The organism is Filomicrobium sp., from assembly GCF_025698805.1.
Lineage (GTDB): Bacteria > Pseudomonadota > Alphaproteobacteria > Rhizobiales > Hyphomicrobiaceae > Filomicrobium > Filomicrobium insigne.
The window spans coordinates 115,198-345,883 of the sequence record NZ_JAILWT010000004.1; the positions used below are offsets into that span (position 1 = coordinate 115,198).

The following is a 230,686-nucleotide window of genomic DNA, read 5'->3' on the forward strand; positions in this document are numbered from 1 at the left end:
CACCAACGGCCAACGTACCGCGCTGAACGAGAACGGTGCCTACCGGACCACGACCGCGTTCGAGCTTAGCCTCGATGACAATACCTTCCGCATTGCGCTCGGGATTGGCCTTGAGATCAAGAATTTCAGCCTGCAGAGCGATAGCCTCGAGTAGTTTGTCGAGGTTCATTTGCTTCAGCGCGGAAACCTCAACTTCGAGTGTCTCACCCGACATGGTTTCGACAACAACCTCGTGCTGCAGCAGTTCCGTGCGGACGCGGTTGGGATCGGCCTGCGGCTTATCAATCTTATTGATAGCCACGATCATCGGCACATCCGCAGCCTTGGCATGGTTGATCGCCTCGATGGTCTGAGGCATCACACCATCGTCGGCAGCAACGACCAGCACGACGATATCCGTGACCTTGGCGCCGCGTGCACGCATGGCCGTGAAGGCTGCGTGGCCTGGCGTATCGATGAACGTGATTTTCTGGCCGGAGCCCGTCTCAACCTGATACGCGCCGATATGCTGCGTGATACCGCCAGCTTCTCCCGAGACGACATTCGCCTTCCGGATAGCGTCGAGAAGCGAGGTTTTACCGTGGTCGACGTGCCCCATAATAGTGACTACGGGAGCACGCTGCACGAGTGTCTCATCGGCATCTGTTTCACCGATAAAGCCCTCTTCAACGTCGGCTTCGGAAACGCGCTTTGACGTATGACCAAACTCGGAGACGAGCAGTTCCGCCGTGTCGGCGTCGATCACGTCGTTGATCTTATGCATCTCGCCCTGCTTCATCAGGTACTTGATGAGATCGACGGCGCGTTCGGCCATGCGGTTGGCGAGTTCCTGAATAGTAATCACTTCAGGAATAATCACCTCACGCGCAATCTTTTCGCGCGGCTGAGCGATACCCATCGCCTTCAGCTTCTCGCGTTCGCGCTTACGCTTCAGAGATGCAAGCGAACGTTCGCGGTTTTCGCGATTAAGAAGCTGATCAACCGTCAGCTTACCGCGCTCACGACGTTCATCACCGGTGCGTGTCGCTGTACGCGATGGCTTGCCGCCACGCTTGTTGCGACCGTCCTCGTCCTCCATCTGCTGTTGTTGCGGAGCGGGAGCTGGCCGTTGCGCACGCTGCGGCTTGGCGACGATCGGCTCATCACCTCCATCGGCCTGACCGCGAGGCGGACCGGGCAATCTAATTTCTTTCGGCTTGCCGCGCTCGCGCGGCTGGAACTGCGTGTCGAGCGAGCGTGGCGCGCGCTGACGTGCAGGCGCATCGCCTTCGGAAGACCTACCCGATGGCCGCCCTTCCCCGCGCTGCGGGCCGTCGCTCTTCCTCGCCGGTGCGGCCGAGCTTTTTGCGCGTGGCTGTTCGCGAGCCGGAGGCGCAGACTTCGCCGGTTCAGGTGCGGGCGCGCTCTTTACTTCTTCGACAGCTGGTGGCGCAGGTTCCGCAGCGACCTCTACAGGCTCGGGTGGAGCTTCTGGCGCTGCCGTCGGCTGTTCGCTTTTTTCGGCGACAGGCTCTTTAGCCGCTTCCGACTCTTTTTCCGCCTTAGCCTGGCTTTCTTCGCGCGCCTTTCGCTCAGCCTCCTCAGCATCTTGTGCCGCCTTAGCCGCCTGCAAAGCGCGCTGACGAGCTTCAACTTCGCTGCTGGATAGCTTGTCACCAGACGCCGTATCAGCACTTGGTGCAGGACGCGGCGGTGCGCTGGCCGGCTTGCGCGCTACAGGCGCGGCTGGCTGCTGCGGGGTCGCCGGTGTTATCTCTTCTGCGCCTTGTTGACCTGGCGTAGCGAGCTTGCGCGATTTGCGCTTCTCCACCACGACGGCCTTCGAGCGGCCATGGCTGAAACTCTGCCGAACATGACCGGACTCGACGGTGCGTTGTAGAGAGAGCTGTTTGCGCCCACCTCGAATGGTCTTGTCGGTGGAGTCTTTCGTGTCCGTCATTCGATATCCGTTCAACTCTCTTCGTGTGATCTCAATCCGCGGCGTGATCTAAGATCGTGTCACGGTACGCCGTTGCGCGTTTGGCAATAGCGTTGCCGTATGATGATCGCGTCATCGGTTCTGGTCGGCACCACAGGGCGGAAATAGTCTCCCCATAGTAGAAGTGCCGGGGTCTTGATCCGCAGCGTTTCGCTGCCGGTATTCGGGCTCGGGCTCGGAATAACCCCTGCGCGAGAGCCAATCAATTCTTTGCAGCCTATCATGGCGAACCAACCTTTGCTTCGCCAGAAGCTGCTTTAGCGGTTACAGGAGGGGCAATGCCTCGACGGTAGCGGGCTAATCTTTCAGCTTCACCCACAAATCGCTTCGCCGCCCCTCCGGGTGTGAGGGCAGCATGTACCACATTTGAGCGCCCCATGGCCAAGCCGATTTCATCAATTGTCAGAATATCAATGATGATTGGCTTAAAGCCACGGTCCGCCGCGATAGCGGTATACTTGCGATCCAACTTGTCACAACCGTCGCGGGCAGCATCAGCTCCGTGTACCAGGGTCGCGATGCGTTCGCGTTCCAACCGCGTATTTATCTTATCGAAGCCACAAACAACGAGGCCTGCCTTGTTGGCGAGCGCGAGGGCTTCGACAACGCGCTGCGTCAATTGACGCTCAACCAAACCGGGAAGATCTTCGGAAACTTCTACCTTACGCTTTAGGCTTCGGGCAAAAGCACGTGCTTTAACGGCAGCGGAGATACTTTCCCTATCGGCCGTAACCCATACGCCGCGACCAGGCAATTTATGTGTCAGATCAGGATATATAGTGTCGCCGGGGCCGGCGACAAATCGGATCAGATCGCCGGTTACCCGCTCAGAACGCGTGAGGGCGCATTGACGGAAGAGGTCTTTCCCTTCCATCCGGCTGGCCTCTCGAATGTCTGGCCGTTCATTTGCGACCACGCGTTGCTGCTCCAATCGTTGAACATCTCCATCGCCCTAGTCGGACGAACCGGCATCGCCGGCATTCGTTTTGCCTGCAGGCTTAGGTGTACCTGAAGAGAAAACGGCTTCAATTTCTTGCGCCTGTGCATCTGCTTCGGAAGGCGCGGCTTCTTCAGCCTCTTCTTCCGGCTCAGCAGATGATGCGAGGTCTTCCGCACTGATCCAGCCTGCCTGAACGCGGGCTGCCATAATCAGTTCTTCAGCCTCTGTGCGTCCGATCTCCATGCCATCAAGGATTCCCTTGTGGCGCACCGGCTCGCTATCTTTTTCGCGCTTACGCTCGACCCAGCCGACGAGGTCATCTGTGGCGCAGTCGGCCAAATCTTCGACGGTCTTGATGCCGTTTTCACCAAACGCGACCAGCATGGCGCTCGTTACGCCAGAAACCTGGCCGAGTTCATCGGCGACACCGAGCTCGCGACGACGCGCATCACGCTCATTCTCGATACGCTCAAGAAAATCGCGCGCACGTGTCTGGATCTCGTTCGCGGTATGCTCATCGAAGCCTTCGATATGTGCGATTTCGGAGAGATCGACGTAAGCGACCTCCTCAATCGAGGCGAAGCCTTCGGTCACCAATAGCTGCGCGATCACCTCGTCAACATCGAGTTGGTCCATGAACATGTTGGACCGCTCGACAAATTCCTTCTGGCGGCGTTCGCTTTCTTCCTGCTCCGTGAGGATATCGATATCCCAGCCCGTCAACTGCGACGCAAGACGCACGTTCTGACCGCGACGGCCGATCGCCAGTGAGAGCTGATTTTCCGGGACCACGACCTCGATCTTGTCGGTATCTTCGTCGAGGACGACCTTGCTCACTTCTGCAGGCGCGAGCGCGTTAACGATGAACTCTGCGGGATCGGGACGCCACTGAATGATGTCGACCTTCTCGCCCTGCAGTTCATTGACAACCGCCTGGACGCGCGAACCGCGCATACCGACGCAAGCGCCGACCGGATCAATGGACGAATCCTTGGAAATAACCGCGATCTTCGCACGTGACCCGGGGTCGCGAGCAACCGATTTGATCTCCACAATGCCGTCGTAGATTTCAGGCACTTCCTGCGCGAACAGCTTCGACATGAATTCAGGGCGCGCACGCGACAGGAAAATCTGCGGGCCGCGTTGTTCCTGACGCACATCGTAGATGTAGGCGCGTGCACGGTCTCCGTAACGGAAATTTTCACGCGGGATCATCTCGTCGCGACGGATGATGGCCTCGGCGCGTCCGAGATCGATGATGACGTTGCCGTACTCGACGCGCTTTACGGTACCGTTGACGATTTCGCCGATGCGATCCTTGTATTCGCCGTATTGGCGCTCACGCTCGGCTTCACGAACCTTCTGGACGATCACCTGCTTGGCGTTCTGCGCAGCGACACGGCCGAAGTCCAACGGCGGCAGCGGCTCAACGATCAGGTCGCCAGCTACGGCGCCCGGCTGACGGCGTTGTGCGCCCTGTACCGAAATTTCAGTCGAGTCATTTTCGACGTTCTCGACGACCGTGATCACACGGGAGAGCTTCGTCTCGCCAGTCTTGGGATCGATCGTGCAGCGGATATCGTTTTCCGCGCCGTAACGGGACTTTGCCGCCTTCTGGATCGCATCTTCCATCGCCTGGATCACGATCGTTCGATCGATCGATTTCTCGCGGGCGACAGCGTCTGCAATCTGCAAGAGTTCGAGACGGTTGGCGCTGATACCTGCCATCGCCATGTTGCCTAGTCCTCCAAATCCACTTCGTCGCCGGGACCTACGTCGTTACCGGCATCGTCTGTTTGCCTTGACTTCTTCGCCCGACGCAAGGCTTCGCGCACAAGTTCATCCGTCAAGACCAGCTTGGCATCGCTCACCAGCGAAACCGGAAAGCCAACAACCGTCGGACCAACCTCAGGAAGATCGACCTCCATACGGATCTCACCATCCTCGAAGCCTTCAAGCCGCCCACGGAAGCGTTTGCGGCCGTCCACTATTTCGCTCAGTTCGACCTTCGCCTCGTGATCAGCCCAGTCCTCAAAATCGGATGGACGCACGAGAGGTCTATCAATCCCGGGCGAAGAAATCTCCAAGCGATAGCTGCCTGAGATAACGTCGTGAACATCCAGCAGCGGTGATAGCTGGCGAGAGATCGTCTCGCAATCATTCACCGTAATTGTACCGTCGGGGCGTTCGGCCATGATCTGAACGATCTTGCCTTCACGTCCTTGTATGTGTACTCGCACGAGCCGGAAACCAAGATCCTCCAGGACTGGTTCAGCAAGTTCGGCCACTGCCGCTGCCAATCCTGTCTCCCGGAAAAAGCGCTCGCGCGACGCGCTCGTATCGCCCGCCACAGAGGCCCTCGTCAAATACTGTCGCTAATTCCCAAATGCCATTCCCAAAACAAAAAGAGCGGACCCAGAGGGCCCACTCCCAGAGTTGAGATGATCATGAGCAATTCAAGACTACGTGAAGACTTAGGCACTTGCAAGCGCCTTGTGAAGTTTTTTGAACATTTTGATGGCACAAAATAAGCAGTCTGCGGCTGTACTTGCTCAAGCATTTCGCAGAAAGCGGAAGAAATAGCATCGCCGACCTTCACGGAGGGCTTTTGCTTGGTAGCGGGTCGATGGCCAGTCGTCGGGGCGTAGGCGCCAGTCTTGAGGGCTCGCCGCTTGCCAAGAAAACGGGCTGTCTTGCAAAGCGATGAGCGCTGTGCGGGCATAGTCGCCAATATCGGTGGCGATCCGTAACTCGCCCCCTGCCGCCATGACCCGTGCCAGCTCCGAGATCAGAGATGCGGACACCAAACGGCGCTTATGATGCCGCCGCTTCGGCCAGGGATCTGGAAATAAGATAAACGTTCGGTTGATGCTGGCCGGTGGAAGCCAACGCAAAACCTCGCGCGCATCATCGACATACAAACGAATATTTTGGAGTTCATTCTCCTCAATGGCCGTCAAAGCCTTGACGACGCCGTCCTCGAACGGTTCGCAACCTATCAAACCAACAGAGGGATGATGGGCCGCCTGCCAGATCAAGTGTTCCGCCCCGCCGAAACCGATCTCTAGCCAAACTTCACCGACATTCGCGGAAAAGAGCTCTGTTAGTGACCGAGGCCTCGGTTGGGTGACTTCGAGAGCCAACCTGGGCAGCAGTTCTCGCATGAGCTGTTGTTGGCGCGGACTTAGCGTCCGCCCACGTCGACGGCCGAAGGAACGGAGATCAGCTGGAATTCCTTCACCCTTTTGTGTGGTTTCGCCCATCGCCCCGACCTACGTTGCGCAATTGCTTGGAGAATTCGGTTTCATCAACACAGCTGAACGCGTGAATTTCTATTTCTCTCTAAAAAATAGAACAAAACGGCCGCAACGCATGCGCTGCGGCCGTCCAGGTTCGTTCGACAGATTAAGCCGGCTGGATTTACAGCGCCGACTTAATGGCTGCGGCAAGATCGTCTTTTTCCCACGTGAAGCCACCCTGATCGTCTGGTGCACGGCCAAAATGGCCATAAGCTGCCGTGCGAGCATAGATCGGGTTGTTCAGGTTCAGGTGCTCGCGGATGCCGCGCGGCGTCAGCTTCATGACTTCGCGGAGAACCTTTTCCAATTGGGCTTCATCCACCTTGCCTGTGCCATGCGTGTCGACGTAGATCGACAGTGGCTCGGCAACGCCGATTGCGTAGGACAGCTGGATGGTGCAGCGCTCTGCGAGTTCCGCCGCCACGACGTTCTTTGCCAGATAACGTGCCGCATACGCAGCCGAGCGGTCCACCTTCGTCGGATCTTTGCCCGAGAACGCGCCGCCGCCATGGGGCGCCGCACCGCCATAGGTATCGACGATGATCTTACGTCCCGTGAGACCACAGTCACCATCCGGGCCGCCGATCACGAACTTACCCGTTGGGTTTACGTGCCAGACGGTATCGTTCGACACCCACTCAGCGGGAAGAGTCTTGAGGATATAGGGCTCGACGATTTCACGTACCTGTTTGGACGTGAGATCAGGATCGATGTGCTGCGTCGACAAAACGATCTGCGTGACAGCAACGGGCTTGCCGTTTTCGTAACGCACGGTCACTTGGCTTTTCGCATCCGGTCCAAGCTTAGCAGCGGCACCCTCTTTCGCTTTGCGCGCCTTTGCCAGAACCTCAAGAATCTTGTGGCTGTAGTAGATCGGTGCCGGCATCAGCTCCGGCGTTTCACGGCAGGCATACCCGAACATGATGCCTTGGTCGCCGGCACCTTCGTCCTTGTTGCCGGCTGCATCGACGCCAACTGCGATGTCAGCGGACTGCGGATGCAATAGAACATCAATGTTCGTGTTGGCCCAGTGGAAGCCTTCCTGCTCGTACCCGATGTCTTTGATCGCTTCGCGAATCTTCGCGCTGATCATTTCGGTGGTGACCGTGGACGGCCCACGCGTCTCGCCGGCAACGATTACCTGGTTGGTCGTCGCCAATGTCTCGCACGCGGCACGAATCGACCAGGGATCGATGCCTGCCTTGGGCCCTTCACGGTAAAAAAGATCGACGATCTCATCAGAGATACGATCGCAGACCTTGTCCGGATGACCTTCAGAGACCGATTCACTGGTAAATAAATAGGATGTGCGTGCCAAGCTCGCTCCCTCCATTTGCATTTCATTTTCGATGGGAAGTTGCGGGCCTTGTCGCAAGGTTTTAGGGGCGGGTCAAGGCTAGCCCCTGAAACGGGGCCTTGTCGCAGGACGTCTCAGTCCTGCGATTCTTCGTTCGCCAGCGAGCGAACTAGCTCGACAACAGCACGTCGAACGCGCGCGTCCGGAATGCGAGCGAACGCCTTGTTGAGCTCAAAGCCTTCGCGGGTCGTAATGAGATCCGGCACATACTCCGCGGACGCGTCCGCCATGCCTGTGGCTTCGGCAGAATCTCCATTTGGCACCTCGTCATAAAAGAACTGAATCGGCACCCCTAGAACGCGCGCCATGTCGAACAACCGACTTGCGCCAATGCGATTTACACCCTTCTCGTATTTTTGAATCTGCTGGAAAGTCAGTCCCAATCGTTCGCCAAGTTTTTCCTGGCTCATCCCCAGCAGCATACGCCGTAATCTGACACGAGCACCGACATGAACGTCTATCGGGTTCGCCCGGCGCGCATTGCGCTCTTCCTCCACAGTATTCTTGTTATTAAAATCGTTGCCCATGCGAAATACCGGCTCCAAAGTTTACCTTACAGCCTACAGCACGATCGCGTCAGTAAGCAGGACGGACCACGCTCAAACAATTTAAGCTTTGTTATTTGCTGGGTGATCTATACTATAGAGTGCATCAATGCCACCCACTTCGGCAAAATCGTGCCAAGATGTGGTCATTCCTTACTATGAAAGTTGCATTTCATAGTAGAAGCGGTGCTGTGAAGCCACACCTTTGACACGTCTTATCGTGCCGCATAGCGATTATACTGGACAATAATCCACGTCGTTAGGCTCAACGCGAGCACGCAAAGTAAAAATAGACCGTCGCCATATTGAGCATAAATGGTTGCAGGGCGTGGCTGGGGAAGCTGCGTATCGAGTGTTCCGACCTCGTTAAGATCGAGCTTTCCAATAATACGACCGAACGGATCGATCACAGCGGATATACCGTTATTGGCGACGCGTAATAGGGCCACGCCTTCTTCAACCGCGCGCAAACGCGCTTGATGTAAATGCTGGTGCGGGCCCGTCGTATTACCAAACCAGCCATCGTTGGTCGCATTCACAAGTAGAGCTGGACGATCCTCGCCTTGAACAACTGCTGCGGGAAAAATCGCTTCGTAACAAATCAATGGAGAGAAAGGCGGAAGCCCCGGGACGGAAACTAAGGGACGTGGCGTAGGGCCAATTGAAAAACCGCCGCGGATCCGCGTCAAACTTTCCAAACCAATGGCTTCGAGGAATTCTTGAGCAGGCAGATACTCTCCAAATGGCACGAGGTGAATCTTGTCATAGATTGCCCGCGTCTCCCCCTCAGGTCCAAAAGCGATGATCGAATTATAAACCTGACGCTTAGGGAGCGTACTTGGCCGCAACTCATCACCAACGCTGGCCTTTTCCAAGCGCAACGCGCCTGCTACGAGAAATGTGTTTGCAGGCAATAACGTGCCAATTGCAGAAAGCGCGTCCGGCGTTGAAAGTGGTAGAAAAGGCATCGCGGCCTCTGGCCAGAAGACATGCGTAACGCCTTCTAAATCATCCTGTTTTCCAGATTCGGAAATGCGCGACAGACGCAGATGTTCTGCGAAAATTCGTGGCTGCTCGCTCGCCAACCATTTTTCGTGCTGAGGAATGCTCGGCTGTACGATGCGCAATTTTACGCCGTCCACAAACGAATTGGGACCTGGAGCGAGGACCAGTGCTCCATAGATGAATAGTGCAGCTAAAGGCGTCACGGTGAGCGCGACAATTTTCGCTCCGGGACGCGGGGTGCGTGGGTCGGCCAGTACGATCACCGGTGTCGCGGCAATCAACACAGTGAGCAATGTCAATCCGTAGATGCCGAACACGGCCGTAGACTGCATCAAATACAACGGCTGTGTTAACGCATAGCCCAGCACGTTCCAGGGGAAGCCTGTGAAGATATGACCTCTCAGCCATTCCCCGACACCGAAGGCGACAGCCAAAACCGCAACGCGGGATAGTCCGGGCACCCAGAAGCTTCGCGCCGCAGCTGCTGTCACCGCGGTGAACAGCGCAAGGCCCGCTGGCATAAGCGTAACGGCAACGGGCAAAAGCCATCCGAAGATGTGCGCTTCCACCAAGAATGCTTCGCCGATCCAAAACAATCCGAAGAAGAAGTAACCGAAGCCAAACCACCAGCCGTCGAACGCTGCCCTCTTCAAGCTCGTGCGCCATGCCCGCGTGTGTGTCGCTTTGTCAGCCTCAGCATGTGCAAGCGCTTGATCAGATGTTCCATCGATCAACCAGATCAAAACTGGAAGAGTAAAGAACAGTACCGGCCAGAGAAAGAATGGTGCCATGGCGAGCACCGATAGGGCTCCTGCGAGAAACGCGATGCCACGGCGGCGCCATCCTACGGCTTCTCTGACAACCTTAGCCACAGAGGCCAATCGCCGAAGGACACGAGGTGGCTTACGCGCGCTCCGCTGCGGACGATCGATTGTTTCGCTCCCCGTCACGGACGGTTAGCTTTCGCCGACGGACGCGGTCGCAGGACTCGGCTCGGAGTCGGCTTCCGCAACAGGAACGTGAATTTTCAGCTTCTTGACGCGGCGCGGATCAGCGTCCAGCACCTCGAACTCCAGGCCGGAGTGATGTTTGACAAGTTCCCCCCTCGCTGGGACACGCCCCACGATCGTGAACACCAAGCCGCCGAGCGTATCGATCTCTTCCTCTTCTTCGCTCGACAAAATCTTACGATCGAGGAGTTTTTCCAGCTCTGCGACCGGCGCGCGTGCAGACGCCACAAGGCCCAGCTTCGGATCTTCGGTGATGTTGGGAACTTCGGCCTCGTCGTGTTCGTCTTCGATATCGCCGACGATCTGCTCAACCAAATCTTCAATCGTCACGAGGCCATCCGTGCCTCCGTACTCATCGACGACAAGCGCCATGTGAATACGCGTCGATTGCATTTTGATGAGCAGGTTCATAGCGGGCATGGACGGAGGCACATACAGAACCGGGCGTTTGATCCGAGCAACCGAGACTGGCCGGGTCAAATCTATGGTGCCTAGATTGAGACTGGCAACCGTGGATGACAGCGCTTCTTCAGACGGATCTCCACTCGCACTGTCTGCGGCCTCTTCAACCGGTGCAGGCGGTGTAACCTCTCGGCCGGCTTCGGTCATGACCCAACGGAAGAAATCCTTGATGTGGACCATTCCGCGCGGATCATCGAGTGTCTCTGCGAACAAGGGAACGCGAGAGACGCCCGCGCGCTCGAACGTCTCGAGCAGATCGGCAATGGAGTCGCTTTCGTCGATCGCGATGATATCGGCACGTGGCACCATGATGTCTTCGACGCGACTGGCACTGAAATGCAGCAAACGCAGCAGCATCTGCCGTTCCTGCGCACTGAAGGAATCGCTCGGTCCTGCCTCGCCCTGCAATGCGTATTCAAGCGTGTCACGCAGTGTTTGGCCGCCCGGCAGTCCAAGCCGTGAGCGCAGAGTGTTAAACCATCCAAAGGCCGTCGAACTTCGAGCATCGTCAGATGTGGACGTCGCGTCGCCGTTGGTGCTTGTCGTGTCGTCGGTACTCATTTCCGTATCACTATTTTCCAATACAATCGCACACTGAGTTCATGATGCTCGGACGTGCTCAGCACGTCAGGTGTGCGTCTTCATTCTTCGGAATCGGCTTCGATGGGCGCATATGGATCAGCAATATCGAGTGTCGCCAGAATGCGCGTTTCAAGTGCTTCCATGCGTGTCGCCTCTTCGTCGGTTTCATGATCGAAACCCACGAGATGGAGAAGACCATGGACGACCAGATGCTGAAGATGGTGGCTTGTCGGAATGCGCATGGCCGCGGCTTCGGCCGCCACCGTTTCTGCAGCGAGCACGATATCGCCAATAAAACGCTGCGCTCCGCTTCCAACAGGGAGGCCTGAAGCGACAGGGAACGACAAAACGTTGGTAGGGCTTGGCTTTCCACGATAGGCAGCATTGAGCGTGGCTACATGCTCATCGGAAGATAGAGCCAATGCGGCACTGGCCCCTGCAAGCTCTGCTTCGGGCTCTGTTGCTGCGGCTTGGGCAGCACGACGTATGATGTTGTCGATATCGGGAACGCTGGACCAATCACCAGCTTCGTGCACGACATCGAGTTCAATAGTCTGCGCAGCTGGACTAGGAGGTTCGCTGCCGTCTTGCTCGCTGCCTTCGCTTGAGCGTCTACTGTCGCAGGGATCGTTCATCGCGGGCGCTGGCCCTCAGAGGCCTTATCGTACGCAGTTACAATGCGCGCCACGAGATCGCGGCGCACGACATCCGTATTGGAAAACCGGATTGACTGAATGCCTTCGACGTCTTGCAGGAGACGAACTGCCTCTTCCAACCCGGACGTTTGCCCTGGCGGTAGATCAATCTGACTTGGGTCGCCTGTGACGACCATTTTTGCGTTCTCTCCCAAACGGGTCAGAAACATCTTCATCTGCATGCTCGTCGTATTCTGCGCTTCATCCAGAATAACGAAAGCGTTGGCGAGCGTTCGGCCGCGCATGAAAGCGAGTGGAGCGACTTCGATGACACCCGTCTCGATGTCGCGCTCAACCTTCTCGGGCGGCAGCAGATCATAAAGCGCATCGTATAGGGGACGCAAATAGGGGTCGACCTTGTCGCGCATGTCGCCGGGCAGAAACCCCAGACGCTCACCTGCCTCTACGGCTGGGCGCGACAGGATCAAGCGTTCAACGAGCCCACGCTCCAGGCAGTGGGCGGCATAGGCGACGGCAAGATAGGTTTTCCCCGTGCCCGCAGGGCCAATCCCGAACACCAGATCGACACGTTCCATCGCGCGCATATAGGTGCTTTGGGCGGGTGTCCGCGCCTTGACGACACGACGGCGGGTCGCGATCTGAGCTTGTCCATCCGTTGCTGGTGTTTCCTGCCTGGCATGGCGGATTAGGCCATCGAAATCGCCCGCGCCGATCGGTTCGCCATTCGCGATCCGCCGATAAAGCTGTTCCAGAACGTCTCGGGCCAACCCGACTGCTGGCTCCGAGCCTGTCAGAATGATGACGTTGCCATGAGCATGCGCCTCTACGCCAAGGCGATCCTCAATAAGAGCTAGGTGACAATCGAACTCTCCCAACAACTGTGTCAGGAAGCGATTGTCTTCAAAGGGCACGACGATGCGTTTGGAAACGCCTTGCGATCTTTGGGCGCGCCCAGGCCCGGTCACGGATTGCCCGCGAAAGCCTGTCAAATTAGAGGTCTCCCATGCCCGGCCCTTACGTTGGCTTCACAACCACCCAGTTCTTCAGTTGCTAGCATAACTGGCCGCGATTCCGAATCAACCTGATAGGTGGACATTCATACTCCGCTTTCAAGCAGCTCGTATGACACCCGACAACGACTTCATGCCGGCGGCTGAGATTTCCACTGGAATGACACGTCCAAGGTATTCTGGAGCCCCTTCAACATGAACGGGTTGCAGATACGGCGAACGACCAACGAGCTGTCCCGCCTGACGGCCTGGACGTTCAAACAGCACCTGCACTATTTTGCCAACACAGCCCTCATTGAAACGCGATGCCTGAGCTTCAAGACGTTCCTGAAGGCGATGGAGGCGCTCGGTCTTGACGCCTTCGGGCACCTGTTCTGCAATTTTTGCAGCCGGTGTACCAGGACGGGCAGAATATTTGAATGAGAAGGCCTGGGCGAAACCAATTTCCTCGACGAGCGCAAGCGTTGCGTCGAAATCTTCCTGCGTTTCACTCGGAAAGCCCACAATGATATCGGTGGACAATGCGATGTCCGGCCGGACTTTGCGCAGGCGCTCGATCACGCGACGGTAGTCATCCGCGGTGTGTTTGCGGTTCATGGCGGCCAGAATGCGGTCGCTGCCTGACTGAAAAGGCAGGTGTAGGTACGGCATCAGTTTTTCCTGATCCCGGTGGGCCGCAAACAAATCTTCGCTCATATCGTTGGGGTGGCTGGTCGTGTAACGCAAGCGCTCAAGGCCATCGATTTCGGCTAGGCGATTTATCAACCCGGCAAGCGAACATGTGGCTCCGTCGGGTCCTTCGCCGTGGTAGGCGTTTACGTTTTGACCCAGCAACGTCAGCTCGCGAACGCCACGCGCGACGAGGCTTTCCGCTTCCGCGACGATCGCGGCGACCGGACGCGAATACTCCATACCTCGCGTGTAGGGTACGACGCAGAACGTGCAGAATTTATCGCAACCCTCCTGAATCGTAAGGAATGCCGACGCGGGTGCGATTTGAGTTCCAGGAACCGTGGCCGCGCGCGCAGGAAGATTCGCGAACTTGTCCTCTTCTGGAAAAGCCACCTCGACAATGCGCCGGGATTCGCTTTGCGCTCGGAAAACGAGTTCAGGCAGACGGTGATAGCTTTGCGGGCCTATCACGAGATCAACGACCGGCGCGCGGGCGATAATCTCAGATCCCTCGGCCTGAGCGACGCAACCGGCTACGGCGACGACGGTGTTCTTACCAGCCTGGCGCCGTTCTTCCTTCACTTCACGGATGCGTCCGAGATCGGAATAGACCTTCTCCGCCGCTTTTTCGCGGATGTGACACGTATTCAAAACAATGAGTTCAGCGGATTCCGGCGTATCGGCCACGGTATAGCCGTACTGCGCCAAAGCCTCGGTCATCCGTTCGGAGTCGTAGACGTTCATCTGGCAACCGAACGTCTTTACGAAGACCTTCTTGGTCCCCGGCATTGTGCACTCTCCGTCAGAGTCAGAATTAAACTCCGTCAGCTTGGACACGTCGCACCCTTATATTTTCCAGTATTGCAGCGCTTTGCGCCGGGGTCTTCCATGACGATCCTGTGATGGGTAAATTCCCGTAAAAACAGGTCTTTGCCCTCATTGTGACGGTCGTCACCAAGGATTTAGTGACACAAAGAATTTGTTGGTGCAATGCACCCGAATTGAGGTGGTGAATAGCGTGTGTTTGTCGCAGGGCACGCTGAAACGCCGACGTTTCTTACCCGTAACTACGTTTCGCTTCCGACTGTGGCGGAGAAGCACCCTCAGCCTCGGACGGCGTTTGGGCTGGTTCGAGCAACTCGTCGGACGTTACACCGCGCATGATGCGTACGTGTTCCTTGCGGATTTCTTCCTCGCTGTATTTGGCGAGCGCTTTGCGGTCCATGAAGGCATCGAGCGGTACCGGCCGCCCAATCTTGATCACGGCATCTATCGGTCCAGCCTGCAACAGCTGCCAAGCGTGCGGCGCCATGTCCATATCGCCATACCAGCCCACCAGCGGCCGGTCTGCGCGTGACAAAGGGATGCCGTGCAACCGTGTGTAAGCAATGGTGAGCGTTTGCACGAGAACCTGACGGTTCTCCGGCGAACTCCCAGCCGCGGGCGCGCTGGTCGCGTCCTCTTTGTCGCGCCGGATAGCGGCACGCAACGCGGAAGGCTTTGCTGCGGCAAACAACGACGTCTTGAATGGTAAGACGCGGTTGCCATCACTTGATGTCCCTTCGGCGAAGAGCACGAGCGAGTCCCCCGCACGTAGTCTTGTCAGGATTTCCTCTGTGGTGTCCCCCACAGATGCGCGCCGCTCGCGATCGATAAATATCGTTCGCTGCAATTTCGCCAATGAGGAAACGAATGGCCAAGCACCAACTTCCTTCTTCGCGATGAAGGAGACCGGCGCGACCGAGGAAATGACGGGGATGTCGAGCCAGGACGTGTGGTTTGATACGATAAGTACAGGGTTGTCGCGCGCAATATTGCCTTCGACCTGAACCCGCAAGCCCAGCAGCCGACAAACTTTTTTATGGTACCAGCTGGGGAAGCGCCTCGCGTAACGCGGGCTGAACCGGACAAATACCGCCTGTAGCGGCATCAACGGCAATGTCAGCCCCATAAACAATACCAGGATATTGCTGGCGCGGAGCCAACTCATGGGACGTTCGCAGGTTGGGCGCCGCAGCAAATGCCGCGCGCAAAGGGCCAAGTTGTGGTTTCGGCCATCGGCATGCCGAACTCCGTGGAATCGGGTTTATCGTAATTGGTTATAGGCCAGTGGGTCTGACCACGTCTATCGCCTGCGCATCACAGACTACAAGACAAAGTCAGAGCATCGCAGGAGGTCCCATCACTACGCTGGTAATAATTCTTGCGCAGACCGATCTGCTCAAAACCTAGTCTCTCATAGAGGGCAATCGCGGCGACATTATCAGCGGCGACCTCCAGATGAAGGCGTTCACCACCGCCGGCGGCTACGGCGCGCATCAAGCCTTCAACGAGACGTTTGGCAATACCTCGCCGCTGGAAAGGCGCACATACTCCAAGGGTCAGAATTTCTGCTTCATCGGCTGCTATGCGACCGATGATAAACCCAGCTGGCGCCGGAGGGTTTTCCGGGTGCAACCGCAGCTTGGCCACAAGCGCCGTGGCGCCAGGTGAGGCCAATAAGTTACGCAGGCTCTCCTCGCTCCAGGCTGGATCGAACAAGCCTGCGTGCATGCTGGAAACTTCAGCTGCCCCCTCGGCCTCGACCCACAGAAGACTTAGGTTCTTAAAATCCAGCTGATACTGATCATCGGACATCATATCGTAACTCGGGCTATTGATTTGCCGACTTGAGGCTTTGCGTCAGCCGGCCGCAAATAAAGTGGGTTCGGCGAACCAGCGGGTAGAATATGAGGTGCCATTGCTGCCAAGTCTTCGGCGCGAGGCAGCTCAATTGAAGCAAACACCCGATACTTTGCAGGCGCGTGACGAGCGACGGCATCCGCCGCGGAGCCTGCCAAGGCATAAATTCCCTCTGTGGCCTGGCTGGCTGCCTCTTCGGGGGTGAGGACTTGAGGTTCGCAGAGCGCTGCAAGTCCACCGCCACGCGAAAAGCGCTGCCAATAGACCTGTCCGCGACGCGCGTCGGCGGCGACTGCGATTGCTGACACGTCCGGCATATTGTTCAGATGCCGGGCAACTTGCTGTGCAACGACAGCAAGGCTCGTGGCGGTCACGACTGGAACATTCATCGCCAGCGCCAATGCGCGTGCTGCTGCTATCGCTATGCGCGTGCCGGTGAACGTCCCAGGCCCAACGGTTACAGCAATCCGATCGACATCCTCGAACGTAAGTCCGGCCGTGTCGACGACCTCAGAGATCATAGGAATCAAACGTTCCGCCTGACCTGTCGCCATCGGTTCGAACGCGCACGCGCGCACGCCTTCGCCGCCGTCGGAGAAGACGGCAGCGGAACAGGCATCAAGGCACGTATCAAAGGCCAGAATATTCATAGGAGGAGAGCCTATACTCTCCGAATTCAGAATTCACCTGTTTCGCACGGCGAATAGAATGATTTCGGCTGTCTATGATCGTGCAGGTTGCCTATCAAATGATCTGTGCCATCTCGGCAAATGCGAGACGCGGTCCTCTTGGGCGAAGCCCCGTGGGGTCGCCATAGCCGATATTGCAAAGGAAGTTCGACTTCGTATTTGTGCCGGCGAAGAATTCCTTATCAACGCCCGCGTTATCGAAACCGGACATGGGGCCACAATCGAGGCCCAGTGCTCGCGCCGCGAGGATCATATAGGCTCCCTGAAGCGAACCGTTGCGAAATGCCGTTTCTTGAATTTTAGACTCTTTGCCGGTGAACCAACTCCGAGCATCCGTGTGCGGAAAGAGTTTTGGTAGCTGTTCATAAAATTCGAGATCGTAGCCAATAATCACACACACGGGAGCCTGCATCGTCTTTTCGGCGTTGCCGGAGGACAGATACGGTTTCAACCGCTGCTTTGCTTGATCCGACTTCACGAACAGGAAGCGCGCCGGTGAACAGTTGGCGCTGGTCGGCCCCATTTTTGCGATGTCAACGAGACGTTCCAGAACCTCGTTGGACACCTCCTTATCCTGCCACTTGTTGTGGCTTCTGGCAGACAGGAAAAGTTGGTCGAGCGCGGCGTCTTCAAGCGGGTTTTTCTGCGTCAAAGCGGATCACCTCAGGCCAGTTGTTTCGATCGTAGGACTGATAAACGAAAAGCCCCGCCAATCTGACGGGGCCTCCCAAACTTCCTTCCAGGACAGGCCGTTGCCTGTGAGAGGCTAGACCGCCTGAACTTCCTGAACCTCTGGGCAGAAATGCCGCAACAAATTCTCAATGCCATGGCGCAGCGTCGCTGTTGATGACGGGCAGCCGGCGCAGGCTCCTCGCATATGTAGATAGACGACGCCGTCGCGGAACCCGGAAAATGTGATGTCACCACCGTCCTGCGCAACGGCAGGGCGAACACGCGTTTCCAAAAGGTCACGAATGGTAGCAACTATTTCCTCGTCCTTCGGATCGTAGCTACCGACAGCTGAATCATTGCCGGCTTCACTTTCTACGACCTGAGCATCCGACATATAGTGCTCCATGATCGCGCCAAGGACCATCGGCTTGAGATGCTGCCAATCGCCTTCGCCCTTGGTCACGGAGATAAAGTCGGCGCCGAAGAAAACGCCGTCCACACCGTCGATTTCAAACAGCCTCTGAGCAAGCGGCGACCCTGTGGTTTCGGCGCGGTCCCGATAATCGGCCGTACCGGATGCCAGGACCTGCCTGCCGGGGATGAACTTTAGCGTTGCGGGGTTCGGCGTTAGCTCGGTCTGGATAAACATGGGTCCATCGTCTCCCGATTTATGGCCGTGCGCCGACGTTATCATAACTTACGTCGATCCGGCCTGCACGGCAGTTATTAGAATTATTCTAGTCTTAGATAGACGAGATGATGGAAAAAGTCGATACCTGCGGAGAGAACCGCAACCCGAAAACTCCCATTCGACCATCAAAATCACACGCTTAGGCGAGTGATTTGATCTCTTCAAGGGTCAGACTTCCTGGAACGATCGTTGCAGGAATAGGGAAGGGTCCCCCGGTGGAGCCAGATGCCAGGGAGGAAACGAGCGGGCCTGGACCGTCCGATCCGGTAGCGGCGCCGAGAACAAGGATGGCGATGTCCTCATCTTCGTCAATGACGCGGACGATCTCTTCAGCCTCATTACCCTCGCCGATGACCTCTTCGGTCGACACGTCTTCGAAGCCGGATTGATTGAGCTTGCGACGAAAGAGGCGGAAGAGCGCCTTTGCTTTGGCAGTTTCTTCTTCAATGTGGACCTGACGCACGCCCATCCAGTGTTGAAATTCCTGCGGCTGAATGACGTACAGCATGACGATCGAACCGCCAGAATGCTGCACACGGCTTGCCGCGTAATACAACGCCGCGTTGACTTCCTCGGAGTTGTCTATGACGAGGAGAAATTTGCGCCGGTGGCCGGCTTCGAATGAAAGGCGTTTTTTCATCATGCTTATGCTGCCATCTCATAGTCGTGGCCACAACGGACCAAGTCTTCAATTTGCAAGCCGCTTTTATACAGCGTGCGCAACGATGCCTAAGAGCGAATAAAGCCCACAATGTCCTTCACGTCGCCCATAATCGGTGCGGCGATAGCCGCGGCGCGTGCAGCGCCGTCAGCCAATATTTTGTCGATCTCTGCCGGATCGCTCGTAAGCCGGTTTATCTCCGCTCCAAGCGGACCGAGCTTTGCAACGCTTAGCTCGGCTAAGTTTGCCTTGAATTCAGAAAACTGACGGCCACCATACTCCGCCAACACCGTATCCTTACTCGAACCAGATAACGCTGCGAAAATACCGATCAGGTTTTCTGCCTCAGGGCGACCCTGCAAACCCGCAGCTTCAGAAGGGAGCGGCTCAGGATCTGTCTTCGCCTTTCTCACCTTCTTGGCGATGGTGTCCGCATCGTCCGTCAGGTTTATGCGTGACAAATCCGATGGGTCGGATTTCGACATCTTCTTGGTGCCATCACGCAGGCTCATCACGCGCGTGGCTGGTCCGGTGATTACGGGCTCAGGCAACGGGAAAAACTCGCCATCATCAAATCCACGAGCGCGGATCTCGGTGTTGTAGTCATTGTTGAATTTACCGGCGATATCACGCGCCAGTTCTAGATGCTGCTTCTGGTCGTCGCCGACCGGAACATGCGTCGCCTTGTACACGAGGATGTCGGCGGCCATCAGGTTGGGATAGGCGAACAGACCCACAGAAGCGTTCTCGCGGTCCTTGCCCGCCTTCTCCTTGAACTGGGTCATGCGGTTGAGCCAACCCAGGCGGGCAATACAATTGAATACCCATGCCAGCTCCGCATGGGCTGCGACCTGGCTCTGGTTGAACAAAATGCTCGTTTTCGGATCGAGCCCGGCAGCCATATATGCGGCCGTCACCTTACGGATGGCCTGGCGCAGCTCCGCCGGATCCTGCCACACTGTGATGGCGTGCATGTCGACGACGCAATAGATGCACTGATGGGTTTTTTGCAGCTCGATCCACTGCAGCATGGCTCCAAGATAGTTGCCGAGGTGCAAACTGCCCGTCGGCTGCATCCCGGAGAAGACGCGCTCTTCAAACGGCATTATCGGGTTCCCTAGATTCGGAGCGCGGTTATCGCGCGGCTGCCAAGGCAGCGCAAGTCTTGAGCCCGGTCGATGCCACAGAATCCTGGATGATCGCCAAAACTCAGGAGGCCCGCCGGAGTTTTCTGACGAACTGCGAGGGGCTTAATACCCCGGTCAACAGGACCGTTCCGAAGAAGACGACAGCTCCTAAGCCTACCAACCCAGCAAGCGCCGAGAGTTGCAGATAGATCGGAGTGGCCGCCGAGAAATAAGGCGCCAACGGCCCCAAGGCGAACCACACGGCAGCACCCATGATGATGCTGGCGAGAATGATCAGTGGCAAGTTCCGCAGGAGACGACGGTCCGCCTGAAAATTGCCAGCGCGGCTTAGTGTTGCCCATAGAAGCAGGGCGTTAATCCAGCCTGCAAGCGACGTTGCCAGTGCAATGCCCACGTGCGGGTGATAACCCATCTGGGCAAAAGCGTAGAACAGCGCCAACGATCCCGCGACGTTTATGATCATGTTGAAGGCCGCGTAGCGCATCGGAGTTTTGGTGTCTTCACGCGCAAAAAAGGCCGGCTGGAAGACCTTGATCAGCACGAAACCTGGCAAACCGCAGGCAAACGCCGCGAGAGCGGGCGCGGTTGCTGCGGTATCGGATGGGGAAAACGCGCCGCGCTCGAAGAGAACACGGATGATGGGCTCTGCAGCCACTGCGAGTGCAACCGCCGCAGGCAGCGTCAACATCAGGCCGAACTCTAGTGACCGGTTCTGGCTATCCATGGCCGCGCGATGATCGCCGGCTTGCAGACGTCGGGACAGATCAGGGAGCAAGACAACACCGATGGCGACGCCAACAATCCCTAGCGGGAGCTGATAGAGGCGATCCGCGTAATAGAGATATGAGACGGCGCCAGCCTGCATCGAGGCGATTACCGTTCCCACGACAATGTTGATCTGCGTTATGCCACCAGAGATCAGTCCAGGGATACCCAGGCCAATCAGGCGTTTGACGCCCGGAGTAAGGTGGGGTCGGCGCAGCGACAAACGCATGCCGGCTCGACGCACAGCAACCCAAAGCAATATTGTCTGGGCGATACCGGCAATGAAGACGCCGATGGCGAGAATGATACCTGCGCCCGGTTTCTGAGAGTAACCCAGCGCGATCGCCAGCGAGATGGCGGCGATCAGAACGATGTTGAGCAGAATCGGTGCAGCCGCCGCAACCCAATACCGATGCATGGAATTGAGAATGCCGGACAGCAACGCGACCAGCGACATACATAGAAGGTACGGGAATGCGATCTGTGTGAGAAGAACGGCAAGATCATACTTGTCGGGATCGGCGACAAACCCCGGCGCAAGAATGAGCATCAGCCACGGCATCGCCAACATGCAGATCGCGGAGAATGCGAGCAGCGTGATAAGCAGGACTGACATTGCTTCTTCCGCGAATGTCTTCGCCGCGTCGGCCCCTTCGCCCTGAAGGCGTTTTGCAAACAACGGGACAAATGCCGCGTTGAATGCTCCTTCGGCGAACAAGCGCCTGAAGAGATTGGGAAATCTGAAAGCGACAAAAAAAGCGTCCGCAATCGCACCGGAACCGAGGGCGGCGGCGATCAGAATATCCCGGGCGAAACCGAGAATACGGCTGACCATCGTCAAGCCGCCAACAGTCACGAAAGAACGATACAGCATGAGGCCAGCGCAATATCCCGGAGGCGTGCCCTGTGCAAGGGACGTTGCACGCCAGGCTGTCACAATCACCTTGATGACGGGAGAAAATGTTGCTTTCGGGACGCGCTTTTTTTGGTGTCGAGGCGGCTAGGTGGTCTAAGTCACCGGCGGTGGGTCATCTTGTGCCAGCAGCTCCGTCAGCCGCTCGGTTATGCTCTGTTGGCGGGTTGGTGCCGTCACCTTTTTGCCGACGAGGTCGGTTACGTAAAACACGTCCACGGCCTTTTCGCCGAATGTCGTGATGTGAGCCGACGAAATATCGAGGTTCAGATCCGACAGAGCGTTGGTGAGATCATAGAGCAGGCCGGGGCGATCAAGTCCCGCGACTTCAATCACCGTGAAGTCGTCCGACAGCGCATTGTTGATCATCACTTCGGGTTCGACGCTAAAGGCATCCAGACGGTGCTCAGCTGGGCGCCGCTTGGACAACATCGGCCGCAGGCGCATCTCGCCGCGCAGCACGCGCCGGATCAACTGTCCGATACGATCCGCGCGCCGCTTTTCATCCTCGTCGCTTTGCAGCTCCCGCTGAAGCAAGAAACTATCGAGCGCATAACCATCGCGCGTTGACGAAATCTGAGCGCCGACGATGTTGGCCCCTGTGGCGGCGCATGCGCCCGCGAACAGTGACAACAGGCGGGCGTGGTTCGGCGCCAGGATGGTTAGCTCCGTCACCGCCGTGAACTCATCCGTCGTGTAGTGGAATGCGAGCTTGTCGTCGGAGCCGTCCGTCCTTGCCATCATCCGAGCGTGTTCGACCTGCCGCGAAACGTCATAGCGGTGCCAGTAGTCGTCATAGAAGCGACCGGTTACGCTTTCGATCTTTTCTGGGGTCCACCCCTCATCCAGGAGCGCCGCGCGCACGCCTTCTTGTGCTTCGGAGATCCGCTCACGATGGCCGTTCTGCCCGTAACCTCCAGAAAGGAGCAGCTCTGTCTCGTAATAGAGTGTCCGCAACAGCTGGCCCTTCCAGCCGTTCCAAGTGCCTGGGCCTACGGCACGGACGTCAGCGACAGTCAGCAGCAAGAGCAGCTTCAATCGCTCCGGACTTTTTACGACATCAGCAAAGTCTCTAATGGTCTTGGGATCGGAGATATCGCGGCTTTGCGCGATGTTGCTCATGGTGAGATGTTCTTCGATCAACCAGGCAACCGTGTCGGTTTCGGCCGCACTCAAGCCCAGCCGCGGACAAAGTTCGCGGGCAATTCGCGCTCCGACTATGGAATGGTCGTCACGACGGCCTTTGCCGATGTCGTGCAGAAATGCTGCGACGAACAGCACACGGCGGTTCAGAATCGTCTCGAACATCGGAGTCGCCAGAGGCAGCTCGTTAGCAGCGCCACCTTGCTCAATGTCCGTCAGCATTTGCACGGTACGGATCAGGTGCTCATCCACCGTGAAGTGATGGTACATATTGAACTGCATCATTCCGACAACGCGCCGGAACGCCGGGATGAAGCGACCCAGCACAGCGGCGTCATTCATCCGCCGTAGCGTGATTCCCGGATACGGGTCGTCGCAAAGCAACTCCAGGAATATTCGATTGGCTTCCGGATCGTTGCGCACCTTATCGTCGATCAGCCGGAGCGATTGGCGTAGCAGCCGAATGGCATCTGGATGAAGGAAGGTGTTGGTCTTTGCCGCCTGCGCGAAGAGCCTGAGGATGTTTACAGGGTCGCGCTCAAAGGCCTGCGGATCGGCAACGTTCATGCGGTCGTTATCGACTCGGAAGTCGGTTCGCTGGCGGATTTGCCTGCGAACCTTCCAGTTCAGCGGGCTCATAATCTCGCTGATGCTGGGCGCGGTCTTATGTTGCTGCATTTCCAGCGCGCCACACAGCAACGTTGTGAGATCACCGACTTCCTTGGCGACCAGAAAGTAGTGCTTCATGAAGCGCTCGGTCGCGCGCAGGCCGCCATGCTTCTTGTACCCGAGCCATTCTGCCATCTGAGGCTGAACGTCGAACGTCAGACGTTCTTCGGGACGGCCAGTCAAGAAATGCAGGAAGCAGCGGATGGTCCAGAGAAAATCTTCACAACGTTTGAAAGTCGCGACTTCCTCATCAGTAAAAATTCCCGCTGCGACTGTCTTCTCACCAACATCCTCACCGTAAATCGTGCGCGAGAGCCAATGCAGTGTGTGCAGGTCGCGCAGACCGCCTTTGCCGTCTTTGATGTTTGGTTCCACGCGATACCGGGCATCGCCGGAGCGCGCATGCCGGGCATCGCGTTCCGCCATCTTGGCGTCTATGAATGTGCGCTGCATTGAGCGGAGCTCATCCTGGAAGCGCTCTTCAAGCTCTGCGAACAGCTGCGCGTCCCCCAGCAGGAACCGCGAATCCAGCAATGACGTGGCGATGGTCATGTCTGTCCGCGCCAGCGCAACGCATTGCGACACTGTTCGCGTCGCATGGCCGACTTTGAAGCCCATGTCCCAAAGGATGTAGAGCATCTGTTCGGGGACGCCACCGCGCGCCTTGCGGGAAGAATGAATCAGAAAGAGCAGATCGATATCTGAGCCGGGGGCCAACAAACCTCGGCCATAGCCACCCGTGGCGACAACGGCCATACGGTCTGCGGCGGTCTGCTTGCGTCCCTTTAGTTCCAGCGACGTCAGCAGCTCAAACAGCATGCAGATAAGGTCGTCTTGAAACTGGCAAAGGTTGGCTGCACAGCGGCGCCCATCGCCATCGCGCTCCAATTGTGCGCGAAGGTGGGCGCGCGCGACCTGCGACATGTCCTTCAGGTGCTGGACGATGTCGTTGTGGGCCGCTTCCAAGCCGCCGTGGCGTTCGATCAAGACCTCAAGCGCAGCACGCACCGCGACTTTGTCAAATCGTTCTGCAACCGAAGTTGGGGCTATGACTGTATCCATAGCGCGAGATTTAGAGGGTTATGACCCGAGAGAGAAGACTTTTACGTGCTCTACTTCCCGTAAAGATCTCGCAGCTGGCGCTCACGCATCATCATCACGGCAAAGAGACTTCAGCTGATAGATCTTTTCGAGTGCCGCGCGTGGGCTCAATTCATCGGGATCTATGCGATCCAAAGCTTCTTCCACGGCGGACCTTCGAGCACCCTCGCCCTTGTCAGCCACTGCGCGACTTGCCGCAAAAAGAGGCAATTCATCCAAGATCGCTTCCGGTGAGTTGCTTCCCCGCCGTTCAGCATCTTCGAGCATCGCCAGCACTTCGGCGGCGCGCTCGGTCACCTGAGGGGGCAGGCCTGCCAGCTTGGCAACCTGGATGCCGTAAGACCCATCCGCTGCGCCGGGCCGCACCTTGTGCAGAAAGACGATTTCATCCCGCCATTCCTTCACCTCGATAGTGACGTTGGCAACCTCTTGCAGCCGCTCCGGCAAAACCGTCAGCTCATGATAGTGCGTGGCGAACAAGGTGCGGGAGCGGCAAACCTCGTGCAGGTATTCAATAGCGGCCCAGGCTATCGACAGACCATCAAACGTTGCCGTACCGCGGCCGATCTCATCGAGAATGACGAGCGAAGACGGCGTGGCGCAGTTGAGTATCGCAGCTGTTTCGACCATTTCGACCATGAAGGTCGAACGACCGCGCGCGAGATCGTCAGCGGCACCGACACGCGAGAAAAGACGGTCGAGCACTCCGATGCGGGCGTAACGCGCGGGAACGAAAGCTCCCATTTGGGCCATCAGACATATGAGCGCGTTTTGGCGCAAGAACGTCGACTTACCCGCCATGTTCGGACCGGTGAGCAGCCAGATCCGCGCGGCCCTGAGCTCTGATCCACCCTCACCATCGGATTGCTGCTGCTCGCCTGCAGCCCCATCCCCCAGGAGACAATCATTCTCAATGAAGGGCCCTTGACGCTCCGACTTGAGCGCCTGCTCCACGACCGGATGCCTGCCGCCTCGGATCTCAAGAGCCGTGCCTTCTTCGATCAGCGGGCGGGTGTAGCCTTCGTCCTCCGCGATATCAGACAAGGCCGTCGCTACGTCCAGTTCAGCGAGTGCCGCGGCGACGGCTGCCAGTGGAACTTCAGCTTCGTCGGCGCGACGGGCGAGGTCGGTAAAGATCGCCTGCTCCAGGCTCGTCGCACGTTCTCCCGCCGTCGCGATCTTGCCTTCGGTCGCGATCAGTTCGTCCGTGGTGAACCGAATGGCGTTGGCCATTGTCTGCCGATGACGAAAGACATCGGAGTGTGGCGGCTGCATCAGCGGCTGAGCGCTGGCTTGGCCGACCTCGATGAAATAGCCAAGAATGTTGTTGTGGCGCACCTTGAGGGTCTTCACGCCAGACTGCTGCTGATAGCGCGCTTCCAGTTCGAGCATCACCTGACGCCCGGTTTCTTTAAGACGGCGCGCTTCATCGAGGTCTGTGCTGTAGCCCTCGCGGATGAAGCCGCCGTCGCGTTTCAGAAGCGGCAATTCTTCATTCAGCGCATTTTCAAGTTCTTCACGCAAGGCAGCCGGTGCAGCCGCGAGGCGTTCCGCTATCGCTTGCAGTTCATTCGGCAATCCGATGGTCCCGGACTTTGCTTCCAACAAGCGCCCACACGCTTGCGCTGCGGATAGTCCATCGCGCACGGCGCCGAGATCACGTGGGCCGCCGCGGCCGAACGACAGCCGTGACAACGCGCGCGCGATATCAGGCGCGCTTCGCAAGCTATTCCGCAAGTCCGTGCGCAACGCGGACGCTTCGACGAGATACCCGACGGCATCAAGACGCGCATTAATGATGCCGACATCACGCAGAGGTGCCGCCAAACGAGCCGCCAGTTCGCGTGCACCGGGTCCCGTCACCGTGCGGTCGATGGCGTGCAGCAGACTGCCGCGCTTGTCTCCGTTTGTCGCCTTTGTCAGCTCCAGGCTTGCCCGGCTGGCTGCATCGATCAGAAGAATATCCTGCGCGCTGGCGCGTTTGGGCGGCCGTATCAGCGGCTTTTTGCCGATCTGGGTAAGATCGACGTATTTCAAGAGCGCGCCGATGGTTGCCAATTCGGCGCGCGAAAACGTACCAAACCCGCCAAGTTCCGCGACACCCAGCTTGGCTTTCAGTTCGCGCTCGCCGGCGCGGTGATCATAGAACGCGCCGGCCACGGGTGTGACGGCGGCCCCAGAAATCGCGACGGCTTGTTTGCAGGTCTCATCGGCGTCGTCTCTGTCGGAGACGAGTATTTCGCGCGGACTTAAGCGCACCAACTCGCCGGCAAGGTCTCCGCTCAGCGTCGATCCAACTTCAAACTCACCCGTTGAGATATCGAGTGAGGCCAACGCGACGCTGGCTCCGTCAGCACCTCGCTGCGCCAGCGGGATCAGCGCAAGCGCGGTCAAGAAATTCCGCGCGCGCGCATCGAGCAGTGTTTCTTCTGTCAGCGTTCCCGGCGTTACAAGCCGAACCACATCGCGACGCACGACGGCCTTGGCGCCGCGCTTGCGGGCTTCCGCTGGATCTTCAAGCTGCTCACAGACCGCGACGCGATAGCCGAACTTGATCAACCGTTGGAGATAATCATCCGCCTTGTGGACAGGAACGCCGCACATCGGGATATCTTCGCCCAAATGCTTTCCGCGTTTGGTGAGAACAATGCCCAAGGCCTCGGATGCAACGACAGCGTCTTCGAAAAACAGCTCATAGAAATCGCCCATCCGATACCAGAGCAGGCTGTCGGGATTTGCCGTCTTGATCTCAAGGTATTGCGCCATCGATGGCGTCGCTTCGGTAACGACGGCTTTGCCGGGACCGGATGCGGAAGGCCCACGGTCTTGCTTCGAGGTTTTGTCGTTACGTGCTGACATTTTGGCGCAAGGATCGTCTCAAAGGGGCCGAACATAGACGCGCAGCCATAGCCCGAGCCAACGTCTATTGAAAAGGGTAGCTAGGGTTTTCCCTCGTCAAAACGGTGGGTTTTCCAGGTTTGCGAACGTTGTCCGACGATAACCGGCTCGACATCCCACAGCGTGCGGTCTCATTCCGATTGCAGCAACATGCTCTCCGAGTTGTCCATACCGTCAACGCGCTGTCGTTTGTGTCGCATTGGTGCGGCGCGCGGCGCGCGATATTGGCGCGTCCGAATTCTCCTGTGTCACCTTTGGAGGAGAGTCTTCAGGGATGGAAGTTTTCCCTTGAGTTATCTCTAAGTGGAGAAAATGCCTACATTTTTTGCAATCCATTCCATCGCAATGACACAATTTTAACGTGTAATTGAATCACACGACATGGAGCAAATGCCGACTTCGTTGGCGCGTCGCATCCATCGGGACATTCAACATCGTTTCGACGCCCGCCCAGCGGGCGGTGACAGACGCAGCTTCAGGCAGACCAGACACCATCATGTCGATCGCTTTCACCTCCCAGCCGGCGGCGCCGCGCGATTTGAGGCTCGATTTCTTCCGGGGCCTCGCGATGTTCGCCATTTACATTGGCCATGTGCCGATGAACGCGTGGAGCGATTTCATGCCGGGACGGTTCGGCTTCGCCGATGCCGCCGAAGTGTTTGTCTTCTGCTCCGGGATAGCATCGGCTCTTGCCTTCGGACGCAGCTACGATCAGCACGGCTTCAGCATTGGGACAGCGCGTGTCGCCTATCGCTGCTGGCAGGTCTACTGGGCGCACATTGGGATTTTCTTCGTCGCTCTGGCGGCGATGATGATGGTCGACAAATGGCTTGGGGCCGGCGCGGATTACGTGATCGGTCTGAATCTGGCTCGGTTTGTCAACGATCTCTCGACCAACTTGCCGGGACTTCTGACACTTACATACGTCCCCAACATGTTCGATATCCTGCCGATGTATCTGGTGCTTCTCGCCATGATACCGGTGGTGATTGCGCTCTCGAAGCTCGGCCCCGTCTATGTATTCTCTGCTATGGTGCTCAGCTGGACCGCCGCAAATCTCAATTGGATCGAACTTAGTGCCGAGCCCTGGTCTGACCGGGAATGGTTCTTTAATCCCTTCGCGTGGCAGCTTGTATTTTTCACTGGCTTTGCTTTTGCGCGCGGATGGCTCCCCGTCCCCCCGGTTAATCGGCGACTTATGACAATCGCTGCCGTCGTCGTCTTGCTCACGATTCCGCTCGCCTATTGGCCGCTTGTTCGTAACGTCGATGTTTTGAAGGCTGCAGCCAAGGCGCTATCACCGCTGACAGACAAAACGCACGCCAGCGCTTTGCGCTATGTGCACTTCCTTTGCGTCGCCTATCTCGCTTATGCGTTGGCTGGTGATCGCGGGGCCAATCTCAGAGGACGTTTCGTGGCGATCTGTCAATTGGTTGGCCAGCAGGCACTCGCGACATTCATGGTCGGCTTGCTGCTGTCCCTTCTGAGTGGCGTCGCGCTCAATCTGATTGGCCGGAACTTCGCGACATATGCGCTTGTCAACCTTTCAGGCTGCGCGATATTGCTGGCGACCGCCTACGTTGTTGCATGGTTCAAGAACGTGCAGGGGCGAAAAGCCGTGCGCGCTGTCAGCATTCCGACCGCCAATGTCGCGCAGCACCTTCCGCAGACTGCACCGCCCCTCTCCAGGCCATTGGTGCAGCCGGTGGAGTAGCGTCGCGCGCACGTCGCTAGAGTGCCGATATAGTTAATAAATATTATACCGAATCGGGCCAAGACTGGCCCCAGAGTGTTGCGGCTCTACTACATCCGTCAAACTGTTGCCCGCTCGAGATCGATTATGGCGCGGTTTCTGTCGCCTGCCGGTTGTCGTGCAGCTTCAGAGGCTGCAATGTCGTAGGCGCAACGTTTCTGCTCGCCCGGACGGTATCGTCTCGGCGAAATTACAGGTCAATTTGACGTTGACGTCGTACAAAGACGGGGATTTGGATCATGAAATGCTTCACCAAAGGGGGCCGTGCGTTGGTCTCAGCTGCGCTGTCTCTGACAATGGTCGCGCTAGCTTCGAGCGCTGCGAACGCCCAGGATCTCTTTTCTTTCCTGTGGAGTGGCGGCTATCGCGATACGGTTTCGTTCTCACCCAAATACTCGCCCGGTCAGATCATCGTTAGCTTTGGTGATCGAAAGCTCTATTGGATCCATCGGCGCGGTGAGGCGATCAGCTATCCAATTGCCGTTCCTCGCGAACAGAGCCGTTGGTCTGGTGTAACCAGCGTCTCGCAAAAGCGCGTCAATCCCGGTTGGACACCAACGCCTCAGATGCGCCGCGAGAACCCCAAGCTACCTGTGCACGTTCCCGGCGGACATCCGCTTAACCCGCTGGGCGTCCGCGCACTCTACCTGGGTTCCAGCCTCTATCGCATTCACGGTACTGACGCGCCTTGGACGATCGGCACGGCTGTCTCAAAGGGCTGCATCCGGATGTACAATGAAGACGTCCTCGATCTTTATCCGCGCGTTCCCGTAGGCACACGCGTGACGGTCACCTGGAAGCGCTTCACGACCTAAAGCAAAGCCAGCTGCTTTCAGCTGTTGGCATCGCTTTCAGTAGCATTTCTCGATAGTTCATAACGGCGCATCGTTAAAACGGTGCGCCGTTTCTTTTTGAGGTCCTGATGGGCCCCCTGGGGGCGGTATCTGCGTCGTGGGCAAACGGAAGGGGCGATCGCTCCCACAAACTAAAAGACGAGCAGCGCTGTGAGGCACCACTCGTCTGGAATTTACCCGCCTTCTGGCGATGGAGGCGGGATCAGCCCCGCAAACGTCCTCTTACGATGCGCGGAAACTCCTCTTCCGTCTCAACTCCGGCGAATTCGCTATAACGGTCCGCGCCGCTTACACCGTAACCGGTGCTCGGCGACCCGGCCATGGACCGCTCAGCAGGGCGCTCGTTCTGCCGATAATCCAGCTGGCGTTCATTTCCCCGGCCCTCGGGCCACCACGCATCGGCCGGCGCCATCTGCCGGTTGCTCGCCTGATATTTATGGTCAGCGTCAGCATACTGCGGGGCGGACGGGGCTGGCGCACCCCGCATCGAACCAGGAGGATTCCCTCCCGACGATGGTGCCGCACCAGAAGGTGGCACTCCCGATCCAGAAGGACGTTGCACCGCTTCGCGCTGCCCGCCTCCAGTGAACCACGCCTCGATGAGGTCAAGTTCGGCGGCGGTCAACTGCAGGCCTTGGCGCTTGCAACGCGCTACGACGAAGTTGCGGAAGCGGCTCGCAAACAGGCTTGCAGAAGCCCCTTGTTCAAACCAGGGGTCAGCTTCGCTCACAACTTCGAGAATGAAGCGTGCATCATCCTTGCGAAGTTCAATGCCGAGTTCGCGTGCACGGTCGCAGATGTTTACCAGCGTGCGTGCGCCCGTCAGGCCGTTCGTCTCGATTTCCTTCGCCATGACATCGAACAGCGCACGGTATTCGGGAGGCGATAGGGGAGGCGCCTGGCAGGCTTCATGAATACGTGCGATCGACTGCTGTAGAGATGAAGCGCTTTCCGCACTCTCCACCTGACCAGACTGCGGGCGCACGGCGTCCTGGCGGGCATCATGCCGCCCCGCATCCTGATGTTGTGGCGATGGTGCAGGTTGCCGTGATGCCGGCGCCTGTGCCCGAGGTGCAGGCGCATGACGGTCCTGCGCCGGGGCGCGGTCGTCATACGTCGGTTGTGCAGCGGGCAAATAACGCTGGCGTGGCTGCTGTGCGGGTGCGGGTTCACGCTCAGGCGCGTGGTGAGCCGCCATTCCCGATTGGCCACGGTCGAGTGGTATCTCGCTGAAGCCTTCAGGCAACTGATCGAACCGTGGCTCCGCACGCAACTGCTGGCGTGGCTGTTCTTGCCGTTCCTCAGCGTGTGATCTGGGGGCCGGTGAGAGCTGACGGCTTGTGTCGTAGACGTAAAACGGTGCAGAATCAGACAGCTTGATGCCGGTTGGTAAAGCGCCAGCCAGAAGATCGCGGAAGCTTCCAGCTCCGCCCCAAGCCGAACCGACAGTGCGCTCGTGCCCCAGCGCGCGCACAGCGCGATCGGCCAGAGATTCCAGCAAAACCGGCTGACTAGCGGAGCGGACCGTTGCGAGCACCTCGCCGATGATTGCCTTACGGGCGTCGGCCAGCATCTCGGGGCTTGGCAGCCCCTTTTGGGGCGCCGCGCGAGCGACGGCTGCCGGGCTCGGTTCCGCCTCGGCGCTTCCCTCCATTAGAAATGCGATAAGATCGCTTTCACGCACTTCACCGTCGCTAATCGCAGTGTAAGGCGCGGCCGTATAGTCGTTCGCGTATACGACGGTGCGGCGCGCGTGCTGACGCAGACGGTGCAGCAACGGAGTGAAGTCGGCGTCTCCCGACAAGATGATGAATTCGTCGAAGTACGTGTCGTGAAGCAGGTAGTCGCGGACATCCATAACCATGCGGATGTCTGCCGAGTTCTTCAGCTGAGCTGTGAGCGGAGGGCAGTCGATGACTTCAAAACCCGCGCGGAGATAGTGGTGGCGAACAAACGGGAAGGAATTCATATCCGTCGCGTTGTCCTGTGCGTTCCGTCGTGGCACCGGATTACCGTAGCAGCGGTTCATCACGATGCGACGTGGCATATCCAGAGAAACGCCATTGGTCGGCGTGATCAGTTTGCCAGAAGCGATCGCCTGAACCCAGCGGCTGGCGTCCTTTGCGAACCGAACAGCCGCTTCCTCACTCTTTCGCTTCAACGACAGATAGATGTTGTCGTAGTCAACGAACACCGTACTGAGCAACGACCCTTTAAACTCCCGATTCATGCGACACCCGCCCCCGCTAGCGATACACTTTTCGCTTCGGGCCACTCGCTCAAATCCGGTGTACTACACATGCACTACGCCGGACCGGAACGGATGTGACGGGGCAATTAGCAGCACTCAGCGCGCTACCTTCCAGCCCCTTCGCCATCTGGCCCTGAAACCCTCACAATCCAGTCTTTATGAGTCGGACATGCGGAACAAGGCGCTGCCAGCCACACACGTACAGCCCCTAAAGACCATATTTAAAATTCATATCTTTCAGAGACTTACATACTAGAATTGAGCTGAACAACCCGTGGAAAACTCTGTGCAGGAACATTCTCGTCATGCCTAAGCTGCGCCACTAGGCGATTCGCCCCCCGGTTCGAAACCTTCGGGTGCCATGACGAAGCTGGAAAACTCAAATCCGGGTGCAACGGTGCAACCAACAAGTGAGAACGTTCCCAGGCTCCGCGCCTGTTGCCAATGACCTGCCGGCACAACGCCTTGGGGGCGCTCACCAGCAGCTAAATTCTTACCCAGGATCGTGCGTGTCGCCGCGCCATCCGGTGGAGCAATGCCCAGCTCTAGCGGTGCGCCGGCATAGTGATGCCAGACCTCAGCAGCATCGACGGTGTGCCATCGGGACACCTCGCCCGCACGCAGGAGAAAGTAGATTGCCGTAGAAGCCGCACGCTCTCCCCCACGAAATGGTGCGACACCCGCAGGGTCACGATAGGTTTCGCGAAAATGCCCCCCCTCGGGATGCGGCTCCAGTCCCAACAGCACAATGATTTCGTCGGCGGTTAATCCGTCCATCGCCTCGCCCTCCCCAATCTTCGTGGCCCGGCTTGCCCCGCCTTCAGGCGTTGTCCTTGCGGGTACGGACTTCGGCAAACACCTGCCAGTCCTCGTCGTCACTCATTCCGATTGCCGCTTTGAGCTCAGGCTCGCAGGCACGCAGGAACGGATTGGTTTCGAGCTCGGCTTCAATCGTGGTTGGCAGCGTCGGTTTCTTGTCCTTACGCAAAGCCTCTACCTCTTTCGCGCGCACTTCGAGCGCCTTATTGTCCGGCTCAATCGTGCGTGCGAACTGGGCATTGGACAACGTGTACTCATGGCCGCAGAAGACAACGGTGTCTTTGGGTAAGCCACGAAGTTTGGCCAGGGACGCCCACATCATCTTGGCATCACCTTCGAAGACACGGCCGCACCCCATCGCGAACATCGTATCGCCGACGAATGCTAGCTTGGCTGCAGGAATATGATAGCTGATGTGGCCCAGTGTGTGCCCGGGTGTCGCGAGAACCGACACGTCAAAATCGCCGAAGCGAAATGTTTCACCGCCACCGACGGGTCTGTCGAGACCCGGGATTTTCTGTGCTTCGTCCCGTGGGCCGATGATTTCACACTCGTGCGTCGCTTTGAGAACGACGTTGCCCCCGGTGTGGTCCGCGTGATGATGCGTTGTAAAAATATGGGTCAGACGCCAGCCCGTGTGATCGAGAGCTTGTTCGACGGCTGCAGCGTCCGGCGCGTCGATAGAAGCGGTCAACCCGGTGGCCGGATCATGTACCAGAACGCCATAGTTATCGCTACGGCAGGGAAATTGATATGTTTCAAGGTTGGTCACGGCGGCTTCCTTCAGTGTTATTCGCCAATCATCGAGCCGACTTCGAACGGCTCGACGACCTTGCTTTTGAGCTGGAAACACTATGGCTGATGCTGTTGTTCCAAGCAAAAGACAGCTCACATGCTCGCCATCGCGTTGAAATCGTGCATCATTCCATGTCTTAGGGTCGAATCGTCAGGGACGAATCATATCAATTCATTTCGACGCCGTTGTAAGCGGATCGTCCGACATCGTTTTTGGTTGATGCCTACATGCACATCGACGTCGCAGTACTGAGAGATTTCTATGCGAGTCCGCTCGGACAAGTGGTCCGGAGGCTGATCGCCGGACGTATTCGTGCACGCTGGCGCAACGGCACCTCGGGGACCATGATCGGACTCGGTTATCCCATTCCATATCTGGGTGCTTTTCGCGGCGAGGCCCGACGTATCGGCGCGCTGATGCCGGGGCCGCAAGGCGCGCTGGTCTGGCCCCGCGAAGGTCTCAAGCAATCGGTCTTGATCGATGAAGAGATGCTTCCGTTACCGGACAATTCCGTCGACCGGCTATTGGTGGTCCATGGGCTCGAGATGGCTGGGCGTGTGCGCCCGGTGCTGCGCGAAATGTGGCGTGTGCTCGCGCCAGAAGGTCGGTTGCTGATGATCGTCCCCAATCGGCGCGGAATGTGGGCCCGCACCGACCGAACCCCTTTCGGCTTTGGGCGCCCCTACAGCCGTGGGCAGGTCGAAACAATGCTTAAGGACGCGCTCTTTACACCCATTGAATGGGGTGAAGCACTCTACGTGCCGCCATTCAGCCGCGATACGCTCTTGCGCACAGCTGTGGCGTGGGAACGCATGGGCGCACGCATCACGCCAGGCTTTGCCGGCGTCATTATCGTTGAAGCTAGCAAGCAGCTTGTGGCGCCTATTGGTAAAGTTCGAAAGGCCCGGATATTGGCTGATCTGGTCCCTGTTCCGGGTCAACTCGCCGGAGCGAAGCGCTCGGACAAGTCGCAAACCGATACCTGAACCACCCGATTTCACCGCGCCGGCTGTGCTTTCTTCAATCGAAAGACGGCCTTTTCTCCCAGCAGGTTCTGGAGACTTAAGGACCTCTTGATCGGTAGTCGGCGGCCCGCGCTGTTGAATGCGACCGCCTCTTCGACGTCCGCGTCGATCGTTTCGCAGAGATCGTAGAAATCGCGGATCGTACACAAGTGTGCGTCGGGGCTCAGATACCAAGGCTCGGGCAGATTCCGCGTGCGCGGCATACGACCGTAGAGCAGCAGATCCGTCCGAATGCGCCAGTGCCCAAAATTCGGAAACGACACAATGGCGTGCCGTCCGATACGCACCAAATTCTCCAGCACAGCTTTCGGATACTGCGTGGCCTGGATCGTCAAACTGAGGACCGCATAATCGAACGCTTGATCGGGATAGTCGTCGAGATCGATATCGGCGTCACCTTGGATCACCGATAGCCCACGCGTCACGCAGGCATTGACCTTATCGCGTGCGAGTTCGACGCCGCGTGCATCAACGTCTTTTGTCTCGGTCAGAAGATGTAAGAGAGCGCCGTCACCGCAGCCGACATCCAGGACTCGGCTTCCCGGTGTCACCATTTCCGCAATCAACAAGTGGTCGACGCGATGGGTCGGCTCGTAATCCGCATGGGCAGATGACATCGATTAAACTGTTTCCCCGTGTTCTCGAGCTTTAGCGCGCGAGCCCGCGCCGCTTGGCGCAGGAATTTATGAAACCTTCAACGGTCGCGGCAAATTCCGGCTCCTCCAGCAGGAAGGCGTCATGCCCTTTGATGGAGTCGATTTCAACGAATGAGACGTTGGCCGCGACGGCGTTCAATGCCTGAACTATGTCGCGACTTTCCCGCGTCGGGTAGAGCCAGTCGGACGTGAAGGACACGACGCAAAACCGCGTCTGCGTTCCACGGAAGGCGTTGGCCAACACGTCTCCATGCTCAGCGGCGAGATCAAAGTAGTCCATCGCCCGTGTGATGTAGAGATAGCTGTTGGCGTCAAACCGATCGACAAAGGTGGAGCCCTGGTGGCGCAGGTAGCTCTCCACCTGGAAATCGGCATCGAACGAAAACGTCCGCTCGGACCTATTCTGGAGGTTGCGGCCAAACTTTTCGTGCAACGCGTCTTCCGAGAGGTAAGTGATATGCGCCGCCATGCGGGCCACGCCCAATCCGTTGCGCGGCACCAGTCCCTTCTCGTAGTAGTTGCCGCTGCACCAATTTGGGTCCGCCATAACAGCTTGGCGACCGACCTCGTGAAACGCAATGTTCTGCGACGAATGCCAAGCGGCCGTCGCGATAGGGATCGCCGAGTACACCCGCTCCATATGACGGGAGCACCAACCGAGCACCTGCATACCGCCCATCGAACCGCCGACGACCGCAAACAGTTGGTCGATGCCGAGATGATCAATAAGACGCACTTGTGCGTTGACCATGTCGCCAATGGTGATGACAGGGAAGTTCAGGCCGTAGGGGTGCCCCGTCTTGGGATCTATTGATGCGGGGCCGGTGGAGCCCATGCAGCCCCCGAGAATATTCGGGCAGATAATGAAGAAGCGGTCGGTGTCGATTGGTTTACCCGGCCCGACCAGTCTTTCCCACCAACCCGGCTTCCCAGTGACCGGATGACGGCTTGCCACGTACTGATCGGCCGTCAGCGCGTGACAGATCAAAATGGCGTTGGATTTGTCGGCATTGAGCTGCCCATAGGTCTTGTAGGCAATAGAGAACGGCGCAAGCAGCTTTTCCCCGTCCAGCTTCAACGGCTCAGAGTCCGGGATGGTCAACACTTCGCACTCCGGCGCAAGCATATGCGCACGGGCCTTGGCAGCCGCGTTTTCTTCCGGGATGTGCTTTAAGGGTGCCGTCATTCCGCTATGTCCTGAGGCCGTTAATTCTGCTCCCAAGGCTCGTTGGCTATGGGGAGGTGTCTGCATGATTTATCCGAAAGTGGTTCCGGTTCGCGACGTTTGCTAGGCCGGACAGCCCAATGTCAACTTTTCTTTGCGTTCGCGAATGTCGAGGCCTATCAACTGTACCCGGCCGATGGCCACCCTTTATCGCTTGGCTGTCAGAGCCGGCGCAAGGGGCAGAAGCCACCAAACCCGAATTGCCAACCTAAGTTAAAAAACGCATGACCGCGCCGCAACCCAAGCCAGGAATCCTGGATATCAGTGCTTATGTGCCTGGTGAAAGCCGCACTATAGGCAATGTGAAGCCAATCAAGCTCTCCTCGAACGAGACGCCGCTCGGGCCAAGTCCGACTGCTGTCGCCGCTTTTCGGGCCGCCGCCGACAGTCTTGAACGCTATCCGGACGGGTCGGCTTCGGCACTTCGGTCCGCGATCGGCGCGCGTTATGGCCTCAACCCTGATCGCATCGTCTGCGGCGCCGGGTCGGATGAGCTTTTGAATCTGGTTACCAGCGCGTATCTGGGCGCCGGCGACGAGGGCATCTATACGGAGCACGGGTTTCTCGTATATCCCATCGCGATCCGGGCAAACGGCGGCACACCCGTCGTCGCGGCCGAACGCGACTTTACGTGCGACGTCGATGCCATTCTGGATTGCGTCACGGATAAGACGCGGATCGTGTTTCTGGCCAATCCTAATAATCCGACCGGCACATACATTCCTATTAAGGACGTGCGACGGCTCCGCGCGGACCTTCCGCAAAATGTCGTCCTGGTGCTCGACGGCGCCTATGCGGAGTATGTTCGGCGCAACGATTACGAAGCCGGTCTCGAACTGGTCGCGACCACCGCGAACACTGTGATGACCCGCACGTTCTCGAAGATTCACGGCCTAGCCGCACTACGGCTCGGCTGGGCCTATTGCCCAGAAGACATCGCGGACGTGCTCAACCGGATTCGCGGGCCGTTCAACGTATCCGCACCCGCTATTGCTGCGGGCGTTGCCGCAATCTCTGACCAAGCCCACATGGAAGCGGCGATCATGCATAACGATCGCTGGCTCGCTTGGCTTACGGAGGAGGTTTCGGCGTTAGGTTTCAAAGTCACGCCAAGCGTTGCGAACTTTCTTTTGATCCATTTCGATGGGATTGCCGGGCTTACGGCCATCGCCGCAGATGATACGCTCAAGGGGAAAGGTATCATCCTGCGCCGGGTTGCGGGGTATGGATTGCCGAATGCTCTTCGTATGACGGTTGGAACAGAAGCTGAAAACCGCGCCGTCGTTGAGGCTCTCAAAGAGATCGTGACGAGGGCCGCAAAGGACGAACTCCACCCGCAAGAGGCTTTGCGCAAATGAGTGCCCCGTTGTTCGACAAGGTGGCGCTGATCGGGCTTGGGCTGATCGGTTCCTCCATCAGCCATGCTACGCGCCGCGCGGGATTGGCGAAGTCCATCGTGGGATCCGCGCGAACGCCGGAGACCCTCGCGAAAGCGCTCAAAATCGGCGTGATCGACAAAGGGTTTGGCTCTGCTGCAGAGGCCGTTCGCGGTGCCGATCTCATTGTTCTCTGCGCACCTGTCGGGGTATGCGGGGCACTAGCTCAGGAGATCGGGGCTCATCTCAAACCCGGTGCGATTTTGACCGATGTCGGCTCCGTGAAAGCTGCGATTGTGCGTGATGTGGCTCCCTCTGTACCCCAAGGGGTACATTTCATACCTGGTCATCCGATCGCCGGTACCGAGGAGTCCGGGCCGGAGTCGGGTTTTGCCGAACTCTTCGATGGGCGGTGGACGATCCTGACGCCGGTGCCTGAAACGGACGCAGGAGCCCTACGCAAGCTCACGACGTTCTGGCAAAAGCTTGGGGCGAACGTAGAGATCATGGACCCGGAGCATCATGATATGGTGCTCGCCATCACCAGCCATGTGCCGCACTTGATCGCCTACAATATCGTGAACACCGCTGCACATCTGGAGCGGGTCGCGGACCGGGAGGTGATCAAATTCTCCGCCAGCGGCTTTCGCGATTTTACCCGTATTGCTGCCTCCGATCCGACGATGTGGCGCGATATTTTCCTCAACAATCGCGAAGCGGTCCTTGAGATGCTCGGGCGTTTCACCGAAGATCTTTCCGAACTGCAAAAGGCGATCCGCTACGGTGACGGCGACACTCTGTTCAAGCTCTTCACCAACGCCCGTGCGATGCGGCGCGGCATCATCGAAGCCGGGCAGGATACCTCCGCACCCGATTTCGGCCGTGCTAGAAAGACAACCGGAATGGGTAGCGACCAACGCTGACAACGTGGACACCGGATCCTCATTCGGATGGTTTACGTGAGCAACAAGAAGGACCGGGGAGAGATTTGAGTCTTTGGGTGTTCGGTTACGGATCGTTGATGTGGCGGCCGGGGTTCCGGTTCCAACGAGCCGAACACGCTCGCCTTGTCGGATTTAGCCGGTCGTTCTGTGTTTTCTCCATGCACCATCGTGGCTGCGAGACACGGCCCGGGCTCGTGCTCGGGCTTGATCGCGGTGGGGCCTGCGAAGGCATGGCCTTCCAAATCGCTGAAGAAGATGTCCCGGCGACACTCGCCTATCTACGTGAGCGCGAACAGGTCAGCGGCGTCTACCGCGAGGTGCGGTTGCCAATTACTCTGCTCAACACACAACGTCAGCACGTGCACGCGCTTACTTACGTCGTCGAACGCGCACATCCCAGCTACGCATCACGGTTGCCGCTCCAGATCCAGGCTCGACTGATCCGAGGCGCGTGTGGGACATCAGGTGACAACATCACTTATGTGCTCAACACCATGTCGCATTTGAGCGACCTAGGCATTCGCGAGCGCCAATTGGAGCGCCTGCTCGCCTTAATCGGGCCGCTCGTCGCATCGCGCCAGACAATCAATGGCGCTCAATGCCCACACGTGACAAGCCTCAGCCGGGCGGTCCGCAATCAGTTCCGCGTACGCCAGCCCCTACGCCTGTCGGAGCGCCGCCGCTTTATCTACCGCCAAAAGATCCGCCAAGATTAGTTTGCTCGCGCAAAGCGATTTTACTGATCATGCCCGCGCGCCAGCGTAAGTTCCGGCGCGCGGGCATCGACCACCCCCTCCAGGCGGTAGGCCCCGTCGTATCTCAAGGTGTAAGCGCGAATGCCACCCGCTGGTCCGACTTTCGCCAGTAGGCGTCTGCCATCGGCGCGAACTCCAACCAATACGCCACTGCGTTTGCGCCTCCCGGCATGTTCGACGACAGTAGCTCCGGCAGATGGCATGATTTCAACAGGCGAACGATCAAGTACGAGCAAACGCTTTGTTCTACTGATGCCTGCGCATGCTGGCCGAGCCTGAGGGGCGACAGATGGCTCAGCTTCCGATGGTGTCGGTGAGGGCGTCTCAGCGACGGCCGGAGCCGGAGCCTCGGCAACGGCGGGTTCTGGCCTCACCTCGGCTGGCTTCTCAGGTACCACCGGCTCAGTCGCCAGCACCGCTGCCGGTGCCATTGGAGCGGATTCCGCAGGCGTAAGTTTGGGCTTAGCTACAGTTTCAGTGGGCTTAGGCTGAGCCTTAGCCGGTTGGCTTTTCTTTTTTCGCAACAGCCAATTGAACATATCGTCCCTCGCCATAACACGCCCTCGTCGGCGATTTCGTGGCAAAACATATGCCAATTGTTAAGGGCTTAATTTTGAATGTTTTTTCATAAAAGCGTGGAGGTTGTGCCTGCTTGATTGGCAGTACTGTGCTGAATATTCGGGCAGCAGGGGGGGGAAGGAACCTCGCGGCTACAATCAATAATGCTCAAGCGGTAGAAACTCTAAAAACATTCAACCTTTATCTCGCTCAACTGAGCGTCTGCATGCCGGCGCCCCCGTGACGAAAAGCTCAAAGAAAAGTCACACGAGTTTGATCGCAAAACGAACCGTGTCACCAGGGAGACCTCACTCGGAAATACATAAGTCAAATTATGTAGTTAGATCTTCTAATTTGGTTCTCGGGAGGACAATCTCCCCCAAGTCAAAACCTGGAACGTCGTATCTAGAAGATTAGTTATCCCTCCATTCTCCGCATTCGCCCCGCTGCAATTTGCGCCCGCGAATGCGGATCAGAACGAAGGAGTAGATTATGTCGTTCAAACCAAAATCGCTGATCGCCAGCGTTTTTGCCTTGGGTATTCTTGGCGCAGGGGTGAGCGCGCAAGCTCTGGCAGCTCCTGCTGGCGGACTAACGAACCTAAGTACCCCTGGCGGGGGCGCCAACAGTTTTAACGTGATCCAAGTCCGCAGTGGCGGTGGAGGTCACGGCGGTGGTGGCGGGGGCCACGGTGGAGGAGGTCACGGAGGCGGCGGCCACATGGGTGGCGGCGGACATGGCGGCCACATTGGCGGCCCGAATGTTCCGCATGGAGGCATGTGGCACGGCGGTGGCGGTCACCACAGGCATGGCGGCCACGGTTGGCGCGGTCCCTATTGGTATGGCGGTCCCATAGTGTATGGAGGCGGCTACGGTTATTATGACGATTACTACGATGACTATGACGACTATGGCTATGCTCCGAATGTCGTGAGTGCATCATCTGCCGTCGCGCGTTGTGAAGAACGGTTCCGCTCTTTCAATCGTCGGACTGGAAAGTACACGACATACAGCGGCGAAAAGCGCGTATGTCCGTATCTGCGCTGATTTATTCAACGGCTTGTAGACTGGCCCGCGTCTCGTCCGGAACCCGGCCCGACGCGGGCCCGAATTCTTTCTTCAAGACACGGCGCTGCGGCAAGTACATCTGCCGTCTCGCAGCATCGGTACGCCGACCTCACAATGATGCGAGCTAGCTCCGTATACCATTCATCATGGAACAGAAGCTTCCCTCTTTCGTTGCCTCCTTGAAGCGGCAGCAGCGTCAAAGTCTGTCGCATGTGTCGAACGCCAGCGTGCGACGACACAAATTACGAAGGAGATGACATGACACTCAAGTATAAGTCACTGATGGCTAGTATAGTTGCTCTCGGGCTCGCAGGTGCAGGCATAAGTTCGCCGGCGACTGCGGTCCCCGTAAGCTCCGGTCTTCAGCAGCTCAACCACGCCGTCGCCAACGATAGCAATTCCGGCGTCGTCCAGGTGCGGCATCGGGGGCGCGGATGGCGGCACCATCGAGGGGGACACCGGCACGGCTGGCGACACCGGCACCGTAATCGCGGGGCAGCTATTATCGGAGGTGTTATTGCTGGAGCGCTGATCGCGGGAGCTATTCGCGAAGGCCGCGCCAGTTCTTCGGCCGTTGAGCGATGCGAAGACCGTTTTCGTTCTTTTGATCGCCGAACGGGCACATATACGACCTATGGTGGTGAAACTCGAGTTTGTCCGTATCTACGCTGATCGTTCACCTTCGATTTACCAATTGTAATCTGAGTCGAAAGGCCGGGCTCTAAGGTCCGGCCTTTCTATGATTATTTTCGAATTTGCACTGCAGCACAATTACTTTGGCACGCTATAACTTGAGGCCGAACTATGGCTCTGGATGCTGCAAAACTCTTGCGCTTCGCTGTATTTCGGGCCATATACGCGCCATCGAATACGCCTTGGTACACTCTACTACACGGCACTACACGGCCTGCACTAGACGTCTCCATCGCGCGATTTGATCCCCGGGAGCAATCCCGCTTCTGGGAAATGCCATACGCTTTTGGAGGCAGTCATGGCGAATGGAACCGTTAAGTGGTTCAACACGCAAAAAGGCTACGGCTTCATTCAGCCGGACGATGGCGGAAACGACGTTTTCGTTCATATTTCGGCGGTGGAACGTGCCGGTATGGCGACTCTGAACGAAGGTCAGAAGGTCGCCTACGAGCTCGAAAAGGGCCGTAACGGCAAATACGCAGCTGTCAATTTGCGCGCCGAATAATTCGTCTAGACCGTCTCAGGTCAGGCCAACTAAGCGGGGAGGGCAGCAACTGCTCTCCCCATTATCGGTTGTACGCAAATATTGAGAATTAGGAGACTTGATGGCCAAAGAAGAGATGCTCGAATTCGAAGGCGTCGTGGACGAAGTTCTTCCCGATGCCCGCTGTCGGGTGATATTAGACAATGGGCACGAAGTTGTCGCCTATACGTCCGGACGCATGAAGAAAAATCGAATTCGCATCCTGGCTGGTGACCGCGTCACGATCGAGATGACACCCTACGATCTCACCAAGGGACGGATCAACTTCCGACATAAGGATGCGAGATCGGCTCCGCCGTCTGCGGGAGCCGGCGGCCCGCCAGGTGGTGGACAACGCCGCCGCTAGTAGTCGCAAGAGCTTTACATCATTGCGAAGCTTTCTTCGTGGCCGCCTTGGCCGCTTCCACAGCGGCCAAGGCGGCCATGTTTACGACACGTCTTACTGTTGCCGTGGACTCCAACACGTGCGCCGGCTTGGCTGTCCCGAGTAGAATAGGTCCCACTGTCACCCCGTTGCCTGCTGTCATCTTGATCAGGTTGTAGGCAATATTGGCGGCATCGACATTCGGCATAACCAATAGATTGGCATCGTGCTTGAGCCGGGAGTCTGGTGACACCTGCCCCAGCAACGCCATAGACAACGCCGCATCAGCGCGCATCTCGCCATCAACTTCGAGTTCCGGCGCTCTGCGATCGAGAATGGCAACGGCTTCGCGCATTACGCGAGCTTCCGGCGTATCCGAACTGCCGAAGCTTGAATGTGAAAGCAACGCCACGCTCGGCGTCAATCCGAAGTCTTTCAGTTCCTCGGCGGCCAACAACGTCATTTCTACGATTTGCTCGGTTGTCGGCTGGCGATTGACGTAGGTATCGCAGACAAAGAGCTGCCGATCCGTCAGCATCAGCATGTTGAGCGCAGCAAGCGTGTTCACACCTTGTCTCGTGCCGATTACTTCGCGAATACACGAGATATGCTCATCGTAGGTTCCGCGCACGCCGCACAACATCGCATCGGCAAAATCGCGGCGCAGGTACATCGCGGCAATCAGGGTCGGGTTCGCACGGATTGTCTGACGCGCAGACGCCTCGCTCTGGCCTTGCCCGTGCATCAACTCGCAATACGCACTTTCAATCTCGGCTTGGCGCGGATCGGAAGAGGGATCGATAATCTCGCAATCCTTGCCGGCGGCGAGCCTAAGGCCCAACGACCTAATGTGTTTGTTGATTTCCTCCTGGGCACCGACGAAAACGGGATACCCCATGTCCTCGTCGACGACCGTCTGAGCTGCCCGCAGAACGCGTTCATCGTCGCCCTCTGCGAAAATCAGGCGCTTCTTTTCACGCTTGGCCGCATCCAGAACCGGCTTCATGCTCGGGCCGGACCGATAGACAAAGCGCGATAAGCTGAAGCGATAGGCTTCGAGGTCTACGAGCGGTCGTGCGGCAACGCCCGAATCCATCGCTGCTTTGGCGACGGCGGGGGCAATACGTTCGATAAGCCGCGGGTCGAATGGCGTCGGAATGAGGTATTCCGGCCCAAACGACTGCGGCTCCGCCCCGTAGGCGCTGGCGACAATGTCTGAGGTTTCCGCTTGTGCCAGTTCCGCGATGGCTTTGACGGCGGCCACCTTCATTTCCTCGGTGATTCCGGTTGCGCCGACATCAAGAGCGCCGCGGAAGATAAACGGAAAGCAAAGAACATTATTGACCTGATTGGGATAGTCTGACCGGCCAGTGCAGATCAGGACATCGGGGCGTACCGCCTTTGCGAGTTCCGGGCGTATTTCCGGTTCGGGGTTGGCCAGGGCCATGATGATTGGCTTGTCCGCCATCTCCGTCAACATTTCCGGCTTCAGGACTCCCCCTGCAGACAGACCTAGGAAGATGTCAGCTCCGGGCAGTATCTCGGCCAGAGTTCGGGCTTCGGTTTCCTGCGCGAACCGCTCCTTGTACTCGTCCATCAGTTCGGTGCGGCCTTTGTAGACAACGCCCTTGATGTCGGAGATCGTGATATTTTCACGCTTGAGACCAAGATTGACGAGCAAGTCCAGACATGCGAGGGCTGCGGCGCCAGCGCCTGAGCCCGCCAGCTTGACGTCCTCAATCTTCTTGCCGACTAGTTTCAATGCGTTCGTGACGGCAGCCGCAACGATGATGGCCGTACCATGCTGGTCGTCGTGGAAGACAGGAATGTTCATACGTTCTCGGAGCTTGCGCTCAACGATGAAACACTCCGGGGCCTTGATGTCTTCGAGGTTGATGCCACCGAAGGTGGGTTCCATCGACGCGATGATCTCGACCAGACGGTCGGCATCGTTCTCGGCGACCTCAATGTCGAACACATCGATACCGGCGAATTTCTTGAACAGGCAGCCTTTGCCTTCCATCACGGGCTTGCCGGCCAGCGGCCCGATGTTCCCGAGGCCGAGCACGGCCGTCCCGTTGGTGATAACGCCAACCAGATTTGACCGCGCTGTCAGGGTCGCGGCTTCGGCGGGCTCATCCTTGATTGCAAGACAGACGTAGGCAACGCCGGGCGAATACGCGAGCGACAGATCCAGCTGGTTCGTCAGATCTTTGGTCGGTTGTATCGAGATCTTTCCCGGCTTCGGACGGCGGTGATAATCAAGCGCCGCGGCGGCAAGCTTCTCGTCCATGTGGCTCCCTTTAGGTGGGCTACCGGTCGGTGATTAGCCGCCGGTTCAGCGCTTTCGCGCCGGAGGTAGATCGGTACAAGTCCCCTCGAAGACCTCCGCAGCCATACCAATGGACTCGGAAAGCGTCGGGTGAGGATGAATCGTTTTTGCGATGTCGACAGCATCAGCGCCCATTTCAACTGCCAAAGCGACCTCGCTAATCAGATCACCGGCATGGGTGCCAACGATGCCTCCACCAATAATCCGGTGGTCATCTACATCGAACATCAGCTTTGTAAAACCTTCATCGCGTCCGTTCGCGATGGCGCGGCCCGAAGCTGCCCAGGGGAATACCGCCTTGGTAAACTTGATCCCCTTCTGCTTTGCTTCGGCCTCCGTGAGCCCCGCCCAGGCGATTTCTGGATCGGTGTAGGCGACGGCGGGTATCTGACGCGCATCGAAATAACTCGGCTTGCCTGCTGCTGACTCGGCGGCCACGTGGCCTTCGTGGACAGCCTTATGGGCCAGCATCGGTCCCCCGGCAATATCGCCAATGGCATATATATGCGCGACATTAGTCTGCATCTGCTTGTTGGCCGCGATAAAGCCGCGCTCATCGACAGAGACGCCAGCCTTGTCGGCATCGATGCGTTTTCCGTTCGGACTGCGGCCCACGGCGACAAGCACCATGTCATAGACCTGCGGATCCTTTGGCGCGTTCTTGCCTTCAAAGGTGACGTGGATTCCGTCCTTCTTGGCGGCGGCAGACACCGTTTTTGTCTCAAGCATAATGGCATCGAACCGATGGGCGTTCTTCTTTTCCCACACCTTGACCAGATCGCGGTCAGCGCCAAGCATCAGCCCGTCGAGCATCTCAACGCATTCCAGGCGCGCGCCCAGCGCGGAATAGACCGTCGCCATCTCAAGGCCAATAATGCCACCGCCGATCACCAGCATCTTTTTGGGGATCTTGCGGAGTTCAAGAGCGCCGGTGGAATCGACGATACGCGGATCCTCGGGGAGGAAGGGCAGCTTTACCGCTTCCGAACCCGCCGCGATGATCGCCTTTTCAAACTTTACGATCTTGGTGCCCGATCCATCACTCAAAGCGACTTCAATGTGATACGGATCAAGGAAGCGACCACTTCCCGTCACAACCGTGACTTTACGTGCCTTAGCCATGCCGCCGAGGCCGGTCGTCAGTTTAGAGACGATCTTATCTTTGTGTTCCCGCAGAACCTGTAGGTCGATCTTGGGCGCGGCGAATTTGATCCCGTGTGCACTGAGGGCTTGGGCCTCCTCCATCACGGCGGTCGTGTGTAGCAGCGCCTTGGAGGGAATGCACCCGACGTTGAGGCAAACGCCCCCCAGAACCGGCCAGCGTTCAATCAGAACCGTTTCCATCCCAAGATCGGCTGCGCGGAAAGCCGCCGAGTACCCCCCTGGTCCAGAACCGAGCACAACCATTTGGCAGGTGACGTCGGCTTTGCCCGCATATTCAGATGTTGCAGCGGCTGGTGCCGGAGTTGTGGCTTCAGGGCTCGCAGCGGTCGATGCTTTTTCGGGAGTACCTGCTTCCTTTGCCGGCTTTGCTTCGGCTGCTTCTCCGGACGCATTCAGCGTCAGGATTACTGAGCCTTTGCTCACCTTGTCGCCGACGGCCACCTTGACCTCGGCAACGGTGCCGGCTTCTGGAGCCGGGATATCCATCGTCGCCTTGTCGCTTTCCAGGACGATGAGCGGATCTTCCGGCTGAACCGTGTCGCCGGGCTTCACCAGGATTTCGATAACGGGAACATCGCTAAAGTCGCCGATATCGGGAATACGAACTTCTTTGACGGTCTCTTTAGCCATTGTGGTCTCCGGGATGTTCGTCAGAGAACGAGCTGACGGACATCGGCAAGTACGTCCGCAAATTTTCTGGTGAAGCGCGCGGCCAAGGCCCCGTCGATAACGCGATGGTCGTAGGACACGCAGAGCGGCAACATCAGGCGCGGCTTAAATTCGGCCCCATCCCAAACGGGCTTCATCGCCGCGCGAACAACACCGAGGATTGCCACTTCCGGTGCGTTGACGATCGGCGTGAAATTCGTGCCGCCGATACCGCCTAAACTCGAAATCGAGAACGTTGCGCCCTGGATGTCCGCAGGCGTTATCTTGCCGTCGCGCATGCGGGCGGAGACTTCGCTCAGCTCCTGCGACAACTCCATGATGCCTTTGCGATCAACGTCCTTGATCACAGGCACAACGAGGCCGTCCGGCGTATCGACCGCGATGCCCAAGTGGTAGTATTTCTTAAGGATCAAGGAGTCTTTGGTCGGGCTCAGAGACGCATTGAACGTCGGATACGCCTTAAGCGCGACGACCGCCGCCTTCATGAGGAAGGCGAGCAAGGTAACGCGGTAGCCTTTCTCCTTGGCAGCCGCGTCAATCGTCTTACGGTAGTTTTCGAGATCAGTGATGTCCGCTTCATCTGTATGCGTGACGTGCGGAATGTTGAGCCAAGCGCGATGCAGTGCGGGTCCGGAAAGCTTCCGCAGGCGTGTCAGGGGGATGGTTTCGATCTCTCCGTATTTGGAGAAATCCTGAGCCGGAATATCGGGAATACCGCGGCCGGACATACCCGCATCCGGTGCACCCGCCAGCGCCCGTTTGACGTCGTCCTTCGTTACCCGGCCTTTTTCGCCTGTGCCCTTCAGTTGGGTCAGGTCGACACCAAGCTCACGAGCCAGCCGACGGACCGACGGGCTTGCATGAACTCCGCCGAAGTCCATCGGTGGTGGCAGTCCGCTCGAAGAGGCGCCGCCGGATGGGGGCGGTGTGGACGGTTCAGTTTTCTGCGAAGCGGGCGGTGTGACCACCTCAGGCGCAGGTGGAGGGGGGGCAGCGCTCTGCTTGGGTGCCTTGCCGCCCGCACTTGCGACATCAGCTGCCGACTCCAGCTTGATAATGGCGCTGCCTTCGCTGACCTTGTCGCCGATGTTTACAAGAACTTCGACGACTTTGCCTGCTGCGGGAGAGGGGACTTCCATCGTCGCCTTGTCGCTTTCCAGCGTTACGAGCGGGTCTTCCGGCGAAACCTCGTCACCTGGTTTCACCAAAACTTCGATCACTGGAATGTCTTGGAAGTCACCAATGTCTGGGACCTTTACATCAATCAGGGACACTGGCTGCTGGCCTTTCATTGACGGGCGATTGTGTGAGGTTCGGCCGAAAGGGCCGATGATGGAAACGGATCGGAACTAAACGGTGGCGGGATCGGGCTTTTCGGGATCAATGCCGTACTTCTTGATCGCCTCGGCGACCTTGGTAGAGGGCACCTTGTTTTCGTCCGCCAGCGCTTTCAACGCCGAGACAGCGACGAAGTGGCGGTCCACCTCGAAGTGACGGCGAAGCTTGCGCCGGAAATCCGAACGCCCGAAACCATCGGTCCCCAGCACGCGATAGGCGCCTGGCACAAAGTCTCCGATCTGGTCCGCGAATGCCTTGGTGTAGTCGGTCGCTGCGATGAAGGGGCCTTCACCGCGTCCGGCGAGTGTTTCAGTGACGAACGGCACGCGCGCAGGCTCCAAGGGATGAAGCATGTTCCAACGTTCGATGGCTCTGGCTTCGCGGCCGAGTTCGGTGAAGCTTGTTACAGACCAGATATCAGCCGAAATACCGAAGTCCTTCTCAAGGAGTTCGGCGCCTGCGATGACTTCACGGAGGATCGCCCCGCAGCCCATCAGCTGCACCTTAAAGCCCTTGGCCTCTGGATCAGCGGCCTTGAGCAAGTAGATGCCCTTAATGATCCCCTCTTCAGCGCCTTCCGGCATCGCGGGGTGTTCGTAGTTCTCGTTGAGAACGGTGATGTAATGGAACACGTCTTCCTGGTCACCGATCATGCGCTTTAGGCCGTTCTGGATGATAACGGCGAGTTCGTAAGCGTACGTTGGGTCGTAGGAGACGCAGTTGGGGATCGTGGACGAGAGAATGTGGCTGTGGCCATCCTGGTGTTGGAGGCCTTCACCGTTGAGCGTCGTCCGCCCCGATGTGCCGCCAATCAAGAAACCACGCGCGCGCATGTCGCCCGCTGCCCAGGCAAGGTCACCGACCCTCTGGAAGCCGAACATGGAGTAGTAAATGTAAAATGGGATCATCGGGCAATTGGACGTCGAATAGCTCGTCGCCGCCGCGATCCAGCTCGACATGGCTCCGGGTTCGTTGATGCCCTCCTGGAGCATCTGACCGGTCTTGTCTTCCTTGTAGTACATAAGCTGGTCGGCATCCTGCGGGCTATAGAGCTGCCCGGCCTGGGAGAAAATGCCGAACTGACGGAACATGCCCTCCATGCCGAAGGTGCGGCTTTCATCGGGCACGATCGGTACGACCCGCTTGCCTAGGGATTTGTCGCGCAACAGCGTATTCAGGATGCGTACGAACGCCATTGTCGTAGAGACCTGCCGGCCTTCGCCCGAGCCCTTGAGTTGTGTTTCAAAGGCCGACAATGGTGGCACCTGAAGCTCAACATCAGATTTTGGGCGGCGCACGGGCAGATAGCCGCCCAGTGCTTCGCGCCGCTCGCGCATGTAGCGCATCTCTTCGGAATCTTCGGCAAACCGTACGAACGGGATCTCATCGATTTCATCATCGCTGACCGGGACCTCAAAGCGGTCACGGAACTGCATCAGGTCCGCGCGGCCCATCTTCTTCTGCTGGTGAGTAATCATCTGCCCTTCGCCAGCAGACCCCATGCCATAACCCTTGACGGTTTTGGCGAGGATCACCGTCGGCATCCCCTTGCTGCTGACAGCGGCCTTGTAAGCGGCGTAGACCTTGCGCGAGTCGTGGCCACCGCGCGTCAGCTTCCAGATCTTGGCATCGGACCAATCCGCAACCATCGCCGCGGTTTCAGGATACCGGCCAAAGAATTTCTCACGGATGTAAGCGCCGTTCTTCGACTTGAAGTCCTGGTACTCGCCGTCGACACATTCTTCCATGAGCTGGCGCAGACGCCCTGTGTGATCGACAGCCAGAAGCTCATCCCACTGAGAGCCCCAAATGCATTTGATCACATTCCAGCCGGAGCCACGGAAATCCGCCTCCAACTCCTGAATGATCTTACCGTTGCCCCGGACCGGCCCATCGAGCCGCTGCAGGTTGCAGTTGACGACAAAAATGAGGTTGTCGAGCTTTTCACGGCCCGCTAGCGTGATGGCTCCAAGACTCTCGGGCTCGTCCATCTCGCCATCGCCGCAGAACACCCAAACCTTACGGTTCTCGGTATCGGCCAAGCCGCGGCAATGCAGGTATTTCAGAAAGCGCGCCTGATAAATTGCCATCAGCGGCCCCAATCCCATCGAGACCGTCGGGAACTGCCAGAAATCAGGCATCAACCAAGGATGTGGATAGGACGACAGGCCCTTGCCATCCGTCTCCTGACGGAAATTCAGGAGCTGCTCTTCCGTGAGACGCCCCTCAATAAAGGCGCGGGCATAGATGCCAGGCGATGAGTGCCCCTGCACCATAATTAGATCGCCCCCGTGCATTTCGCTGGGAGCGTGCCAGAAGTGCATGAATCCGGTGTCGTAGAGCGTCGCCGCGGACTGGAAGCTCGCAATGTGGCCGCCGAGTTCGCTAGATTCCTTGTTGGCTTTTAGGACGATCGCGGCAGCGTTCCAGCGGATTGCGGCACGGAGGCGGTGCTCGAGCGTATAAACACCAGGATACTCGGGCTGCTCACCGACCGGGATCGTGTTGATATATGCCGTGTTGGCGGCGAAGGGCAGCTTGGCACCTGAGCGGCGCGCTGTAGCGACGACGTGCTCAAGAATATCGTCGGCGCGACCGGACCCCTCAAAGGCAATCACTGAATTGATCGCGTCCACCCATTCGCGGGTTTCGGCGGGGTCCGTTTCGTACTCGTTCGACATTCAAATTCTCCAAACGGCAATCGGCACGAACGCGCGCCAGCACATTGCGGCTGCAGGGGCCCTCCGACATCTAACGAACGGCGGCTCGTGATGTGATCATACTATAGGCTTGTGCTGGCCTTATATACAGAGGCGGTGAGCCGGAAACATATCTTCTCGCGCAACCCTGCTGTGCAGGTCGCGTTACGGCACGTGGCGCGGTGTTGTGTAGACATCAGTGATGCCCAACCAAGTTAAGGCGGCGCAATCTCTCAGCCATCACGCGCATGACATGAAACGCGAAATCCGGATCTTCGCGGATGATCGCGAAAAAGGCATCCTTGTCGAGAACCATGACGTCGGTTTTCTCAGACGCCAGCGCCGCGGCGCTGCGCGGTCCACCATCGACAAACGCGATCTCGCCGACGATGCCGTTTGCGCCAACTTTTTCGAGAACTTTGCCAAACGTGATGACTTCGACCCGGCCGGTGCGCACAACGTATAAGACGTTGCCGTGCTCATTCTGTAGGAAGATTTTCTCACCGGCGTCGAACGAGTGGGAACGGGCTCCGAGCCGCTCCATATGATCAAAATCGAAATGCATGGCGGTATTGTCCGACATGGCTGGCGATGAATGCAAGACCAGCCGATCGTGAACTTTAGTGCTGACCCGATAACGCGGCCAGCAAAAAAGGCCGCACGTCTGGAGAGCGGAACGTGCGGCAGTTTACAGGCATGCTAAAAAATCGTTCGCGCCGGCCACTTATCCCAGCCTGCGCAACCGTAGTCGCAGATGCGGCTACCCTCATCGACCCATCTGGCGAGCGTGCTGCGCTGACTGATCAGAATCATCTTCTGACCGCCCCAACAACGCAGCACGCAACGCTCAGTGGGAGCTGCGTGAATTTCCTTCGGACGTGGATGTCTCGCCGAGAAGGCGCATGACATCGTTGATCGCCGAAACATAGCCGTAGTGCCAGTAGGCCTGCTCAGCTGTGCCGGATTCGAGATGTTTCTGATCGAACATCGTGTAGGGCGACTCGTTCTCGAGCCACTCGCTAACCTCGCCCTGGCGCTTGGCCAGGAGACGCATTACTGAACCGTTACTCATTTGACGTGCCCTGTATTTTTTTATGTCTGCTATGCTGCCTTTGTAACAGTGCCAAATTGCGATCACGCTAGCTAAGCCGTGCAAGTTTCGCTCGAATTTTATCTATCTCTCCGAAATGCCCGTAATTCGGGCTTTTTGGTATGAATTGAGGGCCAAAAAAAATTATATTGGCCGACAGAAAACTCTGGAAGTAGGCTCAAAGCCCTTTGAGTTGCCCCTGCAGGCCGGCTAAGTGCTCGCGCAAATCGGCCAACTGCATGTCCAAGCGCTGTTCCTCAGCGAGGGCTTCCCGCCGTTGGGCCTTGGTGTCGTGCAGTTTTCTGTAAACTTTCTCATCGGTCTGAGTAGCATGCGCTACTCCAGATGACGGAGGCGCAACGTCGCGGCCTCGCTCTGTCCTCTTTTTCTCAAACTGGATGACCTCCTCGAGCGCTGCGACGTAGCCTTCGGTAGACTCACGAACCGCTTGCGCCTGCATCATCGCTTTTGTTTGCAGTGCACCTAACTGTTTTTGAAGTGCCAATAGCTCTTGAGTGACTTTGCTAGCTTGAGAACATCCGCCCCTAATCGCAAGCGACGGTGTCTCGCGTTGCAATGAGATGGATTGGCTGGTTTCAATGGCTTCGCTAATATCGCAAACAGCGATCTGACGACCCCGATCCAGAACCACCCCTTTCGTACACAGACCGCGCAGGGTATCGGCATTGTGCGAAACAATAAGAACGGTACGTTCACTCGATATCAGCTGTTCGATCAACTCCTTCGCTCTAGCCCGGAACGCAGTGTCTCCGGCAGAGAGTGTCTCGTCGATCATCAAAACATCCGGCGGAAGATGAAGCGCGAGGCTGAACCCAAGGCGAAGCCGCATCCCAGCCGAATAGGTTGCAACGGGTTGGTCCACCCACGCACCAATGCCAGCGAACTCCACGATTTCCTGAAACTTTGAAACCACCGTCTTGGGGAGATGCCCTTGATAGAGCGACGAATTGTAAACATTTTCCCGGCCGGTCAGGTGGGGTTGGAAACCAGCCCCGGGTGAGAGTATGGCGGCCGACAGATCCGGCGCCACGCCGATCTCTCCTTCGTCCGGAGAAATGATGCCTGCGATGGCGCGGAGAAGACTCGATTTCCCGCTGCCGTTGTTGCCGAGAACGCCGATCGCTTCGCCGCGCTGAACTTCGAAGTTGATGTCACGCAACGCCCAGTGGCGCCGCCCCCACAAACGCGACGCGCCCCGTCCTAACGGTAACTTCACGCCCATACGCGTCACGCGTACGGCTAGGCCTTGAGCGATATCGTTTGCGCTAAGTTCGCGCGGTCTCCCGGACGTCACTTCTTCTTTCTTCGGCTTTCCCCCCCTCACGTTATTGCCCCCTCAAATCACATATTTCGGCAGCACGCGGTCATAACGGATGAGTATCCACTGACCGAACGCTAGCAGAATGAGTGAAACCGCCATCAACAAGCCGAGGAACGCGTAGTTCAATTGTTCCGGCAGCATCAGCGCCACCCGGTATTCCTGGATCAACAGCGCAAAGGGGTTCAGCAGAAATGTGGTTTGCCACTCTGTCGGAACCTGTTCGAGACTAAAGAAAGTACCGGAAACAAAAAACAGCAGCCGAAACGCGTACTGGATGGCGACCTGGACATCACGGACCAGACCGGCGGCAACAGAGACCAACGACGCACATGCGAGGCTAAACAGGAACGCGACTGCGGTTACGATAAGAACCTGCGGGGCCGAAACATCCCCGCTGCCTAAAAGCCAAAGGAGAGCGATGACAAAGGTCGTGCCAATAACAAACTTAAACGCCTCCGCCAAAACATCGCTGATAACGAAAACATACTTGGGCACATAGAGCCGCTCCGAGAGCTTGAATGCCGGACGCAAGGAGCCCGCCCCCTTTGTGATCGCCGACTGCAGGAAGCGAAAAACGAGCAGGCCGATGAGAATATTGAGTGCCATATCCTCATTGCGCATTTGGAGAATTACGGCCGTGATCACATAGAGGATCGCGGTATTGATCAACGGATCAAGAAACCACCAGAGAAACCCGAGACTGTAGTTTCTGATCTCGCTGTGAATGCGCAATGCCGTCAGATGATAGATGTAGCGCAGGCGATCCAAGCCGACGGAACGTCGTACCCTGCCCAATCGGTCATGCTCGTGCATCTTCGTCATGGGTCGCACCCTTTGGCATTATTGGTGCCCATCTCTCATGCCCGCTAAGCGAAGTGCCGGCTTTTCTCTGGAAGCGCTTCAAGAGAAACGTTGCACAGCGAAAGATCAGCATGCAGAAATTCTCGTTAACGGCTAGAGCGAAATCAACCGTTCGCGAAGTTTAGGCAGTTTAGGTCTCCACTTGCGTGGAGGTGCCTAAATGGCGCTAGTGCTGCGGCAAGGTGAAACAGGCCACGCCGCCGCGGGTGGCCTATTTAAAAGCTATCCGGGCAGGCGCTCACATTGCAGTTCTAGGAAAGGCCTTATTCCACTCATGCAAAACGGTACCGCTGCGGAGCGTGCTCCCGTCCCCGTGCTCAATCGTGCGGAAGACCTTCTCGCGCGTTATGACGTCCTCTTCTGCGACGTGTGGGGGGTCGTGCATGACGGCTTCAAGGCTTTGCCGGCGGCCGACGACGCGCTCAACAAGTTTCGCCGCGCCGGCGGCACCGTCATTCTGGTTTCCAACGCGCCCGTCCCCAATCATCAGGTTGCGGCGATGCTCGACTCCCGGAAGCTCTCGCGGACAGCATGGGACGCGATCGTATCTTCCGGTGATATCGCGCTCACACATCTGCGGGATCAGTCTTATCGGCAGGTTTATACGATTGGCCCGCGCGATCGAGACGCAGCACTGTTCGAGGCCGTACCGGCACGATTCTCATCGCTCGAAGATGCAGACGCCATTTTGTGCTCCGGCCTTGACGACGACATTCACGAGACGGCCGAAAGCTATTTGCCCATACTCGAGCAAGCCCGGGCACGGGACCTACCATTTGTGTGTGCGAATCCGGATCTCGTCGTCGATGTCGGGGGGCGGCTGTACCTATGCGCAGGTGCTATTGCTGATCTTTACGCGCACCTTGGCGGAGACGTTTACTGGGCGGGCAAACCTTACATCTCTGCCTACGGCTCAGCGCATGGCCTCGCGGAAAAGCTACGTGACGTGTCGATCGCGAAGGAGCGGATTTTAGGGATCGGCGATGCCGTGCGCACGGATTTAAAAGCCGCAGAGATTTTCGGCGTCGACGCGCTGTTTATTGCTGGCGGCATACACCGCGAAGATACCATGTCGGATGGTGTGATTTGCCGCGACCGGCTGGACGGCTTGCTTCACGGTGCGTCGCCCAGCGCCGTCGCCGCGATGCCGTTTTTGGCTTGGTAAAGCCGTCCCAAAATGCAGCGCGCGCTACTCGACGGGAGGATGCTCTCGGCGAGATATTTCGGAATGGGTGACTGACCGTTCCCAATCCTTTGGCTGCTTCGTACCGTCAGAGAACGCTTCCAACACCATATCTGGCGCAGACGTATTGTGACGCGAAAAGTCATTGCGGCCGAGCCAGACGTCTGTTGCGCTCTTCGCGCCCGAGAAGGACATGACAGGTTCTTCCAGCCAGGATTTTGCCCCCTTCTCCAGAACCGCGACGTCGGCGGCGTCATTATTGAAGCGGGTCACGTACATGGAGCGTAACGCGGCAAAGGGATGATCCGTTATCGGCTTATCGAAAGTCACATCAATGACCTGTGCGTTGTTGTCCAGACGGCTGATCTTCAACCTAGCGCTGCCGCCTCCCGAGAACTTTAGATTGAACGTCAGCGTTTCCGGGTCGAACGTCACTTCATCGAGATCTACGACCGGCCGGCCGTCTTGTTTGACCGGCCCGACGAGGAACGATGAACCATAGGCGCTCCAGCCAAGATGCTTCGGAGGCAAGGGGCGTGCTCGCCAGTATCCGTCCGGCGGATAAAGCACGAGAACCTCCTCTGAGCGCTCATTGCGGCGTACCCACACCTGGATCAGGTGAAAGCCATCATCAACCTTGTCACCAACCCGGACCGGAACCTTACGGTCCCGCCAAAAATTCGGAAACGTGTATCCGGTAATCCAAACATCAATGCCCTCATAGAGTGTCACCTTGCGTGGTGGCGGCGGCTGGCTCAACGCCTCCTCTGCAAAGTCGCACGCAGTCCAATCCGGCTGAAAGCTGTCGCTCTGCAGAGCGTTGATGTAGGCCGGATGCGCTGCTTCGATGCGGAACTGCTTCACGTCGGGCGAAGCAAAGGTCAGCGTGACGTTATCCTTTTCGGCGCAGAGGACCGGCTCGCTCAGGTTCTCGACCTTTACCCCGAGCATGTCTAGCGAAGCGGCTTTAACCGCAACAGCTCCGGAGATCAGCGCGGTCGCCAGGAGGAACATAAACCTCACCGGCGCCTCGATCTTAATTTGCGAGCCTGGCATAGATATCTCCGGAATTAACCTCGTGGGGCAATGCACGCACGTGAGCAGCCATGGTTCGCGCATCCAGCTCACGGCCCTCGCCAAACGTCAGTTGCTGCGTCTCACCTAGGGCTATGTCGTAGCGGTAAGGTCCAAGGGCCGCGAGCCGTTCCAAGCCGCGGCAAGCAACGTCACGATCGATGGTCGTGAATTCAAACGAAAGCGCGGGCACAGGCTCCGACAGTCCCGCCAGAACACGGTCCTCAAAACCTTCGACGTCAATCTTTATGAAGGCTGGGTGTCCATACCGGTCGATCAGGTGATCAAGCGTCACTGCACGGACCTCAATGACCTGATCCCATGTCTGTCCCTCCCAGCCTGCTGCTCCCTCGGCCTGGGCGAGAAAATCACCTGAGGCGGTTGAAACCGTCGGGTTCGCCGTATTGACGTGCATGCGAACGGTTCCGTCGTGGTCGGCGGCTGCGGCGGAGACAATGGTTACGTCCGGATCGCGGGCATAGATCAACCGCAGGGCGCGACCGGGGAGGGGCTGGGGTTCCAGCGCGACGACACGAGCTCCAAGGCTCCGAAAGACGCCTGTGCGGTCCCCAACATGCGCACCCACATCAAAGGCCAAGTCTCCTTCAGAGATGAACGTGGCATAGAGCTCCCGCATCGCTCGCTGGCGCTTCTGGTCCCCGTAATAAACACGCAAGGATCGGGACAAGCCATGCAGAGCGCTGGAAACCATCGACGGTGTTTGCCTTCCTAGACGGTCTCAAGTTCGCGACGAGGAGAAGCGCTTTTTCCCAACGGGAACACACTTTCCTGCTGTACCGTTGCGATCTCGGGTGGTGTGACGAGGTCTTCAGGAATAGCACACAGCCGATTGCGCTGCAGCCAAGCGCCCAATCGCGGCGACGCCGTAAACACAGCAAACGGTATCGCCAAGAGATAACCGGCCGTCAGTGGTAAACTCCACATGAGCGTCTCAGGTGAGATGACCGCCAGAGCGCCGCACACAAGAAGGCCGAATATCGTTTGCGGCCACAAATCAAGGGCGGCTGTTGTCCATGAAAGCCCATATGCATCACGCGACTGCCCGCCCCACACCACTGAACGGCCCAATAGGAGGCCAAACATGAAGACGCTGGTGCGGATCGCGGAAACTGCGCCCTGCAGAAACGAGAAGACGAGTTCCGTGGTCGCGCTGAAGGTGAAGCGAAGCGGCCCGCCGAAACTCGCGACTCCGCCCTTGGTCAGCATGGCATCGACAAGCCCTGCGAGCTTTGGCGTCAAATGCATAAGCATAAATGCCAGATAGAGCGTAATCGCGAGGCCTGCGGGATAATCCGGGATCGTGCGCGCCTCTAACGCTAATGCCGGCAGCAGCGCGATGATGACGGTCAATGCCGGTACACCAAGGAACATCAGGACAGCCCACAGAAGCTGAAAGCGGCTTAGGGGCAAGAGGCCGGGAAGGTTCAGCAGCTTGATGTACTGCAAATTGCCCTGGCACCAGCGCACTTCGCGCTTGGCGAAGTCGAGCATCGTGGGCGGATTTTCTTCCCACGATCCGATCTCGAAAGGCAGCACCCGAACTTCATAACCTGCCCGTCTCATCAAGGTCGCTTCGACCTGATCGTGTGACAGGACATGGCCACCGAGGGGAGGCTTACCTGGAAGCACCGGTAGCTCGCAATCGTTGTAGAAGGGATGAACGCGTACCATCGCGTTGTGCCCCCAGAAGGGACCGCAATCGGCGACCCACCAGGCTTGGCCCATGGTGTAGGAACGCATCCCATGGCGCATACCGAACTGGAAGATGCGCGCAAAGGCGCTCGATGACGGCATGCCGACCACCAGGCTCTGCAGAATGCCTAGTCGCGGATGCGCCTGCATCATACGAGCCATTTTAACGATGGCGTCGCCGGACATCAGGCTATCAGCATCAAGCGGAAGCATCAGCTCGAACTGGTCGCCCCAGCGCGCACAGAAATCTCGAACGTTTCCGGCCTTGAAGCCAACATTATCTGCGCGACGGCGATAGACGATGCGCTCGCCGTCGGGGTCGGAGGCCTGCCATTCGGCTGCAAGTTGCTCCTCAAGCTCAGCCACTTCGGTGACGTTGGTGTCGCTCAAGAGGAAATAGCTGAACGTGGCGCCTTCACCGGTCGCATCGAGACTGCGCTTGATCGTCTGCAGCCGCGCAACGGCGCGTTTGGGGTCTTCGTTGCGCAACGTCATGAACACCGCCGTCTTGACGTAGAGCGGGGTCAGATCATCCGCAGCGCGCGCAAAAGGGGCGACGGCGGCCATGGGAGCCTTGTGACCGTGCAGCAGCCACAAACCGATAACCGCATTCCAGAAGCCGAGTATGGCCCAAGGCGTACCGATCATCAGGCACAGGAATACGACCAGATCGACCGTGGTCCAACCTCCCGCACTCAGCAAGAATGCGGCCGCCGCCATCATTACGGCGTATGTCACTACGTTCAGTGCCGCTACGATTGTTCTGCGGCGCTGAAGTTCAGGCATGGACTGGAGGCCACTGGGTACGCTAAGCGTCGGCTTTCCCGCGCTAAATCGCGGCTCGTTCGCCTGGTCTAACGTCTCGCTCATGATCACATCTCATTTTCGTGGCGCTGGCTCCAGGCCGCGCCAACTTCAAAGGCTCTCGATATGACGGTACGCAAATCGACTGGCAAGCGACACATTGGCCGCGCCGTTTGGTTTACCAATCCTGGCGTCGCAGAGATCCGTGTTGAAACTTTGAAAGCTCCGGCTCCGAATGAAGCGGTGGTGCGCGCGTTGTACAGCGGAATAAGCCGTGGCACGGAACGCCTCGTTCTGAATGGAGCCGTCCCTGAAAGCGAGTGGCCCCGAATGCGGGCTCCTTTTCAGTCGGGCGATTTTCCTTTCCCAGTTAAATACGGCTATTGCGCGACCGGGATCGTCGAGGACGGCCCGGAAGACCTCGTAGGTAAAACGGTTTTTTGCCTTCATCCGCACCAGGACATCTTTGTCGCACCCATCGCCGCATTGGCGGTGGTCCCGGAAGATGTGCCGGCCAAGCGGGCGACGCTGGCGGCCAATATGGAAACGGCACTGAACGCCCATTGGGATGCGGCAACCGGGCCGGGGGATCGTATCGTGGTCGTGGGTGCGGGGGTTGTCGGACTGCTGGTCGCACGGATCGCGGCGCAATTGCCGCATGCTGAGGTTACCGTGATCGACATTGATCCGAGCCGGCGCGCGCTCGTTCAGGACTTTGGTGGCGATTTCGCGTTGCCTGATCAGGCAACGCAGGACGCCGACGTCGTATTTCACACAAGCGCGAGTTCGGAAGGACTGACGACTGCGATCAATTGCGCCGGGTTTGAAGCGCGTGTGATTGAATTGTCATGGTACGGTGCGAGTCAGCAACAGGTCTCGCTGGGCGGGGCGTTTCATAGCCGCCGTTTAACGTTGCAATCGTCGCAAGTCGGCCAAGTCTCCGCCTCTCGGCGCGCGCGCTGGTCTTATAGCCGCCGTCTCGCAACGGCCTTGAAACTTTTACGCGATCCCGTGCTTGATCAACTTGTTTACGATGAGATCTCCTTTCGCGACGCCGCCGACCTGATCCCTGCCATTCTCAATGGACCGGCGAGTAAACTCGCGCCTGTCCTCAATTATGCGTGAGCTTGAAAACCCAATAGGAGCAAATAGCCCATGTTTTCCGTTGAAGTGCGCGACCGCATCATGATCGCTCACAGCCTTCCCGACCCATTCTTCGGTCCAGCGCAAAAAATGCACGGCGCGACATTCGTTGTCGATGTCGCCTTCTTCCGCGCTGAGCTGACGCGGCACAACGTCGTTGTCGACATTGGCGCGGCGCTGCAAGTTTTGAACGACACGCTGAAACCACTTGCCTATCAGAACCTCGACGAATTGACGCAATTTACCGGCAAGCTCACGACGACGGAGTTCCTGGCGAAGCACATTTTCGACGAGATCGCGCGGGCTGCGCGCAGCGGCGGTCTCGGCGAAGGGTCCAGCGGCCTCGCCAAGATCCGGGTAACGTTGAGTGAAACGGACCTTGCGCGGGCATCCTATGAGGGGCCTATCGGTGACTGAAACCTGCTTTGCCATTCCCGGCGATATCGACAGTCCGACGGGCGGCTATGGCTACGATCGGCGGCTCCTGACAATGCTGCCGTCGTTCGGTGTCAATGTGCGTCACCTGGAACTTCCAGGGACATATCCAGCGCCGTCCCAGGGTGATCTCGCGGCGGCTGTCGATACTCTCAACTCGGCACCTCCGAATTCGACGCTTCTCATCGACGGCTTGGCATATGGAGCCATGCCGTCTTCGGTGATCGAAAAGATCAACCGGCGCATCATTGCTCTCGTCCATCACCCTTTGGCGCTCGAAACGGGTCTGTCGGAACGCCGCCGCGCGGAATTGGAAGCGAGCGAGCGCGCGGCTCTCGCCTTGGCCGACAAAGTCGTCGTCACGAGTCCGGCGACACAACGCATTCTGGAAGCCGATTATGGGGTGGCGAAGGACCGCGTGACGGTCGCCTTACCCGGCACGGATCCAGCTCTGCGGGCGACCGGCACCGGAACACCACTGCAATTGCTCTGCGTCGGGACCGTGACGCCGCGAAAGGCGTACGATGTTTTGATCGAGGCCCTGCTGCCGCTGAAGCATCTCGATTGGCGGGTGAACATCGCGGGTGCGTTGGACCGTGACCGCGAGACGGTGGCGGCGCTCAACGCGCAGATTGCCGCCGCCAAGCTGGAAGATCGCGTGAGCCTGCCCGGCGTCGTCGTTCCTGCGACCCTCGACCGCTTTTATGAGAGCACCGACCTTTTCGTTATGCCGTCTCGTTTCGAGGGATATGGCATGGCGCTCGCGGAAGCGATGGCGCGCGGGTTGCCGATCATTTGCTCGACGGGTGGCGCAGCCGCCGAAACGGTTCCCGATGGCGCAGCCCTGAAAGTGCCGCCGGGAGACGTCGCTGCACTGACGAAGGCGCTGGAGTCGGCGCTTACCGACAAACGGCTGAGGGTGCGGCTCGCCGATGCGTCGTGGGAGCATGGGCGTTCGCTGCCGACTTGGAACGAAACTGCGAGACGCGTCGCTGCGGCGATCCTGGATATTCCGACATGAGTGGTTTTTCGGCCGAGTGGCTCGGGCTGCGAGAGCCTGCCGATCACCGTGCGCGCAATCGGGAAATCGCCAGCGCGCTTTCGGCGCGGCTTGCCCAGCGCGAAGCTGTCTCGATCGTCGATATCGGCTGCGGGGCGGCCTCCAATCTCAAGGCCACCGCCCTACTTCTGCCAGACCGGCAGACATGGCGGCTTGTCGATTATGACGCCAATCTCCTGACGGCCGCACGCGAGCGGCTCATGGACTGGGCCGATGCGTCAAAGTCCGAGGACGCGCAGCTCGTCTTGGAAAAGGACGGCAAACACATCGACGTCACGTTCCATCAGTTCGACCTCAATGCCGATCTTGAAGGCGCGCTCGGGGAACATCCCGATCTGGTGACCTCAGCCGCATTTTTCGATCTGACGTCGGTCGCCTTCATGCAGCGCTTTGCTGCGGCGGTCGTCGCGCGCAAGGCAGCGTTTTATACTGTTCTGACTTATAACGGCCGGCAGCGCTGGAGCCCGCACCATCCGAGCGACAACGCGATTGTTGCGGCGTTCCACCGGCATCAGATGCGGGACAAGGGTTTTGGGTCGGCTGCCGGTCCGACCTCCGCGCTTGAACTCGGCGAACAATTCCGGCTGCACGGCTATAGCGTTCTGGAGGGCGATAGCCCCTGGGACCTCGGGCCCTCGGACGCGGCGTTGATTGCTGAACTTCAGGCGGGCCACGCCGCCGCTGTGGCCGAAACCGGGGCCGTGGATGCGAAAACGCTGGAGCGTTGGGTGGGACTGAAACGCACCGGCGCCATCATCGGCCATACCGATACGCTTGCGTTGCCGGGGTAGGTTGGGGTGCGCTCAAGCTCGTTGGGAGTGACGGGCGCGTTCTGCTCCAGGCGCACGAGCTGACCTCGATCTCTTTTGGAGCCTGCGATGCTCTCACCTTGTGCGTAAAGGGAATCCAGGTGGCCGAGCGACATACCGGCACGGGGGGCTTGGCTCGTAGTCTGCTCTGGCCACCTGGTCGACGGAGGCAAGAGGCGGGGGGACCTCTCGCGTCCGACGAATGCTAATCTCTAAGGCTCATTGACGTGGATCGCGGAGCGTTCGACCGCGATCTTCATCTGCCTCAGGACTGTTCCCCTTGAAGTTTGATATCTGCAGGATGCGATATCGGGGCTTTGCCATCGCCTGAGCAAATAGCTGTGACGCAAACCGTCGTCGCGACTAAGAGCCAAGAGTGCTCGATTGAGAGAGCATACAATACAGCGGTGTGTCATACGTCAGGCACCTCGAGCTTCCAATCAGATGGGAACAGCAGACAACTCGTGAGCCGAGTTCTTGAAGGCGACAACGTCGCCAGTTCCAGCCTCATCGATACAACGAAGTTAGCCTGCTGCGGCCGAAAGGGCGGCAGCAGCGGAGATCCTTGGTCAGTTCGGCGACCGTCCGCGCATGGCGGAAACTTCGTCCGTCCTCAATGCGGTAACGAGTGGGATCAACTGCCACAGTGCGGACAATCCAACGAGGGCATAGACGAGACGCGCCAGGGACGAACCTTCACCAAAAATGGCGGCGACGAGGTTGAAGTTGAATAATCCAACGAGGCCCCAGTTCAGGGCGCCGACGATTACGAGTACCAGCGTAATCAGGTTCAACGATTTCATGCGTATCACTCCTTCGAAATGGAGCCAGGCAACCGCAAGCGTCCGCCCGGCAAGTTTTCGTTTCAGCCGGCGGCCTAGATCTTCGGCGGCATGATCACAGTGTCGATCACGTGGATTATGCCGTTCGACGCGGCGATGTCGGTCGTGATGACGTTGGCGCCGTTAATCATCACGGTGTCGCCGCTCGTCTTCACAGCAACCTTCTGGCCGTTCACCGTTTTCGCTTCGTCGAGTTTCACGACGTCTGCCGCCGTAACGACGCCTGGCACCACGTGATAGGTGAGGATCGCCGTCAGTTGTTCTTTGTTCTCAGGCGCCAGCAGAGACTCCAAGGTTCCCGCTTGCAGTTTGGCAAACGCCTCGTCTGTAGGCGCGAAGACTGTGAACGGACCTTTACCTTTCAGCGTATCGACCAGCCCGGCGGCGCCGAGCGCCTCGGTTAGTGTGGCGAATTTACCGGCGCCGACCGCCGTCTCGACGATGTCTTTCTCTATCGCGCGCGCGTCCTCTGTAGCGCGCGCGACTGGTGCGCCGAGGGCGAGGCCCATGCCCGCCACGGCGGCGATCATGACTGTCTTCAGGTGCGACTTCATAACTACCTCCTTCGACTCTTACTTCGACGGGTTGGTTATCCCGCGCACCGCCAATTGCGGCGGCCAACGAGTTTTTCATACAAAGAAAATCAATTTGAATGCGAGTCATATTTTCGTGAAATGAAATACTGTTTTACTTATAATAAAAATATGTTGGAGCGATTTGAGCGAGACGAAAAAATGAGCGCAGAAATGTTGAGTGACACGCTTGCCGAAGGACTTGAGCAGTACGCCATAGGCCCCAAGATTCGAGCATTGAGGCAGAGAAAGAAGCTCGGCCTAGTGCAGCTTGGGACGCACACTGGCCTTTCGCCCGCCATGCTATCGAAGATCGAGCGTGGCCAGGTTTTTCCGACGCTACCCACCCTCTTGCGCATAGCGCTGGTGTTCGGCGTCGGGTTGGAGCATTTCTTTGCAGATAGCTCGGAGAGGCCCGTTGCAGCCATCGTGCGGGCAGGGGATCGCCTGCGTCTACCCAACCAGCCAGGCCAAAAGAACTCGGTGTATTTCTTTGAGAGCCTCGATTTTCCCGTCAAAGATCGCAAGCTGGAAGGCTACCTTGCCGAGTTTCCAGCCGGGGCAGGCCCGTCCGAGCCGCATGACCACCCCGGCGCTGAACTCGTTTACGTGCTCAAAGGCAGGCTCGTAATCACCATCGACGGCGAGGACCACACGCTCGATGCATCCGACTCCATTTATTTTGACCCATCCGCGCCCCACAGCTACCGCTGCGCCGGGCGCACGGACGCCGCAGCCGTCGTGGTGGTAACGGCTTAGGGTCAATGCGAAGTTACTTACGTCTGTACTATGTTAGCTTCCGAACGAGAGCCGGACACCACATGCCCCCTATTCCCCTTCAGGTTGTCGGCTGCGCATGGTGTGATCCTGCTGGCGGATGGCCCAATAGACGGCGCCCAGCGCAATGGTCGACGCTGACAGGGCAAACAGCAGGTCTGCGTCCGCTTCGCCGATCTCGGTCACAATGAATTTTCGAAGAACGGCCAGCAGCGCAATCAGCACCACCGCGCGGACGTGGACCACGCCGAGCCCTCGCTCCAATTGGCCAAGGATGGTGTGATTGAATTCGAGGGCGATGATGACAATCATGATCATCCCGAAAACGGCTTGAAATGCTGCGGGGTGTGACGCGTCGAGAATGCTAAAGCGCAACATGTTGTACAACGTGAGCACCAAGTTGAGCACCGCCACGAGAATGACGATGGCAACGATAATGCTGAGGACGACGACAATGATCTCCTCGAAGCGCTGATACCAATTTTGCTGGGCCCAATGCTTCCGCGTTTCGCTAAATATCCGAACTGCCATCTGCCGCCTCGCTTTGTTCGCCGTATCGGCCATACTGCGCCTCCCGGAAGATTTAATTCCCGTACGGCACGAATTGTTCAAAGCACGGATGGAGCGATCAAAACGCCAAAGTGATGGGCCGCTCCTTGCACAGATCTGGGCACCGTCAGCGGCACCCACGAGTTACTCAGTCCGGCGCACCTCGAAACCACTGTAGGCCTCACCGCTTTCTTCTCTCACGTCCACGCGGGTGACGCGCGAGGCACGCGGCCCCTCCTCGCAGGCGCGCAGCATGTCGGCCACTTGCCGGGGCGGACCGTGCAGCACGGCTTCTACCGCGCCGTCATATCGGTTTCTCACCCATCCGCTGAGGCCCAGCGTCAGGGCTCTTCTCTCGACCCAAGCGCGAAAGCCCACTCCCTGCACGCGGCCCTCAATGCGAACATGCACGGTGCGGGTTTCGCTTATGGTTCACGCTCCTTGCGTTTGTCGCACCGTCACCAGCGATGCCAGCCTGGGCGGAAGGCAGGGCCACTGTAGAACCGCGATCCCTTATAAAAACTGCCGCGGCCGTTCGACCACCAGCCGGCGCCTCTGGGAGGCGCCTCGATCACGCCGTAGCTCGGATATATCGGAACGTCCCGCCGCGAGGCTCGCGCGCGATACCCCGGCCAGGGATCATCCAGGTATCGGCCTCTGTCATACGCCCTGCCAGAGCCGATCAGCGTCAGCGTCCCGGCATTGAGATCGTGTGTTGATGGTTTCCATCCGGCAGGATTGAGGGGCGATGACCACGCTGTGCCTGCTGCGGCCGCAAAATATGCGGCAACACAAACGATGGGGATGAGGAAAGCTCTTGTACCCATTGCGACGTCCTCAGTTCATAAAACATCGGAATGGAACCTTAGCACGATAGGCTCAAAGGGTCCTGCAGGTGCCGGGCGACTGGTTACCAGCTTTGAAACGCCTGCGCGTTGGGGCGGTCCTTTAAAACTCCGGCTTAAATCTATTTGCGAACGGAACGCCGTTGAACGTGTGCGTGCAGCAGGCACAGCTCGGCTGTAAGTCCTCGTTGCGCAGGTCCGGCGCGACTTTTGCGAGCTTGCCGTTCTCATCGACATATAGACCGCTGAAATAGCTGCTTTCACCAATTTTGACGTATGGCTTTTGCTCATCTTCGTTGCGGGCGACGAGCCAGAAAATCGGCTCCTCCCGGTCATTCCGGCTTATGGCTTCGGCATGCACCGCCTGCCAATTCTCTCCGACCTTGGAGAGCAGAAACCTGAAGAGCGGTGTGTAGTCGAGCCCGCGCTGCGTCCGGCCGTGCATTGAGCCTCGCGAGACCTGATCGGCCTCGTTCCGCTTTTCCTGCTTGGCGTTGCGTTCGTGGCGATAATCTCCGCCGGTGTGGTGGCGAACCCCGCGCGTGCGCGTATTCACCTTGCGGAAGAGCGGCTTCTTGCGCGGATCAATATTCATCGTCTCGCTCGACTGGCGAAGAAAGCCATCAGTCTAACGACGTTTGGGCGATCTGGCGACGGCTCGACAGACGGAACTCTGTCACGCCCCCTCCAAACCACTCACCTCCGACAGATGCTCCAAGATCCGGGTTGGGGGGTGGCCAAGGCTTTTGCGGAAGGCTGCCGTAAAGGCGCTGACGCTGGCATAGCCGCAGGCGTGGGCGACTTTGCCGACCGGCGTACCGCGGGCCAGATCTTCCAGCGCATAATGAAACCGGATGTGCTGACGCCACGCCGCAAAGCCCATGCCGAGTTCATCCTGGCTGAGGCGCGCCAGTGTCCGTTCAGATGCTCCGGCCAAATCGGCATAGCTGCCGAGGCTGCCGTGATCTCCAGGGTTCCCGAGCACGTGCTCACAGACGCGCATCAGACGTGGATCCGAAGGCATTGGAATGCTCAGGTCCAACGACCGGCCACGGCAAACCTCCTCAAGGATCAACTGGCTGAGGCATAGGCCCCGGCTACTATCGCTGTAGTCGACCGGCTCATCCAGAAGGGCGTTGATCAACTCCTTCAGGAGGGCACTCGGCGAGATGACGACGCACGCGCTCGGAAGATCCCGGTGCGCCTTCGGCTCGATGTAGAGCGTGCGCATCTCCACGGGATCACGCATCGCGACCGTATGCTCAAAGCCGCCCGGCATGTAGACGGCGCGTTGTGGAGGCACGATCCAGCTATGGGTTTGCGTGCGCACGCGCATGGTTCCCGAAGAGGCGAGAAGAAGCTGGTCTCTGCGATGACTGTGAAAGGGTGTGACCCAATCGGCGGGAAAATGCTTGCGCATGACGGCCACCGCGACGGGCAGCTCCTGGTAGTCGGCGGCATCGGTAGATCGCTGCATCATGGCAGATTGCGCAAACCCATACTGGCAAGAATTCGACAATGATTGTCATAACATCGATCATTCGCCACGGCTATGGTGCCTGCGATCATCTCGGATACGCGCATCACGTGAGAGCCATGCAGGACCGCACGCACTTCCTCTTTCTCAACGTCGGCCACTTTCTCGATCACCTGTTCATGCTCATCTTCGCGACGGTTGCCGCGCTTGTTTTGAGCCAGGAGTGGGGCCTCTCGTATGCAGAGCTGATCCCGTATGCCACGCCGGGCTTTATCGCCTTTGGCCTGTTCGCCCTGCCGGCGGGCTGGCTTGCGGACCGCTGGAGCCGCGAAGGCATGATGGCGGTGTTTTTCATCGGCGTGGGCCTCGCTGCGATCGCGACCTCACTGGCGCAGACCCCGCTTGAGATTGCCGTGGGTCTGTTTGTCGTCGGCGTGTTCGGAGCGATCTACCATCCCGTTGGGCTCGCCATGGTTGCGCGCGGCGGCAAAAGGATGGGCATGGACATCGCTATCAACGGCGTGTGGGGCAACATGGGTGTTGGCAGCGCGGCGTTGATCACCGGCTTCCTGATCGACCAAACCGGCTGGCGCGCCGCATTCTGGTTGCCGGGTGTTTTTTCCATTCTTGTCGGGCTGGCTTATTTGGGCACGTTTCGCGACAGGGTTGGCCTGAGGAATGGGGCGGTCACGTCGATGGCGAAATCGACGTCGTCCGCAGGGCGCGAGGACGCAGACTGGCGCCGGCTGCTCCTTCGCATTTCGGTCATTGTCTTCTTCACGACCGCCGTCTCCAGCATTGTCTTTCAAGGGACGACGTTTGCCCTGCCGAAGGTCTTTGAGGAACGTCTTAGCGGTATTGCAGCGTCAGCTACAGCAGTGGGTTGGCTAGCCTTTCTCGTTTTTGGCATTGCATCGTTCGCGCAGCTTGTCGTTGGCAGCTTGCTTGACCGCTATGGCGCCCGGCTGGTGTTCTCAGGCCTCGCGCTTTTGCAGATCGCCTTCTTCCTGATGATGCCGGGGCTATCGGACTGGCCGGCGCTGATCGTTGCGCTCGGGTTTATGCTGGGGGCCTTCGGGCAGATTCCGATCAACGATTACATGATCGGCAGGCTCGCGAAGTCGGAGCTTCGTGCCTCGATTTACGGTACGCGTTTTATCGTGAGTTTCAGCGTGCTGGCAGCGGTGCTGCCGCTGATCGCGTGGGTACACCACTCATGGGGTTTCGACGCGCTGTTTTATATTTTGGCCGCGTCGGCAGCCGCTATCCTGTGCGCTGTATCGCTCTTGCCGGCCAAGTTGCCCGAAGCGCCGGCCTCGCCCGCCGCACTCCCCACCAACCTGTCGGGGGCAGCGGATCAGAGTGCTATCGTCTCAATTAGACGAGTTACTCGCACGGCACGGTGATGGTTACGCCAGCGGTGGCGGAGAACCGCTTGCAATTGACGCTCGTCTCTCCGGAAGCCGCGGTCTGCGTGCCGTTGTCCTCATTCGGCGCATTCGCGGGAGCCGTAGACGTTTTGGTCTCAGCCGTGTTTGTCTCTGTCTGTGCAGGCTCAGATTTGGCCGTATCGGCCTTCTTGGGGCTGGGCTTTGCCGTGACGGTGCGCTTTTGCGGACGCGCCTTCCGACGCTCGACCGATTTGTTGTAAGCGCGCTTCTGCTTGTAGGCTTTCGGCTGATAGGGCGAGGGTGTGTTCACGACCTCGGGCACGTAACTGCATGAGATACACGCCTGGGCTGCAGAAGCAAAAAGCATCGAAATGCCAAGCAAGCTCGTAGCAATCGCGAGAATTGTTCGGGTCATTGTTTGCTTCCGCCTTGTGAATTTTCCACACTCCATTCCCTGAGCTTTTATCATGGAGGGCATACAGGCAAAAGGATGTCCCCCAAGGAACATGGAGCTTTTCGTTGAACGTGCTTATCGCGCGGCACTGTCATGTCCGGTAGGAAATTCATGAGCAAAGACGCGCCTAGTTATTGACGGATTGCGCCTGGTAACCATTTTCAATGCCTAGTCATATTGGGGGGCCGCCGTGAACGACTATCTTCTACTGCTACTCGGCGTGGTTCTGGCGGGTGGGGGCGGCGAGCTCTTCGTGCGGGGCACGGTCGGGATTGCAGGCGCCTTGCGGATTTCCCCTGGGATCATCGCCGCTACGATCGCCGCGTTTGCAACATCCAGCCCCGAATTAACGGTTGCGATCAGTTCCGGGCTCAACGGCACTCCTACGATTGCACTCGGGGATGCGCTTGGCAGCAATGTGGTGAATGTTGCCTTGATCCTCGCGGCCGCCCTGCTGATCATGCCCATCCGGGTGCCCCGCGACAGCATCCGCCGCGATTTCCCAGCGGCGCTCATCGTTCCGCTCATCATCGCCGCCCTTCTTGCGGACGGAGAGCTTTCCAGAGTCGATGGCTTGCTACTGTTGGCGCTCTTTGCCGGCTGGTTCATAGCCGTACTGAACGAGGCCCGGCGGCAACGCAGCGCCGCCGCTGCAGTGCTCGGCGAACATAAACCTGTTTACGCCGTTCTCGCAGGATTAGCAGGTTTGGGGCTTCTGATCCTCGCAGGCAATCTCATCGTCGTAAGCGCGTCCGCGATCGGCGAGGCTCACGGCATCGACGCCTTCATAATTGGCGCGACAGTTGTGGCCCTCGGCACGTCCGTGCCTGAACTGGCAACAGCAATCATCGCAGGGATAAAAGGACACGAAGAGGTCGGGCTGGGAACCATCCTTGGCAGCAACATCTTCAACGGCTTGCTTGTCGTCGGCGTTGCGGCCGGCCTTTCCCCGATTAGCATTTCTGTGAGTGAAGTCGCGCCGGCCTTGATCCTTGGGTTTGCGTCGGTTGTTCTGACATATCCGCCCGCATCGGGCGTCATTGGCCGCTGGCGCGGGCTCCTTCTGCTTGGCGTCTATGCGGCGTACATCGTCGTGGTTTCTCAATGGCGCTGAGGGGGCGTGGACAGCTGAGCGTCCGCAAGGCGTTCATGTGTAAAGGTTTTCGATCGCCAGTCCTACGCCCGCGATGACCATCAAAATAATCGCGAAACTCGCGGCTTGCTTCCAGTAAGCGATGCCTGTCGCGTGCTTGATCAGCATCACGACGGGAACGAGAAAAATCAGATTGATCAGAAGAATGAAATCTCCCGTCCAAGCCGTTTCGGGGGCGACGCTGCCGAAGCTATTCAGGCACATGAGCGAACTGAAGTCTGGCGCGCAAAGACTCAGCGCCTCCGCGCCCGGCTGATTGAGGATGCCCTGTATAGCGGGATCATTGGCATTCGGATGACCGTAAATGCCAACAACCAGGAAAGCGGGCAGCAAAATGAATGGCTGCTGAAACAGGCCCGGCCCCATACTCATGGCGGCCGCCTGGAAATATTCGGAGAACTTCAGGCGGGTCCACCGCAATATCCGCATGGGCAGATACAAAAGCAGGAACATGCTTCCGGCTAATATGGGCTGGAGATACTGCCAGAAGGTATCGATGCGAGCCGGCATCACGTCCACATCGAGGTACGCGGCGGCGAACGTCTGCAGCGAAATCCACAAAGCGCAGATCGCAAGAAAGAACGTTAAGCGGTACTTGAAATCCTCTCGGTCTCCCAGATTTATCTGATGGGCCACCTTGATCGGGCGGAACGTGGTGTCGACGGCTAACTTCAAATAATCAAAGAATGGGCGCGCCTGTTCGGCAATGAACTCTGCAAACATGAAGTCCCCCAAAAGCGCATTTAAAAATCACTCCATCAATCGCGAGTCCTGGTGCCGCGGCAAGCGCGCTTAGACGTGCATCCACAATGCTGCGAGCGTTGCAGTGGAGAACACGCGATTTCATAACATCCGAGTGTGCGGGCGGGGTGTTGTACCGATCAGACTCGCCGTAACAGGCCGGGCAACATGCGCCCCAATACGTTGTCGCCGCGGATAATGTAGTGAAAGAGCGCGGCGCCGATGTGCATGGCGATCAACGTGAGAAGCGCAAAGGCACCAACCATGTGCCAGAAGAACACCGTTTCGGACATCGCTTTGTCCGGAGCCACGAGTGCCGGGATCTTGAAGCCGAATGCGTCTAGTGCCGGAAAATAAGCAACTCCCAAGTATCCGAGGACCGGCACAACCAAGAGTAGCAGATAAAGCCCCCAATGGTTAAGCTCACTCACTACGCACTGCCACCCCTCAAGGCTGGGCTCGTGGCGCGGCGCGCCGGCCGTCAGCCGGTACAACAGACGTAATATGACGACCGCCAGAATAGCCAGCCCGCCGAGCTTGTGCAGGCTGTAAAGATTGTTCGTCAGCGCGTCCCAAATGTTCAGGTCGTTGCCGCGGTAGGCCATGTAAAAGCCCACGGGTATCTGCACGGCGAGAAGCACGACGACAAGCCAGTGCAAGGTCCTGGCCGTCAGCGAGTAAATCTCGACATCACCCGACGTGGTCGCGATGGTCTCATTGCTCGGCTTATCCATCGATACCCACCTTTCAATCCATGAAGATTGGTCACACCAAGATACGGCCTATACTGCCTTTCGCATGCGCAAGTCACAATCGAAAATAACGTCACCTCCGGGCAACGGATAGACGGTTACCTGGGGGCGAATGGCGTTATCAAGCTCAGTTATAGGGCGCAATTGGAGACCAAGCTTGCCAGAGCCTATAATCATTGGCCCCACGATCAAATGCAGCCGATCGAGCACACCAGCATCAAGAAACGATGACACGGTGGTCGCCCCACCCTCGATCAAAATCCTTCTCAAGCCTAGCGCGAAGAGCGCAGCGACGATTTCTCCGGGCCGGAATGTGCCGTCCTGTCGCTCAAGGCGAATCACTTCCAGGTCATCGACTTCAACAACCTCTGCCGAGGCCGTCACAACGATGCGCCGGGTGCCGTCGTTCGCGAGGCAGCTGAGGCCGGCCGGCATCCGTCCGTTTGGATCGATCACGACACGGGCCGGCTGTGCCTTGCCCGGGGGGAGCGCGACGCGGCGCACGTTAAGCCTGGGGTCGTCCGCCAACACTGTGCCGACGCCTACAACCACGGCATCAACGGCGGCGCGCAGGCGATGCAGATGATCCAGAGCTTCCGCGTTGTTGATCCACCGACTTTCGCCGGTAACCGTTGCGATGCGCCCGTCGAGAGACTGGCCAAGCTGAGCCACAACGAACGGCCGGTCGTCGCTCGCAGCGAGGATCGGGGCGAGGGGATCACTCAACTGGCGCACACGCGGTGGAACAGCGGGGTCGCTCACCTGGCTCGGCTCCTTAATCGTGGTTCTGTTAGGTTTCTCGGTGACTTGTGTTTACCGCGCGTCGAAGTGATGCACAGCACGAGACAGCGTGATGCTATAGGAGGCATAACTGACCAGGATTGCTTGAGAGTAGCGGCCGAACGTGTCTCCTCCAAAGGCTGAAATTGCAGACCTCCGAGAGGGGGTAAAATTGCGGCACGCTGGGCTCCTTTTCCTGCTCTGCTGGTTCGTACTCGCTTGGCCGTGGTTGTCGGGACACGTCACCATTCCCTACGATGCCAAGGCGCATTTTCTACCGCAGGTGCAATTTTTTGCCCATGCCTTATGGCAAGGGGAAAGTCCATTCTGGACGCCTTTTGTGTTTTCCGGCCATCCGCAGGTCGCCGACCCTCAATCCCTGATTTTTTCTCCGCCGTTTGCGCTTCTGGCACTTTTCGATCCCGCGCCGGGTCTTTGGTCCGCCGACGTCACAACGCTCATTACAATTGCTGCGGGAGGTCTGGCGCTCGTCATATGGGCTCGCGATCAGGGGTGGGAGACGGGTGCAGCAATCTTCACTGCTCTGGCGTTTTGCTTCGGCGCGGCTATGAGCTGGCGTATTCAACATATCGGGCAGGTGGTCAGCCTGTCGATGCTGGCGATCACGTTTATGCTCCTGTCACGCGCCCTTTCTCGTGGGTCATGGCTGTGCGGTCTAGCTGCGGGAATTACCGCCAGCTTCATGGTTTTAGAGCGGGATCAGGTGGCGCTGATCAGCGTCTATTTTCTGACCGGTTACGTGGTCTGGCATTGGTTCAGCGCAGGCGTGCACCATAGCGGTCGACGGATTTCGTCGAGCCTGCCGCCGCTCATCGCTGGCAGCATCGCGGGAACTGTCCTTGTAGCAATCCCCATCCTGCTCACATGGCTCCTGGCGCAAATGTCCAATCGTCCGGAGATCGACTTTATTGGAGCAGGACGCGGCTCGCTTCACCCCGCCTTGATGGTGACCTGGCTGGGGCCTGATCTTTTCGGCGCTTCGGGCGATATGGAAGATTACTGGGGTCCGCCGAGTTTCGTTTGGCACGATACTGGGTTGTACATCGCGCAAAACATGGGCGTGCTCTACATCGGCGCGGTATCATTTTGGCTGATGCTTGCGGGACTATTCAGCGGCAGTCTTTGGCACCGCGAAATCCGTTTCTACACTATCGCGATGCTCATCATGCTCATCTATGCGCTCGGTTGGTACACGCCTGTGTTCCGGCTCATGCATATGTGGCTGCCGGGTATCGATCTTTTTCGCCGCCCCGCTGATGCTGTGTTCCTGATCGGGTTTTTAACCGCGATCCTTGCGGGACATGGCGCCAACCGCCTTTTGCGTTCTGCAACGGCGCCGTTTTCACGCGATGCGTGGCTATCGGCAGGGGTGGTCATCACATTGGGGTTTGCCTACGCCGCTTATCTCGCAACGCATTTCCATCAATGGCATGAGGCCTTGGAGCCCTTCGTGATTTCGGTGGCGTTCATCTTGTGCGCTGCTGCAGTCATCGCCCTCGTTCGGTGGCTCCAGCCCATTCGCCCACACCTTGCAGCAGCGCTTCTCGTTGCTTTTGCCGTGCTCGACCTGGGGTTTCAAAACGGGCACGGTGGCGCTGTAGGCTTACCGCCATCTACGTATGAGGTTCTCGCACACGGCAGTGTTAACGAGACCATGGTGGATCTCAAACGCCGTGTGCAAAGTGGCCAAACGGCAACGCAGCGCGATCGCGTCGAACTGATCGGTCTCGGCTTTCACTGGCCAAACGCGAGCTTGACCTATGGGTTGGAGAATACATTGGGTTACAATCCAGTCCGGCTGGCGCTTTACAGCGCAGCGACTGGTGCGGGTGATACTTCCGGAATGCACGAGCGCAAATTTTCCCCTCTTATGCCCTCTTATGCGTCGCCGCTCGCGAACCTGCTAGGGCTGCGGTACATAGCGTCCGGCGTACCGCTCGAAAAAATCGATCCTTCCGTAACGCCAGGTGCGTTTCCTCTCGTTGCACGCACAGTCGACGGATACATTTATGAGAATCCGAAAGCGCTCCCGCGGGTCCTCTTCGCGACGCGTGTTCAACAAGCGGACTTCGATAAACTCCTGAGCTGCGGCGGCATGCCCGACATCAACTATCGCAATACTGTTCTGCTTGAAGGCCCGACCACCCCATCGCTGCCCTCAAACGCGACTGGGTCGGCGGCCATTCGCGAATACCACAACAGTGAGATCGTTATCGACACAACGTCCAGCGACGGAGGCTGGCTCATTCTCAACGATGTTTGGCACCCCTGGTGGTTCGTTGAAATCGATGGAAAGCCTGCTCCGATGCTGCGGTCCAACGTTCTGTTCCGTGCGGTCGCCGTGCCAGCGGGAACGCACTCGGTACGCTTCAATTTCCGGCCGCTTCGTGGCGCTATCGAGCAGTTGACGCATGGGTCTTGGGGCCCAGGCTTCCAACCCGTAGGGTGCGCGCCAAGCCGATGAGTCCATTCAAGATATATTGCCGTGCCCTCAGGCTTCTTGCACCGGAATGGCGCCTCGCAACGGCTCTGGCCGTGGCCAGCGTTGCCATTGCGACTGTGCAGCTTGCGGAACCCGTGTTGTTTGGTGCCGTAGTCGATGCTTTGTCCAAACAGGAGCCCGCGGCCTGGATCATCGGCTTATGGGCCCTACTTGGCCTCGGTGGGATCGCAGCCAGTGTCACCGTCGCGGTGATTGCGGACCGCCTAGCGCACCGGCGCCGATTGATCGCTCTATCCCAGGCGTTTGAGCAGGCGATCACCTTACCGCTCAGCTACCACGCCGCAAGCGGTTCCGGCACCGTTATCGGAACCGTCCAGCGCGGTTCGGACGAGTTGTTCTGGCTGTGGCTGAGTTCCTTGCGCGAACAGCTTTCGGCGCTGATCGGTATCGTGTTTCTCGTTCCGCTTGCGATTTCCATCGATTGGCGGATGGCCACCATCCTCGGTGTTCTGGCGGTGTGCTTCACGGCGCTCAATTTCTTAGTTATCTCGAAGACGTCGGGCGGCCAGATGCGGGTCGACCGCTACCACAGCAACGTCTTAGGACGTGTCGGAGACGTCATCGGCAATGTAACGATTGTGCAAAGCTACGCGCGTCTCGTGGCCGAAGCGGATGCGCTACGCGCCATGATCGGACAACTCCTCAACGAGCAATACCCGCTTCTCACTTGGTGGGGCATTCTCACGGTCTTGCAGCGGGGCGCGGCGACGATCGCCATGATCGCGATCTTCGCGATGGGGGCTTATCTCTCTTCGCGCGGAGAACTCACCGTCGGTGAAATCGTGTCTTTTGTCGCTTTCGCGAACCTTCTGATCGGCAAGCTTGACCAGCTCTCTGCGTTTGCCGTTCGGATGATACAAGCGGCCCCAAAGATCGCGGCGCTCTTTGAACTGTTGGACGAGAAATCGGCGATTGTTGAGCGTCCGGATGCCAAGCCCCTTGTCGATGTGAAGGGACACGTCGTCTTCGATGACGTGTCCCTTAAATTTCCCGGGAGCTCGCAGGGTGTCTTCGACTTAACCTTTGAGGTCAACCCGGGCCAAACAATCGCTCTCGTTGGCCCTACGGGTTCGGGAAAAACGACGACGCTGGCGCTCCTGCAACGGCTGCGCGATCCTGACCGCGGCCGTATTTTGATCGACGGCCACGACATTGGCGATGTGACGCTATCCTCCCTACGGCACTCTATTGCGGTCGTCTTCCAGGACGCCGGACTCTTCAATCGGTCGATTGGCGAGAACATCCGGATCGGCCGGCCTGGCGCGGACGATGCTGCCGTTTTCCATGCGGCGCAACTCGCCGAAGCCGAGTCGTTTATTTCGACCAAGCCTGGAGGATACGACTACGTCATTGGCGAACGGGGGGCATCGCTGTCGGGCGGTGAACGTCAGCGTATTGCCATCGCGCGGGCCATCCTGAAGGACGCCCCGATCCTCGTTCTGGATGAAGCTACCAGTGCGCTCGACGCCGAGACAGAGAGCCGTATCAAGCGGGCCATCGACACCCTCCGATCCGGGCGAACCACATTCATCATCGCCCATCGTCTCTCGACTGTAACTCAGGCGGATCAAATCCTTGTGCTCGAACATGGAAAGATCGTTGAGCGCGGATCGTATGAAGAACTCGCCAACGCCAACGGGCTTTTTGCGCGCATGGTGGCTGCCGGCGGCTTCACGGTCCCGAAGGCGACACTTGATTAGCTTTGAAAAAATGGGCCGCGGATCACCTAATGGGAACCGCGGCCATCGCTGCCGAGCATTAGTTCTGGACCAACGGCACGCTATAGCTTGTGGGCCATGCGTACACGTTTGGTTTCAAGATAACGCTGATTATAGATGCTGGGTTCCGTCACAACCGGAATTTGTTCTGCGACCGTAATGCCCTCCTGGCGCAAGGCTTCCACCTTGGCGGGGTTGTTGGTCAGCAGCCGGATTTCGTTAAAGCCCAGATCAAAAAGGATCGCAGCCGTCAGGTCGTACTCACGCGCGTCGATCGGCTCGCCGATTTCTACGTTGGCATCGACGGTATCAAGTCCTTTATCCTGAAGTGCGTAGGCCCGGATTTTGTTGACGAGACCGATGCCCCGACCCTCGTGATAAGGCAGGTAAATCAGTACGCCGTTGGGGGTATCTACGATGGTCTCCAGCGCCGCTTGAAGCTGCTGGTAACAATCGCAGCGCAAGGAGTGGAAGATGTCGCCGGTCACGCAGCCTGAATGAACTCGAACCACCGGGATTTTCACATCTTCGCCCGGTTTCGGGCGATTGATCAGTACGAGAGCTTGATAGGTGGGATCGCAACCCTGGTAAGCGCGCGCTTCCAACTGAATTTCGCGTCCGCGAAATTCTATGGGGAGGACAGTCTGTGTAGACCAATCAACGTCCAACACTGTGGACTTGACGGCAGTGACGCTCATGCGGATCTCCAAGAGTACATCCAGGCATATGCGTCTTTCGAACACGTTAGTAATGTGTCGCAGTGCCGCATCAGCCAATGTCGATAAGGGCTAAACGCTCCAACCGCCATTTCGTTTTTTTTCTTGCTCCCAAAATAGGTCCGTACCGTGACGCACCTCCTCAGGCTCCCTTTGCGTAGCACCCGCAAATTGCGACTTTTTCCGGGTCACAATACGTAATTTACGTAGAGATTCTTACGATTTGTGTCGCGCGGTGGCGAAAATCCGACGGACCACAGAGTACTGACATATGATTGTAGCAGCAGTTAACCAATCGATTATGATCCGCTGCCAGATGAAGTTAACCGGCGCTTGTAGCCAGCTAGGCCCATAGTTGCATGTCGCCAGTCGGCACCGAATCCCGCGACGTGTGGTTTCTTCCGCCCAATGCCCTGGTCCTCGTCGCCATCGGCATCGCGATGGTGGTGGCCCAGGGTGCCGTCAATATCGATCACCGTGATGTCGAGGGTTTTGTCCTCAACGCACTGATCCACGGGGCAATCTATCTCATCGGCGTGTGGTGGGTGCTGAGCCGACCGACATCTACGCGGGATCTCATCCTCATCCTCGTTGTCGCCTTATGTTTGCGCGGGCTCGCCATGACGGCGCTGCCCTACCTGACGACGGATGCCTTCCGCTATGTCTGGGATGGACGTATCCAATGGGAGGGCTTCAGTCCCTATGCCGCTGCACCAGCAGATTCATCGCTCGCGCATTTGCGCAACGAACAGATTTATCCGTACATCAACCAAAAGGAGGTCGCCGTAAGCCTCTATCCGCCACTGGCGGAGATGATCTTTATGGCGGCTACCGGCCTTCGCGATGGCATTGCGGGACTAAAGCTCACGATGCTTCTGTTCGAAGCCGTCACGATCATCGCCCTTCTGGGTTGGCTTAAAGCAGAGCGGCTACCTACGTCGCGCGTCTTAATCTACGCATGGCACCCGCTTCCGATTGGGAGTTTGCCAGTCAAGCTCATATCGACGCTGCCGCCACGGCTTTCCTCTCTCTTGGCATATTGGCTGCCGTGCACCGGCGCCAAGGTTTGACGGGAGCCCTCTTCGCCTGTGCCGCGATGGTCAAATACTTCCCGCTTGTCCTCCTTCCCACGCTCTTGCGACGATGGGACTGGCGATTGCCTACGGCTCTCATCGTCACTGCCGGCCTTCTTTTTATTCCGTATGCCGGCAGCGGGCACATGTTCGGATTTCTCGGAACTCACCTTGGCAATGAAGGCTATCGGGACGGCTGGGGCTTTCAGATTGTTTGGTTTCTTCGCGATTTTTCGATCGCTGATCCGAGCCTGGTCGCATATCTCCTCTTCGCTGGCGGGCTGATCGGACTCCTTGCAGTCTGGGCTGTTTTTGCGCGCGGCCCGGATGAATTTCTACCCAACCGGATGGCTCTGCTCGGAGCGGCGTTCCTTTTTCTGACTTCGCCCCACTATCCCTGGTACTTCGCATTTTTTGTGCGCCTTGTGCGTACGGACACCTCACCCGGCTTTGCTGGCCATGACGCCTGGATGCCTGACGCTTTACCTGCCGCGTCCTCCGGGCGGCCTCACCTGGACCGAGCCTTATGCCGTCACCTATGTTCTTCCGCTCGTTATATGGATCGGGATGGAAATTTGGCGGGCTTTTGGCGTTGCCCGAACGAACATCTGCCATCAGGGAAATAGGTCCCTAAAACTCTAGAACTTCACATTACCTTGGTGCCGTGCAGCGCATCTGGTAAGGGAGTTGCCCTCGACGTCAGCAGCAGTTCGTTTTTCCCGGGGGCCCCGTGACTGCGATTTTCACGCTCTTTCTCGCATTCATCGGCGGCGTGACGCTGACGCATTTCTACATCCAGGCGGCTGACGGCCGCGGCCCCGTCGCCCTACCCAACCACAGAACCATGCATAAAGGCCGTGTTGTGGTCGGCGGAGGCATCCCGCTTCTGGTCTCGGCACTGATCACAACTTTGATATTCTGGCCGCTCGACCCTCGGCTGGGCGCATTGATCGCCACCGGTCTAGTTCTTGCCGTCGTCTCGTTCCTCGACGACATGCAGCCTATCTCAAGACGTCTGCGGTTCGCCGTTCATCTAGGCGCCGCGGTTGCCTGCGTCGTGAGCGTTCACTACAGCGCCAGCATTTTTGGCGATATCTTGCCGTTCTGGCTGGACCGCCTCCTCGCGGTTCTCGCGCTCGTCTGGTACATCAATCTGTACAATTTTATGGACGGCATAGACGGAATCGCGAGCGTCGAAACGGCAACCGTCGCAGGTGGATACGCGATTGTGGTGATGTCGTTAGGCGATTGGAACTCCGTCTACCTCGGCCTGGCACTTGCCGTGGCTGGCGCGGCCCTCGGTTTTTTGTTCTGGAACTGGCATCCGGCTCGGATATTTCTGGGCGATGTGGGCTCTATTCCGCTGGGGCTCATCACCGGCTGGCTCATGGTCGATCTTGCGGTCAGAGTCTCTCTCGCGGCAGCGCTCATACTCCCACTCTATTTCGCGGCCGATGCCAGCCTGACGATCCTCAATCGCTTACGGAAGGGTGAGCGCATCTGGGAGCCGCACCGGAGCCATTTCTACCAGCGCTCAGCCCGTGCGGCAGGATCTCACTCCGTTGTCGTCAAATGCGTCATTGCAGCCAATTGCGTGCTCGTCGGACTTGCGGTGCTTGCCCTCACGAAGCCTTTCGTCGCATTCGCACTTGCCGTCCTGACAGTTGCCGTACTTCTGAGTTGGATGCAGTTCCTCGCTACGCGCCCCATACCTCAACAGTCCGACGAGAAAGCTTAACTACGATGGAACTTGCCAGCCTGATGGACAGCACTATTGCGTTTATCGAGGCCAATAGAGGGTGGGCTGGGCTTGTTGTTTTCATTCTGGCTTTTGGGGAGAGTCTCGCGTTCATATCGCTTGTCCTCCCGTTCTGGGCGATGCTCGTCGGTATCGGGACTCTCATCGGTGCGAGCGGGACGACAACCGATCTGATTGTGATCTGGGTCTGTGCGAGTCTTGGGGCTGCCTTCGGTGATTGGCTGTCGTATTGGCTCGGCAAGCACTTTCACGAGCCTATTGGACGTATGTGGCCGCTGTCCCGATATCCGGATTTGCTCCCGCGCGGTCACGTTTTCTTTGAAAAGTACGGAATCTGGGCGATTTTTATCGGCCGGTTCTTTGGGCCGCTGCGCGCTGCCGTGCCGCTGGTCGCTGGCATTACGGAAATGCCGATGGTCCCATTTCAGATCGCCAACTTCCTGTCGGCGTTTCTATGGGCGGGCGTGTTGCTCGCACCGGGCTCACTAGGGCTGGCGTGGCTGATCCACGGCGGCGGATAAACTGCTTTCGGCGCGGAATGAGCGGCTAGCGTTTGATCACCACCGCCAGATGCGCGTAATCGCCAAAGAGCCGCTCGAACGTCACCGTACAGCCCTTCTCTTCGGCCACACGGCGCAACTCCGCTTCAAGCTCAGCGCGCGGCTCGACAGAGAACTTTTTCAGCCAGGCGCGCAACGCGCTCTTGAACCACCGCGGCAAACCCGTCTGTTCGCTGAAGTCTACAATGTGGAGCGAACCACCCGGCTTCAGCGCATCTATGGCTTGAGGCAGAACCTGCTGCCAGGGCGGAATCATCGATAGTGAGTAGGAAATGAAAATGCGATCAAATGCTGGGACACCAAACAATTCCTGAGCGGAAAAGTTCGTCGCATCGCCTTCAACGACCTTGATACGCTTCTCGAAGCCTGCGCGCGCGATATTCGCTTCTGCGGTTTCGAGCATCATCCGCGAAATATCGAACCCGTAGAAGTGAGCGTCGGGATAGCGCCGCGCCGCCAAGATGAGATTGCGCCCCGTCCCGCAGCCGACCTCAAGCACGCTCGCACTCGGCGGTGGCTTCAGACCGTCGAGCATCGTATCGCGACCGAACAGAAAGTACTTGCGCGATAGGTCGTAGATATAGCGCTGATAGCGATAGATGCCGTCCATATGATGGGCAGCATCCTCGTGGGGCGCGGCAGACAATGCAGCTCTCCGTCAGTTGGTCAGGACATAGCGGTGGAAGCCACCGTAGATAGACGAGCGGTCCTTGACCGTCAGGGCCCGACAGGCCTCTTCGTCGTATGAGAAGCGATTCAGGATTTCATCCGGGATCTGGCCGGGCAAGATTGTATCCTCGCCTGCGGTGCGGAAGATCACACGCGCGCCGGGTTTAGCCGTACGGGCGATTTGTGTCCAAAGCGCCGTAAGCATTTCAGATGTCATCCAGTCCTGCGCGTCCAGTAGTACGTACGCATCGCGCGAAGCTTCCGGCAGCGAGGCCAAGTGCTCGGTGAAGGATGCGTGGACCACTTCGATGTTATCGGCGCGGGCCCGCAACGTGTCGTAGTTCTCGCGCTGAAGGTACGGCGGCAATGGTCCGGAACCACCACTGGCATAGCGACGTCCGAATGCCTGCCAGGCGAAGTAGTTGTCCTGTAGATCGAATTCGCAAGCTAGGCGCTCCAAACGCTGGCGAAGAACCTCTGCCATGTGGTTCTCATTGCCCTTCAGCGCCTCATATTGCGACGGCGGAATGCCAAGACCGAACAGGGCTGACGGCTTGCTTATCAGCCAGCGAATATGCCGCTTTTCGAACAAAGGTGCGAGTTCGCGTTCAAAAATCTGGCGCTGCTCTTCGCGAGACTTCGCTTTTAGGAGAAGCCGCGGGTTTCGCCCATGCATGCGGGCAAGGAGGTGGCTGGCTCCAATAAAGGTGCCCAGCAGTCCGTGCCGATAAAGGTTTTTGCCAAAGTAGCCGACGCGGCGGCGTCCCAGGCGATCGCGCGATTCCCAATATTTACGCGTCGGCGCATCGAGATGTTCCTGCAAATAGGAGAAATAAGCGCGGACGTTTTCGGAGGCATCAGCCTCCGCAAAGAAGCGATGGAACGCGGCATAGCTCGGCAAATAGCGCGCGGCCGCCAGCTTCAGTTTGTTCAGGGCAATATGTGCTGGATTGAGGTCGATAGCGGTGATGTTGACATTCGCGGCCGTCAAGTAGCTCAAGATGTTGCAGCCACCAGAGGCTATGGCGATAACGTGCTCACCGTCCTTGAGGTTGAGCGCTTCAATGTCGACAACCGGATCTTCCCAGATTTGCGGATACACGAGGCCGGAGAATGCAAGCGTGAACAGTCGTTCCTGGACGCCTTGGCGGGATATCGCCTTGTGGCGGTGAACAGCTTGGCGCAAACGCTGATTGCGTGTGCGGGGTCGTGCGGTTTCACCTGCTTCGCCTGCGTTAGGAAGTGGGGGCATGTGTTCTCCAAGATCAAGCTTGTTCCGGCGGCGCCATTTGACGGACTGGCGGCCAATCGCCCGGCTCAATAGACATCGGGTATGACTTTAGTGCGGTCAGACCTTAAGGTCGCGCGTGTGTGTTCGGCCCGCTTGTTTGCCATCAAATTAGCGCACAACCAACAGGCAATGTGTAGCACTGAAGGTCGTAAAAAGCGTCATTCATTTACTCTACCTTAGATCCACGTTGCCGCTGAGCGTAAATTTGCCCGCTTTTGCAATGAGCTCAAACATGGTGTGCTCATCGCGGTGCCGCCATTCCCGGTCACGGTACGCCGCTGCGGCCCGACGCCGCAATCTGATTGGTCCCCATGCTCACTGAATTTGCGGATAGTGTCGTCACACTGATCAATGAGAACATCGCGCTCGTCGAGCCAATTGTTTTTGCGCTTGGTTTTGCAGAAAGCACGATGGTTGTCTCACTGCTGGTCCCGTCCTCGGCGCTGCTCGTGGCGATCGGCGGTGTGCATAGCGCAGCGGGGGGCGAATTCTGGAGCGTTGTATTAGCCGGTGGGGCAGGCGCCTTTAGTGGTGACGTCATTACCTTCGCTATTGGCCGGTACTTCAAGGATGACATCAGAAAATGGTGGCCCCTTAGCCGCCATCCGGAATGGTATGCCGGTACTCGCATCTACGTTGCCCGCTGGGGTGCACCGGGCGTTATTTTCAGCAAATTCTTCGGAGTTTTGCGCCCTTTTGTGCCGGCTATCGCCGGAGCCGCAGGCATGAAATGGGCGGTATTTCTTACGGCAAGCCCGGTATCCTGCCTCCTTTGGGCAGGTGCGTTCCTGGCCCCCGGTTACGGTATCGGCCTGCTTTTCACATAAGACGGCTTATGGGATAGATGCATCCCAACGCCTTGCAGAACCCAACAAGTTCGCCTATTGCGGAGGACTTAGTCAGATATTTCGGCAGGTACGCGCCGGGTTGCTGCAGAAACTGCCTGAAAAAAGCACCAGATAAGGAACAACGTCCATGTCGAGCCGCAGCGATCGCAATATTGAAACGCGCAAGAAAAAGAAGCGTCGTACCCTGGCGCGTCCCAAGCAGACACGCGTTCAGGGCAATACATCCGGCGTGCGCGCGCGCCTACGGAAGCAGTCCTTACTGCGTGCCGGCCGCGGCGAAGCTGCCGCCGCCCAATAACTCGTTACCTTCGCTTTATTGCGAACTGTCACGTCGGTGACGGCATCTGTTCCGGCAAGGTGGTGCCTAGGGGGTCTGCAAAAGAGTAGACAGCCAGGAGAATGCCTATGCCGACGCGACTGACGCCGAACACCGACGTTCAGTTTGTGCCCGCTACCTCCGACGGTAACGGGCTTTACCCTCCTTCGATCACACCGCCCGACCAGCCACTCGGTTTTTTCGATTTTCTTCGACAGTTCATTGCCAATCCGCTCCGCGGGCTGCCGCGCCAAGTCTACGAAGAAGACCTCACCTTATATCGCCCGACGAAAAAACTAACGGTGCTCTGGGTCAGCGGCCCCGCAATTGTCGAGGAACTTCTCGTCGGGAAAGCGAATCTGCTCGTCAAATCCCCGCTGGAGAAGCAAGTATTCGCGGCGACCCTCGGTGACGGCGTGTTGACCTCGGACGGCGCGCTGTGGCGGTGGCAGCGCCGCGTTATGGCACCTCTCTTCCGACACAACGAAATTCTTTCGTACGTGCCAACCATGGCACAGGTCGCGGAAGAACAAGTCACGGAATGGCGGCGCGCCTTTGCCGGCTCTCAAGCCATAGACGAACAGATGATGACCTCAACCTTCAAGGTCATTATGCGTACCATGCTGGTGGGTGGGGATCGCTCTGAGGGCGAGGCCATCATGCGCGGCGGCTCTGAGTATCTCGCGCGCGTTTCCTGGAAGATGGCACATGCGTTGTTGCACTTACCCACATGGCTCCCACACCCGGCGTCGCGGCAAATGCGACGCGCATCACGGACGGTGCGTTCCGCGCTTTCCGACATCATAACCCGGCGGCGCCAATCTGCTGTTGAAGGCACAGACCTTCTCGCCCGACTCTTGAATGCACGCGACCCGGACGGGGGTGAGCCTATGACGCAGGATCAGCTCGTCAACAATTTGTCGACGCTGCTGGAGGCTGGCCACGAAACGACCGCGAAGGCTCTCACCTGGACGTTGTATCTGCTGGCGCGTGCGCCTGAGTGGCAGCAATCCGTGCGTGATGAAGTCAATCGCATTGTTGGGCCTACGTCGATCAGAGCAGAACACATCGACAAACTGGTACTTACGACGCGTGTGCTGAAAGAAGCCATGCGGCTTTACCCACCTGTGCCGGTTGTTGCACGTCAACCTAAGGAAGCGTTTGAACTTGCCGGCACTCCCGTTCCAGCCAACGCGCAAATCGTAGTGCCGATCTTCGCCATTCACCGACATCGCAAGCTTTGGAAGGATCCGGACCGTTTCGATCCTGATCGGTTCCTGCCCGATCGCGAGACGGAAATGGCGCGCACGCAATTCATGCCTTTTGGGGCGGGTCCCCGCATCTGTATCGGCCAGAGCTTTGCGATGATCGAGGCGGTCACCCTTCTTGCAACGTTCGTGCGGGGCGCACGCTTCGACTGGGACGGCGAGCATTTGCCCGAGCCCATTTCGCGGATCACGTTGCGACCCAAAGGCGGCATGCCGCTCACCGTCACACCGATCCTGTGAGGAGTTGGGTCGCGCGCATTGCGGGCCATCTCAAAGCGAGTTTACGAACGCCAACAGCGCGTCTCGCTGATCCTTGCTCAATTGAGTGTACGCGTCTCGTGCGGCTTGCGCCTCGCCACCATGCCAGAGGATTGCCTCTTCCACGTTACGTGCCCGACCGTCATGCAGGAAATTGGTGTGGCCGCTCACGACCTCAGTCGCGCCGATGCCCCAAAGGGGAGGCGTTCGCCACTCTTGGCCGCTCGCCAAACCTTCGGGACGGCCGTCCGCCAACCCTTCACCCATGTCGTGCAAAAGCAGATCGGTGTAGGGCCATATGCGGTGGCCGCTGAGATGCGGTTGGCCGGATACCTCGCCTGTCGTGAAACTGGGGATGTGACACGCGGCACACCCCAGTTCGTGGAATTTCACCTTGCCCTCAAGCACGAGCGGTTCCGATGCATTGGGACGCCCCGGCACGGCGAGGTTCTGGGAGTAAAACACCAGAAGATCGAACAACTGATCGCCGACCTCGGGGTCGCTCGGTTTGGGCGAATTGCCATTAGGTGCATCTAGGCAGACGGCCTGAGCCGCCGTGCAATCACCAGAGGATTTCGGCACGAGTGATGTCGACAGGCCCATGTCTCCGGCAAAGGCCTCGGCACTCTGCTGAGCGACACTTGGTGTTCCGCCCTTCCACCCGAAGCGCCCAAGCCGCACATCACGATCTCGAAGCGACCATACTTCCTGCGCGCGCCCGGAGATACCATCTCCATTGGCATCGTCAGGATCGGCGTTCGCGCGAATAACCTCCTCCGGGATGGCTTCAAGGAGACCCAAACCAATCATGGGGGGCGCGATCCGCGGAGACGTCATGACATCGGGCTGCAACGGGCCGTAGGCCAGATCCGTAATTTCGTAACTCGGCTTTCGCAGCGTAACACTCGTGCCATCAGCGAACGGAACAGGCACATCTTCATAAGTGATCTTCATGTGCCCTTCGGCTGCATGCCCCTTGATAGCGATGTCCTGCAGCTGCCCGCCATAGGTGGGTTCGGCAATGACATTCACACGCCTCTCCTTGAGCAGTTGGCGCTCTTGGTCAGTTGAAGGTGGGACGGACAGGCGAAGGAACATTGAGATGGCATCGTCATCCGGCCAATTGGCGGCCGGGGGATGCCCGCGCCCATCCTTCAAGTGGCAACTCTGGCAACCCCGGGCATTGTAGAGCGGGCCCAGGCCATCCGAAGCCTTGGTCGAGGCGGGGGAAGATACCCACTCCTTACGGAATATGGCGTTACCTAACTTGAAGCGCGCCTCGCCCTCGAAGCCGATCCCGTTCGAAAAATGAGAAAACGCATTGACGTGATCCCGGGACTGTCGCGTGGTGGCTGTCCCGCCAGGAAATTCTTCACCCGGCTCAAACTTACCGATGGAAGCCTTGTCATCCACGGGGGCTGCAAGGGATGCCGCCGCCAGAACGACAGCGGCACCGGTGAGCGCGATACCAAAGGGCCAAAATCTTGATCTGCGAAGCGAGGGGATGTCGGACGTGTCGATCTTGGCCATTTCGTTTTCGCAACCCCTGCCCTTATTTCACCGACGATGGATTATCGAGGCTATCGGAGCCTTCGAACTTCGCTGCTTCCAGCTTCAGAACGGCCATGGCCCGCTCTAGCTCCCGGGCCTGTGCGATTAGCGCATCGATGGCCGCCTGCACCACGGCGTTCCCCTCCGTGTTACCCTGCCCGATCATCTGATCGTAGCGCTCGATGGTGTCACCGCGCTTTTTGAGTTCGGTCATTTTGGCCACGGTGTTCTCAATAGCCGCGCGGACGCGCTCGTCAATTTCAGGTGCGGCAGCGCGAATAAGATCAGATGCGCTTGGTCCGGACACGGTCGATCCATCGGTACGTTTATAGCTGGCCAGATAAACGTTCCGGATGCCTATAACATCGTAATAGTGCGAGTTGTGCGTGTTGTCGGAGAAGCAGTCATGCTCCTCTTCCGGATCATGGATCAGAAGGCCGAGTTTCATGCGCTCGCCCGCCAGCTCGCCGTAAGAGAGACTTCCAAGACCGATGAAGAGAGACAACAGCCCTTTCTTCTCGTCCGTCTCGGTCAACGCAGCGCGGGCAGCACCGCCTTTCGCCCACTGCTTTGCCATCCAATCGAGGTCCTCGATCAGAAGGTCGGTTACAACGCGCAGATATTCGGCCCGGCGGTCACAATTTCCGTTGGTGCAGTTCTTGAGATCGTAATCTGTGGCAGGGCGATCGCCAGCACCGGCTTCCGTTCCATTGAGGTCTTGCCCCCAAAGAAGGAACTCTATGGCGTGGTAGCCTGTTGCGACGTTGGCCTCGACGCCGCCCGCCTCTTGGAGCTTATCGCGCAAAAGCTCCTTCGTGATTTTCGACGTATCGACATCCGTCCCACCGATCTTCAGCGATTTATTGGCGATGACGTTGGCGACGTAGAGGTCGTTCTCGAAATTTTCAGTGCCGTAGAACTCGGTTTCGACATAGTCGATCAAGCCCTCATCGAGCGGCCAGGAGTTTACCCGCCCCTCCCAATCGTCCACGATGAGGTTGCCAAACCGGAAGGCTTCGGTCTGCTGGTAAGGAACTCGCGCGGCAATCCAAGCAGCCCGAGCCGTTGCCAAACTTTCAGGCGTCGGCTCCTTGAGGAGATCGTCAATCGCCTCCTTGAGGCGGTGTGCGGTCGTTACGGAGTCTGTGTATCCGGCTTCTGCGATGTTCGCGTACGTGTCCAGCACGGCTTTAACGTCGGGGTTCTCAGCTGTCTTCGCGGAATTAGCGCCGACGAGCGATGTGACCAAGAGTGCGAACGCAAATAAGAAGCTGATGCCATTCCTCGACACGAGGCTGCCTCCCCAAGAATTGAGAATCCGGATACCGCTCATTGAACTGGGCTGATTTGCTCGGACAAATCGCGATCTGATGGATAGCATCACTGACATTCGCGACAAGCTCTTGTCACGCCAAATTGTTGACTTTTTTTATAATGAAACATAAAGTTGCATGGGTAAGCAAGAATTGACGCTCGGCTTGTCGGGGAAGCAGGCGCTGTCCGCTTGGTGATCCTGAGAGTGTCCGGGGTTGATTTATGTGAGCGAGACCCCATACAGCCCGTAGAATAGGGGTTTGGGCTGCTTGCATTGTGCCCGGTCCGGTGAATAATGGGTCCTTCAACCTCTGATCCAGCAAGGTCAATCAATGCGCCTCAACAAAACTACCAATCACGCCATCCGGATATTGGTGGACTGCGCTCAGTCTGGCGATGAACTTGTCAAGGTCGCCGAGATTTCCGAGCGCCTGGACATCACGCAGCAAAACACCTTTAAGATCGTACACTTGCTGTCCCGCGGCGGATTTGTGAAGGCCGTGCGCGGCCGCCACGGTGGCGTAAAGCTCGCGCGTCCTGCCAGTGAGATTCGCGTTGGAGAGGTCGTCGGCGTTATCGAAGCGTCCAATCTCGACGCACGCAGCGACGAGAAGCAGAGCGCGCAGGCCATTTTTGACGATGCGCTTGACGCCTTTATCAGCGTCCTCAACCAGCACACCATTGCCGATATGGCGAGCGCTCAGGCACCGCGGCCTAACGCGAGCGCCAAGAAGCCGCGCACACGCGCCGTCCGCTCCATTCCCGAAGCCTCCATACGTTCTGCGAAAGGCAGTGCGCGCTGCTGATCCGCACTCTAGGCCGCACTGATTATAGTTCATCTCAAATGTATAATCGTCATCATATAATTTGAATGGTTCTAATCTTAAGACGACTTAGATTGGAACCATTCTAACCTTTTATATCTTTGACTAGTTTGTTTGGCGCATTCTTCAATTACTGCTTGACTTCGACGCCCCATCGCATGTTTTCTTGACGACGAGCGTCGACAACATGACGCGATCCGATACTGGGGCCTTGAACCCCGTTTATTGGAGAGAGCAGGGATGACAGCGAATTTCGGACTGCCGGGCGGTGCGCTGCGAGCGCTGCCTTCAGAAGCAGGCCTTGAAGCCGGGGGCGATGGTTGGCGCGCCCCAGAACAACTTGTAGGTTTTGGTTTTCGCGGATGGATCGCCGGTTATCAGACCGGCAATATCGGCTGTTGGGAGCGGGTTTGGCAGGTTTACTCCAACGCCCTCGGCCCACGCGCTGCGAAAGTCGTCGTCGGGGAACTGTCCGTCTGGGCAAAGGCGGTTAAGGCGGGTGCGCGCCGCAAGGTTGAAGTTGGGCCCATTGAGGCCTGCAACTTCTGCCGGGATGAATGTTTGGCCATTTCAATGATCGCGGCCTCTCAACACAGGACTTGTCCTGCGATGCGCGCATGCGCATTTGCACTTATTGAGAGCTCCTTGATCGAGGAAGTCGTGCATCACAGTGATAGCTTTGCGATCACGATGCGCAGCCTTGATCAGGTGATTTCGCCAAATTGGATCGTGAATGCCAACGCACTCGTCGATCCGTGCGCGCAGCATCCCCACTGACAGGAAACCTCCCGTGCTTATCTGTTCCTGTGCGGTCATCAGTGATCAAGATATCGAGCTTGCGGTATTGGAGATCATGTCCCAACCCGGCGCCCCACTTCCTACGCCGGGCGTCGTGTGGCGGCATTTGTCTAAAAAGATGAACTGCTGCGGCTGCGCGCCGCTCGCGGTCTCGGTTATTTATGAAAAAATGGAAAGCCTTCAGGCCAAAGGACTCATCTCTCCTTGTGCCTGTGCTCAAGCGCTGGAACGGCTCGTTCGTCTGGACCGCGCCAATAAGGCCAAGCAGCGCCGAAGCTCGACGACACGTCAGGCTCCGCCTAGCGTCGACGAAGAATTCCCGTTGCTAGCCGCTGAATAGTTCGTGCCTATTTCATATCCGCGCGTACTCAGCGTGGGACGAAATTTATAATCATTGATGTCGGGGAGAGCCGATTTGCGCCTCGACAAACACTCTCCTTTGCTCTTGAATCCGACCCCTCATCTAGAAAGTTTGTGTGCTCACGCTTGGAACGAAGGGGTAAGACGATGAAGGGCGACGCTAGCGTCATCGAAATTTTGAATGAAGCACTTAAGCTGGAGCTGGGCGCCGTCAACCAATATTGGCTGCACTATCGCCTTCTTGAGGATTGGGGCTTCGGAAAGCTCGCAAAGAAGGAGCGCGAAGAATCGATTGAAGAGATGCATCACGCAGACAAGATCATCTCTCGAATCATTTTCCTTGAGGGACATCCGAACCTGCAGCATGTCGCTCCTTTGATGATCGGGGAAAACGTCAAGGAAGTCCTCGAGTGCGATCTCCGCGGCGAATACATTGCCCGGGAACACTACATGAAGGGCCGTGAGCTGTGCCGCGACAAGGAAGACTATGTCACCATGGCGCTGTTCGAAGAGCTGCTGAAGGACGAAGAAGGTCACATCGACTTCCTCGAAACGCAGCTTGGCCTGTACGATACGATCGGCAAAGACAACTACGGCCAGTTGAATGCCGAATCGGCGGACGACGCAGAATAATTTCCGACACATCAGGCTTGGGAACGGTCACTCAGATGATGAGGCGATGGGGCTTCATTATCCTTGTGTTTGTTTGGAGCAACGCGACCGCTCCATCGCCGTCACAAGCCAATCAACGTCCTGAGCTTGCGGCCATTGTGGCCGCAAGCATCGATCAACACATCATTCCCAGCTACAAAACGCTGCAATCAGCGAGTGAAAAACTCAACGCCAACATCGCCGCCTGGTGCGAGGATGGTGGCGGCGGTGCAGAAAGCCCTGCGCGTGCGACAGTTGAAGACAGTTTTCGAAAGAGCGTAAGCGCATGGGGAGGCGTGGCGTTCCTTCGCTTTGGGCCTGCTCGCAAGGACAGCCGACAACAGCATCTCGCCTTTTTCCCTGACCCGCGCGGTGTCGCTTCCCGGCAATTAAGTGCTGCTTTAAAGCGCAAAGACCCTGCCTTGCTGGAACCTGGCGCGTTGAGCCAACAGTCCGCTGCGATCCAAGGACTGCCTGCCCTTGAGGTGTTGCTTTTTCCGAAGGGGCCGGAGACGAAATCCGGGCTCGATGATTACGGATGCGGGCTTGCGATGGCTATCAGTGCCAATGTGGCTCGACTTTCCCATGAACTCACAGAGGAGTGGACGAGCCCGGACGGCTGGCGGACACGCATGGTTGAAACGGGGCCGGATAATCCCGTGTACAAAAGTGATGCTGAGGCTGCTGGCGAACTCGTCAAAGCACTGCTGACCGGCCTCCAGATCGTCCGCGATCTTGGCTTTGAAGCTATGCTGCAGGCGGAACAGAGAGGACGTACGCGGGCAGGCCTCGCGTTTGAACGATCGGGGGTAGCGCGAGACTTCATGCTCGCTTCCATCCGCTCATGTGGGGCGTTAGCTCAGACGCTTCGCTTGGGAGATTTCGTAGCAGGCGACTCAAAAGTCGGCTGGATTAGCGGCTGGATCGGCAACGCCTTCCGAAGCCTCGCAAGTGACGCCGAAGAAATGCCGATGCCAGGATCGGCACGGCCGACACTTGGCAACACAGAGGGGCCCAACAGAGTTCGGCGCGGCAAATTCTATGCTAATGGTTTACGCCAGATCATCGGTCGGCAAATAGCGCCGACAGCAGGGCTGACATTGGGGTTCAATGAGTTAGATGGCGATTGATCGTAGAGCTTTTGTCGCCGGTACAGCAGCGATGCTGGCGCTTCCACGGCCACTGCATGCGGCGGATGGGAAAGCCTTTCATTCGGGATCGGCAGAATTTGTCTCGGCCTGCAAACGTGGTGATGGCCACTACGCGCTCGCGTTCGTCACGGCCGATGGAAAAATCTTGCGCGAGATCCCACTGGACGGTCGTGGTCACGATGTGGCGCTCAGCCCCGATGGGACTCGTGGTGTCGCTTTCGCCCGGCGGCCAGGCCGATTTGCCATAGCCTTCGACCTCAAAAATGAAACGCCTCCTGTTGCCTTTGACAGCCCAGAGGATCGGCATTTTTACGGCCACGGCGTTTTCTCGCGCGATGGCCGTCTGCTGTACGTTACCGAGAACGACTTCGACGCCGGCCGCGGTGTGCTTGGTATCTATGACGTCGGCGCGAACTACCGGCGTATCGGTGAGTTCGATGCGCACGGTGTAGGACCGCACGAGGTCATCCTGCTTGAAGACGGTGTGACGCTGGCTGTCGCGAACGGAGGTATTGATACCCATCCCGCAAGCGGACGGGAAAAGCTCAATCTTTCGACGATGCAGCCATCGCTCGTTTTCATCAATAGCCGCACGGGCGATCTCGTTACCCGACAGGAAATTGATCCAGCCCTTCACAAGCTTTCGATCCGGCACATCTGTGCGGATGCCCGCGGGCGCGTGTGGTTTGGCGGACAGTGGGAAGATGCTATCGAGACGGCGCCGGAACTTGTCGGGTACACCAGCCGCGATGAACCAATCAGGTTTGTGTCGTCAGCTCAGCACATGGGTCCCGCCTTGAAAGGCTACATTGGGTCCGTATCAGCGACGAACGGCGGCGAGATTGTGAGTGTGTCGGCCCCACGCGCCGGCCGCATTCTTCATTTCGATGCCAATCGCTCAGAACTGATGGGAGAAGTTCTCCTGAAGGACGCTTGCGGGATCGCAGAGGCGTCTGACAAGACCGTCGCGATCAGCTCTGGCGAGGGCATCCTGGAAGTCGCAGCTCCGGGCAAAGAGCCACATTCTCGGATTTCGTTTAACGATATCGCCTTTGACAACCACATGCGCCGGTTGCGTTTGTAGCGCGTGTTTGAAATGCGAAGATTTTCGCATTCCCTACCTCTTATGATTGAACGAAATACTGAACCGCAATTGACTGGCCTGTACACCTGCTGGCGGAGGAGGAAACGAAGTTCCTCGTACACTTGCCAGTGCCCTCTGGTCGAACTCCCTATTGCCGCTCGGGCGGGTCACTCGAGCGTAACGCAGTGCACCGGACGTCGTTAGTCCAAAGCTAATCACAGCAACTCCAACGCTCGTTGCAATGCGCGGGTAGCGTGCAAACACTCTGCCGCGCACCTTAGCTGCGTAGGCGGAGATGGCTCCAGCATTTGCTCGCGATTTGCCGGCTCCGCCGCCAGATCCAGCGCTACCTTGGGTCGCTGAATTTCCGGCCTGCCTGCGTTCGGCTGAACGCTTATGCTTTCCTACTTTTTTTTCCTCGCGCTGCTTCTTTTCGATAGGATTGGGTTCGGGCACAACTACTTCCCGAGCCTCTAAGGTCTTTGCTTGGCGGCTTGACTCTTCTGCGGGAGACGCCGCCTCTTTGATATCCAACGTCTCACTCAGCGTGACCGCTTTCACCTCCATCAGAGCCTCAGCCTCCACCGGTGGCGCGACCGGAGCTGATATTGCGATATTTACCTCAGAGGTGGCTTCCTTGACTTCTGTGGTTTCGGCTATCTCTGCGGTGATTTCGCGTGGGCTCGACTCCTGGATCGTTTCTATCATTTCGATTTCGAGCTCTTCGGGTTCCGAACCCAGTATGCCCGCCGTCGAACCTTGCGCCGAAATGGGGGGGCCTGCCGCAGGCGATTCATCACCCTGCTGCTGGGGGCTGCGATTGGCTCCAATGAAGACGGCAGCATGCAACGCGATGGCGGCCGTTCCGGCGTAAAACCAGTGAACCTTTTTAAGTTGCATACCTAGCTCAATGGAATCCGTCTTCTGCGCACTGAGCCTCGGCTTACACGGCTCGGATTAACGGTCTCCATTCCCCGTTCAAAATATGAATAAGAGTACGTACGCGTGTTTTTACCGCAAACAACCAGACTATTGGTCGCCGCTGATGCCAGCTCCTCCGAACTCTGTGTTGATGGGGCCCCGCACCTTCAGTGCAACGGGCCCTCGCGCGGCGAAAAAAGTAATGCCACGATCCGGTTTAAAACGGCGTTCCATTCCTGCGCCGCGTTATTATCTCCGCGACAGCGACAGCAATAGGCCCTCGAATAGGCGACGGAAGCACTATCCTCACCAAACTTGCGGATCAAGAAGACTGCGGCCTTATCGATATCCAGAGGTTTGGTTGGCTGTTCGCCCAATTCCTTTCCGTGCATACGGAAGGTCATAAGTGGACAGGGTTTCTTAGACATTTCTCGCGTCTTGTCACGGCCTATTGCTCTGCGCCGGAATTCGTCACGCGTCGGCGTAGCGCTTCGAACTTCTCAGCCTGTTCCGGCAACAGATTGCGGTCCTTATCCCGGCGCACGAAGATCTTGAACATCGCTTCACCGGCTTCGTTGAAAAATTGAACGGAACGTGATTCCCGGCCCATGAAGGGGCGCGAAACGAATGCAATGCGTGCGCAATTTTCGACGCGAATATGGCCTCCGATAGGACTATCGCCATGGAGATTGTAGTAACCCCGACCAAATGTGCCTGGCGGTAGCACTCCTGCGCATTCGCACACGATATCATTGGTGTGGACAATGAAGAGAATTTCACCCCACGCTGTGATGTCTTGCATCACAGCGGTGAACTTATCTGCGCCGACAATTGTGCAACGATCTGGAGATAGATGGCGGACTACGTCGAGCGTACTTACGGCATACGACTTCGCAATCTGCTCCAGGATGCCATCTGGATTTTTAGCCAAACGCTCCGCCAACGGCAGTTCGTTGACGGAGTCTTGCGGTGCAGCTTCTGTCATTGTTTTTTTAAATCCTGCAACGTCGCTCACCCGGGGCGCCGGGTCTTCAAAATGTTCAAGCAGGCCTACTGCCCGGAGGTGCACTCGAAAGTCCCGAGCGGGGGAGGACCATAGCACTCTCCGGGCAGCAGTCCTTATTCCGCGGCCGTCGGAGTTGCCGCGGAACCCGGTTTGACTTCCTGAATAACCTGGAAGCCTTCAAATTCTGGATGGCCCATGTAGAGCGGCTTGCTCTCTGGGGCTCGGGAATGAACTTTTCGGAACTGCTCCGACTTCGTCCACGCCTCGAAATCTTCATAGCTGCGCCAGACTGTGTGCGAGGAATAGAGAGTGTGGTCCTCGCGCTCTGGGCCCTTCAACATGTGGAACGCGATAAAGCCGGGCATTTCTTCAAGATATGTCTCACGATTGAGCCATATGTTCTCGAAGCCCTCTTCATTGCCTTTTGCGACTTTAAAGCGGTTCATCGCGATATACATTTTCCGACGCCTCCAATTTTAGTTTGAATTTCGTGCGAGGCAGGAAAAACCTATTTTGGCTTTGCCTGCCTCGCCGACAGAGCGAACTTCCCTCAATCCGCTCCAAGTCTCATGGTCAAGCCAACGCGCGCGCTAAAACCGGGACTATTGTACTGATCTGTGTGTTGGCGATAAGTCTCATCGAACACGTTATCGATATTGAGATTCAGCGTCGCAATTTCATTGACTTCGTATTGCGCGAAAAGATCCAGGGTTTGATAGGCGTCGGCGTGCGCGGACGCAGCGGTCTCTCCTTCTACGAAGCGGTCCTGCTTACCGACGAAACGTGCCCTGGCACCAGCTGTCAGCTTTTCGTCAAAGGCCCGGAATCCGACAGTCAGGATGATCTGGTCGGCCGGAACGCTGTATAGCCCCTCGCCAGTGTCGTCGTTGGTTCCCCGGATGTGGTGAGCTGAAAGCCCCAGGAACCAGGATCTTGCGTCGTAGGCGGCTTCGAACTCCACGCCTTCCAACGTCGCGTTGCGAACGTTCTGATACTGTAGCGTGTCATCAAGGAAGACCGGCGCAGGGTTAGGTCCTTCCACGTAAACTTGGTCAATGTAATCATCGACCTTATTGCGAAAGGCAGTGAATTTAGCGCGGAATGCGTCGTCCTGCTTTAAGACACCGTTGTATTTCAAGTTCACACCACCCTCCACATTGTGCGCCACTTCGGGACGCAAATTCGGATTCGGTATGAGGTTGAAGTTTGCCGGAGGGGCATGCAGTCCACTAATCAGTGTTTCAGTAACGGCAGGCGCTCGAAACCCCTCAGCATACGTTGCGAATAGCGTAAATCCTTCGACAGGCGTTACACCTGCCGTAATTTTTGGGGACACACGATCATCTGAAAGGTTGGTCGTTCCACCTTTGATTTCATAATTGTCGTAGCGCAGAGCGCCTATGAGATCGATTCGATCAAAGAATGTCCAATGGCTTTGGATGAACGACCCGTATACTGTACGTTTTCCGCTGGGGGTCAGTTCGTCCCCACCCTCATATAAATCGTAGTTCGACACTTCGTCTCTAAACGCATCCGCGCCATACGTCAGAGCCATTCTGGCACTACCGAATTCGAAACGTGACGTGTTGAACACGTCGACACCTTCCGTATCGACAGTAAAATTACGCGAAGCCCCAGCAGGAAAAGTGTCAAAGCCAATAATAGTGAAGGGTGGAGGAACCGGTGGGAACGCGGGGTTAGGCCCAAATATGGGAACCGTCGACGAAGTCAATCTCGTCTGCTCCATATTTGTACGGTTCTTGTAGACCTTTGCGCTGAAATCCAAGAGCTGCGTGTCGGGGCGGGAGAAGGTATAGCCAAGCGTGAATTGGGTATTATCGACGTCCGTATCGCGGAGCGAGCCACCCGCCTCCGCTTGGTCTACGAACTTGGAATTAAAGTCGACAATGGTTCCTGTGATCTCATGGCCCTCAGCCGGGCGCCAGCGCGCCTTGACCATTCCAGACCCAGTTTCGTCATTGGAGCCTGGGACTACGACACCGTCACCGTCTTCATAATCCCTGTTCCAGCGCCCGTTAATCTGTCCAACAATATCGAAGTTTCCGACGCGGATCGCACCGGTGCCACTTGCCAGCTTGCCATCGCCATTCGACGCGTAGCGGGTGCGGGATTGAATGGCCGCGTATTCGCCAGGCTTAAGAATGGAATCCGCATCAAGCAGTTCGAAGGCGACAACACCACCGATCGCGCCGGATCCGTAGATCGTCGCCGTAGGGCCGCGGGTTACCTCAACGCGCTGAAGCATTTCCGGCTCAACGTAGAATGTGCCGTTGGCGCTGTGACCACTGCGCTGGAAGTTCTGGCGTGCGCCCTCAATCAGGACGTTGACGCGGCCAAAATCTTGTAGACCTCGAATGTTGACCGCTTGGGCAGTATCGCGCGCCGTTTCCTGTGTTGCGACGCCGGGAATGGTGTTCAGAATTTTGGAAACGCTATCTGCCTGGAATTGCATATCGAGTGTCTCTTTCGAGACGGTGCTGGCACCGGCCAGAGCATCAATGGCGCTTTCGTCGATTTTCGATACGGTCACGACGATTCCATCCAACTGAATTTCCTGCGCACGCACGACACCTGAACTCAACACTACAATTGACGCCGCACTTAGCAGCGTCGGAATTAACCGCCACACCATTCCCCAAGCCCCCCAAAAGCCGATTTACAATCTTTGTCGGATTTAGCTGGCTGGCACCTATGTTCACCGAACATTGGCAGGCGGGCTGGCCGTTTTACGCACGATGACGACTTCATCACCGTTGGCGAATATCCCTACGCTACGTATCTTGACTTAATACGTCAACAATTTATTCATTGGTGACGACGCGTCCACTTAGCGCGGCAAAGTTGGGCTCACCAGAACGCGCAGTCGTTCCGGCTGCCACGTGAACCAAACATCAGTGAGTTGGGGATGAACGAAGAGACTGAAAAGCCCCGCGCTGAGAACTCCGATGAGCAGCGCGCGCCAATCCAGCGCCGTCGGGTCAAGGTGACGGACATTTTATCAGATCAGCGGGAAGCGATCATAGAGCACAACGGTCAGGACTATCTGCTGCGCATCACCGCAAACGGCCGGCTTATACTAACAAAATAGGAGACTTCGATGACGGCGCGAACAACTCTTAACGGCCGGTATTCGCGGGCTATCGTGGCGACTGTCTCAGCGTTTCTTCTCGCTGCTCCAATGCTTGGCGGACAAATCCACGCCGCTGCAGACGCAAAAGACGCGAAGTCGTCCCTTGATACATCCCAGATCGTTTCAATCGGCGGGGATGTAACGGAAATCCTTTACGCGCTCGGCCGGGGTGACAAAATCGTAGCCGTCGATACGACGAGTCAGTTCCCACCTTCTGTACTGCAGGAAAAGAAGAAGGTCGGCTATATGCGCGCGCTTTCTTCTGAAGGGGTTCTAGCCCTCAATCCTTCAACCATCATCGCATCGGCCTCTGCCGGACCAGCTGAGGTTGTCCAGGCGCTCAAGTCGTCGTCGGTCCCCTACGTTGAAATTTCCGATGAGAACAGCACGGATGGCATTAATCAGAAGATTACCTCCATCGCGGCTGCCGTGTCAGCGGAGAGTGAAGGCAAGGCGCTTGTCGCGCGCATAAACGAAGACTTTGCTTCGCTGGCCAAGGATCGTGAAAAGGTCGACAAGCCCATGCGCGTCCTTTTCATTTTATCAGCACAGAACGGCCGCGCCCTCGTCGGCGGTTCCGGAACGAGCGCGGATGCGATCATTAAACTGGCAGGGGGTGAGAATGCCGCGGCGTCGGTTACGGGTTTCAAGCCGCTCGTTGATGAAGCGATCATCGAACTGGCCCCTGACGTAATCCTCATGATGCTGCGTGGTGACGGCCACGATGCGCACAAAGACATTCTCGATCTAAAGGGCGTTCGCGCAACCCCGGCCGGCAAGGCCAACCGCGTCATCGTCATGGACGGATCCTATCTGCTCGGGTTTGGTCTTCGTACGCCGGCCGCAGCGCGGGACCTCATGACGAAGCTTTATGACAAGGCCGAAGGCGGCACCGGATCTCCCCGCGTACAGGCCAACTAATGAGCGTCCCGGCTACCCCGATGGAAAGATCCGTGCCGCGCGATGCACGAACATCGACAGCACGAATGCTTATGATCTGCGCGTGGCTCTCGCTTGCCATCGTTGTCGTGCTCTCGCTCTCAATCGGCGCCACGGGAATTACTCTCGCTGCACTTCCTGATGCGATCCAGCACTGGCTTGCAGGCTCGGATGACGACGCGACTGCGGCTCGGCACAGCCTAGTGCTGCTTGAGATCCGCCTTCCTCGTACGCTTTTGGGTCTGTTCGTGGGAGCAGCACTGGCCGTTGCGGGCGCAATGATGCAGGGACTATTTCGTAATCCGCTTGCCGATCCGGGCCTGATCGGTGTGTCATCAGGCGCCGCCCTCGCTGCGGTGGCAACGATCGCTCTGGGTAACGAATTTGCGGCACCCTGGATTGGCACGTTTGGCCCCTACGCGCTCCCCATCTCCGCGTTTTTCGGTGGTGTGATCACGACCTGGATGTTGGTCGCAGTTGCCGGCCGGCATGGACAATTGATGATCGGCACCCTGCTGTTGGCCGGCATTGCAATTGGCGCTTTAGCAGGGGCCATGAGTGGGCTTATCGCCTACGTCAGCGATGATCGCGAGTTGCGCGATTTGACCTTGTGGACGCTGGGCAGTCTCTCCGGAGCGAGCTGGCCTAAGGTCATCGCTGTCACGCCCTTCGCTATCCTCATCGCCTTCGCGATTCCCAGGCTTATTCGTGGTCTCAACGGTTTTCTTCTCGGCGAAGCGGAAGCGTTTCACCTCGGAATCAACGTCGAGGCGACCAAAAAATTTGTGGTCGTCACGACCGCGGCCTGCGTCGGCGCGGCGGTCGCGGTCGCTGGCGTTATTGGGTTCATCGGGATTGTTGTACCTCATTTCGTCCGGCTTATCGCAGGTCCCGATCATCGTATTGTTCTGCCTGCCAGCGCACTTGTCGGCGGTACGCTGATGGTGTTTGCCGATATTCTCGCGCGGATGCTCGTGCGCCCAGCCGAACTTCCCATCGGCATCGTAATGGCTGCTATCGGCGCGCCCGTCTTTTTGCATCTCGTGCTCAAACGCGGCATCGGTGGTGTGGAGTAAGCCAGATGCTCGAGTGCCGGAACGTCAGCTACGATATTAAGGGCCGTACTATCGTTGAGGAGGTCAACGTGGCTCTCGCCCCAGGTCGTCTCAACGTGGTTATCGGGCCAAACGGAGCGGGCAAATCGACCCTGTTGAAGCTGCTCACCGGCGAGCTTAAACCCAGCTTCGGGCAAATCTTGTTGGATGGCGTGGAGCTCGGCTCAATTAGCGCAGCGTCTCTTGCAGCGCGCAGGGCCGTTGTCGCGCAGTCCACGCATCTGTCGTTCCCGTTCTCAGTCATCGAGGTCGTATTGCTTGGCGCTACGGTGCCCGGCTTTGGGCAACCGTCCGCCGTCAGGCTTGTAGCTGCCTATCGCGCACTTGAAGACGTTGGCCTGTCGGGCTTTGAGGATCGGATTTATACGCAGCTGTCTGGTGGAGAACGTCAGCGGGTGCATGTAGCGCGTGCGCTATGTCAGTTGTCGTCGGCTGAAAACAACCGAACAGAAGCTCCGATTTTATTGCTGGATGAGCCCACATCAAATCTCGACCTTATGCATCAAGTGAAGGTCTTGAACGAGGTGCGCCGGCGCGTGGCACAGGGCTGGGTTGCGCTGGCGGTTCTGCATGACCTCAACTTAGCCGCCGCCTTCGCTGACACGATGATCCTGATGTCTCAAGGACGCATCACTGCGGCAGGGAATACCGACGAGGTCTTTCGCGACGACCTCCTGTCGGCGGTGTACCGCTGCCCGGTTACGACCAACGTCGTGGGGAAGACGGGTCAACGCTTCGTGCTGCCACCGACTGCCCGGATGTAGGAAACGCACGGTTTCCTCAGGGGACGTTATTCCGTACGCATGACGACGGAGTCCGCATCTATAGTGTAGCCGGCTTCGGCAAGTCCCGTAGAAGCAATCTTCGCTTCCATCTTGCCGGTGACGTAAACCGGATCGAACAAATCCGTAACTTTGAAGCCCTCTGTCGTCTTCACGTAGATGATCTGGTTGGCAGGCGGGGGAGGCACATGAATACAGGCCCCGACAAACGGAACCAGCAAAAACTCGGTGACGCTGGTTGCTTCGAAATCCAAGGGCACGACATAGCCGCCGATACGGACACGCTGACCGTCAAATTCCGTGACAAGTGCCGGTGGACCACCGCGCTGTTTGCGGGCGCGCGACATCCACTTGCCCTCGGGAATGTAAGCAGGTGGGGGAGCATCATCGGCGAGCGATTGCGTGTCGGCCGCATCATCACGCTGTCCAAAGAAGGGCTTTAGCTCCTTGGGCTTCTTCACGGCCTGGGGTGGGACTAATTGGGCCCACTTAAGATCACGCGGGGATTGCGCAGCCTGTGGCTCCGCCACTGCCATGAGCGCCAATCCGACGGCGAGTAACGCTGCCGTTAAACGTGCCATGCTCTCTAGTCCTCTTCAAATCCGAACCGTCATGCCGTCCGCGAGTGAGCGTCGATACGCCAGCATGGCGGGAACCAATCCAGCGATAAAACCCACCAAAACAATAACAGCGAGCGTTAGCCCTTCGCTTGTCGTCGGCGGTGCGATTGACAGGTTCAAACCATACTCGCGGTCCAAGATGGGGCGCAGAATAAACAAAGCTGCGTAAAGCAACACGGTCCCTGTCGCCACACCGGCAGCCGTCAACATACCGGCTTCTGCGGCCAGCAATCCAAGAATGGTGACCGGGCGCGCGCCAGCTGCGCGCAGGATGGCCATCTCCCGGCGACGCTCATTCAGCGCGGTCAAGATCATGGTCAGCATTCCCAGTAGCGCCGTCGCGACGACCATGGCGGATACCGCGGCCAATGCTGTCTCGGCAATTGCAACAAGGCCCCAGAGTTCCTGAAGCGCGGCTCCAGGCAGAATGGCCGAGAGGGGCTCGTCGGGATATTCGTTGATCTCGCGTTGAACACGGAAGATGGCGAGCTTTGACTTCAATCCCACAAGAGCTGCGGTAATGGCCTTCGGCTTGAGATCCATCGCACGCACTTGATCTGCTGAGACGGTTTGGCCTGGAACCGGTGCACCACTCTGCCAATCAACATGAATGGCTTCGATCGCCTCAAGGCTAACGTGCACCGTACGGTCGACGGGTGTACCTGTTTTCGCGAGTATCCCAGCAACGCGGAATGGTTTGTCTTCATGCTCCAAGAACGACACCGAGCCGAGGCCGTGGCCAATCACGATTTTGTCGCCGACCTTGTATCCTAACTGGGCTGCCACGTCCGCCCCGATCACCGTGTCAAAGAGGTCTTCTCCCAGTTTGCCGCTGGCGACTTCGATGCGATTTCCTCCACGGAAGCGATAGTGTTCGTAATAGTCTTTCGTGGTGCCGAGCACGCGAAAACCGCGATGACTGTCGCCAAGGGAAATGGGCACGATCCAGGCGACATCCGGGTGGCTCGCGATGTCAGAATAGCTCTGCCAGGTGATGTTGTTGGTGGCATTGCCGATCCGGAAAACCGAATACAGCAGCAACTGCAGGCTGCCGCTGCGAGCGCCAACGATGAGCTCCGTGCCGGAAATCGTATTGGCGAAACTGTCGCGTGCGCCGTTGCGAATTTTCTCAACGCCAAGGAGTAGCATGACGCTGAAGGCGATCGCGAGAACCGTCAGCGTTGCCGTGAGCCACCGGTTTCTGAGGGACTGAAATGCGAGACGCGCGATGATCATGCCGCCTCCCGCATTGTCTGGGCGATGTCATCCAAACGCACGACACGCGAAAAGTGGGGACTCAAGCTTTCGTCGTGTGTAACCATGATGAGCGTGGAACCGGAGGCCTCGGCATTGGCGAAAAGCAATTTGAGGAAATCGGTTTGCCGGCTTCGGTCTAACGCCGACGTCGGCTCATCCGCGATGACCACCTCCGGCATGCCAATCAGCGCACGCGCCGCCGCGACGCGCTGCTGTTGACCTACACTGAGGCTCGCGGCCGACGTTCCACTGATGAGCGCCGGCTCCAGTCCAAGGTGCTCGAGGAGACGTCGCGCTTCCACTTCCGGTTTGCCGGTACGACGCACGCGCTCACGGCGACTCTTCGAGAAGTGCAGGGGTAGGAGGACGTTGTCGATCACCGACCCATATGGGAGCAAGTTGAACATCTGAAAAATTATGCCGAAGTGCTCCGAGCGAAAACGATCACGCGCCGGTCCAGACAGACGCGTGATATCCGTTCCTAAAATTTCGATGCTGCCGCGCTGCGGCGTCAGTATCCCGGCAAGCAGGCTGAGAAATGTCGACTTCCCACCTCCCGACGGCCCAATCAACATGAGGCGTTCGCCGCGCGAAACCGAGAAATTTTCTATCGTAAGGGAGAATGAATGACGCCCTGGCCACGTGAAGTGCAGCCCTGAAATCCGGACAACGTCCGGCTCGGCGGGCTCGCGCGTCGCATTGCTCAACGTCGTTCTCCTTTTTTGGAAGTCGCAAACGCTCAATTTCGCCTACATCAGACCGCTCAAGCTAACTTCCGGCTTTTCGCGTGTCGCCTGCAATGATGTTTGCCCCTTATCGGTCACGACATTCACTTTGAGGCGTTGTGCATTCTTGAACATGTCGAAATAGCCAAAAGCAATGCCGGTTAGAGCCGCAGGGGTTTCGCACTTAATATCGTATGTGGCGCGAAATTCCGCGTGGTGTGCGTGCTTGTCGTTGTGATCCGCGTGATCGTGGTCGTGCTCATGTTCCTTGGCATGGGCCTCATGCTTGTGCGCATCATCATGCCCTGCGGCAGCTTCACTTGCGTGCTCATGATGGTCCTTGTGATCACCGTCTTCTTCCGTCTGGAAGGTGACTTCCGTCTCGGCGACTTTGCACCCGGCCTTCCCGCTCAGACGGAACAATGACAGTGCTTCAGATAGCTTTTCTTTTGCCGTCTTGAGTGCTGCCTTTTGGTCGTCCGTCGTGGCGTCATGCTCGAACCCTACGATATCGGCACCGGGGGCAGCCAATTCCATGCTTACGCGCTGGCCTTCGACTGCGATGTTCAAGATGCCTTGTCCGTGCTCATGCGCGCCCAACTCACGGTGCTGTGCGTGCACGTTGCTCACCATTACGGCCATTGCCGATAAGATCGTGGCGCCGTAGATCGTCGAAGTGCGCATCAAGGTATTCCTCCTGGCTCAAGGCGTTTGAAGACTAAGACGAGGAATGCGACAGGGGTATGCCGGCCTTTGGAAACCCGGTGAACTTCTTCAAACCGATAGCGGAAGCCAATCCGCCCACCGCTGACTTGCCTGCTTTTTCGCAGTGCTTTGCCCTGTCGCTCAACTCACGACGGATGTTATATCATCCATTTATGGAGAGACAACGCCGAAAGGCCAAGTGTGCTTGTATGCGGGCCACTAAAGGCGACAACGAATAAGCGAAAGCCGCGATGCCCAAATAGGGGTCGCTTCGCGGCCTCACGTTTTCCGAAATTGGTAAGATTTTATCGTCAAGCTTCGACGGTTTGACCACCTTCGGGTGACAGGTCCGCCGCTTTGTCGGGCTGGCCATTCTGGGCATCAGCATCCGGCATGGGGTCTTTTTTGGCCGTGATGTTTGGCCAGACTTCGGAGTACTTCTGATTGACGTTGAGCCAGTGCTCCGTGGCCGCTGGATCGTTGTCTGGAAAGATTGCTTCAGCGGGGCACTCGGGGACACAGACGCCGCAATCTATGCACTCGTCGGGATTAATGACGAGCATGTTCTTGCCCTCGTAGAAGCAATCGACGGGACAGACCTCTACGCAATCCGTGTACTTACACTTTATGCAATTTTCGGTGACGACATAGGTCATCTGATCCTGCCTCCACGTATGGGCCGACGCGTTTACGCACAAGCCAGCCCATTAAAGATGCCTATTCGATACATCTTTTGCTAGAGGACGCACAAGAAAAAGTCTGTGCGCGTGATTGTCTCAGCCGAGATAATCCATCGCGGCGGCAACACCACCAGAACTGTGGGGAACCTTTGCGATCGCCAAAGCACGCTCGATAGCTGTCAAGCCGCCGAGCAACGTTACGTCATTGACGGACCCAAGGTGGCCAATCCGGAAGACCTTGCCCGCGAGTTTGCCGAGGCCCATCGCCAAGGCGACATCGAAGCGCTCGTAGACAAGCTTGCGGAACGCTGTCGCATCGTGCCCTTCCGGCATGCCTACTGCTGTGACGGCTGGTGAATAGCTTTCCGGATCGAGACACCAGACATCGAGACCCCATGCACACACGGCACGGCGCACGGCTTCCGCGTTCCGTTCATGACGCGCAAAGACGTTATCAAAGCCCTCTTCCTTGAGCATCGCGATGCTCTCGGCGAGGCCGTGGAGCAGGCCGGTGGCGGGGGTGAAGGGGAAATAGCCCTCCTTGTTCTGTGCAAGCATCTTCGTCCACGACCAATAGTACCGCGGCATCTTCGCGGTTTCTGTGGCCGCGCGTGCGCGCTCGCTGATTGCGGTGAAGGCGAGCCCTGGCGGAAGCATAAGCCCCTTCTGTGATCCGCTTACGGAAACGTCCACGCCCCATTCATCATGCCGGTAGTCCATACCTGCGAGCGAGGAGACCGCATCGACCATGAGCAACGCGGGGTGCCCTACGGCATCCATCGCTTCCCGTACCTTGGCGATCGCGCCACGAACACCCGTCGAGGTTTCATTGTGAACGACAAAGACCGCCTTGATGGCGTGCTCTTTATCCTTCGCGAGATGTTCGGCAATCTTTTGCGGGTCTGGCCCCGTTCGCCAGTCTGTCGGGATTACGTCTGGGATCAGGCCGAAATCCCTCGCCATTCCGGTCCACATCGCAGCAAAGTGGCCGCCCTCGATAGTCAGAACCCGATCACCGGGAGACAGCGTGTTTACGATTGCTGCTTCCCAAGCGCCCGTTCCTGACGAGGCATAGATGATGACTGGGTCTTTCGTGCGAAAGACAGTCTGCATCTCCTTGAGAACACTCAACCCGAGTTCCTGGAATACCGGACCTCGGTGGTCGAGAACATCACGGCACATCGCTGCCAAAATGCGTTCAGGCACGGGTGTTGGGCCGGGCAGTAACTGAATGGAACGGCCGGGATGGGGCATTAAGTTCGACATTCGCCAGAATTCCGTGTTTTGCAGTCCAGGACGTTCGGACAAGGTGGGGAGGAGGTCGAGCGGCGATTAGCGCTCGGAAAGCTTGTCATTAAGGGTGCGGAAATTTTGAGGACATGCCCCGGCCTGAAAGCGACGCACGGCGGCCAAGCCGGGGCTAGAGGCCCGCGGCGGCGGAACCTTCGGCAGGAAGCTTCAAATGGAAAGCAGCTGGACAGAACATTTTGTGAGCATGGGCGAAGTGCGGTTGCAGTGTCAATGGGCGTCCTTAGGGTAATTCCGCTTCTCGTTGAAACGTGGAAACACCCTAACTCTCTGTTTAGCCGTGATTCTTGTCGGAAAACCGGTTCCCACTTTTCCGGAAGCACTCTAAGGCCGCGCTGATTTGTCAGCATGGCCCGCATCGAAGGGCCGCCTGTTAAAACTTAGGCGGCCTGACCGCCGATATGCTGCACCGCCGAAGCCAATCGAGCCTCCGCGCCTGCCACTAAATCTTGGATAATCTCTCCAGCCGTGGCGACCCGATCGATCAATCCGACGACTTCACCGACGAAGGTGTTGGCGTTATCGGGATCGTCGTTGGACCAGGCCGCTCGATAGCGGTCGGCTTCCTCTTCGGCGACCGCCATCAGTTCATCTTCGCGCCCCTGCCAACGTTCGATGAACGTGTTTTTGAGAACACGTGCTGTATAGCGGCTTGGCCATTCAAGGCGACGCGCCATATCCATGAGCTGGGAGCGTACGGTGTCATCACCACCTGCGGCAAGCGCTGCCTCGTGCATACGTGGGCCGACGTCAGCCTCGGACGATGCCCAAAGCCGGGACCCGATCAAAACACCATCGGCGCCAAGCATCAACGCAGCTGCCAAGCCACGCCCGTCGGCAATCCCGCCTGCCGCGCACAACAGGGTTTCCGGCGATCTCGCCGCGATCAGGTCCGCAACCTCGGGGACAAGGGTGAAAGTTGCTCGTAGTTGGCCGTGTCCTCCCGCTTCCGAACCCTGAGCGATCACGACATCAGCCTGGCACTCTATGGCATGTTCGGCATCGCGACGCGTCTGTACTTGGGATATCAGAAGCGCGCCCGCCTTCTTGATATGCTCGGCGAATGGCGCCGGATCTCCAAAGGACAAGCAGATCGCCTTCGGCTTGTGATCCAGCACGAGATCCAACAAGTGTGGCTGCTTTTGCAACGACCACGTTATAAAACCGCAGCCGATGCTGTTGGGCCGCACACATGCGAGCTGCTTGCGCAGCCATGCCTCGTCCCCATAACCTCCACCGATAAGCCCCAATCCACCTGCGGCGCTGACTGCAGCGGCCAACCGACCGCCCGCGGCAAATGCCATCGGCGCGGAAATGATCGGAACTTCCAAAGACAGGCTACGGGTCAACCGTGTTTCAAGCGTCATGGCGCGTCGCCCCCTGTCATCGGCGTGTCGCAGGTTCCGAAGACGATGGCAGATCACTTAACAATGCGAACAAATTCGTTGGTGTTGTCACGAGATCTGCAACGGTCCAATCATCGAGCACCCGAAAATACGCTTCGAGTGCGAGCCTGAGTACGCCTCGAAGGCGGCAGACGTTCGATATGCGGCAAACATTTTCGTCGCGGAAGCACTCGACTAATGCGAAGTCATCTTCGACGGCTTTTATCACGTCTCCGATTTTAATCTTGTCCGCCGGCCTTGCTAGGCGCAGGCCGCCGCCACGCCCACGAACTGTTTCAACGAACCCTTGTCGCCCAAGTCCATGCACGACCTTCATCAGGTGGTTTTCGGAAATTCCGTAGGCCGACGCGATCTCTTGGATCGTTGCCCGATGCTCCGGCTTCGCGCCGAGGTACATCAGAACCCGCAATGAATAGTCCGACATGACCGTTAGTCGCATGGGGAGATCCGTAAATGTTGTCGTAGAGCGATTGCTTTGGCTGGCTCACGCTATAAGATGCATCTAACATATATCTTATTGTGGACGTTAAAGCCATGCAGAAATCACCGAATCCGATGGCTCCTGGCGTTGCGGTGGGTATTACCGAGACAATGATAGAGGCACTTGTGTCGCACTTCTACGCAAGAGTGCGGCGCGATGAAATGCTCGGTCCCATCTTCAACAAGGCCATCGACGACTGGCCCGAGCATTTGCGCAAGCTTAGCGCATTTTGGTCCTCGGTCACCTTGATGAGCGGAAAGTACAAAGGGCAACCGATGGTTGTCCACACGGGCATTCCTGAAATTACAGGAGCCCACTTTGCGCGTTGGCTTGAGCTCTTCAAGAGCTCAGCGGAAATGATCTGCCCGCCAGCGGCGGCTGCATTGTTCGTGGATCGCTCCGAACGCATCGCGCAATCGCTTCAACTCGGCATAGCCATGCATCGCGGTGAAAGCGTTATACCTCCACTTCGGGCACCGTTAGCGCCTGCCTCCCAACAACCTGAGTAACAGGACCGATGATGACAACAGATCCAACTCGGGCATGGCGACGCGAAACGAGGGAACGGATTCTCGCCCAGCGCAATGCACTTTCCGTGGCTGAGCGTGAGCGACTATCCGAGCACATTATCGCAAATCTTGACCGTGAGTTCCGCACGCTCGATTGTCGTGTTCTCGGCCTTTATTGGCCCATCAAGTGCGAGATAGATGTCCGTCACTGGGCCAACCAGCTCTCGAAAACCTCCGGGATCAAACTCGCTTTACCGGTCGTCGTCGAGAAGAAAGCACCGCTGGAATATTGGGAGTGGGCCATGGGAGATCCGATGGTGCGCGGTGTTTGGAACATACCGGTGCCTGCAATCAAGAAACAGATAACGCCAGACGTTGTCATCTCTCCGCTCGTGGGATTCAGCGGTTCCTACCGACTGGGTTATGGTGGCGGTTTCTTTGACCGCACGCTCGCCAGCTTGAAGCCGCGACCCTACGCGATCGGTATCGGCTTTGACATGTTCGCGTGTCCAGACTTTGTCGCACAACCACACGATATAGCCATGGACACCATAATAACGGAGACGCGTAGCACGAACGATTGCGACACCCCTCAACTAGGGCGGATCTCCTCATGACCGATCAATCGCTCGACAGCTTCGACCTCGACCACTTTTCACGTGCGCTCGTCGAAAATATTCCGGATGCGGTCCTTTATGCTGGGAAAGACGGCCGCATTGTCTATTGGAACGCTGGCGCGGAGCGCATATTCGGCTTCACTGCATCTGAAGCGTTGGGACAATCTCTCGATATTATCATTCCGGAAAACCTGCGGCAGCGGCATTGGGATGGTTATGAAAAAACGGTGGCTACCGGGCATACCCGCTACGGGTCGGGTGATCTACTCTCGGTTCCCGCCTTACGGAAGGATGGTTCGCGTATTTCCGTTGAATTTTCGATGTTGCCGTACTTCGATGACCAAGGAAGAATGATCGGCATCGCTGCAATCCTGCGCGACGCTACGAAGCAATTCGAAACAGTTAAAGCTCTGAGGCGGGAGCTCGCCGCGCGATCAAAGACATGAAATAACTTGCCACCTTCAAGCAATCCTAGTCGTTCTCTGTGGAAATCGTCCGGGCCACACGGAAGCCTACGGTGTTCAACTGATCGCCCGGGTGGTAGCAGTCCCGAGCGGCTGACCGCAAATACATGGGCCGAAGGTTCCAAGCGCCGCCGCGCACGACGCGCAACAAACATTTGTCCTTTGTGCGCGCGGAACCATCGCTCGGGAGAGATTCGTAGCTATCCTCCCAGCAGTCTTCGACCCATTCTGCGACATTTCCATGCATGTCATAGATGCCGAAATCGTTCGGGGGAAACTCGCCGACTTCAGCAGTCTGGTGATTATCCCATTTACTACCACAACCGTTGCAGTTCGCCTTAGCGCGATCAACCTTCTCACCCCACGAAAAGTTCGTCTGACTTTTCGCGCGCGCCGCATATTCCCACTCCGCTTCTGTCAGCAAGCGGTACTTGTAACCGGTCTTTTCCGATAACCAAGCAGTATAGGTTTTCGCGTGATGCCAGGAGACCTCGATTACAGGGTGTTTTCCCTTACCACAGCCGTTATCGCCGCCGGTTGCCTCTGGCGCGGCGCCATTACAGGCACCTTCAGCCACGCACTCTCCCCACTGGGCCCATGTCACTTCAAAGACGCCCACGGCAAACGGCTTTGCGATAGTTACAACTTTGCGAGGGCCTTCGTTGGCGAAGAACTCACCTAGTTCGCTGTTCAAGGCTTCTCGTTTTTTTGCGGGAGAGCCCATCGCAAAACTACCCTGAGGAACCACGACCATTTCAGGACAGGCATCCGGACAATCACGGAAGGTCACCTGTCCGATCGATGCGACAGCATCAGCCATCGAAACACCTGGGTTCGTCGTCAATATTCCGAGTTTGGTTCCAGAGCTTTCGGCAAATAAGGACACAGGGAATAGGACGAGCGAGCAAGCAACGGCCACGCCCTTCTTCCAGCAGACGGGCCCTTCACGTTTCGCACGTCGGTTCTGACATAGTGTAGAAATCATAGCAGTCTTTGAGCGGACATATCGCACATGTCTCCTGTCGCTCTTAAGCGACTCAGCATTCAGGTTCTTACACTAGTTCAAATTGACCGCCAGCAACAGGCAGCCTGTTGAAACACGGGCCCCAAACGCAATCTAAGAAAATGAAAATACCGGGGTATGTCTCAATTTTGAGTGTCCCCTGTAACGCCAAGGACTCACATGTCTCAGCACGACATTGTCTGTAAGATAAAGGAGGCTGTTCCGTCCCGTCGTGCGATTATTGCTCGGCAGCGTCAGCTAAGGCATCAACAGCATCACCAGCCAGATTCAGCCTCAACAGGAGTTTTGAATCGCTGATTGTTGCGTTTTGCGTACGAACCCGGCTTGGCAGCGCCTGCATTTCGCGACTGAACTCCCGCGCGACACGTTGTGCCTCGTCAACCGAAACCTTTTCAAAAGTGACGCCCCCGCCGATAGGAATTTGCGCGAAGCGGCCAAGATCCGCAGTGATGATCGTTGCGATTTTAGGGTAGCCGCCGGTGGTGCCTCGGTCCGCGAGCATGACCAACGGCTGACCGGCGCCTGATACCTGGATGTGCCCCATAACAATGCCATCAGAGACGATGTTATAACCCTTGGCATGTGCCAAAGCTTCGCCGTCCAAACGATAGCTCATGCGGTTTGACGTTGGAGAGACGGTCCATCTGCATCGTAGGAAACTTTCTATGGTCTCCTTGTAAAAGTAGTCGTCTTGCGGCCCAAGGACGACGCGAATCGGCGCGTGGGGCGGAGCCTCGAGCGCAATGTACTGCTCAGCGTGCGCTAGGCTCGCAGCGTGCAACGGAATGAAGTCCCCTTCACGTAACGGGCGAGGATATGGGCTTCCAAAAGACGCGCGCACCTCTACCGAGAGGCTCCCGAGTTGTGCAGGCGCATCGATCCCGCCCTCTGAGGCGAGGTAAGAAAACATACCTAAGCGCGTCGCCCCAAGGCTGACTTTGGTCCCCTCCTGAACCAAAAGTGTCGTGTTGAGTTTTGCCTCATCACCATCGATGAGAATCTTGCGGTCAGCTCCGGCAAGCGCGAGCCGAACGGGGCCTCCCACAACCGACAGAGTTGCTGGAAAGGGACCAATCTCGACTGCCGCGGATGCTGCCTTCTGGCGCAGCAAGGCATTCGCTACCGCCAACGAAAAAAGATCCATTGCTCCAGCTGGAGACAGACCGTACCGCTGCGCTCCGAACCTTCCAGCGTCCTGCACGGACATGTAGCCGGGATCGATTACACGAAGACCGATCATGCGACTTCGTACTCTACGAACTGCTCACACCGGCCAGCGTATGTGTCCCATTCCTCGGCGCTAATGGCGAAGAATTGCACATGATCACCCGGCTCCAAGAGGCACATGGGCTCACGGTCACGTGCATAAACCCGAAGCGGAGTTCGGCCAATCCAGTGCCAGCCGCTCGGACCAGGGACAGATTGCACAGCGGCCTGTATGCCGCCAATCGAAACCGTGCCAGGGGGTGCGTTCTGACGTGGCTCTCGCCGTCGCGGCATTGCGATTAGAGGATCGAGACCACCCAGGTATGCGAAGCCCGGCATGAAACCGAGCATGAACACTCGATATGTACCGGCACAATGAAAGGCGACCACTTCGTCTGCAGAAAGTCCGACGTTATTGGCGATGAATTCGAGATCGATGCCATATTCTGCACCGTAGACCACTGGTATACGCCATCTACGTGTGGGTCGGTTCGACCGACGCCTCTCACCAGCGAGTGCGAGGGCGCGCGCCTTCAACTCATCGAACCCAATGACTATAGGATCGTAATGAACGAGCAGCGACCTATAGGTCGGTACTGTCTCCGTCACACCGGGAAGTCGGGCCTCGGATAGCGCTACGTCCAATGCTAATACACGTGCATTCACCTCATCGTCGATGATGTCGCCGAATTCTACGGTGATTGCGGCATCGCCGCATGGCAGGACACGGGGATATTTGGGCACGCTCATCGATGGCCTTTAGCCGCACCAAGACCTTTATGCTTCAGTCATGAACCGATGTGTACATAAGTTCCTGCGGCAGCGACCGTAGTCGCTTGGCCCACGGTGTCAAGCAAGCCTGAGTTTTTCTTTATCCTATTGCTCAGCACACGTGCGGTGATTAGGATCATTGACCGACGACGCTCACTTAAGGGCGAGAAAACTCGACAACAGCTCGCATCTTACTCCATCAACATCACATAAGTGAGTGATCCAATCCCTCAATCGATAATTTAGACAAATAGCGCCTCCCAGCGCGCTCTTGCAATACACACCTCTATGGTCTTGCAATTGGGGTAACCATTGTTTACGCGTGCCAATCGATTGGGAAACACTTCTGAGCACCCTATCAAACGTAATGAGTACAATCGTGAATGCCGAAAAAATTTTAAAGACTTTCAACACGTGGTCATTCAAACGGGAACAACCGTCGAATACCGATCTTATGTTGAACTTCATCGCTCTTGCGGTGGAAAAACGTCGGCCAATACCTTTCGTTCTATATTGGGGCAAAGGTTTACGGAATCACATAACGGACTCGGAGCGAGAGTGCCTCGATTTCCTCGATCGTATGAGTCAAAGAATTTCTGCGGTTTATGCGCCAGGAGGGCGGATCCACCTGCTATTTACGGACACGCACGCTACACTGAATGGCCATGATCCGGACGCGATCGATGCATATTTTCTCGAAGTCGAAGACGCAGCCTTATCGTCATTCCAAACCTTTACAACCAGCAGACTGAGCGACGCTGTCGCGAAATTCGGACTTGAGCCGCCGATAGAAACGCCACCCGTTTCTGATGATCTTCTTATGAAACTCGAAAGAAGTGCTAGAAAGTGGTATAAGGGTGAGGCCTCCGTCCGGGAAGGCGCGGAAGAATACTATTGGCAGAATATGATCGAGCGACAAGCCGTCGAACAGGAATTTGGATCTTCTATTTTTGTTACGTTTAACGGCAGTGATGTAAGGGATCTTTTCCCTTCAAATCTACCCATTTTCTATATGTATTCAGTCCGCAAAGGGACGAGCACCAAGCCGTGGTTCATGAATTGTTAACTACCTCAGATGCCGAAATGAGTTCAACCTCGCAAAATAAACATAATCCCTATTGCGAGCAAAACCAGAAGCATCAACCTTCGGAAGAAAAGCACGGGCAGAAGATTGCGCGCGCGGTTACCCAGCGAAACTCCGACTAAAGCGGGAATTACGGCAAACAGCGAAAGAGCCAAAGTTGGAATGTCCATAAGGCCGGACAGCATAAGACCGGCTCCGAGAAAGATGGACGTAATCGTGACGGCGAGATTAATCGCCTGTATCAATCGATTTGGCTCCAGATGCAGTGCCATCATGTAAGGAAGCAGCGGCATGACCTGGGACCCCGTCAAGCCTGTGAGCAGGCCTGTGAAGAAACCAACAGGCGCGTTGAGAATGCGATCCCAAGGTTCTCTCAGCGAGAGGTTGGGTTGAGCGAGAGAGATGACCGCATACGCGACGATAACTGAGCCGAGCACCGCGATCGCAAGACGCTGATCTATGGACGATAGGAAGGCGATCCCAACAACTATACCGATTGGTGTTGCGAGGTAGAGCGGCCAGAAGCGCGCGGCAATCTCGCGAAAGTGACCTGCGTTGAGCGCGACGAACACGTTGCTCAAAATGGCCGGCATCACGATCAAAACAATCGCTGTCTGCAGACCCACCACCGGGACAAGAAACGGCAAGGCGCAAGACGAATAGCCGATCCCCGTTGTGCCTTTTACGACCCCTGCAAAGAACAACCCGAACGCGGCTACGGCCAACAAGACCGGATCCATTCCGCTTCATTCCCCCCAACGCAACCCACGTCATACGAGTTGAGACGTGATGGCGGACCTCTGCATAAAAACCGACCTCATTACAAGAGGGAGTATTTATTTCGGAGCGAGAGAGGCATTGTATTGTAGATGCTCACTTGTTCTAGTGAAGCTATATAGCGCCCCACTCGAACTTATCATCAAATCATACAAAACCCCGAATAATCGAATATATCCTGGCCGTTCACCATGGCGTTCAACCAGACTGACGCGTTTGTAAATTCAATATTAACTATAATTCCGATAGCAACACAGTATTCACTACTTTCAAATCCTTGAGACCTACTTTTGTGAGTTGGAAGTAATTTGAACGTGGCAGTCTTATGTCTGAACAGCAAAATCCCACGGGGAGAAAGCCGGAGGAGCCGATCAATATTGGCCCTGCCGACGATCGCAGCGCGGTGAGTGCTGATCTGTCACGCCCAGACCCCTCGACATCAGGCGGAGTGGCTCGCTCGCGGAGCAAATCAAATCTCGCGAGCAATTTCGTTAAGGCAGCTTGGCGCGGGCCAACCTTTCTCGGTCTTGCAATGGTGGCTGTGATTTGGGGCGGCCTCGTAATGCGCGACTACGAGGCGTCCTCAAGCGCCTACGCAGAAACGCGAAGGATCCAGGACAACATCATCCGACTGTTCGAGGAGAACGTCCTACGCTCGATCAAGGAAGTCGACAAATCTGTGCTGTATATGCGCCGCGTGATCGAGAACAACTACAGTTCGGTCGACTTGCACAATCTTGTAGCCAGTAAAGACATCCTGAGCGACCTCATCGTGCAGGTCGCAATCATGGATGAAAACGGCATCATGCATGCTTCAAGTGCAGGGCCACAGCCAGCACCGAAGCAGGATCTGAGCGATCGCGCGCATTATCGCGCGCACGTCAATAACCTGAATGACGAGCTTTATATCAGCGCACCAGTCGTTGGACGCGTTAGTAAAAAATGGTCTGTTCAGATCACCCGGAAGTTTCTGAAGCCGGACGGCTCCTTTGGGGGCGTTGTTGTGGCCTCGCTCAACCCCGAGCACTTCACGGAATTCTATCGGTCTATCAAATTCGGAAACACGACTTTCATCTCGATCGTGGGCATGGATGGGATTGTACGTGCGAGCGGCGGGCCGGTATCAGACCTTTACGAACTCGGAGAAAACCTCTCGCATTCCGAGCTCCTTCGGAATCTGCATCAACGCAGCGCGGGAGATTTCATCGATCGCGAGGCCGGCAGGCTCGTGACCTTCCGCAAAGTTCGTGGATATCCCCTCGCTGTCACAATGAGCATCGAAGAGAATGAAATCTATGCCGACATTCGGAACGGTCGTGTGGGCAACTTCCTGCTCGGCCTCATCCTAACGCTGGGCATTGGCGCCGCTGTCGCACGAAACGTGCGTAATCAGCTCGAGGTGTCGCGGCTGGCCGTTCAAGACACTCTGACAACGCTTCCCAATCGTCGTGTTTTCAGAGACGAACTCGAACGCCTTACGTCACTGTTTGGCAGATCCGACAACGGCACCGACCATTCATTCGCAATCTTTACCCTTGACGTGGATCACTTCAAGACGGTCAACGACACGTTGGGGCACCCGGTAGGTGACGCGCTTCTCATTGAAGTTGGCCACCGTATTCGCTCCGTCGTAAACGAGGCTGATCTCGTTTGCCGACTTGGCGGTGACGAATTTGCTATTCTCGTACCTTCAGTCAAAGACCGCTCCTCCGCAGAAGCGTTGGCGCAGACCTTAATCAAGGTGATCACGCAGCCCTTCGAGGTTGAGGGCCATACGATCGTTGTCACTGCTAGTGTGGGCATCGCGATTGGCTCTGAGAGCGGACTAGATCCTGACGAATTAATGATCGCATCCGACCTTGCGCTGTATGCCGCAAAGACGGGTGGTCGCCGGACATATCGCTTCTTCCACAAAGAGATGGCGGATGAGATTGAGGTGCGGCGTCGGCTCGAGTTGGAGCTTCGCAGTGTGCTGGAGCAAGACCAGCTTGAACTCCATTATCAACCGATCGTCGATCTCCGTCAGAACAAGATCTGCGGCTTCGAAGCGCTGATGCGGTGGCGCCATCCTAAGAAGGGGCTAATTCCACCGGATCAGTTCATCAGCGTTGCCGAAGAAACGGGACTAATCGTTCCGATGGGTGCCTGGGCATTGCGCGAGGCATGCAAGCAAGCGGCGCAGTGGCCAAACGATATCAAGATTGCCGTCAATCTTTCCGCTGAGCAGTTCAAAGATCCTAATCTCTTTGAGACGGTCCTTGATGCTGTTTTCGAGGCTGGCATCAGCCCGGGACGACTGGAACTCGAGATCACCGAGTCTCTGCTTTTGGATGACAGTACCGATACTTTGGCAATCCTGCACAAGCTCCGCAAAGCAGGCATTCGGACAGCAATGGATGATTTCGGAACGGGATACTCGTCGTTGGCTTACTTGATGAGTTTTCCCTTCGACAAGATCAAGATCGACCGTTCCTTTGTCTCTGAACTCAACAAGCGTCCAGAACACAACGTCATTGTCCGCGCGATCATCAAGATCGGTCGAGTGTTCAATATGACGGTGACGGGCGAGGGAGTCGAAACCGCGCAGCAGTTCAAATACTTGCGCACGCTCGGCTGTCTGGAAGCTCAGGGTTATCACATCAGCCGTCCGTTGCCAGCAGGCGAACTCGAACCGCTCTTCGCCAAATGGAACAGCAAGACATCGAGCACTTCGAGCGTCGCCTGAGAGGTCTACCTCAAGCCACGCTTCATTCAGCCCGAACGGCGCATTTTGAAAAATTAATAGTTTGGTAACCCGCAGGCGGGAAGGTTGCCTAGCGCACTTAAGCCGTCAGGCATCTGGCGGGACAATTCACGGAGTTACTCGTACCCATGTTTAGCAAAGCCTCCTTCGCGAACGAAACGGCCACAATCGATCGGCAGGGTGTGCTTGCTGCCGTCTTGGTCGCCATCGCCGTCGCTGGACTCATGTTGCTTTGGCCTATCGACCGCGAAGCAAGGCTTTCACAGCAAATTGGTTCTGAACTCTCACGTCAGGATGCTCAACGCGTCCAGACACTCATGCGCGCATTCTAATCTGATCGTGCGAGCTACTTTGCAGTCTTCGACTTTTCTTTTTGAGCTAGAATCTTTTCCAGGTTCTCGATGAGCGTCTGATTAAACTTTTCAGGCTCTTGTACCTGAGGGGAATGCCCAAGGTCGTCGAACATGACGAGCGTTGAGTTGGGTATTGCTTCTGCTGTACGCGGCCCCAGCTTTTCGTACTTGCCGAGCTCGGCCTTCACGGCTTCCGACGCACGCGCTTTCCCGATTGCTGTGTTGTCTTTGGCGCCCATGAGCAGCAACGTCGGGACCCGGATATTCGGGAACTCGTAAACAACCGGCTGATTGAAAACCATGTCGGAGGTCAGGGCCTGGTTCCACGCGACAGCTGCGCCCTCCTCGCCCTGATACATGCCTGCCAACATGTCCACCCAGCGATCGAACTCAGGCCGCCATTGCCCATCGTAGTAGGTTGTCCGCTGGTATTCCTTGATCTGAGCGTCCGTCTTTTTCAATTCGCCGGCGTAGAGTTCGTCGATTGATACGAACGGAACGCCTTTAGCTTTCCAGTCCTCAAGGCCAATGGGATTGACCGTGACGAGTGCGCTCATTTCGGCGCCGTACATAAGCGCGTAGCGGAATGCGAGCATTCCGCCCATCGAATGACCGATAATGATGGGATTGGTCACACCGATTGCCTCTAACAACCTGTGTGTATTCGTTGCAAGCTCATGGAGGCCGTACTGATATCTCTGCGGCTTTGTGGATTTGCAAAATCCCACCTGATCGGGAGCAACGACGCGGAAGCCGGCTTCGCGCAACGCGCGGATGGTAGATTCCCACGTCGCAGCACAGAAGTTCTTTCCGTGCAACAGGACGGCCGTGTGACCATTGCCGATCCCTGATGGCGCCACGTCCATGTAGGCCATGGAGAGTTCTTGCTTTTGAGATTCAAACGTAAATCGCTTGACTGGGAAGGGATACGCGAAACCCGTTAGCATTGGATCAGCGGCGGCAGGCGATACCGCTCCCAACGCCAGACATGCAAGCAGAATTTTTAGACCGCGCATTTTCATCTCTTTTATCGTTCTCTACGTCGTGATCAGGCAATCGTCTCGACGGTTCCCCCGTCAACGCGGAGGGCCGCACCGGTGGTCGCGGAGGCTTGTGGGGAAGCGGTATAGACGACCAAATTGGCAACTTCTTCGACGGTCGCCGCGCGCTGGATGATTGAGCTGGGGCGATGCTCCATTACGAATTCTGCCGCTTGCTCTTCGATAGGTTTTCCAGAGCCCGTGTCCGCCTTCTTCAGCATTTCCTCCAGCCCATCCGAAAGCGTCGGGCCCGGCAGAATCGCGTTCACCGTTACGCCCGTGCCCGCCATGCGTTTGGCAAGGCCTCTGGATAGAGAGAGGTTTGCCGTTTTCGTGAAACCGTAGTGGATCATATCGGCGGGAATATTGAGGGCGGATTCAGACGATATGAAGATCACGCGCCCCCATTTGCGGTCGGACATTCCGGGGAGATAAGCGCGTGACATGCGTACGCCTGACATCACGTTCACATCGAAGAAGCGTTGCCATTGGCTATCTGGGGTCTCGAAGAAATCCTGAGGGCCGAAGATGCCGACGTTGTTTACAAGGATGTCACACGACGGTTCGGCTGCGATGAGCTTTTCGCAACCTTCCTGCGTGCCCAGGTCGGCTGCGACTCCGCGGATCTGCGCACCTTCTCCAAGCCCGGCAAGACGTTTAACTGCTGCGTCGACAACCTCCTGTTTCCGACCATTTAGCACCACCGTAGCGCCGGCCTTCGCAAGTCCTTCGGCTATGGCGAAACCAATGCCCGCAGTAGACCCTGTGATGACCGCAGTTTTTCCGGAAAGATCAATTTTCATAAGAATACCTCGACATGCATTGGAGCCGCTTGGCAGCTGTTATTCAGCATGAGGCACGTGGGGAACGTATCGGCATCTTCAAGTGCGAAAATTCGAACCTGCACAATGCTTCTGCAAATGAGTTCACATTTTCGTGCTGCACACGGATTTATGCGTTGAGAACGGTCCCCGTCTCTCAATTCAAACGTTACACTTTGATGGCGTTTCGCTCGTTAGCGACCGACGTAGAACGAGCCGATGAGAGCTAGTGTCACGACGAGCAGTAAGCTCCCAGCTATGGACCATCGCCGCAAATACTCGTCAATGCGCTCCGTAGCATCACCCAGCGCTTTAGCGCCGCTCCAAGCCCAGCTGTGAAGTACGATTATATCTCCGGGTGGGATCATCGGAAGAATGCGTGGCGCGCGACCAAGAACTCCAAAAAGTAACACGCCGATTAATACGGGCCACGTGGCCTTCCACAGCGCATCAAATGATAACGCATCATGCGCGGACGCCTGTATCACGGCGGGATAGAGCGCCCACGGTAGCGCTACGACGGCGACCGCGATCGCAAGCCAGATAAAGGATTGCTCCGCGGCCGAAGTCGTTCGCGTTTCGTGTGACCTGCTGGCTCGCAGACACCGCAGGAAGTGCAGCATTAACAGCGTACTGGCGGCAGCCGACACCATAGCAAGCATCGCTACGTCGCCATCACCCAGCGGGGATTTGATCGCGTATTTCGCGATGGCACCGCCTGTCATTGGAAAGCCGCCAAACCCCAGCACAACTACGGCGGCAGGCAACAGCACCGTCCATTCGGTGCGATGCCTCGTCTTTTGGGCCACGCCGATCGCGAGGAAGAGTCCGCCCTTGGCGAGAATATGAAACATCGCGTAGAAGGCGGCGGCCGCTGGCGTGATGGAATTTCCTGTGGCGAGACCCATGCCGAGCACGGCTGCAATGAGCCCCATCTGGCTCACACTTGAATAGGCTAAAATTGTTCTTGGATTAGTTTGTGTGATGCCGATGAGGACGCCGTAAAACGCTGACACGAATCCGAGGGCCGTCAATGTCTCACCCCACCCCGGCAGCGGCACGCCGAATGGTAGAAAACGGATCAGGCCGATCACTCCTGCCTTCACAGTCGCGCCGCTCAGGACCGCAGCGACCGGAATAGACGCAGACGCGTAGGTCAATGGCATCCAAACGTGGAATGGGACGAGCCCGATCTTTATTCCGAAGCCGAGAACTAAAAACGCCATCGCGGGGTCACGGAGCGGTGACGTGGAAATCGCCGCCACGGCATCACGGATGAGGAAGCTGTCGTTTCGCGTCGCGACGGCTAGGAGCACGAACGCCAAGAGCAGAAAGGCTTCGCTGAGGAGGGCGAAAGACACATACACCGCGCCTGCGCGTTTTGCCGGTGGTGCTCCATCATCGACCACCAGCCAATATGCGGACAGGCTAACGAGGGTGAAGAACAGGTAGAAGCCGACCAGATCGGCAACGATGAAGACGCCGAAGCTGCCTGTCATCGTCGCCAGCCACCAGATGGGGAACGGGTTGTCGTTCTCCCGTCCCCGGCGGGACAGTACAGCATATGCGCCCGTCGCGATCCAAAGCAGGGCGGCGGCGCCCAATAGCAATCGTCCGGGGAGGTCGAGCGACAGCACCAAGCTAAGCAAAGCTTGGGGAAGAACAACGGTTGTGCCGCTCTCCGCAAAAAGCGCCGTGAGCAGAGCGGGGATGGCAGCCAGCACCAGAAGAATCGTCGTGCGGCGATGAGATCCGGATGACAAGGCGAGGACGAGCGTCACCAGCGGGACGGCGAGCGTTGCGACAAGCAGGACTTCGCCCAGTGTCATGGCACGGTGCTCCCTAAAATTTCAGGGCGGCCAATCTGGAGAATTTCAGCCGGCTCCAACGGAAAGAAGCCAAGCAGAACCGCGCCTACCGCAAGGCTGAAGGCCACAACCTCGCGCGATAGTGACACGGGTGTGACGATCACAGGAGCATCGCTGCCTGCCGTGAACGCTCTACCTAGAACTTTGAAAATGTAACCTCCCGCCAGCAAACCACCGACGACAATCACCGCCGCCCAAATCCATTGTCCTTCTGCGACAGATGCAGAGAGCAGCAGCCACTTGGCGACGAAACCACCACTTGGTGGAACGCCGATCAGCGACAGACCCGCCAATCCAAACGTGCAGAACGTCAATGGTCGCAAGCGACCAGCACCACCCAGATCATTAATTCGATCATGACCCAGTGCGTCGGCAATCAGCCCTGCGGCCAGAAACATCGCCGCTTTGGCGAACGCGTGAGAAAACAACTGAAGCCATCCACCGGTCCAAGCCAGACTCGTCCACGATTGCTCCGCTGCCATAGCGAGTGGAAACATCAGGAAGAGGTAGCCGATCTGAGCCACGGTCGAGTACGCGACAAGAAGCTTTAGTCGCTGCTGCCGCAATGCCATGACGCTGCAGAACAGGATTGCGGCAGCGCCCAGGCTGGCGAGCAGTTGCGGACCGGCGGTATGTCCCAATCCGGGCATCGCATCGAACCACAGGCGAACGATGAGGAAGAATGAGCCTTTGACCACTAACGCCGACAGCACGGCGCTTCCCGCAGCGGGCGCGCCAGCGTGGGCTGGAGGAAGCCATAGATGCAGTGGGAAGAGCGCCGTCTTGGTCAGGAGCCCTACCGTCATCAATGCTGCTGCGATCCAGGTTACGCGTTCAGGGTGAACCCGCTGCGCCAGCAATGTTATGTCCAAGGTGCCATAGGCGCCGTACAGCAACGCGGTTCCCATGAGGTAGAGCATCGACCCGAGCAGCGCGAAAAGAAGATATCGAAGTGCTGCTTTGACCGTCGCCTCTCCGCCCTTGAGGCATACGAGGGGTACAGCGGCGAAAGTCAGCAATTCCAACGCGACATAGAGATTAAACAGATCGCAGCCGAGGAAAAGGGCGTTGAGCGCACTCCAGAGCGCAAGGATAAGTGCCCAAAATACGAATGGCGCGCGCGCCTCGGGGGCTCCACTTGGCTGCGTAAACTCCACTCGTGCAAATATGGCTACGGCGCAAATAATGATGGCGGTGACAAGCATCATCGCCGCCGAAATTCCATCGGCGCGCAGTGCAATTCCAAGCGGCGGCTGCCAGCCGCCGACGATGTAGATCAGCGGTTCGCCATGGGACCAGACAACGGCGCATGTCGCTGCGGACACACCGAAGCTCGCTGGGAAAACAGCAAGGCAAATCCAATTAAGAAAACGGCCGCCGAGCGCAAGCTGAGCCAGTATCCCTACCACCGGCAAAATCAGGACTGAAACGAGCAGGAGGCCGGCGATGGAAGAGGTCTCCGCGGCCGCCATCATCTGCCGTCCTTCTCGCTGGGTTCAGCTTCGGCCTCAAGAGTGGCTGCACCCGACACCAGAACCAACCGGAGCAAGAGTGCGACGGCCAATGCAGTCGCGGAGAAGGCTACGACAATTCCCGTGATGACCATGGCTTGTGGCACCGGATCACCTCCCAAACCGGCTGCGGCACCACGCCGGGCAATCACTCCGAACATCAGAAACACGCCGGACCCGAGAATATTGATCGCTAGGATCTTGCGCAGCGGTTGCGGATTCACGATCAGGCCGAATATCCCCAAGCCTACGAGAGCTGCAGCGCAGAGCCCGAATATCGTAATCGCGTTCATGATCGCCATTCCCTCTCCGGCGGACCGACCACGTGCATCGCAAGTGTGACGCCGATGGAGAAGGTGAGCGTCGCTTCGATGGCAATGATGAGAGGCTTGGCGTAGCCCTCTGGATAGGCAAGGAAAGTCCCCGTCAGGAAAATTCCGAGTATGCCGATCGCAAGGAAGACGACCGGCCCCACGATCAAAGCCAAACGTAACGCATGCGAACTCGTGGGTGGCACCGCAGCGAGCCCAGCGATCATCACAAGTATCCACATCGCAGCAAGAACGGCTCCGCCTTGGAAAGCTCCGCCGGGCTCATCCGCACCGACCCAAAACATGTAGATGCCGACCATGATGCCGATGGGCGGGACGGTTCGCGCAAGAAAGATAAGAACACTATCGCGTTGCGGGAACGGCCGAAGGGCAGGCTTGCCTCCCCAGAGGCCGTCCGGCGCAAGCGACCAAACAGCAATCAATGCGAGGACCAGCACGACCTTTTCGAGCAGCGTATCAAGCGAGCGGTAGACGAACAGTACGCCTGCAACCGGATTGCCGAGGCCGCTTTGTCCAAGGGACTCCATCACGGACGGAGCCAATGATACTGGTACCTGTGGCGGAACCAGGACCAATCCGGCAAGGCTGGCGGTGATCAATGTGCAAAAGACGCCTGCGGCGATATTTACAGACGATCTGGACGGGGTAGGCGCAGCATCAGTTGATCGCAATCTGGCAACGGCGTTGAGCAGCAGCATGCCTGTTACGCCACTACCGATGGCCGCCTCGGTAAGGGCAACATCTACAGCGGCCAGTCGTACCCAGGCCAGCGACAGGAGCAGGCCATAGACGATGAAGATCACGATAGCGGAAAAGGTGAGCCGCGCGAACGTGCTCCAGGCTCCGACGGCGAGGATCAAGCAGACAAGCGTCACGTCAAAGACGGAAGCCATCGTCATGCCTCCTGCCCTTCGCGTCGTGTTGATCGGGCGATCAGTTGCGTCACGATCGCGCCAGAGAACTGGACCAGCAGCCACACACAGATCAGCTTCAAAGCTCCCATCACGCTTCCGGCTTGAGGCAACAGGCCAAAGACAATGAGTCCCAGTCCTACGTTGTCGACTTTGGTCAACGCATGCAGCCGCGTCAGCCCATCTGGAAAACGCAAAAACGCCAGCGCGGCGATCACGAAGAAGAAAACGCCTACTGTGACAGCGGCGATGGTGAAGACATCAAGAATCAGGGTCATCGCCGGCCTCACTCTCGGATACAGATGCTCGGAGTTCTTCGGCCGTCGATACAAAGGCGACGGATGCGAATGCGGCCAACAGAGCAAGCAGAAGCGCGACGTCGACGATTGCCGAACTGGCCATTGTCACGGAAAGCAGAAGCAGCACGGCCACGCCACCCGATCCGATGAGCTGTGCCGACATCAGACGATCGGCTTCTCCGGCCCCATACAGAATTCGGAACAGCCCCAACGCAACCATCGCAAGAACCACGGTCGCCGCCAGATAGAGAAATTCATTCATCGCGGTTCACACCTCCCGCAACTTGATGAAAGAGATGCTCTTCGATCGCGAGTTGTTCGGCCACAGGCTGTTCGACGTCCAGACAATGAACGAGGACGTCCTCGCCCCGGCCAGGCCCCGAAGGAAGTGTGCCGGGCAACAAGCTCGTCATGGTGAAGAACGCATCACGCTCAGGGCCACGTGGAAGCTTGGATTTGTACGACACGAAGCCCGGACGCAAAGGCAAGAGCGGATCAAGCGTGCGCCGGGCGACGTCAATTCCTGCGACGATCGATTGCCGGAGGAAACGCACTCCCAATTTGACTGCTTCGGAAAGACGCCACGCGCGCCGTCGCGGCGGCAGCAGTTTTAGACTTGCGACCGCTGCAATGAGTGACGCAATCACGCCAATCAACATGTCGCCCGTTGCTGCTCCGGTGATGATCAGCCAGAGAATGAAGAACAACGCAGCTCGCACACTCCCGCTTCGTAGGGTTTCACTTAGACCATCGCTCTTGTCTTGCATGACGCTTACTCACACCTCGTGGGCTTCACACGACTTGCAGCAAACTCGGACGTGGCTTCTTTCTCTCGTATCTTCTCAAACTGGATTTTCAGCGGGACCTGCCCGCGACTCGCGCCAACCGAACCACGTCACGTAGAGTGTCGGCAGGAAAACGAGCGTCAGGATCGTTGCAACCAAGAGACCGCCCATGATGGCGAACGCCATGGGGCCCCAGAACACTGTCGGTGCGATCGGGATCATGCCGAGAACAGTGGAAACGGCCGTCAGCATAATGGGCCGGAAACGGGCGCTGCTGGCATCGATCGCGGCTTGCGTTACGTCTTTGCCTTGGGCCCGCTCGGCATCGATCTGGCCGACCAGTATGACAGCGTTTTTCGTGATTATGCCCAGCAAAGCGAGAATACCCAGGATCGCAACGAAGCCCATCGGCTTGCCCGACAAGACCAAAGCCGCAACCACGCCGATTAGTCCGAGCGGTCCGACGCTCAGCACAATGAGCAACTTTTCGAAACTCCGAAGCTGGATCATCAACACCGTCAGCATGATCAACAGCATTGCCGGAATGACAGCAGCGACGGAGGCCTGTGATTTTGCGCTTTCTTCAACTGTGCCACCAACGTCGATGCTGTAAGATGGAGGAAGCGATGCGGAGAGATCCGCGATCGGCTGTGCAAGTGCTGCGACTACGGTTTCGGGCAAAACGCCTGGCGTGATATCGGACTGCACCGTGAGTGTGGGCACGCGATCGCGGCGCCAGACAAGAGGATATTCCTGAGCGTATTCGAAGGTTGCAAACTGACTTAATGGAACTGTGCTGCCGTTGGGCAGCGGCACTTGAAGCGTGCGTAGATTGTTCAATGAGACACGTTGATCTTCGGTCGCGCGCACGACGACGTCCACCAGATAGATATTGTCGCGCACCTGGGTGATCGGGATCCCCGAGACGACCGTATTCAGAGTACTGGCGAGGGATTCAGAACTTAAGCCCAGAAGACGAGCCTCATCCTGATCGATGCGAATGCGTACTTGTCTGGCTGGCTCCATCCAATCGAAGTTGACGTTGGCCGTCTGCGGATTCTTCGCAAGAACTTCTGCGAGTTGGAGTGAAACCTCGCGCACTCTGGAGACATCTGGGCCGCTGACCCGGTACTGAATTGGCCAACCGACGGGCGGCCCCAACTCAAGCGGATAAACCCGGCTTACGACGCTGGGAAAATCGTTTGCGAGAGCCTTTTCTAATTTGTCTCTGAGCCGTTCTCGCGCGGCGACATCTTTGGCGACGATCACGGACTGCGCGAAGAAGTCATTCGGTAGCTGCACATTGAGCGGAAGATAAAACCGGATCGCCCCACGGCCCACATATGTACTCCAGCGCGCGACATCCTCGTCCTTTGCGAGGAGGTCATCAAAGCGCTTGGCAACGTCTTCGCTGGCGTAGATTGAGGCGTTTTGCGGCAAGCTCAGGTCCACCAGAAGCTCAGGGCGATCGGAGGAGGGGAAGAATTGGCGAGGTATGAGCGGCAAAGCTAAGACCGCGCCGACAAAGAGCGCTGCTGTCGCCGCCAACGTGAGCCACTTCGCGCGCATAGCTTGCGTGAGAAAACTCCGGTAGGTGCGGAACACAAATCCGGGTTCTTTGTCTTGCTCAGCCTTCGGCGGCTTGAGGATCGCCACGCCCAACAGCGGAGCAAAAATGACCGCAACGAACCAAGAGGCGATCAGCGCGATCGCAACGACAGCGAAGAGCGAAAACGTGTATTCACCTGCGGAGCTCGCAGCAAAGCCAACGGGCACAAAACCAGCGATCGTTACCAGCGTTCCAGCCAGCATCGCGAACGCGTAAGTGCGATACGCAAACGCCGCCGCCTCCGTTTTGGTATCGCCCACTGCCAAACGGCTGAGCGTCGCGTCCGTCGTTGTCATCGCATCGTCGACCAACAACGCAAGGGCTATAATCAGCGCACCGAGCGAGATGCGCTGCATATCTATGTTGGCGAGGTCCATCACGGAAAACACAATGGTCAACGTCAACGGAATGGCGGTCGCGATCACAAGACCGGGGCGCACGCCAAGACTGATGAAGCTGACTGCTAGTATGATGGCGACCGCCTGCCAGAGCGAGGTCATGAATTCCGAGATAGCGCTCTCGACCGTCACTGCCTGATCCGCGACGAGCTTAGGTTCGATCCCTATCGGCAGATTAGCGGTTATCTCCGCCATGGACTTCTCTATGTTCTTGCCCAACGCAAGAATGTCGCCGCCCTCGCGCATCGCAATGGCCAGTCCGATAGCCGGTGTGCCGTTGACGCGAAACAGGGGTTGCGGCGGATCTGAGAAGCCACGGCGCACGCGTGCGATATCGCTCAGTCGGAGCATCCGCCCACCTATGGCGAAGTTGATATTGCGGACGTCCTCTTCAGTCTCGAAGGACCCGGATACGCGCAGGGAAAGCGCCTCATGGTCTGTTTGTATTGTGCCGGCAGGCTGTACGATATTTTGTGCTTGCAGCGCCGCGATCAGAGCCGAACGATCGATCCCCAGGCTCGCCAGATCTCGCATCGAAAATTCGACGAAGATCTTCTCATCCTGCGCACCGAGGATCTCTATCTTGGAGACATCCGGCACGTGAAGAAGCCTTGAGCGAACGTCCTCGACGTAGTCGCGCAGTTCCCGATGTGTGAAGCCGTCCGCTGTGAAGCCGTAAATCGTTCCGAAGGTATCGCCGAAGTCGTCGTTGAAGCCGGGACCAACGATCCCATCGGGCAGTGTATGGCGGATGTCTCCGATGCTTTTGCGGACTTCATACCAAATGTCCGGAACTTCATCGGCTGTCGTGCTGCCTTTCAGATTGACGAAAATCGTCGTCACGCCTGCGCGTGTAAAGCTGCGTAGAAAATCGAGGTTTGGAATTTCCTGAAGTTTTCGCTCCAGACGCTCGGTGACCTGTTTGAGCGTGTCCTCAACACTTGCACCGGGCCACGCGGCCTGCACCACCATCGTCTTGATGACGAAGGTCGGATCTTCGCTGCGACCCAGGCGGTGATAGGCCAACAGACCGGCGACGATTGCGACGATCATGAAATACATCGTGAGCGAACGATGTTTCAGTGCCCACTCTGAAAGATTGAACCCTGTCATGGCTCCAATCCAGGAACGCGTACCTTTTGACCGGGATGCAAAGCCTGCACCCCGCCCGTGACGACGATGTCACCTGACACCAGCCCGTAGGCGACGGCGACTTGTGACTGGTCATAGCGAAGCACTTCGACATTGCGTATCGAAACGGTCTGGCTTTTCGGATCAACAACCCAAACCGCCGGCTGCTGATTGAAACGGGTTAGGGCAGACGCCGGGATCTCGATCATCGATACCGCTGCCGTCTGCATCGTGCCCGTCACGGTGGCACCAAGACGCATGGCCTCAGGTGGGCTCGTCAAACCGACCTTCACCTCAAATGTCCGCGTGACTGGATCGGCTTGCGGTGCAACCTCGCGCACCCTGCCCACGGCTTTGACGGAAGGGTCTTCCGTCAAGGTGACGGTGATCTCCGGATTGCTTGGCGCGGATCGGATCAATTGCGCGGGCACGTTGAAGACCGCGTCACGTCCGTCCTGGCGCGCGAGCCGAACAATCATCTGGCCCGTCTGAACAACTTCTCCTGCTCTAGGACCGGTCGCTGTCACAACGCCTGGCGCGTCTGCCTTGAGCTCCGTAAAGCTCAGCATATCTCGTGCTTTCTTGAGTTGGGCGTCGGCCGCCTCAACTTGCGATTCCGCCGTCTGCAGTGCTTGCTGCGCTTGATCGTGATTGACGCGTGTGGTCCAGCCTTGCTTGAGGAGCGTATCCTGGCGTTCGAAGGTGTTGCGCGCTTGGGTCAACTGACCTTGTGCCGCCACTAGGTTGGCCTGGGCCGTTCGCAGAGCATTCGTCTCATTCTGAGGCTCAAGGCGCGCCACGACCTGACCAGGCTTGACGCGATCCCCTAGGTTCACGTCATTTTTCAGGAGTCTTCCTGAAATACGGAAGCCAAGCGTGACCTCGTCTTCGGCTTCAATGCGTCCCGTGAACGAGACGGGCATGCCTGTCTCACGCATCTCAACTGTGACTGTACGAACGGGACGCACTTTTGGGGTCGCGGTTTCGGCTTCCTGGCCGCATCCGGAAAGCAAAATGGTCGTAGCTAGGGCAATTAGTCCGCACGAACCCAAGCCAAGTTCTACCTTCCTGCGACGGGCGCAAGCGTTCATCAGGTCACCCTTTATTGAAACCCCGCACACGAAATTCCATCAACGCGTCTTTCCAACTCTCCATTAATACCCCAGAGAGGATGGCTGGAGAAACTTTCGAACCGCACCCGACTTGAAATCCTGCTTCATGATTAATCGCACCTAGAAACACTTCTAAAATTTCTGCTCTTATTAAATTCCACGACGCTACCATTGACGCCATGCGGTCAAATTTCATCAACTGTCGAAACCGTTCTCCAGCCACAAAAATCTCTTGGGTATATTTCTATATTACTACAGTTTTTATTGGTGTTCCGCGCAAAAGGAATGCAATTTAATTATGGCCGCGGATTAGAATAGTGAAGTTTACCCCCCAATCAACGAAGCTGAGCGATGAGTTCTAATATTGACCAGCCGTCCGCGGCTCCTTCATCAACAACCCAGCCTCACTTTGGCGTTGCCACGTGGCTCATCGCAGCGATTTTGATCTTCGCCGCGCTATACTACGCCAACGCGATATTTGCGCCGGTGGTCTGCGCGTTATTTATTATCGCGCTGGTATGGCCTCTCCAGAAGCGGCTTCAGGCGACCATGCCGAAGCTTCTCGCGCTCGCAATCGTGCTCCTTGCCACGATTATCGTTTTCCTCGTTTTTGGGTCTCTCATTTCCTGGGGGTTCGGACGCGTGGGCCGATCGCTGATCGCGGAAGCCGACCGTTTTCAAGCAATTTACGAACAGACCGCCACATGGCTTGAAGGTCACGGGATCATAATTGCCGGCCTATGGGCTGAAAATCTCGATGTCCGATGGCTGATGCGTGTCTTGCAGGGGATCACAACGCACCTCAATACGACTGTTACCTTTTGGCTTGTCGTACTGATCTACCTGCTTCTCGGCCTGCTTGAAGTTGATGAATTGACGGAAAAGATCCGGCATTTAAAAAATCAGGAAGCTGCTCGCGTCCTGATAGAAGGCAGCCGTTCCATTGCCGAAAAATTCCGGCATTACATGCTAATCCGAACGGCGATGAGCATCGCGACCGGCGCTTTTGTCTGGGCTCTGGCAGCCGCGGCTGGCCTTCAGTTCGCGAAGGAGTGGGGCGTCATTGCGTTTGCCCTGAATTTCATACCGTTTATCGGCCCGTTCATCGCAACGATGTTTCCAACATTATTTTCACTGGCGCAATTCGAATGGTGGCAGTCTGCGGTCCTCGTATTTATCTGCCTCAACATTATCCAGTTTGTTATCGGCAGCTACATCGAACCTCGGGTTGCCGGTCGCGCACTCGCCATCTCGCCTTTCCTTGTCCTGTTCTCTGTCTTCTTCTGGACCTATCTGTGGGGCTTTTTTGGCGCCTTCATCGGCGTGCCGATTACAATAGCGCTGCTAACGCTATGCGCGCAGCATCCTTCCACCGTCTGGGTATCAGATCTCTTCGGCGCACCGGTTGAAACTCCCGAAGGCTGAGCGCCGCACTCACCGACAAGGCTCGATTAAGTCTTCATCCCCGGAAGTTCCACACGCTCGGGCTTTAGCAGGCTAAGCCGGCCGGCCATCCCCCTCCCGAAGCGATGGACATAGAAATGGACGATATTGTTACCCGTCGAAGCCATGACCGCTGAAGGTGCCGATATGATCCGCACACCACCACATTCTCCGACCCAATCCATGTGCCGGTGGCCATGCATGGCGACAATCCTGCTCGCCAAAGGTTGGATCTGTCGCACAAACCAAGTGCCATTAATCAATGCGGTCCCAATTCGCTTCGAGAAATCAGTGACCGGCTCGGGGTACTCCACAATGTGATGGTGCAGGGCGACGATCCAATGCGCATGCGGGAATTGACGGGTCACAGCGGCTAGATCGCTTGCCTGTTCGGCGGACATGAAGCCAAGCGCGTTGGTGAACGAGAAATGCGTTTCGGCATTGGAGTTCAGCAGGATAACGCCCAAGCCGTCCTCGTCGTCAGGCGGGAGGACCATCGGAAAGACATCCGTCCAAATCCTCGACAGGACTGACGAATGGCGAAGCGCCCCGGAGTTAGCGAAGTCAGCGATGGACATGGCGTGGGGAGCGAGCGTCGCGGATAACGTTTGGCCAATCCGGCCCGTCGCGGAATCCACCACGTGAACCTTTTCGCCTTGAACAGCGGCAATCGCCGATAAGGCTCGTATCTGGCGCAGGCGTAGCCCAGGACTTGTTGGAAGGTCGAGACGCGCCGGATTGGCGCGGTCGACAACGTTGACGTCGTGATTGCCTGGAAGCACAAGCGTGCGCGCCTCCAGTTCCGGGTATTGGGACAGTGCCGCGAAAAACTCCGCCCATTCGGCGGAGCGACCAGCGTCGGTCATGTCACCTGTAATGAGCACATGATCAAGCGGCTCTTGAGAATGGATCTTGGCGAGTTCTTCGAGGATCTGTTCCAGTCTGTCATTGCCGCGCGGCCCAGACCGTCCGCTTTCGATCCGGAACCCAAATCGTTCCCCAACCACGTGCAAATCCGAGAGATGTGCAACGCGCCATATCCGGCCCTTCTCAGGCATCTCATCGAAGGCTGGCAAGTCACGGGGTTGGGCCATGACAGCGTCGGCAATTCCCCACGCCAGCGCGCTCACCGCCAAATATGAGCCCAGCACGACGACCGTGTTGGCAAGTGCCGGGACGATGAGGCGATGTGGCGAGGTGAGGTCGGCGACGTCTCCGACCCAACGGGAAGATGGCCAGGCAAGCATAACAATCCATATGCCCAGTCCACATAGGACAATTCCAGCACCTGCGGCCGTGGTTGCGCGGAGGCGCGCCCGGCTCTCGGCGTCAGCGTCGCGCATCAGCATGTGCTCGACCAAGTGGCGGAGTCCTTCACGGCAGAGCGCATAGCCGGGCTGAACGACCAAAGAATTCAGTGACCAAAACCCTCGTTCCGCGATCCGAAAAAGAGGCCGCCAGCCGAGCCAGCCCAGCGCAATGACAAGCACAATCAGAAAAAGCGGCCAGATACCGTCAAGGGGCGTGATGATCTTTCGAGAAAGAAGTGCCACCCATCCGGAGGCAACGAGTGGGGCAAGGCCTAGCAGCACGCCAGGCACGACAATCAGAAGTAACCAAGCGGCAAGAAGCTTGGGTAAACTGATCTCCGCCAACAGGCTTCCCGCGATAGCAAAGAGCGAGCGACGCTTTGGACTGGATGCGTCGTCCTCGATATCACCAAGGCGCGGATCGAAGAGTGGGGGCATGAAAAATGAGCTCCTTTGCTCCCTGGAGCTGCAGGGAGCCTATCGTCGGCTCGCGTCTCTTTATTTATCGCAAATGCTGGCAGAAACGTTATTGGGGAGTCGAAAATTTGCGAGAAGGGCGAAATTCCGTCCTTCCCGCAATTTGGTCCCTCACCTGGCTAATGGCATTCCCAGCGGGCTAGGCGTGCGCGCCCGATCCGGAGCCCTCGTCAGTAGTTGTATGCGCGCTCGCCGTGCTCCGAAACGTCGAGCCCTTCGCGTTCTTTATCCTGAGATGGGCGCAAGCCGACAATGAGGTCTACGATTTTGTAGAGGATCAGCGAGCCAAGACCGGTCCACAAGACCACAAGACCTACCGCAGACAACTGCGCCATCACCTGCGCGCTCATGGAATATGCGGCCACAACGACCTCGCCAGGCTTCGCGACGTAATCACCGATACCCGTTCCGCCAAAGTCCGGATTCACCAAGATGCCAGTGAGGATCGCGCCGAGGATGCCGCCAACGGCATGGATCCCAAAAACGTCGAGGCTATCGTCGTAGCCAAGCGTGTTCTTGATCGCTGTCGAGAAGATGAAACAGACGATGCCTGCCGCGATCCCGAGCAGGATGGAGCCCATTGGTCCGGCGAAACCCGCCGCCGGCGTGACGGCAACAAGTCCGGCAACCAGACCCGACGCAGCACCCAGCAGGGAGGGCTTACCCTTCGTGATCCATTCCACGAACATCCACGACAACGCGGCGGCGGCTGGCGCGACGATGGTGTTGACCATCGCAAGGAGCGCGACGCCCGTCGCCTCCAGGTTCGAGCCGCAGTTGAAGCCAAACCAGCCGAACCACAAAAGCGCAGCACCGATCATCGTCATGGTGAGCGAATGCGGAGCCATCGTCTCCTTGCCGTAACCGGTACGCTTTCCGATCATGATGGCGCCAACGAGACCGGCAATACCCGCGTTGATGTGAACAACCGTGCCGCCAGCGAAGTCAATCGCTCCCCACTGGAAGATCTTCCCGGAGTCCGCCAGCACCGCCTCGAGTGCGGCATCGGCCTGCGCTTTCGCATCGCCTGTGGCCTGGGCTGCAGCCCGCGCCGCGTCAGCCACGGCATCTGGGCCAGCCCAATACCAGACCATGTGCGCGACGGGGAAATAGACAAACGTTACCCAGAGGACGACAAACAGGATGACTGCAGAGAACTTAACGCGTTCGGCGATTGCTCCTACGATCAGAGCCGGCGTGATACATGCGAACATCATCTGGAACGCCATGTAGACGTATTCCGGGATGACAACACCGTTGGAGAACGTGCCCGCCACCGACTCCGGGGTGACGCCTGACAGAAAGGCCTTCGAGAGCCCTCCGACCCAGTCATTCCAAACGCCGCCGCTAGTAAACGACAGACTGTATCCATAGGTGACGTAGATAAGGGCAACGATACAGACGATCGTGAAGACCTGCATCAGAACAGACAGCATGTTCTTGGTGCGGACAAGGCCACCATAAAACAATGCCAAACCCGGCACGGTCATGAGTAGGACGGCGATCGTGGAGATGAACATAAAGGCGGTGTCCCCTTTGTTCGGGGTCTCCGCAGCCCATGCCGGCTCACTCACGAGAGCGAGCGCAGCCGCACACGTTAGAGCCGGAATAATCCGGCCAAAGGAAGCGAATCGCATCTTCTAATATTCCTTAATCCTGGAATAGCGCTGGATTGGTGGGAGTCCTAAACGGGCTCTCAGAGGGCGCTGTCGTCCGTCTCTCCGGTGCGGATGCGGACGGCGTGCTCAATGCTCGACACAAAAATTTTGCCATCGCCAATCTGGCCCGTTTTCGCAGCGTCAATGATCGCTTCGACGGCCTTATCGACATCGGGAGATTGGACGACAATTTCGATTTTGAGCTTGGGTAGAAAGTCCACGGCATATTCCGCGCCGCGGTAGATTTCGGTATGGCCTTTCTGGCGGCCATAGCCTTTGACCTCTGTCACCGTCATGCCCTGAATGCCGAGGTCTGAAAGTGCAGTACGCACCTCTTCGAGCTTGAACGGCTTGATTATCGCGGACACCAATTTCATTCCGCACCACCCTTTCAGGGTCAAACGGACAATGCTCGGGGCCTACCGAATTCTCAGCCGAGAACATCAAGAATGCTTCAAGAGCGACGCACTCCATCCGACAAGAAACAAAACTTATGCCATCTCGATATAGGTCTTCTCAAGCTGTTGAAACTGGCCCAGTTTCGTCATCTTGCACGCGTAGGTGTGTAGCCACGCAGATGAATTTTTGAACAAAAAATATGCAGCTTTCATTTTTTGCATATTTTCCATTCAAAAGCTCGACTATTTCGTGTGCACACTGATGAGCAATTTACGCTCGTACGAGGGGGGTGTCCACGAGATGCTCGGCTAAAAACCAGGCTTGCAACTCGTTCGTGCGGATGAGACTGGACACGATCAGATCGTTGCTGCCGTCATCCCCCATATCCGCCAGCTTCGCGGCTGCCTCGTGCGCGTCGATCAAGATTATTTCGTGCGCCTCAAGCAATCGCGAGAGCATTGCTGGGACCTCTTCGCAGCCATCGGGAGGACGAGGAATGTGCGTGATCTCCGCAGCATGACGAGGATCGCCGACAGCAATGCCACCGAGGGTTTGGACACGTTCAGCGATTGCGTCAATGAGTGCCGCCTGCTCACCTGCGTGCTTATCGAAAAGCAGGTGTAGCTGGTAGAAGGTGGGCCCCCTCACCAACCAATGATGCTTCTTATACAGCGCGTACAGAATGGCCGTGTCGCAGAGCAGCTGGTTCAAACGCTGGCACGCGTAGCCGCGGGCATCAAAAGAGAGCCCTAACGGGAATTGCCTGACGTCCCCAAATTTTTGAATTTCCCGACCGTGTTGGTGCAGCCACGGCTGACTGCTCATTTCCCGGCGCGCATCGCCACGCTTCACGGATTTCACCATGGTCTTTGTCATCGTCGACCTCATTGGAAGCTAAGTCGGATCCGGAGGGCGCGGGAGGCAGAAAATGACGGCTTATAATGCACCGAGCGCTATGCGTTACCGCTCCTCCGGACACGAAAATTAGTTCAGATAACGGAAACGTCAGTGTTTGCTTCCCTCGATCTGAATATGGCGCACCCGCTCCTGCTCTGCATTCTTGGGCATCGTGATCGTCAGTACACCGTTTTCGACTTGCGCCTTAACTTGATCCGGGTTCACGGAATGGGGAATGCGTAACGAACGTTGGAAGCGCCCAAATGACCGTTCGACGAAATGGTAGTTTTCCTTTTCCTCTTTCTTTTCGAGCCTTTTCTCGCCGCTGATTGTCAGCATGTCATCGTCAAGCGTTACGTCGACGTCCTTTTCCGCGACGCCGGGCAATTCTGCGGTGATCATAATTTCCTTGTCGGTCTCGGAGACATTAATCTGGGGCATCAATACACCGCCGTTCTGCTCCAGATCGCCGCCTACCGACATCGGCACACCTTGGAAGACGTCCTCGAAAAGCCTATTCATGCCACGCTGGAACGACTGGAAGGGGTCGTTGCTCATCGCTCCACTACGCAAAGGCGTGAGAGAATAACGTGCCATCTCTTTCTCCTGATTGACGCAGTACATTACTGTCGCGCAACGGGCTTCCTTCGTGTCAGGAACCCGATGTGACGGCCGGAGACTCCCGTTCACATGGCCAGACAATAAAATCATGAGTGGCTAACGCAGAGTCATCCTCCGCGCGGCTGCAACGCAAATAGAGGGAAAAAGTTCCGCTTATCGGGGGTGAGCATGTGAAAGTAATACGGCTCGAAGCTCGGCGCGTGTCGCGCCAGTCTCTGCGCTAGAGCGATTCAGCTCACTGAGTGTTTCATATAATTGAACTGGCGCATGTGCAGTGACGCGCACGTTGAGCCCCGTCTCGCTGGGATTAAAACAAAATGCAAAATACGCCCCCGGAGATTAAAGCTGATGGCCCAGCTCTCATTTTTGGCGGCCCATACAGTAATTTGCAGGCTACGCGAGCCCTGCTGGCTGAAGCCAAACGCCTTAGCATTCCGGCTGAACATATCGTTTGCACGGGCGACTTGGCGGCTTATTGCGCTGAGCCTGCTGCGACGATCGCCCTTATGCGCGAGAGCGGTATCGTAGTTGTGCAAGGAAACTGCGATGAGCAGTTAGGTGAGGGCGCGGACACATGCGGCTGTGGCTTTGCTGAGGGCAGCGCCTGTGAACGCCTTTCCGACACTTGGTATTCGTATGCAAACCGTCACATAAGCACGACAGACCGGCACTGGCTTCGTGATCTGCCATACAGGATTGACTTGTTGATCGGCGGTCGCCGCCTCGCCGTAGTCCACGGCACTCCCAGCGCCATCAATCAATTTATTTTCGCGACATCGCCGAGCGATCTTAAGCGCCAGGAACTGGATCTCGTCGGATGCGATGGCATTTTGGGTGGGCACTGCGGTTTGCCGTTTACAGAACTGATCGGTGGGCGGCTCTGGCATAATCCTGGCGTGATTGGCATGCCCGCCAACGACGGCACGGCGCGTGTGTGGTACAGCCTGCTTATTCCAGAGACTTCCGGGCTGCGGATCGAACACCGCGCGCTCGACTATGACCATCAGACTGCGGCTCGCATGATGGAACTGGAAAACCTACCGCAGGGCTATGCCGATGCGCTGAGTTCCGGTGTCTGGCCTAACTGCGATATTCTTCCTGTGCGCGAGAGGAGGACCCAAGGCTTCGCGTTATCACCCTCCAGCGTCGCGTGGACCAACGTTGCCGTAGGCCGCTCCCCGTCGCACCACACATCGTCAACGTTGCTGTGGCCTGACGTGTACTCCGAAACTCTCACGTCGACTGCACCGTCTAACGCTTGAATTCTAAAATTTAAAAAATTCTCCCGAGTGCGGAAGAGTGCTCGGCTTGCCCTCGATCCACAGGTCGCTGGCAGACTGCGGGATGGTTACGTCATGGACGTAAATGATCTGATCTGCATCGCCGTACACCGTCGCACGGAGCAACAACGCAGTCTCCCCTGGCTTTGTTTTGATATGCTTTGCGACGCGACGCTCAGGCTGGACTAAGCGAAGGCGTTGTGTGATCCGCCGAAACGGCGTTTCGCTCTGCATGAGCTTTTTGAGGTTTACGCCCTCAAGCTCCGCATCCGTGCGATCTAGAAATATCGGAAAGCGATCGGCGTCGACATAGAACAGACTGTGGACGTTGAACTGGTCAGCGATGTTGATCTTACGCTCAAGGCAAATCGGGCTCGTACATTCACCAAGCAACTCGTAAATGGCCGGGCCGGGTTCAACCGGCTTTCGGCTTAACAAATGCGGATAGACGGGTTGCCATTGTCCGTCGAAATCGCCAAAGCGAAAATGGAGTGGGTCCTCCAGACGGCCGCGCCAGGACTGCACCTCAGTGCCCAGAGCCTTTCGCCGACGCACGAGGCCTTGATCCACGAGCGTGGCTAAAGCCTTCTGGACAGTACCCAAGCTGTAAGGCGTCATCGTGGTGAGATCCGCCTCAGCAGGCAGGCGCTCGCCCTCCGCCAAAATGCCTTTAGCTATGGCTGAAGCCAGCACTTCTGACAGCAACTTATGCTTGGGAAGTTTAGCAGTAGCGGCCCTGTTGAGTTCACTCTGCAAAAACTTTTCAAGACGACTCCGACCACGCTTCTTGCGGCCGCTCGGTTGCTTAAAAGTCGCAGATTCCGTGTCGTCCGGCTGGCACTTCACTGTTGACATCTTTGGCCTGTGGTCATCTATCATGGGGCAAACTATACAGTTTCTCATTTGGAGCGGCTAGTGAGCGTGAACGGCCTCAGCGGAACGAACAGGCCGGAGATCTCTCATCAGCAAGAAACTCAATAAGGCGATTCCGACGTGGGCCGGTCGCGGCTCTCGCAAAGAGACGTCTTCATAAAACTATAAAGGAGGAGGAGACAAAAAATGCGTATATTTCCTTTAGCTGCCGCTGCAATCGGCCTGACATTGGCAGCTGGGCCCGCAGCTGCGGACTCATATCGCCTTTCGCTGTCCACTTGGGGCAGCCCCAAACATCCACAAGTTAGCCACTTCGTTCCTGAATTTACCAAACTCGTCGGAGAGCGTTCGGATGGACGGATTAAGTTCCGCACGTTCGAAGGCGGCGAGATGGTCAAGCAGCAGTTCGTGCCAACGGCCGTGCCTCAAGGAACCGTCGACATCTCCTTGACGACGCTGGATAATTGGTCGGGCCGCATTTCCGATGTGACGATCCTGACGACCCCTCTATGGACTCGGTCCATGAAGGACACGCTGGGGGCTTTGAAGCCGGGCCAACCGATCTTTGACTACTTCGACAAGAAACTCCGCGAACAAGGCGCGATATTGCTCTGCGCCTTTGATATCGGTCCTCCGGTTTTATCGACGAGCTTCCCGATCGAGCATCCCTCCGACCTCGCGGGCAAAAAGATCCGCGTGTACTCGAAGGGCGCTGGCCAAATGATGCAGGCACTCAAGGCCGCCCCGACGACCATGAGCGTGGGCGAAGTCTATTCGGCTCTGCAGCGCGGCACGGTTGACGGTGCTATTGGCGGTCTCCAGGGCGCTGTCGGCCTTAAGCACTTCGAAGTAACAAAGTACATGCTCGCTCCCATGGGTGCTCTGGGAACGCTGATCCACGCGTATGTCATGAACAAAGACAAGTTCGAAAGCATGCCGGAGGATTTGCAGAAGATCGTTATGGAGTCTGCCGCGGAAGCTCGGGACGCCATGCAGGGTTACATCATCGATAAGTATGGTGACTTTGTTGACCAGGTGCGCAAGCACGGCAACACCGTGACGGTGCTCGAGGCGGGGACACCAGGTTATGACGAGTGGCGCAACGCCCTTCAGGGCGTGAACGACGAAGCGCGCCGCACGTATCCCAAAGAACTCGTCGAGCTTATCGAGACGAAATAATCGTCCGATTCCACCGATGACTGTGACGGGCACCGGCGCCCATACGAGGTGTATGGCCCAGTGCCCGTCCGCGTCTACCAATCCAGGAATCAAGCAGGTCTAGCATGCGCGGACTGATCCAGGTGCTTCAACCGATGTGCCGCTTTATGTCAATTGTCTCGATAATTTTGCTCGGGCTTTTGGCTTTTCCAATTGCTTACGACGCAACGATGCGCGCTTTCGGAAAACCCACAATCTGGGTGTTCGAAACAACGCTCTATCTCTTCATCGCAGGCGGCTTTCTGGCGAATACGCTGGCCATGAGTTCGGGTGCGCACTTCCGAGTCATGATACTCGCTCAGGCTTTCCCCTCCTTGAAGCCCGCACTCGATTGGCTCGCATTGATCCTCACTCTTCTGTTCTCGATCCTACTGATCGGAACCGGCTCATATTTCGTCTGGTATAGTTGGTCGAACGACATCCTGTCGGCCACTTTGCTCGAAGTTCCACTTTGGATTCCGCAACTTGCCATTCCAATTGGCGGCGTCGGCCTGTTCCTGCAGACGCTGATTCACATCTGTGAAGGCAAGATGCCGGAAGGCAAAGAAGTGATTATGGAGTAGCCCCCCATGGATCTTATCGACTGGGCGGGTTACATCTCGATCGCCCTTCTCTTCCTCATGATGCTCCTGGCTGTGCCCATCTTTGTTTCGATGGGCCTCGCGGCCTTTGCTGCAGCACTACTCATCGATGACTTCCAGCTTGTGGCGCGGACGTTCATCCAGACCGTGTGGCAGGGCGCTTCAATTTTCGAACTGGTTGCGTTGCCCCTGTTCATCCTCACGGGCACGATCATGCAGCAAACGGATGCCGGGCGAGACTTGTTTGCCGTGACCAAAGCATGGGCCGGCTCGATCTCGAACTCGCTCGGCGTCGCAACGATCGTCGCTTGCGGTATCTTTGCTGCGATTTCCGGTTCCAGTATCGCAACAGCCGCGACGGTTGGCTTGGTCGCTATCCCGCTTCTGCTCGAAGAAGGCTACGGGAAAACCCGTGCGGGCGGTTTTGTGGCTGGCGGGGGAACGCTCGGCATTGTGATTCCGCCGTCGATCCCGCTCATCCTCTACGGCGTACTAACCGAAACTTCTATCGGTCAGTTGTTCATTGCGGGCGTGGTTCCCGGGATCATCATGCTCACGGCATTTACGCTCGTGGTCTACTTCTCCCGCCCCCAGATCAAAGGAACGCAGGACGTTTCATGGAGCGAATGTCTTTCATTGACGTTGCGTTGCAGCGGTGTCTTGGCACTGCCCATCATTATTATCGTCGCAATTTATACTGGCATCTTCACGCCGACAGAGGTCGGCGCGCTCTCGGTAATCTACTTGTTGATCCTTGGTCTCGCTCAGCAACGACTAACGTTTGGCAAGTTCGTCGCTGCGTTGCGTACCGCCACAGCAACGACAGGCATGTTGTTCATGCTCATCGTTTTTGGTCAGTACTTCGCGCACTTCCTGACGTTCGAGCAGGTGCCACAGTCGATCGCTCACGCGATTACCGATAACGCCACTGGCGTTTGGGCGATCACGCTGATGATCCTAGCCTATCTGGTACTCGGTACGTTTTTGGAGAGCGCGGCAATGCTGCTCATCTCCATTCCGATTTTCGCACCTGTCGCTGCAGCAGCCGGCATGGATCCGCTCGTATTCGGTATCTTTGCCGTCATCGCCATGGAGATCGCGCAGATATCGCCTCCTGTCGGCGTCAATCTTTTCACCATCCATGGCATCTCGGGAATAGGTCTCTGGACGCTTGCACGCGGGGTGATCCCTTTCATCCTCATTCAGATCTGCATGCTGTACATCGTCTACTTCTTCCCCGAGATCGTCCTTTGGCTCCCCCACTCCATGAAATGAACAGCTCAATCCTGGCAATAACGAAGAAGGTGACCAGAAATGACAATGCGCCTCACGGAGCATGAGCAGGAAATGGCCGCAGGGCTCCACGGACCACCGCGCAAGTGGGCTATGGAAATGCTCATGAAGGTCGGGACCGTGTTCGACGCGGAAGACCTGGTAGAGATTTCCCAAGTCCATCTCATGGCGGACACGGAAGCCACCGGCGAAGAGGGCGTACGCTTCGTCGAATGGATCGGCACACATGAGCCTTCGCAATCCATGGTGCGCGTTCCGGCCGTAACGGATCCCCGCGGTGCCGACTTCACCGGATATAAGCGGATCAAACAGCCGGAAAAGTTCATCGAACTCGAACGGCGGGCTGACGCCGCGTTTCGTGCGCTCGGCTTTATGATGACAGACACCTGCATCAACTATCAGACGATTAATCCGCCTGTTCAGGGAGAGCACCTCGCATTCGGCGATACAGGCTCTTCGATCTATGCGAATTCCGTCTTGGGCGCGCGCACGAACTTTGAAGGCGGCCCTTCGGCACTCGCCGCGGCGCTCACAGGCCGTGTCCCGCGCTACGGTTTCCATTTGGACTCCTGCCGCCGCGGCTCGACACGGTTCGTCATCGACGTTCAGCCTAATGGCCTTAGCGACTGGGGTGCCTTAGGTGGTATTATCGGCCGGCAGATGAAGTCCTATTGGGAAGTCCCTGTCATTGAGGGCGTTACCTCTGCACCTACCTCTGACGAGATCAAACACTTCGGCGCAGCGCTCGCAAGCTTTGGTTCGACACCGCTCTTCCACATGATTGGGGTGACGCCGGAAGCTCCCGATCTCGGCGCAGTCTTCGATGGTCCGGCGCCTGAACCGCGCCGCATTGGCGATAGTGACCTCGCGCAATTCTACAAAGACTTCGGCCCCAAAGACGACAAGCTCGATGTCGTGGTGTTTGCAGCACCGCAGCTATCATTGTTCGAGCTTGAGTCTCTCGCGCGGCTACTTCAGGGCCGCAAGGTTAATGACAAAGTTACGCTCATTGCCACGACATCGCCCGAGATGAAGTCTGCGGCGGACCGCATGGGCCTCACCTCCATGATTGAAGGCGCCGGCGGCATCGTTCTGCAGGGCGTGTGCTTCTATCAGATGCATGCGCGTGAGATCGGCGAAGCCAACGGCTGGCGCAATTTGCTTTCGAACTCAGCAAAGCTCGTCAACATTCTTGGCGGATACGGATATCAAACTCACCTGGCGGATATGGCCGCCTGCGTGGATGCTGCTGTTGCGGGGAGGATCGGCGCATGAGCACTCGGGTTTACAAAGGTCACGTCGGCACCGGCGCGCCCGTTACGGGCGAAGCGCTCGTAGCAAGCGACAACTTTTCGGCACGTTACGATCTGGATCTCGTTGCCGGAATTTTCTCGCGCCCAACACATGCTCTGCATGGGCAAAGTTATGTAGGCAAGATCCTGATCCTGAACGCCGCCAAGGGTGGCGTTGCGACGGCGTGGATGTTGAGAGATATGAAGGCCTGTGGCCGCGCACCGGCGGCCCTCATCCTGAACTTCGCGAATACGATCATGGTTCAGGGCGCGGCTTTCGCCGACCTGGCTCTAATCGACCGGTTCGATGTTGACATCACGACCGCTATCAAAAACGGCGAACCTGTCGCCGTAGACCCAGCCGCCGGCACGCTCACAGTCGGCTAATGGCTTCATTGTCGGGCAGGCGCGCAGACCTGAAGAGGTCTTCGGAGCCTGCCCACAATTCAGCAGGGCTAACTTATTTTTTTCAACATCACTTTCCCAAATTCATACTCTTCTTTGAAACTTGTCTTGGATGTTGCCTAAGCGCGCTGTGCCTTTTCGGAAATCGCGCCTTTAAGGCCCATAGCCTCCGTATTCACCACCAACCGACCATTTATGGCAAAATCCGAAATCGCACATGATGTTTGAGTAAAGGAGACCTCGCGATGGAGCGCCCCCCGAAAAGAAACCGGCTTACTCCCTGGTATATTGGGCTGGTTATAACTCTCGCCGCTGTTGCCTTTGTCGGCGGACGAATGTACGCGGGCGAGTGTTCTGCACCACTTTTTGTAGAGCTCGGCGTACTTCTTGTTATTCCAGCGGTCTACCTCACACTTATGTACTTGACTTTTATCAGTCAGGACTGAGCTGAAATTGTCTTAGCTTGAGAAACGAGCGGGACGCTGGCCCGGGGGGAAAGCCAGCGTCCACTTTTGCTACAGGCCCCGGGGGGTGAGGGCTCGCCGCCGAGGGTGGGCGGCTTTGGTAGCCTTCACAACTTAAAGTATTGTTGGCGGACGAGATTTGACACGCATCAAAACTTGATGCGGCATGTTGGATTCGCGCTGCCGCATGATTAGTCTCCTGCGGCATCTGCGAGTCAGGCATTCTTCTTTCTTTTTGTAATTGCTTGTTTTTCTCCTGAAGCATCCCCTTCACCACCGCGTTTCCGTCCCCCGATAATCACGCCTCCATCTTGATGCGGATCAAGGCCAGACCCACGTCTTTTGGTAGGTACTATAGGGCATATAGCGACAGGAGGACGCCATGAAAGCTGCCGATATCATGACCACGCAGGTGGTTACTGCGAATGACGAGAGCCGCATCGCGGATGTCGCCAATTTGCTCCTGCAAAACCACATCAGCGCCGTGCCTGTCGTCGACGGCTCAGGCAAGTTGGTGGGTATCGTGAGCGAGGGCGATCTCGTCCGTCGCGCCGAAATCGGCACGCAAAGCCGCCATTCCTGGTGGCTGGAGATGTTTTCGAGCCCAGAGGCTTTGGCGCGGGAATATATCAAGGAGCACGGACAGCGCGCTCGTGACATTATGACGAAGAACGTCGTTACCGTCGGCCCTGACGCATCACTTGATGTGATTGCAAACCTTCTTGAAAGCCACCGGATCAAACGAGTTCCGGTCGTCGAAAACGACAAGCTCGTCGGCATCGTCAGCCGGTCTAATCTTGTCCGCGCTCTTGCGGCGGGAGCCAAAGACCTGCTCGCTACGGGCAATCCCGATGACGCCAATATTCGCGAGCGCGTGCTCTCCGGCCTCAAATCTGAACCGTGGTGCCCCTTCATGCTCAATGTCGTCGTACACAAAGGCCAGGTCGACCTTTGGGGTATCGTCAAAAATGAAGATGAGAAGAGGGCTGCGCGCATTGCCGCGGAAGTCACGCCCGGCGTTGTTGCGGTTCAAGACAAGCTTGTGATCAGCCCGCCGAGCTACGTCTGAAACCTAACTTACTCTTCCAGCCCGTCTTCGAGTCATCCGGAGCGTCACAGATGGGCTGGAAGTGGTCTGACGCTTTTCGTTAGACTTGAGCGGTCCCCACTCTTTTTCTTACCGTTTCCAAAAATCGGTCCACGCTGACTGTGACTTCTGCGCGAGATCGTCAGGCAGGCTACTCCGGGTTCTCGGCAGGGACCGATTGCGCCGACGCCTTCGTGGCAACGAGTTTGGTCTGGCGGGGACAGATGGTCGTGTCGATGCCGTATCGACGGTAACGCTTGAGAGAGCGACCTACGCCAGCTGAGACAACGCCGCTTCTCGTTCACACTCCTTGTTAGGCATCCTCCTCCTTTGTGCCGCTGGAGCATCCTGTGATGCGACAGCTTTCTTGGGCACGTCGATGATATGACGATTGCCGATGAATTTGTCCTGCCGATAGACGGCCACACTATCAATCGATATTTCCCGTTGAAAATAAAGCTTGCACCAACGGGGCCCAGACGGATATGAGCGGTATGTCTGATTGAAAATAACGGAGGGAGACTCTCGATGCCCCAATCACCACTTCGTACGCGCATATGGTCTGCGGCCACGTGGTTCCCCGCAGTCCTGTTTGCCGTCATGCTTTCAACGGTTGCGAAGGCTGCGGACGTGAAGGTCGCAGTGGCGGCCAATTTCACCGAAGCCGCCAAGGAGATTGGGTATCTATTCGAGAAGGAGACCGGGCACAAAGCGGTCTTCAGCTTCGGCTCCACCGGTCAGCTCTACACGCAGATCACTCAGCAGGCTCCCTTTGAAGTCTTCATTGCCGCCGACCAAGCGCGTCCTGAAAAGGCGGTGAAGGAGGGCTTTGCCGTTCCGGACAGCCGCTTCACCTATGCGACCGGGAAAATCGTCCTATTCAGCAAAAACCCGGATTTTGTGAAGGGCGAAGCGACACTCAAGGACGGGAAGTTCAACAAAATTGCCATCGCCAATCCCAAAACCGCACCTTACGGCGCTGCCGCAGTCGAAGCGATGAAAGCTCTTGGTGTCTACGATGATCTTTCCGATAAGATCGTACAGGGCAATAATATCGCCCAGACGTATCAGTTCGTAGACAGCGATAACGCCGAACTCGGCTTTGTTGCGCTCTCACAGGTGGCCGCCAAGACGGAAGGATCCCGCTGGATTGTTCCAGAAGATCTGTACGCCACGATCGCGCAGGACGCCGTCCTGCTAAGAGGTGGTGAAAAGAACGAAGCAGCTGTTGCTTTCGTGAAATTCCTGAAAGGCCCCAAGGCGCTCGAAGTTAAGGAGAAATTCGGGTACGGCGCGGGTAAGTAAAGGCGCTCTAACGCATGCTCGATCTTGGGGAACTGTGGTCTCCCATCCGGCTCACGCTAGAACTCGCGGCTATCACGACGGTGATGCTGCTCATCATCGGAACACCCATCGCGTGGTGGCTTGCTCGTTCGAAGGCGCGGTGGAAGGAGGCGGTGGCGACTGTTGTCGCTATGCCGCTCGTTCTTCCGCCGACTGTGCTGGGTTTCTATCTTCTCGTTACGCTGGGGCCCAACGGCCCCGGCGGTTGGCTGGCCGGGTTGGCAGGGGGGCGGTCTCTAGCCTTTACCTTCGAGGGGTTGGTAATCGGATCGGTGATCTACTCCATGCCTTTCGTTGTTCAGCCGATCCGCAACGCGTTCGAAGCATTCGGAGAGCGGCCGCTCGAGGTTGCAGCGACCTTGAGAGCGACACCATGGGATACGTTCTGGTCGGTGGCCGTTCCGCTTGCTCGCCCCGGCTTTATGACGGGCGCCGTTTTGGGATTTGCCCACACGGTGGGGGAGTTCGGCGTGATACTTATGATCGGTGGCAATATTCCAGGAGAAACCAAAGTCCTGTCGGTCGCGATCTATGATTATGTCGAGACCTTGCAATGGACGGAGGCCCACATCCTTGCGGGGGGCATGCTGGTCTTTTCCTTCAGCGTGATCCTGACCATGATGGTGCTGGAAAAAAGGATGGGGCGGCCGGGATTGTGAACGCTGGTGAAGCTCGCATAGACGTCGCCTTCGCGGGCACGCTCGGAGCATTCTCTCTCGATGTCTCCTTCCAAGCCCCCACGAAGGGCATCACCGCGTTATTCGGACCCTCGGGGTGCGGAAAGACAAGCGTTCTGAGGTGTATGGCCGGGCTTAATCGGCTGACGGGAAAACTCACGGTCGGCGACGAAGTCTGGCAAGATGACGCGACGAATACCTTCCGCAAACCCTATGACCGACCGATCGGGTATGTATTCCAGGAAGCAAGCTTATTTCCACATTTGTCCGTCCGCTCCAACCTTCTTTTCGGAGCGCGGCGCGCCTCAAAAAAAGCCAACGCAAACGCATTGAAGTTCGACGACATTGTCGCTCTGCTTGGCATCTCGCATCTGCTTGAGCGGGCGCCATTGGCTCTTTCTGGCGGTGAACGTCAGCGCGTTGCCATCGGCCGCGCGCTTCTCTCCCAACCCCAACTTCTGCTCATGGATGAGCCGTTGGCGGCGCTGGACCGCATGACGAAGGAAGAAATCCTTCCTTACCTCGAAGCTTTGCACGAAAGCCTGCTCATCCCGATCGTGTATGTCAGTCACGATATCACGGAGGTGGAGCGCCTAGCCGATACACTCGTCCTCTTGCAAGACGGCCGCGTTGTTGCGGCTGGGCCGCTTTACACGCTTCAGTCCGATCCCGAGTTGCCTCTCCTACAAGCTCCGGAGGCATCGGTTACCATCGAGGGGCAGGTTATGCGGTTTGATGAAACCTACACCCTCACGACCTTAGCCGTTGCGGGCGGAGAATTGGTGGTGCCCGGCCATCAGGGCGCGGCCGGCGGTCTTCGGCGCCTGCGTATCAGCGCGTCAGATGTAAGTTTCACTCGAGTTATCCCGCGCGAGACGACAATTTTGAATTGCTTGCCCGCCCGCATTCTCTCGATCACAAGCCATGGTGGTGGCAACGCCGCACAAGTCAACGTCATTGCCGGACTCGGGGAGGATGGCAACGGCGCGCGTATCGTCGGCCGCATTACCCGCAAATCCAAAGAAGCCCTCGAAATGGTCGAAGGCGCGCAGGTATTCGCGCAAATCAAGAGCGTCGCGTTGATCGCTGCGAAATCTGGCAGTGCTCTGGCCGCTCCGCATTCTCCCTCTCGCTAGAATTCGGCAAGGTTGATGGCTCTTCGACCGCCCCTCGCAGGACAACCTTGCGCCGCTTATGCTCAACCTAAAACTTGTGGTCTGTGGATCGGTACCGCGCAGCAGGGCCTGTGCACAGTCAACAAGCTCAAAACATTGATAGAATCAGTTCCCCTTGTATAGTGGCTGTGCACAGAGTCGTTGTGCAGGTGTATTTGCGTAAAGACCTGAAAACAAACGCAAATCGGATCACTATTGTTCTCTTCCTTTTTCAGATTGACCCGCGTTTTGGGGGCGGTAGCGCTGCTGCTGATGTTGTCTACGGTTTATGCACATGCCGTGGACCTTTTTGGTGTGTCACTTATCGGTGAACAGAATGCTGTACCGGAGGGGGCGCTGGCTTATACGGTGGCCATCGAAATCGATGGAGAAGACCGCAGCCTCAAAGACAAACTCTCGCAGATTTCCCTGCTCGTAACGAACGCCAAACAGGGCGCGGCTGATACCGGCGCTCTTGCCGCACGTGCCCAGGCTGATATCGAACAGCTAACCGCAGCGCTCTACGCTGAAGCGCATTACGGCGCGAAAATTGATGTTCACATCGCTGGCATTCCTCTCGGCACCTTCAACGCGGACGCAATCGAAGCAATACCGTCAGCTCCTGTCGCCGTCCAGATAAGCATCGCGCCGGGACCGGTTTTCCACTTTGGGCAGGTAGCTTTCACGCAAACCGCCCCGACCCGCGCTCAACCTCCGACAGAACCCGAGTTCTACAAACTTGTGCGTGGCGCGCCGGCACGGTCGGATATCATCATCACCGCAATCGACCGGTTTGTGGAGGAGTGGCGCCGGGCCGGATATCCTTTCGCCCGCGTTGCGCAGAAGGACATCCGCGCCGATCACGCACGCTCCATGGTCGACCTCCATGTTGCCGTCGATCCCGGCGCACCGGCTGTCTACGGCTGGATTAGTGTTGTCGGTACGAAGGACATGAGTAGCGACACCATCGCAGACCAAAGCGCGCTGAGGTCCGGGCAACGCTTCGACCCGAAGGATCTCAAGACAACGCGGGAGCGTTTGCGCAAGCTTGAAGCCGTCGAGAGCGTCCGCATTGTTGAGGGTGAAAACGTCGACGCAAGCGGGGGCATTCCGATCACGCTCGATGTCACCGAGCGCAAACCTCGTTTTTTTGGCGCGACCGCTTTCGTTTCCACGCTCGATGGCGCGGAAGTTGGAGCCTTCTGGGGACACAGAAACCTATTCGGCGAGGGTGAGCGACTGCGCGTGGATGGGTCAGTCTCACGGCTCGGTGCCGATTCTATCGATCAGCTCCAGTACAACGCCGGCGCTGTGTTCTCGAAGCCGGGCATTCTCGATATCGACACGGATCTCTTTCTCGAATTTCGCTTTGAGCGGGAAGCCCCCGATACGTACGACAGTTATTCCGGACGCATTAAGGGAGGGCTGTCTCGCCGGTTTGACGACCACTTGTCTGGAACGATCGCTTTGGAAGGACGTCAGGCCTACGTTGAGGATGCGTTCGGCGACCGGGACTTCACCCTTATCTCCCTGCCAACAGAGATTGATTACGATACACGCGACAACAAACTCGACCCGGCAAGCGGCGTGCACATCTTCTTACGCGGTGCACCTACGGTCGACGTGGCCGGGGGAAATGCGTTTGTCGAGAGCCGTGCCCAACTCGCCAGCTATCTTGCGCTTACCGAAGAACGCCGCGCTATTCTTGCAGGTCGGGTTGTCGTCGGCAGCGTTGCTGGCGCCTCCCTGATCGATGTCCCGGCAACGTCGCGATTTTTTGCAGGTGGCGGCGGCTCGGCTCGCGGTTACGAATATCGCAGTCTCGGACCAGAATACCGCGGCGAAGTTACTGGCGGCCTCGCGCTTGCCGAGGCTTCGGCTGAGTTGCGGCTCCGCGTGACGGAAACAATTGGGCTCGTGCCGTTCATCGACGTTGCAGCGGTTTCTTCCGAAAGCACGTTCGACTTTTCGGATCCCCTTTATGTCGGCGCGGGGATTGGACTGCGCTATTTCTCGGCTATCGGGCCGATCAGGCTCGATGCTGCCGTGCCCCTGACCGAACGCGATGACCGTCCGGGCTTTGGCCTGTATGTCGGTCTCGGGCAGGCGTTCTGATGCGCCGTGCCGCCATATGGGCCGGCCGGATCCTCGCCGGATTCATTGTTGTCGCTCTGGTGACATTTCTGACGCTGATGACCACCACGGGGCAGCGTTTTGCGCTACGCATTGCCGAATACGCCATCGCTTCGGCGGACGGCGGCGTTACTTTCGGCACGCTTGAGGGATCGCTGCTGTCGGAAGGCCGCATCGACCGTATCGGCGTTCAGGACCGGGATGGAACTTGGCTCGACGTTCGCAATGTCGAATTCTCCTGGCGCCCCTTGGCTCTGATCCACGGACGCTTGGAAATCCTCAATCTCACGGTTGGGATGGTCGATATTCAACGCACTCCGTTACCCGCGTCTCAACACTCAACCAATTCGACCTCATCGGAGTCTTCGCTCGTCGCGCTTACCGCACAGCGATTAGAAATCAAGGAGATCGTGCTCCGCGAGGCTACAGGTGTTCCGGCTCGCCTTCATGTGTCCGGCCGCGCAGACCTCGTTGATCTTGAGCGTGGGCTCTCTGCTCAGATCAAGATCAGACGGCTCGATGTACCCGGCGGCAAATTAGAGGCGCACTTATCCTACCGTCCCGACAAGCGCTCTCTTGAACTGGTCGCGCAGGCTTCCGAACCGGGGCGAGGGCTCGTGGCGACGCTGCTCGACATCCCTGGCGCACCACCGCTCAGCTTTGTTTTCAATGGCACTGGTTTGTTGGACGCATGGCGTGCGCAGTGGTCAATGGCGGCGACGGACCAGCCGTTTGCGGCGGGTACGGTTCAGATCGATCGAGACGGCGAACGCCATCATCTCGATGCGCGCTTTGAGGGATATCTGCAAGCTTTCGTCCCGCCAGCGCTTTCCAGCTTACTTGCCGGAAAAACTACAGGCACGATCAAGGGAGCCTGGGCCGGGATTAAGCGATTTGATGCTGAAAGTGTTCTGCTCGCGAGCGACGCGTTGCGCGTGACGGCTGCTGGTGGATTTGAACCGGACGAAGGTTATGCGTTTGGGCGTCTTGATGCGCGTGTGACGCGAGCTGACGGTCAAAACGTTCAGATCGCGCTCGGCCCGGACGCTCCGCTCTCTTTTCGTGAACTCGAAGTTCATCTCTTGCTGCCCGAGACGAAGTCAGAGCGCCGCGTCGAGACCTCGCTCATTGCCAAAGATCTGGCTGGCGATTGGGGGAGCCTTGAACGCCTGGACGTTACAGGCCAAGGCATCCAGCAACACCCGGCTGGCGAGTCCGAACTCGCGCTAGGGCGTATCGACGTACGCATAGTTCCGCAGGGCCTTCAGCCGCTCACGCCGGGTCTTTCAGATGTAATCGGCCCAACTCCAGAAGCGCAATTGACGGGCAGCTTATCCTCAACTGAAGGAAAGATTTACGGTTTACGTATCGTCACATCCGCTGGTGTTGTTCGGGGACGCGGCACGTTTAAACGAGGCATCCTGTCGGCCTCCGCTGAATTGGAGGCCCAAGATCTCTCCAAAACGTCCGCACTTGCCGGGCAACCACTTGGTGGGCAGATCACCGTACAATCCGAGATATCATTTACGCCGAGCACCGGTTCCTTTTCCGTTGCGCTCGATGCAACGGGCCAGGACCTTGCGGCCGTCAATCCAAGTTTCGCCAAGGCACTAAAAGGAACGACGCGCCTTTCAGGAAAAATCGACGGTGCGACGTCGGGCAAACTTACCATCAACGATGTGTCACTCAACGCTGCGGGTTTGAACGGCCGAGCAAGCGGCGCAATCGACGACACCAAGGTCGACGTGAATTTCGAGGCCCAGGTCGCAGATTTGTCTTCGCTCGACAACGCACTCAAAGGACAAGCGCGGCTCATCGCACAGTTGAAGGGGCCGCGAAACGGCTTCACCACGAATATCTCACTTGATGGGCAAGGGGTCACACTGCACGGACAGCCAGTGACCAGCCCGACCGCTAAGTTCGCGGGGCAGGGTTCATTTGCGGCACATGCCGGTACATTCACCATTGGTGCGCAGATTGCGAAGCGCGCTTTATCCGGGCATAGCAGGCTCGCCTTTTCGGCGGACGGTGCTACGGCTGTCGACGATTTGAGGATCTCGTTTGGGGCGATACAGGCGCAAGGCAACATCCTCACGACAGCAAGTGGCGTACCCATCGGCAAGCTGTCGGTTACCGCACCGTCACTTTCCGACCTGTCGGTGATTATGGGCAAGCCCGTTGAAGGTGGGCTTGCCGCGCACCTGGAGCTTTCTGAAAACTCCGGCACCCCCGCCGTTGTCTTGCGGGCGGAAGCTGATCGTGTCCGTTACGAGGGCATGCAGCTGCGCGGCTTCAAAGCCGTTGGTAGTGCGCAGAACTATCTGGCAGCACTGCAGGTCAATGCTGAACTCCGGCTGCAGGATCTTACGACCGATGGACTGAACGTGAGTGACGTGCGCGTTGATGCGCACAACACAGAGAACGCTTCAGTTCGTGTGACCGGAGCGGGCACCATCAATGGCGGAACCTTCCGTCTTGTCAGCGGACTTACCCAGCGCGACACGGCTTTTGATGTCGCGATTAGCGAGGCTGAGTTAAGGAAGGGCGCGCGCTCACTCCGCCTCAAGACTCCTACGCAAATCTCTATAGCTGATGGCGCAACCAAACTTCAGAAGATCGCGATCTCGGCAGGAGACGGCCTCATTGAGATCGCGGGAGGCACGGGGCCAGACGCTCTCGCTTTAGACGTTGTTCTCAAGGCCGTTCCCGCGAATATTTCCGATGCCTTCACTGAGGACCTCCGACTTGAGGGCGTCATTGACGGGAGGGTTGCTGTACGCGGCTCATCGGCTTCACCCGTCGCAGAAACGAAGCTTACTTGGCGCAATGCCTCGGCAGGCCGCAGCCGAACGCAGCACCTGCCTCCCGTTAACATCGACCTGACGGGCCGGTTTGCCGGCCAGAAGGCGAGTGGTGTCGTTACGGTTCGTGGACCCGATCGCCTTCAGGTCAACGTTGATGGATCCGCCATAACCAATGACCGGGGAGAGGTTAAGGCTCAGATCACGGGCGACCTTCCACTAGCTTTAGCGAACGGTATTTTAGGAGCGCGGGCGACACGCGTTGGTGGCCGCGCAACCCTTGCGGCTGGGGTTGGTGGCACCATCGCAGCGCCAGCAATTGCAGGCTCGCTTAGTCTCGCCAACGTTACGGTGGATGATCCCGGAACGGGCCTGAAACTAACGGATACCAAGGGGATCGTCCGCTTCACCCAAAGCAAGATCTCCATAGAAAAGCTCGAAGCCACGAGCGCCAAGGGCGGCACCCTAAACGCCAACGGTAATGTTGTGATCGACGGTAGCGCTCCTGTCGACATTCAACTTGCCCTCGGCTTGTCGGGCTTCAAGTTTGACGATCGCCAGCTCATGGCTGGAGAGGTGGACGGGGCTCTGGATATTCGCGGCACGCCCTCGGCCCTCACGGCGGGCGGAACGATCTACATCAAGCGTCTCGATGTCACCGTGCCGAACCAATTACCACGTTCCGTTTCCGAACTTGAGCTGAAGCATGTCAACGCGCCCACCCATATTCAAAAGCGTGAAAAGGCGCGCTCGGGAGAGGGTAGCGAAGGCGAACCCATGCACGTGGCGCTCGACATCCGGATCGAGGCCGCAAACAGGATATTCGTTCGCGGCCGCGGGCTGGATGCGCAGCTTGGCGGCGATTTGCGATTGCAGGGAACCGCGGCCCGCCCCATGGCTGTCGGTGCGTTCGCCATGGAGCGGGGGCGCTTGGCCATTCTCGGCCGGCAGCTTGACTTCAAACGTGGCAACCTCGACTTCAACGGCTCTGTCGAGCCGCAGCTCGATATGGAGGCGTCCGGACCAGCCGGAGATGTGACGGTCATCGTTTCTGTGACGGGCGCGGCGTCCAAACCGACTTTCAAATTTTCGTCCATTCCGGAGCTTCCCGAAGACGAAGTCGTGGCGCGCTTCCTTTTCAACAAAGAACTGGCGGGCCTTTCGCCGCTGCAGCTCGCACAACTCGCAAGCGAAATCGACAAAATCGGTGGGTTATCGAGTGGCCCCAGCGTCCTCGATCAACTCAAGAGTTCGGTTGGTATTGATGTACTCGACGTTGGGACCGATCAAAATGGCGGAGCAACGGTATCGGCTGGCAGCTATGTCGACGAGAAGACCTATATCGGCGTGCGCGGGGGCACATCGATGGATTCAAGCCGCGTCGTTATCGACCATGATTTAACGAAGTCGCTTAAAGCACGCGGCGAGGTCGGCGCCGACGGGAACAGCAAGGTCGGCATTGGGTTCGAGTGGGACTACTGAGATTGGTCAGTGCTTCTCGGCAGAAAGATTGCCATGAGCGCTATGATCAAAAGTCCCGGCGCGAGAAAGAAATCTGCCCGCTCGAGGGTCCATAACGTCAGCGCTGTAAAGATACACCAAGCGGCAGGAATGACGGCTGCCAGAAACCGTAATCTACCGCTCAGCAGCGCTACGCCTCCAAGTGTTGCGACCGCTGTTGGATCCGGCGTGAGCCCGAAGACCTGCGCACCTTCGAAGCTCAAACCGAAGGCTGCTTCGAATAACGGATACAAGAAAAGGCCGCACACGAGGACGGCCAAGCCAATGCTAAAGGCCAATCTGTTCTTGCGCGGATCGACCAGACCAACGCGGCCGGCAAACGAGAGCAGGATCAACATTGCTCCCTCTAGTCCGGCCACAGGGGCGAAGTACGCGCCCAGCCAATTGATTGTTTCGTAGCGTCCGAGGAAGAATACGGACGCCACTGAGATCCACGCTGCTCCGAGAATTGCAAAAGCTGCGCGTGAACCCGATTGTGTTCCGCGAAGCGTCAGTACCAAAACGGCAACGCTACCCACCAGCGCGGCAAGCTGCCAAGGCCACATATCTCGATTGAGCAAAACGAATAGCCGCTCGTAGACCTGCGGTGAGAACAGCAGGAAATCGGAGAGCGAATAGCTGGACCAATCCGCCACCTCATAGCTCCGCTACGTAATCGGTTATGGCTTTGCGCATACCCTCATCCGGCAAGCGTCCTGCCGCGGCCGCGAGGTTTTCTTGGACGTGCGGGACACGTGTGGTTGCAGGAATCGCACATGTGATCGCGGGATGAGAAATGATGAATTTCAATAGAAGCTGCGGCCACGTACCGGCATCGATCTCGGCAGCGAAGGGCGGCAACGGCTTACCGGAAAAGCGCTGGATCAGGGTTCCCCGCTGGTATGGCCTGTTCACAATCACAGCAATTCCGCGTTCGCGCGCCAGCGGCAGAATACGTTGCTCAGGTTCACGGTCGAGCACGTTATAGGTCAATTGTACGAAGTCGATATCATGATTGGCCATGATATCTTCGAGGTCCTCGTGCCGGCGGCCATGGGATGTTGTGACCCCAACGTAGCGGATTTCTCCGGACGCCTTCTTCTTTTGCAGCATGTCGATATGCGCGCGCCAACTAAGCAGGTTGTGCACTTGCATGAGATCCATCGTTTTGAGCCCCCACAAGGCGCGCGTTTCCGCGAACTGTGATGCCCCTTCGGTGTCATAAGACGTCCAGATTTTATCCGCAGAGAAGATGGGATTTGGGAGGCTGAGTTTCTTGAGGGCGTAACCTATCGTCGCTTGGGACGAGCCATACATCGGCGACGAATCGATAAGCCGTCCTCCGCTTTCATAAAAAGCGGCGACTACGTCCGCGCATGTATCCAGAAGTACGGGATCGTTGCCGACATTGAAGGTGATCCAACTGCCAAGTCCGACCACCGGGATGTCTTCCCCTGTTGAGGGGATGGTCCTCGTAAGTGGCTTGGAAATCGGATCCGCGGACACTCGCGACGAACTCAACCCAGTGACGCTAGCTACCGCGGCCGCCCCAACACCTTGGAGGACAGTTCTGCGTCCGATCAACATCGTACCTTGCCCCCTCTCAATACTCCTATTCGCCTCATGCCCACAGGATTATGGCGATGACCTGAAATGCTTGAGCGAGCGATTGCTTGGGATATGGGCCCCAAACCTACGTTCAACAATCCCGTAATGGAGGTTTGGTGAGCGTCCCAAACCGTCCGTTTAGAAAGTCGGCAAAGATGCTCCGAGGCCACCCGTAATCCGCTATATTGCATGAATGTACGCGCGAAAGTTCCTGTGTCAGACGGTTCGGTGGCTTCCGTTGGTTGGCGCCATCTTTTTATTCGTTTCGCCCATCGCATTAGCCGAGCAGTCTGATCCCATAATTTTACACGTCGATCGCACGCCAGTTCGTGTCGGTGCGTACTCGACGTTTGCTGAGTTGCGTGAACCACTACGACAAGCCCTGATCGATTGTCACCGCAAAGAGGCCGTTCAGGAGCTTGATCGGGAGGAGAAAGGTATTTTCAGCCTTAGAACCGCTCATGCCATTCGGACGCTCGCCGCATGTCCGAACTTCAAACAACTGCAGATGTCCCGCGAAGCAGTCAAAGGCACGTTGACGGTTTCCGTTTGGAACGCCCTTCTTAAAAGCACGCCCGTGCCGAACCTCGAAGACAAGATCGAGGCTATGACGCTCACATTCGAAGCAACCGACTTCGGGCGGAAACCAGAATGGAACTTTTGCCAGGATAGCCCAAACCCGTTAGCGGTTGCGGCCTCCCCCGAAGACACATCTCTTGCGTGCCGCAACTCGACAGATCCGTGCTCGATGTTGACCTGGGGCCCCCGCGGGGCGACGGCGGGGCAGGGCCGGGAGTTGCAGTGGATCGTCGGTAATGCGACAAGGCGAAACACAAGACTGACCCAGCAAGCTTTCGGAACTGAGTTCCCAAATGTCTTACGGTTTCTAGAGCTTGTCCCCCCGCCGATTGAATCCTGCGACGGGACCTCTCCGCTCGAACACTTTATGTGCGCGGTGTGGGTCGATCCCATGCGCAGAAAGATTTGGGAGGATGGCCTAACCGAGCTCGGGCGTCATCAATCGGTTCGCGATACCTATCGTCAAGTGTACGCGCGCGAAGATTTCGATGGCTATAAGATCAAATCCTATATCGATCTCTGGAGGTCGGTCGGACTTGAGCCCACCGAGGTGGACTACGCGTTCTTTCATGATCGGGCGACGTTTATCGGCGCCCCGCCAGACAGCGCAGATATAATGCCGAGCCTTTTAAGCTGCATCGAGACGCAGGACAAAGCCGCCACCCGCAACGCTGCAACGCGCCGATGTCTCGCCCAGCTTCATCCCCATCCAACGATGCCACAGGATCGGCTTGCGAGAGACGTGGCCTTTTATATCGATGCCTTTCCCAGCGGCGCGCGATCCGCCAAAGAGGTCCGGAGTTGGAACCATCACATTCCGATAACGGCCGTTCGTACCTTTGGCCTTTCGGATACTGAGTTGGCCGATCTCGCAGGCCTCCTTACGACCGAAGCAAACGATATCGAGGCTCCCAAGTTTCACAGCGACGCATTGACTGATTTCGAGCAGGAATGCCCAGCCCGAATTCGGCAGCCGGATCGCTCACCTGCCAATACTCGCGGCGACTAGCGAACCACTCGCCCCAACATTGCGGTACCAGGGCGAGCCAGGAGCTGAACCTTCAAGAGATCTCCAGGCCTGAGTTCTGTGAGTTCACCGCCGACGATTTCGTGCGTTCCGTCAACACTCCGGCGCAGGATGGAAAATTGGGTTACCTGCTTTTCCGTGTAACTTGATACTCCTCCATCAAATAGCCCGAGAATTCGCATGCTTGCGGATGCATTGGCGCTTTCCTCGACGAGTTGATCCTCTGCCGACTGGATCTCCCGCTCTAGATTGATTTGCTCTTCCGTTTCGATCTTGGATTTTTCATTGATGGATTGCGCGCGCCGGTCTTCGATCTGAGCGATCAGCGCGTTAACCTCCGTAAGCCGTTCTTGCACGTCGCTGAATTCGCTCTTTGCCTGAAGATACTGATAGGCATTGCCAGAGCCTCGCTTGGCGAGATCCTTGAGCATATTGGCTCGTTCGAACTTGCTATCCGAGTTGGATCGGATGTGCGTGATACGTTCGCGCTGTGCGGCGAGCTCTCGTTCGGCGGACTCGATCGTGGTGTCCAAGCTCGAAAGTCGCAATTTTCGCTCTGCAACAGCAAGCTCGCGGATATGTTCCACTTCGGCAACGAGCTTTTCAGCGTCGCTTCCCGCCAGCCGCACAAGTCGGTCGGAAGGCTTTGGTTTGGTTTCGGCCCGCTCAGCCCTCAACACGTCAAGTCGCGCAAGTAGTTTTCTTTGTTTCTGAAGAGAAAGTTCAAGCCTCTGATTTTCGCGCACGAGATCGTAAATGTCGGATCTGTTGCCTATGTTGATTCCGCCGGCTTGCGCGATCGCGTGAAGCACGGTCATGCCGGAAGAAAAATCGTAGGTGCCCGGCTTCGCAACACTACCCAGAATGTAAATCGGCTCATGGTTGAGTATCGTGAGGCTTACCCGCGCGTTCTTGGCGAACAGCGTTTTGTAAGCCTCCTGGAGCTGCTGCTGCGCGGCAAGGTAAGTCTTTCCAGCGATCTTCTGCGGCCCCATGATTGGGAGCATGATGTCGCCGTCCAATTGGACAGTATATTCGCCTGAAAGTTCTGTTCGTTCCACCAGGTTCAAAGAGCCTAGGTCTTGGTCGGCGGCGACGCCGCCAATCTGCTCCAAAAACAGGAGCTTCAAGTTGTCCCCGAATGAAACCTTATCTCCACTAAGTTCGACAGCACCTGACGGCGTCCCATCAATGGGCGGCCCCGCGGCTTTCGCGTAAGGGCTTGCGATGGATCCCAGAACCAGAATCGTTGTGAGTAAGGATAGCCCGCGGCTCAAGCGTGCGAAATGATCAAATCTAGCGCGCAGTGTTGAGCGAGAGCCGCAGTGCGTGCAATACTTACGTGAATACATTTGCAACTCCTGCAATCAATCAAAAACGGACACAGCTTGCGCAGGGCGTCAGGCCGGCGCTGCCGCTTCAGACATGGGGACCGGTCGGCGCGCAATTTCCTGCACGTTTCCGGTCCTCAGCAATTTACCCCATCCCACAAACTGCCCCTTTATAGCGGCGAGCAGCGTGCGAATGGCGACGGCATAAAGAAGTTGCCGATAACAGAACCGCTGAATGAATATCAGCGGAAAGAGCGACCATGCCCGCCTCTCCCCGTTGAGGCGAATGGCTAACGCCGCAAGGACGGCATCGATGCTTTGGAACACCGCCCAATAAACTGACACCTTGATCAGGCTGTCAGAAACGATCAAACCTCCAGTTAGAACCCACTCTCGTAGCCCTACGAGCAGCGTCATCACCAACAGTAAGTCCATGATTGGCGCCAAGAGCGTAAATAGGAATTGGAAGATGATAATATTTGGAATGGTGATGAATCTTACGCCGGGCGCTGAGCGGTCCTTCAATGCTCCGCGATGCTTGAAAGCCACTTGAAGCGTTCCGTACATCCAGCGAAAGCGTTGCTTCAGAAATGCCCGAACCGTCTCCGGTGCTTCCGTCATCGCCACGGCTGCGGGCTCGTAGAGAACCTTCCAACCTCTGCGTTCCAGCGCGACCGTAGCGTCAGCGTCTTCGGCAAGTGTATCGTGCGGGAACCCGCCAGCCTCGATGAGCCCCTCACGTCGCCAAGCCCCGATGGCACCAGGAACCACGCCGATGGCATTGAACCGCTCGAAAGCCCTTCGGTCGAGGTTCTGACTCGAGACATACTCCAGCGACTGGAACCGGGCCATTAACGATACCTCGTTACCGACTACGGCGCGGCCTGCTACCGCCCCGACATTGGGATCAACGAAATGGCGAACGAGCTTCTCGATAGCGCTCGGTTCGAAGATCGTGTCGGCGTCAAGTGCGATAACAATCTCAGCATTGGTCTGGCGCAGTCCGAAATTCAACGCCGCCGATTTCCCGCCGTTTTCTTTTTTGAAGACCTTGACGCGCCGCGTTTTCCAAAACATCCGGCGCACGACTTCCGCCGTTTCGTCGCTCGAGCCGTCGTCGATGACGATGATGTCGAACTTTCTCCATCTCGAGACGAGCAAAGAACGGATCGTCTTGCAGATCACCTTGTCTTCATTGAAAGCGGGAACGAGGATCGACAAGCTTTTCGGTCGCCACTTCAAGGCACGCCTATCTCTTTCGCGCACGCAATGATGAAGTGCGAAGACGATAATTACGGCCAGGCGCAAAATCCCGATCACTGCGGTAACAATCGCCAGGACCGGCATGCTCCGCACAAAAAAGGAGACCCAGCCCAGCCCTGTTCCGGTTAATTCTGCAAGGGCAACCGACATGATTCCCTTCGCATGGATGGACTGCATCACCTCGTCTCGCGAAACACCCAGAAGGTCGCTGACCAAGGCGAACTTGTAATTCCGTTTGTGAAGCTCATCGATAATCATCGGCAGCGCCGTGATCGTGCTTCGCCTACTACCGCCCGAGTCGTGCAGGAGCACGACCAGGCTTTCGTCGTCCTCCTTGCTCGCGATCTGTTTCAAGATCCGGTTTACGATTTGCTTTGACGTCGGATTGGCCCAATCATTGGGGTCCACAGTCACCCTTACATTGACGTACCCAAGCTTTGAAACAACATCGAGGACATCAAGCCCGTCCTGGTTGGTAAGCACATCGTCGATATTGTACGGGGCACGGAAAAGCGCTGTACGAATTCTCAGCTGGGATTCGATCACGTGTTGCGTGGCGTTGAGCTCAAATTCCGCTTCCGACGTGCTGCGGCCCGCAAGGTTTGGGTGTGTGAAGGTATGGTTGCCGATCTCGTGGCCCTCGGCATAGAGCCTCCACATCAGGTTTGGGTTTTGCAACGCGTTCTGCCCGATGATGAAAAACGTTGCGGGGACCTTCTTTTCCTTGAGGATATCCAGTACTTCAGGCGTATAGACGGCGTCCGGTCCGTCATCAAATGTCAGGGCGACGCGGCGTTGGTTTTTCTGGCCCCAGCTTTCGACCTTTCTGGATTTCGGAATATCGATAAGCTTTTCGTCGACAATCAGATTCCGCCTGGGATCAACCGTGATGTTACGCTTCCCGGGCTTGCGTTCATCGGAGATCGAGAACACAGCTCCCTTATCGTGATCGACGACGTCATTGGCTGGTTGAGGGACTTTGATGGGATCTAGGAGCTGCTCTTTCGGCAAATTCGAGCGACCAATTACATCCCAAACGCTTGGCTCCTCGAGGCCAAGGCGCCACAGTGAAATGCCTGCCGGATGGATGGATAGCGCAACCCGCCCCTGATTATACCCCGTCACGGCATCGAGAAGCCAAACAGTGTGCTTGGTCCTTCTGCCGTCTTCAAACATAAGATGCGGGTTGAGCGAGTTGGCATCAAACAACAGTTCCGCCCCGGACCTGGCCATTAAATCCCAGGCTGTTTGAATGGATATGCTTTGAGCAATCCCGGCGTCACTCGTGTCCTTTGCGTATGCGCCAATACCGACGATCAGCTTTGTGCGATCCAGCCTCCGGATCGCGGCATGCAGCTTGGCTTCAAACCATGATTGGGGCGCGAGAGGCTGCGCTGCTGGTGTAGCGTAAGTATCCTCATAAAGGGTCAGGAGCGCATAGTCGGCAATATTTGCAAGTTCCACATCGTGTGAGGAAACATCCGCGTTCGGCAGCTGAATGATAACCTTCCCCCCGGAGGTTCGCATCTCAGCGCGAAGGTCCGAGAGAAACGATGCGATCGCGTAGTGGCTTGAGCTCGGCATTTGGCCCGGTGCGAATGTGACACCCGAAAGATCGTGCGACCTTACAAACTCGCCGATCTGTCCCACGAGCCTGCGGCGCAGATCTGCCGACGCCAGGACCGCCGCCAACTTCCGGCCGACGAACTCCTCACTGATCAGGGGAAAAATTGCGAGATGAGGCGTGGTTTGGCGCATCCATTCTCTGAGAGTCGCAATGGAGGCAGAATTGCGCAATGCAATTTTACCATCTGGTGAGACAGCTCCTAGCCAGTCAACGATGATAGCGTCGAGATGAGATGCGTTCTCCTTCAATGAGCCAATACTGCGCGAATCGCCGGACTGGACAAATGCAAATCGCAGTGCGTTTTGAGAGAGAGAAGACGCCACAAACAGCGTCGGCAGTTGGGAGGTTACGTTCAGGCCGCCCGTCGTAGCCGGAGCTTTTGCGCTTAGTACATCTTCGACGACAGCTGCCGCGTGCTCTAATGACGGTAGAACCGGACTGTGGATCAGTGCGACAAGCAAACCAATAAGCGCCATCGTGGCCGCAATGATCAGCATGCCTCCAAACAGGTTCGTTACGCGTTTCCGTCGCCCTGTCGGGTCTGCGAAGATAGGGGTCGCCTGCTCGTTCATCATTTGCCACACACCAACAAGCCCCACGGGCAAATTGTTAGTACGCTCTTTATCGATGCGAGCTTTTACATTTTATTAAGCTTAACGGAGACCTCCGTCGTCATATTGGCGGGTTGCCTGTTCGCCCCCGAGCCAAGATGGTGACAGATGGAGCAACAGCGTTTCCGCAGTTCAACCCTAGAGTTCTCCAAGGCAAGACCCGCTTACGCATCCGCATCGCGGCGCATATCCGTCATGGTCTCAGGATGACTGCTTCTCCGAATCTCAATCAGCGGGAATTCTTTTATTCAGCGTGAGACGTTTCGATGATGATCGTATCTGGCAAACGCTCGCGGACAAGGTTGCCTAGTTGACACTGAGCCGTCCATTCAAGGGCAGATGTTGCTTCATCGAGTATGAGTAGATCCGGCTTGTAGAGCAGGGCACGTGCGACGCTCAAGCGTTGGAGTTCGCCGCCGGAAAGCCGCTCCACAATCGTCTTATCGTGCAAGTTATCCACTAGAGCAGCCAACCCAACATCGCGCAGTGCCGCTTGCGCAATGTCGTCGTCAACTTCGTCACGCGTCATCGGGTAAGAGACGGCATCCTTCAATGTTCCGAGAGGCATGTATGCACGCTGTGGAAGGACCAAAGTGCGCTCTAAATTCGAGGCAACGTCTCCGCGTGCATATGGCCAGATCCCTGCAATCCCCTTCACGAGGCTCGTCTTTCCACTGCCGGACGGCCCCGCGATCTTGAATTCTTCTCCCCTTGCCAGATTTAGGCTCTCAAGCTGGCCGAGGGTGTCTCGTTCTGTTGGATCCAGCACACGCAGTTGAGCGATACGCAGACGAGGGACATCCCCCTCGCGATTCTCCGATGGTATGCAAGGCTCTATTTCCTGGGCCGTTCCGAGATCATTTTCTAGTCGGCTCAACCGTTGTGTCACGGCAATCAGCTCGCTCAATTCCTCATAGGCGGTTACGAAAAATGACAGCGCACCGCGAACTTGAGCAAACGCCGAGCCTGCCTGCATGAAGGCTCCGAATTGAATTCCCCCAGAGAAATACAATGGTGCGAGCAACAGGTATGGAATATAAAGAGAGGAATGTTTGTAGGCTTCGGTGAAAAAATTCAGCATCTTCTGGCGCGCCATGAGCGCATACCAATTTTCAGCTAGCATTTTAAATCTGCTATTGAGCTCTCTCCTTTCAGGGGCTCCTCCGTTTAGCAGTGCAATCTCTTCCGCATTATCGCGTACGCGCATCAATCCGAACCGGAAATCCCCTTCTCTTCTATCTTGTTCAAAGTTCAATGGGATCAGTCGTCGACCAATCATATGCGCCAGTAGCGTCCCGGCAGCGGAGTACAAAACCAATATCCAGACGAGAAGTCCCGGGATTACACGTTCTTCACCAAACAATGTGACAGGCACTGACTGTGATATGATCCACAATATGGTGACGAACGACCCAAGAGTGACGGTCGCGCCGACCAGACCGACGCTGATCGAAATCACATGCGATACAAACTTGTAGGTATCCTCTGCGATCCTCTGATCTGGGTTGTCTTCAGATTTTGGTTTCAATCTCGCGCGATAGAAGTTTGCATTCGCCAGCCAGAGATCAAGGAAACGTTGTGTAAGCCAGTCGCGCCAATGAATGGTCAACCATTGCGCAAAATACTTCTGATAAACGGTTGCTGTAATCAGCGCTGCGGCAATCAGAATGTAAACCCAAAACTGCCGAACGAATTCCGTCCAATTTTTGTCCTGTAGAGATTGAAAGAAATCGTTTCGCCAATAGTTCATCGCAACTTGCGCGGCGACAACGCCAAGCTGGCAGGCAATGACCGCTGCTAGCAAGATGAGCGGTACGAGTTTCCACGTTTCCAAAAAATATGAGGAGGCGTATCGCAACCCTGCGCGTGAAACCGATCTCACCCCTTCACGTCCTCCACGTCGGGCACGGAGCTACTTTCAACGCGTTCTTCTTGCTTGGGGCACGCGCAACAGAGCTTTCCGTCTGGAAGCTGAAACCTCAAGCAACATACACGGCGGCGTCTTGCGGGAACCTCGTCAAGCAACACGTATGCGACCGGTTGGAACAGGGGATTTCGCTTGCCGTTCGGAAGATTAGGTAGTTGGAGGAAGTCGCTACACTCGTCTCGGGCCGCTCCCCCGATCTGCACCCGCTCCAAATACGTCAGAAGACCTTCCACGAGAGTTCCGGCGTTGTTCCAAAGGATGCGACGGCTGACGCCGGTCCTCGCATGATAGAGTTTTACAAACGGATAGAGGTGCTTCTCGACAATCGGTAGCAGCCGGTTTCCGGGGCGTGATTGCACCGGCGCGACTTCTCCTTCGGGGATCGCAACGCTGTCGATCTTATGGTCAGGAGTAAAGGCAATCCGGAAATGCTCGAGCTCCAGCGGTGGTGTTTGATCCAGAAGAATGTTGGAGCAGATCAAGGGCGGGAGAGCGGTCGCAAAATACCATTTCGACCAAATCGAAAGAACGGCTGTGCGCGGGGTGTTCCCATACGTTTGGTTGAAACTTTCTACGATCGCATCCAACCAGCAATCGTCCAGCGCGTCCCGTACTGAACGGCTCGCTTGCTCCGAACGCCCGACGACAAGGTGAGGACGTAGGTGTTCCAGATCGCCCACGAAAATGGCGTCCAGAGATTTGCCGAACGTTTCAAGTGAATTCAATACCGTCATTGCCCGCCTCATCCTCACATACGTTCGCAGGGCGAACCTTGGACGCTCGCCCCGCGAAGAAGCTAGAAACGCATCCGAAGTGACGCGTCGACGGTACGGCCAACCCCGTAATAGCAAGAGTAGGTGGAATCGCAGTTTGTGACGTAGCGCTCGTCTGTCAGGTTCTTGGCATTGACAGCGAATTCCCAGTTCTCGAACTCTGGAGAAATCGTTCCGAGATCGTAACGCACCGTAGCGTCATAGAGCGTAAACGCGGGCACATAGAACGTATTGAGAGTATCGCCTGCCGCTTCTCCGAAAAATCGGACACCGCCTCCAATTGTCAGGCCACGGAATGCCCCTTCGAAGAACGTGTACGATCCCCATAGTGACGCCTGATGCGCTGGAACGGAGGTAAAGCTTTTACCGCCTGCCCCTTTTTGGTTTGTCTTTGTGACTTCACTGTCCAGATAGGTGTAGGCGGCAGCAAAATTCCAACCACTCTCAAGGGATGCGCGGACTTCGAGTTCCGCCCCTCGCACCGCGACTTCGCCGGTTTGCGTCGCAAACCCCGGATTCGCAAGGTCCGGCGTTCGTACGTTCTGTTGCGTGATGTCGAACACCGACGCGGTGAAGAGAGCGTTCACACCGGGTGGCATGAATTTGATCCCCACCTCACTTTGTTCGCCCGTTGTAGGTTCAAACGGATTGCCCCCAGCATCGGACCCCGTGAGGGGAAAGAACGATTCTGAATAGCTGACAAATGGCGCAAACCCGTTCGCAAAGCGGTAGATGGCACCGAGTTGATGCGTAAACGCCTTATCTTCTTTTGGAGTGTGGATCGGGGCCCCGAAGTTGCCTGTTACAGGATCTCTCGCCAGGGTTTCTTGATTGAGCTCAGCCCAGTCATGGCGAATACCTGCGGTGACTGTCAGGCCACCGACGGAAATGGCGTCTTGAAGATACAGGCCCGCTTGCGTGAGATCCTGATAACGCTTCGAGGTAATCGGATTGGATCCCAGAGGCTGACCATAGACCGGATTGTATAGATCAAGCGAATAGAGACTTGCCCGGTTTACGCCTTGCCCCTGATAGTTCGGGATTGCCGCGTAATCGAATCCAACCAGCAATTTGTGGTCCAGCGGACCGGTCGAGAAATTACCATGCAGGCGGCTGTCAACCTGATAGGTATTGATCACGTAATCAGCATCAAACATCTGCCGACGTGTTGACGTTGGGCCGCTCGGGCTGCCCATCCCCATAACTTCGGACAATGCGATGTCGATGTGCCGGTAGGCTGCATTTTGCTCAAACGACCAAACGTTATCGAAGCGGTGTTTGAACTCGTATCCGATCTTGAAGGATGTCTTGCTGGTGTCGTGATATCCGGGTTCACCGAGGAACAGTTCCCGCGGGATATATTGGCCGTTCGGTCCAGGAAGGATTGTGCCTTCGCGTGGTAGCGCCTGTTGCACCGTCAGACTCGGATCGTGCTGATAGCTTGAAAGCAGCGTGAAGCTCGTGTCCGCGTTCGGCCTAAAGGTAAGCGCCGGAGCGACGTAGAGGCGATCGTTTTCCGTGTAGTCGACCTCACCATCGGCCAGCCTTCCGAGAGCGGTCATACGATAGGTGAGCACACGGCCGTTTCCGATCGGACCACCGAAGTCGACCCCGGTTTGAAACTTGCTGTGAGTCCCAGCCTGTAGGACGACCTCCGTGAAAGCCTCATCGGTTGGCCGCTTGCTCGTCAGGTCCAGCAAGCCTCCGGGGCTCCCCTGTCCGTAGAGCATCGACGCAGGTCCTTTAAGGAGGTCCACGCGTTCCAAACCATAAGGTTCAATAGCCCAATTGCTATCATGCTGCTTCAGGCCATCGAGGTATTGGTAGACGAGGAAACCCCGGACGAGAGCTTGTTCTCGGGTAAGAAAATTTCCCGAGAAATAATAGCTATTCACACCGGACGTGTATTGCAGTGCCTCTAACACGCTCTGTGCGTTGCGTTCTTCAATCTCCGCTTTACTCACCGTTGAAATGGAGCGCGGCGTGTCGAGAACCGATCCTGGCGTCTTTGTTCCGACACCGCTCATCGTCGCGACGAATCCCGAGGTCCCTGGGTCGTTGCGATTTTGCGGAGGTGCAGTGTTTGAGAGACCAGAATCGTTGATCTGGTCAAAGCTTTGCGTGGGAGCTGCTGTGCTCGCGGAACTCGTTGCATTGACCGATGGAGAGGGCTGCTGAGTTTGGCTGGCAGGCGCAATAACCGTTACAGGAGGTAGCGTGGCCGACTGTGAAACCGCCTCTTGGGCGGAGGCAGTATTGTGGCTGGCGATGAGAGAAATGAAGGTGACGGTGAGCGGCGTTATCCAGCCGCAATTATCCGCTCGCTTGAGGAGCGATACTGATCCCGGAAACATTGATACCTGCGTGCATTCGTAGGTGGCACGTCAGCGCGAATTAGACCGCACACTTCCGGCTATGCCGAAAAAATGTGCCACCCTTGGAACACCCCGCCCAATGAGCTTCGCGCGTGACCACGACTGACGGCAGGTCTCCTGGCTCGCGGACTTACGCTCCATCGCCTTCCCAGGAGAAATCCCAGTGGCATTTGATGGAAAGCTAACCGCTCACAGTTGCGGGGGCAGCTCCGGCTTGGGGTATCTCTCCCGTCCGGATTCCCATTTCATTCCTTTGAGGAAACCGTCGAGCGTTAACAGAAATTAAATATAGAGTTTAAGCAAGCGTTGGGACGAACTCGGAACAACGGATGGTAGACGCATGTGCCTCCTGGGCCACACGTAAGGCACAGGACATAGTCGACCCATCTCGGCAATGAAATCTACTCGGAAAGAGAGTGTTGGCTTGATGCTGCCCCTAGGACGCTACCTCGACCGACTCCGTCGTCCACCGGATTAACGCGGCAACACCCGCCCCGCCATGCACCAAGACAAATTGGGGGGAATCATTACATGTTTGGGATGGTGCCCTATTCAGGAGAAAAGTTGAACCAACTACTCACGGCTTTAGAGCAATGGCGCATTCTACTGATCGACTGAACCGTGCCCGGATGCCAATATGTAACAATATTACGTATGCTAGTCAATATTTCAGATGGCTGATTATTGTGTGGCCTATATGCCGGAATCAGGCGTTTGCTCAGCCTCTGAGCGGATAGTGCGTGGGGCATTAGGAACTCCCGGAGGTCGCGAATAACAACTTCCAGTGCTACAGGATCACTTAGGACAAGCGACACAAAAGAATCCCACTGCTTACGCTTCTGTTCGTCTTGAGCGACCGAGTCCCCCAAGGCGTCCGGCACATCCTTAGGCACGCTCGTTTGCCGCCGTTTGAAAGTTGCGGCAAAGGCGCGGGCGAGGCGGTCATCTTCAAAGTTGAAAAGTCCTGGCCAAAAACCAGATGTCGTAGAAGTCTTTCACGCGGCTGCTGGCACGGCCCAGTGCCACCATCGCCTGAAACTTCTCGGCAATGACGGGTTCCATGGCATAGGCCCTCAGTTTTGGGGTGCGCCAGATTCGTAGGCACGCTCATGCAAGATGACGGTTTAGCATCTCACTGCATCGATCGATGGAACCTTTTAAAACCACCAACAAAATAAATACAATAGATATTGTAATATCTATCCGGCATTTACGGCCGTTAACATCAAAATGCCTGTAAAATTGTCATATATTAGCAATTTTCATCCTTGCGCGACCGTCTGCCTTGATGACATGGCGGGTGATAAATTAAATAACAATATGATTTTACAATACTTATTGTAACCTCGATAGAAACAGCCCCCCCTGACGAGGCTAACAACAAACATTGTTGACAATGTTTGTTGTTAGCTGATATAAGCTCCCTACTTTAACAGGAGGAGCCCATGGCCAGGACCGGAGCGGAGTGGCGTCGACGCCCTGATCTCGATGTTAATCTAACAGTAGATCCAAGAATATATACGGATCCTGAGGTGTTTCGCGAAGAGCAGGAAAGAATTTTTGACAAAAGTTGGCTTATTGCTTGCCATGAAAGCGAGCTTTCTGAGCCGTATGACTTCCGAACTTATCGACATCCCGGCGGACATAACATCCTGCTTGTTCGGGACGAGGATAATTCGATCAATGCGTTTCTCAATATATGTCCGCATCGCGGGAATCTGCTGATCTACGAGCCATCGGGGAGCATCAAGAACGCGTCGCCTTCTGGCGGCCCAAAGAGGATTACCTGCCTGTTCCACGCTTGGGCGTTTGACGCAAAGGGCAACTGCGTGGACATCCCTCGGCGACAAGAGGGTTATCAAGACCGCGTTAAGGAGTGTGACTTCGCATTGCGAGGAGTTCGGGTCGAGGTTGCTTACGGCGGGTTCGTATGGGTCAATATGGACGACTCTGCCCCGCCATTACGCGACACGTTGGGTGGTGCGTTGGATGCGATTGCCGATACTTTGTCGGAGCCCATGGAGGTGTTTCATTATCATCGTGCGGTAATCGATGGTAATTACAAGATGTGGCACGATACAAATAGTGAATTTTACCACGATTACATGCACTACCACAATAGAATTACTGGCATGATGCATCCAGGTTACTGGGAGCGAGAGTACAGGACATTCGAAGGTGGTCACGCGCAGGTAACTGACATGCAGTTGCGCTACGAGTCCTTCAAAGGTCATGAGGAGCGTAACCTCGGCTGGCCTGGCCTGGCTGCAGGAAGATGGGCCCTCGTCGATATCTTTCCTGGGATTACCTTCAACATCCGAGCACCGGTTATGCGTTTGGATACGGCAATTCCACTCTCGGCCAACAAGCTGTTGATTGAATTCCGTGGGTTGGGGCTCAAGTCCGATACGCCGGAACAGCGAGCGATTCGAGTTCGTGACCATAATTCGATTTGGGGGCCATTCGGACGCAATTTGCCTGAAGACCTGTTGGGTACATACGGGCAGGGTGTTGCTCTCAATGACCGGACTGACGCGCCCTATGTCCTGCAAGCCCGTCTCGAAAACAATAAAATCCATGACGAAGTCGGGATGCGACATTTCCTTGAGCAATGGCAGAAGTTGATGGGTCGCGATCCTTGGGATCTCTACCACAACACACCGCGTGCTGCTGCTGAATAAGGAGGATCTGCGGCGCTCACGAGCGTCGCAGTGCGTCCGCCAATACTTACACGGGATCAGGGTATGGAAGTTACATACGACGTTGAAAAAGCCGCGCGGGAACTCGTATCAGCGACTTGCGACGCAATGGATAAAGAAGACTACGCTGCTTATTTGGCGCTTTGCTCTCCGCAATATCACTACACGATCAATGCTTATAGTCCTGAAATTCGCCGTGATATGAACTGGCTCGACAAGGACTATGAGCACCTGAAGACGTTGCTGGAATTGCTGCCCAAGCAAAATCGAGATCGCAACCCTATCAAGCGCCACGTCAATGTACGGGAGGTGAATTCCGCCGGCAAGTCCGAGGTAATTGTTAGGTCGGACCTGCAAGTGTATCGAGTCTTGCTGGAGGGCGGTGAGGCGCAAATTTTTGCGGTCGGCAAATACTTTGACCGCATTGATATGAGTGGCAGTTCACCAAAGCTCATTGATCGCGAAGTGCGTCTTGATTCGCGTAGCCTCGGTGCAGGCTACCACATTCCGCTCTAACGGAGCGGCAAATGCAAATCACCCTTAAAGCTAAAAACAAGAGCTGGGATTTTGCGGCGGAAAGCGGCGAGACGCTCTTGAAGGCGGGGCTGCGTGCCGGACTCCACATTCCTTATGAGTGCGCAACAGGCACCTGTTCGACTTGCCGCGTGCGGCTTATCGAGGGCGACCTTGAAGATCTCTGGCCTGAGGCGCCTGGCCGACGCGGCGGCAATAACGAGCGCCTGTTATGCCAGTGCCGGCCGAAATCCGATTGTGTGCTGGAGGCTGATAAATTCATCTATTCAAAAGATCAGGTCAGCACGACTCCGATGAGTGTCATGGGGCGAATTACAGCAGTCGATCTTCTTACGACTGATGTAATGGAGTTGGCGGTTGAGCCTGAAATTCCGTTTCGCTATGAAGCGGGCCAATTTGTGACATTGGAGCACGGAGTCATCTGCGGTCCGCGCGCCTATTCAATGACGAATTTCCCCCCCCTACGCAATCGTCTAGAGTTCATAATTAAACGCAAGCATGGGGGAAAGCTAACTGACTGGCTGTTTCGGAATCATGAGACGCTTATTCAAACAAATCTCTGCGTTACGGGTCCGTTCGGACGTGCCGTTTTTGCGCCCGATATGGAGAGAAACCTGTTGTGCATCGCTGGTGGTAGTGGCGTTGCCGGAATGTGCTCTATTTTGGAGAGGGCTATTGGAAATGGGTATTTCTCGCAATACCGCGGAGCATTGTTTTTCGGGGTGCGGGTGCTTCGGGATGCATTCTGGCTTAAGGAGCTAAATGATTTCGCCAAAGAACTGGAGAATCTATCAATAACGATTGCGGTTTCGAATGGGGAACTCGACCAGGCATTTGTTGAAACGTTTCCTGCTCTGAAATTTGAATGCGGCTTGGTCCATGAAGTCGCTAGCGCGGAGATGAGCGGACGTTATGCGAATGTTCGTGCATATCTGGCAGGGCCGCCTGCATGCGTTGAGGCATCAAAAAGAATGTTGCTGACGGAGGCTAAGCTCCGCCCGGACGATATTCGCTACGACAAATTCAGTTAGGAGGCGGTGGTCGTGAAGTTTGTTTGCCATGTTTCTGAGATCGGCACCGGAGAAATGAAGGGATTTGATGTTGGTGACGTAAGGGTGCTCGTCCTCAACGCGGATGGAGAGATCAAGGCCTGCGACGGAATATGTCCGCATCAGGAAGTTTTGCTTGAAGAGGGGATCTTTGATGGGTGCCTTCTAACGTGTCATTCACACCTCTGGCAGTGGAACATTAAAACAGGTTCCATTGAGCAAATTGCCGAGCAGAATTTGAGATTTTTTAGGATTGAGGTGCGCGATGGAAGTGTTTTTGTGTGTACCAATTCCGACGGAGGTCTTGAAACAATTTCTGCCTAAGAAGGGGTATGTGAGCGATCATCGCCAATAATTAATCAGAATAATAAGCCGGGAGGAATTCAATGAACAACCCAACGCTGTCTCGACGTCATCTTATCGGGCTTGCAGGAAAATATGGTCTTCGCGCGGTTCTTGGCGCGGCTGCAATAAGTTCGGCGACTGGCGTTTTGCCCGTGACGTCTCTTTTGTCGAGCGTGGCGCGTGCGCAATCGCCGAAGTATAAAATACGTTTCGGTGCTGGCATCATGAGTCGCCTAAATGAACCGCATTTTGCGACTGGTTTGTATAAGTTTGTTTCTCTCGCGGAAGAAATGACCGATGGCTCTGTGCGCTTCGAAGTTGTCGACTCGAGTCAATCATGCTCTGAGGCAACTTGCGGCGAGCGCGTTCTTTCCGGTGTAATCGATATTGGAAGCTCGTCTCCGCAAAACCTTGGTACTGTTATGCCGTATTCTATTGCGATGGATTTTCCGTTTCTTTGGCAGGGACGAGAGGGGTATATTAACTTCTTCTATTCAAAGGATTCTAATCGCCTCTACAGAGATGTGATGCGCAGACGGTATGACATAGAACCGCTGTGGGTGTCTGGCGAGATGCGCAATATTTTGCTTGGGCTGAAGTTTAAGAATAAGAGCGCTATAACTGAGCCAGCCGATTTCAAGCAAGCGAAGATCCGGATTACAAATTCCGTGATGATAGCGAATTTCATTCGTAGCATTGGTTCGAACCCAATTCCCTTGGCTTGGACTGAAACGCTCGAGGGATTGAAGTCGGGTGTAGTTGACGGAGCTGAGACGTGGCCTGGTGCGGCTACGGGTTTTGGCATGCACAATGTCGTATCCCACGATGTGCCTTTGGAATTTTGTGTCGGTTGCGAAATGATTTTTATGTCGCGAAAGGCATTGATGAAACTTCCAACGGATATTCAGGAAAAAATCCTCGAAGCCGCGTATCAAGCCATGCAGCATGGATATGAGGCCGTAGGTGTTGCGAAAAATAAGCACATTGGCAATGGTCCGAATCCGGAGCCGACGTCGGCTTACATGGAGGCGGGCATTAAGCTGGCGCCACTGAGCGAAACGGTTTTGGCGCAATATAAAGAATTAGCTAACGTTGAGAAGAACAGCGTTATCTGGAGCAGCGCGCGATCCGGTCTAGATCGGGACTCCGGCTTTGATACCTTTGCTGCGATGACTGAGGTTGCGGCAAAATATAACGGCAAGCAGCATTCTCCCCAGCGTTGGTGGGTATAAAGCCCACCCCAAAACTGATCAAAAAAGTGGCAAATCTAGAATTGGGAGGGTCGTCATGGGAAATGGCGAACTCGGAGCGGACGTGCAAAAGGCTGCGCGACGTCAGGAATGCAGCTCGGCTAGTATGTTCCGTAAAATCGATAGCGTCGTTACGTTTGTCGAAAACTCCATTATGCTCGTGTCGTATGCAACACTTATTGCGATAATTGGGTTTGAGACAATTCGTAGAGTATTTTGGGGGTCGAATTGGTTGGCCGGTCCCGACATAGCTCTTTATGCGTTTGTTTGGTTGTCGTGGTTTGCGATGGCCCACAACATTCATAATAATGCGCATCTTTCATTTACAGAGTTTCGGGAGCGGTTTCCGCCAAAAATCCGGGCGTGTGCAGAGGTTTTTGACTGTTTACTTTGGCTCGGGCTGGCGGGGATTGTAATTGTTACCTCTTGGGGTGTCGTGGAGCGCCAGATCGCGTTTCACCAAACGATATTCGGGACCAATATCCCGTTAGCAGTTGGGAGCCTCGCAATTCCAGTAGCGTGGGGATTTACCGTGATCCGTATTTTGCAGCGACTTTATCGCATTTTATTTCAGCGCGAGGAGCACCACACCGTACACGTGCCACCGGAACTTATTTAGCAGGGCAGACAAATATGATAATCACACTCATCTGTTTGGCTGCGTTGTTGCTTTTTGTGACGGGCACGCCAATTCTACTGATCATAGCGGGGTGGGTCGTGGCAACATCGTATTTTGTTGCCGATCTTTCTCTTAACAACATTGGTATCGGCGCGGTTGACACCATAACGAGCTTTGTATTTCTCGCTGTTCCCCTTTTTATTGCCACCGGAGATTTTCTGACTGAGGGCGGAATTTCTAAACGCTTGGTTGATTTTTCGCGTAGCCTTACAGCAGCATTTCCGGCGCGCACGAGTTGCGCCGCAATTTTGTCATCTGGCTTTTTTGCTGCGGTCAGCGGGTCAAATTCTGCAACGGCCGCGACTATTGGTCGAATGTTAAATGGAGAACTTACAGCCACAGGAATGAAGCCTTCGCTATCGGCGGCAATTATCGCGGCCGGTGGGGTGGTTGGTGTAATAATTCCACCAAGTGTAATTTTTGTGGTTTACGGGATCACGGTAAATGTCTCCGCGTCTGATTTGTTTGTAGCAGGTATTATTCCTGGGGGCGTTATGCTGGTCACGATGATGGCAACTTCGCTCGTCGTTGCCAGGAAAAGTGAGCCGGGTGAGGGTTGGAAGGGATTTAATCTCCGGAAAATTGCATCGAGCGCGGTTCGCGCGTGGCTCGGGTTTATAGCGATCGGATTGATCTTTTTCGGGGTTTACGATGGACTTTTTAGCCCGACGGAGGCCGCAGGTGTTGTCACCCTTTTTTGCTTGCTAGCGGGTCTTTTTGTAACTCGGCAAATTCGGCTACGTGCGGTTCCTTCAATTTTACTCCGTAGCGCGGCTATCACGGGCATGATTGTTCCGCTTGTTGCGTTTTCGGTGCAGTTTCAGCAAGTGCTCGGCGTGCTTGGGGCGGCCGAAGCTATCCAGTCGCTTTTGGACGGGGTCGGTGCGAACTACGGCATCGTTGCCGCAGTGTTGTTGATGATGCTGATGATTCTTGCGGTTGGAGCAATGACCGAGTCCGTCGCCGTTGTTCTGATTCTGGGTCCAATTCTTGCGCCTGTCGCTTATGGGCTTGGTATTGATCCCATTCACTGGGGCGTGATTTTCGTGGTGGGCACATCAATTGGGTTCATCACGCCACCGTATGGGCTCAACTTATTTGTGGTTTCGGCGGTTTGTAACGTGCCGTACGGGCACGTGATGCGCTCCATTCTCGTCATGCTCATACCTCTTCTTCTAGCGTGGGCGCTGATCACGGTAAGCCCCTGGATGAGCACGTGGTTGCTGCCGGGACGGTGACAGCAGGGATTAAGAGGCCGTTTTACGAAGGAAGTGGTGCTTTGCACCTTATTGGAGAGTGTTTGAATGGTGGCACGATCGGAAAAAGGACGCATCCGAACTGCGATTGTCGGATCCGGAAATATTGGTACCGACCTAATGTACAAGCTTAGTGCGAATAAAAAGTTTGAGGTGGCATTGTTTGCAGGCATTGACCCGTCATCAGAAGGTCTCGCTCGTGCGAAAGAGATGGGAATAACTATCTCGACGGACGGCGCAGAAGCTGTATTTGAAGATGGAAATATAGATGTTGTATTTGAAGCTACCTCAGCTTACGTCCATCGCTCAAATGCGCCTCGTTATGAGCAGCACGGAATACTTGCGATTGATTTGACACCCGCCAAGGTCGGTGCCTGCATCGTGCCTACTGTCAATCTGGCTCAGAATGACGACGCAACGAATATTAATCTGATCAGTTGTGCGGCTCAGGCGACGGTGCCAATTGTTCATGCCGTCTCAGCCGTAACGGCTGTAAGCTATGCCGAGATTGTTGCGACTGTAGCCAGCAAGAGCATTGGTCCTGGGACACGAGATAATATTGAGGAATTCACTCATACGACGAGTTCTGCGCTTGCGGATATCGGTGGGGCAGCGAGAGGAAAATCCCTGATCATCGTGAACCCAGCTGATCCTCCGATCCTTATGCGGAACACGATTTATTGTGTGACGGGGGCGGATGTGGATATGGATGCTGTGCGCATTTCAGTCGAAGCGCGAGTTGCGGAGGTCCAGAAGGACGTTCCGGGTTATAGGCTCGTACTTGAACCTTTTGTGCGCGACGATCACGTGATGATCGGAATCGAAGTCGCCGGCGCTGGCGACTTCCTACCCACATACGCAGGTAATCTGGACATCATAAATGCGGCTGCGGTGGCAGTGGCTGAGCGTCGTTTGGCTCGAGTGAACACCTAGATGCGGCGTGACGCCAAAAGGAGATTAATATGGCTGAGATTACTTTTGTCGACGTCACGCTGCGTGACGGAAATCATACTTACAAGCATCAATTCACGAGCGATATTGTTGCCAAGACGGCAGAAGCTCTTGATGCTGCAGGCGTTGATATCATCGAAGTTGGTCACGGTGATGGACTAGGCGGCAGTACGGTCCACGTTGGTCGAACACCGGAGCCTGCAATTAACCTCATCCGTGCAGCATGTAATGCGGTGAAACGTGCTCGGGTCGGTATACTGCTTCTACCGGGGTTTGGGGTATTCCGGGATTTGGAGGAATGCAAGGAAGTCGGAGTTTCTGTGGCGCGCATTGCCAGTCATGCCACAGAAGCGGACACTACGAAGCAGCATATCCGCAAGGCGAATGACCTTGGAATGTTCACTGTGGGATATTTGATTTCCGCCGGAATGGCAGATGCGAAGACCTTGGCGGAAGAGGCGCGCAAGCTTGAGTCTTATGGTGCTGGATATATAAATCTTGCTGAGTCTCAGGGTCATTTAGTGCCGAGCGAAGTTGCGGAGCGTGTTCGCGCCGTGCGACAAGCGGTATCCATACCAGTGGGCTTTCACCCTCATAATAATCTTGGGTTAGCTAATGGTAACATCCTCGCCGCGATAGACGAAGGTGCGAGCTACATTGATGCGAGCCTGAAGGGATTTGGCGGCGGTGCCGGCAATGCTCAAACTGAAGCGACGGTTGCCGCCCTTAAGCGCGCGGGACACACCGTGAAAGCGGATTTGGGCGGTATTCTAGACGCGGCAAAAGTTTTCGGCGACTTGGTCGCGCCATATCCTATGCCTGTAATAGACAATGACTCGATCATGATGGGCTATGCCAACGTTTACGGTGGATATGTTCTCCCTGTGAAACAGTCGGCAGAGAAGTACGGCATCTCTCCGAGAGAATTAATATTGCGGCTTGGCGCGCGCAAAGTTGTGGCTGGTCAGGAAGACGCAGTTGAGCAAGAAGCGCTCGCGTTGTCGGCAGAGCGGTTTAGCGCTGCGTCGTGACCAGCTGAGTGGAGCCAGTCGCGCGGCTCCACTCAGCCTTTTTTGATGGTGTTGAAACTCTTGGGTTTCAGTCTAGGTTTGTCGCTTATCCGATCAAGAAGTTCTTTAATGGGTGTATGGACGGCACAGAATTAGACAAGAGTTCCGCGGAATCTCGTGTTTTGAGCGCGTATGAAATGTCGTTCTCAGGATCGATCTCCGTGCTGCTGGCCGTGAGAACGAGGCATCCCAGAGTTTGATCGCGATAACGGATTGGGGCTCCATAAGCGACGAGGCCGTTGAAAGCTTCATCTCGGGAAATTTCGTAGCAGTTGTGGCGCACATCGGAAATGCGTGGCGCTAGTTCTTTATAAGTTGTGGGCGTGCGATCCGTGTGCCGGACATAAGGTTCGCTGCCAAGGATTTCTGCATGCATCTCGTCTGGAATGCTGGCGAGCAGGATTTTTCCTGAAGCCGAACCATGGATCGGAGAAACCAAGCGCACGTCGTAATAGGAACTAAGGGTCAGCTTTCCATGTATCGTATCCATTACCACGCGCTCCGTACCGAGGAACAGAATGACGGCAGCTGTTTCCTCCGTTTGATCATGGAGAAGCTTGAGAATTGGGTAGCTTTCTCTTCGGAAGCTGTGAACTGGATGCCAGGGGTCAAAATTATTCATGGCCAATGGCCCCACGATGTACTCGTTCCCCTCATTGAGCCTTGAAACCCATCCCTCATCTTGAAGCGTACGTATCAGACGATGGAGATTTCCTGGGTCCATCGCAAGAGCCCTGGCCAACTTTGCTAGTGAAAGCGGCGCGGGAGCCTCACAGAGAAGTCGAATGATCTTGAGGCCACGAACGAGACTGCTAGATCCCGATTTTCTTCCTTTGCTCTCTATCCCCACTTGGTCGCCGTCATTCATTATATCTTCCGCTATGTCCGGTATGTTGCGCCAATAGATGTTGTGCGATTAGCCGATCTCCAGGCGTTTCTAAACAAGCTTAAGTGTTTCCTCAACTTGGATGACTGCGGTTTGCTCAGGAAACCTGAACTATCAGGTAGGCGACATAGATCTGATACGGATTAACTTTGAAGAGCTCCAAGCACGCCTGCGAAGGCTCACTTGGTCGGAATGAACACAGGTAGCTCATGGCGTTGCCGAGCATCGAAGATAATGGAGGTCTCAATGCGGATAACACCCGGTTTGTTCGTGAACTGATCAAGTGCAAGTTTCTTCAGATGTTGCATGTCAGTGACGACGACATGGACGACGAGATCATAACGGCCAGTCACAAGGTAAGCGAAACGTACTTCCGGGACACAAACGATCTCATCTAAAAATTTATCTACCGTACCGCGATTATGTTTCGACAGTTCGATCATGAATAGGGCCTCGAGGCCAATGCCGAGCGACTTAGGATCGACGTCGACATGAGCACCTCGCAGGATGTCGTTCTCCCGCATTTTCCTTATGCGTTCGTGGGTAGTTGAGGGAGCAAGGCCCACTTCAGCGGCGACCTCCTTTACCGAAAGTCGCGCATTATTCTGCAAAAGCCGGAGAATTTCGATGTCGGTTCGGTCGAGCCCGCCATGAGGTGAAAATTTCCGTAAATCATTCGTTCGATTTCTGTTCATACCGATCATACTATTGAAAAATGCGTAGAAATACAGATGGAATACGGAATTGAGTACATTTGACCTGCAGGCTTTTACAGGTATCAACGAAGCGGACGTCACGCGCTTCCGTCGTGATGGTTTTCTAGTCCTTGAGCGTGTCCTATCGGAAGATAGGATCGTGGCTTTGCGCGAGAGCTTCCCCAAACTCTTTGCCGGACGGTTCGATACCGGTGTCTACCCAGATGAATGGTATTGGCGAGAAGGCATGAGCCTTCCGGACGTAACCCGGCACATTGCAAATGCTTGGAAGGCTGATCTGACAATTGCAAAATTAGTCCTCTCAGAGGACCTAGGGAAAGCTGCCGCGCGTCTCACAGGTTGGTCGAGTGTCCGGCTCGGACAGGACACCATCTGGTGGAAAGCGCCTAAAACCAAGTCCATAGCCTATCATCAAGATTCTTCATTTATGGACTTTCTCAATCCTGCTTTGACTGTGACCTGCTGGGTAACACTTGATGACACATCCCGGGAGGCTGGCACGTTGGAATATGTGCCGGGCTCACATCTTTGGCCCCTTACTCCCTTGCCGGAAGCTTTTCATGGAGAGAAAGACTATCGATCGCAGATGAAGGTGGCAGCCGAGGCTGTGGGGATTATCCCACCTGATCCAATTTTTATCGAAGTACCAGCAGGCTCCTGTGTCTTTCATGCGGGAGAAATCTGGCATGGCTCAGGTCCGAATACGACTGGAGATCGTATGCGCCGTTCTATCGGAATCCACATGATTCCGGGTGACGCAGAATTCAGCGAAAGGCATGGTGGCTACATTTACAAGCGCTATCAACGGACGGGGGACCCTAAGCTTGAGGAGAGCTTTTTTCCGTTGCTGGCTTCGGATGTGGGTGAACGTACGGGATGGCTGGAGCACTACTGTTGCAGTGGGAGGCGCTAAACCGAACCTCTGTATCGGCTCGGATGACATCCGCACTCTAACGGACCGTCGTGTGCACGGTTTCCCGCGCGCGTCCAGCTTAGTTTTCATTGGCCGAGCATCTGTGACGCTTCATTCCTGTTAAACCGTAAAGGAATAGGAAACCACATCGGCAAAGCGCGTGGAGTAGTGAGGGTATGAGGGTACGAAAGCCAAGCCGCAGTAGGTCTTTTTGAGTGCAGCAGAAAGCTATTTTCCCTGAGCGGTTCGGAGGATTTGGTCAGTCGATTCGCTGTCGGCAGCGCCGGATCTTTTTGTATCACTGATCAATCTGCTTCGAGTCTTTCTGGTTCATGTACGCATGCGGGCTGCAACCAAATTCGGACCTGAAGGCAAAGACAAATGCGGAAGCTGATGCGTAGCCTAGGTCCATCGCCGTGGCGGTGACAGACATTCCACCTCCTAGTAGCTCGATGGCCCGGAATAGCCGCAGTTTCCGTTTCCAGGAGCGCAACGTAGAACCGAGCTCCGTTTGGAAGCGACGCGTTAGCGTGCGTGAGGACATGCCGAGTTCGCGCGCCCAATCCTCTGCGGTCCACTCGTTCGACGGATCTCGATACAATTCTTCACACAATGCCAAAAGTCGCCCGTCTTTCGGCCATGGTAGGGCCGCCTGAAGTTTCCGCGCCTTGCCTAATTGATCTAGGATCAACATCGTGATCCGTTCAGGGTACCCATCGCTAAGACATTTGCCGTCGATTTCAGCGGCTTCGACAATTAGGGCTTTCAGCAACGGCGACACGGCCAGCACAGTTGGGTTTGAGGGAAGCGAGGAACCTGCCTCGTTTGAGATCCATAAGCTGCGGAACTCGGCGCCAAGCAGTGACCCGACCTCGTGGGGCACTCCGGTCGGTAGCCACACAGCCTGATCCGGTGATGTGACCAACGTTTCTCTGCCCGCAGCAACGGTCAATGCGCCGTCAACGGCATACACAAGCTGATGCCAATCATGAGCGTGCTCCGGAAAATGGTGACGAGGAGGAATGGTCTGCGCCCGCATTGTTATAGGGCGGGGCGGTGGAAGATTGGGCGGGGCGGCAACGACTGACCAGGACATGGCGCTCTCATTTTGTCTGATAATATAGATATTTTGGCAAAACGTCGAAAGTTTGCCAGTCGCCGATTTGATATCGCATTGCGGATGCGGCGTCCCCCGCCGTGAGAGATCCGTTAATGAGATCGAGTACGGCATGACCGCCCAACTTCCCATACCGAGCCGAGGCGCTGCGACGGCGACCCGTCAAGAGCGCAGCAATGTATTGAGGTTAGCTGTCGCTCAGGCCCTTGCGGGCGCCAATTCCACGGTCATTTACGCTACCGGTGCAGTCATTGGCGACATGTTGGCACCGGCCAAGGCGTTGGCGACACTACCGGTTTCTATCTTTGTCGTTGGCATGGCACTTTGCACGCTTCCGGCCGGCGCTATCGCCGAGCGGCACGGTCGGCGCCGAGTTTTCATGCTGGGTGCGGGTAGCGGCGTTCTTGCGGGTCTCCTCGCCTCTTTTTCGGTTATCTACGCTTCGTTCTGGCTGTTCTGCGCGGCGACCTTTCTGGGGGGCGTCTATGCCGCCGTCGTCCTTTCGTTCCGCTTTGCTGCCGCCGATTGTGTAGCCCCGGAACGGCGACCTCGCGCGCTCTCGGCTGTGATGGCTGGTGGGGTTTTTGCAGGTGTCATAGGTCCACAGCTTGTGACGCACACCATGGACCTTTGCGCACCCTTCCTGTTTGCCGCGACATTTGTCGGTCAAGCAGCGGTGGCGGCCCTCTCCGCAATCATTCTTGCGGGGGTTAAACTTCCACGGCCGACCTTAGCGGATGGCTACGCTGGGCGGCCTCTAGGCATCATAGCTCGGCAGCCGCGCTTTATTCTCGCGGTGATCTGTGGGGTTGTCTCCTATTTGTTGATGAATTTCCTTATGACGGCTGCGCCATTGGCTATGAAGTTCTGCGGACTGTCGCAGGAGTCGGCTAACCTTGGTTTGCAGTGGCACGTTATCGCGATGTACGCCCCGAGTTTTTGGACGGGACGCTTGATTACGCGGTTCGGCGCAACCACGGTAGTCGCCGTCGGGCTGGCGCTCATCGCAGCGTCGTCAGCGACAGGCCTGCTCGGTATCGATGTTGCCCATTTTTGGGGGACACTGATCCTACTGGGGGTCGGCTGGAACTTTGGGTTCATCGGCGCGTCGGCAATGGTTCTGGAGTGTCATCGGCCGGAGGAAAAGGCCCGGGTCCAGTCGCTCAACGATTTCTTGGTTTTTGGGACGATGACAGTCGGTTCGTTCCTATCCGGTGGGCTCCTGTCGTCCTTTGGCTGGAGTACAGTCCTGACACTGTCGTTCGCACCGCTGCTGATTGCCGTGCTGGCGTTGTTGGGTTCTGCGTACTGGACCGTCTCAAGAGATATTTAAGAGGAGGTGAATTCGAACCTTGTCGCGGCCCGATACTCATTTTCGTCGGGAGGTGGATGACATTGTTCTCTTACAGATTACGTGACTTCCGCCCAATCTGGGGCAACTGGCATGGCACTCTATCCGGCATCATGCCTGTAAACCTCTTAAGGACGCGATCCGCCAACAAACGCCGCATTCTATCAGTGCCATTGTCACCGGAACAGATGGCGGATCTTTCCCGGCGCGCCGGTCGTGCGCCCTTGAGCGCCTTTGCGCGCGCGCAGCTTTTCCCCGCCAACGATAACGAGCCTGCCCCCGCCACCCGCACGCGCCGTGCGGCCCCTGTGCGGGATGACGCGGCACTCGCTGAAATTCTGGCCAAGCTGGGCAAAACAGATGTTGGAAGCGGCCTCCGCGAGATGGCACGGCTGGCAAGGATTGGTGCTCTGCCAGTCACACCGGAGACGGAAAGCGATATTCAGCGGGCCTGCCGCGATGTAGGGGAGATCAAGGCGCTGCTGATGAAGGCGCTCGGCATCCGGGAAAGGTAGCCCGGCATGATCCTGAAAGCCTCACAGCGCGGCGGCGGCAAACAGCTGGGCGGTCACCTGACCCGGATGGACGACAACGACCATGTGGAGCTGCACGAGATCCGGGGCTTCCTTTCAGCCGATATCGTAAGCGCCCTGAAGGAAGCCCACGCGGTCAGCAAAGGCACGCGCTGCAAGCAGTTCCTGTTCTCGGTTTCCCTCAATCCGCCGCCTCAGGAGCAGGTCCCGGTCGAAACCTTCGAAAGCGCCATTGCGCGCATCGAAGAGCGCACCGGACTTGCCGGGCATCCCCGCCTCATCGTCTTTCATGAAAAAGAAGGGCGCAGGCATGCCCATGCCGTCTGGAGCCGGATCGATGCCGATACCATGACGGCGAAGAACCTTCCCTTCTTCAAGATGAAGCTGCGCGATCTTTCGCGCGAGCTTTACATCGAGAACGGCTGGAAGATGCCGCGCGGGCTGATGAACAGCCGCGAGGCCGATCCGCGCAATTTTACGCTCGCCGAATGGCATCAGGCCAAGCGCGCCGGGTTTGACGCCCGCGATCTCAAATTCATCCTGCAGGAATGCTGGGCGGTCTCGGACTCCAAGGCCGCGTTCATGCAAGCGCTCAAAAGCCGGGGCTTCACGCTCGCCCAAGGTGATCGGCGCGCCCATGTCGCGCTATCACCGGAAGGGGAAGTCTTTTCCGTGGCGCGTGCCGTTGGCAGGAAGGCGAAGGAGGTCCGGGAGCGGCTCGGCGCGCCGAATGACCTGCCGGGCATTCAAGATGCCAGAGCGCAGCTGGCGCGGGAGCTGGGCGAGAGATTCTTACGCCTGCGCCGCGAAGCAAATATCCAAAAGCAGCGGGATCTGACGCCGCTGGAGGCAGAGCGCCGGGCTATGGCGCACAGCCAGCGGATTGAACGCAGCCAGCTGAAGCAAAAGCAGCAGGCGCGTTGGACTCAAGAGACCCGCGCCCGCGCTGAGCGCTTTGGTAAGGGCGTCAAGGGACTCTGGAGCGCTATTGTAGGCAAGCATGCGGAAGTCCGAAAGGCCAACGAGCGTGAGGCCTATGCCGCGCTGGCCCGTGACCGCGCGCAGCGTCAGGCCTTGATCCATGCCCAAATGATAGACCGTCAGGCCTTGCAGGCCCGGATCAAGGCCGCCCGCGACCGTCATGCAGCGCTGCTCAAAGACTTGCGCGCCGATCAACAGCAAGTGCGCCAGATGGCACGGAGCGAGCCCTCGCAAATCAGGCCGACCGTGGAGCAGCGGATCGAGCGTATGCGCAAGGGTGAGCGCCCAGCGAAACGTGAGCGTAGCCGCGATAAGGACCGGGAGCGGTAATCAGGCGGCCTGCTTGAAGGCGGGTGCTGCCACGGCGATGCGCTGGAATGAGCCGTTCCGGCTTTCGATCCCGGCCTCAAGTGCCAGATCTCGGAACGCCGCTTTAAATGCTTCGGGCGGCAAGGCGCGATAGCCCTGATCACGGCACCATGCATCATAAGCAGCGGCAACTGCTCCCGGCGTCAACACGCCGGATGACGGCTCCAATGCCTCCAGAGCAAAATCTTCTACCGATCCGGTTGAAGCCGGTTCCTTCTCAGGGATAGGCCCTACCTTTCCAGCCCTGCCATGTCCGCTTGCCAGAAACAGGCCCAGCGATGCGCCGATTTCGACCAGCAGCGCCACGGCGATGATGAGGGCAAGGCGCACCGCTTCCTTTTCCTCCCCCGTAATGCGGCTCAGGAGCGATACCTGCGGGTCGCTATCCTGCCCCGCGCCTTGAGCGCGGAGGCGAGCCAATTGCGCATCCAGACTCTTAATTTCGCTCGTCAGCCGTTCGGCTTCTTCGGCAGAGGAGAGTTCAGCGCGCAGGCTGAAATAAGCGGCGCAGTAATCACGGCTCAGCTCTTCCGTAGCATCGGTGCAGGCATTCGTGGATTTCCAGCGGCGGTTCTGGCGATGGCGTTCGATCTCCTGCGTGACGATATCGCCCGCCCGATGGGCAGGAAGAGCCTTGCGCTGCACATCCGCATACGTCCGCATGTCTTGCACGCGGATGTATTCACCAGAAATATCATCGCGCGCCTGAATAAGCACGCCTCTGTTATCCGCAGCAAAACCGATGGCGCTCACGAGCGAAAAGCCTGCAAAGAAAGCAAAGGCCAGCGATCCCGCTGCTGCCGCTACGAAGCGGCGAGATTGCCAGCTCCACGCGATGAAGACGGGCAGCAGGGCTTTCAGGACGTCCGCCGAGGCAGACGCCGCGCCCAGCACATGCCCTTCCAACGGCGTCTTGCCGAGGGAGGAGAGGAACAGATAGTTCATCGCTGCCGACACGCCGCACAGCACAAGCGCGGCGACAATGCCAATTGTTGCTGTGATGCTCCGCATTTCTCCGATCTCCGACTGTAAGGGAGATCAGAGCACAATTGCCCTCGGCGCGTGGGAAGAGGTAGCATCGATTCAAGAATAAGAATCGACGTTGGGGGACTTATGCGAATTTATCCATTCTTGCTGGATCTGGCAAAAATTGTTTGGGGCAACGGCTGGTCAAAGACCGGCTCTCTCTTGGCAGCTGCGGGCGCATCGGCACTCTTGGGATGGTTGGATCAACTGGTCGGATTTGTGCTTGGAATTGATATCCGGCAGCCACCGGAGTGGGCCTCCATACTCGTCATGTTCTCCGGGATCGGTCTTTTGGTTTGGGGCAACAGCAGACCATCACCGCCGCCTGCGCGTCCTGCACCCAATCCACACGATGTGCAACTCATGAACCGCTTTCGGCAGCTGATTACAGAGCAAGTGATCGACTTCCTCAGAAATCATAACTTTGGAACACCATGGAAGCGCTCGCGCCTCGATGCATTGGCTGAGTTCGCGGAAACGTGGCGGGGAGGCCGGTTTGAATTTAACGATCCTGAATTGAACACTGCCCTCAGCCTCACCAAGGCCTCGGCAAATGCGGTCGAGGGACTTATAGCCATAGGTTCGTGGCCCGACCGAAAGAATGCCGAAATCCAGACCGTGAAGACAGATGAAGACTACCGGATAGGCACTCAGAAGGCGACACTGGACAAGATCGATGAGATGAATGCCGCCGCAACTAACCTCGTACGTGACATTGACGCGCTTGAGCGGATAGCGCAGGGAAAACTGGTCTAGAAGTTTTAGGTCGCCTTGCGCTCATACGCATCCAACGCTGCAGAGAGCATCTGCGCCTGACTGAGCCCATCACGCTTGGCGAGTGCCTTCAGGCGTTCGGCGTCACTTTCAAGAATGGAGAGGTTCTTCTGCACGCGCTTGCCGGTGGCGGGAGCGTGCACGGGTTTACGCGCCGGGCTCTGCAGCTCCGGTGGTGGCGTCAGGTGCAAATGCTTTCGGATAGCATCCAGCTTTGTGAATTTGCTCATGGAGGCTCGCGCGATCTGATTGAAGAAACCGGGGCGGCGTTACCGGCCCCGATCGAAATCCTGCTTGGCGCGGCCTCGGTTCAGCGCGCGGGTATGATTGTTCTTGAAATTCTCGCGCGCGGTTTTCAGGCGCTCATCGATATGGCGGATGCGGCGTTCAGACTCTTGATCGATCTGCCGCCGCACTTGGGTGGTTTCCCAGCCATGCGGGGTAAGATGCAGCTCGGCCCGCGGCTTGGGCCGAGCTGCAATACGTTGGTCGCGTTCCGCTTTAGTCACAAGACCAGCCGCGGCACGACCGAATTCTTTGGTCATCGCTCGTAACGGGGACCGTTATCGCGGGGCTGACGATCCTCCCTGCCGGAACGGTTCGTCTCGCTGCGGCGTTCGTCACGGCGATCACCGCCGCGCGGCGTATCCTTTGCCTCCTGAATGCGGTCCTGCACCGAACGGATAGTGATGCGACCGTCTACCGGGACGGCATCAAGCTGGATGTTGTAGCCCTCGCCATCCTTGTGAGGCCACACTGAACCGATGCGGTTGAAGTAGGATTTGTTCTCCTCACCCTCCCGCACCTGATAGGCGATGTGGGAAGGGCGTTTGCTTTCATTGTCGTTGCTCATGGTCTGATCTCCTTATGCGTCAGGTTGGTTTGAAGCCTTCCACATATGCCCATTTTCCATCGCGATATTGGGCGAAAGACGCGAAGTTTTCCGGCACAGCCTCGCGGATCACACGCGCCCATGAGGAACCGAAGCGCCCGGCAATGCGCACACTATCTTGCGGCGGGTGATAAGGATTCGGCAGGTACAGCCCCGCCATCGCGCGCGGCATGTAGTACGGGTATTTCGCGGCATAGACGGGCGGCAGGTTCTTCCCGGAGATGAAAAGGATCTGCCGATCCTCCGGCAGGCCGAGGATCTCTTCTTCCGTCATGATCTTGCGGGCTTGCTTGGTGCGGTGCTTTTCTGCGCGGGAAAAATGCGCCGCATCCAGCATGGCGGAAAACAGGTCATCGCCGGACAGCGCGCGCTGCACGGCCTGCGCCTTCTGCCGCTTTGCCGCGTCCTGCGCTTTAACGTCATCGTATTCCAGCGTCTCTGTGCCGAGCATGTTTGAGACCAGCCGTGCCGTCTCATAATCACGCACGCCGAAGAACTGTCGCATTTGTGCCGAGCCTAAGAAGCCTTGCACGCCCGGCGCGCCGTAATGACGGATGATCTGGCCCACATCCTGAAAGAAGGCCCAAGCGCGGATGCCCGCGCCGCGCCCGAAGGTAAAAGCGCGCAGGAGATCCTCGAAGGCTCCCAGTTGCCCCGCTTCATCCACGATGAGGCTCACGCGCGATGATAACGGCGTGCGGCCCTTGTGCAGCATGGTGACGGTAAAGAGGAGGCGGAGTAGCGGCGCTGCGATTTTGAGCGTCTCTGCAGGCATCATGATGAAGATTTTGCAGGCCTTGTCAGGATCGCAGAGCTGGGAGAGCGCAAAGTCAGAGCGCTCCAGAGATGCTTGCAGGACGGGATCATCCAGAAAGCCGAGGCTGGCGTAAATCTCGCCCATGATGGAGCCAAATTCGCGCGGGGAGTCCTGCTGCTTGGTGATCATCTCACCGCCCGTGCGGCGGACATCCTCAAAGCGCGAACGGGACATGGCCTCGATCACATCAATCCATGCCGGGCTTCCCGACTCCGCTAGATTCACAAGGCGCATAAGACGCGGCAGGCTTGTGCTGCCATGTCGCTCGACATCGATCTTGAGAAGCGCCTCAACCCAGCCGCCGCCGCGCTGCTCGAAATACTTGCCGTCCGATGTGCTGGTGACAGTAATCAGCGCGCGCGCAATGAACTTGCAGTCGGCGTGGAAGCTGGGGCTGCGGAGGTCCAAAATATCGAGCGGATTGCAGGCCAGTTGCGGCAGGCCGTGCAAGCCATACGGATTGAAGAAGTAAGCCTGCTCGCCGTACATCGCATGGACATGCCATGAGATGGCGGCAAGCTCCCCGCGCGGGTCTAGAAACATCATGCGCTCGCCGGGCGAACGGCAGACGACATAGCCCAGCACATCGCGCAGCTTGCCGCTGCCCGCACCGCCAATGGTGATCATCGGCGCATCGCCCGCGAGATAAATCGGTCTGCGGTCAAAGAACCCGATTTGCGGACCCTTCGGCTCGAACAGCCCTGCGGCGCGGAGCTGATGCGTTTCCGCCCAAGCGGCGCTGCCGAAACGATAGTGCTCGTTAAAGGAGGAAGAGTGCATGGCGGCTCCCTTGTTGGCTGAAAAGCAAAAAGGGGCCGCTGTCGTGTGCGGCCCCTAACCGTGACCGAGGTTAGACGCGCTTGAAGCCGCCCACCTCGAACTCCTTGACCCACTTGTACTTGACCTTGGAGGCCAGCCAGAGCAGCGCGCCTCCGATCAGGAGCTGGATGATGCCGTTGTTGCCCACGGCGAAGTGGATGCCGCTGACGGCAAGGAAGAAGAAGCCCCCTCCCGCCAGCGTGCGCTTGAGGATTTGCAGGGGCTTGTTGATGATGACTTCCGGGGTGCGTGACATGGCGTTTGTTCCTTTCTGGTGGTGGGGGATCAGAAGAATCGGGTAGCCAGCGCCAGCAGCGCGCTGACAAGAGCGATATCGAAGGTGATGCGCGCGGCGTAGTAGGTGAAAGCCGCGATGATCACGGCCCAGCCCATGACGGCGAAGCCTGCGAGATCGGTGCCGTAGCGGCTCTGCGCGAACGCGAATACGAAATCGACGGTGTGGTGGAACAGTTCGGGGCCGCCGAAGAAGGCAGCCGTGATGGCAAGCACAATCGTCATGCCTTCTTTGGGGTCATGCCCCTTCTTGTGCGGATGATGTCCGGGATGCATGGAAGCGCTCTCCTCTTAAGGTTCGCTGGTCGCCGGTTCGCATGCCTGATGCGGACCGGCGACCTTGAGGGAAAGCTATGCGGGGCCGGGATTGAGACCGGGCCGAACTTGGGAAAATCTTCGCGCCTTACTTGGCGATGAAGCCCGCGCGCACCGGGTTGGAAATCCGAAACGCCAGATCGATCAGGCGCAGGCGGGTGAGGATGCGCCGCTGCGGAGCCTGCTTGGGATCAACGTCATCGAAATACATGAAGCCGGACAGCCAGCGGAATGACCCGTCATCGTTGAAGGCGGCATCGATGTCCTCATCATCCACCTCGAACGGCTTGCCGCCGGGCCATGTGATCTTGCCCCGAAAGCCGTAGATGGTGTCCGCAATCCAGTTCGGGATCTCGCGGCGTGACATGCCGAGCGAACGCGTGGCGGTTGCCAATCGCTGAAAATGCGAGCGGCGCAGCAGCTCATCATCGCTCGCCACAATGACGGTGCGCTTGTTGTCGTTGACGGGTTTAGGGCTGCAGGGTTTGCAGACATCGCGTCCGCAGCGTTGGCAATAAGTCATTACTCAAGTCTCCTTTTCTTTTTCTTGTTGGCAGTTTCGAAAAACCGCAGCGCCTCCTCTTTATGCACACGCATAAGTAGAAGTATTTATTCCGCGCATGCCGAAACAATAGTGTTTTTGCGCCGCATTCTGCAAAATCGAAGGGAAGAACGCGCGCGCAATTGCAATCATAGATAGAACGTGAGCGCGGTAATTGAGGGATTTGAAAAAACAAAAAAGCGCGGGAGCGAGCCCGCGCCGCAATCGTTATTACGCAGGGGCTAAATTATCAGAACATAAGTTCCTGCGCCTGCTGCATGGCTTCGCGCAGAGCACGCCGATCAACGTGCTGGAGCCGACAACGCATGTCAGCGGCAAGACCATCCGCAGCGCCTATCGCGCCTTACGCACGAATCTGCCTGTCGCCACGCAGCGCGAACGCGCGCGGTTCGCGCATGCCGGAGTCTATCTGTTTGAAGGCGAGAGCATCACACCGGAAGCACGGCGCTTCATTGCAAGCATCGAGCGCACGCGCCGCTTCAGCCGTTACATCAAACGCCACGCCCCTCGCCTGTCCTCATGCGAAGACGAACACCTGTTCCTGATGGAAAAAGCCGTGCGCATATTCTGCGCGCTGGATCTGAGGGGCATGGAAGCTGATGCGCGCCTGCTAGCGCAGATCGCCGAAGCCTTCACGGCTCTCCATCCGCGCGACCCGCTGCAAAAGCTGTCCGAGTTCATCCCCGGCGTGAAACCCCACGCCCATCCCGAGCTGCGGCTGTATGAGGATTACAGGCGGTATCTGCTTAAGTTCCCGCTGGGGACACAATAAGCGGTCTGTCCGTGGACGCTCCATCACGGTTTCGGTTCTGTATGATTGATTAAGTGCCGACGCAGATCTTCAATACGTGTAATGCGCTCTTATTGACATCTAAACGACCGCACCGTGCTTCCATTGTGGCCGGTGCATTTTTTGCCGATAGGAGAGCATGGCGTCCCCGGAGTTGGCACGGAGCTACCGCAGCCATTCCAACTATAGTCAGGAGCCAGCGATTTCCACGTTCCGCCAGTAGCCGTACAGCTTCCCCCACTCTGGCTGATCGTGCCATCATCGCAGGATAGATCGCGCGTTCCCGAATAACCGGAGGCGCTGTTATTCACACTCTTGGTTGCGCCATGGATCATGTTGCCTGATGAAGCTGAACAGCCGGGTGACCAGTTAATAGTAATGCTGGCGCAGTCGCTGGGTTCGGGGCCGGTGGTCACGGACCAGCTATAATTTGCGCCGCCCAATATCACTGTCGCGGTTCTGGCTGCTTCGAACCCGCTGTCCGAAGTAAGCCGAAGCTGCACTGTCTGACCATTCGTTACAATTCCGATTGTCACCCATGGCCCGCCGTCAATCGAAAGCTCCGGCGCACCATCGCCGCTTATCGTTACAAACACTTCGGAATTGAAGCCGGAAAGGGTGACGGCATTAGACGTTATCTGCGTATCCGGCGCGGCGTCCGCCACATCAACAAACGTGATGGCGTCCGGCTCCGCATCGATCATGCAGCTCTTTTGCATGGCTGCAATCGGCATCGGGGTTCCGCCGGTTGCGGCAACATTTCCATCATCCCGATGCCAGTACTGATCCTTTGCGCCCTTCTCGATGGCTCCGAACTTCCATCCGGCAGTTGAGGCATCAAACAACAGATAGTCGGGGTGAACCGTATGCGCGTAAGCCCAGCCGCTGCCGATATCGAACCGATACTCGCAGGCACCGTCAAAATCAGCCGTATCGGTCAGGTCCATATTTTCCCAAGGGGAAACACCATGGCTGAGGTGGTTTTGCGATATGCCCCCCGCAGCGGAAATCCACTTCGCACCGTCGCAGAACTGCATGGTCTTGTGCGCCGGGTTGTAAAGCAGCACTCCTTCTTCACCGACCGGGCCAACGCAATCTGCGGATGCTATCTGCGGAGCCACCAGCAGGCACAAGACAAAAATCACGAAATAGCGCACGAAACTCTGCAAGTGTCCCCCGTCAAAAAGCAAAACGGTCACCAACGAGAAAATCTCGTGGTGACCGGGAGTTGAGAACCGTAGCTGTAAGAACGGTGCGGCAGTCTTTAGCCGCGAGCCTGTGTGCGCCGAAGCGCAAGCGCAGGCAATGAGCCTGACATGCACTGCCGCCTCCCGGTCCAATGCCCGAGAAGCGACATCAATGGCGCGCTTCGCCAATATGCGCGGAAGACACACCATTCACGGCTGATGTCAGCCGTACAGCAGAGAGGTTCTCACACCCCGGCTGGAAAAAACTCCAACTCTTTTTATTCTATACAAATTTAGTCAATAAATAAACATCAATCGCATTTGTGCAGGTTTTTCGGGCATCTCCCCCGCGCGTTTGTTCGCGCGGGGCCGGGCTGTTGCTAAAGCCGAGCCATCGCGTTCGCTTGTCTCGGCCCTTCGGGCTTCCATCCCTGACGCGAGGTGAAGTGCTAAGGAGCTCCGCCCCTGCCGCGCGCAAGGCATCCCCCCGTATCCCCGCCCGTTTTTGATTTTTGTTCTTTCGTGCGGGGTCCCCTCGTGCGGAGCCTCCTTGCGCTTGGCTCCCCGCTCTCGGCGAGGGCCAAGGGTTCATGCGAACCCCCTTTTTTTTAAGGGAGAAAGGACCAAGCCATGAACCTGCAAAGCCAAGAGTACCGAAACTATTTCCGCCCCCGCGTCCCGGAACGCCGCGCGCCGTTTGAATTCTACCCCACCCCGCCAAGCGCCATTCGGGCGTTGTTATCGGTCGAGAGATTCGAGGGCGATATCTGGGAACCCGCTTGCGGTGACGGCGCGATTTCTCGCGCGCTTGTCGCGGCAGGCTATGACGTAATCGCCACCGATATCACCGATTGGGGCTACGGCTATCCCGGCTATGACTTCCTCAAATTAGACAAGCCCTTTGCCCGCAACATCGTGACCAACCCGCCTTACGGATGGGGCATGGCGGACAGGTTTGTAGAGAAGGCTTTGACCTTTACGGCGGATACGGGCGGGCGCGTGGCGATGCTTTTGAACATCGCCTCGCTCTGCCACCCCAAGCGCCATGACTTTTTCGTGCGCCGTCCGCCGCGCGTGATTTACGCGCTGGATGAGTGCGTGTGCTTTCCGCTGGGCAAGCCCGAACGCGCCACAAGGCACACATCCAGCCACCGCTATGCATGGCTGATCTGGGATCACGCGCATAAAGGCGATTGCGCCATGCGCTGGCTCTCCACCGCACAATTTTAGCCGCTCAAACAAGAAGGAGAAAAAACCATGAGCAAGCATGAAACCAATCTCACGCCCATGATCGGCAACCTGGCGGACGGCCTCACCACCGCATCGCAATCCGCATGGCAAGCCTTTGATGCCGCCAAAGCCGGGCGCACCAATGAAGCCATTGGCACGCTGCTGCCCGTCATGGACCAACTGGAAACGCACGCCGCGCTGTGCAAGACCATCCTTGCCCTGCACCGCATAGGGAAAGGCGGGACAAGATGAGAGAGCATCCCCGCATTATAATATCACCCGGCGTTGAGGCGCTGGACCTGCGCAAGGCGCAAAACGAGATCCGTGCCCGGTATGGGCGCGCCTACCATGTGAATGAGCATTGCTTGCGAGATGTGGCGGCGCTTTGGGGCATCGGCCCGGAGCATGACTGCATCAACGATGCGGGCGTGTTCATGCCCTATCAAAGCATCGACCTTCGCGCAGGGCGGTGCAGCGCAGAAATCCGCTATGCCGCGTCCCCGTCTGGCCTCTGGGCGATGGATACCAGCCATATGACAGCCACCAGCGGCAACGGTTCTTCGCCCTCGATCTGGAACCGCGTTGCTTTCGAAAGCGAAGACGATGCAAGAGCCGCCGGGCTTTACGCGCTGATAGAGCTGTTTCGCCATATCGCGGCTAGCGGAAGACCGGAGGCGGGAGAGGCAAGCAAGCTGGTAGCGCTGCTGGAAGATGAACGAACGCCGCAACTGGCGCTGTTCTAGGAGCGAAAAAATCGCGCCCGGCCTTACTGGCCGGGCGCGCCTTGTTTGACAGGGTGTTTACTCCGCGATGAGCCGCGCGCGTTCAGGATACGCGATGCGGAAATAAAGATCGATCAGTCGCAGGCGTTGAAGTACGCGGCGCTGCGGGTGCTGGCGCGGCGGCTCTTCCGCAAAGCGGATGAAATCGCTGACCCAGCGGAAAGACCCCTCACCGCCGAACGCATCGTCTACATCCGGCAGATCGTAAGCCGTGCCGTTGGGCCAGACGATCTCCCCCTTGAAATTATAGATCGTATCGGCAATCAGGTTCGGAAGCTCCCGGCGCGATACGGGCAGCGCCGCCGTGGCAATGGCAAGACGCTGGAAGTGGGAAAGGCTGCGTAGCGCCGTATCCGAGGCCACAACAACAGTGCGGCCCGGATCGTTCGACGCAGCATCGGGAAGCTTGGCGCGCAGCCTGTCAAAATCCTTGCTCATGAGTAGTGTCTCCAAAAAACTTCGGGGACACTCTGAGTAAGCGTGCGTGGAAGGGCGCTTCCCAGCTCCCAAGCGGTTTAAAGCTGGAAACGCGCTCGCGCGAATGTGTTATGGGGACGGCCTGCCGCGAACGGGGGAGCGAGGTGGCAAAGCAATCATTCAACGCCTTGCAGGCGATCCTGATCCGCGAGCGCCTGATCCTTTATTGGAAGGTCAGGAAATCCGCTGCGCGTTCCTATTCGGTGCGAAAGCTGATCGAGGATATTGCCCTCTCGGACGCCAACGAGGGTGCGCCTGACGCCTATGACGAGCGCCGAGATCAGGGCGATGGGCGCTTTGATGCAGGCTTTACGCTCAAACACAGCACGGTCGATAACCTGATCTCCCGCAAGGCCTCAGCCATCTCGGACGACAACCTCGCGCTCATCGGCAATTTCCTTGCCGCTGAAGGTTTCTTAAGCGCTGAGGCTCTTGCACTATGCGGGCGGCATCCGGACAGCGGTCTGCGGGTTCACTTCAAGGGCCTGGCCAGTTCGGACCCGCGCCTCCAAAGATACCGGCGCGTGGTCGAAGGCGAATTTTGTGATGTCGATCCCACAGCCCATCACAATCTCTGGATTGCAGCGCCGGGTCGCTCACAGCCCTTTGTCGCTCTCAGGGCCAGCTACCCACATTCAGACGCGCGCGAAGCCGCGTTAAGGCCCGCCACAAAATACGCAAGCCCGCCATGGACCAACGAACCGGAACTTCGTTACGAAGGCCGGATCTTCCTGATGCCGAACCAATCCATGACGCTCGTTGAAATGTGCGTCAGGGAAAAAACATGGGACGGCAACATTTACCGTGTCGCGGTGCGCGGCAATGAGATCGCCCTCCTGAACAATCTTGGCCAGCCACAATATTTTTGCAGGCTTGAAATCGACAGGGCAGACGGACACGGCGATGAAATTTTCGACATCCGCGATATCTCGTTGGCCGGAGCCGGGCGACCGCCGGGCTTAAATGGCGATCCCGGATGGCCTTACGAAGATCGCGATTATCAATATGCCAGCATCTATTTGCACCCTCGCAGCGATCCTTTGGGGATGGCTCTTGTCGCAGCAGCCAAGGATGGCACTGCCGGGGATGTCCTAGGCTTGCTTCTCAGCGGAGCTAATATCAACAGCGTCGATCCGGAGACAGGACGAACGGCTGCGCATTGGGCCGCTGCCGTTTGCTCACTTGAAAAAGTGTCCATACTGGATTGCCGGATCAAAGAGGAAGCTGAGGTGCTGCTGCGCTATTGCCCGCGCTACTCAGGAGACGCCGAAGCCATTGAACGCTGGCGCGCGGCGCGCGCAACTCGCTATCGCTTGCATACCGACAACGAAGGCTGCTTTCCTTCCGCGCTTGCCCCCGTATCGACCGACCATTCCATCGAGAACCATGTGGCGACCACCATCTGGCGACGCCTGTTCGAATCTGAATGGCAAACGGCGCGCCATCTCTTTGGCGCATCACCCGGTGCTTTCCTTGATGTCTGGCAGCCATCTAGCGCTATGAGGAATACCGCAGCGAGGCGCAGCGCGATCCTGCCGCCCGGCTTCAGGGACCCTCTGAAATCACGGCGCAGTTTTTTGACAAGCTTGTTCCGTATACGGTAAAATAGTCATAAAACGAGGTGTGGAAGGGATTTGAGTTACGACACGCACGATCTGCGCGGGATTTTCAAAGAGGCCAAGCGTGAGCTTGAGCGCCGCGAGGATGAGCGCGATTTCGCAGCCGAAGTCTCAGGCATCAGCAACGGAAAAGCGGCGCGCTTCCTAAGCGCTGAAGACCATGAGAAGCGCCGGGCCGAACATACAGGCGAAGGCGAACGCCGCCGCAATGAGAGCTTCGCCCGCCTGCAAACACTTCTCGCCAGCAATGCCGCCTATGCCAGACTTTACAATGACACGATGGGCCTCTTGGGCGATGCGGAAGACGCCACCGACCGCGCCATTGCCAAAGCGCAGGCAGCACTGGAAGAAGCGCAGGCCCAGCTTGAACAAACCGTATCCCGCGCCGCCCAGCTGCCGGATGGTAGCCGCGTATTCCGCGATGCGCGGGGGCAAGTCTGGAATGAACGCGGGGAGCGCGTCAGCGATGCCCATGCCGCCGCCATCGAATGGCGCGGCGATGAACCCGCTTACGAGCAGTATTTGGAAGAGCGTGAGGCTGTCACAGACAGAGTCACGCGCCTTGAAGCGCTTCAAGGCTTTCGCGTCGATACGCTGGGGCGCATCCGCGACCGCATGAGCGATCACGACAACCCGCCAGCAGCGCATGAAATCGAGCAGTTCAAGCGGGATATTCAGGAAAACATGCCCGAACCGGTGCGGGACGAACTGATCAAGACAACAGCTTCTCTTGATCCCGTATCGAGCCCCGAAATATCTGCACCGGTTCGAGCGCTTTAATCTCTACTTCACATATTTGAAGGGGCCGCACTCCTTCTGCAGCACGGCAAGGATCAGCCCGGTAGGGTGATCATCGGGATATTTTCTCATCACCTCAAGCACGGGCTGATAGCCGCTTCCCTTATGACGCGACACCCACTCGCCCAGACACTTGGCTTGCGCGGATGAGTTGAGCCCGGCGATGCTAGCCGCCGCAACAGCCGATGTAGAAATGTAATTTGTCTGCGCGTCTGCCGGATAGGTGAGGAACTTCGAACTCTTGAAGTCTTCCGCCGTTGCGCCGGAGGCAAGGCCGCATACGATGGTACACAGGCTTGCTAGGTCTAGTGCTTTCCTGCTCAACATAAACGATCGTTATTGCAGAGGAGGAAAAACTAGCACGAGAATGACCGAACGACACTTGCAAAGCGGCGGATTTCCGCCAACTGATAGCGCTAGCACTAGCGCGCATCGCACCTCGGCAAAAAGGATCGATTTTGACGAGGTGACGTCATGACGAACCTCTTTTTCCCAAGCATCGCGGTGACGGGCAGGCGCATAGGCTATGCGCGGGTTTCCACCCAAGACCAAAAGCTGCGCATGCAGCTGGATGCGCTCAAAAGCGCGCAGTGTGATGACATCTTCAAGGATCAGGGCGTCTCCGGCGGCAAGGCCAGCCGCCCCGGTCTGGACAAGGCCCTCAAGACCTTAAAGCGCGGGGACGCGCTGGTGGTCTTAAAGCTCGACCGGCTGGGCCGTTCGGTCCAGCACCTTTCAGACCTGCTGGTGCATTTCGGGAATGAAGGCATTCATTTTTGCTCGCTGGCCGAAGGCATCAACACGACAACGCCGGGCGGCAAGCTGGTCTATCACCTCTTCGCGGCCTTCGCGGAATTCCAGCGCGACATCATCCGCGAGAACACGGTGCTGGGGCTAGCGGCTACCAAGCAGCGCGGTGCAAATCTCGGAAGACCGAGAGCGCTCGGTATTGATGCCATTCTCGAAGGCCACCGCCATGTCACGCAGCTGGGCATCCCGATAGGCGAGGTGGCGGAGCGGCTGGACGTTTGTCACGCCACGCTCACGCGCGGATTCAAATGGGCTGGCTTGGAGCAGGCGCAGTGACGCGCCGCATGCAGGGCGCAATGCTGCGCTCTATACAAGCGGGCAAACACCGCGAGAGTATCCATGAGCGATATTTCCCGGCGCAGATTCATTGTGACCACCGCAGCAGGGATGACGCTGGGATCAAGCTTGCTTTCAGATGGCAATGCGGCCCCGGCATCCGGCGGCGACTACGTATGTATGATCGAGCGGATGAGGCCGGATGGCCTGTGGGAACCATCGCCGCGATTGCTACCGCTGGCGGCCCTGCCGCCGCACGCACGGCGCGCGCATGATGGACGCTGGTATCTAAGCAGCCGGGAGCGCGCCACCCTGCTAAGATCCGACTTCCAAGTGAAAGTCGTTCGCGTAAAACGGCAACGCAAGAAGCAGGTCTTGGCGACATAAGCGCGGGTTCAAACGGGCAGGATGGGGTCAACCGAACTGCCATCAGACGATGCTGTTACCCGCAATTTTATTACCGGGAAGAAGAACCGATACGACAAAGGTCTCGGATAAGACGTATCGCCAGATGTGTGCTGTATGACAGCACCATCTTCGCTCGGCGGTCTTTCGCCCGCCTCGGCAAGGGGGCCTTGCTGGCCCCCGTTGCATCCCCCCGGCCCGAATGTCAGAAACAATTTATCCACGGCATTCAAAATTCGGATAAACGTATTCGCCGTCGCTAGGATGGAAATTCAGAGCTTTAATATATCTCGCGCAATTTCGGTCAACTGGTCATGACGTTTCTTGATGGCGTCAGGAGTCCAATCCTCATAACTAATAAGCTGTGCGGTCAGAGGAAAAATGTTGCTATCGCTCGCTCCGAAAATCTTTTCTCTTTTCTTGTGAAAATCAAAATTGCTTGCCCTCGGATTCACCTTGGTTGACAATATTGCAAAGTTCCCGAGCATTTGGCTGAATTGTTGACGCTCTTTTGAATCTGGAAATTTCTGCCTCCAGAGACTCCTGGGGCCAGGATTTTGTGGAAGGATATGCTCCAAGGTCACTTTGGTCGGAAAGTAGGTTGGGATTGTTTTGTCCAGAAGTTCAGCATTTAAACGCAAAAGCAGTGGTCGAATGAACCGCGACTTGTTGCCGATTGGCCTTGCGAGCTTCTCTCTAATTTTCTTTCGTTCAGCATCCGTCAAATACAGTTCACTATTTGCGCTGCTAAGGCAGTCTTTTGCGACGATACGCTGAACCACCCGTCGCATTCGGTTCGCGATGGTGTTGGAGGTTGCGCCAAGGATCAGAAGGCCCAACCCCAGAGCGTCGAGTGCCTTAAAGAAATCTACCGTAGCTTTTTCAGAAGGATTTTGCGCTAACCACAGTAGGGCGGCAGGGGTCCAATCGTCGAAAGGAAGGGCTTTGACGCACGATACAATCCGATTGAGCTCCTCATTACCTTCCGCCACGGTTAGTTCGCAGCTTTCCAGCTCATCATAGATCTCGACGAACTTCTTTAGTGTGTCGGTGAAAAGCAGAGCCTTTGAGGGATGGCTTAGGACGGAGTTCAGTCCATCTCTAAATGCCATCTGCTGAGTGGGTGGATGCACCAACGCAAGGATGGATTTGACATATGTACTAAGCTGTTCGACGCCAATTTGATCTTCTATTTGGCTCCACGCGTCGGCAAGCCGGGTACTTTGGTAGATGCTAATAACTTCTCCGCGAACAATGTCGATATCTGTAAGCGGTTGTCCCCGCGCATTAATACTACGAAAGAGTTGATAAGCGTCGAGCGTATTTGAAACGATCACGAGCACGGCATAGCAATGATTCAGTATATAGCTGGCGAAATCGGTGATAAATTTTTGGTGGGGCGTGGCGATATCGTCCTTGATCCTAGAAATTACCTCGACCAGCCGCTCCGTGGCATCAGTGTCGCCCGCGTCAGGTAGCGCGAATGAGCCACCCTGTTCCGCGATCCACCTCGTGTATTCATCACGGTCGATTTCTCGAAGCCCCACGCGCGGACAACGCGGCAAGTGTCGCGCCGCATTTTCAGGCCTCTCAATATGGTGTTGCAAGTGTTCCCTGGCATCACCCGGAGGTAGGAGATCGCGGAGCACCGCCAAGAGGGCGGAAAGTGTCACGAGCCTTTGTTGGCCGTCGACGACCTCGAAGGGTGCGTTTGGGTTCGACTGAGATACAATTAGCTGCCCGAGAAAATAATAAGCTTTGTCGGTATTTAAATCTGTCGAGTTATGGAAAGCAGTCTGCAGATCGTCTAGTAGCTGGCCTGCCTCATCGGCAGTCCATGCGAAAGGCCTTTGAAAAATTGGCATACTATAAATTCGAGAACCGGACAGCAGCTCGCCTACCGGCAACGTTTGACACTCCATCCGGATGGTCACCGGTGCCCCCCACCTCAAAACTCTATCGTACGAATTTCTACCCAACCCGCACTTACGTTATCCAGGTTTCCACGGCCGGTCAAAAGCCTTTGGCTTCCCAACTTTCTCACGTCGGCTTCTCGATCCGATCCGTTCTTCTTCTGCTAGTACAGTTTTTGAGAGCGGTTAGCCTCAGGGACGAAACCATGGTTGGGGAGGAGGAGCAGCGTCTCCTGTGCCGAGAAAGCTAACATCGAGCCTCGACCTGCCGGGAGAGGATTAGCGGGCGAACCGGTGGCAGGTTGACGTTCATTAGCAGAAGTGTCGATATTCGATCATCCAGATGAATAAATGCGACCCCAAATACTTCAACAACATCTATGGGCACTAGCGCGAGGGAGGCCTGCTTCACCAAATCCGCAAAGCTAACGACTTGTAAACTCGCGGCTCATCACGCGAAGGTGCATTCGCGTCATGGCGTCAGTGCATCTGTATCGATCCCCTCACCCGTGTCTTTCGGTACTATGGTCTCTTGGTCTAACAGGCAGCGCACCTGATCTATGAGCACATCAACCGAAGAAGCCCGGTAGTGACATGCCGACACAAGCAACGGATTGTCGCCAGTCGAAACCATGACACGATCATCGCTCTTGAAGCCTAAGCAGATCTTACCCAACGCCCTTGCATATCCCAGCTCGAAGGCGACCCCCTCATCAACGGTTCGACCGTCCAGGACGGCAATTAGGAAGTCACATCCTTCTATGGCAGCCGTATCTTTAGCGTAGATCAGCTCTTGGCAGACAGTAACAGACCTGCCTTTGGAGACTAACTCGGTCAGTAGTTCGCCGTCACGCTGAGGCAAGAAGACATCAAGATACGCCTCCAAACGGCGCGACAGCTTTAGATTGAATTCCCGCTCCTGCGGATTGAATAGTGGCGAAGCCAAATACGCCTTTGAGCGAGATAGCCTTTTCATTCAAACCGCTCCATTATAGCGGAGAGATTACACGCATCATATTCGCCGAGAAGGGCCTCACGTGCGACTTTTTTCGCGATGTCACCGCGGTTCATGCCGGTAGTGACGATCGCACAACTCGGTTCGTAGAGGCCTTGCAAATAGTTGGATTGATCTTCGAGATAAATTTCATCTCCAGAGCTATCTGGAAGCCGTCCGCGACCTAAATTCCTCGCTACAAGTTCACGCCCCTCGGCGGTTACGAATACGATTTGTCCCCCCTGGAGGTTTTTATCGCGTGTGACCAAGTCTTTTAATTCTTTTGTCTTTTGCATTCGCTCGAGATCGTCCTTGGAAAAGGCGTACAAATCCAACGGCGCGCGATCCATGAAGTAAAATCCGACATCGACGTTGGTCATGCGGATGTTTTTCTCTTTGAGTTCTGCATAGAGAAAGTTGCTTACTTCATTTTGCTGTTCGGCCGTCAGCTTATCAAACGAAAGAAACATCTCTTTTGGAGGTGGGCGCGTCCACTCCTCGAACGTTCCGAAACAGCGCAGCTGTTCTAGAAGTGTCGATTTGCCGGCAGCTACAGGCCCTACGATATAGTAGTGAAACCTGGACCGCCGATCTGGACAGGCGTCGTCCAGAAAGTCCCGCACGTCCCGAGACTCGCTATTCAAGAGATCCAGCAATTCAGAAATCTCCTGAGATGTCAGGAAGATCGTAATGAGGTTGTAAAGTTCGAGATTGGCTTCAAAAATATCAGTTTGGCGCGCTGGTGATATCTCATCTCCAGATTTCAGCCAATGGATCATGTAGTGATGATTGGCCGGCGCCTGATTGCGATTGCGCCTTAAGTAGTTCTTGAGCGAGTTGTCGCCCAGGGAATGACCAATAATCAGCATCGTGTTCTGCACAAAACGGAGAAACAGGTATTCTCCACTGACTTCAGGGGCTCTTGATAACGCTGCCGCGAACGAGTCCTCTGTAAAAACTAACTCCGGACTCCGCTTTTTTAACGTAACGCGGGGCAAGTAACCGTTGACATGATAGATGGTCGTAGTCTTTGGACGGTCAACCAACGGGGGATTCCAAGTTACAGTGAAGGATCTATCGCCTGTTGCAGTGGTATGGACTGCCTGATGACTCAGTGCGTCGGACAGGATGTCGTCGAAGTTAAAATTAATGACGAGCGGTACTTTACGCACTAAGTCCCTCAACCCTGAAAGGTATGGATGTTCGGCTAAGATCTTCTCCGTCGTATCTGGGACGTCCTGGTAGATTGCCGTGTGTATCGATTTGACCCACTCATGCTTGATAACCGCGTTTTTGAGATGCGGCTCAGCATCTCCCTCCCAGTCGCTGCAATGACGGTGATAAATGATTTGCCCCAGATACTCGGGGGCGAGTCCTGATGCGTGATGTTGATCCAGATCGGCCGCCAGGGCAGGAGAGCGCGTTGCAAGTCGCTTGAGTAGGGGCGTCCAAGCAGGCACGCCAGCGTCAATGGAGATACCGGCGCCTACGACCAAATTAAGACGACCGTCAGCTAATCTCTGAAAAAGATGGCTCAGGAAACGGCCGAGCCGTTGTTGGCGTTCTATGGCGTTCACTAATTTCGACATTCACAAGAAATCCAACGAAATCAAGTCTCTGACGGAGCCTTGGCCCTGTGAGTCATAGGCGCGTCCGACGTCCCTGACGTTCCACAACCCAGATTCGGCAATCAAGCGCATCGGTGACGAGAGGCCCAGCCAAGCTTTGCTTGGCCTGTCGATAGGAATCAAAGACTCCGAGCACAACGCGATGAGCTGACGCTCGACAATTGCCCGCAAGCTGTGTTTGCTCGGCGTGTCGTCAATATCCAAGACCAACACCTCGAGCTTCTTGAGGTAGTCGCTCACTAGCTGCTCCATGGACACTTCGTGCGCCCTCACGTGAATGGGCGCGTCCTGACCCTCTCCCCACGAAGGAAGTGCTGCAGACGCGTTCTCCCGCTCCAGGACCGCGCGCCCCACGTGGAGCCGGAATATCGATCCTCTATGGTTCCCCGTCCCGTCCCTCAGCCCAGCGTGATTTCGCAGCCGATTTCGAAGTGTCGACTTCGAACCTTCGCTGACGGCATGCGTGCCAATCCGAACAATGCGACCTCGTCGACCGAGGAAATTGCGCTCTGATTTATCAATAAAGATATAGACGCCACGGAGTGGCAGCTTCTTCATGCCCAGCTCACTGAGTGTGAACATGCCTCCTGTACGTCGGCGTTTATCAATTGCTTGATAGAGCTCGCGCATTGCCTCCACGCGTCGACTGAAGGCAAGTGCTTGCTCATGCCATTGAGCATGATGACGTGGCACGATTTTACTCAATGGGCTAACAAGTTTAGCTACGCCTTCGTATGCCTCGACGATTGGATCGGCATATTCAGCCGTGCATAGAATGCAAAGTTGTCCCCGAACTTCACTCAACTGCTGAGCGATCTTCCGCCCCCAGTCTCGACGTTCAGAGCCATCCAGGTCACTGAGGTTCATATCGTAGGGAGATATGATCTGGTCGGGCTTAAGGATGCCATGTTTAGCGGACGCAATTAGATACTCAGCCCTGAGGCTCTCCGCGATAGCCCTAGCCCTCTTGAACCGCGAAGAGGTGTAGAGTTCCGCCGCCGTCGTGCGTTTCTTTCGTTTTTGTCCGCTGCATCCGATCACCAAGGTCAGTTTTGTGCCGGCGGACGGCAACAACGCGGATCGTGGGTTGAACGTGGGAGCAATGAACAAATCTCCCTGCGCCGCCACCAAGTTTGGCGTACCTGTCCCTCGACGCGGACCAAGCAGCTGCATCATTATCCACCCCGATCGATTGGCGGGTCCCGCCCGTTCTGGGCACATCTATGCCGCGCGACGCGTGCTGATCGATTCAGGCCGCTTCACCAGACGAGCATCAGTCAGACATCCATTTAATCTTAGGACGTATGACGTCTCCGACGCACAGCCCATTGACGTATTAGTTGTGCAAATTTGCGACGGCGATCACAGTTTTGCGCCTAAGTTGCATTGTCGTCCCAGTTGCGGTTGAGCATAGAATCTCGATCAGTGTGAGGGGGCAGCATTACTCAGTAGCCACTGAACTTCATGACGGGCGCGGCTAATGATGTCAGCGTATGACCAGACCTTAAGGTTCGGCGGATCGTTCTGCGGGTTGGACTTAGCCGCGCGCCTCCCGCCAATGAGCGCGACATGGATCGGCTTGGCCGGTAACAGTTCGCGTAGCTCATCGGCATAGACTTGGGCTTGTGTTTCGTCCGCCCGGGAAACGGGATGAGTCGGCCGTTTGAACTCAATCAGCAGGTAAGCCTCGCCGGGGTCGGTATTGAGCAGTAGATCGGGACGCTTAGCAGCCCGCGTTCCCGAATATTTCTTATCGGTGTATCGTTCGACGACGCCTTTCAGCGTCGCATTGGAGCTCATGAGGTGATAGGGTGCGCCAAGTATCCAAAGACTATGCTCGATCGCCTTGTGCATTTGGATTTCAATTGTCGACGGATTGACCAACAGCGCGTCAAGGTCGGACAAAAAATGCAGGCGCCCGTTCGCGCGTTCTACCATCAATGTCAGCTCGACTAGACCGAATTGATGCAGGGCCTCCGCAAAATTCGCAACGTCGCCGTGCCTAGCTTCGTCGATGTTGCGCAAAACCTGCCAGTATTCGTCCCGCTCCATTGCATCCAGTATGACCGATGCGATGGTGTCTATGCGATCCTGACGTTCGCCGTAGAACCGGGTGAGGATCTTTCCGAGCGCGGTTTCGGTAAATGCTCGGCGGTGCTCGGGAAGGTTCTGAAGACGGCGCGCAATCTCCTGCTTCAACCGTGCCTGTTGAAGATTCATCTCGCGTGTGAACACCGACTTCAGCTTGGTTGTAGTCCGCTCGGCGACCAGGTGTGCGATCTCCTCCCGCGCCTTGCTGTTTTCGACCAAAGCGCCCCAGTCCGCCGTCACGACCTGATCAAGTCCGTCCACCTCGATCTCTCCGTAGACGCGCTTACGCAGAGCATCGGGAATGTCCTGGTTTTTGTCCAGTCCGAACCACTGAGGGCGACCGACCACCTTGCCGCCGACCCGCAGCAGAAAACCCGGGTGCTTCGGCAGCTTACCTTCCGCGATGGTGAAGCGGATCTTGACCTCGCCGGCGTTAGGAAGGCTAGCGCTCGTGCTCTCCGTTTCCCCAGGCAGATCCTCAACGTCGAGTACGCGGCCATTGACGTATATTTTGATCCCACTCTCCCGGCCATATTCATAAATCAAAAGCGTCCGCAGCTTATCCGCACTTGGAAAGTTCAATGCCTGATCGAGGTTTGAGAGCGTTATGACCGTGCCGTTAACCGCGTTAGATGCTTCCGTCTCAGTGAGTGGTAGCGGTACTTGTTCCAGATCATGCGAAGCATTCAGGATTGCGCCTTTGTCGACGTCTACGACGGTCCTGATGCCTTTGCAGACGCTCTCGATGCGCATGCTCCGCGCTGCAGCGAGCCCGGCGAACTTGCCAATGCCCTTTCGCCCTTTGATTCGGCGCTTGAGGTGGATGGAATATTCCCCTTTTGTCGACCGGCGGTCCCTGGCTATGTCGAGATATTCGCTCTCTATCTCATGAGGCGACATTCCGCTTCCATCGTCGGCAACGACGATCGGCTCAGCGGTCAGGGGCGCCGGTAGTGTCACCCAAATGTTTCCCGCATCTGCGTCCCACGCATTGTCGACGAGTTCCTTGAGCGCTGCTTCTGTCTGCCGGTAGGTTTCACCGAGCAGGGCGGTCAATCTAGGCGATACGGCAAAATGGACCGTGCGTCGCATTGATATGCTTCCCCGCGTCCGAATCATAATTTCTGAGCTTAAGAATACCCATTTTGTTCATTCCGATAGATTGCGGCTCGATGCTCTGTGGAGAACCCATTGGCAATCACACAAAGCCAAGCGCACGAAGATGGCCAACTCGGTTCTGATGGACCAAGCATCCCGGCGACTGCCTTAGCAAAGCCACAGGATCCAAGAGCAATAAGTCTAAGGGCGGTGCTCACCTACAATCCGGCATCAAGCGGCGCTAATTTGACGCCAGCGACGACGAGAAGATCGCGGTCATCGAAGCGCTGTGAGTGGTGGCGCAGGACGGCCGCGCCCTCGGCCTCACGCCTAGTCAACAGCTGTGGTCAGTTTCTGACCGGAAAAAAGGCAATCCCAACCCGCGTGAACTGTGGGGTTCTGACGATCCGGCGAACCGGAATTTGTTCCTGAAGCTCGTCCTCTCGGACAAGCTCCTCTACCATCGGATCGGGGGCTATCGAACCGTCCAACCGCCTGTATTTTTGGGGTAATTGAGGCGCTGAACGATAACATATTCGGCAACGTCCAGCTGGGAGCTAACAAGCATCTAAGGCAAGCACCAGTCGCTTATCAGTTATGAACCCACGCCTGCATGGCCCACGCTACGGCATCGCGCACAAGCTGTCGCGTGCTCGCGGCTAAGGACGGCCAGAAGTTGAGCAGGTTCCGCAATTTCTCCAGGACGACAAACATTTTAATGGTGTAAAAATAATGAGCCGATTAATAGTTCTATCTTTTCAGCTCGATAGCAACGATCATCACGCTCGTTTCCATACACCTGCATATTAATGCCCTTAATCACGCAGGTCGCCAGATAACTTCCATAATCAAATAACATCGGCGCAGGTGCGTGAGATGCAATACATTAAAAGGATTGATGTATAACCGCAATGCTTTCACTCAGCAACAAACACCAACAATATATACAATCTGCTAAATCGCTTCTTATGTTCCAAATATCAATAATAAACGGGAACCAGAAGCCCGGGGCTTCTGGTTCCCGTTGCTTTAATCGCCTTGAAAGACGTCAGAATCGATGGGAGACGGGGTAGGTGTTGACGTATGATCGGCCTGCGCCACGGTTGCTCCCGCTAACACTGCAAACATAGCGACTACAATAAAGATCTGTTTCATGATCCGATCTCCATATTTTCTATGCTACTGCCTTCAATTTGACCAGCAGACCTATTTAAGTCCGGTCGTTGGTCACAAATTACAGATAGGTGAAATCGGACAACAATGCTCTCCCGAAACGGTAACGGCTGGTAACGAGATCCTGAGTTGTTACAGGATGTTACCATTGATCTATTTGTTCGTTGCCAACTGCCGCATACACATGCGTTTCTCACTGCATCGAGACCAATTCAGGAATGAAGAAGAGTCAATCGCACATCCTCGTGGTAGACGATGACCAGGAAATTCGCATACTTGTTGCGAGGCAACTGCGCAGACATGGCTTCGTCGTAGATGTGGCCGCCAATGGAATAGAGATGCGCAACATCCTTGGAACTGCGCGTATCGACCTCGTTGTGCTGGACCGCATCATGCCCGGCGAGGATGGTCTCACCCTCTGCCAAGAATTGAGAACAACCTCCAATATCCCCGTGATCATGCTAACGCTTTTGGGATCTGAGACGGACCGAATAGTGGGTCTGGAGATGGGAGCCGATGACTACATCCCAAAGCCATTCAACCCCCAGGAATTGATTGCCCGCATCCGGGCAGTACTTCGGCGCGCTAACGAACTGCCGATTAACACGCCCGACTATCGCGATCGACGCCTGCGTTTTTCAGGATGGACACTTGATGCACGGGCACGACGGCTGACAGCACCAGATGGATCAATCGTCACTCTGACAGACGGAGAGTTTGACCTGCTTAAAGCTTTTGCTGAGCGCGCTGGCGTGGTGCTAAATCGCGATCAGCTCCTCGACCTGACAAGCGGCCGACAGCCAGGTCTCTTCGACCGGAGCATCGATATGCAGATTGCGCGTCTACGCCGCAAGCTTGCGGCCTATGCCGACGCGAACGAATTCATAAAAACCATTCGGCAACGGGGCTACATGTTTTCCGCGGATGTGGTGGAGGCTGATGAATGATACGGCATCTCGACACTCTTCGGGGCCGAGCCTTTATCCTTATCTTCGCACTCCTTCTAGCCTCCAACGCGGCAGCCCTTGTGCTCTACTCATACCGACACAACGACGCGATGGATGCTCTGCACGATGCGATGTTTGCCGAACAAGTGGCCATAGTGGTCCAGCTCATGGACCGATTGCCTCCGAGCCATCGCCCGGAAGTCGCGACAGCGCTAACAGGCACCATGCTAGGTGTTTCTACGGAAAACATTGAACCACTACCAACACCAAAAGAGGAGCACGCGCGAGCTGGCCGAATAACCCGTCTGATCAACTCCTTTCTAGATCGCCCACCAAGTGACCCTATAGGAGTTCGGTTCGGCGAGAGTGACAACGATGATCTTAAAAATTCCGCGCCAGTATTTCCAGCAAGACTGAAGCTGGTTACAGAGGAGCCAATTGAACGCGTCCTGCAGAATGTTTATTTCCAAGGAAATATTAAAGTAGCGACAGAGCTTTCGGACGGGACTGGGGTGTTGATGACCGGGCGCCTCCTTGCCGTACCGCATTTTTCCTGGGCTCAAATGTCCCCCTCGCTTCTCGCGTTGACCTCTTCGGCACTCGTAATCGCATTCTGGCTTCTTAGTCGCTTCATCGCACCTTTGGTACTGCTTGAAGGAGCTGCGAGACGCCTTGCCGAAGACATCAACTCGCCCGCTTTGCGGGAAACTGGCCCTCTCGAAGTGCGGAGCGCTACGGCGGCTTTCAACGGGCTTCAAACACGCATCAAACAATTGATATCAGACCGTTCAGCAACTGCCGCAGCAATTGCGCACGACCTAGGCACGCCGGTTACCAGATTGAGATTACGCGCACACGAGATTGAAGACACCGACGTCCGAGATCACATTTTGTCCGATCTCAATCAGATGCAGCGAATGATTGCTGGGGCGCTCGATTTCACGAGATTGGACTTTGACTCCGAGAAGGCCCAAAAAGTGGATCTCGTGACACTGGTAGAGAGCGTTTCTTCTGATCTTACTGACATGGGTAGACTCGTTGATTTCCGGGCAGAAGGTCGAATTATTTTGACAACCAAGCCGACACTGCTTCGAAGGGCCATCGTGAACGTTGCGCAAAATGCATCAAGTTATGGAAAGCAGGCCAACATAAGCCTTTTGACCAAGGATCGGGACGTGACAATCGCGATCCATGATGACGGACCTGGAATGAGCCCAGCCGAATGGGATGAAGCCGTAAAGCCATTTCGGCGGCTGCAAAAAAACAGCGATGCGATCTACGGCTCAGGGCTCGGTCTTACTATAGCGCGACGAATTATGGAGGAACTTAGCGGCCGCATTGAACCTGTGCGAGATCAACGTGGCCGGTTTGGCGTTGCGATTCAAGTCCCACGTGGTGAGCAACAAATAATCAAATGAGATTAAGGCATAGGCACGGCTCTTTGCGACCGCATGGCAAAAGTACGGTGGCTGATTGGCGTCACGAAATTCGATCCTCACATTGCAATGGGTCAGGCGTTTGACTAAGTAGAGCGAATTTATTAATTCGCTTTTGACTACATACTGAACCATTTAAATTACGCTTGGTGGTTCGGCGCAGAACTACTGACGAACCCAGCCAATAAACTTCTGACATCACGTGCTTTCTGGTCACTTGTCCGGCGGGCAGTCGAAACGCGATCCTTTAGTATATCCAGCGGCACCCATCCCGATGCACTTACCAACTTCTATGTGCCTATGCGGTACGGTTGCGCTGTAGGAGGTCCGCCTCATACATGGCCCCTTTGCGCACGCACCAAATCCAACGTTTCGTGACATACCGCGTGGCCATGGGATTTCGTGGCACACTGCATCTCCCGAGACAGCAAAAAATGAGTTGCCAATACTAAGCCTTTTCGCATTTGTGGGCTCCTTCGTTTTCTCTCACCGCTAGAATTGTTCACGAAAGCGACCGCTCAGCGCTTGAATCATCCTCTGGTATTAGTTCTTCCAAGCGCTTGGGCACAAACCATTTGTAGACGGCGGGAATAACCAGGAGCGTCAGTATTGTGGAGCTTGCTAGGCCTCCGACGACGACTGTCGCCAGGGGCTTCTGAACTTCGCTACCTGCGCCCGTTGCATAGAGCAGAGGTATCAAGCCCAACGCTGTGGTGAGTGCCGTCATGAGCACAGGGCGAACGCGCATGCATGCCCCCTTGATGCTGGCGTCGTCTATGCTTTCTCCCCCATCAACAAGTTCATTGAGGTAGGTCACCAAGACCATGCCGTTTCCGAGCGCAATGCCGAAAAGCGCAATGAAACCTACCGAAGCTGGAACCGAAAGATTTAGGTCGGCAAGCCAGAGGGCGATGATTCCACCGACGAGGGCCAGAGGAATGTTCAACATGATGAGAAGAGAGCTTCGCAAGGATCCAAAGTTCATGAACAGCAAGAGGAAGACCAGTGCCAACGTGATTGGGACCACGACCGCAAGCCGCTTATTGGCTTCCTCCTGTAGCTCGAACTGACCACCCCATTCGACGAAGTAGCCCGATGGCAGTTGAACCGTCTCGCTTATTATTTTTTGCCCGTCCGCAACGAATGATCCGATGTCCCGACCGCGAACGTTGGTCTGAACTGTAATGAAGCGCTGATTGTTTTCTCTCGTGATCTGCCGTGGCCCCACGATCTCGTCGATCGTTGCGACTTGTTCAAGTGGGACCAATGATCCTGATGGTGCGCGGATGACGAGTTCGCGGATCGCATCCGCTGTTGACCGCGCTTCTTCCGTATAGCGAACTAGAATGTCAAATCTCTTGATCCCTTCAAAGATCTGCCCTGCCTTCTCGCCGCCCACCGCAGTGCGGACCGCAGCCTGAACTTGATCAATGTTCAAACCGTAGCGGGAGATCTGCTCGCGATCGACGATGATCCTGAGTTGCGGCGTGCCTGTAACCTGATCCTTCTGGACGTCGGCAGCGCCCGGGATACTCCGGATTGCACGCTCGATATCGCCGGCCTTTTCTAGAAGCACCTCCTGGTCCGGTCCAAAAAGCTTTACGGCAAGCTCTGCCTTGGTCCCCGTCACCAGCTCGTCAACCGCGGCGGCGATCGGCTGTGTAAAGTTGAACTGCGCGCCAGGAAAATCTTCAAAGGCATCACTCATGGCCGCGAACAACTGATCCGGCGAGCGTTTCTTCGGCCATTCTTGGGGTGGCTTCAGCCCAACAAAGGCCTCAGCGCTGTTTACAGGGTCAGCGTGTGCACCGACCTCACCCCTGCCGACGCGGGTTACGACACGTTCGACTTCGGGAAACCGAGAGAGCAACCGTTTCTCGAAACGCGTGACGACCTCGCGTGCCTCTTCAAGGGCGATAGACGGGGCCATTGTTACGCGAACAAGGAGGTCTCCCTCGTTTAGCCTTGGGACAAATTCCGATCCCAGGCGCGGAAAAATAATCAGACCCGCCGCCAACAATCCGAAGGCGAGAAGAACTGCAAGTAAACGAGCCTTGACGAACAACGTTACAAGCGGGCGATAGGCAAAGATCAACCCGCTCACAACTCGGTCCGAGAAACTTGGGCGTTGTCCATCACCGTCGTTCTTTGGACGCTTCATCAGCATCTCCGCCATCACCGGTGCCACCACAACGGCAAAGATTAGCGAGCCGAGCATTGCGAGAGACACGGTGAAGGCTAGCGGCCGGAAGGTTTTTCCCTCGTAGCCCTGGAGTGTGAACAATGGCAAGAACACGACGATGATGATCGCGATGGCAAAGCCAATCGGCTGAATAAGCTCCGCGCATGCCCTCGCGACAAGCTGATGCTTGGACAGCGCGGGATGATCTTCGCGGAGGTATCTATCGACATTCTCGACGATGACAATCGCACCGTCGACCATCATACCGATTGCAATTGCAATTCCGCCAAGGGACATAAGGTTCGCAGATAGACCGACGGCCTGCATTACGATGAAGGCCACTGCTATGGAAAAGGGGATAGCAAGTGCTACGACAAGACTCGGTCGGAAGCCGCCCATAAAAGCCAACAGTACTATGATAACCAGTCCAACACCCTGTGCCAGGGCCTCGTTGACCGTATCCACGCTTCGAAGCACGAGCTTGGATTGATCGTAGTAGGGAACAACTTTGATTCCTGGCGGTAGGGTCTCGTTGATTTTCGCGAGCCGGTCTTTCACGTCAGCAATGACGTTAGAGGTGTTGGTGCCTATGAGTTTGAGGACGAGTCCGGCGACAGCCTCTCCCTCACCGTTCAACGTCGCGAGACCCTGGCGTACCTCACCGCCGATCTCCACTGTGCCAACATCTCGAACTCTTACCGATATTCCGTCTGCAACTTTTAAAACAACGCTCTCGATATCTTTAATGTCCTGCGCGAGACCGACTGAGCGAACCACGAATTGTTCAAAATTCTTGACGATATATTGTGCGCCGACGTTCCCATTGTTTTGCTTCACGGCCTCGACCACGTCGGAGATATTGAGCTTGTAGCGCAACAACGCATCTGGCCGTACATTGACATGAAATTGCTTGACGTTCCCGCCGAGTGAGAGGACTTCGGTAACGCCAGGCACCGTCTGCAAATTAAACTTGATAATCCAGTCTTGGATTTCTCTAATCTCTTCGCCGCTTCTTTTTCCCGTTGTGTCGTCGACAAAATAAAAGAGAATCTGACCCAGACCGGTCGTAATCGGACCCATTTCGGGATCACCAAAACCCTCTGGAATTTCATCTCGTGCAAGCTGCAATCGCTCGCCGACAAGCTGACGTGCAAAATATATGTCGGTCGTGTCTTCGAAATAGACGTTTACGACCGAGAGGCCGAAGTTCGAAATCGAACGAATTTCCTTTAATCCAGGGATCCCATTCATCGCCACTTCGACGGGATAGGTGATGTATCGTTCGACCTCTTCCGGCGCCAGTCCCTCAGTTTCCGTGAAAATCTGGACCAATGTGGGAGAAACATCAGGGAAGGCGTCAACCGGTAAGCTTCGATAACTTTGGAAGCCAGCCGCTAGAACGCCGAGCGCAACGACGCAAATTAGCAAGCGTTGACGCAATAATCCTTCGAGGAATGTTCGCATAAATCTAGTCCGCCGCTTAGTGGTTGTGTCCGTCGCCAAAGCTTTCCTTCGAGAGCTGGGACTTCATGACAAAGGCACCCTCTACGGCGATTTGTTCGCCAGGCTTTAATCCCGACAGAACCTCGAAGAAATCACCGTTTTTTTCGCCAAGCTTCACAGGGCGCGGCTTGAACTTTCCGTCTGCGAAAACAAACACAACGTCGCCGTCTTCATATGTTTGGATCGCGCCCCTTGGTACGCGGACCGCGACGTCCTTTGAAGACACATCAATTTCCGCGTTCACGAACATCCCCGATCGAAATTTCATTTCGTCGTTTTTCAAGACAACACGGGCTTTTGCGGTGCGGGTGGCCTCGGATACTTCAGGCGTTATGTGTGCGATTCGACCTTCGGCGGTGATGCCTGTTTCGGTTTTGATCCGCACGGTAAGACCGGGCTTTATGATCGGCAGATCTTTGGGGTAGATGCTGATGTCGACCCATACGTCGGACAAGTTCGCGATAACAAAAGCTTCCCGATCCGTTGGTACAGCCTCACCCAACACCAGGTGCCGATTGACCACGATGCCATCCAGAGGAGAGTGCATCGTATAGAGGGTAAAATCCATGTCGGGCTCAGCAGACACGTCCGCGAGTCTCTGATCAGATATTCCTAATGCATGCAGCTTTTGTTCCGCAGCTCGTAGCGCGATACGCGCTTCTGCGTGTTGCGTGCGGGCTTCGAGAAGAGATTTTTCGGAAGTGATGTTTTTGGCCTGCAGCGTCTTTTCCCGATCGAAATTGTCTTTCGCCAGGGTCTGACGCTCTACCGCGGCAAGATATGCAGCCTTCGCATCCGCGAGCTCCCGGCTCTCAAGAACGGCAAGCTGTTGCCCCTTTTTTACGTGATGGCCTTGCGCGACGCTTACTGATTGGACAATGCCCGACACGCGCGGAACGACGTGTGCGTACTGATCGAGATTGAACGAAACCTCAGCGGGGCGGACAATAGAAATCGGGAGCGGACCACCCTCAACAGGCGCAACCCTAACACCGAACTCGCTCCTCTGCTCGGGCGATAACGTTACGGTTTCGTCGTGGCCGCCACCGCCATGCCCATGTCCATCGTCCTTGCTATTACCATGGGTATGGTCGTCGTCCTTTTCTTGATGGGCTCGTTTCTCTGCTTTTGGCTCATTGCCGTGGTCGTGACCATGATTCCCAGGAGCCTCTTCGTTGCCGCTTCCGTGATTGTGGGCCTTCTCTTCAGCCTCGCCTTTGCTGCCCGAAGTCTCGTGTTTATGATCGTGACCCTTGCTCTCCTCCGCAGGTTTCTTCGCGTGCTCGTGCCCATGGTCATCCGCGTGTTCGGGCGGATTTTTTACCTCGCCACTGTCAGCTTGTGCGACATCGAATGTTGTCGCCCGCCCCTTTGGGAGGCGAACGGCGCGCTCGGGGGGCGCGCCGCCGCCGTGGCGGTCCCAATTCCCATTGTAGATAACGGGGACCACCGATTTAGAGGTAGGCTTGGATAAAAGTGGTGACGAGGGCAGTTCCCTCACCTCCGCCAAACTAGGTTGGGCCGCACACACACATGCTGCCACGGCCAGAAGACCCAGGCCTGAAATTGACTTACGCAGCTCCATGCGGATTTGCTCTCCATAACCTCTTTGACTTCTTGGATGAAAGGCAAGGCCGGCGAATATCTGGCCCCTTCGGGATTTGGTTGGACTGCCCCTCGGATTTCTCAGCCCCTACTTGTGATTCCCATCCTTGTGGTCGTGCTTTTCCTCGCCCTCTTTGTGGGTGTGTCCGGCTTCATCGTGATGTGTTGCCTCCCCTTCCTTGTGGTCGTGTTCGTGATCCTTATGATCTTTTGAATTGTCGTCGTGCGCATGCGCCTCGACTGCCTTTGCGCTATCGGCTGCGAGCGTGGGGGTGGTTGAGAAGGTCAAAAAGAATGCAGTAACTCCGGCCGCTAGAATGTTTGGCAACTTCATAATTGTCTCCTTTTGAGGTTTAGATTTTCCGGCCAACAAGGCCTTCAATTCGGACCTTTGCTTTTTCGAAATCAGCCTGAGCCCGAATGAGACTTAGTTCCGCTTCAAACAGCACGCGTCGGGCGTCCAGAACTTCCAGAAGTTGGGACGCCCCAGCTTTGAAGCTGCTTTGAACTGCGCGGTAAGCTTCACGCGCGGGTGGCACGACGTCCTTTGAGAGAGTTCGTACTTCCGCAGCGGCACTGGTTAGATCGGCGTAGGCAGACAATACTGCCCGCCGCAGCGCTTCTAGCGATGTGCTTCGCTCATAGTCTGCCTTAAGCAGGCGAGATTCTGCGGCCGCTATATTTCCTGCGTTGCGATCAAAAATAGGAAGCGGTACGGAAGCACTGGCAACGATTGCCGTATTTTCCGATTCGCCAAGCCGGCGAACACCAGCACCCAGCGTCAAATCTGGGATCGATTTTGCTAACTCCAGTTCGACGATGGCATTCCGCCGCGCGATTTCATCACTCCAGCGCGCCACCTCGGGATTGCGCTCTAGGTCGCTTAAGAGAGTGTCAAGGGACACAAATTGATCCACGTCTGAAAAACGGCCGGTTACCCTGCCGAAGTCAGCGCGGGATTGACCCCACATGCTAGCGAGCCGCCGTTTGATCGGGTCCAGTCTTGCGCGTTCGGCCTTGAGGCGGACGAGTGTGTTGGCGACGATCGGGCGGGTGCGCTGGATTTCAACCGGGCTCGCTTCGCCGGCATCGACGCGGGCTTTGACGTCCCGTTCCAATTCCTTGGCAATTCGGTTGGCTTCGTTCGTTTGTTCGATCGTTTCCTGGATTGCCAGGACATCGATGAATGCTTCCGCTGTTTCACGGATGACCTGAAGTCGCGCACCCTCAAACTCCCAAACAGCGACGGCACGATCTAAGTCCGCGACAGCCAGCCTCTTGAAGCGCTTGTCACCCAATTCCACGAGTTGAGATAAAGAAAGTGTGCTCTCGGCCGATTGAAAGCCGCGGACATCACCAGTCCCGCCAAAGTTCTCCAGGTCGAGTGCCAATTCCGGATTGGGTCTCACCGCCGCTTGCGCGGCCTCTCCTAACTTTGCCTCGATTTCCAACGAGGCTGATTGGAGAGAAGGACTGAAGCGAAGCGCCCGGTGAATAGCCTCTTTTAGCGTGAGTATGTCGTCATAGGGCGGTGTGGATGCGGGCTGCGGAGCAACAAGAACCTCTCGCGGTGAAGGTGCGTGATAGACCGCGCCGGCCACCTGGGCGGTCGTGTTGCTTTTGATATCAGGCGCTGAACATCCGGCCACGCTGGATAGCGCAGCGCACACCAATATGTGCGTTGGCAAGAGACGGCTCTGCAACGATTTTCTCCCAGCAGCACGCCTTCAGGACACTTTGCGCAAACACCGGCAATTGCCGCAGCGTTAGGGCGCGCAAAGCGAACGGATCGTGTTTGACGAGAGAATTTCTTAAATGCGCAGAACTGCGACTTGGCGCAGTTTGACCGCAGGATCTTCCCTGCGAAATACGGGGGTCACAAGCGTAGCAGTTTCGCCAGCCAAATGATCTACTTGTCGGGGAAGCGTGTTAAGAAACGCCAGATCGAGCGTAAATTTGCTGACGACACCCTGAAACATCTCACAGTCGGCGCTGCGACGAGCATCGTTGAGAGATCCAGTCGGAAGTAAATCCAGATCGACGCAATCTTCACTATGCGGATCGTAAGCGTAGATATCGGATGCGCTAGCTCTTTGGTGGCTGTCTACGCTCACTTCCTCATAATGGCAGCTAGAACCACCACAGAGTTCAATGGCTGAATGACCAGAACCAGAAACACACCATACGAGCGAGCTTGCATCGGCCGCGCCACCAGGGACCATCAGGCAAATCAATAAGATTGCCAAAATGCGTCGCATGACGGATTTGCCAACGATGTGCGCTAACCGATTCATAGTGTGGAAAGTGCCGATGATTGAATGTCTTTGTCAACCAGTTGGTCAATGGCAATAAACTTTGTCGCAGCGTGTGGCCTATTCGTTACCGCACATCAGGCTTAGCGCCCCTTTTGGACAGAGCGGTGGAGGCTCGCGTTTTCTTTAGATACAGAGCCGCTCGCTAACGCGAATGTCCACAGTCTGGATTTCGTTGCACACGATAGCTGCCTCTTCCACCCAATATTCGATCGTCGCATCGATACAGTCGCGGAGTGTGTTCAACTTCTGCGATACGCTCCGGCGCGGATTGTTTCCGTGCGGGGCAGAAAGGCTGCTGCCCGCCCATGTCCTTCGATCCCCGCGCCTATCTTTCCTATCTCGACGATTTTGACGCCAGTGATGAGGAGAAGATCGCTGTCATCGAAACGCTGTGGGTGGTGGCGCAGGGCTTGGCCGACCGCGCGCACGACCTCACGCCGGGCCAGCAACTGTGGACAGTTTCTGATCGTAAAAATGGCCATCCCAACAACGTGATGGTAGAATTAGGCTGTGTCCGGATCGCGCGCGAAAGTGCCGCGAACGACAACGCTCCATCACCGGCAAAGAAAGGAACAGCTTAAGACGTGACCGCCGCCACTCCGCTCCCCTCAACAGGCCCCAAAGCCGTTATCTACTGCCGCGTTTCAGACCCCAAACAGGTGACGCGCGGCTCCGGCCTTGGCTCGCAGGAAACCCGCTGCCGCGAATATGCCGGGTACAGGCGCTATGAGGTCGTCAAGGTCTTTGCCGATGAGGGTGTCTCCGGCGGATTGATTGACCGCCCCGGCATGCAGGCCATGCTGAGTTTTTTGCGGAAGAACAAGCGCCACCATAGCCATATCGTCATCATCGACGATATCAGCCGCCTTGCCCGTGATCTGATGGCCCATATCCAGCTGCGTGCCGCCATCGGCGAAGCGGGCGGCAAGCTGGAAAGCCCGTCCATCGAATTCGGCGAGGATTCCGACAGCAGGCTGGTCGAGAACATGCTGGCATCAGTGTCCCAGCATCAGCGCCAGAAGAACGCCGAGCAAACAAAGAACCGCATGCGCGCGCGCGCAGAGCGGGTATTATGTCTTCATCCCGCCACTCGGCTACCGCTACGACCGGGTATCAGGCCACGGCAAGATGCTGGTGCCGGACGAGCCTGCGGCTTCCGTCATCCGCGATATCTTTGAACGCTTTGCCGATGGGCGGCTGGAATCTCAAGCCGAGGTTGCCCGCTATCTAGAGCGCTTCCCCGACTTCCCGCTCTGGCACAAGGGCCGCATCTATCTCCAGCGCATCCGCGAAGTCTTCGAGCGGCCCATCTACGCCGGGTACATCGACATCCCGCTATGGGGCATTGTCCTGCAAAAGGGCAGGCACGAGCCGCTGGTGAGCTTTGAAACCTTCCAGAAGGTTCAGGAGCGGTTATCCGGCCCGCCCAAGGCCCCGGTGCGGAAATCCACGACCGAAGACTTCCTCCTGCGCGGCTTTACCACCTGCGGGGAGTGTGGTCATCCGATGACCGCGGCCTTCTCCAAAGGGCGCAACGCGCATTACGGCTATTACTTCTGCCAGCAGAAGGGCTGCAGCGCGTTCCGCAAAAACATCCGCAAGGAAGACGTAGAGAAAGCCTTCGACCACCTTGTCGCCCGCCTGAGGCCCGATCCGAAAGCCTTCGTGCTGATGCGCGAGCTGCTGCGCCGCGCCTTCGACGACCGGCAGGCCACCATGACCGCTCAGACCACCGGCGCACGCGCCGAACGGGCCAAGATCGAACGCCAGATGGAACGTGTCATGGAGCGGCTGATTGAAACCGACGATGCCGCACTGATGAGCGCGTTCGAAGCGCAGCTCCGCAAGCTGCAGGAGCGCAAACTGATCTTGAGCGAAAAACTTAAATCAGGGACCGCAGAGAAGAGCAGCTTCGACGAAACCTATCGAACCGCACTCAGCTTCCTCGCAAACCCGCGCGAACTGTGGGATTCTGACGATCCTGCAGACCGGAATCTATTCCTGAAGCTCGTCTTTACCGACAAGCTCCCCTACCACCGGAACGGGGGTTATCGAACCGCCCCAACTGCCTGTATTTTTAAGGCAATTGAGGGATCGAACGATAACATGTTCGGGATGGTGCCCAGGGCCGGAATCGAACCAGCGACACCGTGATTTTCAGTCACGTGCTCTACCAACTGAGCTACCTGGGCTTTCAAGAGGATCGCGCGCTCTTGATGGCCGTTTGCGGCCAGTGCGCCGTCTTGACGAGACACGTGTATTCGTTCCGCGCGAATGGAGTCAAGTGCGAAACCTATGTGACGCCCACCAAAGCCCATTTTACGGACATTGTCGGCCCTGGCTGCGGCAGAAAGCCCTTCGATTTCCACACCGCACGCAAAGAGCCGCCAGGGTTCACTCGGCGTTTTCGTCGCGCGGCAGGGGGGCCGGTGGGACCTTGTCGCCGTCCTCGTCGGCATCGGCATCCCCACCAGGAATCGCATACCTGCCTGACATCCAACGCGCCAGATCAACATCGGCGCAACGACGCGAACAAAACGGACGCCAGCGCTCTTCCGTGGCAGAGCCACAAATTGGGCATTTGCGCTGACCTTTCACGCGGCTCGACATTACTTTCCTTCGGTTCTGATCAGGGTGGTTCGAGTTTTACAGGTCACACATGCTTTTTACATACCTGCGCGCGGCCCTGTCACGGGTCATGTCCACGCGCGGGGTTACATCTCGTCGCGACCTTCGGCGGCTTTCAACCATGCATAATGAATCGGAAAGCCCTCACTGGTCAGCATGCCCACAATCTCTGTCAGCGGGAGCCCGACTACGTTGGTGTAGGAGCCGATGATTTTTTGCACGAATGAGCCAGCGAGCCCCTGAATGGCGTAGCCACCGGCCTTGCCGCGCCATTCACGAGAGGCGATGTAAGCCTCGATCTCCGCCCGCGAGATGTGTTTGAAGCGCACCCGCGTATCGACAATCTTTGTGCGTACGCGATCGTCTGGCGTCAACAGGCAGACGCCCGTCAGAACGCGATGTGTGCGGCCGGAGAGTAGCTGCAGAGACGCTACGGCCTCTTCCATAAATTGTGGCTTCATCAGGATGCGGCGTCCGACGGCAACGACCGTGTCGGCAGCAAGGATGTAAGCATCGGCGATGTCGGTATCGTTGGCGATCTGATCGCGGGCTGTTTCCGCCTTGTGGCGTGCCAGGCGCAACACCAAGCCGCGCGGCATCTCACCTTTTTTCGGGGTTTCATCGATCGACGCGGGGCGTAATGCGTCGGGCGTTATCCCAACTTGTGCGAGCAACGTCATGCGCCGTGGGCTGCCACTCGCCAAAACAAGCTTAGGCCGGCCGGCATCGAGCTTGGAAGCTGCGTTCGCGCGCGCCAACTCTCGGCGGAGCGTATCGCGCCGAGGCCCGTCGGTACGGCTGATGGCTGTGAACAGGGACGTCTTAATAGATGACGACATGATCTGATATTCCCGATGAGTTCGTGCACAGCCCCTAAATGCCCGCTTTGAGCATCCACTATGGCGGGCGGAGAATGCAAAGCGGTTTACCGAAAAGCAAGTGGCATACAAATTCGTTGCCATCCGGGCTTCAGGACCAGATAAAATCAGTTCACATAAAGATCGAGCCTCCAAGGAGGAGCCATGGGCGCAAAAGGAAGCTTAACCGAGCTAATCTCCGGCACCTATCTGTTCGAGGACCTCGGCGAGGCGGCGTTAGAGGCTATCGCTCAGGAAATGCGCCCTGTGTCATTCGATTCGGGACAGCTGATCTTCACGCGTGGTGATGAAGGGCGCGATGCTTACCTCGTTTCGGAAGGACGCGTGCGGTTGTCCGTGCTCACCGCCGAGGGGCGCGAACTTTCCTTCGCGCATGCCGAGCGCGGCGCTATTTTCGGCGAAATTGCTATGGTCGACGAAGGCCCCCGATCTGCTGATGCTACCGCAGCCACAAAGGTCTCTGCGTACTCTCTGTCTCGCAGCGCGTTCCTGCGCGTTATCGAGAAGGAAGCCGCCGTAGGCGATGCCATGATGCGCTTCCTGTGCCGGCGGATTCGCGAGGCGGATCAGCAGTTGGAAGCCATTGCATTGTGTCCGATCGAGATGCGGCTGGCTCGTTTCTTCCTCGCCGCCGTCAACGCCAAGGAGGCTGACGCACTGGACAGCGACGTCGAAGTTGCATTTACGATGTCACAAAGCGAGTTGGCGTTGCTCATCGGCGCCAGCAGACCGAAGGTCAACACGGCTTTGTCCCTGCTTGAAGCCAGCGGTGCCATCAAGCGGGGCAAGAATTCGATCTTCTGTAACGTCGATGAACTAGAGAACATCGCTGGCTTGGGCTAGGAAGCTTGCGGACGCGATCGGGCAGCGTGTCGAAGGCGCATCGGCAGGAGGTGCTGCAGAACCGCCCGAGCACGACCTTGCTTTTTGCAGGCTGGGCGCACGATGGACCGGTTGAGCAATTTTCTGAAATGGGCTGGCGCCGCTCTTCGCAAAGGGTTCGGCGCAAAACGATTGGCCCGGCTCCGAAGTTCGGTGCGTTGGATCGTCGAGGCCGGGACGCAGGGCTATCCGCCCGATACTAAGCGCCGCCTCGTCGTTATGAACCTCATCGCCTACCTGATCGCGTTCTCGACGGCCGGATATGCGATCCAACACAGTTTTCTTGATTTTGAAAAATATGGGCCGGTCATTGGGCTGAACTTGGCGCTGTTGCTGACTGCTTGCCTTGTTCCATTTTCGCACCGTCTCAACGAACTTGCCGGGGCCTTCCTCATTATCGGCTCCGAGTATGTGGCCTTGTTGGCGTTCACTGCCTACCTTGGACATACATCAGGCCTGCATCTTCAATATTTCATTGCGGCGGCGGCGACGTTCGTCGTGTTCGGTGTCAAACGTTGGCGCCTCATCTTGCCGCTGGTCATCATTGCGGTCGCCCTGCACCTTTACGCATGGTTCAATTTTCCGCGCGAAGCCGCGCTGATTGATGCACCGTCTGACATTCTGGACGGTATCTACATTCAGGCCGCCGTTACAACGGGTGCTCTTATTGCGGCCGCCATCTACTATGCCTTCAGCTTGGCTGAAGCTGCCAAGGCTGAAACGGACGTTCTTTTACGGAATATTCTGCCTGATGATGTTGTCGAGCGTCTCAAGGCCAATCCGGGCACGGCTATTGCCGACAGCATTCCGGAGGCCTCCATCCTCTTCACCGACATTTCCGGCTTCGTCGCATTATCCCGTGAGCTCGGTGCTTCGCAGATCGTCTCTCTTCTCAATCGGATTGTCTCTGAATTCGATGCGCTTGCCGAAAAGCATGGCGTCGAAAAAATTAAAACGATCGGCGACGCTTACATGGTGGCGGCGGGTGTTCCGACGCCGGTCAGTGATCACTCCCAGCGGCTCGCTCGTATGGGGTTTGATATGCTGGATGTGGTCGCGCGTGTCCGAGCGGAAACCGGCTACGATCTCCAGATGCGAGTTGGTCTCGCCTCGGGGCCGGTCACAGCAGGCGTGATCGGTACCAAGAAGTTCTCATACGACATCTGGGGAGATGCGGTGAACCTCGCCGCGCGGCTTGAGAACAAAAGCCGGCCCGGAAGAATACTGATCTGCCCCACGTGTCGAACGCGTCTCGAAGACGAATTCCATTTCGAAAGCCACGGTGAAATTGAGATCAAGGGCGTGGGCTTGCAAGAAACTTGGTTTCTAGTTCCCGACATGCGGACGCGTGCAATGGAAGAGGAACCGAGAGAGACGTCAACGATCAGGGCGAAAGCTTAGACTGAAGGCAAAGTGCTTAAAGGAAAGCGCTGCTTGATGCGACGGAACAGCTGATCTCTCACCAGTCGGTAAGCCTCAAGTGTCTTTTCATGGTCGTGTGAATCGGCTGAAGCCGTTGCATCAAAGGTCGGCCAGTATTCGACATCCACGGCCATGGTGCGTGTCAATTCGAGGGCTTGGTGGTGGGCCTCCGGCGACAACGAAATAATCAAATCGAAGGATGCGTCTTCCAGGTCCGCAATGGCGCGGGGTTTGTGCTTGGTTATATCGATACCGATCTCTTGCATGACCTCGGCGGCGAATTTATCCGGCGGGCCCGCACGCACGCCCGCGGACGAAATCCGCAGACGATTGCCGGCGAGATGCTCAAGGATGCCTGCGGCTATGGGAGATCTGATAACATTGAGGCTGCACGCGAACAAAACCGATCCGGGCAGCTCGGCGACCGGTTCCGGCACACTCTCAGCCCTTCCAATGGAGCGCACAAATTAGCGTAAACAGGCGGCGTGCGGTGTCAAAGTCTACCTTGACCTTTCCTTCAAGGCGCTCCGCAAGAACGCGGCTGCCCTCATCATGCAGATTGCGGCGGCTCTGGTCGATGGCCTGAATGCGTGAAGGGGGCGCGTTGCGGATCGCTGCGTAGTAGCTATCGCACACAAGGAAGTAGTCCTTGATGATGCGCTTGAACGGCGTGAGAGAGAGGACGTGCACCACCAGATTGTGCTCCGCCTCGTTGCCAATGTTGAAATTCAGACGGTCATCAATGATCGACAGGTGCAGTCTGTAGGGACCGTTATCCACTTCAACCGGCTTGAATTCATTGCATTCAAGAATGTCAAAGATGGCCACTTCGCGCTCATGATCGACATTTGAATTGCTCCGCGCGATCGATTTTTCATCGAGCGTGATCTCGTAGAGACGCGAGGTCGAATGCGGCGAAGGGAGAAATTCAGACATGTGCCAACCCCGTCAACGCGAGCCTCCCAATCTCAATTCCACGGACCGTCTGTGGCCTTCGAGACCTTCGGAACGCGCAAGCGTCATTGCTGTTGGCCCCAGCTCTTCCAACGCTGCTGCATCGAGCTTCAGGATCGAGGTACGTTTCATGAAATCAAAGACACCCAGTCCTGAAGAAAAGCGCGCGCTGCGGGCCGTCGGTAGAACGTGATTGGAGCCCGCAACATAGTCTCCGATCACCTCGGGCGTGTGCGCACCAATGAATATCGCGCCTGCGTTGTTGATCCGGTCCGCCAGTTCGTCGGCATTGGCCGTGGCGATTTCAAGATGTTCTGCCGCGATCCGATCAGCCAACGCGGGGGCCTGGTCCAGCGATCGCAACACAATGATAGCGCCGAACACGTTCCAGCTCTCACCGGCAATATTGCCACGCGGCAGAGTTGCGAGCTGCTGGGCAACTGCGGCTTCCACCTTGTCAGCAAAAGCCGCGTCATCTGTCATCAATATGGACTGAGCGGCCGTATCGTGTTCGGCTTGAGCGAGCAAGTCAGCCGCGATCCACTCCGGATCGTTGTTCGCATCGGCAATGACGAGCACCTCGGAAGGGCCCGCGATAGAGTCTATTCCGACGACGCCAAACACCTGGCGCTTGGCCGCCGCAACATAAGCATTGCCTGGCCCGACGATTTTGACCACGGGTGCGATGGTCTTGGTTCCGTAGGCTAACGCGGCGACAGCCTGTGCTCCACCGACACGGTAGATTTCCGACACGCCTGCCATCCTCGCTGCCGCGAGCACAAGCGGATTAATTGCTCCGCGTGGCGCGGGCACCACCATCACAATACGTTTAACGCCGGCGACCTTGGCCGGAACTGCACTCATCAGCACCGAACTTGGATAGGAGGCAAGCCCGCCGGGAACGTAGAGCCCTACGGAATCAACTGCAGTCCACCGGTCACCCAGGATGACTCCCGCTGCATCCTTATATGTCCGGCTTTCGGGGAGTTGCCGACGATGATGCGCTTCAATCCGGTCATGCGCGATGCGTAATGCCTCGAGCGCATCTGGCGTCTGCGTTTCCACTGTCTCGACCGCTTGGTCGACCTCGGCTGACGTGATCTCCAGCCCGGTAGCGGTTAGGTCGATCTCATCGAAGCGGCGCGAGTAGTCGACGAGGGCAACATCGCCCTCCACACGCACCCGGTCGATGATATCGCGAACCACGGCATCGACGTCAGCGGAGACCTCGCGCTTTTCAGCCAACATTGAGTCGAACGCGGAAGAGAATTCCGGGTCAACATCGTTCAGTCGTTTTGCCATCTGTATTATTCTTTTTTCTGGGGGCTCGGGCTTACGTCATATGGGTTCATCGCGTCGAACTGTCGACGCCGCCTGGATGCCTCGGTTTTTTATCTGTTTCCCAGGCCGCTCCGAGATCACGCAATTCCGCCTCGATGCACTCGACACTTAATTCGATCGCCTTGTCGCCGGAAAAATGCAGCGTGATCGTGCCGGAAGGAGCCTCACCTTCATCAAACGTTATGGCGAGCAATGACAGGACATCGTCCTTGCTTGCGCGGTCGATGTTGAGGCTACGAACGCCGGAGACACGCTGCAGACGTAGACCGGTACGGCAACGCTTATAGGTTCGAAGCAGTTTTCGCGGTTGGTTCGCAGGCTCCGACCAGTCAAAGCGGTTGAGCAATAACAAAAAGCGCTGCTGCGACGCTTCGTAGACGATGTCTCCAACGCGAACGACGGCATCTTGAAGATGAGCCGACAGGATACTCAAGTCCTCATCATCGAGCGCAATCAGTTTTAGGTCTGCCATTTTTGACGGTCTACCCAGCATAAGAGGCGGCAACGGCATAACTCCGGCCTATCGCGAGTGATAGCGAGCAGTCGAGCGAAGTGCAACAAAACGCCCCAGCTCTTATCAAAGAGTTCGCGCCCGGCGGGTGCGTTTTCGACACCACGGGTTAACGACATGAGCTCCAAGCTGCTGGTGCGAGCGCACCTTAAAGGGTACTCAGCCGGCGGAAACCCGTTCGATATTGGCGCCGCAGCGCGACAGCTTTTCTTCCAGACGTTCGAAACCGCGATCCAAATGGTAGACGCGGTTTATAACGGTTTCGCCTTCGGCCATTAGGCCTGCGATCACCAGTGACACTGAGGCCCTAAGGTCGGTCGCCATCACGGGCGCGCCTCTCAATCCAGATACCCCAACCACAGTTGCGGTATCGCCATGCAGGCGGATATCAGCGCCGAGGCGGGCTAACTCTTGAACGTGCATGAAGCGATTCTCAAAGATCGTTTCCCGTATAACGCTGGTGCCATTGGCGCGCGTCATCAAGGCCATCATTTGCGCTTGAAGATCTGTCGGAAAGCCCGGGAACGGCTGCGTTTCAACCGTCACCGGTTCTATTCCACCGCCGTTGCGCGTCACACGCACGCCTTCGTTCGTGTCCGTGACATGGGTCCCAGTTTTCTGGAGAATGTCGAATGCCGCACTGAGATCGCTCCGCCTCGCGCCATTCAACAGAACATCGCCTCCGCAAGCCGCGACGGCCAGCGCAAATGTGCCAGTCTCGATGCGGTCGGGTAGAACAGTGTGTACGGCACCTTCCAGACTGTCGCGCCCTTGGATGCGCAATGTCGATGAGCCGATGCCCTCGATCTTGACACCCATTTTCGTCAGACACTCGGCAACATCGCCAACCTCAGGCTCGCGGGCGGCATTCTCAATCAGCGTCTCACCCTTTGCGAGGGCGGCAGCCAGCAGGACGTTGTGTGTCGCTCCGACAGAGACCTTAGAAAAGGTAACGCGGTTACCGACCAAACCCTTCGGCGCTTTAGCAATTACGTAGCCGCCGTCGATGTCGATGTCCGCGCCCAGCGCCTTGAGGCCTTCCAAGTGCAAATCGACGGGTCTCGTGCCTATTGCGCAGCCGCCAGGCAAAGAGACGTGGGCCACGCCCATGCGCGCGATCAGAGGCCCCAGAACCCAAAAACTGGCCCGCATACGGCTGACCATTTCGTAGGGCGCCGTCGTATCGACAATATCGCGTGCGGTCAGGTGAAACGTTTCGCCCAAATGCATAGCCGGGCCGGCACGTTTTCCATCAACCGCCAAATCAACACCGTGATTGCGCAGAATACGGGCAAGAAGATTGACGTCCGCGAGATTGGGTACGTTCTTCAGTGTCAAGCGGTCCGCCGTCAGGAGACTCGCAATCATCAGCGGCAGAGCCGCGTTCTTGGCGCCGGAAATCGGAATCTCGCCGTTCAGCGAGTTGCCACCTTCGATCTTAATACGATCCATCTGCCTGCCCTGTCGTGGAGTCCTATCGCGTGTTGCACGCAATAATGGTGGAGCGTGCCGTAGAGACCCGCATTGACTTCGCGGAATAGTGGTAATGGCGTTGCTGTTTGCCGGGCCCCTGTTCCCGGCGCAAAGCGAATAGTCTCAATAATCGTTAAAAGTACGGCGCGGCAAGTGGGAAGCCATCTCGCGCCGGCAGATCCTCAGCTTTCTTCCCTACGAGCCTCGGGCGTGTCCAAAGAGGGATCAACCGCCTTTGCACCCGCGCCTTTTCTAGCCCGGGCCAGCTCTTTGCGCTTTCGCAGGTTATCGCGAAGCTGGGCTTCCAGACGTTGATTGCGCCCGTCTTTGCGACTAGCCCGATTTGTCTCATCTCCTGCCATGTCGTGCCTCGCCCCATTGTGCTCCACTCAGTGATATGCACCTGGTATGCCACCATTAAAGCTAGAGTATATCGCCAAGATTACGTCCCTACGGTTGCATTTTATTTAGAAGTTTGTGCAACACTGAGCATTAATAGATTTTGTTAGGGGACCGCTTGGTCCAGCGTGGTTCAACTTGTTCGCAAAAATTGTATCCGAGGCAACCCGAAGTTTCACATCACTGACGCGCAACAACAGCGGTGCCAGTGCCATCGAGTTTGCTCTTGTTGCCCCCGTTTTGATTGTTCTGGCCATGGGCATACTTGTCTACGGACTCTATTTTGGAACGGCACACTCAGTTCAACAACTTGCCGCTGATGCTGCAAGGGCTTCTGTCGCAGGCTTGAGCGACACGGAACGCGCGTCGATCGCCCAAACGCATATCACGACCAACGCTACCAGCTATCCTCTGATTTCTCCCGATAAGGTCACTGTCGAGGCCGGGCCACTGGAGGCGGATGCAGATCAGTTCGAGGTCACGGTTGAGTACGACGCTTCGGAGCTTCCGATTTTTGGCCTAGACCGTCTCGTGCCTGTCCCATCTCCGACAATCCGTCGAACTTCCACCATTCGACGCGGGGGGTATTGAGTTGCGTCATTGTGGTCAGAGACTCCTCGGCGTGCTGAAGAACGCGAAGGAGCAGGAGAGTGGTTCTGTTGCAATCCTCAGCGCTGTCTTCCTGATTGTATTCTTGTGGTGTGCCGCTCTCGCTGTGGATTTCGGCTCTCTCTATTTCGAACGTCGTACGGCTCAAGGTGCTGTGGATCTTGCTGCTATTGCTGCAGCACAGAACATTGCCTCGGCAGACGCTGCCGCAACAGCTACGATTGAAGCGAACAACATCAGGAACGTACAGCGCCTGGTCGTGACGCCGGGACATTACAGTGCCGATCCTTCAAAGGCCCCCGATGAGCGGTTTGTTGCAGATGTGGAGCCTTTCAACGCCGTACGTGTACAGCTCACGCAGAACGCACCACTTTATTTGGCCGGTGCTCTAACGGGGCAACGGAACATGACGATCGAGACGCAGGCCATCGCGGTTACGACCGCGCAGGCTGCCTTTTCCATCGGTTCCCGTCTGTTACGGCTCGAGGGTGGGCTGCTGAATGCCCTGTTGGAGGGCCTACTCGGCGGGAGCGTGAACCTGTCCGTCATGGACTATGAGCAACTGGTGGACGCCAACGTAAAGCTGTTCCAGTTCATGAATGCTCTGTCCACAGAGCTCGATGTCGATGGCGCCTCATATAACGATGTGCTCGCTATGGACGCCAGCGTTGGCGCTGTGCTTGAAGCCCTAACCAACGTAAGTGCCGATTCCGGACAAGGTGCGGCCGCGCATGTTCTTAGTTCCATCGGTGCCACGACTCACGCCGCGGACGCGATGGTTTCCCTCGGTGCGTTGGTTGATCTCGGCCCTTATGGCAACCTGAGTACGGGCTCATCGGCACCAGGCTTTGACCCTTCGATTAACGTCATGCAAATGGTGACGACGGCCGCTTCTCTCGCAAATGGCTCCAATCAGGTTTCCCTCAATCTCGGCGCCACAATTCCTGGGCTAACGAACGTTCAGGTCAACGTCGCGATCGGGGAACCTCAGCAGGACTCGCCCTGGCTCTCCGTGGGTGAGCGCGACGTAATTGTCCGCACAGCTCAAACTCGTATCAGACTGCTTGCAACGGTTGGCGCTGAGGGTCTCGTTTCGGTGCGCGTGCCACTTTATGCTGAGGTCGCGTATGCTGAAGGAAGACTAGACAATATCGTGTGCGGGAACGACGTTGCTCGCGACGCGCGCGTAGACATTGCCGCCCTGCCCGGGGTTGCCGAACTCTGGCTTGGCGAGGTTGACGTCAACAATCTGGACAATTTCAGCAGAACTCTGCCCGTCGAGAACGCAAACCTCGTACAAACACCCCTCGCCAAGGTCTTGGGCAAAGCGCACGCTGCGATCACCAACACGTCAGAGACCGTCTTGAGTTTTAACTGGGCTGAGATTGAGGCTCAGGAAACCAAGTCCACGTCCACGCGAGAACCGACGACCACGCTTTTAAACTCGTTACTCCGCGATTTGGATCTAAGGGTCGAAGTTCTCGGCCTTGGAATAGGCTTGCCGGGTAATTTGGGGACCGTTGTCGCGAACCTTCTATCTGCCGCAACGCCCGCTCTCGACAGACTTCTCAGCGGCGTTCTCGACGCTCTCGGTATTTCGCTGGGTGAGGCAGACATCACAGTGCATGGCGT

At 56.8% G+C, this 230,686-nt stretch carries 218 protein-coding genes, 1 tRNA gene, 1 pseudogene and 1 riboswitch (2 of these 221 running past the window's edge); of the genes and pseudogenes, 88 read left to right on the plus strand and 132 right to left on the minus strand.

The genetic code is table 11. From position 1 onward, the window contains the following. The 24 genes from infB to K5845_RS11635 all read right to left on the minus strand — a co-directional run. Nucleotides 1-1,939 carry the 5' portion of a translation initiation factor IF-2 gene (infB, locus tag K5845_RS11520; protein ID WP_287959025.1) on the minus strand. The gene continues 890 nt to the left of window position 1, outside the view, so 1,939 of the gene's 2,829 nt are visible here — the first part of the coding sequence; its start codon is at nt 1,937-1,939; its stop codon lies beyond the left edge, outside the window. Nucleotides 1,940-1,998: 59 nt separating this feature from the next. Next, entirely contained in the window at nt 1,999-2,202 is a 204-nt protein-coding gene (locus K5845_RS11525) for a hypothetical protein (RefSeq protein WP_046478231.1), read from the minus strand. After that, the gene (locus K5845_RS11530; RefSeq protein ID WP_244464895.1) at nt 2,199-2,894 is read right to left on the minus strand and encodes an RNA-binding protein; all 696 of its coding nucleotides are present in this window, start codon (nt 2,892-2,894) and stop codon (nt 2,199-2,201) included. Before K5845_RS11530 ends, K5845_RS11525 begins: the two co-directional genes overlap by 4 nt. Nucleotides 2,895-2,930: 36 nt before the next feature. Further along, complete coding sequence (nusA, locus tag K5845_RS11535) at nt 2,931-4,652, minus strand: transcription termination factor NusA (RefSeq protein WP_076605311.1); 1,722 nt, start codon at nt 4,650-4,652, stop codon at nt 2,931-2,933. 5 nt (nt 4,653-4,657) lie between these two features. Continuing rightward, on the minus strand, nt 4,658-5,284 hold the full coding sequence (gene rimP, locus K5845_RS11540; RefSeq protein WP_502814134.1) for a ribosome maturation factor RimP: 627 nt from the start codon (nt 5,282-5,284) through the stop codon (nt 4,658-4,660). A gap of 186 nt (nt 5,285-5,470) precedes the next feature. Next, nucleotides 5,471-6,181, minus strand: coding sequence for a tRNA (guanosine(46)-N7)-methyltransferase TrmB (gene trmB / locus K5845_RS11545; protein WP_090225860.1), 711 nt, complete (start codon nt 6,179-6,181; stop codon nt 5,471-5,473). Nucleotides 6,182-6,338: 157 nt separating this feature from the next. Continuing rightward, on the minus strand, nt 6,339-7,550 hold the full coding sequence (gene metK, locus K5845_RS11550) for a methionine adenosyltransferase (RefSeq protein ID WP_046478227.1): 1,212 nt from the start codon (nt 7,548-7,550) through the stop codon (nt 6,339-6,341). A 98-nt stretch (nt 7,551-7,648) separates the two neighbouring features. Further along, nucleotides 7,649-8,101 (minus strand): helix-turn-helix domain-containing protein, encoded by a 453-nt coding sequence (locus K5845_RS11555; protein WP_046478226.1) that lies wholly within the window; start codon nt 8,099-8,101, stop codon nt 7,649-7,651. Between the two features lie 233 nt (nt 8,102-8,334). Next, a complete protein-coding gene (lnt, locus tag K5845_RS11560; RefSeq protein WP_287959027.1) occupies nt 8,335-9,996 on the minus strand; it encodes an apolipoprotein N-acyltransferase in 1,662 nt (553 codons plus the stop codon). Between the two features lie 84 nt (nt 9,997-10,080). Further along, on the minus strand, nt 10,081-11,157 hold the full coding sequence (locus K5845_RS11565; RefSeq protein WP_287959028.1) for a hemolysin family protein: 1,077 nt from the start codon (nt 11,155-11,157) through the stop codon (nt 10,081-10,083). A gap of 80 nt (nt 11,158-11,237) precedes the next feature. Beyond that, the gene (gene ybeY, locus K5845_RS11570; RefSeq protein ID WP_287959029.1) at nt 11,238-11,813 is read right to left on the minus strand and encodes an rRNA maturation RNase YbeY; all 576 of its coding nucleotides are present in this window, start codon (nt 11,811-11,813) and stop codon (nt 11,238-11,240) included. Continuing rightward, nucleotides 11,810-12,823, minus strand: coding sequence for a PhoH family protein (locus K5845_RS11575; protein WP_170832379.1), 1,014 nt, complete (start codon nt 12,821-12,823; stop codon nt 11,810-11,812). The genes ybeY and K5845_RS11575 overlap by 4 nt, the downstream gene beginning before the upstream one ends. Nucleotides 12,824-12,943: 120 nt before the next feature. Next, complete coding sequence (miaB, locus tag K5845_RS11580) at nt 12,944-14,305, minus strand: tRNA (N6-isopentenyl adenosine(37)-C2)-methylthiotransferase MiaB (RefSeq protein WP_046478224.1); 1,362 nt, start codon at nt 14,303-14,305, stop codon at nt 12,944-12,946. A gap of 268 nt (nt 14,306-14,573) precedes the next feature. After that, nucleotides 14,574-15,506 carry a lyso-ornithine lipid O-acyltransferase gene (gene olsA, locus K5845_RS11585; protein ID WP_090225873.1) on the minus strand — a complete coding sequence of 311 codons (933 nt, stop codon included), beginning with the start codon at nt 15,504-15,506 and terminating at the stop codon, nt 14,574-14,576. A gap of 149 nt (nt 15,507-15,655) precedes the next feature. Next, entirely contained in the window at nt 15,656-16,156 is a 501-nt protein-coding gene (locus K5845_RS11590) for a GNAT family N-acetyltransferase (protein WP_046478222.1), read from the minus strand. Beyond that, the gene (gene tsaB, locus K5845_RS11595) at nt 16,153-16,848 is read right to left on the minus strand and encodes a tRNA (adenosine(37)-N6)-threonylcarbamoyltransferase complex dimerization subunit type 1 TsaB (RefSeq protein ID WP_287959030.1); all 696 of its coding nucleotides are present in this window, start codon (nt 16,846-16,848) and stop codon (nt 16,153-16,155) included. The genes K5845_RS11590 and tsaB overlap by 4 nt, the downstream gene beginning before the upstream one ends. A gap of 94 nt (nt 16,849-16,942) precedes the next feature. After that, on the minus strand, nt 16,943-17,539 hold the full coding sequence (locus tag K5845_RS11600) for a malonic semialdehyde reductase (RefSeq protein WP_287959031.1): 597 nt from the start codon (nt 17,537-17,539) through the stop codon (nt 16,943-16,945). Nucleotides 17,540-17,653: 114 nt separating this feature from the next. Further along, nucleotides 17,654-18,208: a NifU family protein gene (locus K5845_RS11605; protein WP_090225878.1), complete on the minus strand. Its 555-nt coding sequence runs from the start codon at nt 18,206-18,208 to the stop codon at nt 17,654-17,656. Nucleotides 18,209-18,389: 181 nt separating this feature from the next. Further along, nucleotides 18,390-18,893, minus strand: a complete 504-nt coding sequence (locus K5845_RS11610) for a universal stress protein (protein ID WP_046478218.1) — start codon at nt 18,891-18,893, stop codon at nt 18,390-18,392. 86 nt (nt 18,894-18,979) lie between these two features. Further along, a complete protein-coding gene (gene trpS / locus K5845_RS11615) occupies nt 18,980-20,017 on the minus strand; it encodes a tryptophan--tRNA ligase (RefSeq protein ID WP_090225881.1) in 1,038 nt (345 codons plus the stop codon). 103 nt (nt 20,018-20,120) lie between these two features. Next, nucleotides 20,121-21,698: a murein biosynthesis integral membrane protein MurJ gene (murJ, locus tag K5845_RS11620; protein WP_287959032.1), complete on the minus strand. Its 1,578-nt coding sequence runs from the start codon at nt 21,696-21,698 to the stop codon at nt 20,121-20,123. A 135-nt stretch (nt 21,699-21,833) separates the two neighbouring features. After that, nucleotides 21,834-24,611 carry a [protein-PII] uridylyltransferase gene (locus tag K5845_RS11625; RefSeq protein WP_287959033.1) on the minus strand — a complete coding sequence of 926 codons (2,778 nt, stop codon included), beginning with the start codon at nt 24,609-24,611 and terminating at the stop codon, nt 21,834-21,836. Nucleotides 24,612-24,692: 81 nt separating this feature from the next. Further along, a complete protein-coding gene (gene mutS / locus K5845_RS11630; protein ID WP_287959034.1) occupies nt 24,693-27,509 on the minus strand; it encodes a DNA mismatch repair protein MutS in 2,817 nt (938 codons plus the stop codon). Between the two features lie 411 nt (nt 27,510-27,920). Beyond that, a complete protein-coding gene (locus K5845_RS11635) occupies nt 27,921-28,127 on the minus strand; it encodes a hypothetical protein (protein WP_172655214.1) in 207 nt (68 codons plus the stop codon). Between K5845_RS11635 and K5845_RS11640 the strand changes: the two genes are divergently transcribed. Together K5845_RS11640 and K5845_RS11645 are read left to right on the plus strand one after the other, a co-directional pair. After that, nucleotides 28,117-29,262: an OpgC family protein gene (locus K5845_RS11640; RefSeq protein ID WP_197540856.1), complete on the plus strand. Its 1,146-nt coding sequence runs from the start codon at nt 28,117-28,119 to the stop codon at nt 29,260-29,262. The two genes, K5845_RS11635 and K5845_RS11640, sit on opposite strands and share 11 nt — an antisense overlap. A gap of 278 nt (nt 29,263-29,540) precedes the next feature. Then, entirely contained in the window at nt 29,541-30,116 is a 576-nt protein-coding gene (locus tag K5845_RS11645; RefSeq protein WP_046478213.1) for a L,D-transpeptidase, read from the plus strand. Nucleotides 30,117-30,357: 241 nt separating this feature from the next. On the opposite strand, the gene K5845_RS11650 is transcribed toward K5845_RS11645, so the two are convergent. The 3 genes from K5845_RS11650 to gloB all read right to left on the minus strand — a co-directional run bounded on the left by K5845_RS11650 (nt 30,358) and on the right by gloB (nt 33,997). After that, the gene (locus K5845_RS11650) at nt 30,358-32,385 is read right to left on the minus strand and encodes an NYN domain-containing protein (protein ID WP_287959035.1); all 2,028 of its coding nucleotides are present in this window, start codon (nt 32,383-32,385) and stop codon (nt 30,358-30,360) included. 330 nt (nt 32,386-32,715) lie between these two features. Beyond that, nucleotides 32,716-33,183 carry a cupin domain-containing protein gene (locus K5845_RS11655; RefSeq protein ID WP_287959036.1) on the minus strand — a complete coding sequence of 156 codons (468 nt, stop codon included), beginning with the start codon at nt 33,181-33,183 and terminating at the stop codon, nt 32,716-32,718. A gap of 43 nt (nt 33,184-33,226) precedes the next feature. After that, nucleotides 33,227-33,997 (minus strand): hydroxyacylglutathione hydrolase, encoded by a 771-nt coding sequence (gene gloB, locus K5845_RS11660; RefSeq protein WP_046478210.1) that lies wholly within the window; start codon nt 33,995-33,997, stop codon nt 33,227-33,229. Between the two features lie 251 nt (nt 33,998-34,248). Here gloB and K5845_RS11665 point away from each other — a divergent pair, with 251 nt between their 5' ends. After that, a complete protein-coding gene (locus tag K5845_RS11665) occupies nt 34,249-35,007 on the plus strand; it encodes a class I SAM-dependent methyltransferase (RefSeq protein WP_046480236.1) in 759 nt (252 codons plus the stop codon). 11 nt (nt 35,008-35,018) lie between these two features. Here K5845_RS11665 and metW read toward each other — a convergent pair whose 3' ends face one another. Next, entirely contained in the window at nt 35,019-35,663 is a 645-nt protein-coding gene (gene metW, locus K5845_RS11670; RefSeq protein ID WP_046478208.1) for a methionine biosynthesis protein MetW, read from the minus strand. 31 nt (nt 35,664-35,694) lie between these two features. Continuing rightward, nucleotides 35,695-36,888, minus strand: a complete 1,194-nt coding sequence (gene metX, locus K5845_RS11675; protein WP_502814135.1) for a homoserine O-acetyltransferase MetX — start codon at nt 36,886-36,888, stop codon at nt 35,695-35,697. 263 nt (nt 36,889-37,151) lie between these two features. On the opposite strand from metX, the gene hisC reads away from it, so the two are divergent. The 3 genes from hisC to K5845_RS11690 all read left to right on the plus strand — a co-directional run bounded on the left by hisC (nt 37,152) and on the right by K5845_RS11690 (nt 39,963). Next, nucleotides 37,152-38,285: a histidinol-phosphate transaminase gene (hisC, locus tag K5845_RS11680; protein WP_287959037.1), complete on the plus strand. Its 1,134-nt coding sequence runs from the start codon at nt 37,152-37,154 to the stop codon at nt 38,283-38,285. Then, on the plus strand, nt 38,282-39,226 hold the full coding sequence (locus tag K5845_RS11685; RefSeq protein ID WP_046478205.1) for a prephenate/arogenate dehydrogenase family protein: 945 nt from the start codon (nt 38,282-38,284) through the stop codon (nt 39,224-39,226). Before hisC ends, K5845_RS11685 begins: the two co-directional genes overlap by 4 nt. Nucleotides 39,227-39,291: 65 nt before the next feature. Then, a complete protein-coding gene (locus K5845_RS11690) occupies nt 39,292-39,963 on the plus strand; it encodes a gamma-glutamylcyclotransferase (protein ID WP_342027526.1) in 672 nt (223 codons plus the stop codon). A gap of 20 nt (nt 39,964-39,983) precedes the next feature. Here K5845_RS11690 and K5845_RS11695 read toward each other — a convergent pair whose 3' ends face one another. Beyond that, a complete protein-coding gene (locus K5845_RS11695) occupies nt 39,984-40,556 on the minus strand; it encodes a hypothetical protein (RefSeq protein WP_287959038.1) in 573 nt (190 codons plus the stop codon). Nucleotides 40,557-41,052: 496 nt separating this feature from the next. Here K5845_RS11695 and K5845_RS11700 point away from each other — a divergent pair, with 496 nt between their 5' ends. From K5845_RS11700 to infA, 4 genes are all read left to right on the plus strand, one after another. Then, entirely contained in the window at nt 41,053-41,607 is a 555-nt protein-coding gene (locus K5845_RS11700; protein WP_046500775.1) for a BA14K family protein, read from the plus strand. A gap of 279 nt (nt 41,608-41,886) precedes the next feature. Continuing rightward, nucleotides 41,887-42,300, plus strand: coding sequence for a BA14K family protein (locus K5845_RS11705; RefSeq protein ID WP_160298699.1), 414 nt, complete (start codon nt 41,887-41,889; stop codon nt 42,298-42,300). Between the two features lie 319 nt (nt 42,301-42,619). Continuing rightward, nucleotides 42,620-42,826, plus strand: a complete 207-nt coding sequence (locus K5845_RS11710) for a cold-shock protein (protein ID WP_046478201.1) — start codon at nt 42,620-42,622, stop codon at nt 42,824-42,826. Nucleotides 42,827-42,926: 100 nt separating this feature from the next. Continuing rightward, a complete protein-coding gene (infA, locus tag K5845_RS11715) occupies nt 42,927-43,211 on the plus strand; it encodes a translation initiation factor IF-1 (RefSeq protein ID WP_046478200.1) in 285 nt (94 codons plus the stop codon). 19 nt (nt 43,212-43,230) lie between these two features. On the opposite strand, the gene K5845_RS11720 is transcribed toward infA, so the two are convergent. From K5845_RS11720 to K5845_RS11755, 8 genes are all read right to left on the minus strand, one after another. Next, complete coding sequence (locus tag K5845_RS11720; RefSeq protein ID WP_090225910.1) at nt 43,231-45,522, minus strand: NADP-dependent malic enzyme; 2,292 nt, start codon at nt 45,520-45,522, stop codon at nt 43,231-43,233. A gap of 45 nt (nt 45,523-45,567) precedes the next feature. Beyond that, the gene (gene lpdA / locus K5845_RS11725; RefSeq protein ID WP_287959039.1) at nt 45,568-47,355 is read right to left on the minus strand and encodes a dihydrolipoyl dehydrogenase; all 1,788 of its coding nucleotides are present in this window, start codon (nt 47,353-47,355) and stop codon (nt 45,568-45,570) included. A gap of 20 nt (nt 47,356-47,375) precedes the next feature. Beyond that, nucleotides 47,376-48,668 (minus strand): dihydrolipoyllysine-residue acetyltransferase, encoded by a 1,293-nt coding sequence (gene aceF / locus K5845_RS11730; RefSeq protein ID WP_244466766.1) that lies wholly within the window; start codon nt 48,666-48,668, stop codon nt 47,376-47,378. Between the two features lie 75 nt (nt 48,669-48,743). Next, nucleotides 48,744-51,413, minus strand: a complete 2,670-nt coding sequence (gene aceE, locus K5845_RS11735) for a pyruvate dehydrogenase (acetyl-transferring), homodimeric type (RefSeq protein ID WP_046478196.1) — start codon at nt 51,411-51,413, stop codon at nt 48,744-48,746. A gap of 214 nt (nt 51,414-51,627) precedes the next feature. After that, entirely contained in the window at nt 51,628-51,996 is a 369-nt protein-coding gene (locus tag K5845_RS11740) for a Crp/Fnr family transcriptional regulator (RefSeq protein WP_287959040.1), read from the minus strand. Between the two features lie 282 nt (nt 51,997-52,278). Then, the gene (locus K5845_RS11745; RefSeq protein ID WP_139165272.1) at nt 52,279-52,503 is read right to left on the minus strand and encodes a hypothetical protein; all 225 of its coding nucleotides are present in this window, start codon (nt 52,501-52,503) and stop codon (nt 52,279-52,281) included. Between the two features lie 196 nt (nt 52,504-52,699). Next, complete coding sequence (locus tag K5845_RS11750) at nt 52,700-53,866, minus strand: ABC transporter ATP-binding protein (RefSeq protein WP_052743843.1); 1,167 nt, start codon at nt 53,864-53,866, stop codon at nt 52,700-52,702. Between the two features lie 12 nt (nt 53,867-53,878). Continuing rightward, nucleotides 53,879-54,685 (minus strand): ABC transporter permease, encoded by an 807-nt coding sequence (locus K5845_RS11755; RefSeq protein WP_287959041.1) that lies wholly within the window; start codon nt 54,683-54,685, stop codon nt 53,879-53,881. 313 nt (nt 54,686-54,998) lie between these two features. On the opposite strand from K5845_RS11755, the gene K5845_RS11760 reads away from it, so the two are divergent. Then, on the plus strand, nt 54,999-55,889 hold the full coding sequence (locus K5845_RS11760; protein WP_287959042.1) for a TIGR01459 family HAD-type hydrolase: 891 nt from the start codon (nt 54,999-55,001) through the stop codon (nt 55,887-55,889). A 24-nt stretch (nt 55,890-55,913) separates the two neighbouring features. On the opposite strand, the gene K5845_RS11765 is transcribed toward K5845_RS11760, so the two are convergent. The 3 genes from K5845_RS11765 to mdoH are packed head-to-tail and all read right to left on the minus strand — an operon-like array spanning nt 55,914 to nt 59,564. After that, nucleotides 55,914-56,963 carry a hypothetical protein gene (locus K5845_RS11765; protein ID WP_052743842.1) on the minus strand — a complete coding sequence of 350 codons (1,050 nt, stop codon included), beginning with the start codon at nt 56,961-56,963 and terminating at the stop codon, nt 55,914-55,916. Then, entirely contained in the window at nt 56,944-57,693 is a 750-nt protein-coding gene (locus K5845_RS11770; protein WP_090225928.1) for an FkbM family methyltransferase, read from the minus strand. The genes K5845_RS11765 and K5845_RS11770 overlap by 20 nt, the downstream gene beginning before the upstream one ends. Before the next feature lie 17 nt (nt 57,694-57,710). After that, nucleotides 57,711-59,564 (minus strand): glucans biosynthesis glucosyltransferase MdoH, encoded by a 1,854-nt coding sequence (mdoH, locus tag K5845_RS11775; protein WP_090225932.1) that lies wholly within the window; start codon nt 59,562-59,564, stop codon nt 57,711-57,713. 60 nt (nt 59,565-59,624) lie between these two features. On the opposite strand from mdoH, the gene K5845_RS11780 reads away from it, so the two are divergent. From K5845_RS11780 to K5845_RS11795, 4 genes are read left to right on the plus strand one after another with little or no spacing between them, the layout of a single operon-like run. Further along, nucleotides 59,625-60,623, plus strand: a complete 999-nt coding sequence (locus K5845_RS11780) for a zinc-dependent alcohol dehydrogenase (RefSeq protein ID WP_090225935.1) — start codon at nt 59,625-59,627, stop codon at nt 60,621-60,623. Between the two features lie 30 nt (nt 60,624-60,653). Continuing rightward, nucleotides 60,654-61,058: a 6-pyruvoyl trahydropterin synthase family protein gene (locus K5845_RS11785; RefSeq protein ID WP_046478190.1), complete on the plus strand. Its 405-nt coding sequence runs from the start codon at nt 60,654-60,656 to the stop codon at nt 61,056-61,058. Next, a complete protein-coding gene (locus K5845_RS11790; RefSeq protein WP_287959043.1) occupies nt 61,051-62,097 on the plus strand; it encodes a glycosyltransferase family 4 protein in 1,047 nt (348 codons plus the stop codon). The genes K5845_RS11785 and K5845_RS11790 overlap by 8 nt, the downstream gene beginning before the upstream one ends. Then, on the plus strand, nt 62,094-62,927 hold the full coding sequence (locus K5845_RS11795; RefSeq protein ID WP_046478188.1) for a class I SAM-dependent methyltransferase: 834 nt from the start codon (nt 62,094-62,096) through the stop codon (nt 62,925-62,927). Before K5845_RS11790 ends, K5845_RS11795 begins: the two co-directional genes overlap by 4 nt. Before the next feature lie 587 nt (nt 62,928-63,514). Here K5845_RS11795 and K5845_RS11800 read toward each other — a convergent pair. Then, nucleotides 63,515-63,748 (minus strand): DUF378 domain-containing protein, encoded by a 234-nt coding sequence (locus K5845_RS11800; protein WP_046478187.1) that lies wholly within the window; start codon nt 63,746-63,748, stop codon nt 63,515-63,517. Between the two features lie 74 nt (nt 63,749-63,822). Continuing rightward, entirely contained in the window at nt 63,823-64,296 is a 474-nt protein-coding gene (locus K5845_RS11805; RefSeq protein ID WP_287959213.1) for a fasciclin domain-containing protein, read from the minus strand. A gap of 237 nt (nt 64,297-64,533) precedes the next feature. Here K5845_RS11805 and K5845_RS11810 point away from each other — a divergent pair, with 237 nt between their 5' ends. After that, complete coding sequence (locus K5845_RS11810) at nt 64,534-65,118, plus strand: helix-turn-helix domain-containing protein (RefSeq protein ID WP_502814138.1); 585 nt, start codon at nt 64,534-64,536, stop codon at nt 65,116-65,118. A gap of 69 nt (nt 65,119-65,187) precedes the next feature. On the opposite strand, the gene K5845_RS11815 is transcribed toward K5845_RS11810, so the two are convergent. The 5 genes from K5845_RS11815 to K5845_RS11835 form a co-directional block, all read right to left on the minus strand. Next, nucleotides 65,188-65,700, minus strand: coding sequence for a phosphate-starvation-inducible PsiE family protein (locus tag K5845_RS11815; protein WP_046478186.1), 513 nt, complete (start codon nt 65,698-65,700; stop codon nt 65,188-65,190). Between the two features lie 129 nt (nt 65,701-65,829). Next, nucleotides 65,830-66,114: an acylphosphatase gene (locus K5845_RS11820; RefSeq protein WP_287959214.1), complete on the minus strand. Its 285-nt coding sequence runs from the start codon at nt 66,112-66,114 to the stop codon at nt 65,830-65,832. A 29-nt stretch (nt 66,115-66,143) separates the two neighbouring features. Further along, complete coding sequence (locus tag K5845_RS11825; protein WP_046478184.1) at nt 66,144-66,512, minus strand: hypothetical protein; 369 nt, start codon at nt 66,510-66,512, stop codon at nt 66,144-66,146. 121 nt (nt 66,513-66,633) lie between these two features. Next, nucleotides 66,634-67,125, minus strand: coding sequence for a hypothetical protein (locus tag K5845_RS11830; protein WP_287959045.1), 492 nt, complete (start codon nt 67,123-67,125; stop codon nt 66,634-66,636). A gap of 81 nt (nt 67,126-67,206) precedes the next feature. Further along, the gene (locus tag K5845_RS11835) at nt 67,207-68,010 is read right to left on the minus strand and encodes an AraC family transcriptional regulator (protein WP_046478181.1); all 804 of its coding nucleotides are present in this window, start codon (nt 68,008-68,010) and stop codon (nt 67,207-67,209) included. Nucleotides 68,011-68,048: 38 nt separating this feature from the next. Here K5845_RS11835 and K5845_RS11840 point away from each other — a divergent pair, with 38 nt between their 5' ends. Beyond that, nucleotides 68,049-69,413, plus strand: a complete 1,365-nt coding sequence (locus K5845_RS11840; RefSeq protein ID WP_287959046.1) for an MFS transporter — start codon at nt 68,049-68,051, stop codon at nt 69,411-69,413. Here the strand turns inward: K5845_RS11840 and K5845_RS11845 are convergent. Then, complete coding sequence (locus tag K5845_RS11845; protein WP_046478180.1) at nt 69,394-69,813, minus strand: hypothetical protein; 420 nt, start codon at nt 69,811-69,813, stop codon at nt 69,394-69,396. The two genes, K5845_RS11840 and K5845_RS11845, sit on opposite strands and share 20 nt — an antisense overlap. Before the next feature lie 229 nt (nt 69,814-70,042). On the opposite strand from K5845_RS11845, the gene K5845_RS11850 reads away from it, so the two are divergent. Then, nucleotides 70,043-70,966: a sodium:calcium antiporter gene (locus tag K5845_RS11850; protein ID WP_046478179.1), complete on the plus strand. Its 924-nt coding sequence runs from the start codon at nt 70,043-70,045 to the stop codon at nt 70,964-70,966. 33 nt (nt 70,967-70,999) lie between these two features. Here K5845_RS11850 and K5845_RS11855 read toward each other — a convergent pair whose 3' ends face one another. From K5845_RS11855 to K5845_RS11865, 3 genes are all read right to left on the minus strand, one after another. Further along, complete coding sequence (locus K5845_RS11855) at nt 71,000-71,728, minus strand: hypothetical protein (protein ID WP_046478178.1); 729 nt, start codon at nt 71,726-71,728, stop codon at nt 71,000-71,002. Nucleotides 71,729-71,886: 158 nt separating this feature from the next. Next, nucleotides 71,887-72,480, minus strand: a complete 594-nt coding sequence (locus K5845_RS11860; RefSeq protein WP_052743839.1) for a cytochrome b — start codon at nt 72,478-72,480, stop codon at nt 71,887-71,889. Between the two features lie 48 nt (nt 72,481-72,528). Then, the gene (locus tag K5845_RS11865) at nt 72,529-73,260 is read right to left on the minus strand and encodes a RibD family protein (RefSeq protein WP_287959047.1); all 732 of its coding nucleotides are present in this window, start codon (nt 73,258-73,260) and stop codon (nt 72,529-72,531) included. 190 nt (nt 73,261-73,450) lie between these two features. On the opposite strand from K5845_RS11865, the gene K5845_RS11870 reads away from it, so the two are divergent. Further along, on the plus strand, nt 73,451-75,763 hold the full coding sequence (locus K5845_RS11870) for a glycosyltransferase family protein (protein ID WP_152024978.1): 2,313 nt from the start codon (nt 73,451-73,453) through the stop codon (nt 75,761-75,763). Further along, on the plus strand, nt 75,760-77,502 hold the full coding sequence (locus tag K5845_RS11875; RefSeq protein ID WP_090227278.1) for a glucan ABC transporter ATP-binding protein/ permease: 1,743 nt from the start codon (nt 75,760-75,762) through the stop codon (nt 77,500-77,502). Before K5845_RS11870 ends, K5845_RS11875 begins: the two co-directional genes overlap by 4 nt. Nucleotides 77,503-77,582: 80 nt before the next feature. Here the strand turns inward: K5845_RS11875 and K5845_RS11880 are convergent, their stop codons facing one another. After that, entirely contained in the window at nt 77,583-78,218 is a 636-nt protein-coding gene (locus K5845_RS11880; protein WP_046478177.1) for a GTP cyclohydrolase II, read from the minus strand. A 377-nt stretch (nt 78,219-78,595) separates the two neighbouring features. On the opposite strand from K5845_RS11880, the gene K5845_RS11885 reads away from it, so the two are divergent. The 4 genes from K5845_RS11885 to K5845_RS11900 all read left to right on the plus strand — a co-directional run bounded on the left by K5845_RS11885 (nt 78,596) and on the right by K5845_RS11900 (nt 81,589). After that, a complete protein-coding gene (locus K5845_RS11885; RefSeq protein ID WP_090225966.1) occupies nt 78,596-79,306 on the plus strand; it encodes a hypothetical protein in 711 nt (236 codons plus the stop codon). After that, a complete protein-coding gene (locus K5845_RS11890) occupies nt 79,195-79,935 on the plus strand; it encodes a glycosyltransferase family 87 protein (protein ID WP_287959048.1) in 741 nt (246 codons plus the stop codon). The genes K5845_RS11885 and K5845_RS11890 overlap by 112 nt, the downstream gene beginning before the upstream one ends. A gap of 104 nt (nt 79,936-80,039) precedes the next feature. Then, nucleotides 80,040-81,047: an MraY family glycosyltransferase gene (locus tag K5845_RS11895; RefSeq protein WP_052743835.1), complete on the plus strand. Its 1,008-nt coding sequence runs from the start codon at nt 80,040-80,042 to the stop codon at nt 81,045-81,047. Between the two features lie 5 nt (nt 81,048-81,052). Next, entirely contained in the window at nt 81,053-81,589 is a 537-nt protein-coding gene (locus tag K5845_RS11900; RefSeq protein WP_090225974.1) for a DedA family protein, read from the plus strand. A gap of 25 nt (nt 81,590-81,614) precedes the next feature. On the opposite strand, the gene K5845_RS11905 is transcribed toward K5845_RS11900, so the two are convergent. Both K5845_RS11905 and K5845_RS11910 read right to left on the minus strand, forming a co-directional pair. Then, nucleotides 81,615-82,274, minus strand: a complete 660-nt coding sequence (locus tag K5845_RS11905; RefSeq protein WP_342027527.1) for a class I SAM-dependent methyltransferase — start codon at nt 82,272-82,274, stop codon at nt 81,615-81,617. Between the two features lie 12 nt (nt 82,275-82,286). Then, on the minus strand, nt 82,287-83,549 hold the full coding sequence (locus tag K5845_RS11910; protein WP_046478174.1) for a BtaA family protein: 1,263 nt from the start codon (nt 83,547-83,549) through the stop codon (nt 82,287-82,289). Nucleotides 83,550-83,899: 350 nt separating this feature from the next. Between K5845_RS11910 and K5845_RS11915 the strand changes: the two genes are divergently transcribed. The 3 genes from K5845_RS11915 (at nt 83,900) to K5845_RS11925 (ending at nt 86,260) form a co-directional block, all read left to right on the plus strand. Beyond that, a complete protein-coding gene (locus tag K5845_RS11915; protein ID WP_287959049.1) occupies nt 83,900-84,415 on the plus strand; it encodes a DedA family protein in 516 nt (171 codons plus the stop codon). Nucleotides 84,416-84,563: 148 nt separating this feature from the next. Next, on the plus strand, nt 84,564-84,734 hold the full coding sequence (locus tag K5845_RS11920; protein WP_170832383.1) for a hypothetical protein: 171 nt from the start codon (nt 84,564-84,566) through the stop codon (nt 84,732-84,734). Between the two features lie 107 nt (nt 84,735-84,841). Further along, on the plus strand, nt 84,842-86,260 hold the full coding sequence (locus tag K5845_RS11925) for a cytochrome P450 (protein WP_287959050.1): 1,419 nt from the start codon (nt 84,842-84,844) through the stop codon (nt 86,258-86,260). Between the two features lie 30 nt (nt 86,261-86,290). Here K5845_RS11925 and K5845_RS11930 read toward each other — a convergent pair whose 3' ends face one another. Both K5845_RS11930 and K5845_RS11935 read right to left on the minus strand, forming a co-directional pair. Then, nucleotides 86,291-87,808: a di-heme oxidoreductase family protein gene (locus tag K5845_RS11930; protein ID WP_090225977.1), complete on the minus strand. Its 1,518-nt coding sequence runs from the start codon at nt 87,806-87,808 to the stop codon at nt 86,291-86,293. A gap of 22 nt (nt 87,809-87,830) precedes the next feature. Beyond that, on the minus strand, nt 87,831-89,120 hold the full coding sequence (locus tag K5845_RS11935; RefSeq protein WP_244464889.1) for an imelysin family protein: 1,290 nt from the start codon (nt 89,118-89,120) through the stop codon (nt 87,831-87,833). A 355-nt stretch (nt 89,121-89,475) separates the two neighbouring features. Here K5845_RS11935 and K5845_RS11940 point away from each other — a divergent pair, with 355 nt between their 5' ends. The 6 genes from K5845_RS11940 to K5845_RS11965 all read left to right on the plus strand — a co-directional run bounded on the left by K5845_RS11940 (nt 89,476) and on the right by K5845_RS11965 (nt 94,011). Beyond that, on the plus strand, nt 89,476-89,949 hold the full coding sequence (locus K5845_RS11940) for an RrF2 family transcriptional regulator (RefSeq protein WP_052743833.1): 474 nt from the start codon (nt 89,476-89,478) through the stop codon (nt 89,947-89,949). Nucleotides 89,950-90,207: 258 nt separating this feature from the next. Further along, the gene (locus tag K5845_RS11945; protein WP_052743832.1) at nt 90,208-90,744 is read left to right on the plus strand and encodes a hypothetical protein; all 537 of its coding nucleotides are present in this window, start codon (nt 90,208-90,210) and stop codon (nt 90,742-90,744) included. Nucleotides 90,745-90,757: 13 nt separating this feature from the next. Further along, the gene (locus tag K5845_RS11950) at nt 90,758-91,105 is read left to right on the plus strand and encodes a (2Fe-2S)-binding protein (protein WP_046478172.1); all 348 of its coding nucleotides are present in this window, start codon (nt 90,758-90,760) and stop codon (nt 91,103-91,105) included. Between the two features lie 167 nt (nt 91,106-91,272). Next, nucleotides 91,273-91,758 carry a bacterioferritin gene (gene bfr, locus K5845_RS11955; protein ID WP_090225985.1) on the plus strand — a complete coding sequence of 162 codons (486 nt, stop codon included), beginning with the start codon at nt 91,273-91,275 and terminating at the stop codon, nt 91,756-91,758. 35 nt (nt 91,759-91,793) lie between these two features. Then, nucleotides 91,794-92,906, plus strand: a complete 1,113-nt coding sequence (locus K5845_RS11960; protein WP_287959051.1) for an imelysin family protein — start codon at nt 91,794-91,796, stop codon at nt 92,904-92,906. Further along, nucleotides 92,896-94,011, plus strand: a complete 1,116-nt coding sequence (locus K5845_RS11965; protein ID WP_287959052.1) for a DUF1513 domain-containing protein — start codon at nt 92,896-92,898, stop codon at nt 94,009-94,011. Before K5845_RS11960 ends, K5845_RS11965 begins: the two co-directional genes overlap by 11 nt. Before the next feature lie 33 nt (nt 94,012-94,044). On the opposite strand, the gene tolA is transcribed toward K5845_RS11965, so the two are convergent. The 4 genes from tolA to K5845_RS11985 all read right to left on the minus strand — a co-directional run bounded on the left by tolA (nt 94,045) and on the right by K5845_RS11985 (nt 98,591). After that, on the minus strand, nt 94,045-94,911 hold the full coding sequence (gene tolA, locus K5845_RS11970; RefSeq protein WP_287959053.1) for a cell envelope integrity protein TolA: 867 nt from the start codon (nt 94,909-94,911) through the stop codon (nt 94,045-94,047). 469 nt (nt 94,912-95,380) lie between these two features. Then, complete coding sequence (hutX, locus tag K5845_RS11975; RefSeq protein ID WP_090225988.1) at nt 95,381-95,917, minus strand: heme utilization cystosolic carrier protein HutX; 537 nt, start codon at nt 95,915-95,917, stop codon at nt 95,381-95,383. Nucleotides 95,918-96,051: 134 nt separating this feature from the next. After that, on the minus strand, nt 96,052-96,396 hold the full coding sequence (gene hmuQ / locus K5845_RS11980) for a heme-degrading protein HmuQ (protein ID WP_046478166.1): 345 nt from the start codon (nt 96,394-96,396) through the stop codon (nt 96,052-96,054). A 92-nt stretch (nt 96,397-96,488) separates the two neighbouring features. Beyond that, on the minus strand, nt 96,489-98,591 hold the full coding sequence (locus K5845_RS11985; protein ID WP_287959054.1) for a TonB-dependent hemoglobin/transferrin/lactoferrin family receptor: 2,103 nt from the start codon (nt 98,589-98,591) through the stop codon (nt 96,489-96,491). Between the two features lie 273 nt (nt 98,592-98,864). On the opposite strand from K5845_RS11985, the gene hemP reads away from it, so the two are divergent. From hemP to K5845_RS12005, 4 genes are all read left to right on the plus strand, one after another. Continuing rightward, complete coding sequence (hemP, locus tag K5845_RS11990; RefSeq protein ID WP_046478164.1) at nt 98,865-99,047, plus strand: hemin uptake protein HemP; 183 nt, start codon at nt 98,865-98,867, stop codon at nt 99,045-99,047. 9 nt (nt 99,048-99,056) lie between these two features. Beyond that, nucleotides 99,057-100,010: a heme/hemin ABC transporter substrate-binding protein gene (locus tag K5845_RS11995; protein ID WP_046478163.1), complete on the plus strand. Its 954-nt coding sequence runs from the start codon at nt 99,057-99,059 to the stop codon at nt 100,008-100,010. Between the two features lie 65 nt (nt 100,011-100,075). Next, complete coding sequence (locus K5845_RS12000) at nt 100,076-101,104, plus strand: FecCD family ABC transporter permease (RefSeq protein ID WP_244466765.1); 1,029 nt, start codon at nt 100,076-100,078, stop codon at nt 101,102-101,104. A 5-nt stretch (nt 101,105-101,109) separates the two neighbouring features. After that, on the plus strand, nt 101,110-101,907 hold the full coding sequence (locus K5845_RS12005; RefSeq protein WP_046478162.1) for a heme ABC transporter ATP-binding protein: 798 nt from the start codon (nt 101,110-101,112) through the stop codon (nt 101,905-101,907). 26 nt (nt 101,908-101,933) lie between these two features. On the opposite strand, the gene K5845_RS12010 is transcribed toward K5845_RS12005, so the two are convergent. The 8 genes from K5845_RS12010 to K5845_RS12045 all read right to left on the minus strand — a co-directional run bounded on the left by K5845_RS12010 (nt 101,934) and on the right by K5845_RS12045 (nt 109,065). Beyond that, nucleotides 101,934-102,506, minus strand: a complete 573-nt coding sequence (locus K5845_RS12010; protein ID WP_046478161.1) for a DUF3299 domain-containing protein — start codon at nt 102,504-102,506, stop codon at nt 101,934-101,936. Between the two features lie 15 nt (nt 102,507-102,521). Beyond that, the gene (locus K5845_RS12015; RefSeq protein ID WP_287959055.1) at nt 102,522-103,781 is read right to left on the minus strand and encodes an ABC transporter permease; all 1,260 of its coding nucleotides are present in this window, start codon (nt 103,779-103,781) and stop codon (nt 102,522-102,524) included. Continuing rightward, nucleotides 103,778-104,509 carry an ABC transporter ATP-binding protein gene (locus K5845_RS12020; RefSeq protein ID WP_090225996.1) on the minus strand — a complete coding sequence of 244 codons (732 nt, stop codon included), beginning with the start codon at nt 104,507-104,509 and terminating at the stop codon, nt 103,778-103,780. The genes K5845_RS12015 and K5845_RS12020 overlap by 4 nt, the downstream gene beginning before the upstream one ends. Nucleotides 104,510-104,551: 42 nt before the next feature. After that, nucleotides 104,552-105,211 (minus strand): zinc uptake protein ZrgA, encoded by a 660-nt coding sequence (gene zrgA / locus K5845_RS12025; RefSeq protein ID WP_287959056.1) that lies wholly within the window; start codon nt 105,209-105,211, stop codon nt 104,552-104,554. A gap of 332 nt (nt 105,212-105,543) precedes the next feature. Continuing rightward, nucleotides 105,544-105,888 (minus strand): ferredoxin FdxA, encoded by a 345-nt coding sequence (fdxA, locus tag K5845_RS12030; protein WP_046478158.1) that lies wholly within the window; start codon nt 105,886-105,888, stop codon nt 105,544-105,546. 120 nt (nt 105,889-106,008) lie between these two features. Continuing rightward, nucleotides 106,009-107,178: a pyridoxal-phosphate-dependent aminotransferase family protein gene (locus tag K5845_RS12035; protein WP_090226003.1), complete on the minus strand. Its 1,170-nt coding sequence runs from the start codon at nt 107,176-107,178 to the stop codon at nt 106,009-106,011. Between the two features lie 422 nt (nt 107,179-107,600). Continuing rightward, the gene (locus K5845_RS12040) at nt 107,601-108,587 is read right to left on the minus strand and encodes an NAD(P)H-dependent flavin oxidoreductase (RefSeq protein WP_046478156.1); all 987 of its coding nucleotides are present in this window, start codon (nt 108,585-108,587) and stop codon (nt 107,601-107,603) included. A 16-nt stretch (nt 108,588-108,603) separates the two neighbouring features. After that, nucleotides 108,604-109,065 carry an RrF2 family transcriptional regulator gene (locus K5845_RS12045; RefSeq protein ID WP_046478155.1) on the minus strand — a complete coding sequence of 154 codons (462 nt, stop codon included), beginning with the start codon at nt 109,063-109,065 and terminating at the stop codon, nt 108,604-108,606. A 95-nt stretch (nt 109,066-109,160) separates the two neighbouring features. On the opposite strand from K5845_RS12045, the gene K5845_RS12050 reads away from it, so the two are divergent. The 3 genes from K5845_RS12050 to K5845_RS12060 are packed head-to-tail and all read left to right on the plus strand — an operon-like array spanning nt 109,161 to nt 110,679. After that, on the plus strand, nt 109,161-109,616 hold the full coding sequence (locus tag K5845_RS12050) for a group III truncated hemoglobin (RefSeq protein WP_046478154.1): 456 nt from the start codon (nt 109,161-109,163) through the stop codon (nt 109,614-109,616). Nucleotides 109,617-109,624: 8 nt separating this feature from the next. After that, a complete protein-coding gene (locus K5845_RS12055; protein WP_287959057.1) occupies nt 109,625-110,233 on the plus strand; it encodes a 5-formyltetrahydrofolate cyclo-ligase in 609 nt (202 codons plus the stop codon). Then, nucleotides 110,230-110,679, plus strand: a complete 450-nt coding sequence (locus tag K5845_RS12060; RefSeq protein ID WP_046478152.1) for a PAS domain-containing protein — start codon at nt 110,230-110,232, stop codon at nt 110,677-110,679. The genes K5845_RS12055 and K5845_RS12060 overlap by 4 nt, the downstream gene beginning before the upstream one ends. Nucleotides 110,680-110,704: 25 nt before the next feature. Here the strand turns inward: K5845_RS12060 and K5845_RS12065 are convergent, their stop codons facing one another. The 3 genes from K5845_RS12065 to pxpB form a co-directional block, all read right to left on the minus strand. After that, complete coding sequence (locus K5845_RS12065) at nt 110,705-111,616, minus strand: formylglycine-generating enzyme family protein (RefSeq protein ID WP_287959058.1); 912 nt, start codon at nt 111,614-111,616, stop codon at nt 110,705-110,707. Between the two features lie 322 nt (nt 111,617-111,938). Further along, on the minus strand, nt 111,939-112,961 hold the full coding sequence (locus K5845_RS12070; RefSeq protein WP_046478151.1) for a 5-oxoprolinase subunit C family protein: 1,023 nt from the start codon (nt 112,959-112,961) through the stop codon (nt 111,939-111,941). After that, nucleotides 112,958-113,677 (minus strand): 5-oxoprolinase subunit PxpB, encoded by a 720-nt coding sequence (gene pxpB / locus K5845_RS12075; RefSeq protein WP_287959059.1) that lies wholly within the window; start codon nt 113,675-113,677, stop codon nt 112,958-112,960. Before pxpB ends, K5845_RS12070 begins: the two co-directional genes overlap by 4 nt. A 400-nt stretch (nt 113,678-114,077) precedes the next feature. Here pxpB and K5845_RS12080 point away from each other — a divergent pair, with 400 nt between their 5' ends. Continuing rightward, nucleotides 114,078-114,764: a hypothetical protein gene (locus tag K5845_RS12080; RefSeq protein ID WP_139165273.1), complete on the plus strand. Its 687-nt coding sequence runs from the start codon at nt 114,078-114,080 to the stop codon at nt 114,762-114,764. Between the two features lie 23 nt (nt 114,765-114,787). On the opposite strand, the gene K5845_RS12085 is transcribed toward K5845_RS12080, so the two are convergent. Next, complete coding sequence (locus K5845_RS12085) at nt 114,788-115,522, minus strand: sulfite exporter TauE/SafE family protein (protein ID WP_046478148.1); 735 nt, start codon at nt 115,520-115,522, stop codon at nt 114,788-114,790. 362 nt (nt 115,523-115,884) lie between these two features. Here K5845_RS12085 and K5845_RS12090 point away from each other — a divergent pair, with 362 nt between their 5' ends. Together K5845_RS12090 and K5845_RS12095 are read left to right on the plus strand one after the other, a co-directional pair. Then, nucleotides 115,885-118,284, plus strand: a complete 2,400-nt coding sequence (locus tag K5845_RS12090) for a bifunctional diguanylate cyclase/phosphodiesterase (protein ID WP_090226011.1) — start codon at nt 115,885-115,887, stop codon at nt 118,282-118,284. A 146-nt stretch (nt 118,285-118,430) separates the two neighbouring features. Further along, nucleotides 118,431-118,634 (plus strand): hypothetical protein, encoded by a 204-nt coding sequence (locus K5845_RS12095; protein ID WP_046478147.1) that lies wholly within the window; start codon nt 118,431-118,433, stop codon nt 118,632-118,634. Between the two features lie 14 nt (nt 118,635-118,648). Here K5845_RS12095 and K5845_RS12100 read toward each other — a convergent pair whose 3' ends face one another. From K5845_RS12100 to K5845_RS12155, 12 genes are all read right to left on the minus strand, one after another. Next, nucleotides 118,649-119,677, minus strand: a complete 1,029-nt coding sequence (locus K5845_RS12100; protein ID WP_502814136.1) for an alpha/beta fold hydrolase — start codon at nt 119,675-119,677, stop codon at nt 118,649-118,651. A gap of 26 nt (nt 119,678-119,703) precedes the next feature. Further along, nucleotides 119,704-120,498, minus strand: coding sequence for an SDR family NAD(P)-dependent oxidoreductase (locus K5845_RS12105; protein ID WP_090226016.1), 795 nt, complete (start codon nt 120,496-120,498; stop codon nt 119,704-119,706). A gap of 212 nt (nt 120,499-120,710) precedes the next feature. Then, nucleotides 120,711-122,345: a complex I subunit 5 family protein gene (locus K5845_RS12110; RefSeq protein ID WP_287959061.1), complete on the minus strand. Its 1,635-nt coding sequence runs from the start codon at nt 122,343-122,345 to the stop codon at nt 120,711-120,713. After that, the gene (locus tag K5845_RS12115) at nt 122,342-123,859 is read right to left on the minus strand and encodes a complex I subunit 5 family protein (RefSeq protein ID WP_287959062.1); all 1,518 of its coding nucleotides are present in this window, start codon (nt 123,857-123,859) and stop codon (nt 122,342-122,344) included. Before K5845_RS12115 ends, K5845_RS12110 begins: the two co-directional genes overlap by 4 nt. After that, complete coding sequence (locus K5845_RS12120) at nt 123,856-124,197, minus strand: NADH-quinone oxidoreductase subunit K (RefSeq protein ID WP_348270686.1); 342 nt, start codon at nt 124,195-124,197, stop codon at nt 123,856-123,858. Before K5845_RS12120 ends, K5845_RS12115 begins: the two co-directional genes overlap by 4 nt. Beyond that, entirely contained in the window at nt 124,185-125,120 is a 936-nt protein-coding gene (locus K5845_RS12125) for a hydrogenase subunit MbhD domain-containing protein (RefSeq protein WP_287959063.1), read from the minus strand. The genes K5845_RS12120 and K5845_RS12125 overlap by 13 nt, the downstream gene beginning before the upstream one ends. A 2-nt stretch (nt 125,121-125,122) precedes the next feature. After that, a complete protein-coding gene (locus K5845_RS12130) occupies nt 125,123-125,416 on the minus strand; it encodes a cation:proton antiporter (protein WP_046478142.1) in 294 nt (97 codons plus the stop codon). After that, nucleotides 125,400-125,699 carry an MrpF/PhaF family protein gene (locus tag K5845_RS12135; protein WP_046478141.1) on the minus strand — a complete coding sequence of 100 codons (300 nt, stop codon included), beginning with the start codon at nt 125,697-125,699 and terminating at the stop codon, nt 125,400-125,402. Before K5845_RS12135 ends, K5845_RS12130 begins: the two co-directional genes overlap by 17 nt. After that, on the minus strand, nt 125,692-126,204 hold the full coding sequence (locus K5845_RS12140; RefSeq protein ID WP_046478140.1) for a Na+/H+ antiporter subunit E: 513 nt from the start codon (nt 126,202-126,204) through the stop codon (nt 125,692-125,694). The genes K5845_RS12135 and K5845_RS12140 overlap by 8 nt, the downstream gene beginning before the upstream one ends. 75 nt (nt 126,205-126,279) lie before the next feature. Further along, complete coding sequence (locus K5845_RS12145) at nt 126,280-129,342, minus strand: efflux RND transporter permease subunit (protein WP_287959064.1); 3,063 nt, start codon at nt 129,340-129,342, stop codon at nt 126,280-126,282. Beyond that, nucleotides 129,339-130,451 (minus strand): efflux RND transporter periplasmic adaptor subunit, encoded by a 1,113-nt coding sequence (locus tag K5845_RS12150; RefSeq protein ID WP_046478138.1) that lies wholly within the window; start codon nt 130,449-130,451, stop codon nt 129,339-129,341. Before K5845_RS12150 ends, K5845_RS12145 begins: the two co-directional genes overlap by 4 nt. A gap of 4 nt (nt 130,452-130,455) precedes the next feature. Continuing rightward, a complete protein-coding gene (locus K5845_RS12155; protein ID WP_287959065.1) occupies nt 130,456-130,695 on the minus strand; it encodes a hypothetical protein in 240 nt (79 codons plus the stop codon). Nucleotides 130,696-130,823: 128 nt separating this feature from the next. Between K5845_RS12155 and K5845_RS12160 the strand changes: the two genes are divergently transcribed. Continuing rightward, nucleotides 130,824-131,897 carry an AI-2E family transporter gene (locus K5845_RS12160; RefSeq protein ID WP_287959066.1) on the plus strand — a complete coding sequence of 358 codons (1,074 nt, stop codon included), beginning with the start codon at nt 130,824-130,826 and terminating at the stop codon, nt 131,895-131,897. A 26-nt stretch (nt 131,898-131,923) separates the two neighbouring features. On the opposite strand, the gene K5845_RS12165 is transcribed toward K5845_RS12160, so the two are convergent. From K5845_RS12165 to K5845_RS12185, 5 genes are all read right to left on the minus strand, one after another. After that, nucleotides 131,924-133,663 carry a metallophosphoesterase family protein gene (locus tag K5845_RS12165; protein ID WP_287959067.1) on the minus strand — a complete coding sequence of 580 codons (1,740 nt, stop codon included), beginning with the start codon at nt 133,661-133,663 and terminating at the stop codon, nt 131,924-131,926. A 209-nt stretch (nt 133,664-133,872) separates the two neighbouring features. Continuing rightward, nucleotides 133,873-135,339 (minus strand): ammonium transporter, encoded by a 1,467-nt coding sequence (locus K5845_RS12170; RefSeq protein WP_052743825.1) that lies wholly within the window; start codon nt 135,337-135,339, stop codon nt 133,873-133,875. A gap of 59 nt (nt 135,340-135,398) precedes the next feature. Continuing rightward, a complete protein-coding gene (locus K5845_RS12175) occupies nt 135,399-135,737 on the minus strand; it encodes a P-II family nitrogen regulator (protein WP_046478134.1) in 339 nt (112 codons plus the stop codon). A gap of 292 nt (nt 135,738-136,029) precedes the next feature. Next, nucleotides 136,030-136,635: a Dps family protein gene (locus tag K5845_RS12180; RefSeq protein WP_046478133.1), complete on the minus strand. Its 606-nt coding sequence runs from the start codon at nt 136,633-136,635 to the stop codon at nt 136,030-136,032. A 129-nt stretch (nt 136,636-136,764) separates the two neighbouring features. Then, nucleotides 136,765-137,253: an Hsp20/alpha crystallin family protein gene (locus K5845_RS12185; protein ID WP_046480209.1), complete on the minus strand. Its 489-nt coding sequence runs from the start codon at nt 137,251-137,253 to the stop codon at nt 136,765-136,767. Between the two features lie 341 nt (nt 137,254-137,594). Between K5845_RS12185 and K5845_RS12190 the strand changes: the two genes are divergently transcribed. Next, complete coding sequence (locus tag K5845_RS12190) at nt 137,595-138,539, plus strand: metallophosphoesterase family protein (protein WP_287959068.1); 945 nt, start codon at nt 137,595-137,597, stop codon at nt 138,537-138,539. A 3-nt stretch (nt 138,540-138,542) separates the two neighbouring features. On the opposite strand, the gene K5845_RS12195 is transcribed toward K5845_RS12190, so the two are convergent. Further along, entirely contained in the window at nt 138,543-139,412 is an 870-nt protein-coding gene (locus K5845_RS12195; protein WP_160298698.1) for a GntR family transcriptional regulator, read from the minus strand. A gap of 204 nt (nt 139,413-139,616) precedes the next feature. Here K5845_RS12195 and K5845_RS12200 point away from each other — a divergent pair, with 204 nt between their 5' ends. The 11 genes from K5845_RS12200 to K5845_RS12250 all read left to right on the plus strand — a co-directional run bounded on the left by K5845_RS12200 (nt 139,617) and on the right by K5845_RS12250 (nt 155,361). After that, the gene (locus tag K5845_RS12200) at nt 139,617-140,609 is read left to right on the plus strand and encodes a TRAP transporter substrate-binding protein (RefSeq protein WP_046478132.1); all 993 of its coding nucleotides are present in this window, start codon (nt 139,617-139,619) and stop codon (nt 140,607-140,609) included. 104 nt (nt 140,610-140,713) lie between these two features. After that, nucleotides 140,714-141,211: a TRAP transporter small permease gene (locus K5845_RS12205; RefSeq protein ID WP_052743823.1), complete on the plus strand. Its 498-nt coding sequence runs from the start codon at nt 140,714-140,716 to the stop codon at nt 141,209-141,211. A 6-nt stretch (nt 141,212-141,217) separates the two neighbouring features. Next, entirely contained in the window at nt 141,218-142,504 is a 1,287-nt protein-coding gene (locus tag K5845_RS12210; RefSeq protein WP_046478131.1) for a TRAP transporter large permease, read from the plus strand. Between the two features lie 39 nt (nt 142,505-142,543). Further along, nucleotides 142,544-143,797 (plus strand): aconitase X, encoded by a 1,254-nt coding sequence (locus K5845_RS12215; protein ID WP_244464887.1) that lies wholly within the window; start codon nt 142,544-142,546, stop codon nt 143,795-143,797. Beyond that, on the plus strand, nt 143,794-144,201 hold the full coding sequence (locus tag K5845_RS12220) for an aconitase X swivel domain-containing protein (protein WP_046478130.1): 408 nt from the start codon (nt 143,794-143,796) through the stop codon (nt 144,199-144,201). The genes K5845_RS12215 and K5845_RS12220 overlap by 4 nt, the downstream gene beginning before the upstream one ends. 864 nt (nt 144,202-145,065) lie before the next feature. After that, nucleotides 145,066-145,752: a CBS domain-containing protein gene (locus K5845_RS12225; RefSeq protein ID WP_046478128.1), complete on the plus strand. Its 687-nt coding sequence runs from the start codon at nt 145,066-145,068 to the stop codon at nt 145,750-145,752. Nucleotides 145,753-146,298: 546 nt separating this feature from the next. Further along, nucleotides 146,299-147,075, plus strand: a complete 777-nt coding sequence (gene modA, locus K5845_RS12230; protein ID WP_425284133.1) for a molybdate ABC transporter substrate-binding protein — start codon at nt 146,299-146,301, stop codon at nt 147,073-147,075. A 14-nt stretch (nt 147,076-147,089) separates the two neighbouring features. Continuing rightward, nucleotides 147,090-147,773: a molybdate ABC transporter permease subunit gene (gene modB, locus K5845_RS12235; RefSeq protein ID WP_046478127.1), complete on the plus strand. Its 684-nt coding sequence runs from the start codon at nt 147,090-147,092 to the stop codon at nt 147,771-147,773. Continuing rightward, nucleotides 147,770-148,927, plus strand: coding sequence for a molybdenum ABC transporter ATP-binding protein (gene modC, locus K5845_RS12240; protein ID WP_287959069.1), 1,158 nt, complete (start codon nt 147,770-147,772; stop codon nt 148,925-148,927). Before modB ends, modC begins: the two co-directional genes overlap by 4 nt. Nucleotides 148,928-149,218: 291 nt before the next feature. Next, entirely contained in the window at nt 149,219-151,060 is a 1,842-nt protein-coding gene (locus tag K5845_RS12245) for an autotransporter assembly complex protein TamA (RefSeq protein WP_287959070.1), read from the plus strand. Then, the gene (locus tag K5845_RS12250) at nt 151,060-155,361 is read left to right on the plus strand and encodes a translocation/assembly module TamB domain-containing protein (RefSeq protein WP_287959071.1); all 4,302 of its coding nucleotides are present in this window, start codon (nt 151,060-151,062) and stop codon (nt 155,359-155,361) included. The genes K5845_RS12245 and K5845_RS12250 overlap by 1 nt, the downstream gene beginning before the upstream one ends. Here the strand turns inward: K5845_RS12250 and K5845_RS12255 are convergent. Both K5845_RS12255 and K5845_RS12260 read right to left on the minus strand, forming a co-directional pair. After that, nucleotides 155,355-156,035, minus strand: a complete 681-nt coding sequence (locus K5845_RS12255) for a DUF6064 family protein (RefSeq protein WP_287959072.1) — start codon at nt 156,033-156,035, stop codon at nt 155,355-155,357. The two genes, K5845_RS12250 and K5845_RS12255, sit on opposite strands and share 7 nt — an antisense overlap. Before the next feature lies 1 nt (nt 156,036). Continuing rightward, nucleotides 156,037-156,966: an aldo/keto reductase gene (locus K5845_RS12260; RefSeq protein WP_287959073.1), complete on the minus strand. Its 930-nt coding sequence runs from the start codon at nt 156,964-156,966 to the stop codon at nt 156,037-156,039. 259 nt (nt 156,967-157,225) lie between these two features. Here K5845_RS12260 and K5845_RS12265 point away from each other — a divergent pair, with 259 nt between their 5' ends. After that, a complete protein-coding gene (locus K5845_RS12265; RefSeq protein WP_287959074.1) occupies nt 157,226-158,575 on the plus strand; it encodes a hypothetical protein in 1,350 nt (449 codons plus the stop codon). On the opposite strand, the gene K5845_RS12270 is transcribed toward K5845_RS12265, so the two are convergent. From K5845_RS12270 to K5845_RS21215, 6 genes are all read right to left on the minus strand, one after another. Next, a complete protein-coding gene (locus tag K5845_RS12270; RefSeq protein ID WP_287959075.1) occupies nt 158,572-159,945 on the minus strand; it encodes a polysaccharide biosynthesis/export family protein in 1,374 nt (457 codons plus the stop codon). The genes K5845_RS12265 and K5845_RS12270 overlap by 4 nt on opposite strands. A gap of 48 nt (nt 159,946-159,993) precedes the next feature. After that, entirely contained in the window at nt 159,994-163,389 is a 3,396-nt protein-coding gene (locus K5845_RS12275; protein ID WP_287959076.1) for a trifunctional glycoside hydrolase family 18/polysaccharide deacetylase/glycosyltransferase family 2 protein, read from the minus strand. Nucleotides 163,390-163,669: 280 nt separating this feature from the next. Then, the gene (locus K5845_RS12280) at nt 163,670-165,307 is read right to left on the minus strand and encodes an ABC transporter ATP-binding protein/permease (RefSeq protein ID WP_287959077.1); all 1,638 of its coding nucleotides are present in this window, start codon (nt 165,305-165,307) and stop codon (nt 163,670-163,672) included. Continuing rightward, nucleotides 165,304-166,086, minus strand: a complete 783-nt coding sequence (gene fhuF, locus K5845_RS12285; protein ID WP_046478119.1) for a siderophore-iron reductase FhuF — start codon at nt 166,084-166,086, stop codon at nt 165,304-165,306. Before fhuF ends, K5845_RS12280 begins: the two co-directional genes overlap by 4 nt. Before the next feature lie 62 nt (nt 166,087-166,148). Beyond that, nucleotides 166,149-168,479, minus strand: a complete 2,331-nt coding sequence (locus K5845_RS12290; RefSeq protein ID WP_287959078.1) for a TonB-dependent siderophore receptor — start codon at nt 168,477-168,479, stop codon at nt 166,149-166,151. Between the two features lie 111 nt (nt 168,480-168,590). Then, a riboswitch (cobalamin riboswitch) is annotated at nt 168,591-168,782 on the minus strand. Nucleotides 168,783-169,448: 666 nt separating this feature from the next. Further along, complete coding sequence (locus tag K5845_RS21215) at nt 169,449-169,562, minus strand: nucleotidyl transferase AbiEii/AbiGii toxin family protein (RefSeq protein WP_353736542.1); 114 nt, start codon at nt 169,560-169,562, stop codon at nt 169,449-169,451. A gap of 383 nt (nt 169,563-169,945) precedes the next feature. Between K5845_RS21215 and K5845_RS12300 the strand changes: the two genes are divergently transcribed. The 9 genes from K5845_RS12300 (at nt 169,946) to dmpG (ending at nt 178,294) form a co-directional block, all read left to right on the plus strand. Continuing rightward, a complete protein-coding gene (locus tag K5845_RS12300) occupies nt 169,946-171,181 on the plus strand; it encodes an aromatic ring-hydroxylating oxygenase subunit alpha (RefSeq protein ID WP_287959079.1) in 1,236 nt (411 codons plus the stop codon). 63 nt (nt 171,182-171,244) lie between these two features. Further along, complete coding sequence (locus K5845_RS12305) at nt 171,245-171,715, plus strand: aromatic-ring-hydroxylating dioxygenase subunit beta (RefSeq protein WP_287959080.1); 471 nt, start codon at nt 171,245-171,247, stop codon at nt 171,713-171,715. Nucleotides 171,716-171,726: 11 nt separating this feature from the next. Continuing rightward, entirely contained in the window at nt 171,727-172,764 is a 1,038-nt protein-coding gene (locus K5845_RS12310) for a 2Fe-2S iron-sulfur cluster-binding protein (protein ID WP_287959081.1), read from the plus strand. Nucleotides 172,765-172,776: 12 nt separating this feature from the next. After that, the gene (locus K5845_RS12315; protein ID WP_287959082.1) at nt 172,777-173,106 is read left to right on the plus strand and encodes a Rieske 2Fe-2S domain-containing protein; all 330 of its coding nucleotides are present in this window, start codon (nt 172,777-172,779) and stop codon (nt 173,104-173,106) included. Nucleotides 173,107-173,168: 62 nt separating this feature from the next. Then, nucleotides 173,169-174,359, plus strand: a complete 1,191-nt coding sequence (locus K5845_RS12320) for a TRAP transporter substrate-binding protein (protein ID WP_287959083.1) — start codon at nt 173,169-173,171, stop codon at nt 174,357-174,359. A 55-nt stretch (nt 174,360-174,414) separates the two neighbouring features. Continuing rightward, nucleotides 174,415-174,996: a TRAP transporter small permease gene (locus K5845_RS12325; RefSeq protein ID WP_287959084.1), complete on the plus strand. Its 582-nt coding sequence runs from the start codon at nt 174,415-174,417 to the stop codon at nt 174,994-174,996. 14 nt (nt 174,997-175,010) lie between these two features. Further along, nucleotides 175,011-176,294: a TRAP transporter large permease gene (locus K5845_RS12330; RefSeq protein ID WP_287959085.1), complete on the plus strand. Its 1,284-nt coding sequence runs from the start codon at nt 175,011-175,013 to the stop codon at nt 176,292-176,294. A 66-nt stretch (nt 176,295-176,360) separates the two neighbouring features. Continuing rightward, entirely contained in the window at nt 176,361-177,245 is an 885-nt protein-coding gene (locus K5845_RS12335) for an acetaldehyde dehydrogenase (acetylating) (protein WP_287959086.1), read from the plus strand. Nucleotides 177,246-177,274: 29 nt separating this feature from the next. Further along, nucleotides 177,275-178,294, plus strand: a complete 1,020-nt coding sequence (gene dmpG, locus K5845_RS12340) for a 4-hydroxy-2-oxovalerate aldolase (RefSeq protein WP_287959087.1) — start codon at nt 177,275-177,277, stop codon at nt 178,292-178,294. An 85-nt stretch (nt 178,295-178,379) separates the two neighbouring features. On the opposite strand, the gene K5845_RS12345 is transcribed toward dmpG, so the two are convergent. The 3 genes and pseudogenes from K5845_RS12345 to K5845_RS12350 form a co-directional block, all read right to left on the minus strand. After that, on the minus strand, nt 178,380-178,955 hold the full coding sequence (locus K5845_RS12345) for an IclR family transcriptional regulator (protein ID WP_287959088.1): 576 nt from the start codon (nt 178,953-178,955) through the stop codon (nt 178,380-178,382). Nucleotides 178,956-179,006: 51 nt separating this feature from the next. Then, nucleotides 179,007-179,201: pseudogene (locus K5845_RS21220) on the minus strand (helix-turn-helix domain-containing protein); the annotation flags it as partial. A 197-nt stretch (nt 179,202-179,398) separates the two neighbouring features. Next, entirely contained in the window at nt 179,399-179,923 is a 525-nt protein-coding gene (locus tag K5845_RS12350) for an Lrp/AsnC family transcriptional regulator (protein WP_353736543.1), read from the minus strand. A gap of 40 nt (nt 179,924-179,963) precedes the next feature. Between K5845_RS12350 and K5845_RS12355 the strand changes: the two genes are divergently transcribed. Further along, nucleotides 179,964-180,848: a phytanoyl-CoA dioxygenase family protein gene (locus tag K5845_RS12355; protein WP_287959090.1), complete on the plus strand. Its 885-nt coding sequence runs from the start codon at nt 179,964-179,966 to the stop codon at nt 180,846-180,848. A gap of 298 nt (nt 180,849-181,146) precedes the next feature. Here the strand turns inward: K5845_RS12355 and K5845_RS12360 are convergent, their stop codons facing one another. Continuing rightward, nucleotides 181,147-181,944, minus strand: a complete 798-nt coding sequence (locus K5845_RS12360) for an AraC family transcriptional regulator (RefSeq protein WP_287959091.1) — start codon at nt 181,942-181,944, stop codon at nt 181,147-181,149. Between the two features lie 133 nt (nt 181,945-182,077). Between K5845_RS12360 and K5845_RS12365 the strand changes: the two genes are divergently transcribed. The 3 genes from K5845_RS12365 to K5845_RS12375 are packed head-to-tail and all read left to right on the plus strand — an operon-like array spanning nt 182,078 to nt 185,160. Then, on the plus strand, nt 182,078-183,298 hold the full coding sequence (locus tag K5845_RS12365) for an MFS transporter (RefSeq protein ID WP_287959092.1): 1,221 nt from the start codon (nt 182,078-182,080) through the stop codon (nt 183,296-183,298). 56 nt (nt 183,299-183,354) lie between these two features. Further along, the gene (locus K5845_RS12370; protein WP_287959093.1) at nt 183,355-183,831 is read left to right on the plus strand and encodes a hypothetical protein; all 477 of its coding nucleotides are present in this window, start codon (nt 183,355-183,357) and stop codon (nt 183,829-183,831) included. A 6-nt stretch (nt 183,832-183,837) separates the two neighbouring features. After that, entirely contained in the window at nt 183,838-185,160 is a 1,323-nt protein-coding gene (locus K5845_RS12375) for a relaxase/mobilization nuclease domain-containing protein (protein WP_287959094.1), read from the plus strand. On the opposite strand, the gene K5845_RS12380 is transcribed toward K5845_RS12375, so the two are convergent. Further along, nucleotides 185,161-186,210 carry a hypothetical protein gene (locus K5845_RS12380; protein ID WP_287959095.1) on the minus strand — a complete coding sequence of 350 codons (1,050 nt, stop codon included), beginning with the start codon at nt 186,208-186,210 and terminating at the stop codon, nt 185,161-185,163. 102 nt (nt 186,211-186,312) lie between these two features. Here K5845_RS12380 and K5845_RS12385 point away from each other — a divergent pair, with 102 nt between their 5' ends. Continuing rightward, a complete protein-coding gene (locus K5845_RS12385; protein WP_287959096.1) occupies nt 186,313-186,981 on the plus strand; it encodes a hypothetical protein in 669 nt (222 codons plus the stop codon). A 5-nt stretch (nt 186,982-186,986) separates the two neighbouring features. Here K5845_RS12385 and K5845_RS12390 read toward each other — a convergent pair whose 3' ends face one another. The 7 genes from K5845_RS12390 to K5845_RS12420 all read right to left on the minus strand — a co-directional run bounded on the left by K5845_RS12390 (nt 186,987) and on the right by K5845_RS12420 (nt 190,575). After that, complete coding sequence (locus K5845_RS12390; protein ID WP_287959097.1) at nt 186,987-187,229, minus strand: hypothetical protein; 243 nt, start codon at nt 187,227-187,229, stop codon at nt 186,987-186,989. Nucleotides 187,230-187,268: 39 nt separating this feature from the next. Continuing rightward, a complete protein-coding gene (locus tag K5845_RS12395) occupies nt 187,269-187,544 on the minus strand; it encodes a hypothetical protein (protein WP_287959098.1) in 276 nt (91 codons plus the stop codon). Then, nucleotides 187,541-187,852, minus strand: a complete 312-nt coding sequence (locus K5845_RS12400; RefSeq protein WP_287959099.1) for a hypothetical protein — start codon at nt 187,850-187,852, stop codon at nt 187,541-187,543. Before K5845_RS12400 ends, K5845_RS12395 begins: the two co-directional genes overlap by 4 nt. A gap of 19 nt (nt 187,853-187,871) precedes the next feature. Continuing rightward, nucleotides 187,872-189,488 carry a type IV secretory system conjugative DNA transfer family protein gene (locus K5845_RS12405; RefSeq protein WP_287959100.1) on the minus strand — a complete coding sequence of 539 codons (1,617 nt, stop codon included), beginning with the start codon at nt 189,486-189,488 and terminating at the stop codon, nt 187,872-187,874. 70 nt (nt 189,489-189,558) lie between these two features. Next, a complete protein-coding gene (locus K5845_RS12410) occupies nt 189,559-189,783 on the minus strand; it encodes a hypothetical protein (RefSeq protein WP_287959101.1) in 225 nt (74 codons plus the stop codon). Between the two features lie 29 nt (nt 189,784-189,812). Further along, nucleotides 189,813-190,097: a hypothetical protein gene (locus tag K5845_RS12415; RefSeq protein ID WP_287959102.1), complete on the minus strand. Its 285-nt coding sequence runs from the start codon at nt 190,095-190,097 to the stop codon at nt 189,813-189,815. A 127-nt stretch (nt 190,098-190,224) separates the two neighbouring features. Beyond that, nucleotides 190,225-190,575, minus strand: a complete 351-nt coding sequence (locus K5845_RS12420) for a hypothetical protein (protein WP_287959103.1) — start codon at nt 190,573-190,575, stop codon at nt 190,225-190,227. A 277-nt stretch (nt 190,576-190,852) separates the two neighbouring features. Here K5845_RS12420 and K5845_RS12425 point away from each other — a divergent pair, with 277 nt between their 5' ends. Next, nucleotides 190,853-191,470, plus strand: coding sequence for a hypothetical protein (locus tag K5845_RS12425; RefSeq protein ID WP_287959104.1), 618 nt, complete (start codon nt 190,853-190,855; stop codon nt 191,468-191,470). 89 nt (nt 191,471-191,559) lie between these two features. Here K5845_RS12425 and K5845_RS12430 read toward each other — a convergent pair whose 3' ends face one another. After that, a complete protein-coding gene (locus K5845_RS12430; RefSeq protein WP_287959105.1) occupies nt 191,560-192,687 on the minus strand; it encodes a hypothetical protein in 1,128 nt (375 codons plus the stop codon). A 618-nt stretch (nt 192,688-193,305) separates the two neighbouring features. Between K5845_RS12430 and K5845_RS12435 the strand changes: the two genes are divergently transcribed. From K5845_RS12435 to K5845_RS12445, 3 genes are read left to right on the plus strand one after another with little or no spacing between them, the layout of a single operon-like run. Further along, nucleotides 193,306-193,905: a TRM11 family methyltransferase gene (locus K5845_RS12435; RefSeq protein WP_287959106.1), complete on the plus strand. Its 600-nt coding sequence runs from the start codon at nt 193,306-193,308 to the stop codon at nt 193,903-193,905. Between the two features lie 27 nt (nt 193,906-193,932). Then, complete coding sequence (locus tag K5845_RS12440) at nt 193,933-194,157, plus strand: hypothetical protein (RefSeq protein WP_287959107.1); 225 nt, start codon at nt 193,933-193,935, stop codon at nt 194,155-194,157. Continuing rightward, a complete protein-coding gene (locus K5845_RS12445; RefSeq protein WP_287959108.1) occupies nt 194,154-194,648 on the plus strand; it encodes a hypothetical protein in 495 nt (164 codons plus the stop codon). Before K5845_RS12440 ends, K5845_RS12445 begins: the two co-directional genes overlap by 4 nt. 57 nt (nt 194,649-194,705) lie before the next feature. Here the strand turns inward: K5845_RS12445 and K5845_RS12450 are convergent, their stop codons facing one another. Further along, nucleotides 194,706-195,125 carry a hypothetical protein gene (locus K5845_RS12450; RefSeq protein WP_287959109.1) on the minus strand — a complete coding sequence of 140 codons (420 nt, stop codon included), beginning with the start codon at nt 195,123-195,125 and terminating at the stop codon, nt 194,706-194,708. 143 nt (nt 195,126-195,268) lie between these two features. Between K5845_RS12450 and K5845_RS12455 the strand changes: the two genes are divergently transcribed. After that, entirely contained in the window at nt 195,269-196,768 is a 1,500-nt protein-coding gene (locus K5845_RS12455) for an ankyrin repeat domain-containing protein (protein WP_287959110.1), read from the plus strand. Between the two features lie 30 nt (nt 196,769-196,798). Continuing rightward, nucleotides 196,799-197,563, plus strand: a complete 765-nt coding sequence (locus tag K5845_RS12460; protein ID WP_287959111.1) for a hypothetical protein — start codon at nt 196,799-196,801, stop codon at nt 197,561-197,563. A 3-nt stretch (nt 197,564-197,566) separates the two neighbouring features. Here K5845_RS12460 and K5845_RS12465 read toward each other — a convergent pair whose 3' ends face one another. Next, complete coding sequence (locus tag K5845_RS12465; RefSeq protein WP_287959112.1) at nt 197,567-197,908, minus strand: hypothetical protein; 342 nt, start codon at nt 197,906-197,908, stop codon at nt 197,567-197,569. Between the two features lie 147 nt (nt 197,909-198,055). Here K5845_RS12465 and K5845_RS12470 point away from each other — a divergent pair, with 147 nt between their 5' ends. Both K5845_RS12470 and K5845_RS12475 read left to right on the plus strand, forming a co-directional pair. Then, nucleotides 198,056-198,667, plus strand: coding sequence for a recombinase family protein (locus K5845_RS12470; RefSeq protein WP_287959113.1), 612 nt, complete (start codon nt 198,056-198,058; stop codon nt 198,665-198,667). A gap of 63 nt (nt 198,668-198,730) precedes the next feature. Then, nucleotides 198,731-199,054 (plus strand): hypothetical protein, encoded by a 324-nt coding sequence (locus tag K5845_RS12475; protein ID WP_287959114.1) that lies wholly within the window; start codon nt 198,731-198,733, stop codon nt 199,052-199,054. A gap of 290 nt (nt 199,055-199,344) precedes the next feature. Here the strand turns inward: K5845_RS12475 and K5845_RS12480 are convergent, their stop codons facing one another. The 5 genes from K5845_RS12480 to K5845_RS12500 all read right to left on the minus strand — a co-directional run bounded on the left by K5845_RS12480 (nt 199,345) and on the right by K5845_RS12500 (nt 206,790). Continuing rightward, on the minus strand, nt 199,345-201,006 hold the full coding sequence (locus K5845_RS12480; protein WP_287959115.1) for a DUF262 domain-containing protein: 1,662 nt from the start codon (nt 201,004-201,006) through the stop codon (nt 199,345-199,347). A 451-nt stretch (nt 201,007-201,457) separates the two neighbouring features. Next, a complete protein-coding gene (locus K5845_RS12485; RefSeq protein WP_287959116.1) occupies nt 201,458-201,961 on the minus strand; it encodes a nucleoside 2-deoxyribosyltransferase in 504 nt (167 codons plus the stop codon). Beyond that, entirely contained in the window at nt 201,958-203,568 is a 1,611-nt protein-coding gene (locus K5845_RS12490; RefSeq protein WP_287959117.1) for an SIR2 family protein, read from the minus strand. The genes K5845_RS12485 and K5845_RS12490 overlap by 4 nt, the downstream gene beginning before the upstream one ends. Continuing rightward, the gene (locus K5845_RS12495) at nt 203,569-204,783 is read right to left on the minus strand and encodes a GIY-YIG domain-containing protein (RefSeq protein ID WP_287959118.1); all 1,215 of its coding nucleotides are present in this window, start codon (nt 204,781-204,783) and stop codon (nt 203,569-203,571) included. 246 nt (nt 204,784-205,029) lie between these two features. Further along, a complete protein-coding gene (locus K5845_RS12500; RefSeq protein ID WP_046478079.1) occupies nt 205,030-206,790 on the minus strand; it encodes an ATP-binding protein in 1,761 nt (586 codons plus the stop codon). 1,397 nt (nt 206,791-208,187) lie between these two features. Here K5845_RS12500 and K5845_RS12505 point away from each other — a divergent pair. Continuing rightward, the gene (locus K5845_RS12505; RefSeq protein ID WP_287959119.1) at nt 208,188-208,916 is read left to right on the plus strand and encodes a response regulator; all 729 of its coding nucleotides are present in this window, start codon (nt 208,188-208,190) and stop codon (nt 208,914-208,916) included. Continuing rightward, complete coding sequence (locus K5845_RS12510) at nt 208,913-210,334, plus strand: ATP-binding protein (protein ID WP_287959120.1); 1,422 nt, start codon at nt 208,913-208,915, stop codon at nt 210,332-210,334. The genes K5845_RS12505 and K5845_RS12510 overlap by 4 nt, the downstream gene beginning before the upstream one ends. Before the next feature lie 520 nt (nt 210,335-210,854). Here K5845_RS12510 and K5845_RS12515 read toward each other — a convergent pair. The 5 genes from K5845_RS12515 to K5845_RS12535 form a co-directional block, all read right to left on the minus strand. After that, nucleotides 210,855-213,998: an efflux RND transporter permease subunit gene (locus K5845_RS12515; protein WP_287959121.1), complete on the minus strand. Its 3,144-nt coding sequence runs from the start codon at nt 213,996-213,998 to the stop codon at nt 210,855-210,857. Between the two features lie 16 nt (nt 213,999-214,014). Continuing rightward, entirely contained in the window at nt 214,015-215,622 is a 1,608-nt protein-coding gene (locus K5845_RS12520) for an efflux RND transporter periplasmic adaptor subunit (protein ID WP_287959122.1), read from the minus strand. Nucleotides 215,623-215,730: 108 nt separating this feature from the next. Then, on the minus strand, nt 215,731-215,976 hold the full coding sequence (locus tag K5845_RS12525) for a hypothetical protein (RefSeq protein WP_046478075.1): 246 nt from the start codon (nt 215,974-215,976) through the stop codon (nt 215,731-215,733). A gap of 19 nt (nt 215,977-215,995) precedes the next feature. Continuing rightward, nucleotides 215,996-217,345, minus strand: a complete 1,350-nt coding sequence (locus K5845_RS12530) for a TolC family protein (protein ID WP_287959123.1) — start codon at nt 217,343-217,345, stop codon at nt 215,996-215,998. A gap of 108 nt (nt 217,346-217,453) precedes the next feature. Next, nucleotides 217,454-217,900 (minus strand): hypothetical protein, encoded by a 447-nt coding sequence (locus K5845_RS12535; RefSeq protein ID WP_287959124.1) that lies wholly within the window; start codon nt 217,898-217,900, stop codon nt 217,454-217,456. Between the two features lie 362 nt (nt 217,901-218,262). Here K5845_RS12535 and K5845_RS12540 point away from each other — a divergent pair, with 362 nt between their 5' ends. The 3 genes from K5845_RS12540 to K5845_RS21225 are packed head-to-tail and all read left to right on the plus strand — an operon-like array spanning nt 218,263 to nt 220,111. Then, nucleotides 218,263-218,538, plus strand: a complete 276-nt coding sequence (locus K5845_RS12540; protein ID WP_046478072.1) for a hypothetical protein — start codon at nt 218,263-218,265, stop codon at nt 218,536-218,538. Nucleotides 218,539-218,541: 3 nt separating this feature from the next. Then, nucleotides 218,542-219,135, plus strand: a complete 594-nt coding sequence (locus K5845_RS12545) for a recombinase family protein (protein WP_287959125.1) — start codon at nt 218,542-218,544, stop codon at nt 219,133-219,135. After that, nucleotides 219,086-220,111, plus strand: a complete 1,026-nt coding sequence (locus K5845_RS21225) for a recombinase family protein (RefSeq protein WP_353736547.1) — start codon at nt 219,086-219,088, stop codon at nt 220,109-220,111. Before K5845_RS12545 ends, K5845_RS21225 begins: the two co-directional genes overlap by 50 nt. Here the strand turns inward: K5845_RS21225 and K5845_RS12555 are convergent. The 3 genes from K5845_RS12555 to K5845_RS12565 form a co-directional block, all read right to left on the minus strand. After that, nucleotides 220,074-220,149: transfer RNA gene (locus tag K5845_RS12555), tRNA-Phe, on the minus strand. The genes K5845_RS21225 and K5845_RS12555 overlap by 38 nt on opposite strands. A 202-nt stretch (nt 220,150-220,351) precedes the next feature. Further along, nucleotides 220,352-220,567, minus strand: a complete 216-nt coding sequence (locus K5845_RS12560) for a DNA gyrase inhibitor YacG (RefSeq protein WP_287959126.1) — start codon at nt 220,565-220,567, stop codon at nt 220,352-220,354. Nucleotides 220,568-220,671: 104 nt separating this feature from the next. Then, nucleotides 220,672-221,424, minus strand: coding sequence for a Maf-like protein (locus tag K5845_RS12565; protein WP_090226075.1), 753 nt, complete (start codon nt 221,422-221,424; stop codon nt 220,672-220,674). Between the two features lie 183 nt (nt 221,425-221,607). Between K5845_RS12565 and K5845_RS12570 the strand changes: the two genes are divergently transcribed. Together K5845_RS12570 and K5845_RS12575 are read left to right on the plus strand one after the other, a co-directional pair. After that, nucleotides 221,608-222,306 (plus strand): Crp/Fnr family transcriptional regulator, encoded by a 699-nt coding sequence (locus K5845_RS12570; RefSeq protein WP_046478068.1) that lies wholly within the window; start codon nt 221,608-221,610, stop codon nt 222,304-222,306. A 102-nt stretch (nt 222,307-222,408) separates the two neighbouring features. Further along, nucleotides 222,409-223,746, plus strand: coding sequence for an adenylate/guanylate cyclase domain-containing protein (locus tag K5845_RS12575; RefSeq protein ID WP_287959127.1), 1,338 nt, complete (start codon nt 222,409-222,411; stop codon nt 223,744-223,746). Here K5845_RS12575 and K5845_RS12580 read toward each other — a convergent pair. The 5 genes from K5845_RS12580 to murA all read right to left on the minus strand — a co-directional run bounded on the left by K5845_RS12580 (nt 223,743) and on the right by murA (nt 228,025). Beyond that, on the minus strand, nt 223,743-224,204 hold the full coding sequence (locus K5845_RS12580) for an arsenate-mycothiol transferase ArsC (RefSeq protein WP_046478067.1): 462 nt from the start codon (nt 224,202-224,204) through the stop codon (nt 223,743-223,745). The two genes, K5845_RS12575 and K5845_RS12580, sit on opposite strands and share 4 nt — an antisense overlap. 4 nt (nt 224,205-224,208) lie before the next feature. Beyond that, nucleotides 224,209-224,703 (minus strand): UPF0262 family protein, encoded by a 495-nt coding sequence (locus tag K5845_RS12585; RefSeq protein ID WP_287959128.1) that lies wholly within the window; start codon nt 224,701-224,703, stop codon nt 224,209-224,211. A 12-nt stretch (nt 224,704-224,715) separates the two neighbouring features. Further along, on the minus strand, nt 224,716-226,023 hold the full coding sequence (gene hisD, locus K5845_RS12590; RefSeq protein ID WP_090226078.1) for a histidinol dehydrogenase: 1,308 nt from the start codon (nt 226,021-226,023) through the stop codon (nt 224,716-224,718). A 46-nt stretch (nt 226,024-226,069) separates the two neighbouring features. Continuing rightward, nucleotides 226,070-226,534 carry a DUF2948 family protein gene (locus K5845_RS12595; protein WP_046480190.1) on the minus strand — a complete coding sequence of 155 codons (465 nt, stop codon included), beginning with the start codon at nt 226,532-226,534 and terminating at the stop codon, nt 226,070-226,072. 198 nt (nt 226,535-226,732) lie between these two features. Then, nucleotides 226,733-228,025 (minus strand): UDP-N-acetylglucosamine 1-carboxyvinyltransferase, encoded by a 1,293-nt coding sequence (gene murA / locus K5845_RS12600; protein ID WP_090226080.1) that lies wholly within the window; start codon nt 228,023-228,025, stop codon nt 226,733-226,735. Between the two features lie 558 nt (nt 228,026-228,583). Here murA and K5845_RS12605 point away from each other — a divergent pair. Together K5845_RS12605 and K5845_RS12610 are read left to right on the plus strand one after the other, a co-directional pair. After that, entirely contained in the window at nt 228,584-229,036 is a 453-nt protein-coding gene (locus tag K5845_RS12605) for a TadE/TadG family type IV pilus assembly protein (RefSeq protein ID WP_244465046.1), read from the plus strand. Between the two features lie 31 nt (nt 229,037-229,067). Next, nucleotides 229,068-230,686 carry the 5' portion of a TadG family pilus assembly protein gene (locus K5845_RS12610; RefSeq protein ID WP_287959129.1) on the plus strand. The gene runs 31 nt beyond the window's last position, so 1,619 of the gene's 1,650 nt are visible here — the first part of the coding sequence; the start codon lies at nt 229,068-229,070; the stop codon falls past the right edge of the window.

Excerpts from the sequence above, each read along its gene's own strand:
- K5845_RS11830 (WP_287959045.1), bottom strand. The coding sequence starts at position 67,125 with ATGAATATTGATCCGCGCAAGAAGCCGCTCTTCCGCAAGGTGAATACG.
- K5845_RS11785 (WP_046478190.1), top strand. The coding sequence starts at position 60,654 with ATGTTTTCCGTTGAAGTGCGCGACCGCATCATGATCGCTCACAGCCTT.
- K5845_RS11985 (WP_287959054.1), bottom strand. The coding sequence starts at position 98,591 with ATGGTGTGGCGGTTAATTCCGACGCTGCTAAGTGCGGCGTCAATTGTA.
- K5845_RS12385 (WP_287959096.1), top strand. The coding sequence starts at position 186,313 with ATGCGAATTTATCCATTCTTGCTGGATCTGGCAAAAATTGTTTGGGGC.
- K5845_RS11875 (WP_090227278.1), top strand. The coding sequence starts at position 75,760 with ATGAGTCCATTCAAGATATATTGCCGTGCCCTCAGGCTTCTTGCACCG.
- K5845_RS12195 (WP_160298698.1), bottom strand. The coding sequence starts at position 139,412 with ATGTCAACAGTGAAGTGCCAGCCGGACGACACGGAATCTGCGACTTTT.
- ybeY (WP_287959029.1), bottom strand. The coding sequence starts at position 11,813 with ATGAACGATCCCTGCGACAGTAGACGCTCAAGCGAAGGCAGCGAGCAA.
- K5845_RS12200 (WP_046478132.1), top strand. The coding sequence starts at position 139,617 with ATGCGTATATTTCCTTTAGCTGCCGCTGCAATCGGCCTGACATTGGCA.
- K5845_RS12595 (WP_046480190.1), bottom strand. The coding sequence starts at position 226,534 with ATGGCAGACCTAAAACTGATTGCGCTCGATGATGAGGACTTGAGTATC.
- K5845_RS11805 (WP_287959213.1), bottom strand. The coding sequence starts at position 64,296 with ATGGGCCTCGCCCTCGGCGCACCAGTCGCGCGCGCTACAGAGGACGCG.
- K5845_RS21225 (WP_353736547.1), top strand. The coding sequence starts at position 219,086 with ATGCTGGTGCCGGACGAGCCTGCGGCTTCCGTCATCCGCGATATCTTT.
- modB (WP_046478127.1), top strand. The coding sequence starts at position 147,090 with ATGCTCGATCTTGGGGAACTGTGGTCTCCCATCCGGCTCACGCTAGAA.
- K5845_RS12395 (WP_287959098.1), bottom strand. The coding sequence starts at position 187,544 with ATGACCAAAGAATTCGGTCGTGCCGCGGCTGGTCTTGTGACTAAAGCG.
- miaB (WP_046478224.1), bottom strand. The coding sequence starts at position 14,305 with ATGCCGGGGACCAAGAAGGTCTTCGTAAAGACGTTCGGTTGCCAGATG.
- K5845_RS21215 (WP_353736542.1), bottom strand. The coding sequence starts at position 169,562 with ATGGAACCCGTCATTGCCGAGAAGTTTCAGGCGATGGTGGCACTGGGC.
- K5845_RS12090 (WP_090226011.1), top strand. The coding sequence starts at position 115,885 with ATGTCTGAACAGCAAAATCCCACGGGGAGAAAGCCGGAGGAGCCGATC.
- K5845_RS12570 (WP_046478068.1), top strand. The coding sequence starts at position 221,608 with ATGGGCGCAAAAGGAAGCTTAACCGAGCTAATCTCCGGCACCTATCTG.
- K5845_RS11885 (WP_090225966.1), top strand. The coding sequence starts at position 78,596 with ATGTCGCCAGTCGGCACCGAATCCCGCGACGTGTGGTTTCTTCCGCCC.
- K5845_RS12505 (WP_287959119.1), top strand. The coding sequence starts at position 208,188 with ATGAAGAAGAGTCAATCGCACATCCTCGTGGTAGACGATGACCAGGAA.
- K5845_RS12000 (WP_244466765.1), top strand. The coding sequence starts at position 100,076 with ATGCTTATGATCTGCGCGTGGCTCTCGCTTGCCATCGTTGTCGTGCTC.
- K5845_RS12485 (WP_287959116.1), bottom strand. The coding sequence starts at position 201,961 with ATGAAAAGGCTATCTCGCTCAAAGGCGTATTTGGCTTCGCCACTATTC.
- K5845_RS11920 (WP_170832383.1), top strand. The coding sequence starts at position 84,564 with ATGTCGAGCCGCAGCGATCGCAATATTGAAACGCGCAAGAAAAAGAAG.
- hutX (WP_090225988.1), bottom strand. The coding sequence starts at position 95,917 with ATGACAGAAGCTGCACCGCAAGACTCCGTCAACGAACTGCCGTTGGCG.
- K5845_RS12540 (WP_046478072.1), top strand. The coding sequence starts at position 218,263 with ATGTCCTTCGATCCCCGCGCCTATCTTTCCTATCTCGACGATTTTGAC.
- K5845_RS11890 (WP_287959048.1), top strand. The coding sequence starts at position 79,195 with ATGGCACCCGCTTCCGATTGGGAGTTTGCCAGTCAAGCTCATATCGAC.
- K5845_RS12400 (WP_287959099.1), bottom strand. The coding sequence starts at position 187,852 with ATGAGCAACGACAATGAAAGCAAACGCCCTTCCCACATCGCCTATCAG.
- hmuQ (WP_046478166.1), bottom strand. The coding sequence starts at position 96,396 with ATGTATATCGCGATGAACCGCTTTAAAGTCGCAAAAGGCAATGAAGAG.
- K5845_RS12500 (WP_046478079.1), bottom strand. The coding sequence starts at position 206,790 with ATGCGACGCACGGTCCATTTTGCCGTATCGCCTAGATTGACCGCCCTG.
- K5845_RS12325 (WP_287959084.1), top strand. The coding sequence starts at position 174,415 with ATGGGAAATGGCGAACTCGGAGCGGACGTGCAAAAGGCTGCGCGACGT.
- K5845_RS11640 (WP_197540856.1), top strand. The coding sequence starts at position 28,117 with ATGTTCGCCATTTACATTGGCCATGTGCCGATGAACGCGTGGAGCGAT.
- trmB (WP_090225860.1), bottom strand. The coding sequence starts at position 6,181 with ATGGGCGAAACCACACAAAAGGGTGAAGGAATTCCAGCTGATCTCCGT.
- K5845_RS12405 (WP_287959100.1), bottom strand. The coding sequence starts at position 189,488 with ATGCACTCTTCCTCCTTTAACGAGCACTATCGTTTCGGCAGCGCCGCT.
- modA (WP_425284133.1), top strand. The coding sequence starts at position 146,299 with ATGCCCCAATCACCACTTCGTACGCGCATATGGTCTGCGGCCACGTGG.
- K5845_RS12150 (WP_046478138.1), bottom strand. The coding sequence starts at position 130,451 with ATGAACGCTTGCGCCCGTCGCAGGAAGGTAGAACTTGGCTTGGGTTCG.
- K5845_RS12475 (WP_287959114.1), top strand. The coding sequence starts at position 198,731 with ATGAGCGATATTTCCCGGCGCAGATTCATTGTGACCACCGCAGCAGGG.
- K5845_RS11610 (WP_046478218.1), bottom strand. The coding sequence starts at position 18,893 with ATGATGAAAAAACGCCTTTCATTCGAAGCCGGCCACCGGCGCAAATTT.
- K5845_RS12415 (WP_287959102.1), bottom strand. The coding sequence starts at position 190,097 with ATGCATCCCGGACATCATCCGCACAAGAAGGGGCATGACCCCAAAGAA.
- K5845_RS12205 (WP_052743823.1), top strand. The coding sequence starts at position 140,714 with ATGCGCGGACTGATCCAGGTGCTTCAACCGATGTGCCGCTTTATGTCA.
- tsaB (WP_287959030.1), bottom strand. The coding sequence starts at position 16,848 with ATGAATATTCTGGCCTTTGATACGTGCCTTGATGCCTGTTCCGCTGCC.
- K5845_RS12380 (WP_287959095.1), bottom strand. The coding sequence starts at position 186,210 with ATGCGGAGCATCACAGCAACAATTGGCATTGTCGCCGCGCTTGTGCTG.
- K5845_RS11565 (WP_287959028.1), bottom strand. The coding sequence starts at position 11,157 with ATGAGTACCGACGACACGACAAGCACCAACGGCGACGCGACGTCCACA.
- K5845_RS12100 (WP_502814136.1), bottom strand. The coding sequence starts at position 119,677 with ATGAAAATGCGCGGTCTAAAAATTCTGCTTGCATGTCTGGCGTTGGGA.
- K5845_RS11925 (WP_287959050.1), top strand. The coding sequence starts at position 84,842 with ATGCCGACGCGACTGACGCCGAACACCGACGTTCAGTTTGTGCCCGCT.
- K5845_RS12320 (WP_287959083.1), top strand. The coding sequence starts at position 173,169 with ATGAACAACCCAACGCTGTCTCGACGTCATCTTATCGGGCTTGCAGGA.
- K5845_RS12225 (WP_046478128.1), top strand. The coding sequence starts at position 145,066 with ATGAAAGCTGCCGATATCATGACCACGCAGGTGGTTACTGCGAATGAC.
- K5845_RS12055 (WP_287959057.1), top strand. The coding sequence starts at position 109,625 with ATGATGACAACAGATCCAACTCGGGCATGGCGACGCGAAACGAGGGAA.
- K5845_RS11860 (WP_052743839.1), bottom strand. The coding sequence starts at position 72,480 with ATGGATAAGCCGAGCAATGAGACCATCGCGACCACGTCGGGTGATGTC.
- K5845_RS12215 (WP_244464887.1), top strand. The coding sequence starts at position 142,544 with ATGACAATGCGCCTCACGGAGCATGAGCAGGAAATGGCCGCAGGGCTC.
- K5845_RS12375 (WP_287959094.1), top strand. The coding sequence starts at position 183,838 with ATGATCCTGAAAGCCTCACAGCGCGGCGGCGGCAAACAGCTGGGCGGT.
- K5845_RS12440 (WP_287959107.1), top strand. The coding sequence starts at position 193,933 with ATGAGCAAGCATGAAACCAATCTCACGCCCATGATCGGCAACCTGGCG.
- K5845_RS11665 (WP_046480236.1), top strand. The coding sequence starts at position 34,249 with ATGCACATCGACGTCGCAGTACTGAGAGATTTCTATGCGAGTCCGCTC.
- K5845_RS11685 (WP_046478205.1), top strand. The coding sequence starts at position 38,282 with ATGAGTGCCCCGTTGTTCGACAAGGTGGCGCTGATCGGGCTTGGGCTG.
- K5845_RS12490 (WP_287959117.1), bottom strand. The coding sequence starts at position 203,568 with ATGTCGAAATTAGTGAACGCCATAGAACGCCAACAACGGCTCGGCCGT.
- K5845_RS12585 (WP_287959128.1), bottom strand. The coding sequence starts at position 224,703 with ATGTCTGAATTTCTCCCTTCGCCGCATTCGACCTCGCGTCTCTACGAG.
- K5845_RS11740 (WP_287959040.1), bottom strand. The coding sequence starts at position 51,996 with ATGCATTTCGATTTTGATCATATGGAGCGGCTCGGAGCCCGTTCCCAC.
- K5845_RS12290 (WP_287959078.1), bottom strand. The coding sequence starts at position 168,479 with ATGTTTCCGGGATCAGTATCGCTCCTCAAGCGAGCGGATAATTGCGGC.
- K5845_RS11645 (WP_046478213.1), top strand. The coding sequence starts at position 29,541 with ATGAAATGCTTCACCAAAGGGGGCCGTGCGTTGGTCTCAGCTGCGCTG.
- olsA (WP_090225873.1), bottom strand. The coding sequence starts at position 15,506 with ATGAGTTGGCTCCGCGCCAGCAATATCCTGGTATTGTTTATGGGGCTG.
- K5845_RS12095 (WP_046478147.1), top strand. The coding sequence starts at position 118,431 with ATGTTTAGCAAAGCCTCCTTCGCGAACGAAACGGCCACAATCGATCGG.
- K5845_RS12520 (WP_287959122.1), bottom strand. The coding sequence starts at position 215,622 with ATGGAGCTGCGTAAGTCAATTTCAGGCCTGGGTCTTCTGGCCGTGGCA.
- K5845_RS12165 (WP_287959067.1), bottom strand. The coding sequence starts at position 133,663 with ATGCCCCCACTCTTCGATCCGCGCCTTGGTGATATCGAGGACGACGCA.
- aceE (WP_046478196.1), bottom strand. The coding sequence starts at position 51,413 with ATGTCGAACGAGTACGAAACGGACCCCGCCGAAACCCGCGAATGGGTG.
- K5845_RS11720 (WP_090225910.1), bottom strand. The coding sequence starts at position 45,522 with ATGGACGAGAAGCTTGCCGCCGCGGCGCTTGATTATCACCGCCGTCCG.
- K5845_RS12170 (WP_052743825.1), bottom strand. The coding sequence starts at position 135,339 with ATGCGATTCGCTTCCTTTGGCCGGATTATTCCGGCTCTAACGTGTGCG.
- fhuF (WP_046478119.1), bottom strand. The coding sequence starts at position 166,086 with ATGACGGTATTGAATTCACTTGAAACGTTCGGCAAATCTCTGGACGCC.
- K5845_RS11770 (WP_090225928.1), bottom strand. The coding sequence starts at position 57,693 with ATGGTTTCCAGCGCTCTGCATGGCTTGTCCCGATCCTTGCGTGTTTAT.
- K5845_RS12260 (WP_287959073.1), bottom strand. The coding sequence starts at position 156,966 with ATGTTGATCGGACGCAGAACTGTCCTCCAAGGTGTTGGGGCGGCCGCG.
- K5845_RS11625 (WP_287959033.1), bottom strand. The coding sequence starts at position 24,611 with ATGGATACAGTCATAGCCCCAACTTCGGTTGCAGAACGATTTGACAAA.
- K5845_RS12010 (WP_046478161.1), bottom strand. The coding sequence starts at position 102,506 with ATGGCACGTTTAACGGCAGCGTTACTCGCCGTCGGATTGGCGCTCATG.
- hemP (WP_046478164.1), top strand. The coding sequence starts at position 98,865 with ATGAACGAAGAGACTGAAAAGCCCCGCGCTGAGAACTCCGATGAGCAG.
- zrgA (WP_287959056.1), bottom strand. The coding sequence starts at position 105,211 with ATGCGCACTTCGACGATCTACGGCGCCACGATCTTATCGGCAATGGCC.
- K5845_RS12410 (WP_287959101.1), bottom strand. The coding sequence starts at position 189,783 with ATGTCACGCACCCCGGAAGTCATCATCAACAAGCCCCTGCAAATCCTC.
- K5845_RS12560 (WP_287959126.1), bottom strand. The coding sequence starts at position 220,567 with ATGTCGAGCCGCGTGAAAGGTCAGCGCAAATGCCCAATTTGTGGCTCT.
- K5845_RS11940 (WP_052743833.1), top strand. The coding sequence starts at position 89,476 with ATGCGCCTCAACAAAACTACCAATCACGCCATCCGGATATTGGTGGAC.
- K5845_RS12175 (WP_046478134.1), bottom strand. The coding sequence starts at position 135,737 with ATGAAATTGGTGTCCGCGATAATCAAGCCGTTCAAGCTCGAAGAGGTG.
- K5845_RS12220 (WP_046478130.1), top strand. The coding sequence starts at position 143,794 with ATGAGCACTCGGGTTTACAAAGGTCACGTCGGCACCGGCGCGCCCGTT.
- K5845_RS12365 (WP_287959092.1), top strand. The coding sequence starts at position 182,078 with ATGACCGCCCAACTTCCCATACCGAGCCGAGGCGCTGCGACGGCGACC.
- K5845_RS12370 (WP_287959093.1), top strand. The coding sequence starts at position 183,355 with ATGACATTGTTCTCTTACAGATTACGTGACTTCCGCCCAATCTGGGGC.
- K5845_RS12050 (WP_046478154.1), top strand. The coding sequence starts at position 109,161 with ATGCAGAAATCACCGAATCCGATGGCTCCTGGCGTTGCGGTGGGTATT.
- K5845_RS11825 (WP_046478184.1), bottom strand. The coding sequence starts at position 66,512 with ATGGGTACAAGAGCTTTCCTCATCCCCATCGTTTGTGTTGCCGCATAT.
- K5845_RS12005 (WP_046478162.1), top strand. The coding sequence starts at position 101,110 with ATGCTCGAGTGCCGGAACGTCAGCTACGATATTAAGGGCCGTACTATC.
- K5845_RS11695 (WP_287959038.1), bottom strand. The coding sequence starts at position 40,556 with ATGGCGAGGGACGATATGTTCAATTGGCTGTTGCGAAAAAAGAAAAGC.
- lpdA (WP_287959039.1), bottom strand. The coding sequence starts at position 47,355 with ATGGCTAAAGAGACCGTCAAAGAAGTTCGTATTCCCGATATCGGCGAC.
- K5845_RS11900 (WP_090225974.1), top strand. The coding sequence starts at position 81,053 with ATGGAACTTGCCAGCCTGATGGACAGCACTATTGCGTTTATCGAGGCC.
- K5845_RS11635 (WP_172655214.1), bottom strand. The coding sequence starts at position 28,127 with ATGGCGAACATCGCGAGGCCCCGGAAGAAATCGAGCCTCAAATCGCGC.
- K5845_RS11840 (WP_287959046.1), top strand. The coding sequence starts at position 68,049 with ATGATTGTCATAACATCGATCATTCGCCACGGCTATGGTGCCTGCGAT.
- K5845_RS11525 (WP_046478231.1), bottom strand. The coding sequence starts at position 2,202 with ATGATAGGCTGCAAAGAATTGATTGGCTCTCGCGCAGGGGTTATTCCG.
- K5845_RS12270 (WP_287959075.1), bottom strand. The coding sequence starts at position 159,945 with ATGTATTCACGTAAGTATTGCACGCACTGCGGCTCTCGCTCAACACTG.
- K5845_RS12105 (WP_090226016.1), bottom strand. The coding sequence starts at position 120,498 with ATGAAAATTGATCTTTCCGGAAAAACTGCGGTCATCACAGGGTCTACT.
- bfr (WP_090225985.1), top strand. The coding sequence starts at position 91,273 with ATGAAGGGCGACGCTAGCGTCATCGAAATTTTGAATGAAGCACTTAAG.
- K5845_RS12145 (WP_287959064.1), bottom strand. The coding sequence starts at position 129,342 with ATGACAGGGTTCAATCTTTCAGAGTGGGCACTGAAACATCGTTCGCTC.
- K5845_RS12345 (WP_287959088.1), bottom strand. The coding sequence starts at position 178,955 with ATGAATAATTTTGACCCCTGGCATCCAGTTCACAGCTTCCGAAGAGAA.
- K5845_RS12360 (WP_287959091.1), bottom strand. The coding sequence starts at position 181,944 with ATGTCCTGGTCAGTCGTTGCCGCCCCGCCCAATCTTCCACCGCCCCGC.
- K5845_RS12390 (WP_287959097.1), bottom strand. The coding sequence starts at position 187,229 with ATGAGCAAATTCACAAAGCTGGATGCTATCCGAAAGCATTTGCACCTG.
- K5845_RS11800 (WP_046478187.1), bottom strand. The coding sequence starts at position 63,748 with ATGAAATCGTTGAACCTGATTACGCTGGTACTCGTAATCGTCGGCGCC.
- murJ (WP_287959032.1), bottom strand. The coding sequence starts at position 21,698 with ATGCTGTATCGTTCTTTCGTGACTGTTGGCGGCTTGACGATGGTCAGC.
- K5845_RS12275 (WP_287959076.1), bottom strand. The coding sequence starts at position 163,389 with ATGATGAACGAGCAGGCGACCCCTATCTTCGCAGACCCGACAGGGCGA.
- K5845_RS12160 (WP_287959066.1), top strand. The coding sequence starts at position 130,824 with ATGAGTTCTAATATTGACCAGCCGTCCGCGGCTCCTTCATCAACAACC.
- pxpB (WP_287959059.1), bottom strand. The coding sequence starts at position 113,677 with ATGAGCGTGCCCAAATATCCCCGTGTCCTGCCATGCGGCGATGCCGCA.
- K5845_RS11605 (WP_090225878.1), bottom strand. The coding sequence starts at position 18,208 with ATGTTTATCCAGACCGAGCTAACGCCGAACCCCGCAACGCTAAAGTTC.
- K5845_RS11965 (WP_287959052.1), top strand. The coding sequence starts at position 92,896 with ATGGCGATTGATCGTAGAGCTTTTGTCGCCGGTACAGCAGCGATGCTG.
- K5845_RS12515 (WP_287959121.1), bottom strand. The coding sequence starts at position 213,998 with ATGCGAACATTCCTCGAAGGATTATTGCGTCAACGCTTGCTAATTTGC.
- K5845_RS11555 (WP_046478226.1), bottom strand. The coding sequence starts at position 8,101 with ATGGGCAACGATTTTAATAACAAGAATACTGTGGAGGAAGAGCGCAAT.
- K5845_RS11915 (WP_287959049.1), top strand. The coding sequence starts at position 83,900 with ATGCTCACTGAATTTGCGGATAGTGTCGTCACACTGATCAATGAGAAC.
- K5845_RS11650 (WP_287959035.1), bottom strand. The coding sequence starts at position 32,385 with ATGAATCGGGAGTTTAAAGGGTCGTTGCTCAGTACGGTGTTCGTTGAC.
- K5845_RS11835 (WP_046478181.1), bottom strand. The coding sequence starts at position 68,010 with ATGATGCAGCGATCTACCGATGCCGCCGACTACCAGGAGCTGCCCGTC.
- K5845_RS11945 (WP_052743832.1), top strand. The coding sequence starts at position 90,208 with ATGACAGCGAATTTCGGACTGCCGGGCGGTGCGCTGCGAGCGCTGCCT.
- K5845_RS12125 (WP_287959063.1), bottom strand. The coding sequence starts at position 125,120 with ATGGCTTCCGTCTTTGACGTGACGCTTGTCTGCTTGATCCTCGCCGTC.
- K5845_RS11845 (WP_046478180.1), bottom strand. The coding sequence starts at position 69,813 with ATGACCCGAACAATTCTCGCGATTGCTACGAGCTTGCTTGGCATTTCG.
- infA (WP_046478200.1), top strand. The coding sequence starts at position 42,927 with ATGGCCAAAGAAGAGATGCTCGAATTCGAAGGCGTCGTGGACGAAGTT.
- K5845_RS11910 (WP_046478174.1), bottom strand. The coding sequence starts at position 83,549 with ATGCCCCCACTTCCTAACGCAGGCGAAGCAGGTGAAACCGCACGACCC.
- K5845_RS11590 (WP_046478222.1), bottom strand. The coding sequence starts at position 16,156 with ATGATGTCCGATGATCAGTATCAGCTGGATTTTAAGAACCTAAGTCTT.
- K5845_RS12185 (WP_046480209.1), bottom strand. The coding sequence starts at position 137,253 with ATGGCACGTTATTCTCTCACGCCTTTGCGTAGTGGAGCGATGAGCAAC.
- K5845_RS12040 (WP_046478156.1), bottom strand. The coding sequence starts at position 108,587 with ATGACGCTTGAAACACGGTTGACCCGTAGCCTGTCTTTGGAAGTTCCG.
- K5845_RS12535 (WP_287959124.1), bottom strand. The coding sequence starts at position 217,900 with ATGCGACGCATTTTGGCAATCTTATTGATTTGCCTGATGGTCCCTGGT.
- K5845_RS12115 (WP_287959062.1), bottom strand. The coding sequence starts at position 123,859 with ATGATGGCGGCCGCGGAGACCTCTTCCATCGCCGGCCTCCTGCTCGTT.
- K5845_RS12435 (WP_287959106.1), top strand. The coding sequence starts at position 193,306 with ATGAACCTGCAAAGCCAAGAGTACCGAAACTATTTCCGCCCCCGCGTC.
- K5845_RS12465 (WP_287959112.1), bottom strand. The coding sequence starts at position 197,908 with ATGTTGAGCAGGAAAGCACTAGACCTAGCAAGCCTGTGTACCATCGTA.
- K5845_RS12450 (WP_287959109.1), bottom strand. The coding sequence starts at position 195,125 with ATGAGCAAGGATTTTGACAGGCTGCGCGCCAAGCTTCCCGATGCTGCG.
- K5845_RS11655 (WP_287959036.1), bottom strand. The coding sequence starts at position 33,183 with ATGGACGGATTAACCGCCGACGAAATCATTGTGCTGTTGGGACTGGAG.
- metK (WP_046478227.1), bottom strand. The coding sequence starts at position 7,550 with ATGGAGGGAGCGAGCTTGGCACGCACATCCTATTTATTTACCAGTGAA.
- K5845_RS12120 (WP_348270686.1), bottom strand. The coding sequence starts at position 124,197 with ATGGCGATCATGAACGCGATTACGATATTCGGGCTCTGCGCTGCAGCT.
- K5845_RS12330 (WP_287959085.1), top strand. The coding sequence starts at position 175,011 with ATGATAATCACACTCATCTGTTTGGCTGCGTTGTTGCTTTTTGTGACG.
- K5845_RS12305 (WP_287959080.1), top strand. The coding sequence starts at position 171,245 with ATGGAAGTTACATACGACGTTGAAAAAGCCGCGCGGGAACTCGTATCA.
- K5845_RS12180 (WP_046478133.1), bottom strand. The coding sequence starts at position 136,635 with ATGACAAAGACCATGGTGAAATCCGTGAAGCGTGGCGATGCGCGCCGG.
- K5845_RS12445 (WP_287959108.1), top strand. The coding sequence starts at position 194,154 with ATGAGAGAGCATCCCCGCATTATAATATCACCCGGCGTTGAGGCGCTG.
- K5845_RS12060 (WP_046478152.1), top strand. The coding sequence starts at position 110,230 with ATGACCGATCAATCGCTCGACAGCTTCGACCTCGACCACTTTTCACGT.
- K5845_RS12335 (WP_287959086.1), top strand. The coding sequence starts at position 176,361 with ATGGTGGCACGATCGGAAAAAGGACGCATCCGAACTGCGATTGTCGGA.
- K5845_RS12350 (WP_353736543.1), bottom strand. The coding sequence starts at position 179,923 with ATGATCGGTATGAACAGAAATCGAACGAATGATTTACGGAAATTTTCA.
- K5845_RS11705 (WP_160298699.1), top strand. The coding sequence starts at position 41,887 with ATGACACTCAAGTATAAGTCACTGATGGCTAGTATAGTTGCTCTCGGG.
- hisC (WP_287959037.1), top strand. The coding sequence starts at position 37,152 with ATGACCGCGCCGCAACCCAAGCCAGGAATCCTGGATATCAGTGCTTAT.
- K5845_RS12190 (WP_287959068.1), top strand. The coding sequence starts at position 137,595 with ATGCAAAATACGCCCCCGGAGATTAAAGCTGATGGCCCAGCTCTCATT.
- K5845_RS11710 (WP_046478201.1), top strand. The coding sequence starts at position 42,620 with ATGGCGAATGGAACCGTTAAGTGGTTCAACACGCAAAAAGGCTACGGC.
- trpS (WP_090225881.1), bottom strand. The coding sequence starts at position 20,017 with ATGCCGTTTGAAGAGCGCGTCTTCTCCGGGATGCAGCCGACGGGCAGT.
- K5845_RS11780 (WP_090225935.1), top strand. The coding sequence starts at position 59,625 with ATGACGGTACGCAAATCGACTGGCAAGCGACACATTGGCCGCGCCGTT.
- K5845_RS12575 (WP_287959127.1), top strand. The coding sequence starts at position 222,409 with ATGGACCGGTTGAGCAATTTTCTGAAATGGGCTGGCGCCGCTCTTCGC.
- K5845_RS12310 (WP_287959081.1), top strand. The coding sequence starts at position 171,727 with ATGCAAATCACCCTTAAAGCTAAAAACAAGAGCTGGGATTTTGCGGCG.
- K5845_RS11810 (WP_502814138.1), top strand. The coding sequence starts at position 64,534 with ATGTTGAGTGACACGCTTGCCGAAGGACTTGAGCAGTACGCCATAGGC.
- K5845_RS11755 (WP_287959041.1), bottom strand. The coding sequence starts at position 54,685 with ATGACGAAGATGCACGAGCATGACCGATTGGGCAGGGTACGACGTTCC.
- K5845_RS12210 (WP_046478131.1), top strand. The coding sequence starts at position 141,218 with ATGGATCTTATCGACTGGGCGGGTTACATCTCGATCGCCCTTCTCTTC.
- metX (WP_502814135.1), bottom strand. The coding sequence starts at position 36,888 with ATGACGGCACCCTTAAAGCACATCCCGGAAGAAAACGCGGCTGCCAAG.
- K5845_RS11855 (WP_046478178.1), bottom strand. The coding sequence starts at position 71,728 with ATGTTTGCAGAGTTCATTGCCGAACAGGCGCGCCCATTCTTTGATTAT.
- K5845_RS12510 (WP_287959120.1), top strand. The coding sequence starts at position 208,913 with ATGATACGGCATCTCGACACTCTTCGGGGCCGAGCCTTTATCCTTATC.
- K5845_RS11960 (WP_287959051.1), top strand. The coding sequence starts at position 91,794 with ATGATGAGGCGATGGGGCTTCATTATCCTTGTGTTTGTTTGGAGCAAC.
- hisD (WP_090226078.1), bottom strand. The coding sequence starts at position 226,023 with ATGGCAAAACGACTGAACGATGTTGACCCGGAATTCTCTTCCGCGTTC.
- K5845_RS11795 (WP_046478188.1), top strand. The coding sequence starts at position 62,094 with ATGAGTGGTTTTTCGGCCGAGTGGCTCGGGCTGCGAGAGCCTGCCGAT.
- K5845_RS11700 (WP_046500775.1), top strand. The coding sequence starts at position 41,053 with ATGTCGTTCAAACCAAAATCGCTGATCGCCAGCGTTTTTGCCTTGGGT.
- K5845_RS12085 (WP_046478148.1), bottom strand. The coding sequence starts at position 115,522 with ATGGATCCGGTCTTGTTGGCCGTAGCCGCGTTCGGGTTGTTCTTTGCA.
- K5845_RS11765 (WP_052743842.1), bottom strand. The coding sequence starts at position 56,963 with ATGCCAGGCTCGCAAATTAAGATCGAGGCGCCGGTGAGGTTTATGTTC.
- K5845_RS12110 (WP_287959061.1), bottom strand. The coding sequence starts at position 122,345 with ATGACACTGGGCGAAGTCCTGCTTGTCGCAACGCTCGCCGTCCCGCTG.
- K5845_RS11815 (WP_046478186.1), bottom strand. The coding sequence starts at position 65,700 with ATGGCCGATACGGCGAACAAAGCGAGGCGGCAGATGGCAGTTCGGATA.
- K5845_RS11930 (WP_090225977.1), bottom strand. The coding sequence starts at position 87,808 with ATGGCCAAGATCGACACGTCCGACATCCCCTCGCTTCGCAGATCAAGA.
- K5845_RS12565 (WP_090226075.1), bottom strand. The coding sequence starts at position 221,424 with ATGTCGTCATCTATTAAGACGTCCCTGTTCACAGCCATCAGCCGTACC.
- K5845_RS12250 (WP_287959071.1), top strand. The coding sequence starts at position 151,060 with ATGCGCCGTGCCGCCATATGGGCCGGCCGGATCCTCGCCGGATTCATT.
- K5845_RS12300 (WP_287959079.1), top strand. The coding sequence starts at position 169,946 with ATGGCCAGGACCGGAGCGGAGTGGCGTCGACGCCCTGATCTCGATGTT.
- K5845_RS12070 (WP_046478151.1), bottom strand. The coding sequence starts at position 112,961 with ATGATCGGTCTTCGTGTAATCGATCCCGGCTACATGTCCGTGCAGGAC.
- tolA (WP_287959053.1), bottom strand. The coding sequence starts at position 94,911 with ATGCAACTTAAAAAGGTTCACTGGTTTTACGCCGGAACGGCCGCCATC.
- K5845_RS12135 (WP_046478141.1), bottom strand. The coding sequence starts at position 125,699 with ATGAATGAATTTCTCTATCTGGCGGCGACCGTGGTTCTTGCGATGGTT.
- murA (WP_090226080.1), bottom strand. The coding sequence starts at position 228,025 with ATGGATCGTATTAAGATCGAAGGTGGCAACTCGCTGAACGGCGAGATT.
- K5845_RS12015 (WP_287959055.1), bottom strand. The coding sequence starts at position 103,781 with ATGATCATCGCGCGTCTCGCATTTCAGTCCCTCAGAAACCGGTGGCTC.
- K5845_RS11880 (WP_046478177.1), bottom strand. The coding sequence starts at position 78,218 with ATGAGCGTCACTGCCGTCAAGTCCACAGTGTTGGACGTTGATTGGTCT.
- K5845_RS12140 (WP_046478140.1), bottom strand. The coding sequence starts at position 126,204 with ATGCAAGACAAGAGCGATGGTCTAAGTGAAACCCTACGAAGCGGGAGT.
- nusA (WP_076605311.1), bottom strand. The coding sequence starts at position 4,652 with ATGGCGATGGCAGGTATCAGCGCCAACCGTCTCGAACTCTTGCAGATT.
- mdoH (WP_090225932.1), bottom strand. The coding sequence starts at position 59,564 with ATGAGCGAGACGTTAGACCAGGCGAACGAGCCGCGATTTAGCGCGGGA.
- K5845_RS12130 (WP_046478142.1), bottom strand. The coding sequence starts at position 125,416 with ATGACCCTGATTCTTGATGTCTTCACCATCGCCGCTGTCACAGTAGGC.
- mutS (WP_287959034.1), bottom strand. The coding sequence starts at position 27,509 with ATGTCAGCACGTAACGACAAAACCTCGAAGCAAGACCGTGGGCCTTCC.
- K5845_RS11995 (WP_046478163.1), top strand. The coding sequence starts at position 99,057 with ATGACGGCGCGAACAACTCTTAACGGCCGGTATTCGCGGGCTATCGTG.
- K5845_RS12525 (WP_046478075.1), bottom strand. The coding sequence starts at position 215,976 with ATGAAGTTGCCAAACATTCTAGCGGCCGGAGTTACTGCATTCTTTTTG.
- K5845_RS12470 (WP_287959113.1), top strand. The coding sequence starts at position 198,056 with ATGACGAACCTCTTTTTCCCAAGCATCGCGGTGACGGGCAGGCGCATA.
- K5845_RS12495 (WP_287959118.1), bottom strand. The coding sequence starts at position 204,783 with ATGATGCAGCTGCTTGGTCCGCGTCGAGGGACAGGTACGCCAAACTTG.
- fdxA (WP_046478158.1), bottom strand. The coding sequence starts at position 105,888 with ATGACCTATGTCGTCACCGAAAATTGCATAAAGTGTAAGTACACGGAT.
- K5845_RS12045 (WP_046478155.1), bottom strand. The coding sequence starts at position 109,065 with ATGCGACTAACGGTCATGTCGGACTATTCATTGCGGGTTCTGATGTAC.
- K5845_RS12035 (WP_090226003.1), bottom strand. The coding sequence starts at position 107,178 with ATGTCGAACTTAATGCCCCATCCCGGCCGTTCCATTCAGTTACTGCCC.
- metW (WP_046478208.1), bottom strand. The coding sequence starts at position 35,663 with ATGTCATCTGCCCATGCGGATTACGAGCCGACCCATCGCGTCGACCAC.
- K5845_RS11745 (WP_139165272.1), bottom strand. The coding sequence starts at position 52,503 with ATGAGTAACGGTTCAGTAATGCGTCTCCTGGCCAAGCGCCAGGGCGAG.
- dmpG (WP_287959087.1), top strand. The coding sequence starts at position 177,275 with ATGGCTGAGATTACTTTTGTCGACGTCACGCTGCGTGACGGAAATCAT.
- K5845_RS12245 (WP_287959070.1), top strand. The coding sequence starts at position 149,219 with ATGTTGTCTACGGTTTATGCACATGCCGTGGACCTTTTTGGTGTGTCA.
- K5845_RS11760 (WP_287959042.1), top strand. The coding sequence starts at position 54,999 with ATGCAAAACGGTACCGCTGCGGAGCGTGCTCCCGTCCCCGTGCTCAAT.